Source organism: Loktanella agnita, from assembly GCF_046640325.1.
Taxonomy (GTDB): domain Bacteria; phylum Pseudomonadota; class Alphaproteobacteria; order Rhodobacterales; family Rhodobacteraceae; genus Yoonia; species Yoonia agnita.
This window is the reverse complement of record NZ_JBJMBF010000002.1, coordinates 110,841-326,756: the sequence shown is the minus strand read 5'-3', so window position 1 is coordinate 326,756 and position 215,916 is coordinate 110,841. Positions and strand designations below refer to the sequence as shown.

Below are 215,916 nucleotides of genomic sequence, written 5' to 3'. Positions count from 1 at the left end.
AAACAGTGCCGCGATGGACGGCGACACCATGCGTCTCGGCCAGTTCGGCAACCAGTTCGTCGAGCGTGATTTCGCCTGTGTCGGCGACGCGCATCTCGATCCAGGCGGATAGGCCCGCAAGTTTGCCATGGCCACCGCCATTGCCTTGGGCGCGCGGGGCCAGCGATCCGGTTTCGCGCCGCAGCTTGATCAAATCATTTACGAACTTCGGCGATACACGGAAGTGCCGCGCCGCCTCGCGGTGCCCGTGTCCCTCGTCAACAAACGCTGCGACCCGCTCACGCAACTCTATCGGATGTGGTTTGCCCATCTGCGACCCCCATATCTGCGCCAAGCATAGGGAATCACATCATACGTGATCTGGGAATCCTGAATCTGAAAGCACGCGACACGCTCTAGTTCGTTTCTTGCAAAACCTAAAACACGAGAGATCACATGGGTGCTTGATTGTGGTTTACCCTGATTGGCAGAATGGGCCATGTTCGGACTTTGAAATCAGCGCGACGCGCACGGTTTCAAAGATTGCGAGAAAAAATGTTAGAGTAATTCGATTTATACTTGGCTCAGCATGCGTGACCTCGCGTTTTCGATACAGATTCAACTGATGAAGCGAGAAGTCTCAGCTTAAATTAGAAATGCTTTACGCTTCACCACGACCGGGGCGCCGCGCACGGCGCAGTCCCGGGCTTTGACCCGGGACCTCTGACCTCAGTCCTGGCCGCGTTTGCGCATTTCGGCGCGGATGTTGAACAGGATGTTACCGATCGTCCCACCTGCGGTCATATCGTTCAGGATGATGGTTGTCTGGGTGCCCAGATCATCGGTGACGATCCATTGCCGTAACTCTACCGGGTTGGCGGTAAAGACCATCTGAATGTTGCCATATTCCGGATGTTCGGGGTCTTGCGCGGTGATCGTCGTGGCCGTGCCGTCATATGTCTGGTTGGTGACCATACGTTCACTGCTCAGGTCGACATTCTGGCGCAGCATGATGTCCAGCGGGGTCTGGTTCAGCGGAAACCGCTCTGGCCCGGTGTTGGAGCGTGGGTCGAACACGGCCACCTGACCGCCGCCCGCCATCACAAGCGACTCGTCCGGCGGGTTATATTCGAACCGAATGCGTCCGGGCCGCTTGATGTAGATCTGCCCTGTCGACAGCGTGCCGTCGGAATTGATCTGGGTGAACCCGCCCTGGGCTGTTTGCAGTTGGTTCAAATACTGCGAAATCTGGCCCAGCGAAAGCTGTTGCGCCGAGGCCATGCCCGCATACATGGCAAGCGCCACAGTCAGCAGGATATAGAAGAAACGTCTGGTCATTTGCCTTACCTCAATCTTTGGGGCCATATGTGCACCCGATTTCCAGCCCCGACAACAGCACGGGAACAGGATGTTAGGCGATATCAACCTGGATGTTTATGGATAGCGCCCGGCAGGCATTCGGCAATGGCATGTTGGTAAAATCATTGGGACCTCTATCCCCCACTCGCTGAACTTCACCTGTGGGCAAACGCGATTGGGGCAGCGGACAGAGGTCGATACGCGCGCGGCAGAAAATCCTGTGTAGGATTTTGCCCAGATTTTTCGCGAGAATCTGTCTGCACCTTTGCGGTGACGTCCCCCATAGGCGCTGACAGAAGACCGGGTTTACCGGTACCAGATTTCGACCCGTGTGTGGGTGTCGCCCCGGACCTGACCGTCATAGCAGGTTGCCGGTGCCACCGATCCAAAGCCAAAAGAGGCCAGGCTCAAACCGTTTGCGTCGATCACATCGCCGGCCATGGCGCTAAAAGCCGCTGCCGTCTCTTCCGCGGCCTCTTGCGAGGCATCTAGCGCGATCTGCGAGCCGCTTTCGCTGCTGCCAAAGCCCACAAACATGATTTCACGGCCCGCATAGCTGTCATCCGCAACGGCAGCGGCAAGTGCTTGCAGCTTGGCCCGGTTCCACGCGCCTTCCGGACCGCTGGCAGGGCCACCGGTGACGGTTGCGGAAAGGCGCTGTGCTTCGAACAAGGCTTGGAACATCCGCGCACCGGCGCTGCGTTCGACTGCGTCAAGATCGGCGCTTAGCAATTGGTTCAGGCGCGCGTTCTTTTCGGTCACCCCCTGCTCCACCACCCGGTGGCTGATCAGACCCTCATCCGCCAGAAGCGCCTGCACCGCATCCGTCGAGGCGAAATCAAATAGTGCGGTCAGCAGCGTCGTGCTTGGTGTACGATCAAAAGACGCCATGATCGGCCGAACCAGCGGGTAATCCCCTGATACGATGTTGAACCGGGCCGGGGTGACCGGGTGACCACAAGACCCGGCAACCGGGACGATTGTATTATTACCAGCGCTGTCCACCCCAACAATGCTGATGCTGCCCGGAAACTGATTGACAGAGGACGCCATGCCCGTTTCATCCGCCATCGTTAGCACATTGCTGGCGATGTTTTTGCCGAACGGGTTCATGACCAGTTTGACCAGTTCATTTCGCAATTGTGAATTCAAAGGCTGTTGCAATGGTAGGATCTTTTGATCTGGGCCGCCAACCTCGGCCCAGTTTGTGATCTCGCCCGCATAGATACTGGCCAATTGTTCCATCGTCAGAAAATCGATGTCGACCTGCGGGTTGACCACCACGGCAAAGGCTTGCAGCCCCAGCATCTGGTAATCCAACCTGCCCGTCCGGGCCCAATCGATCGGGCCGTCGAATTGCGCAGGCGCGCGGGTCTGAAGCGAGACAGCCTCGATCGACAGATCAGAGGGTGCTCCAACGGCAGCGGTGCTGATCACGGCGGTCTGCTGGCCGGATGCATCTTGCAAATTCAGGTCGCCGCTGCCGGCAAGATCGGCTGTGATGCCATCCGGGTTGGCATTCGCAAAGGCGTCAGCCAGCGTGCGATAGATGGTTTGGTAGGCTGGGGCGTCAAAGCTGACTGCGAAATTGTCGGATGTGTTACGCGGCGCTGCGGCTGGCTGAGGTGCAGGGCGGAGCGCTGCTTCCTCTGACTGTCCGACGCCGATGGCGAGGAAATTGCCTGCCGCAAGGTCAAAGTTGTCATTTGCGATGGCTTCGTTGCAACCGGCGCCGAAACATACGACCTGTCCCGCTGGAACGCTGACGATCCCGACCGAGGTTTCCACCGACAGCATGATACCATTGAAGCCGACAATTTCGCCTTCGACACTGATAAAACCATCAGGTGAGCGCAGTTCAACATTCTGGGCGCAGAGCGCACCGGCTGAAGCTGTACAAAGCAGCGTAGTGGCAATTTTCTTAAGCATTTCTTTTTCCAGACTCGTTATGCGACGGTCTTAATCCGTACATCCTTCTTTCCAGCGGATAACGTAACCATTGGATCCGAAATACTGGTAAGACGCCGATAATGACCGATGGGACTCTTTCACCTTGATTGGCATGCTACTGGAAATGTCGTTGATGTCAGTACTTGTTTGACCAAAATTCGCAGTGTTGTTGTAAATCAACAATCGCGCGCATCGCGTCAGGTCGCAACCGCCATTTGCGCGGTAAGCGGGCAGTTGCCCGAAAAAGAGTTTGGGATTGATCACAAAAGAAAAAGATCTTTCGCGCTGCAGTGTTCATGGATTGTGTGCGGATTCCGCCATACGGCTCTCGCTCTTTTGCCAGAATCGATAATGCGTCAGTTTTCGGTGTTGCCGTGCGGCGCGGCACGCATCAGCCCGGCGAAGTCAAAGAGCTTAGGGTCGAGCAGATGTGACGGTCGCGCGTTCATCAAAGCCCGAAACATGACCTGTCGCCGTCCGGGGCTGTTCTTTTCCCAACCGTCGAGAATTTGCTTGACCTGCTGGCGCTGCAATCCGTCCTGTGATCCACAAAGATCGCAGGGGATGATCGGGTAGCTCATCGCTTTGGCGAATTTCTCGCAATCCGCCTCGGCCACATGAGCCAGCGGGCGGTAGAGAAACAGGTCGCCCTCTTCATTCACCAGCTTGGGCGGCATTGTCGCCAGCCGCCCGCCGTGGAACAGGTTCATGAAGAAGGTTTCCAGAATGTCATCGCGGTGATGGCCCAGCACGACGGCGCTACACCCTTCTTCACGTGCGATCCGATAGAGATTACCACGCCGCAGCCGTGAACAAAGCGCGCAAAAAGTCCGCCCTGCGGGCACCTTGTCCATCACGATGGAATAGGTGTCCTGATATTCGATCCGGTGCGACACACCCATTTTTTCCAGAAACTCTGGCAGGACCGTCGCGGGAAAGCCCGGCTGTCCCTGATCGAGGTTGCAGGCGATCAGTTCCACAGGCAGCAGCCCGCGCCATTGCAATTCGTACAGTGCGGCAAGCAGCGTATAGCTGTCCTTGCCCCCTGACAAGCAGACCAGCCACTTTGCGCCGCGTTCAATCATGCCGTATTGTTCAATCGCTTCGCGCGTTTCGCGCACGATGCGTTTGCGCAGCTTCTTGAACTCCGTCGTGGACGGTGCCCCGTGGAAAAGCGGATGAATGTCACTATCGTCTAGCATGATGCCAGCACCTACCCCTCCCGCGCCCGTCCGCCAAGAGGTTTTCGATGATCAAACGTTTTGATCAGCGTACCGCGCGACTGGTCGCAGCCCCGGCGCGCGCTAGGTCAGCAGAAACAGAAGGATGACCCGATGCGCCTGATCCTGATTGCCGCCCTTGCCCTGCTGACCGCATGCACCGGAAAACCGTCATTCGACGATCCCAGACTGAGCGACCGCAAGCTGAACCTTGAAGAGTTCTTTAATGGGGATCTGGTCGCCTATGGTCAGTTTCAAGACATTCTTGGCACCGTGCGGCGCAGCTTTGTCGTGAATATCGCCGGGGACTGGGACGGGTCGCGGCTGCGGCTGATTGAAGATTTTGTTTATGAGGACGGATCGACCGAACAGCGCGTCTGGACCCTGACCAAGACCGGCCCTGATAGCTGGACCGGCACCGCGCCGGGTGTCATCGGTCAGGCCACCGGGCAAGAGCAGGACAACCGGTTCAACTGGCAGTATCAGATTGATCTACCCGTGCCAACAGCGGACGGTGAGACAGAGACCTTGCGGGTCAGTTTCGATGACTGGATGTGGCTGTTGACCGAAGACCGGTTGCTGAACCTTGCCTATGTAAAGCGCTATGGCGTTGATATTGGTGTGGTGACGATTGCGTTTGAGAAATTATGATGGTTAGCAACGGCGCAACGCCCGTTTAAAACAGGCCTGATATTGGTCGCGGGCATTGCTGAATGACTGCTTTGCGGACAAAGCCGACCTTAACATCCACACAAGATTGTGGTTTATCAACGCTGCGAGATGAGTTTGAGCTTTAAGGATATGCCAAATGAAAGCGGGATGGATGTTCGCCGTTACAATGGCAGTACTTACCAGCAATGCTACTGTTGCAGGCGCGGAAAGAGAAAAAACAGATCTTACACCTGATGAGTGCTTGGAGGCATTTTATTCCATCGCCGGAAGCGAACGGATAACGTATCAGCGCGAATATCCATTACTCTATGACGTGCAGGGATCCGCAGCGTCAACGCTTCTTCAACATGATTCAGCTTGGCTTTATGCCGAGTTAAGGGAAAGCGACCCCAAAAAGGAACTCATGGATGACATGGGGTTTCGAACTGAGCGTATTCGGTTTCAAATTTGTGAGACTCAAGGTCCTGGAAGAGAAGCGAGTTACTGTATTATTGGAATGGTTCGCGAGGACCGCCAGATTTCTGACGCTCAAGAAGGGTTATTAGCGTCATTTGAGTTCATCGGTGGAAGCGGCTGTGATGCACTTCTCAATCAAATGTAATGTGTGCGTTTCTTGGCACACTGTTCAGCTTGAATCGAAGTGGTGACTTTGGGCTCTTTCCTGACATTCGCCTTTTGATGATGATCCAGAAACAGGGCTTGTTAGTCCGGTACGTTGTCGATCCCTGATCCGCCCCAGGGGTGGCAGCGCCCGATGCGGCGCAGGGTCAGCCAGCTGCCCTTGATCCCGCCGTGTTTTTCCAGTGCTTCAAGCGCGTAAGCCGAGCAGGTTGGCTGGTAGCGGCAGCCATGACCCACCCACGGGCTGAACACCAGCCGGTAGGCCCGGACGGGCAGGGCGGCGATATGGGCGAGCGGTGTCATGTGTGCACTTTGCTCAGGGCGCGTTTCAGGTCTGCGACGAGTGTATCAAAGGGCAGCGTCGCCGTCACATCCTTGCGCCCGACAAGCACGTAATCCCAGCCATCACGGCCATGGGCGGGCAGCACCAGACGCGCGACCTCGCGCAGGCGCCGCTTGGCCCGATTGCGCGCCACGGCATTGCCGACTTTCTTGGAACAGGTGAACCCGACGCGGATGCCGGTCGCCTCACCCTCGGCCCGTTTGCGAGCCTGTAGGTGGATACCGGGCGCGCCATTGCGCCGCCCATGGGAGGCGCGCACAAAATCGGCGCGCTTTTTAAGGACGGTCAGGCAAACGGAAACCGCCGGAGCGCCTATGACAGGCCCAACCGGCGGCTGCAATTCGGTCAAGAAACTGGACGCGCTTACGCGCTCAGCTTCGCACGACCCCGTGCGCGGCGCGCGTTCAGGATCTTGCGCCCGGCCTTGGTGGCCATACGTGCGCGGAAACCGTGACGGTTCTTGCGAACCCGGTTGGAAGGTTGGAACGTGCGCTTCATCGCGTGCTCTCCGGTTATTGCGGCCAAACCCACGGATGGGGATTCGAAGCCTGTCATCAATTCAGAATTGCCGTTTAGAGGGGCCACTGCCCCATGTCAACGCAGACGACAGGTGCAAATTGCAACATTTCCGGCAATTCGCCCGTCTGAAATGTTACAGCTTTCGTGATCACCTGCAAAAAACCGCATATCCGCCCGGTTTTCCATCAATGCGCCGTGATCAGGGTATCGCCCAGACATGTGTTTGGTCCATCTAACATCAAGCGATGCCCGTATAATTGGACCCGAAAGATGCCCGAAATGACACAAAAGCCCGCCAACCCGCTGCTGCGCAAGCTGCCATTACTGGTCATCCTTGTGGTGGCGGTGCTGGGGGCTATCTATCTGCGCGATTACCTGTCTTTCGACGCATTGGCCGCCAACCGCGAGGCGTTGATCGCCTTTCGTGACGATAATTATGCCCTGACCATGCTGGCCTTTATCCTTTCTTATATCGTGATCGTCGCCTTTTCCCTGCCCGGCGCGACCATCGCAACGTTGACTGGCGGGTTTCTGTTCGCCACCTTCCCCGGCGCGTTGTTCAATGTCACCGGCGCCACGCTGGGTGCGATCTGTATCTTTCTGGCCGCCCGCTGGGGGCTGGGCGACAAGCTCGCCGCCCGCATGGAAAGCGGCGCGGGCACGGTGAAAAAGATCAAGGAAGGCATCGACAACAACCAGTGGGAAATGCTGTTCCTGATCCGGCTGGTGCCTGCGGTCCCGTTCTTTGTGGCGAACCTTGTCCCTGCCCTCGTCGGTGTGTCGCTGTTCCGCTTTGCTGTCTCGACCTTTCTGGGCATCATCCCCGGCGCGGTTGTTTTCACATCGGTCGGCGCGGGATTGGGCGAGGTATTCGCCCGTGGCGAAACACCCGATCTTGGCATTATCTTTGAACCGGCCATCCTGCTGCCGATCCTTGGCCTCTGTGCGCTGGCCGCGCTTCCTATCGTTATAAAGGCCCTGCGGGGCAGAAAAGGACTGTAATCCATGAACCGGATCAAGACAGATATCTGCATTCTTGGGGCAGGATCGGCGGGGCTGTCGGTGGCAGCGGGTGCCGTACAGATGGGCGCAAAGGTCGTGTTGATCGAAGGCGGCAAGATGGGCGGCGACTGCCTGAATTACGGCTGCGTCCCGTCCAAGGCGCTGATCGCATCAGGCAAGCAGGCCCACGCCATGTCTCACGCTGCGAAATACGGCATCGCCGATGTGGATCCTGCTGTCGATTACGCCGCAGCCAAGGATCATGTGCATGACGTGATCGCCACCATTGCCCCGGTCGACAGTGTCGAACGGTTCGAAGGCCTGGGCGTGCATGTCATCCAGGACTACGGAAAGTTCGTCTCAAAAACAGAGGTACAGGCAGGCGAAAACATCATCGAAGCGCGCCGTTTTGTGGTGGCCACAGGCTCTGGCCCGCTGGTGCCCCCGATTCCGGGGCTGGAGGGTGTGACCCATTACACCAACGAAAATATTTTCGACCTGCGCGAGCGCCCCAAACATCTGCTGATCATCGGCGGCGGCCCCATTGGCATGGAAATGGCGCAGGCCCATCGCAGGCTGGGCAGCAATGTGACCGTGATCGAAGGTGCGAAAGCGATGGGCAAGGACGACCCTGAGCTCGCCGTAATCGTGCTGGATAACGTTCGCGCCGAGGGCGTGAACATCGTAGAAGGAGCGCAGGCCGAGAAGATCAGCGCCGATGGGGATATGGTCACGGTACATACACCCAAAGGCGATTTCACCGGCTCGCATCTGTTGATCGCGGTGGGGCGCAAGGTGAATACCGACAAGCTGGATCTGGATGCGGGCGGGATCGCCCATGACAAAGGCGGCCTAAAAGTTGGCGCTGACCTCCGGTCGGTCACAAATAAAAAAGTCTATGCCGCAGGTGATGTAGCGGGCGGACTGCAATTCACCCATGTGGCGGGCTATCATGGCGGCATCCTTGTTCGAACGCTGCTGTTCGGCTGGCCGTTCAAGACCCGCACAGACCACATCCCATGGGCGACCTATACTGACCCAGAGCTTGCGCAAGTTGGCCTGACCGAGGCGCAAGCGAAAGAGAAACACGGCAGCGCGGTCGAAGTAGTGCGCGCCGAACTGCATCACAATGACCGGCTGATTGCGGAACGAAAAACCAAAGGGCTGATTAAGGTCATGGTAGTCAAAGGCAAGCCTGTCGGGGCCACTATCGCAGGGCATATGGCGGGCGAGCTGATCGGCATGTGGGCGATGGCGATTGCCAACAAAATGAAAATGTCGGCCATCGCAAACACAGTTTTACCCTATCCAACGGTCAGTGAGGTTAACAAAAGGGCTGCGGGGGCCTATTTTAGTCCCAGACTGTTTGACAACCCTACCGTAAAAACTGTGGTAAGGTTTGTGCAGCGCTGGCTGCCCTGACCCGATAACGCGAGAGCCCATGTTCAACTCCCTTTCAGGCCGCTTCCTGATTCTCACGGTCATTTTCGTGATGCTGGCCGAAATCCTGATCTTCGTGCCCTCCATCGCGCGATTCCGGGAAGACTATTTGCTGGCCCGGTTAGAGCGGGCGCAGATCGCGTCATTGGCGCTGGAAGCGGATGCGATGCTGACGCAAGAACTGGAAACAGAACTGCTGAAGAATGCCGAGGTGTATAACGTGGTGCTGCGCCGGAACGAAATCCGGCAGTTGGCGCTGTCGTCGCCCATCCCCTCGCCCATCGCAGCGACCTATGACATGCGTGACCCATCAAGCATGACCCTGATCGCCGACGCGCTGCACACGCTGGTCGAAGGGCAGGACCAGATCATCCGGGTGATTGGTGACCCGGTGCGCGGCGGCGGTCTGCTGATCGAGGTCACGATGGACGAGATGCCCCTGCGCGCGGCGATGCTGGACTATGGGCGCAACATCCTGATCCTGTCGGCCTTCATCTCGATCACCACGGCGGTGCTGCTGTTTCTGGCGGTGCAGGTGCTGCTGGTGCGCCCAATCAAAGGCGTGGTCGGGCACATGCAATCTTATGCCAAGGCCCCCGAGGATGCCCGTCAGATCATCACACCGAAAGCGGGGGTGCGCGAGCTACGCGATGCCGAAGAGGCGCTGAAGATGATGCAAACCCAGCTGACCGGTGCGTTAAAGCAAAAAGAACGGCTGGCCCAACTGGGCGGTGCGGTGGCCAAGGTCAGTCATGATCTGCGTAACATCCTGACATCGGCCCAGTTATTTACCGACCGGATCGAAGGGTCCCATGATCCGCTGGTGATACGGATGGCCCCGAAGCTGGTCAATTCGATCACGCGGGCGGTGAACCTCTGCGAAAGCACGCTGGCCTTTGGCCGTGTTGATGAACCGGCCCCGACGCTGGCGCGGGTCAATCTGGCCCGGATCGTGGGCGATGTGGTGGACAGCGAACGGCTGGCCGCGGCCGATTATGACCTGTCATTTTCCGAAGATGTGCCGGCGACAATGACCCTGCGCGCCGATGGCGAACAGCTTTACCGCGCGATCTTCAACCTCGTGCGTAATGCGCGTCAGGCGATCATGGCCACCGGTCAGCCCGGCGAGATCAACTTGCAGGCCAAAGAGGATGACAACAGCTGGTGTATCATCATCACCGATACCGGCCCCGGCCTGCCGAAAAAGGCGCAGGAGCACCTGTTTCAGGCGTTCCAAGGAGGGGCGCGCAAAGGCGGATCGGGTCTGGGCCTTGTGATTGCTGCCGATCTGATCCGGGGACACGGGGGCCGGCTGGACCTGCAACGGACCGATGAGACTGGCACGACATTCATGATTCAATTGCCAAAGGCCGATATGGCACTCGCCCCGGCCGCCGAATGAAAAAAGGACGCAATTCGCTCTTGCATCGGGTCGCCACTGAGTCTAAGTCGCACCCTACGCGGACCGATAGCTCAGCTGGATAGAGTACTTGACTACGAATCAAGGGGTCGGGGGTTCGAATCCTCCTCGGTCCGCCACAACATTCCTTTAAGTAATTGATTTTAAATAAAAATTCGCGATCACGCGAATTCCGCCCCCCCTTTCGCTCACTGTTCTGGAATCTGTGCTTTTTGTATGTTCCCGCATCTGGCGGGGCCTTTGCCGCTTGGACGGTCCGCGCCGTGATTCACCTCATGACAAAACCGACAATACTGACAAAACCTCGGTTTGGAGATTGTGTCGCAAACTTTCTTATGGGTTGAGAAAATACCTTGGCTGGCCGCACTTATCCTGCGAGTTCAGCGAACTGCTCGAAACCTGACAGCCCCAACTGGTCGAATTGCCTCTTTCGGATCATGTGCGCAACCTCGATACCAGCCAGTGTAGAGGCGGCCGAATTTAACGATTTGAAGGTCTGCTTGGGGCGCGGAGCAGTCAGGAAGCAAACGCGTGGTCGCCCCTTGCGCGGTGTCACTTCCGGCCCAAAGCCACCTTTGGTGCATGTCGCGGTTAAGGTCCGCAACGAAAGCCGGAAGTGCCGGATGCCGCACAATGTATCAATGGTAGGTTTTGCTGTTCACCCAACACTTGCAGACATCACATTAATAATTCAAAAAACAGAATATATGTTGCTATATCATAGATTAAAGACGTGATAGCAGCAAGATTGTAGGCGGAAAGCCTAACTTCGGAGATGCCCGCACGTCTTCGGCACTTTGGGGGTATTCTCTTTGGTATCAGACTTCCGGCACGCTCTGCGGCGACGAACCCAAGATGATCATGATCACCTTGATCAGTTAATCTCCATGCTCAACATCACGGATCCTGTCGGCTTTCGGCTTTTTTTACAATTGCATCTCAGCTGCTTCTTGGCGATGCAATCCCGGCTTTCAACTGAATGCAGATGCCATGCGGTGCTTGATCGTATGGTGGATGGGTTACAACGTGACCTGAAATCGGTTTCATCCGATCACGCATTGCCTGAAGCTACCTTGCCTTCCGACTTAGAGCCGCTTGCGATTGACTATATGGTCGCAGGATCGCAGTTAGGTACAAACATCCTTCGTAAATCTTGGGCCGCAGCAGTCAATCCGCTTGTGCTGCAGGCCGATGGGTACTTTGGTCAGCCACTCGATCCAAGCCTTTGGCAAGAAACCTGTCAGGCCTTAGCTGTCATACCCACGAACAGTTCACATGCCGACGCCATCACAGCAGACACCCGAATTCTCTTTCAGCTTTTTGCGTCAGTGTTGGAAGCGCTGACCTCCGATCAGGACGTTTTCGCATGACAAACAGTAAACCCTTTCTGAATTCGGATGACGCCGTTGACCTTACGAATTGTGACCGGGAACCAATTCACCTTCTGGGCGGTGTACAGAGTTACGGCTGTCTTATTGCGACGTCTGCAGACTTTATGGTCAACCACGTTTCGGCAAATATTCAAGACCTGCTAAATATAGTGCCAGAGACGGCAGTTGGCGTAAGGTTGCTGGACCTGCTGCCAGAACGCACCGTTCACGATCTGCGTACAAAGCTGCAACTCCTCAACGTAGAGACCAACTCTTCGCGACTGTTCGGGTACGATGTCTTGGGCAATGGCATACGCTTCGACGTATCGGTGCACGCGCTTGGCCAAACCTATGTTTTCGAATTTGAGCCAAAGATCGACACCAAGGCGCGCGATGAGATGAGCCTGGTGCAGCCATTGGTCGCGCGGGTGCGTCGGACGAACGACCTGAAGGCCGCCTGCGATCAGGCCGCAATGGCAATACAGGTCATGTCAGGGTTTGACCGCGTGATGGTCTATCAGTTTGACGAAGATGGCACGGGCGAAGTGATCGCTGAGAAACGGCAATCCCACATGGAACCGTTTTTGGGATTGCGATACCCTGCCAGCGATATTCCTAAGCAGGCACGCGCATTGTATTTGCGCAGCCCGTTGCGGCTGATTGCGGATGTCAACGGAACAGTGGTTCCAATTGTGCCGGCACACAATATACACGGCAAACCGATGGATTTGTCTTTGTCTGTGACCCGCGCCGTATCGCCCATTCATTTAGAATATCTGCGCAATATGGGTGTGGCTGCTTCGATGTCAGTGTCCATTATTAAAAACGGACAGCTTTGGGGCCTCTTTGCCTGCCATCACGAAACCCCTCGCTACGTCGATTTTGAGCGGCGGACAGCCATTGAGTTGTTCGCGCAGTTTTTCTCGTATGAGATAATCCAAAAAGTCGACATCGATGCACGTGTTCGCAGTGAGGATGTGCGCCGGATGCAGGACAATCTGATGATCAAGCTTTCAGGTGGAACAAACCTGATCGACGGGTTTGATATCATTGCAGATGAGTTAGAAGGGCTGATACCGAATGACGGCGTTGCCGTCTTTTCGGACGGGCGCTATGCGGCCCGTGGCGAAGCCCTTGACGAGGCAGAATTCAAGAAACTCGTGCGCTTCTTGAATACCGCCCCCACGGGTGAGCTGTTTGCAACGCATAGTCTCGCAGCACTCTACCCGGGTGCAACCGAATTTTCAGCTGATGTCGCAGGGATTTTGGCTATCCCGATCTCTCGCACACCGCGCGACTACATCGTCTTCTTCCGCCGCGAAGTTGCGACATCGGTCAATTGGGCCGGTAACCCGCAAAAACCTGTCGAAGTTGGCCCTAATGGAACGCGCCTGACGCCGCGCAAAAGTTTTGAAGCATGGTCTGAGATGGTGCGCAACATGTCCGCACGATGGTTGGCAAACGAAACGCAGATCGGTGAATCACTGCGCATTTCGCTGATTGAGATCGTCTTGAAACTGACGGACGACGCGAGTGAGACCCGCCGAAAGGCAGCCGATACGCAGGAGTTGCTTATCGCTGAACTGAACCACCGTGTGCGCAACATTCTCAACCTCATCCAAGGCCTTGTTTCGCAAAGCCGAAGCGGTGCCCAGGATGTCGCGACCTATACCAAAGTCCTTGACGGACGGGTGCAGGCGCTTGCGCGGGCACATGATCAGCTTACCCGGCAAGAATGGTCTCCTAGTTCGTTGAGAAAACTCATAGATGTCGAAATAAATGCCTTTTTGACCGGCGCGGCAAATCGTCTTGAGGTCACAGGTGACGCACCGATGCTGATGCCCGAAGCATTTTCAACTGTAGCGCTGGTCATCCATGAAATGGTGACAAATTCGGCCAAATATGGTGCGCTTACAGATCATAGTGGCAAAGTGTCGATCAATCTAAGTGTTCAGGATGATGGTGCACTGCTTCTTGCATGGCGAGAAATTGGCGGTCCCCCGGTTCAAGCACCGAAACGTCAGGGTTTCGGTACGACGATTATCGAAAAAACGATTCCCTATGAGCTCAAAGGGAAGGTTGAGACACGCTACCTCGTGACCGGGTTTGAGGCGGATATCATGATACCTTCTGTGTCAATCTCTGCGGATCAAGAGGTCATCGAGGTCGATGTGCCACCAAAAGAAACGAGCGATGCAAAATTTCTCAAAAAGCTAAGCGGTGATGTTCTTGTCTTAGAGGATAACATGGTCATCGCCCTTGATGCCTCTGACATTCTCAGCGCAAACGGAGCGGATCGGGTACATATGTCAAGCTCAGTAGATGATGCCTTGAAAGTGCTTGAAGATAATCCAATTTCCTTTGCTCTGTTAGATGTGAACCTCGGCAAACAAACGTCCTTGCCTGTGGCAGAACAACTTGCAGCGCGCAATACTCCGTTCATCCTCGCGACCGGGTACGGCGATGCCGAGAGTATTACCGCGAACTATCCGTCGGCAATTATCGCAAACAAACCTTTCACTGCTGAATCCCTTACAAAGGCCATCAATGCATGTCTCTCTATTTGAGTTGAGGTAAGCAGGTCGACCGGCATTGTCGGTAAAATAGTCTGTTCGGGAGCGGCAATCATCATTGCCGCCCTAGAAGGGCAAAACTTTGGCACAGTTCCTGCCAAAGCTCTCTTTACCCTGCATAGTAGACCTCGACGCAATCTGTGTGTCATGCAGCATCTAGAAAATAGGTTCCTCACGCGAGTTAGCGCTTTTGGACGTAAATGCCGACGTTGATCCGAACCCCTTACCCCCACATTAACATTCCCACCGCACGCACCATTAACCCCGCTCATCACTGCAAAATGGTCCGATGCATGTCCGACGTTTTTCCGATCACATAAAACCACTGAAAAGCGCTGCATTAACATATGATTCGCAGCCCCATCCGCACCACCGCACGGTGCGCCCAAAGCAACACCACCGACCGTTGCCTCGGCTGCGGCCCCGTCAGATCAACTGGTCCCGCGCCACCGGGATGATCGACGCTGCGATCAACTGCATGATATCGCCAAAATACCCGCCAGAGCGGGCGGGCTGTGTCGGGTCGGATGTCAGCGCCACGGTCAATTCCAGCCCCGGCACCACGCAGATCACCTGCCCGCCATAGCCGCGCGCCAGCGCATAAGGCGCACCCCGCGCGCTTCCTAAAAACCAGCCATATCCATAGCTTAGCCCGGAATAGGGTGATCGTGTCCGCATCTCTAGTGATCGCCGAACCCAGTCACCGCTCAGCACCTGACTGCCATTATACATACCGCCCTGCCGGTACATTTCGCCGAAACGGATCATCGCCTGATGGGTCAGCGCCATCTCGTTTCCGCCCAGATACCGGCCCTGCGGATCACGGGTCCAGGCCGGGATATCGATGCCCAGCGGCTGGCCCAGGCGGCGGCGGGCCAGGGTGAGCAAGCTTTGACCTGACACCTCTGCCAGCACCGCTCCCAGCACGTGGAAAGACCCTGTGGAATACAGCATCCGGCTCCCCGGTTCCGCGACGATGGGGCGGGCTAACGCATTGGAAACCCAATTAGAACTACTGACCCAACCATCATAATTCCCACCCGAAGTCCGCTCCAGCCCGGCCTGCATTGTCACAAGATTTTCCACCGTAATCCCCGCGACACGCGGATCGGCACGGGCCGGTATCAGGCGGGGTGCGACCTCTTCCAGTGTGGCGGAAAGCGCGGGGATCTCCCCCCTGTCCAGCGCCGCACCAGTCAAGGCGGCCACGATGGTTTTCGACACAGATTTCACCGGCACCGCACGGCCCATCGCGGGCCCACGAAACACCTGTGACAACACCTCTCGCCCTTGTTGATGGATCACCAGCGCGTGGCATTGCGCCAGCCCGCGCGCCTGCTCCGCAACGGATTGCCAAGCATCCTGCGCAGAAGCGGGCAGCGCCGCCAGCGCGGTGGCACCTGCAAGAAATTGACGTCGGTTTGGTCCTGACACAGCGATCCCTTTTCATAACCTCTGCCAGCATAGGGGGGCCGGTGTCAGGCGCCACTCAGAAGATCGTGAGCGTATTGGTTTGGGGCAACCTTGGGGTCACCCGCCCTGCTGACAGACGACAAAATCCTGTAATGTCTTGCCTTTTTCGTGACGAAACCGGTCCAACTCTGTCAGAGTGGCAATACGATCCAGCCGGAACATCCGGAAATCATTGCGCAACTCGCACCAGCAAACAGCGGTCCATACCTTGCCCCAGAACCAGACACCCAAGGGACGCACATCGCGTTCGCTGGGGCGGCCAGACTCGTCTTTATATGTAATCCGCAGCCGTGTCCGGGTCTTCGATGCGGCCTCGATCTGGTCCAGATAATCGCGCCAGTCTCCGCCATGCCACGGGATATCCAATACATGGACACTGACCTGCCCCAGTTCCGCGCGCAGATGTTCCGGTAGTACGGTGTCAATCTTCACCAACGCCTCTTGCGCGGCAGCCGCCATCGCCCGGCCGCCCCAGCTTTGCAGAATGCGCGCGCCGGATACCAGGGCCACAATTTCCTGCGTCGTGAACATCAACGGCGGCAGGTCATACCCATCCCGCATCAGATAACCAACACCTGCCTCACCCTCAATCGGAACGCCTGATCCGATCAAATGGGCGATATCGCGGTAGATCGTGCGCTTTGTTACCTCTAGCTTTTCAGCCAGTTGGGCCGCTGTCGTGAGCCGACCGCCCCGCAGATATTGCAATATCTGGAACAGGCGGTCGGCCCGGCGCATCAGACCGCCGTTTCGTACAGACCGATGGAGTTGCCATCCAGATCCTTGGCATAGGCGAACCGCCCGGACGGAATTGTGATCGGGTCGCCGATCACCTCGCCCCCGGCAGCAGTGCAACGTGCCATCCCGGCCTCTAGCGTGTCAGGCAGTCCCAGATGGATCGTGTTCCCACCATCACCGGCAGGCTCTCCGGGATAGATATGGCAGCCAGCGCTGTTCATCGCACTGCCCAGCATAGCCATTGGGTTCGGTCCGGAGTTGTCGATTGTCATCTGGTAGCCAAAGACTTCGTTATAAAAAGCAACGGATTTTTCCATATTAGTCACGGGAATTTCGCCCCATACGATAATGTCGCGGTCGGTCATGTCGCATCTCCTTTTTTGAATTGGACAGACCCACCTAACCATAGCCCTGCTGACAGCGTGGTGTCAGCAGGTTTTCAGCAGGGCGGAAAATCAGACGCCTACTCCTGCATCCAGCCAAGCCCGTCTGTCGTAGCAGCGGCGGGCTTGTATTCACCGCTGATCCAGCCGTCATACCCATCACTGTCCAGCCGGGCAAAGAACGCTGGATAGTCCACATTTCCTTTATCGGGCTCACTGCGTTCGGGCGGTTGGGCGACCTGCACATGTGCCACAAGATCGGCCATGTCGGCCCATGTCCCCATCACATCGCCGGTGATATTAGCCGCATGGAACGCATCGAATTGAAGCCGCAGATTGGGCGCCCCGACCGTGGTGATTATATCGCGTGCAAGGTCAAAATCGTTCAGAAAATACCCGGCCATCGCCTGCGGGCTGATTGGTTCGATTGTCAGGCTTTGGTTGGGGGCCTCGGCAGCGGCCCAGCGCAGATTGCTAATAAAACACGCCTTGGCCGCCGCGCCCTCTGCCACACCCGCCATGATATGCAGATGACCCGCGCGCAGCGTGCGCGCATAACGCAGGGCGCGGCGGAAATCGCGGCGAAACCGCTCGCGTAATTCGGGGACTGCGGCCCAGCCCGGCTTGCCGCCTGTGTAATTCGGCGGGGGGCAGTTGATCAGCGCCATGGTCAGGTCATATCGCACCAGCTCATTCACGATATCCTGCACGTTGCCCTCGTAAGGAAACAGCACCTCGACTGCGTCGAAACCGGCGTCACGTGCTGCGGCGAAACGTTCGATAAAGGGCAGTTCGGTAAATAGCCAACTCAAATTGGCACAGTAACGCGGCATTAAAATATCCTCTTACCGCAATCAGTTACATTTTTTCGCAAAGCTGCCAAGTCAGCGAAAGGTCATAAGATATTATCGCAACAATGAACGGTTGAGCCCCCCATTTATTCCAGTTCCCGCGATGGAATGATCGGGAAAAACATGCCGCCAGAGCGCAGACCGAACCAGCTATCGCCGTCATGTTGCGCATGCTCGCCCAGTTCGACCAGCCGGTAGAACGACTTGCGGTCGATCAGCGCTTCCAGGTTTGCGCGGATCAGGATGTAGGGCGAAGGCTCGCCCGTTTCGGGCTCGCGCGCGACCCGGATCGGGTGGTCTGGCCCTGCGATAACACGGTCGCCCACATGGGTTTCAAATTCCAACCCTTCCGAAACCGGGTTGAAATCGACCGCCACAAAGGGTGCGTCATCAACAGTGATCCCCACCTTTTCAACCGGGGTCACAAGGAAATAATCATCCCCGTCCTTGCGCAGAATCGTTGAAAACAGTCGGACCAATTCAGGTCGCCCTATAGGTGTGTCCATGTAGAACCACGTTCCGTCACGCGCGATCCGCATGTCCAGGTCACCGCAAAACGGTGGATTCCACAGGTGAACGGGCGGTAATCCGCCTTTTTTCGCGGCCCGCGCGCTTGCCGCGAGGCTTTCTGCCGACGGTGTCACGATCTTTTGTCCGGTCATTGTTTTTGCCATTGGGGTCATACAGGATATCTGTTGTTATAGAGGCATATAGTTCAGCAGGAGACTTGTCATGGTCAACGACGCCGATCTCGTCACAGAGATTGAGACTTTGGGCGAAAAACTGGGTCAGGCCCGCAATAGTATCTCGGCCCGGTTCATTGGCCAGCAGCGCGTCGTCGATTTGACCCTGTCCGCCCTGATCTGCGGTGGCCATGCGGTGCTAATCGGCTTGCCCGGTCTGGGAAAAACCCGTTTGGTCGATACGCTGTCCACCGTAATGGGATTAAACGGCAACCGCATTCAATTCACCCCCGATCTGATGCCTGCCGATATTCTGGGGTCCGAAGTTCTTGAAACTAACGATAGTGGTGCCAGATCGTTCCGTTTCATCCAAGGCCCGATCTTTTGCCAGTTGCTGATGGCCGATGAAATCAACCGCGCCTCGCCCCGGACCCAATCTGCGCTGTTGCAGGCGATGCAGGAAAAAGAGGTCACGATTGCCGGCCAACATCACCCGCTGGGAGTACCGTTCCACGTGCTGGCGACCCAAAACCCGATCGAACAAGAAGGCACCTATCCGCTGCCAGAGGCGCAGTTGGACCGTTTCCTTGTCCAGATTGACGTGCCTTACCCCGACCGTGAGACGGAGAAAGACATCCTGATCGCCACAACAGGTGTCGAGGATGCGCAATCACAGGCCGTCTTTACCGCGCAAGAGCTGTTGGCCGCACAAACACTGCTCCGCCGGATGCCCGTGGGTGAAAACATCGTGGAAATGATCCTTGATCTGGTCCGCGCTTGCCGCCCTGACGAAAACGCGCCGGATATCATTCGTCAGAATGTCAGCTGGGGTCCCGGCCCCCGTGCGGCGCAGGCGTTGATGCTGACGGCCCGCGCGCAGGCGCTGCTGGATGGGCGGCTTGCGCCCTCTGCCGAAGATGTGCGTGCGATGGCCGTGCCGGTGCTGGAACATCGTATGGCGCTGTCCTTTGCCGCCCGTGCACGGGGTGAAAGCATCCATAATGTGATTAACACTGTCGCTGCCCAGATCACCCATGTTGAGGCGGCCGCGTGACAGAGGCGCTCGCCCTTCGTTCTCAAGCCGAAACGCTCGCCGCCCCGCTCCCGGCGCTTCTTGCCGATGCAGAGCATCTGGCGGCGGCAGTCCTGCTGGGCGACCACGGGCGCAGGCGGGCAGGCGTGGGCGATACGTTCTGGCAATACCGCCCAGCCCAGCAACATGATGAGGCGCGCAGCATCGACTGGCGCCGGTCGGGCCGGTCTGACAGCAATTTCGTGCAGGACAAAGAATGGCAGATCGCCCAGTCGATCATCCTTTGGGTCGATCAGGCGGCGTCGATGGGGTTTCACTCTGACGACAACCTGCCCAGCAAGGCACAGCGCGCCCGCACCCTTGGTCTGGCGGCGGCTATTCTGCTGATCCGTGGCGGCGAACGGGTGGGCCTGACCGGGCTACGCCTGCCCCCCCGGCGCGGCGAAGCCCAGCTGATGCAGATGGCCCAGCTTTTGACAGAACAAGACGGCACCGACTACGGCGCGCCAGAGGTGCAGGGCATGCTGCCCCATTCACGCGCGTTGTTCGTCAGTGATTTCCTTGGCGATATCGCCCCTGTCGAAGAGGCGCTATTGCGTGCGGCGGACCGAGGCGTGCGCGGCGCGCTATTGCAGGTGCTCGACCCGCAGGAAGAGGCATTTCCCTTTGACGGGCGCACGATTTTCGAAAGCATGTCAGGTAAGCTGCGGCATGAAACGCTGAAAGCGGGCGATCTGAAATCGCGCTATCTGGAACGGCTCGCCGCGCGCAAGGACAGGCTGGCCCATCTGGCCCGCACCACCGGCTGGCAGTTCAGCACGCATCACACTGGCGAAAGCGCGGCTGGCGCGTTGCTTTGGCTTTATGGCGCGATGGAGCGGCACGCATAATGTGGACACTCGGCCCTATCGGATTTGCTGCCCCCTGGCTTTTGCTTGGTTTGCTCGCCTTGCCGATCCTGTGGATTTTGCTGCGGGCCGTGCCGCCTGCGCCGATCCGCCGCCGGTTTCCCGGTGTGGCCTTGCTGCTGGGTCTGACCGACGACGAAAACCAGACTGACCGTACCCCGTGGTGGCTGCTGCTTTTGCGGATGCTGGCTGTGGCCGCGCTGATCGTCGGCTTTGCCGGTCCGGTCCTAAACCCGCAAAACGCGCGAGATGGTGCCGGCAATCTGGTGATCGTGATGGATGGCACTTGGGCGGGCGCGCAAAGCTGGCAGGCGCGGATTGACCGGGTTGATACATTGTTGTCCGAAGCGGCGGCGAACAACCGACGCGTCGCTGTCACGACGCTGACCGATCTGCACCCGAACGAAATCCCGTTCGCCTCGGCCTTGGAGTGGCAGAACCGTCTTCCCAACCTCAAGCCCGAACCATGGCAGCCGGTTGATGCCGACCTGTGGGTAGCGCAGTCGGATGAACAGTTCGAAACCTATTGGATTTCGGACGGCATTGATTTCGCGGGGCGCGAGGACTTGCTGGCAGAGCTTGAAACACGCGGTAAGGTTACGGTTTTCCAAACGCCCCGGCAATCCGTCGGGCTGCGACCGGCCCGGTTCGAAGACGGGCAGGTCATGGTCTCGGCCACGCGCACCCCGGTGGGTAGCCAGTTCGTCACGACGGTGGCGGCCATCGGCCTTGATCCCGCAGGCGTTGAACGGCAGCTTGCAACTGTTCCGCTCGCCTTTGCCGCAGGCGAAGCCGTTGCCGAAACCGCCATGGTCTTGCCGCCGGAATTGCGCAACCGGATCACCCGGTTCGAACTCAGCGGCACCCGTTCTGCCGGGGCGGTCAGCCTGACCGATGATGCCCTGAAACGGCGCGAAGTTGCCCTGATCGCAGGCCGCGATGCCCGTGAAGAACTGGAACTGCTTTCGCCGCTTTACTACCTGCGCGAAGCGTTAGAGCCGACCGCAGATATCATCGACGGCGCATTGGAAGACATCCTGCTGGCCAACCCCGATGTGATTGTGCTCGCCGATGTGGCGATCCTGACCGATATTGAACAAGGTGGCTTGGAAGACTGGGTTGAAAACGGCGGGATGCTTTTGCGCTTTGCCGGACCACGGCTGGCCGCGTCCGATCTGGGGCGCAACAGCGAAGACCCCTTGCTGCCGGTGCGTCTACGCTCTGGCGGGCGCAGTGTCGGCGGCGCGATGAGCTGGGGAGAACCCAAAACACTCGCTCCTTTCGACGAAGACAGCCCATTTTTCGGCCTGCCGGTGCCAAACGATGTGTCCATCAGCAGCCAAGTCATGGCGCAACCCGATCCGACACTGGCCGACCGCGTGATCGCGCAGCTGGCAGACGGCACACCCTTGGTCACGCGCAAGGCGGCAGGTGAAGGTCAGGTCGTCCTCGTGCATGTGACCGCCAACGCGGAATGGTCCACCCTGCCACTGTCTGGATTGTTCGTGCAGATGCTGGAACGGCTTGCCGTTTCGACCCGCCCGATCACACCGGATGCGGCTGAGCTGGAAGGCACCACATGGCTGCCCAACCGGGTGCTGGATGCTTATGGGCGCTTGGATGATGGCAGCGCACTGCCCGGCGTCGCGGGTGAGGTTCTGGCCGAAGGCATCCCCGGCCCCGACCTGTTACCCGGCCTTTATTCCGGTGCGGACCGCCAGTTGGCCATCAACGTGATCGGAAAGGATACGATGCTGAACGTCGCCCAATGGCCCGCAAGGATCGCCGTCGAAGGTATGAACATCGCCCGTGAAACCGCGCTGAAAGGCTGGCTGCTGGCCGCCGCTATTGCGTTGCTGCTGGTTGATGTCATTGCGTCGCTCGCCGTGGGTGGCCGGTTGCGCGGCCCACGGGCCGATGTTGCTGCGGCCTTCTTTCTGCTGATGCTCGCCGCGCCCGATGCGCAAGCGCAGGATAGTGACGATTTCGCGTTGCGTGCCACATCCGATGTCGTGCTCGCCCATGTGCTGACAGGCGATCCGCAAATGGACGAGGTTGCCGAGGCCGGATTGCGCGGCCTGTCGGAAACGCTGTTCCGCCGCACCTCGATTGAGCCAACGGCACCACTGGGTGTCGATCTGGAAGCGGATGAACTGGCGTTCTTTCCGTTCCTTTATTGGCCCATCACTGCCGACCAACCGCTGCCCTCGCGCGCAGCATATGGTAAGCTGAACCGCTATCTGCGCTCTGGCGGGATGATCATGTTCGACACCCGCGATGCGGATACGGCCCGCTTTGGGTCCGGCTCACCCGAAGGGCGCAAGTTACAGGCGATTGCGCGATCGCTTGACGTTCCCGCGTTGGAGCCGATCCCATCGGACCATGTGCTGACGCGCACATTCTACCTGTTGCAGGATTTTCCGGGGCGCTACGCCAGCCGCGATGTCTGGGTCGAAGCCGCGCCACCAGACGCCACGCAAGCCGAAGGGATGCCTTTTCGTAACCTCAATGATGGCGTGACACCTGTGATTATCGGCGGCAATGATTGGGCGCGCGCTTGGGCCGTGGATGGCAGCGGGCGGCGTATGTTCCCCGTGGGCCGGGGCATGGCAGGCGAGCGGCAGCGCGAAATTGCACTGCGTTTCGGGGTGAATGTGATCATGCATGTGCTGACCGGCAACTATAAATCCGATCAGGTGCATGTGCCTGACCTTCTTGACAGGCTTGGCCAATGACCGGAACGCTGATCCTTGACCCGCTTATCCCGCTCATGGCCTTTTATCTGGTCGCCGGGCTGGCAGTGTTTGCACTGGCGCTGGCGATCTGGCGGCGGCTGCCCGGCTGGTGGCTGCGCGGCGTGGCAGGCTTTTTGCTATTAGGCGCGCTTGCCAACCCTGCCATCCAGCAAGAAGACCGCGCGCCGCTCAGCGATATTGTCATGCTGCTGGTCGATGAAAGCGCCAGCCAGCGCATCAGCACACGACCCGACCAGAACGCAGCGGCCATCGCGAATATAGAAGCCGAGATCGCCCGCCAGCCCAATACAGAACTGCGCATCGTGACGCTGTCTGACGGCGAAGGCGACACTGGCACCGCGCTGATGACCGCCCTGTCAGAGGCACTTGCCGAAGAACCCCGCGCGCGTGTCGCCGGTGTCATATTGCTGACCGACGGGCGGCTGCACGATCTTGAACGCGCCCCGCGCCTGCCTGCCCCGCTGCATACGCTGCTAACCGGCGAACCCGATGATTGGGACCGGCGATTGGTGATTTCGAACGCGCCCGCCTTTGCGATCCTTGGCGAAACGGTCAGCCTGACCGTCCGGGTGGAAGATCAAGGCGCTGCGCCAGGCACCGAAAGCGTGGATCTGTCGATCTCTATTGATGGTGCACCTGCGATGGCATTCTCTGTCCCTATCGGCCAAAATATAGACCTGCCGCTGGAATTGCCCCATGGCGGCATGAACGTGCTGCAATTCGCGATCCCAGAGGCCGAAGGCGAGCTGACCAACCGCAACAACAACGCCGTGGTGCAGATCAACGGGGTGCGCGACCGGCTGCGGGTGCTGCTTGTTTCTGGCGAACCGCATCCGGGTGAACGCACATGGCGGAACCTGCTGAAATCAGATGCCTCTGTCGATCTGGTGCATTTCACCATTCTGCGCCCACCCGAAAAGCAGGATGGGGTGCCGGTCAACGAACTGTCGCTGATCGCCTTCCCCACGCGTGAGCTGTTTCTGGAAAAGATCAATGATTTCGACCTGATCATCTTTGACCGCTACCGGCGGCGCGGCATCCTGCCTAGCGATTACATCGACAATATCCGCCAATATGTGGAACAGGGCGGGGCTGTTTTGATCTCTTCCGGGCCGGAATACGGGTCCGCCGAAAGCATCTATCGGTCGCCGCTTGGCAACATCCTGCCCGGCGCGCCAACCGCGCGGGTATTCGAAGAAGGCTTCACGCCGCAGATCACCGATCTGGGCCAGCGGCACCCGGTGACCGAAGGGCTGGCAAGCTTTGCCCCCGATGGCGACGGTAACGGTCCCGGCTGGGGGCGCTGGTTTCGCCTGATTGATGTGCTGGTCCCCGAAGAGGCGACCACCGTTATGTCAGGCCTTGATAACCGCCCGCTGCTGATCCTGAACCGGGTGGGCGAAGGCCGTGTGGCCTTGATGGCATCGGACCAAAGCTGGCTGTGGGATCGTGGCTATGAAGGCGGCGGCCCGCAACTGGAATTGCTGCGCCGTCTGGCCCACTGGATGATGAAAGAACCCGAGCTTGAAGAAGAGGCCCTTTGGGCGGAACCGACAGGTCAAACCATGCGGATCGTGCGGCGGACGCTGGACATGGAAACCGGTGATGTGACCGTGACCCATCCCGATGGCACAGAGACAACACTGTCACTGGAAGAAGTCTCGCCCGGTCGGTTTGAAACCTTGTGGGAGGCCCCCGAAATCGGGTTGTATCGGCTGGATGACGGGGAAGAAACCAGCGTGATCGCGCTCGGCCCCGCAGCACCGCGTGAATTCGAACAGACCATCGCGTCGGGCGCGGCGTTATCGCCCTTGGTGGACGGCAGCGGAGGCGGGATCAAACAGGTATCCGACGGGGATATCAACATCCGCAGCGTCCGCGCAGGCCGCCCCGCCACGGGCCGGGGGTGGATCGGGATCACACCGCGCGGGGCCTATCAGACGGCAGATATCAGCATCATGCCGCTGCTGCCCGCATGGGCCTGGCTGCTGCTGGCATCGCTGTTTGTCGTTGGCGCATGGCTGCGAGAAGGGCGGCGCTAGGCAGCCCCCTATCCCAGCTTGGCGTGCACCTCGTCCAAGTCGATTTCCCCGATGGGCATCTTGTTGGCCGGGTTTTCGAAATCATATTTGAAGATCCGGAAATCCCTTTTGTAGATTTCATAAACCAGATGCATCGACAGATCGTCGAAGTAATCGGCGACCGGGTGGGCGCGCTTGGGTCCATGCCCTTCGCTTTCGTTGAAACGCGGGATTTCGGCCAGATCAATCGGATGCGGCGTTTCAATCGCGTCTAAGACATCCTGCATCCCGTCGTTGAATTTCTCGGTCCAGAAAATATTGTCATAGCGCCCGCCGTTCACGATGAAGGTGCTGATATGGCCGGACATGGCTGACCAGTGGATGTCAGGCTCCATCGGGCGACGCCAGCGAATCGTGTCACGGGCGAACAACAGAAAGCGGCGAAAGCTTTGGATCTGGTCGAATTCGAACCCGGTTTCGGGGTCGCCGACCTCAATCCCATATTTCTGGATTAGCAAGGGAACAAGGTTGCCCCGGTAGCGTTTGCCATTACGCTGAATGCCACAAATCTTGTCAAAAAAAGACGACAGGATGCGCGTGTAAGGGTTGCGGACACAGGTGAAGGCATAGCTTTTATGCGACTTCACATTGTTGGTGATCAGCTCTTTGCTGGGGTCCATCGCCCATTTGTGGATGCCCGCCTTGGCATCGTGAATATCGCCGTCAAAAAACGTGCCGTGATCGGAATAATACATGATCTGACCGATGGTCGAGCAGGCGCATTTCGGGACCACGCGGTACACCACGCTTTCGCTTTCTGTCATCCAAGTGCCGGGAAAACTCATCTATTCACTTTCTTCTGCCTGTCTGCAGCTGAACAATCATATTAACCGCGCAACAGAGCAAAGAAACCCTGTTTATTCAACGGCTCTTCACGTTATGACGTGTAAACAACTGACGACACAGGACCCGAAGACACATTTCATGGCCAGAATCGCCTTTATTCTTCTCTGTCACAAGAACCCTGAGGCCATCGTGCAGCAGGCGCAACAGCTGACGGCCGCAGGCGATTACATCGCGATCCATTTTGATGCCTCTGCGCCTGCAGCGCATTTTGCGACCATTCGCACGGCCCTGGCCGACAATCCCAATGTTGTTTTTGCCAAACGCCGGGTCCGCTGTGGCTGGGGGGCATGGAGCCTTGTGCAGGCAACGATCAACACCGTGGAAGCAGCGGTCGATGCCTTCCCCCGCGCCAGCCATTTCTACATGGTGTCGGGCGATTGCATGCCGATCAAATCGGCGGGCTACGCACATCACTTCCTTGATCAACATGATTGCGACTTCATCGAAAGCTTCGACTTTTTCGAAAGCGACTGGATCAAGACAGGCTTCAAGGAAGAGCGGCTGATCTACCGCCATTTCTTCAACGAACGCACGCAGTCGCGGCGTTTTTACGGCAGTTTCCAGCTGCAACGCAAACTTGGGCTGACCCGCAAAGTGCCCGCCGACATGCAAATCATGATAGGCAGCCAGTGGTGGTGCCTGCGTCGTCGCACCATCGAAATGATGCTCGAATTCATCCGCACGCGCCGCGACGTGATGCGTTTTTTCCGCACGACCTGGATACCGGATGAGACATTTTTTCAGACGCTGACCCGTCATCTGGTGCCGGGGCGCGAGATTGAAAGCCGCACGCTGACTTTCCTGATGTTCTCTGATTACGGCATGCCGGTGACATTCTACAATGACCACCACAGTCTGCTTCTGGGTCAGGACGGTTTGTTCGCGCGCAAGATCAGCGCCGAAGCGCATGACCTCAAAGCACAGCTTGGTGATCTCTACGCCAGCGAACGTATGGACTTCACGATCTCGAACGAAGGGCGCAACCTGTTCAAATTCCTGACCGGCCGCGGGCGGATCGGACGCCGTTTTGCGCCGCGCTTTTGGGAAAACGACACCTCGCTGGGCCGCCATCGCGAGTTATTGATTATTGCCTGCAAGAAATGGCATGTCGCCAAACGCCTGATTGAGGCGATCCAGCACCACACTAATATCCCGGCTGTAGAATATCTTTTCAACGAAGAGGATACGCTACTGCCCGATTTAGGCGGCATCGAAACCACGCAACAAAAGCGTGGCCGCCACCGCCGGGCCATGCTGCGGTTGCTGTTTGATCACTACGAAAGCGACCGGCTGGTGATCTGCCTTGATACCTCTAGTCTTGATCTGATGTATGATTTCCACGCAGACCGGGCGACGGTCCGGCTTCTGGATATCGAATGCCGCTTTGACGATGACTACCTTATCGGCCATGCGCGACGTGTAGGTCTGGCGGGGGAACAGACCAACGACGCCACCTTGTCGCGGCTACTGCCAACAATCCGCCACGATATGATCTATGAACGTGATGCGATCCGCGACGCCGGGTTTACACATACCAGCATGATGCGTGAAACCGCCGGGACTGACGAAAACGCCGCAGCACTTGCCGCGTTTCTCAGCGTGAATGCGGATGTCGCCCGCACATTGGCCGAAACCCCCCATCTTTTTGTCGATTGAGGAACCAGATGCAGTTTGAATACGACGACCAGAACATCTTTGCCAAGATCCTGCGCGGCGAGATCCCCAATAACACCGTCTATGAAAACGACCACGCGCTGGCCTTCCATGACATCCAGCCACAGGCCCCGGTGCATGTGCTGGTGATCCCCAAGGGGGCCTATGTCAGCCTTGATCACTTTGCCCGCGACGCATCCGCCGCCGAACAGGCGGGCTTTATGCAGGCGGTGGCCGAGGTTTGCCGGATCACAGATGTCAGCGACGGCTTCCGCGCCATCTGCAACACCCGCAGCCACGGCGTGCAGGATGTGCCGCATTATCACATGCACATTATCGGTGGAAAGCAGCTGGGGCGGATGCTGCAGGCGTAGATGGGTTCCGGTGGATGTGGCTCATTGAACTTCAGCACTGATACAGGGCGCCAAGGTCCGAGGTCATCAAAAAGCCAAATGTCCGATTTGAGCCCTGAGTGACCGATACTACGAATTGCGCAAAGGTCTGCTGATAGTATTGGAGAATGATTACACAAAACCTCTGGAATAAGATGCCAACTTTCACACGCATCAACGATGACTGGAATGCGCCACACCTCTCCGTTATGCATGATGGTGAGACTCTCTTGGACGTTATGAAACCAAATCCGTATCTTCATTGTGGGATGTGAGGTGTCTAACATTCACTATATTGTTCTTTGGCAGAACTATAACATAAATTCACGTAATTGACCACGTAGCCTAACTGCTATTTCGATATACACGTGACCGACGTCGATCAATTTCGCCTCGCTGTGAGCAGCAGGCAATAAACGGAAAGAGCCTAATTGATTATTCAACCATCAAAAATCACCAATTTCGACGGGCGCTGCCGTATCGCGGCAATGGTTGAGCTTGAGACGCCTGGCCGTGTTTTTACAGCGACTGGCACCGCTCAACAAGAACTTTGGATTGACTGGCCAGCCGACTATTTCGTCCCTGACAAACCAGACGGTGGACCATTTGCGTTAATTTGCTTGTCAGTAGCAATGTCGTTGAAAGAACGTCTGGTTATAGGCGATCCAATTTGCCAGTCTTTACTAATCAATATTCTTGAGGCGATGGAAATTTATAAGACTGACTTCCCTGATATATGCGACGTGATACAGTTAGAGACAGTGACCTATCATCGGCCGAAGTCCGAGACGCAAAGAGTAGGTTCATTTTATTCAGGTGGCGTCGACTCTCTTTATAACATCGCTGAACATAAGCGCCTTCAAAAACAATACGGGATTTTGAGCGTCACGGATCTTTGGTTGATCCAAGGCATGGACATTAAATTGTCGGACGATGCTCTATGGCATCAAACAAAGTCGTTACTTTCAGATCCTGAGGCATGGTCTGAGGGCATGTGCTACGTCGATATTCGTACTAACGCTCGGGATATTCACGATAAGTTTGCTCCATGGGAGCAACTCGGTTTTGGCCCGATCCTGGGCGGCATTGCGAAATGTTTTTCGCCGATTGTTGGCACTGCGCTGATCGGGTCGTATGCCAAGTATACTGACATTATCCCCCATGCCAGTTCCCCCCTTGTAGACCCGATGTGGTCTTGTGGTCGCCAAACGGTACGACATTTTTCTTGCCGGGCTAGCCGCATTGAAAAGATTGAGACGATTGCTGGCTATGCACCTGAGTTGCTGCAGAACTTACGGGTCTGCTATTTGAATCCCGAAGGTGCATATAACTGCGGGAGATGCGAGAAGTGCCTGCGTACTCAGATGCAGCTAATGTTGTGCAATTGCTTAGATGAATGCAAAATGTTCGATCAGCCACTCACTCCGCAGAGCCTACAAAAGCTGCAACTGCCATGGCAGAAGAAGAACCATTATACGTGGGATTTCTGGCGAGACATTCAACGCGCTTGCCAACTGGCCGGACACGATGATTTCGATAGAATACTTTCTAAGCAGTTGCGGCGGAACAAATTCAGCAGGCTCAGAAAGAGGATTAAGGCAGCAGTACGCAGTCTCAGAAAGAGTACTAAGGCGGCAGTTCGCAGTGCATTGAGGCGGGCTCGATAGTGTCGGTCGCCCGAAGTTTAGCATTCTGTTGCTTTGGGCCGTTCGCTACGATTTCGGTCGGTGCAGTGAATGACTGGAAAGTCCGCATTGCCGAACAATAATCGAATTTTTCTGGCTATTCGGCCCTAAGTACCAATGCAGAGAGTGGTACGCCCCGTCCGATGAAACGACCAGCAATCGCATTACGTGCTGGTCGCGTCTGAAAGCCCCGAGACAAGCGAGAATGTCAGCTTTGGCTCGACGTCAGCGACAGGAACACATCCTCCAGATCAGCCTCGCGTGTTTTTACATCGCGGATGCTGATCCCTGCCTCGCGCACCAGTGACAGAATCGCATCGGCCGGCGTGTCGCTGCTGCGATAGGTAAAGGTCAGCGTACCGTCGGCCAGCTTTTGCCCGGTGATCGCTTCGGGCAGCGTGGGCAGCTCTGCCGCCTGTTCGGGCGTGATCACCAGCGTCTTGCTGTCGAGCCGCCCCAGAAGGTTGGCTGTGCTGTCGCGGATAATCACCTCACCATGGTTGATGATCGCGATATCGTCGCACATCTGTTCCGCCTCTTCGAGGTAGTGTGTCGTCAGGATGATCGTCATCCCTTCATCATTCAGCTTGCGCACATTCTGCCAGAGCATGTTGCGCAACTCGATATCGACGCCTGCCGTGGGCTCATCCAGCACAAGGATCTGCGGGGAATGCACCAGCGCCTTACCCAGCAGCATCCGGCGGCGCATCCCGCCGGAAAGTGACCGCGCATAGGCGTCTGCCTTGTCGGTCAGCCCGATCAGGTCAAGGATTTCCGCCGTCCGCCGCTGCGCCTTTGGCACCCCATAAAGACCTGCCTGCACGTCAAGCGATTGCGCCGGGGTAAAGAACGGATCCAGATGCGGTTCTTGCGGCATGACGCCGATTGCGGCGCGGGACTGGCGCGGGTTTTCATCCTGATCGAAGCCCCAGATCTTGACGCTGCCTGCGGATTTGACCACCAGACCGGCCAAAATATTAATCAGCGTCGATTTCCCCGCCCCGTTCGGCCCCAGCAGGCCAAAGATCGACCCGCGCGGGATCGCCAGATCGACGCCTTTCAACGCATCTTTGGCCGGGCTTTTGCCTGTGGCGGCATAGGTCTTTTTCAGGCCTGCGATTTCAATGGCGTTGTCGGACATGATGCTCTTTTCCCTTTGCCACGGCTGCGGTATGTAGGACCGATCTAAGGCGGGCGACGCCCCGCGGCAAGCAGACAGGATGGTGCATGACAACTCCCGCCCCGGAAACCCGTATCGTTGATGAGTGGCGCGTGGCCTGTGACGGTGGCGAGGCGGCCCTTGGCCATCCGCGCGTCTGGCTGCAAATTCCGCGCGACATCGGCTTTGTCGAATGTCCCTATTGTGACGCCAAACTGATCCACAAGGCGTTCGAAGGCAAAGTCTGATCTGGCAGCCCCCGCCGGATCATGGCAGAACCTTGGGTGAACACACACAAGGGAGACCCGCCATGACCAGCACATTCGGCAAAGGCTGTCATCTGCACCTGATCGACGGGTCCGCCTTTATTTTTCGGGCCTATCACGCGCTGCCACCCCTGACACGGAAATCTGACGGATTGCCGGTGGGTGCCGTCAGCGGCTTTGTGAACATGTTGCAGCGCTATGTCGAAGGGAATTCCGGCCCCGATGCGGCGACGCATGTTGCCGTGATCTTTGATAAGGGCAGCCATACGTTTCGCAACGACATGTATGACCAATACAAGGCCAACCGCGAGGCCATGCCAGAGGATCTGCGCCCGCAAATCCCGCTGACGCGCACAGCCACCAAGGCGTTCAACATCGCATGCGAAGAAGTCGAAGGGTTCGAGGCGGATGATATCATCGCCACCCTGTCCCATCAGGCGCGCGATGCGGGGGGCCGTGTGACCATCGTGTCGTCAGACAAAGATCTGATGCAGCTTGTCGGTGACGGTGTTGAAATGCTCGACCCGATGAAAAACAAGCGCATTGACCGCGACGGGGTGATGGAAAAGTTCGGCGTGCCGCCGGAGCGCGTTGTTGATGTGCAAGCCTTGGCTGGTGACAGTGTTGATAATGTTCCCGGCGCGCCGGGGATCGGGATCAAGACAGCCGCCCTGCTGATAAACGAATTTGGTGATCTGGAAAGCCTGCTGGACCGCGCCGCGGAAATCAAACAACCCAAGCGCCGCCAGACCCTGATCGATAAGCGCGATCAGATTGAGCTGTCCAAAAAGCTGGTGCAATTGGATTGCGAAATGACACTTGGCTTCACCCTTGATGATCTTGAGGTGAAAGAACCGGATACCGACACGTTGTTGGGTTTTCTAGCGGAAATGGAATTCCGCACCGTGACGAAGCGGATCGCAGACAAGCTGGGCGCAGAAGCCCCGGTGATCGAGGCAGCAAGCGCCCCCGCCGCGACCGCAGCCGCGCCTGAGGTCGCAGGTTTCGACCCGGATGCCTATGAATGCGTCCGCGATGAGGCCGCGCTTCAGGTCTGGATTGATCGCATTCTAGAGCGTGGCTATGTGGCGGTGGACACCGAAACCACCGCCCTGAACGAAATGACGGCAGAACTTGTGGGCATTTCGCTTTCGGTCGAAGCCGGTCAGGCCTGCTATATCCCGTTGGCGCACAAGGCGGCTGCGTCGGATGATCTGTTTGGGTCAGATGATGCCGCCGAAGGGCAGATGGATTTCAACCGCTGCCTTGAAATGCTGACCCCTGTGCTGCAAAGCGATGCGATCCTCAAGATCGGGCAGAATATGAAGTATGATGCCAAGATTTTTGCCCGGCTGGGGATCACCGTCGCCCCGATCGACGACACGATGCTGATGTCCTACGCGATGCATGCGGGCGTGCATAATCACGGCATGGATGTTCTGTCGGAACGCTATCTGGGGCATACCCCAATTCCGATCAAACCACTGCTGGGGACCGGCAAATCCGCGATCACCTTTGACCGTGTGCCAATTGACGACGCCGTGAAATACGCAGCCGAAGATGCGGATATCACCCTGCGGCTTTGGCAGCAGTTCAAACCGCAGCTGCATCAAAAACGGGTCACCACAGTATACGAAACGCTGGAACGCCCGCTGGTCCCCGTGCTTGCCCAGATGGAGATGTCAGGGATCAAGGTTGACCGCGACACGCTTAGCCGGATGTCCAACGCCTTTGCCCAGAAAATGGCGGGACTGGAAGACGAAATTCAGGAAATGGCTGGACGCAAGTTTAACGTGGGATCGCCCAAGCAATTGGGCGAGGTCATGTTCGACGAAATGAGCCTGACCCTGCCCGATGGCAAGATGCCGTCCAAAGGCAAAACCGGTGCCTATTCCACCGGTGCTGATGTGCTGGAAGATCTCGCTACGCTTCACGATCTGCCGCGCCGCATTCTGGATTGGCGGCAGCTGAGCAAGCTGAAATCGACCTACACGGATGCGTTGCAGGAACATATCAATGCCGAAACGGGGCGGGTGCACACGTCTTATTCCATCGCCGGGGCGAACACCGGGCGGCTTGCCTCCACCGATCCGAACTTGCAGAATATTCCCGTGCGCAGCGAAGAAGGCCGCCGCATCCGCGAGGCGTTTATCGCAGAGCCGGGCAAGGTGATTGTCAGCCTCGACTATTCACAGATTGAGCTGCGCATCCTGGCCCATATCGCAGAGATTGACGCGCTCAAGCAGGCCTTTACCGACGGTCTGGACATCCACGCCATGACCGCGTCCGAGATGTTCGACGTGCCATTGGACGAAATGACACCCGACATTCGGCGGCAGGCCAAAGCGATCAACTTTGGCGTCATTTACGGCATTTCAGGCTTTGGCCTTGCGCGAAACCTGCGTATTCCGCGCTCTGAAGCGCAGGGATTCATCGACCGCTATTTTGAGCGTTTCCCCGGGATCCGCAAATATATGGACGACACCGTCGCCTTTGCGAAAGAGACAGGTTACGTGCAAACGCTGTTCGGTCGCAGGATCAACACGCCGGAAATCAACGCAAAGGGCCCGCATGCAGGGTTCGCCAAACGCGCCGCGATCAATGCGCCGATCCAAGGGACAGCGGCTGATGTGATCCGCCGCGCAATGATCCGCATGCCCGAGGCTATCGCCGACATCCCTGCAAAGATGCTTTTGCAGGTGCATGATGAATTGATTTTCGAGGTTGAGGAAAGCGCCGCAGATGCGCTTACTGATGCTGCGCGTGCGGTGATGGAAAACGCCAGTGACCCGGCTGTGAAGCTTGACGTCAAACTTGCTGTTGACGCAGGCCGGGGGGCGAATTGGGCGCAAGCCCACTGATCCCTGCGAGCCGGCTGGCGATGAGGTCAGCACCAGAGAAAACAAAAGGGCTGCCGCGTCTGAACAACACGGCAGCCCTTTCTCCACAACGGAATTTTAGTGCCCACGACAGCGGGCTTATAGCGTTTGACGAAATACCTGACACATGACCTTTCTGCTAACGCGCCCAAATCTATGAATTCAGGCAACGTTAACAGATTCAGGCTTTTCGCATAACGCTTTAGTTGACCGATTTCGCCTCGACCAAATTCGCTTGGCGTGCACCATTTGAATTGATCGCAATCCGGCGGGGTTTCAGCGCCTCGGGCACTTCACGCACCAAGTCGATATGCAGCATGCCGTTTTCATGGCTGGCACCGGTCACCTGCACATGGTCAGCCAGATGGAAACGACGCTCGAACGCGCGGGTGGCGATGCCACGATGCAGGAACTTGCGCTCTTGATCGTCTTCCGCCTTTCGCGCCGTCACGTGCAGCGCGCGGTCCTTCACCTCGATAGCGAGATCATCATCGCCAAAACCTGCAACGGCAATCGAAATGCGCCAAGCGTCATCGTCGGTCTTTTCGATATTATAGGGGGGGTATGTATTCTGGCCAACATCGCTGGCCAAAGCGCGATCCATCAGATCAGCAACTTGGTCAAAGCCAACGGTGGCACGATACAGGGGGGTCAGGTCAAAACTACGCATTTCAGGTCATCCTTCATCAAGCGATAACAGTGTTTCCGCCCTCCCATCAGGGACGAGCGTTGTGAAATCAGGACCCAATCTGGCGTCCCGATACACTTTATCTGGGAAAGACGATTTGCAGTTTCAAGACCCTAATTCGGACTGACGAATTTGGCGCCTGTGTCATTACGCTCTGCCGTGCCCATCAGCCGCTGGGTGCCACCGGGGCGCGACGGGCCAAGCGTCGCGAACCGCGTCAGCAAGGCGTTCAACGGCCCGGCCAGTGAAGTGCCCAAGGATACTTTGCGCCCGCCAACCTGCGCCATGGCCGACACAACAGAGGCAATGCGCGTTTCGCCATCCCGGATCATGAACACCGGCGACCCGCTAGAGCCATATTCCACGTCGCATGTCATCACGATCACGCCGGTCTGCCGCCCCATCACGCTGCACACTTGCTGTAGGCTTGGCGCATCTTCACGCCCACGCCCGTAAGACACGACACCGACCTGATCACCGGTCAGCGGGCGATCAGCGATCAGATAAGGTCGAATCCGGGACATCCGGATCGGGCGGTCCAGTTCCAGCACTGCGATATCGACGGCCACGTCGCTGGGGTTACTGGCATCGCCGTTATGGGTGTAGTCGGGATGGGCAACCGCGCGGTTGATCATGCGCGTGGCCTGTGCCCGCCCGTCACGCAGCCCGGCGCGAAATTCGAAACGATCCGCGCCAATCAGACTGCCATCAGAATCAAAAAGACAATGTGCGGCGGTCAGGATCAGCCGGTCCCGGATCAGTGACGCGGTACAAAATCCTTTGCCCCGTATATCCAGTCGCCCGACTGCCTCCCACCCGCGGCTTTCTTGCCGGGTCTGGAGCGTGACGAGCCCTGTTTCTTCCTGCGCAATCGCGCCGCTGTGCCCCAGCGCCAGCAGCGCTGCTATCAGACGATACCGCATCATTTGTCCTAGTGTTTGACCCAAGATGGGGGACAGTTGGGGCAGGAATATGGCGTCAGCGCAGCATAGGAACCTGGGGGTGGCGCTTTCCTGCCTGCGTCAACGCAGGCGGCTGTGGTCCGCCTGTCGCCCAGTCCAACAGTTCGACCGTATGCACCACCGGAACATCCGTTCCACCGCCGATCTGCATCATGCAGCCGATATTGCCCGCCGCGATAATATCCGGCGTCAGAGCTTCCAGTGTTTGCAGTTTGCGCGCCTTCAATTGCCCCGAAATCTCTGGCTGCATCAGGTTATAGGTGCCCGCCGATCCACAGCACAGGTGGCTGTCAGCGGGTTCCAGCACCGTAAACCCGGCGCGCTGCAATAGCTCTTTGGGATAGGTCTTGATCTGCTGCCCATGCTGCAAAGAGCAGGCGGCATGGTAGGCAACCCGCAGCGCGCCCTCCCCTATCTTTGTCGGCTGAGTTGGCGATATCGCAGCATCCGTTCCGGCGATGGCTGTCTTTGCGACATTGCGCTGCAAGTGCGGTGCATCTGCGGGCAGCAGCTCCATCAGCACTTCGCTAACATCTTTCGCGATGGCCGACACCTGTGCTGCCTCTGCGGCGAGCGGGTCATTGCGGAACATATGCCCGTAATCCTTGACCGTTGTCCCGCAGCCAGAGGTGTTGATCACGATGGCATCCAGCCCCAGATCCATCTCGGCCACCCAAGCCCGGATATTCTGCGCAGCCGCCGCGTGGCTTTCGCGTTCCTTACCCATGTGATGGGTCAAGGCACCGCAACAACCAGCACCTTCGGCCACCACAACCTCTGCCCCCAGCCGTGTCAGCAGGCGGATCGTCGCATCATTGATATCCGTGTTCAGCGCCCGCTGGGCACAGCCGGTCATCAGGGCGACACGCATCTTTTTACCTGCGGCAGGAAAGGTCTGCGGATCATCATTGCGGCTGACCGGTGGGATATGTTTCGGGGCCATGTCCAACATTGCGCGCAAGCGGGCATCCGGCACAAACCGCGCAAAAGGGCGCGCGATCTTGGCCCCCAAGAGCGCCACACGAAACCGCATCGGATAAGGCAGGATGCGCGCCAGTAACCAACGCAGTGCGCGGTCTGACCACGGGCGGTCATAATGTTCCTCAATATAGGCGCGGGCATGATCAACCAGATGCATGTAATGCACCCCGGACGGGCAGGTTGTCATGCAGGCCAGGCAAGACAGGCAGCGGTCAATGTGCTTGACCGTTTTCTCATCCGGCACCCGCTCATTTTCCAACATGTCCTTGATCAGATAAATCCGGCCGCGCGGGCTATCCAACTCGTCGCCCAATACCTGATAAGTCGGGCAAGTCGCGGTGCAAAAGCCGCAATGCACACAGGCGCGCAGAATATCGTTAGCCCGCGCCGTGCCGGGGTCCTGCAATTGGTCAGGCGTGAAAGTGGTCTGCATCAGGTCATCATCCCAAGGTTCAATATACCGCGCGGATCAAACTTCGCGCGCAGGCCTGCGCTGATGGCCGCCAGTGGTGCAGGTTCGGGTTGAAAGCTTGGTGTATCGACTGCGCCCCGGATCAACGTGGCATGGCCGTCAAACGCACCCAAAAGTGCCCGCAGGTCAGCCCCTCCCGGCATCAATACCCAGATCAACCCGCCGCCCCAGTCATACTGCACGGCATCCGCGCCGATGCGCGCAACCAGCGCGGCCGCCTCAGAGGGCTTGGTCGAAATCCGCCAGACATCCCCTGCCTGCCTCGCGAATGCGGTCACATCGCGGATCGCGGCCCAATCAGTGTCCGCCTCCACCGCAGTACCAAAGCGTGCCAATGCCTTGCCCAGCGCCGCAGCCCGATAGGCAACCGAGCTGGCAAACCCTTCCAGACGAAATCGTGTTTTGCCCGCCTGCGGATCATGGGCCACCCCACTCACCTCGTATGGTGATCCCAACGCCGCCGACATCGCCTGAATTGCGGTGGTGTCATCTAGCCCATCTAAAACCAAACTCGTCGCCGCCTCCACATCCGGCAGCACTTTCAACGCCACTTCGGTCAGCACGCCCAGCGTGCCGTAAGACCCCGCCATCAGTTTAACCAGATCATAGCCGGTCACATTCTTCATCACGCGACCGCCGTTCTTGATAATACGCCCTGCCCCATCGACAAAGCGCACACCCAGCGCAAAATCACGCGCCGCGCCGACGGCAATCCGACGGGGGCCCGACACATTCGCGGCGATGACGCCACCAATCGTCGGTTCACCGACGGTCCCCAGCAACGGGCGGTGATCCATCGGCTCAAACGCCAGCCGCTGGTTTTCGGCAGCCAAGGCCGCCGTGATCTCGGCCACTGGCGTTCCGGCCTGCGCCACAAGCGTCAGCGCACCGGGCTCATAAAGCGTGATACCCGACATCCCGCCGGTCGACAGCGGCGCAGCCTCCACCCGGCCAATCGGGCGCGTGCCGCCGCCCATGATCCGCAACGGGCCATCACTGCCAGCAATGATCTCTGCCAGTTCCTGTTCACTTTTCGGGGTCATCGCATCTTCTTTTGGCCAAAAATATCCTGGGGTGAGGGCGCAGCCCGAGGGGCAAAGCCCCTATGCGGCACGACGATCCCCCGAACTGCCGAGGGGAAACACCTTGGCCGGGTTCAGCAGCCATTGCGGATCGAATACATCTTTCACCGCCATCTGTGCTTCCAAATCGGCGGGATCATATTGCACATGCATCAGATCCCGTTTTTCGATGCCCACGCCATGTTCGCCAGTCAGGCAACCGCCAACCTCGACACATAGCTTCAATATCTCGGCGCCAAACCTTTCGCATAGTTCCAGATCGCCGGGCTTGTTGGCATCAAACAGGATTAGCGGATGCATATTGCCGTCGCCTGCGTGGAACACATTGCCGACCTTCAGGCCAAACTGGTCCGACATCTCTCCGATGCGTTTCAGAACAAAAGGCAATGCGGTCACAGGGATCGTGCCATCCAGACACATGTAATCATTGATCTGCCCCATGGCACCAAAGGCCGACTTACGGCCCAGCCAAATACGGCCCGCCTCATCGGCATCTTTTGCCTCGCGCAGCTCAACCGGATTGTGACGGCCCGCGATCTCCATAATCCGCGCCAATTGGTCGTCGATCTCTTGCGGCGATCCTTCGACTTCGACAATCAGCAACGCTTCACACATCGGATAGCCCGCCTTGGCAAAAGCTTCCGTCGCCTCAATGCAAGGGCGGTCCATGAACTCGATGGCCACCGGCAGAATGCCAGCCTTGATGATATCGCTGACGACCTGACCGGCTGTTTCATTATTATCATAGCCCATCAGCACCGGGCGGGCGCCTTCGGGTTTATGCAGGATGCGCAGGGTCGCTTCGGTCACAACACCCAGCTGCCCTTCGGACCCACAGATCAGCCCCAGCAGATCAAGCCCGCCCGCATCCAGATGCGCGCCACCGATTTCGACCACCGTGCCATCCATCATCACCATGGTGACACCCATCAGATTATTGGTCGTCACCCCGTATTTCAGGCAATGCGCCCCGCCGGAATTCATCGCGATATTGCCTGCAATGGCGCAGGCCAACTGACTGGACGGATCGGGAGCATAAAAGAACCCATTCGGTTCCACGGCACCTGTGACGGACAGGTTGGTGCGGCCTGTCTGCACGCGAATATAGCGATCGTCGTAATTTGTCTCAATCACCCCGTTCATCCGCGCCACGCCCAGAATAACGCAATCGGCCGTCGGCAGCGCCCCCCCTGCGAGCGATGTGCCCGATCCGCGCGGGACGACCGGCACGCCCATCTCATGGCATATCTTTAGCACAGCGGACACTTCAGCCGTGCTCACCGGTAACACGGCACAAAGCGGCGGACATTTATAAGCGGTCAGCGCGTCGCATTCATAAGCGCGCGCCTCAACAATGTCAGAGATTACAGAGGTCGCAGGCAACACCGCCCGCAGCCGGGCGACGATCTGATCCTTACGCGACAGAATGCTGGCATTCGGGGCTGGCATATCCATTGATCGGCTCCTTTGGTAAAAAACTATTACCAATTTCAAGATATAGCAAGTCCGTTCCACCCGCGATAGACAAGAGCCATGGATTTATTGGATCATGTCACCCTGCTGACAGCGCTGGACTGGTGCGCTGCCGGTTTTATTGTCTTTTGGTGGTTCGGGATTGGCTGGTGGATCGAACATCCCGGCAGCAAACACCCATCAGTGACCATCCTGATGGCGCAACACCGACGCGCTTGGATGAAAGTCTTTGTCGCACGTGATCCGCGCATCTTTGACAGCCAAATTCTGGGTAGCCTGCGCCAGGGCACCTCTTTTTTCGCCTCCACCTGCCTGTTTGCCATCGGTGGCGTGCTGGCGCTTGTGGGAAATACCGCCCCCCTGCAAGGTGTCGCGGCAGAGGTGACAGAGGTACAGGTCCCGGTCCTGATCTGGCAGTTGAAACTGGGGCTGGTCGCGCTTTTCCTGACCCATGCGTTCCTCAAATTTGTCTGGTCCAACCGGGTCTTCGGCTATTGCGCGGTTCTGATGGCTGCCGTCCCCGGCGATCCGGCCGATCCGCGCGCCTATCCACTCGCTGCTAAAGCAGGCGAACTGAATATCCGCGCCGCGATCAATTTCAACCGGGGCCTGCGCGGCATGTATTTCGCGCTTGGCGGTTTGGCCTGGCTTTTGGGTCCATGGCCCTTGATCATCGCGACGCTGATGGTGGTCTGGCTGGTCTGGTCACGAGAATTTGCCTCGTTCACGCGGCAGCTTCTGATAGAAAGCGATACATGAAGTATCTTATGTTATCTGTATTTCTCGCCGCGCCCGTGTTTGCGGATGAGCCCATCGTCGAAAATGTAACCATCAGTGGCAACAGCGTCAGTGTGACCCTGTCACATCCCGATACCGGCTGGGACCACTATGCCGACGGGTGGGAGGTGCTGGACGCAGACGGCAACAGTCTCGGCTATCGCAAGCTGCACCACCCCCACCAGTTCGAGCAGCCCTTCACCCGGTCGCTTAGCGGGGTCACGATCCCGGAAGGGGCGAGCGCTGTTTTCATCCGGACCAGCTGCAATCTGCATGGCTGGTCGGATACGCTGCACGAGGTTGCGCTGGCCCGCTAAGGGAGGCCGAAAGTGTCTGTGCTATTAATCAGCCTGCGGGGTGGCAGCGGCGACACATACCGCTAGGTTGTTCGCCAACAACGTGAGATTTCAACAATGACCTCAGTGCTGATTCTGGGTAGCGGGCCGAATGTACTGACCTGCCGCGACTGGCCGCGCCGCTATTTTGATCGCATCGTGGTGATCAATAACGCTTGGGCCGTGCGCCCGGATTGGGATGATCTGATCCATCCCGACGATTTTCCCGCTGACCGGCACCCTGTCACGCTGAACGCCGGACAGCGGATTATCCGCTCCGATACCTATGTCCCGGTGCAAAACAGCTATGGCGGCTTTGTCTATGCGGGCGGGACCATGGCCTTTACCGCCGCCTATTGGGCACTGGGAACCTTGCAGCCGCGTGTTATTGCGATGCTGGGCTGTGACATGATCTATCCGGCGACAACCCAAACCCATTTCTATGGCACAGGCACCGCCGATCCGCTGCGCGAGGATATCACCCTGCGCTCGCTCGAAGCGAAATCAGCGCGGTTGATGGTGATAGCCGCCCGGCAAACCTGCGCGATGGTGAACTTGTCCACTGATCAAAGCCGCCTTGTGTTTCCGCGCAGCATGCCGGAACAGGCCTTGAACGCAATACCGCAGCCCCATGACGAAACCATAGAGCGGGACGCTTTGGCGCAAGAAGACACGCTGGGTTACCGCGTGCCTTCTGGTAAATACTGGAAAGAGCAAGACCGGTTTGACCCGGCCGCCATCGACGCGCTTGATGCACTCTGGCTCAGATCAGTCCGGCATCCGCAAACAGCGTCTTGAGGTCTGCCTTCGGGCGGGGGCCCACATGGCTGATCACCTCTGACGCCGCGATAACGCCCATGCGCCCGCTGACGTCCAACGATTTACCACTGGCATACCCATACAGAAACCCGGTCGCGAACTGATCCCCTGCCCCGGTCGCATCCACCGGCACAACCATTTGCACCGGCACCGAAACCTGCTCTGCGCCGCGGCGCAGGATCACCGGATCGCCCGAACAGGTGCAGACCACCGTTTCGCAATGAGCTGCGGCCAGATCGAGCGCAGCCGCCAGATCATCTGTTTCATAAAGCGTCGTCCATTCCGCCGCGTTACCAAGGACAAAATCCATCTCTTCCTTGATCAGGCGCTGGAAATCCGCGCGGTGCCGCTCGGCGCAGAACGGATCGGACAGGGTAATACCGGCGCGACCGCCTGCTGCTTTCATCTGGCGGGCAGCCTCGGCAAAGGCTGTTTTGCCATCCGGCTTGTCAAACAAATATCCTTCGAGGAACAGGATCTTGCTGTCTGTAAACAGATCATGTGACACATCCGCCTGCCCCAGATCGGCACCTGCGCCCAGATAAGTGTTCATCGACCGTTCGCCATCCGGAGACACAAAGATCATCGAACGCGAGGTCGGCGCCTCGGCCGCAGCAACCGGCGGGTTTGGAAAGGCTGTACCCGACTCTTCCATTCCCTTGGCATAGAACCGGCCCAGGGCATCATCTTTCACCTTGCCGATGAAGGCCGTGGATAAGCCCAGACTGCCCAGCCCGGCGATGGTATTCGCAACAGAACCACCCGGCGTTTCCGTCCGATCCTTCATCGCGGCATAAAGCACCTCTGCGCGGTCACGTTCGACCAGTTGCATAATGCCCTTTTCGATCCCCATGTGATCAAGAAACGTATCCTCGGCATGGCTGATCACATCGACAATTGCGTTGCCGATACCGATCACATCGAAATTACTCATAAATTCTTATCCTCGAATTGGCACAGGTCCCGGATCAGGCAGACTGCGCATTTAGGTTTACGGGCGACGCACACGTAGCGGCCGTGCAATATCATCCAGTGATGAGCGTGAAGTTGATAATCCGCCGGAATGTGATCTTCGATCGCACGTTCCACGGCGACCACATCCTTGCCCACAGCCACTCCGCTGCGATTGCCAAAGCGCAAGATATGGGTGTCCACCGCCTGTGCGGGCATCCGCCACCACATGTTCAGCACCACATTGGCCGTCTTGCGGCCCACACCAGGCAGCGATTGCAGGGCGGCGCGGGAATTGGGGACCTCGCCCTCATAGTCGTTGACGAGGATCCGGCTCATCTTCATGACGTTCTTGGCTTTTTGGCGAAACAGGCCGATAGTCTTGATATGTTCGGTCAGCCCATCCAGCCCCAGATCAAGCATTTTCTGTGGCGTATCAGCAATCTGAAACAGTTTGCGCGTCGCCTTGTTCACTCCCACATCCGTGGCCTGCGCGGACAGGGCGACAGCGACGACAAGTGTGTAGACATTCACATGCTCCAGCTCGCCCTTCGGTTCGGGTTCAGCAAAGTAGAACCGTTCAAAGATCTCGCGGATCGTGTGATAATCAAGCTGTTTTACCATTCCGCCCGGTATGCCCGCAGGGGCAAAGGCGGGCAAGTAAAAGATGCGCAATTTCCGGGTCGCGCCAGACGGCACATGCGCCTAATTTAGCCGTCATGGAACAAACAGAAACATATCACTATCAGATCATGCGGCGCGCGATTGCCGCAATTGATGCCGCAGGCGACCAGCCCCTATCGCTGGCCGATCTGGCCGCCGACATGAAGATGAGCCCGGCACATTTCCAGCGGCTGTTTTCCAGTTGGGTCGGCGTCTCGCCGAAGCGGTATCAGCAATATCTGACGCTCGGCCATGCCAAGGCGCTGCTGCGCGACCGATTCACCACGCTGGATACGGCCCATGCTGTCGGGCTTTCCGGCTCTGGCAGGCTGCACGATCTTTTTGTCCGCTGGGAGGCAATGAGCCCCGGCGACTATGCCCGCGACGGATCAGACCTGCGCATCTACTGGGGCTGGTTCGAAAGCCCGTTTGGCCCGGCGCTGGTCATGGGGACAGATCGTGGCATCTGCGGGCTGGCCTTCGCAGCAGAGGCCGGACCAGAACCGACCATGGCCGATATGACATCGCGCTGGCCGCAGGCCACCTATATCGAAGACCCGGCATCCTTGCGACCATGGGCGATGGCCGCCTTGGGCATGACCGGCGAAACGCAACTGCACATGCTTGGCGCGCCATTCCAGCTTAAGGTGTGGGAGGCGCTGTTAAGCATTCCGTCAGGGCATGTGACCACATATTCGGAAATCGCACAGGCCGTTGGGAACCCACGCGCCGTGCGGGCCGTTGGCACAGCAGTCGGGCGCAACCCGGTAAGCTGGCTGATCCCCTGCCACCGCGCACTGCGCAAGTCCGGGGCCCTTGGCGGATACCATTGGGGGCTTCCGGTGAAGCGGGCCATGCTGGCTTGGGAAGCGGCCCGCGTGGACGCAACGGCAACTATTGGCTAATTTTGGGCGGAACCATGGCTGCGGTTGATGCGTTATTGGATATCAGCGACAAAGTGGGCATACGCTGACCCATCCAAACCGCGCATATGCGCACCGTATCAAATGGACATAAATATGAACTTTACAAAATTTCCACTTGTGCTGGCCGCAGCTTCGATGACCTTCGTCACCGCCTGTGATCCCGCCGGACCAAACGAGAACCAAAAAGCACGCCAGGGCGCGTTGCTGGGTGCTGCTGCTGGTGCTGCTGTCGGGGCCATCGCGAACCGTGATGAATCCAACCGTGAGCGCAACCAATCTGCCCTGATTGGTGCGGCACTGGGTGCAGGCGCAGGTGCTGCAATCGGCAGCAACCTTGACCGTCAGGCCGAAGAGCTGCGCCGCGAGCTGCGTCAGGATGTGGGCGTGTCCAACAACGGCAGCAACCTGAAGGTTGTCTTGTCGCAGGATCTGCTGTTCGCAACCAACAGCACTGCCGTGTCTTCTGTATCCCAGCGTGAACTGCGCATCGTTGCCAACTCACTGAACAAATATCCAAACACCACCGTGAACGTTATCGGCCACACCGACAGTGACGGTGCTGCTGCATTCAACCAGGATCTTTCCGAGCGTCGTGCGCAGGCTGTATCTGCTGTTCTGCTGAACGGTGGCGTCTCTGCCACCCGTGTCCGCTCTATTGGTGCCGGTGAAAACCAGCCCGTTGCGTCAAACCAGACCGCAAGCGGCAAGCAGGCAAACCGCCGGGTTGAGATCATCATCACCCCGAACTGATTCACCACACATATATCTCAGGGCCGTCCTTCAAGGGCGGCCCTTTTTCATTGTGAACACCCCTTTGTGGTCATACATTCTGACCAGTCGTAAGAGGTGCCCCATGCCATTCGAACCCGTTCAACAGGAAAAACTGTCGCACGGCGTGATCCGCCAGATCGAAGGGTTGATCCTGCGTGGCATCCTGCGCCCCGCCGAACGCCTACCGTCAGAGCGCGAGTTGAGCGAACGCATGGGCGTCTCCCGTCCCTCCCTGCGCGAGGCATTGGCCGACCTGCAAGCGCGCGGATTGCTGACCTCCAAGGCCGGTGCAGGTGTCTATGTGGCCGATGTGCTCGGCTCTGCTTTTGCGCCCGCTTTGGTCAAACTTTTTTCCAGCCATGATGAAGCCGTCTCCGACTACATCAGCTTTCGCCGTGATATGGAGGGTCTGGCCGCAGAACGCGCCGCACGTCTGGCCAGTGACACCGACCTGATGGTCATCGACGCCATCTTCCAAAAAATGGAAACCGCCCACCAAAAGCGCGACCCCGCGGATGAGGCGCATCTGGACGCCGATTTCCATCTGTCCATCATCGAGGCCAGCCATAACATCATCATGCTACATATGATGCGGTCCATGTATGACCTGCTGCGCGAAGGCGTGTTCTACAACCGCACCGTCATGTTTCGGCAGCGGACCACGCGCGAAACACTGCTGGATCAGCACCGGGCAATCAACGTCGCACTTCAGGCGCGCGACCCCGCAGGCGCACGGGCCGCTGTGGCCGCGCATCTGGATTTTGTGCAAATGTCCCTATCCGCGCAGACAAAGGCGGATCGGAACGAAAGCTTTGCGCGCAAGCGGTTTGAAAGCGAAACAGGGCGCTAACTGGCCTGCGCCATCCCGTCAGGATAGGCGCGCAGCACTTTCCCCCAAAGCCAGCCACCGATCACCACCTGCACCAGAATACCACTCAACGCGAGCGGCTGTATCACGTTCATATAGGTGCTTGAAAATATGGCCATATCCCAAAGCCAATGCCAGATGATCAGAGGCCAAAGATTGCCAATGACCAGCGCCAGCGGGGCAAGGAAAACCCCGACAAGAAAGGTAAAGCCCAGCTGCTTCAGCAGGTCCCAGAACGGCAGCCCGCCTAGCAGGTTGACCGTATGCAACAACGAAAACGCCGCCGCGCTCAGCAGCATCGCAGGCAGCACGCCCATCCGTTGCAGCGCGCCACGCAGCAGAATACCGCGAAACATCACCTCTTCCGACACGCCGATCAGAAAGGTTGTCACCGCGATCAGCCCCAATATGCGCCAGTGCTCTGTGGTCAGGCTGTCGACGCGCACTTCCTCTGACAGTTGGATAAACAAGAGTAGAAGAACAAAAACAGCCGGGAAAAGCCAAATCACTCCATCCATTTTGAAGCGACCAAACCCCGCACCCGTCCAACCGAAATAACGCCAGGCATAATACAGGCTGAACAGCGCCAGCAGCGCCTGTATCCACCAGCCACGCGTGATTAGCGGCGCAGTGTCCGGCGTACCGTCAGCGGGCAGGTAAAGGTAAACAAGCCCCAGCACCAAAATCACGACATAGATGGCAAGCGCATGAAAGGCGCGGGTCAGGCCGTGCATCAGAAAAACCGACATTTAACCAAAGAAAAACCCGGCTGCCAAGGGCGACCGGGTTTCGCAATCAATATCAAGGCACAGGCCACGCGTTAGTGCATTTTCTCGGCCACTGTCGCGATAGACTCGTCGATCAGCGCACCGGCAGCTTTCGCATCCATCTGCTTGGCCATCACGTCCTTTGCGGCACCAACGGCCACAACGATCGCCTGATCGCGCACATCCTTGACAGCAGCAGCTTGCGCGCTTGCAATCTGCTCTTCTGCGGTCGCAAGGCGACGGGTGATGGACTTTGCGATATCATCCTTGGCGGCGGCAGCGGCGTTTGTGGCCTCTTCCTTTGCCGAGGCGACGATACGGTCCGCCTGCTCTTGCACTTCTTTCTGCTTGCGCTCGTAAGAGGCCAGCAGTGTCTGTGCTTCTTCGCGCAGCGCCTTGGCTTCGTTTAGCTCAGCACGGATGCTATCCGCACGCTTGTCCAGCATACCGCCAACAACGCCGGGCACTTTGTAGTAAAGCAGGATGCCGATAAAGATCAGAAACGCGATCGAAACCACGAAATCCGTATTGCCCAGCGAAAAGAACGGGCCGGTTGCCGCGAATGCGGGGCTGGCGCTCAGGGCGAGCAGTGATGTGATCATCAAACGCATGACTTACCCTTTCATCCGTGCATTCACCGCAGCGGTGATGGTTTTCGCATCAGCAGAGCCACCCATAGCCGCCACCAATTCCTTGGCAGTGTCCTTGGCGACTGCGGTGACGCTTTTGACAGCGCCGTCGCGGATTTCAGTAATGGCCGCTTCGCTTTCAGCCGTCTTGGCAGCGATTTCGGCGTCGGCTTTTTGCAGCTCGACATCCAGTTCTGCCTGAATTTCAGCTTTGGCTTCGGCGACAATGCGGTTTGCTTCCGCACGGGCATCGACCAGCGCCTTTTCATAGGCCGCTTCAGCCTCCTGCGCCTTGAGCTTCAGCTCTTCCGCCGCAGCAATATCATTGGTGATCGTGCCTGACCGTTCGGCCAAAACCGCACCAATACGTGGCAGCGCGATGCGCGACATCACGAAATAAATCGCAGCCAGGGTTACCAGCAACCAAAAGATCTGGTTGGGCATCCAATCCGCACAAAGCTGTGGCATGCCAAGGGCAGAACCCCCTGCATCGACACAAGCACCGATAGCGGCTTCAGTTGTTTCTGTTGCCATGATGGCCCCCGAATACCTTGATGTTTACCCGGTGGCCGCAGGTCATGCGACCACCAAGACGTAAGGAATGGGTCGCTGTCTTAGACTGCGAACATCAGCAGAAGCGACACGAGGAATGCAAAGATCCCCAGGGCTTCTGCGAAGGCCAGACCGATGAAGAGCGTTGCTGTCTGCGATGCAGCAGCGGATGGGTTGCGCAATGCGCCTGCCAGGTAGTTACCAGCCACGGTGCCAACACCGATAGCAGCGGCACCAGAACCGATTGCAGCCAGACCAGCGCCGATATGTGCGAGTTCGCCTTCCATGAGTATTCTCCTTACGTTTGGAAGTTAGACATAGGATGGGTGATTTCACCCACCGTCATTAGTGATGCGGGTGCAATGCGTCTTTCAGATAGACACATGTCAGAATAGTGAAAACATAGGCCTGAATACCGGCCACAAGGACCTCCAGACCATAGATCGCGACAATCCCTAGGATCGCAACAGGGCTGACCAACACCAGCGCTGCAAAGCCAGCAAAGACTTTCAGAACCGCGTGACCTGCCATGATGTTACCGGCCAGACGAATAGAATGGCTGACAGGGCGAACGAAGTAGGAAATCACCTCGATCACGGCGATGATCGGACGCAGGATCGCAGGGGCATCCGACATCCAGAACAGACCAAGAAAAGATGCGCCGTTTTTGACAAAACCCAGCACTGTGACCGCGATAAACACACCAAAGCCAAGAACCGCAGTGACCGCGATCATCGACGTCGGGCTATAAGACATCGGCAGCAGGGCAACGTAGTTGGCAAACAGGATGAACACGAACAGGGTCATGATATAGGGGAAGTATTTCACCCCATCTTTACCGGTGACATCTTCGACCATCTTGTAGATGAAACCGTAGATCAGCTCACCAATCGACTGCATCCGGCTTGGGACAATCGCGCGGCCCTTGCTGCCCATCACGAACACAGCCGCGATACAGGCCAGACCAATGAACATCCAAAGGGTCACATTCGTCAGCGTGTACCAATGCACAGGGCCGTCCCCGAACAATGGTTTGACGATAAACTGATCCAGCGGATGGAATACCAGGCCACCTTCGGAATGTGCGTCAGTCTCTGTCGCCACGTGTCTCATCCTTTTCTTCAGCAGCGCGTTGCTGCTTCAACTGCACCTCTTTGGCGGACCGCATCATGGTAAGAATACCAGCGGCAAGGCCAAAGAATATGAACAGCACCAGAAAGATGGGCAGCGTTCCCAAAAGGGTGTCCAGCCCGTATCCGATGCCAAAGCCAATCGCGAGACCGGCCACAAGCTCGATCACCATCCGCCAGGCAAGCTGCGCCTGAGAATAGTGTTCTTCCGCGTGGTCCTTGACGACCTCTGGCTCTTTGAGCCGCGCAATCTTCGCTTCTAACGCCTTGAGGCGATCAGCGTCATTGCTGTCAGACATCGGTAGCAGACCCCTTGAAAGGTTGGGCATGGTCTAGGCGCGGGGCCGCACAGAGTCAAGCAGCGCCGAAGTCGTCTCAAAAGACTGTTTTGTATACATAATTACAGAAATACGCCCACGGCTACCGGCGCAAAATATCACCCAAATGCCACCATTTCAAATTCAACTGCGCGGTTTACTATTTAGCGCGGGACAGCCACATGGCCGTCCCAGTCAGCAAATCACCCGATACTTTGAACCAGCGCTCCCGACGTGCCAATACCAACCAAATGGTTGACGTTTCAGGGTGTGTCTTCTTAATCGCTGCCATGACCACATCGCTTGATACCATCTTTGCCACGCTTGCTGACCCGACCCGCCGGGCGATCCTTGCGATGTTGCTGGAAGACGACATGGCTGTCACCGATGTGGCAGAGCCGTTTGAGATGTCGCTGGCCGCGATTTCCAAGCATTTAGGCGTACTTACCGCCGCCGGGCTAATCAGTCAGGAAAAGCGTGGGCGGGTGAAATGGTGCAAGCTTGAACCGGACGCCCTGCGCGAAGCATCGGTCTGGATGCAGGCCTTTGGCCAGATGGCTGCGGTCGATCTGGATCAGTTTGAGGCATTTCTGGCGCAAGAGCTGGAATAGGCCACGCAACGTTCGGTGACAGCGGCAACATCCACCGCGCGGTCAAATTGATTCGCCTTGTTAACAAAGGTTATTTTGGCCCGAAATCGGTATCGGATTCACGTCGGACTTGCGTCGGACCCACGGGCTGGATTTCAGCGGTTTAACCCAGCGCGCGGTCTAAACGTAAACGGCACGTTAACTTTGCCTCAGGCGTTCATTACCAGCCCGTCAGTGGGCTGTGCCTTTGCATCACGGCTTGGCGCTTGTCCGAATTTTCTGCTGTAGTCGCGGCTGAAATGGGTCGGACTTTCGTAGCCCACGGCAAAGGCCGCCGCGGATACGGAGTGGTCCTGATCGGTCAGCAATGCGCGCGCTGCGATCAGACGCAGGTCTTTTTGATACTGGAGCGGGGTCGTGCCAGTGACCGATTTGAAGTGGTCATAGAATGATGACGGGCTCATCCCCGCCACCCGTGCGAGGTCGGGCACCGCAAGCGGATCGCGAAAACCGGATCTGATTTGTGAGATTGCTCTGGCGACCCGGCTGGCATGGCTGTCGACCGAAAGCAACCGACGCAGCATCCCCCCGATGGGCGACAGCAGCAGCCGGTAGTGAATTTCACGCAAGGTTGCCGGCCCCAGCACCTGCGCATCCTGCGGATTGTCCGCAAGCGCCAGATAGCGCGCCAATGGCGCAAGCCAGTTGGGATCAGCGGGTGCGGCACAAAGCGCGCGCACCGCATCGGTTTGCGGCAACCCATCGCCCAACTCTTCGCGCAGGCTGCGCAGCAGCGCCAGATCAAGGGACAGGATCAGCGCACAATAGGGTGCAGATGTGCTCGCCTGTGTAATCCGAGAGGTCACCGGCAGGTCATGGCTGACCAGCACCGCATCGCCTTGCCGCAGTGTTACGGATTGTGCGCCGGATGAGGTTGTTTTGCTTCCCTGAAGGATCAGGCACATGACCGGTTGATAGACCGATGCCTCTATCTCGCTGATTTTGCTGCGGCGATAGGTCGACAAACCGGGCAGGTTTTCGGGCTTTTCGCGATAAGGGCCGCAATATCGCTGTGTCAGGGTTAGGAATTGGGCAAGTTCCATTAGGGCTCTCCTCTATCTTATGTCTAACAGCTTCCGGATCACGGCATAGCCAAAAACACCCCAATCTGGAGGATCGGGCAGATCTTGCAGAGGATGTGACAGGTCTGCCCGCGCGCTGCCTGCTATCTGTCTGTCAGACGCACACCCCGGTGTGCGTCGGGCATTTGGCAAAGCAAAGGAGCGTCCCATGTCGTCGATTGAAAATCAGTTCCTAGATCTTAAACCGCAACATGATGTGTATGATGCGATTGACCCGCAGGGCGCGCTGAAGGGGAGCGCCACCGATAAGGTTGTCTTTATCAGTGGCGCATCCCGTGGGATCGGTCAGGCAACAGCGGTCGCCTTTGCCGCCGCCGGGGCAAAGGCAGTTTTCCTGACCGCCCGGTCCGAAGAGGCGTTGAAAGAAACCAAAGCAAAGGTGCAAACCGCCAATCCTGACACCGCTTGCGCCTATGCTGTTTGCGATGTCACGGATGCTGCGCAGGTTGAAAAGGCCGTCGCGGCGTGTGTGGCCGCCTTTGGCAGTATTGATGTGGCCGACGCCAATGCTGGCTATCTGGGCCCTTGGGTCAAAATTGGTGAATCCGACCCGGCAGGTTGGTGGCTGAACTGGGAGGTGAACGTCAAAGGTGCCTATCATGTGATCCGTTACACCTTGCCACATTTGCAGGAGAGCGCTGCAAAATGCGCCGCCGACGGGCGCAGTGGCGGGCATTTGATTTTGCTATCCTCCATCGGCGCGCAGTTTTTGCTGCCGGGCGCATCTGATTATCAAACCGCCAAACACGCGGTAAATCGTCTGTGCGAATTCGTGCAAAGCGATCATGGTGACGATGGGATCAAATGCTTTGCCATTCATCCCGGCGGTGTCACGACCGAATTGGGCCGGTCGATGCCTGACAACATGCATCAATATCTGAACGACACACCCGCGCTTGCGGCTGGTTTCATTGTCTGGCTGTCCTCTGGTCAAGCCGATTGGGCCAAAGGCCGGTATCTGAGCGCGACATGGGATATCACAGAGCTGTCTGCGATGAAGGATGCGATCCTGACCAATGATCTGCTGGTGAACCGGTTGCGGGCCAAGCTGTAGCGCGGCCCTATTCCCGCAGTAGCATCACAAGTGCGACCACTGTCAGCACCAGCCCGGCCAATATCATGACGGGCGGTGCTGTGCGGCCCAGCGCCAGTTCCCAGACGATCACCCAGGACGGCACCAGATAGGTATAGGCCATGACCTTGGACGATGGCAGCCGCAGGGTGGAAAACTGCAACAGCGTGAAGGTGACCGCGCTGGCAAAGACCGCTGTGTAAAGGATCGTGATCCAGACAATCCACGGCAGCGCCGCCCAGTCGGTCGCCATCAGATCGCCCCAGGCCCATGCCGTCAGCATCACCGAGCCCGCCAACAACATGCCAAAGGTGAATACAATGGCGGGTTCCCCACGGTTCAGTTTGCGCACCAGCGGGGTATAGACCGCGTGCGAGACACAGCCCCAGAAATATATCGCTTCACCCGGGCCGACCTGAAAGCGCAGGATCGCTTGGAAATCGGCGCGAAAGATCACCCAAAGTGCGCCCAGCCCGCCGATTATCAGCGCCAAGGCGATCCGCCCCGTCAGCACCTGCCCCAATAACAAATAGCCGAACCCCGCTGTCAGGATTGGCGTCAGCGTAAACACCGCCGCCGCGCTGACTGGGGCCGCTGTTTTCAGACCGGTGAACATCAGCACGAAATAGGTGATGAAAAACCCCGCCAGCAGAATGTAGCGCCAAGGTGCGGCTGCCGCACTGCGCGGCAGCCCGGTTGTGGCCAGTGCCGCCGTCCCGATGATCCCGGTCGCGATCCAGAAACGCACTGCATTCAGCGCAGCGGGTGTGATTTCATTGGCGGCCATCGCCCCAAGCGGAAAGGACCCCGCCACCAGCAGCGAAAAAAGAAGCATGGCCAGATGGCCAGCGCGTGCCCCGCTCATGCCTCTAGCTGGTCCTTGAACCGATCTTTCAGAAACCGCAGGAACGCCTGCACTTTGGTCGTGCGGTGCAGGTCCACATGGGTGACCAGCCAAAGCGGTGCGGACCAGTCATCAAGGCTGGGGAGGACTTCGGTCAGGAAGGGGTTCGCTGCAAGCTCTTGCACGGTGACGAACCCGATGCCTGCGCCAGCGACGATCGCGCCCTGCATATTGCGGATATCGGTGGCCCGATACATGAACCTATCCTCTGGCACATGTGACCGCAGCCAGCGCGCAAAGGGCGCGCGGGACGTGTCGCTGTCATCCACCACAAAGCGATGGTTGGGCAGATCGGCCTCGCCCTCTGGCAGGCCGAAACGCGCGATGTAGCTGTCCGACGCCACGAGCGCGACCCGCTGTTTCATGAAGGGCTGGACGACATTATCGGGCTCTTCAGGCATCCTGCCTGCACGGATTGCCACATGGGCCTCGCCGTATTCCAGCCGGAACACCCGGTCGCCAGTTCGGTAGCGTACCCGCACCTCTGGGTATTCGGTCTGGAAGGCCACCATGATCGGGGTCAGCGTGCGCGACAGAATATCCAGCGAGGTGATAACCAGATCGCCTGACACGCCTTCGCCCTGCCCTTTGATCCGCCCGGCGAGCTGCGTGAATTGATCATCGGTGGCTTGTGCGACCTGTAACAGGTCTTGGCCCGCTTCTGTGGCCGTGTACCCCCGCGCGTGCCGCTGAAAGAGCTTTACGCCCAGCCGTTGTTCCAGCGCGTCAATGTGCCGGATGACGGTGGCGTGGTGCACCCCCAGTTCATCCGCCGCCCCGCTGACAGTGCCCCGCCGCGCGACCTGATATGCCGTGCGTATTTCATCCCAGTTGTCCATATTCGGCCCTGTGCGCTGACAAACATATCAAAGCAGGATTTGACTATTCCGTTCGTGAATACAAGGGGGCCGTGCAAGAAGCTTGCTTGACTTGCCCCATCCGCACCAGCAACCCTGCGCTTTATGCTGTCTAAACACCAAAAATTCTGGAACGCCTATGCAAGGATTGTCCAAAAACCGACCCTTGCGATGATCACGTCGCAGCCGTTGGCCCGCCGTGCTGCTGATCTGAACGCAATCCTGTCGCTGAAAACCCCGCCGGGTCTGCAATTGACTGATTGCGCGTTGACTCATGCTGGCGAAAATGTCCGCACGACTGTCTGTCAGACCGGCCCTGTCCCGGCGGGTGGTACGATGCTTTACCTGCATGGCGGCGCGTTCATGATCGGCAGCCTGCGCATGTATCGCCATCTGGTTGCGCGTCTGGGCCAAGCCGCCGACCAGCGCGCGCATTTCCTGCATTATGGGCTGGCGCCAGAGCACCCCTATCCGCACGCGCTGGATCAGGCGACTGCGGCGTATCTTGCGCTTTGTGCTGACCCGGCGGCCGGGCCGATCAGTTTGGTGGGCGATAGTGCGGGCGGTAATCTGGTGTTGGCTTTACTGCACCGGATCTGCAGCCGCGATCTGCCCCGTCCTGCCGCAGTGGTCGCCCTGTCGCCCCTGACGGATATGCGGTTCACCGCAGCGTCATTGCATGAAAACGCGCGGTCCGATCACCTTGTCCCTGTCAGCTGGGCCCGTCGCGGGCAAAACGCGTATCGCGCCGGGGCCGATCCGGAAAACCCTGAACTTTCGCCCGTCTTGGGTGATTTCACCGACGCGCCGCCCTGCCTGATCCACGCAGATGAGACTGAAATGCTGGTGGATGACAGCCGGGCGATGGCCAAGGTGCTGAAAGATCAGGGCATCCCGGTGACCCTGACGCTCTGCCGGGGCCGCACGCATGTCTGGCACCTGAATGTGGGCCGCTGCCCCGAGGCGGATGCATCCATTGCTGAAATTGGGCAGTTCATCCGGGACGTGACTTTCCCAGCGACGCCCTAAATATGGGGTATGATACAGCCCATGACCCTTTTGAAATCCGCCCTGACACTTGCATTCCTCTATTTCGGGCTGCGTAAACTGACGGGCTATCATGTGGATGTGGCGATCTATGAGGCGATCGGCTTTGGCCAGTTTCCCCGCTATGTCACCGGATCGATTGAGGTGATCGGGGCCGCGCTTTTGTGGAAACGCGGGGCCGAAGGTTTCGCCGGGCTGTTGCTGCTGGCCACGATGTTCATCGGGCTGAGCGCACTCCTGATCTGGGTTGGTCCCCCTTACTGGCACATGCTGGTATTGATTTTGGGCACCGGTACGGTGGCTTGGGCGTATCGTCAGCAATATTTGAGGTTGATCAGGTAGTTACGCCTTCATATCCCTGCGATATGAAGATTGTCCGTAATACCCCCGAACAGCTGATCCTGCGCAATGTCCCTTGGGCGATGGCGATTGCCATATCAGCGGCCATTCTGGGCCTTATAGCCTGGGGCTTTTTCAGTCTGACCGATGGCGATTACACGCAGGGCGTGGTGATGCTGCTTTGCGCTGCCTTCATGGGGTTGTTCTTTGCGCTTTTCGTGCGCCGGGATGATCTGATTTTGGATCGCAGCCGCAACCTGATCGAATTGCGCCATGCGAGTGTTTTTGGTCGCCATAAGGTCCGCCATATGCTGGAGCATCTTGAAAAGGCACTGGTCCAAACGCAAAGCGCGAATAATCGTGGTTCGCATAGCACGGGCGGTGGCCCGACACATCGCGTAGCCTTGGTGCTGAATGGCGGGATGGATGCCGGGACCCATCCGGCGACAGAAATCTATACCAGCGGGAAGGGCGCCCACCGTGCGGTCGATGCGATCAATGTGTGGCTATCTATGAATGTTGACTCAGGCATTCCAGAGGCGTAAACGCCACCCAACACCCGGATAGCGTCAGCTTTCCGGTCCCCGATGATCAGGGGATCGCCCTCCGTCAGCGCGTTGCGCCCACGGGGGCGCGCTGCTTTGGGCATTGCCCACGGGGGCGCTACTGCATTCCGCTTTGACTTCTTATATGGTCAAGGCAACTGAAACGACGTGAGGGCCTTGGCCGATGTTTGAAAATCTATCCGACCGCCTGTCCGGTGTGTTTGACAAGCTCACCAAACAAGGTGCGCTGACCGAGGATGACGTCAAAACCGCCCTGCGCGAGGTGCGTGTCGCCCTGCTGGAAGCCGATGTGTCGCTGCCCGTCGCCCGCGACTTCGTCAAGGCGGTGCAGGACAAGGCCACAGGTCAGGCCGTCACCAAGTCGATCACCCCCGGCCAGCAGGTCGTCAAGATCGTGCATGACGAACTGAAACATGTGCTGACCGGTGCCGAAGACCCCGGCGCGCTGAAGATCGACAACCCGCCTGCCCCCATCCTGATGGTTGGTCTGCAAGGCTCTGGTAAAACTACCACCACTGCAAAGCTGGCCAAACGCCTGACAGAGCGTGAAGGCAAGCGGGTGCTGATGGCCTCGCTGGATACCAACCGCCCTGCGGCGATGGAACAGCTTGCTATCCTCGGCGGCCAGATCGGTGTGGACACATTGCCCATCGTGCCCGGCGAAACCCCAGTGCAGATCGCCAAACGCGCCAAGACGCAGGCGTCCTTGGGCGGTTACGATGTCTATATGCTGGATACCGCCGGTCGATTGCATATTGATCAGGAACTGATCGCACAGGCCGCAGCCGTGCGCGATGTGGCCAACCCACGTGAAACCCTGCTGGTTGTTGACGGGCTGACCGGTCAGGATGCGGTGAATGTCGCGCAGGAATTCGACGACAAGATCGGGGTGACCGGCGTTGTCCTGACCCGGATGGATGGCGACGGGCGCGGCGGCGCGGCCCTGTCGATGCGCGCGATCACCGGTAAGCCGATCCGCTTTGTCGGTCTTGGCGAAAAGATGGACGCGATTGAAACCTTCGAGCCGGACCGGATCGCAGGCCGTATCCTTGGCATGGGCGATATTGTTGCCCTTGTTGAAAAAGCGCAGGAAACAATTGAGGCCGAACAGGCTGAACGCATGATGAAACGGTTCCAAAAGGGCCGGTTCAACATGAACGATCTGAAGATGCAGCTGGAACAGATGATGAAAATGGGCGGCATGGAAGGCATGATGGGCATGATGCCCGGTGCTGCCAAAATGTCGAAACAGATGGATGCGGCCGGTATGGATGACGGTATCCTGAAACGCCAGATCGCCCTGATCAATTCCATGACAAAGAAAGAGCGCGCCAATCCCGACCTGCTCGCCGCCTCGCGCAAGAAACGCATCGCCAAAGGCGCCGGGCTGGAAGTGTCCGAGCTGAACAAGCTGGTCAAACAGCACAAGCAGATGGCCGGGATGATGAAGAAAATGGGCAAGGGCGGGATGCTCAAGCAGGCCATGAAAAGCATGATGGGCAAAGGCGGCATGCCCGATATGAACGACCCCAAGGCGATGGAAGAGGCGGCAAAGGCGCTGCAAGGTAAAATGCCCGCAGGCATGCCCGGTATGGGGCGCGGCATGGGCCTGCCCCCAGGCCTGTCCGGCTTTGGCAAGAAAAAGTAAGCGATGACCCCGGCCCCCACTCTTACCACGGCACGCCTTGTGCTGCGCGGTCCCCAGAAACGGGATCTCGCGGCCTTTACGGCGTGGCTGACCCGGTCTGACCGGATGGTGCATGTGGGCGGCAAAGGGACGGAGCGTGATGCATGGCGCGGCTTTCTGGCGGGGATTGGCCACTGGCAGTGGCATGGTTACGGTTTTTTCACGGTGACCGAACGCAAGTCCGGCGTGGCCACAGGCCGCGTGGGTGTCATCAACCATATCGAATGGCCGCAGCCCGAACTCGCCTGGCATATGTTTGATGGGTTTGAGGGCAAATCCTATGCCTTTGAAGCCGCCTGTGCGGTGCGCGACTGGGCGGGCCGGACGCTGGGTCTGGAACCGCTGGTGTCGTTGATTTCACCGGCCAACGCCCGGTCGCTGCGTCTGGCCGCCCGTCTTGGCGCAATGGAAGACCGCCGCGATGTGGTCGACGATGAAAAGGTGATCGTGTTCCGGCACCTGTCCTATGATGATCCGCGCGCGGTCGCGCAGGGTGCGGGGGCGATTGTATGACCGCGCCTTTGACGACAGAGCGGCTGATCCTGCGCCGCCCGACCCCAGCCGATTGGCCTGCCTTTCGCGATTTCTTTGCGTCAGAGCGTTCTGCAGGTGTTGGCGGCCCCCAGACCATCGGCCAAAGTTGGCGTCAGTTCGCCGCCGAGCTGGGCCATTGGGAAATCCGGGGTTATGGCATGTGGGCGGTGACCCTGCGCGGCGATGATACGGCGCTGGGTCTGATCGGCCCTTGGGTCCCCGACGATTGGCCCGAAACAGAAATCGGCTGGATGATGCTGTCCGCCGATCACGAAGGCACCGGCATCGCGGCAGAGGCCGCACGTGCCGCTGTCCGCCACGCCTTTGATGTGCTCGGCTGGACCACCGCTGTCAGCTATATCGCAGCGGGCAACACACGCTCGCTCCGTCTGGCCGAAAAGCTGGGCGCGGTTCGTGATGATGCCGCTCCAAAGCCTGACGGCTACCCCGATACGTTGGTCTATCGCCATCCGGTGCCGGGGGCGCAGACATGATCCCGACGTTGCAAACTGAACGGCTGACCCTGCGCGCGCCTTCTGCGGATGATTTTGAAGCTTACGCTGCGTTTCGCGTCTCGGACCGGGCAAAGACCGTGGGCGGGCCTTATAGCCGCGCGCAGGCCTTTGACCAGCTTTGCAGTATCATCGGGCACTGGCATTTGCGCGGCTATGGCCGCTGGATGGTTGCCGACCGTCAGACCGATCAGCCGCTGGGCATTGTGGGCCTGTATTTTCCCGAAGACTGGCCTGAGCCGGAAATCGCATGGTCTGTCTTTGCCGCAGCCGAAGGGCGCGGGATCGCCTATGAGGCCGCCCTTGCCGCGCGCCGCTATGCCTATGGCACGCTGGGCTGGACCACCGCGATGAGCCTTGTTGATCCGGCCAATACCCGCTCTGTCGCGCTGGCACGGCGGATGGGCTGTACTGATGGCGAAACTTATCAGCACCCGACGTTTGGCTTGATGCATATCTGGCGTCATCCGGGGCCGGAGGTGGCGCAATGAACCCGTGGACAAAAGCCCCGGCAAAAGCCGCAGCGCAGCGTGACAATATCGCCACTGCCGTGCCAGAGATCACGACAGAACGGCTGGTGCTGCGCCTGCCAAGGATCGCGGATTGGGCGGTGCTGGAACCGATCTGGACCACGGACCGCGCGGTGCATTTCGGTGGTCCGTTCACGGCAGAAGCTGCCTGGCTGGATTTCAACCAGTTGGTGGCAGGCTGGGTTCTGCGTGGCCATGGGGCACTGACCATCTGTACCCATGACGGTGCCGTGCAGGGCATGGTTTTGCTGGGGCACGAATATGGCGACCCGGATGCGGAACTGGGCTGGCTGTTGACTGAATCTGCCGAAGGCCATGGCTATGCGACCGAAGCCGCGCGCGCGATGCTGCCGCTGTGTCGTGCGCTTTATGGGGATGATTTCGTCAGCTATATCGCCATGGCGAACACCGCTTCGATCCGCATCGCGGAAAAACTGGGTGCGGTCAAAGATGCCCCGCATCCGCGCCGTGCCGCCGATATTGTGACTTACCGTTATACGACCCAAGGAGACAGCGATGACTGATGCTGTAACCCGTGCTGCCGAGATCCTGAAAGGGCATCGCGAAAGCATTGACCGGCTTGATGCCATTCTCGTCTACACATTGGGCGAGCGGTTCAAGCACACGCAGGCCGTGGGCCGGCTGAAGGCCGACCACGATTTGCCCCCGTCCGACCCCGCGCGTGAAGAACAGCAGATTGCGCGGCTCACCGATCTTGCGAACCGGGCCGATCTGGACCCCGAATTCGCCAAGAAATTCCTGAATTTCATCATTCAGGAAGTTATCCAACACCACAAACAACACCAAAGCTAGGGTGGATCAAGATCCACCTTACGACACCCATCTGTAAGGAGAAAATCTGATGGCTATGAAAATTCGTTTGGCCCGTGGCGGCTCTAAAAAACGTCCTTTTTACGCGATTGTTGCGGCAGACAGCCGTATGCCCCGCGATGGCCGTTTCATCGAGAAACTTGGCACTTATAACCCGATGCTGCCAAAAGACAGCGAAGACCGCGTCAAAATGGATGTTGAGCGCGTAAAGCATTGGCTGGCGCAGGGTGCACAGCCAACTGACCGCGTGTCCCGCATGCTGGAAGCTGCAGGCGAGCTGCCCAAGAAAGACCGCAGTAACCCCAAGAAGGGCACGCCCGGCAAAGCCGCTCAGGCCCGCGCTGAGGAAAAGGCAGAGAAGGCGAAAGCTGCTGAAGAAGCGGCCAATGCGCCTGCTGAAGAAGCCGCTGCTGAGGAATAAACCCCTTTTCATTGCCCGGGTCTTTCATCCGGGCAATGTCCCCTTTCCGGGAAATCTTTGATGTTTCGCTTGCTGCGCCTGATCATCCTTGTGATGTTTGCCTTTGTGGCGGGCATGTTGTTCGAGCGGAACAAAGCCGAAGAGATTTGCCGCAACGGGGGCGGCCTGTGGCTGTCGGATATTTGTGTCGGGGTAGAGCTTGAATGACGGATCGTGTGATTGTCGGTGCGCTTGGCGGCGCGTTTGGTGTGCAGGGTGAATTGCGCCTGAAATCCTTTTGCGCGGATCCGGCGGCGATTGCTGATTACACCCCGCTTTATACCGAAGATGGCCGCAGCTTTGCCCAATTGGTGCTGACCGGCCAGTTGAAAAACGGGTTCAGCGCCCGTCTGGACGGCGTCGTCACAAAAGAAGACGCCGACGCGCTGCGGAACACCAACCTTTACGCAGACAGAACCCGCCTGCCCTCGCTTCCTGACGATGAATATTACTATAGCGATCTGATCGGCCTGACGGTCCTTGATACCGGCGGCACGACCTTAGGAACTGTCAAGAATGTGATGGATCACGGCGCCGGTGACCTGTTGGAAATAACCATCGCAGGCCAATCCGAAACCGTCTTGCTGCCCTTTACCCAAGAGATCGTGCCGACGGTTGATTTGAGTGCCGAAAAAATCATTGTAAACCCGCCGCAGGGTAGCCTGCCGGACTAATCCGGCCGATCGACTGCTGGTGGCCGCTGTGCGGACAGAGCGGACGTTTGCTGCTTTCATATCGATGTCCGCTTTTCAGCAGTAGGGCTGATTTGCGCAAGCAAACGAGGAATAGATCCAGCGCCACATAAGCTTAACCCCAATCGCTTGAAACCAACTAACGCGCATCCTCGGCTAGTGTTACGCAGTATTGGTTGAGCGAAAACGCTCGCTCTTTGCCCTGCACATGAACCTCAGCCCTATCTATGTTGCTGATAAATCCAAGGACTGCGGTTTCGGTGTACGGTCCAGAAGGGCCCATTTTTTCACGGCCAGCGAAATATACACGTACCCAATTCGGCGCAGCGAAACTGACGTCAGACACCTTTACGGTTTCGTCAAAACCTTTGATTGTCGCTACCGCTTGCGACAACGCTTGATTATCTAGCAACATCGGATCGTGTCTGGAAAACCTATCGGGGTTTTCATGTCCAGCCCTTCGACGCTCTGCGATAATCTGTTTCTTCATCTTGTCGGGCCGTTTCTTGTAGCGGGACTTATGTGTGGCCTCCAATTGCAATCCATCATTGTTCCGCATCGTCCATACCGGTCCTCCAATCGTTACGCCGTTGGAAAACTCGAGCTTTAAACTGCTGGCCCATGGGGCATAACCAAAACCGGCCATGGCAGCATTTTCGACTTTTGGCCTTAGTGTGTCATGATCCAAGCCTTTCACCGATGTCCCAATCACGGTCCGGAGCAGTTGTGACAACAGCACCTCCGTTTCAACTTCTGACGGATCGACAGCTACTGCATCTGCATCGGTTGTGTCTTCAAATTCTGAGTGGAGCCACCGCCGCAGTCTTTCTTTGCCATGGATCACCTCACCATTTAGGTCGTTTCCTTCGACAGATCCACTACCCAAGGTTGCCAATGCAAACCCAAGCAAGGTCGCGCTTTTCCATTCGTCTTCGCTGCTAAATGCTAATTCAAAACCTAGATCACATTGCGGAAATCCGCACTGCTGCAGTCTTTTGATGGAAAAATCTTCCGGGTCCTCTGCATCATCATCTTCTTCGGTCCAAAAAAAGACTTCACAACCTGCTTCCCTATCGTCCACTTCGATGGGTAGAAAACCGTTTTCGGTTAAGGGTTTCCAGTTAGGTGCTAGCTCAACGACAAATCCTTCATCTTTAAGAACGGCCTCGATATCGGACGCCTTAGGAAGAAGGTTTCTTCTGATCACGCCAAAAAGTGAGTCCGACATGCTGCGACCTCGCGATATTATTTAGCCTAGACAGTCAATCATAACAGTCGTTCATGCAAGACGCAGCATCCGCAACAATGGGTTCATTGTAGACCTCAATCAGTTGCGCTTTCATCATGGAGCAAGCCAATGTGATGAAATCAAAACTTACGGATGTCGCTGCAACAGGCCGCGACAAGACATCTGGTTGATGCGTGTGTCGCAGAACCCCGCACGACATATCCGACCGTTTTCTTATCCATCACGATCCCGTAAGAAACCCGCATGACTGACAAGATCCCAAAATCCGCAGGCCGCATTGCTGTCCGCCCGACGTTGCAACCACGTGAGTTGATGACCGAGACACCCGCGTTGGCCGGCTCTTGGACCGCGCAGATCCTCACGCTGTTCCCGCAGGCGTTCCCCGGTGTGCTGGGCGAGAGCCTGACCGGCAAGGCGTTGCAGGACGGTCTGTGGCAGTTGCAGACCTATAATCTGCGCCAATACGGGATCGGCAAGCACCGCAATGTGGATGACACCCCGGCAGGCGGTGGCGCGGGCATGGTCCTGCGCGCCGATGTGCTGGAGGCCGCGATTACAGAGGCCCGTCAAGGTGCCCGCGGCGTGATGCCTTTGGTCTATTTGTCGCCGCGTGGCCGCCGGTTTGATCAGGCGATGGCCCGCGACTGGGCCCGGACGGATGGGGTCACCCTGCTCTGCGGTCGGTTTGAGGGCGTTGATGAACGGGTGTTGCAGCATTTCGGCATTCAAGAGGTCAGCCTGGGCGATTTTGTGATGACCGGCGGCGAGATCGCAGCGCAAGCGATGATCGACGCCACAGTCCGCCTGCTGCCCGGCGTGCTTGGCAATGCCGATAGCGCGGTTGAGGAAAGCCATTCCAGCGGACTGCTGGAGCACCCGCAATACACCAAGCCCGCAGAATGGCAGGGCCATGCGATCCCAGAGGTGCTGCTATCCGGCAATCACGCAAAAATCGCCGCATGGCGGCGCGCGATGTCCGAAAAGATCACGCAAGAGCGGCGGCCGGATATGTGGGCAGGCTACGACGACGGGTCTGGTTCAAAATAGGGATGCGGGCGGAGTGACCGCCCGCACCTTGATCTTATTCCTCAACCGTCGTGATTCCGCTGAATATATGGCTGACATCAAAACCGGAGTCGCCGGGGTTAATGCCGTGGCATGTAAAGCAGCCTTCACGATCGCCCGACCCGTCAAAATCGGCCTGCTGGAAGGTCTCCATCGTGGTGTTTGCCATCGCAGGCGTCCCCGCGATCTGGCTGACATCATTGCCTGTTGGGAACATCCCGTTATGCCCCCAGCTTGACCCTGTCAGAATGTAATTGCGGCGCGGATCGCTGATATCTGCGTCACCATAGGCCGCATTGAGCGCTGCAAGAACAGCTGTATTGGTCGAAATCACCATGCTGTTGTTATCAGCCGCACTGGCCGTGCTGGGATCGCTGCCCCACGGGTTCAAGCGGTTCACATTGGTGGGTGTGTCCAATGGGGCGCCCCCGGCAGAGGGGCTTGGCACGATGATATCCGGTCCCCCCTCAACCGCACGCGTTACAGCATATTCCCGAATGGTGGGTGCGAATGTGCCATCTGACAGCAACCACATGTCATTCGGCGTGTCGGACAGATTGGTGAATTCAGCGATATCCCCACTCGCGTTGACATAAGGATAGGTCACGTCCGGGGCATTCCCCACATGTTCAAACGTTGCCCAGATCATTTCGGGGTGATCCGCCACAGAGCCGACAACATGCATCCCAATCATTGCCAGATCGACTGTTTCTTCGCCAGTTTGCGACCAAGTCCCGTCATCATTCGGCCCATAGACCGGAACCGTCCCCGATTGCTGAATGTAGTCCCCGGGCGCCGCAAGGCTGTCAGCCCGCACCCAGGATGTTTTCAGCTCCATCGTCATGGCAAGGTAATCAATTGCCGCTTCGGCTGCGCGCAGTGATACGGGCGCGCCACCCGTCGGCGATTCTGCATCCTGTTCCACCTCTGATACATCAGAGCCGAAGCCACTTGGTAAGGCAATGAATTCCGAGCAGAACAAGTTTGATAGCAAAGCCGCTTCGATCCGGGTCTGGCTACCGGACCCGCCGAAATAGTCATTCTCGATACCATAGGCGATGGCGACGCATGACTCTGCCCGGTTTTGTAGGAACTGGTTGAATAAGGGGCTATCCGCCGCGTTATTTGCGGCCACAACATAGCCATAGGGCCGACTGACATGGATATCGTAGTAGACAAGATCGCTTTGGCTTTCGGTTTCTGTATCCACCTCAAAAAACAGCACGCCATTGGTAAACCCGGCCTGCCCGATACTATCGATATTCTTTTCATCCCGGGCCAAGGGGGTTAGGTTGATCTCCGTCGCACCTTGCGGAACAAGCGTGTCAAAACCTTCAAGCCGATAGAAAAATTCACTGGCAAAGACATAATCAGTGTCGCTGCTGGGCGGGCCGGGGTTTGTCGGTATTTCTGCCACATCGTCCACCGAAGAGGTCAGCCAAAGGAACATCTGCGCGCTCCATTTGTGAAAGGCGCAATCTGTAGGCTGGTCGGTGCTGTCCGTAAATGCAGGGCCGTCCGGCGGAAAGATATAAACCAAGCCGCTATCGGTTGCATAAACCGGGCCTAAGGACATTCCAGCCAGTGGATTACCCGCCGTGTTCGGGAAAGTGATTTTTGTCCAGTCAGCATCAAACGTCGTTTGCGTTAAGGCGCAGGTCTGTGCAGCGTCCATAGGATAGGCTGCCGTGCCGTTTTCATGGCTATCAGCATAGGAGAGCGTGCCACAGGCAAGAGTCAGAATTGTACAGGTTGAAACTAATTTATATGAATACATCGGAATACCTCATGCGTTGCTGCCATCAAAATTTCAGGGTGGCGATACCGGGTGTGCAGATAGCCTAGGCGTGTCCATATCGACTGGTCAATATGCAACCCTCAGTTGTATTGATATAATTTAATCTCCCAACGATCATCACTCCGTTGCTGCGCCGAACCTCTTGTCAGGCAGAGCCTGATCGCCTATACGCGCGCAATGCTTGGTCAGTACGCTGATTCCGGGCGTTGGTTTATGGAACCACTGGAGCATGAGCGGATCTGCGTTGATCCTGTCTCACCAGAAAGGCCGGACAGCCACAAGAAAACAAAAGATGACGCATCTCTGGCGGGCGGCAGGACCGGACCCGAGAACGACCAGAGCTCTACGGCACGACATAAACATTGCGGCCCACCGCAAGCATATCAAAGGAGCCGTCAGATGGATCTGATTGCACAACTCGAAGCGGAGCAGATTGCGACGCTGGGGAAAACCATCCCCGATTTCAAAGCGGGTGACACCATCCGCGTTGGTTACAAAGTGACCGAGGGCACCCGCACCCGTGTGCAGAACTACGAAGGTGTCTGCATCGCCCGCAAGAACGGCAAAGGCATTGCCGGGTCTTTCACTGTGCGCAAGATTTCCTTTGGTGAAGGCGTTGAACGGGTTTTCCCCCTCTTCTCCACCAATATCGACAGCATCGAAGTCGTCCGTCGCGGCCGTGTCCGCCGGGCCAAGCTGTATTACCTGCGCTCGCGTCGTGGTAAATCCGCACGTATCGCAGAAGTCACCAACTACAAAGCACCCAAGAGCGCCGAAGCGTAAGGACGGGACCCATGAAAAAAGAAATTCACCCCGATTACCACATCATCGACGTCAAAATGACTGATGGCACCGTGGTCCAGATGAAATCCACATGGGGCAAAGAAGGCGACACCATGTCGCTGGACATCGACCCTTCCGTGCACCCGGCATGGAATGGCGGTTCGACCCGTCTGATGGATGCCGGTGGCCGCGTGTCGAAGTTCAAAAACAAATACGCCGGTCTGGGCTTCTAAATCCACCCGCAGATTTGATGGCAAAGGCCACATGCAAACGCATGTGGCCTTTTTCGTTTTCGGCCTGCGCGCATTAAGAGAGTCTTCGCAGTTGAGCCCTAGGGTCGCGGCGATCAACAAACACGAGTCCTCCGATGCAAAAACTCGCCGATATGTCGCTAAAGCTCCGCCTTGCCATTGCAATGATCCTGATGCTGGTCACCGTTTGCGTGGTGCTACAGTTCATCGCCTCGCGACTAGCCAAAGATTACTTACTACAGGATGCGCAGGTCCGGCAGGATATCTCGCTGCGCGTGATGGCCACCCTTTTTGAAGATACGTTTACTGGACTGGATGTCCGCTATGCGTCCGACGGCACAATCAGCCGCGCCATATGGGGTGATATTCCGGCCATCGACAGCCATGATCTTATTGATCAGGTCGGCAGCGTCTCGGGCGAAACCGCTACGCTGTTTGTCTGGGATACAAGCGAAAATGACTATCGCCGTGTCACCACGAATATCATCAAACCAGATGGTCAACGCGCCGTTGGTACCTATCTAGGACAACAAAACCCCGTTTATGCGGCGATCCAACGCGGTGAAACCTTCCGGGGTGAGGCGGTGATTCTCGGTAAACCCTATCTGACAATTTACCAGCCGGTCTTTGATGGCTCCCGCAACGTCGTCGGTATACTTTATGTCGGCGTGGAACGCACAGTCATTGACGCGGCGATCGCAGGCCAGCAATCCACCATGTTGATGGCGTCGCTGATTGTCACTGGGTTAGGCGTCGTGGCCATTCTATTCCTGACAGCACGCATGCTAAGTCCGATTTCAGCGGTCTCTGCCGCGATTGCACGGATTGCCGGGGGTGATCTGACAACGGATGTGCCCCATGATGGGCAAGCGCATGAAATCGGCGAAATCGCGACCCGCGTCAGCATGTTCAAGGTTGATCTGCTCCGCACCCGCGAGCTGGAACAAGAGCGTCAGGTCGCCCAGCAAGAACAATCAAAGGTGATGGAAATTTTGCGCGACGGGCTGGCGCGTCTAGCGCAGCGTGACCTGACACATCGGATTGAATCCACCGCGGCTAATCCGTTTCCAGCGGATTATGATGCGCTGCGGCAGGACTTTAACGCGGTGGTCGACAGCCTGTCCAGGACCGTGTCTGACATTGATGACATCGCGGCAGAGGTGACATCCGCCGCAACTGGCATCGCCTCCATGTCCGACACATTGGCGCGGCGTGTGGAAACGCAGGCCGCCACACTGGCCGAATCGTCTGCGACGCTGGGCAGCCTCAGTGATACGGGCAAGCAGATTGCCGATAAGGCGGCGAATGCCGATGACATGGCCCGCAAAAGCCTGAACCTGTCCACGCAAAGCCGCAAAGATCTGGAAGAGGCCACCCGCGCGATTAAAGAGATCGAAAACTCCTCTGGCCAGATCAACCAGATCATCGCGGTGATTGAGGATATCGCCTTTCAAACCAACCTGCTCGCGTTGAACGCTGGGGTTGAGGCTGCGCGCGCAGGTGAGGCTGGCAAAGGCTTTGCCGTGGTCGCATCAGAGGTGCGTGGGCTGTCCAAACGTGCCACCGATTCCGCCCGTGAAATCCGCACATTGATCACCGCCAGCCAGTCCAAAATCAGCGATGGCACCAGCCTGGTGCAGACAACGGCCACCTCATTGGAACAGCTGCTTGCGCAGGTCGAGCAGATGGGATCACTGATTCAAGATATTGCTGGATCTGTAAAAAGCCAAGCAGTTGGCCAGTCAGAGGTCAGCGCGGGCGTGCAGCAGCTTGACCATATGACGCAGGAAAATGCGGCGCTCGGGGAAGAGGCAAACGCGGCTGGTGTTACCCTGAAGTCCGAAGCGATGCAGCTGTCAGATACGCTGCGACAGTTCAAGACAGCAGGCAAACGTCAAAGGGCAAACCCACGCGCAGCATAAGACATGCAGTCATTCTGCCATATGAACATGAGGCGGTTGGATTTGGGAAATGCACAAAGTGTTTCGGGGAAATCTTGGCGTCGCCTGTGCGCTGGCCCTCGCCCCTTGGCTCAAACGCGACAAGGCGGTCCGGGGTGTTTCAGGCTCTAACCACATAGCTTTCCCATAACGACAGGTGCCGCAATACCATGCGACTAACGGAACCAGTGCCTGCCGTGACGAAACTGCGCGAAGGCATCAATCGCAATTGATGCCTTCATGTCTTGGTTAAATCAGGCGCTTTGTGCCCGTCCGCCGCGTTGACCACCGCGCCGGCGCTTGGCGCCGCCCGGTTTGCCTGCACCTGCCCCCGGTTTTGCGGCAGATTGGGCAGGCTTGGCACCGGACCGCTGTCCGCCACCCCCACCGCTGCCACCACGCCCGCGTCGGCCACCGCCGCCACCGCCACCATTGGGGCGTTTCTTCTGCCCCGGCTGGATTTCCCACCGGCGACCAGAGGCAACGGGGATCACCTCTTTCATTGTCTTTTCGATGTCCTGCAATTCGATCATCTCATCCGGGGCGACCAGCGCCACCGCAGCGCCATCGGCACCTGCGCGTGCGGTCCGACCGATCCGGTGGACATAGTTTTCAGCCACATTCGGCAGATCATAATTATACACATGGCGCACATCGGGAATATCGATCCCACGGGCGGCCACATCTGTAGCAACCAGCACGCGAACCTTACCGGCCTTGAAGGATGCGAGCGCACGGTCACGCTGTCCCTGGCTTTTATTCCCATGGATAGAGGCCGCCGCGAAACCCTTGTTCTCAAGCACTTTATACAGCTTTTCACAGCCGTGCTTGGTCCGGCCAAAAATGATCGCACGCTCATCACGGTGGGCATCCAGCAGCTCAACCAGCAGGTCCAATTTGGCCGCCTGTGCCACGAAATGTACCGATTGGTTGATCTTTTTCACAGCCTGTCCCGGCGGGTTCACCTGCACGCGAACGGCATCCTTTAGGTAGGTATCGGCCAGCTCGCTCATCAATTTCGGCATCGTGGCCGAGAACATCATGGTCTGGCGGTCTTTTGCCAAAAGCGGCGCAATCTGACGCAAGGCATGGATAAAGCCCATGTCCAGCATCTGATCCGCTTCGTCCAGTACAAGATAGATCGTTTCATCCAGACGCACGGCACGGCGATCCAGCAGATCGATCAGACGGCCCGGCGTGGCGACCAGAAGGTCAACCCCGCCCGCCAGCCGCTTGGTCTGGCCGACAATGCCAGCTCCGCCAACAACCAGCGCCACCTTCAGGTGGCTGCCCTTGGTATAGGCTGTCAGATTGTCGGCGATCTGTTTTGCCAGCTCGCGGGTGGGGGCAAGGATCAGCCCGCGCACAGATTTCGGGCCCGGTTTCACACCAGCCTTCAATAATGCGTGGATCATCGGCAGACCAAAGGCCGCTGTCTTGCCCGTGCCCGTCTGGGCCAGCCCCATCACATCACGGCCGTTCATAGCGTGCGGAATGGCTTGTGTCTGGATCGGGGTCGGGTCGGTGATCCCCTGTTCTTTCAGTACGTTAATCAATCGGGGCGCAAGGCCCAGCATGTCAAAATCCATTGACGGATATCCTGTCTTTTGCAGACCATCGGCCCGCACATGTTACTTGGCGCGCGACAAAAGCCGACGCCGTTGGCAAGGTTACGCCGCAATGCTGACGCCCCGCGACCGTAGTGTCCGGGCGCCGATCCGGCGCTGGACCCCTCGCGTGATGATGGGAACCTGATGATGCAAGCGATGCTGTTGTGGATGGATCGCCATCCTGCGCTGCTCACGCGGCAGCCTGCATCGGTTATGTCGCAGATGCGCTTTTGTGGCACATCTGTCAAGGGTGCACGCAAAATGACGCCACGCCCCGGCAAGCGCTTTCCCTCACCAAAAGAGGTCCATATAAGGCGGGAAATCGGGGAATGTCAGGACGGGCCGCGTGGCGCATATTATCGTTGTGGGCAATGAAAAGGGCGGCGCAGGCAAGTCGACCGTGTCAATGCATGTGGCAACTGCGTTAGCGCGGATGGGTCACCGCGTCGGCACGCTGGATCTGGATTTGCGCCAGAAAACGCTGGGGCGTTACATCGCCAACCGGATGGCCTTTATGAAAAGCGCAGGGCTGGAACTGCCTACCCCGGATTACGCCGAGCTGCCAAATCTTGATCCCGCCAGCGTCCCTACAGGTGCCAATTTGCAAGACTTGCGCCTGTCGATGGCAGTGGAAGAGCTGCACAAGGTCTGCGATTTCGTCCTGATCGACTGCCCCGGTTCGCACACCCGGCACAGCCGCATGGCCCATGCGATGTCGGACACGCTGATCACACCATTGAATGACAGTTTCGTCGATTTTGACCTGCTCGCACAGGTCGATGCCGAAGGCGAAGAGATCGTGCAGCCCTCTGTCTATTCCGAAATGGTGTGGAGCGCGCGACAGACCCGTGCGCAGGCAGGCGTCGACCCGATCGACTGGGTTGTGGTCCGCAACCGGCTGGGCACCACCGCGATGATCAACAAGGAAAAGATGCAGCGCGCGCTGGAAAAGCTGGCTGGCCGCATCGGATTTCGGACCGCACCCGGCTTTAGCGAACGGGTCGTATTCCGCGAATTGTTCCCGCGCGGCCTGACCTTGCTGGACCTGCGCGATGTGGGCGTGACCAGCCTGAGCATGTCCAACCTTGCCGCTCGGCAGGAACTGCGGGACATGATCAAAGCGCTGAACCTGCCGGGTGTGACCGCAGATTTCTGACCTTTCGCTTCCCGGCTGTGCCGCTTACCTTCGTAAAAAAGCGGGAGCAACGGTATGTATCGGTTATGGGCGTTAGAACGGTTCACCACATTTGCGCTGGTCTGCGTTCTGACGGTCCTGTGTTTCATCATCGGGTTCTGGGTGCCTTGGGTGTTCGTCCTTTGCGCCATTTTCGCCGCGCTCAGCCTGTTGGGCATCCGTGATCTGCGCCAGCCCAACCATGCGATCCTGCGCAATTATCCCGTGCTGGGCCATATGCGGTTTCTGTTCGAAGGTATCCGCCCCGAAATTCGGCAATATCTGATTGAAAGCGATCAGGACGAACAGCCGTTCAGCCGCGAGCAACGCTCGCTCGTTTATCAGCGCGCGAAAGGTGCCGAAGACAGCCGCCCTTTTGGCACACGCGAAGCGGTGTATGAGGCAGGCTATTCATGGCTGACCCATTCGGTCGCGCCGGTGCATTTCGACACCTATGATTTTCGGGTGCGGATTGGCGGACCCGATTGCACCCAGCCTTATGATGCGTCGCTCTATAACATCTCGGCCATGAGCTTTGGCGCACTGTCGGCCAATGCCATCCTGGCGCTGAATACCGGGGCGAAACTGGGCGGGTTTGCGCATGACACCGGCGAAGGCGGGATCAGCCGTTATCACCGGGAACCGGGCGGCGATTTGATTTATGAAATCGGATCGGGTTATTTCGGGTGTCGGCATGACGACGGGTCGTTCAACCCCGACAAATTTGCAGAACAGGCCGCCAGCGATCAGGTGAAGATGATCGAACTGAAGCTCAGCCAAGGGGCCAAGCCGGGCCATGGGGGCGTGCTGCCAGCCTCCAAAATCAGCCCTGAAATCGCCGAAGCGCGGCACATCCCGATGGGTGTCGATTGTGTTTCGCCCGCTGCGCATAACGCTTTTTCCACGCCAATCACTCTGATGGAATTTATTGGCCGCCTGCGCGAACTGTCACAGGGCAAACCGGTCGGGTTTAAACTGTGCATCGGACATCGGCGTGAATTCATGTGTATTGTCAAGGCGATGCTGGAAACCAGGATCATGCCGGATTTCATCATCGTGGACGGGACCGAAGGTGGCACCGGGGCCGCCCCGCTGGAATTTGCCAACCATGTGGGCATGCCGATGGTCGAAGGGCTAAGCTTTGTCCATAACACCCTGCGCGGCGCGGGGATCCGCGATCACATCAAGATCGCGGCGGCGGGCAAGCTCGTCAGCGCCTTCGATATTGCCCGCGCGATGTCGCTGGGGGCGGATTGGTGCAACTCTGCCCGCGGCTATATGTTCGCGATTGGCTGCATTCAGGCGCAGGCCTGCCATACCAACCATTGCCCTGTCGGGGTCGCCACGCAAGACCCGCTGCGCCAGCGCGCGTTGAATGTCGGGGATAAAAGCCAGCGGGTGGCGCGGTTTCACGCCAACACCATGCGGGCGCTTGGCGAAATGGCCGGGGCAGCAGGTCTGCACGACCCGCGCGAATTCCTACCCTATCATTTCATGACGCGGCGCAGCGCAGCGACGGGCAAATGACCGAAGCGGCTGATGTCTACACCTATCTGCCCGAAGGCTTCCTGCTGGATGACAGCCCCGATCAACACGGGTTCAAGGAACGCTGGGGCCGCGCCAGCGCCCATAGTTTTGCCCCACCAGAGGGGCGCGGGTAACAAATCCTGACACAGGATTTGATCGCTCAAGCCTTGCGCGGGGGCGTCTTTCCAGCGATCCGCATGAACAGGCTGACGCGCGGGGTGGTCGCCGTTTCGGACCGCGACCTTGTACGCAGAACCGGGGTGTTTTCCGATGCACCGCTGCGGCTTTCGCGCAGCACGATATAAAGACCGCTGGCAATGATGATTGCAGCGCCCAGCGCTGTTGGCCCATCAATCGTTTCGTCAAAGAACAGCAGCCCGAACCCCGTAGCCCAGATGATCTGGCTATATTGCATCGGTGCAATAATCGCCGCCTCGCCCGCCTGATAGGCGGCAATAACCAACCGGCTTGCGATCCAGGCAAAGAGCGCGATGATCGCCAGCATGCCCAAATGCTCCACCGGCATTGGCTTGTAAACGAACGGCAGCGCGCAGGCCATCAGCACGAAATTCGCAACCATCGGATACAGCAGCATGACCACTGGCCGTTCCTCTGACCCGATCTTGCGCACGATGATCGACGCAAGCGCGCCACCGATGGCCGCCGCGAGGGCCGCCAAATGCCCCAACGACAGTACCGTTTGTCCGGGGCGCAGCACCACCAAAACCCCGATCAGCCCCACGATCACCGCCAGCCAACGGCGCAGGCGTACCTTTTCGCCCAGCACCGGGATGGCCAGCACCGTGATCAGCAAGGGCGAGGCAAAGAGGATCGCATAAGTCTGCGCCAGCGGCAGCACCGAAAAGGCGTAAAAGGCCGACACCCCCGTGACGACAGCCGCCACCGTGCGCAGGGCAAGCCACCACGGGTGGACCGGCACCAGCGTGCCCGGCTTGGCATCCTGCATCAACATCACCGTCGCCAGCGGAAAGCTGAGCAGCACGCTGAAAAACACGATCTGGATTGGGGAATAAAGCCCGCCCAAAATCTTGACGATCACATCATGTGTCGCAAAGACTCCAAAAGCGATCAGCGCGAACACAGCGCCCTTTGCGTTGGATGACATGGGTCGGACCTTTCGCAACTAGGTGTCTGCACAGCAAAACGGGAACAGCCCACATGTCAAGCAAAGAGGTTACAGCGCAATAAATGTCGCGGGCGTCAGCCCGCCCGCGACCAAACTTAACGCAAGTCGCGGCCGTTACAGTGAGGCGTCAAGCGCCCCAAGGATCGCATCACCCATCTGAACCGTAGAGAGCGGTGTGCCCCCTTCCGGCCCCATCAGATCGCCAGTGCGCGCCCCATCGGCCAGCACTTTTTCAATTGCCGCTTCCAGCCTGTCAGCCTCGACCCCTTGGTCAAAGGAATAACGCAGCGCCATCGCAAAGGACAAAATACAGGCAATCGGGTTCGCCTTGCCCTGCCCTGCAATATCGGGCGCAGAGCCATGGACCGGTTCATACATCGCCTTGGGACGGCCATTTGCCATCGGCAACCCGAGCGAGGCAGAAGGCAGCATCCCCAGTGATCCGGTCAGCATAGCCGCACAATCCGACAGGATGTCGCCAAACAGGTTGTCAGTATAGATCACGTCGAACTGTTTCGGCGCGCGCACCAGCTGCATCGCGCCATTATCGGCATACATGTGGCTCAGTTCGACCTCTGGATAATCCTTGTGGACCTCTGTCACCACGTCGCGCCACAGGATGCCGGATTCCATTACATTGGCTTTTTCCATCGAACACAGCTTTTTGCCGCGCTTCATCGCCAGTTCAAACGCCGCCCGCGCGCCGCGCTCAATCTCGGCTTCGGTATAACGCTGGGTGTTGATCCCGACGCGCATGTTGTCTTCCATATGGATGCCACGCGGTTCGCCGAAATAAACGCCAGAGGTCAGCTCGCGGACGATCATGATGTCCAGCCCGGCGACGATATCCTTTTTCAGCGAGGAAAAATCAGCCAATGCGTCAAAACACTGCGCCGGGCGCAGGTTGGCGAACAGGTCCATTTCTTTGCGCAGGCGCAAGAGGCCGCGCTCTGGCTTCACGCTGAAATCAAGGTTGTCGTATTTCGGGCCACCGACAGCCCCCAGCAGCACCGCGTCCACATCCTGCGCCTTGGCCATCGTGTCATCATGCAGCGGCACACCATGCGCATCATAGGCGGCACCGCCCACCAGATCCTCGGACACGTCAAAGCCCAATTGGCGCTTTTCACCGAACCAGCCGATAATGCGCTTCACCTCATCCATGACTTCGGGGCCGATGCCGTCACCGGCGAGGATCAAGAGAGATGGGTTGGACATGTGCGAATTCCTTAGCTTTTTGATCGTGAAATGGCGTAGCCCGCAACCGGCAAATGTTCAAGCCACATGCACCGCTGCACCCCGATCACAGGCAAATGAATTGACGAAACGGCAGATATATCCTAATCGGCGCACAGCATTTCGCGTACTGCCGGGATCACCTCTGTGCTGCCCCGCTGCGGAACATGCGTTTCCAATCCGATGGACCCCTGTGATGACCCTTGATCTGCTGCAAGACGATTGTCGGCAATGCGCAGCCCTGTGCTGCGTCGCGCTCGCCTTTGACAAATCGCTGCAATTTGCCAGCGACAAAGACGCAGGCGTGCCTTGTCAGAACCTCACCCCGGATATGCGCTGTGGCATTCATGCGAAACTGGCAGAGGCCGGATACCCCGGCTGCGTCGCCTTCACCTGCCACGGTGCCGGACAGCGGGTGGTGCAAGACTGCTTTGACGGCCGCGACTGGCGCAGCGATCCGGCTCTGTTGCCGCGTATGATGGACAGCTTTCAGGCCATGCGAAAATTACACGCGCTGATCCTGCTTTTGACCGAAGCATCGCGCCTGCCACTTTCAGACTCTTACCAAGATATCATAGACCAGCATCTGGCGCGCCTGTCACCGGATGGGCCAATAACCGAAGACTGGCTGAACGACCGCGACATGCCCGCACTGGAAAAAGAGGTTCACCAGTTTCTGCGCAGCCTCGCCCCTGCCCTGCAAGAGGGCGGGCGATCATGACACAAGCGGTTTCAACCCGTCCGCCAGTAGATCCCAGACCCGCCTGATGCGCGGCGTCTGGCGCATTGCCTCATGTGCGGTCAGCCAGATAGGCAATGTTGGAAGTGGGAAATCCAGCGGAACCTCGCACAGCAGCGGATCGGCATCGCCAATCACCCTCTGGGCAAAGCCAATACCGCATCCGGCCCGTACCAGTTCCCAATAGACGGATGTGTTATCACAGCGCGTCTTGAAAAACACGCGTGTCACCGTCTGCCCGCCGGCAAGAAATCCTTCGATGATCGCAGGGTTTGCATCAAAGCCCACGAAATCGTGCTGCATCATCTCGTCCAAGCTCTGTGGCATACCCCGTTCAGCCAGATAGGTTTTGGCCGCGTAGATGGCCAAAGGGATGTCACCCAGATGTTGGGTAATCAGGTCCAACTGGGTGGGTCGGTACATACGCACCGCGATATCTGCCTCGCGATACAGCAGGTTATGGCTGGCGTCGCTGGGCACAAGCTCAATTTCAATCTGTGGTTCCAACCTGCGGATATGGGCAATGATTGCTGGCAAATGCACGACCGAGGCCGCCACGCTCGCCGTGATCCGCACCGTGCCCGCCAGTTGTGCCTGCTGCCCCGCCGCCGTCAGCGTGATCTGCTGCATCGCATCGCGCATCCGCCGCGCCGGTGCGATCAGGGCAGCCCCTGTTTCCGTAAGGGCAAGGCCCCGCTGTTGGCGATGGAACAGCTCTGCTCCCAACTGGGTCTCAATCGACTTGATTTGGCGGCCAAGCGTCGGCTGACTGCTGCCAAGCTGTCGCGCAGCAGCAGACAAGCTGCCCCCTTCTGCGACGGCCAGAAAGGCTTGCATCAACGACCAATCCAAAGAAGGAAGCGGTTTATCCATTCATTTATGAATACATGATCTGCAAATTATCGCAATTTCATTCCCTTGGCGAATAGGTCAATTTTCGACTTATCAGCAAAAGGGCGCATAAGATGCAGCAAACAGTTCTTATTCTGGGTGGGTCAGGCAAGGCCGGCAGCCATGCGGCTGATGCATTCTGGAACGCAGGCTGGACGATCCGCCAGTACAAGCGCGGCACCGATATGACACAGGCCGCAATCGGGGCCGATGTCATTGTGAACGGGCTGAACCCGCCCAACTATCACAACTGGGCAAAAACCATCCCGACCATCACAGGCCAGGTCATCGCAGCGGCAAAGGCCAGCGGCGCAACCGTCATACTGCCCGGCAACATCTATAATTTCGGCAATCAACCCGGCACCTTTGACGAAAGAACACCGCAGCACCCGCATACCCGCAAAGGCAAAATCCGCGCCGCCCAAGAGCAAAGCTATCGCCAGTCGGGTGTACAAACGATCGTGCTGCGGGCGGGCAATTTTATCGCGCCGGGCAGTCATGATGATATCATGTCATCGGGTCTGATGCGCAATATCCACAATGGCAGGCTGACCGCACTTGGCCCCGCCGACACGGTGCAGGCCTATTGCTACATGCCTGACTGGGCACGGGCAGCGGTGATGCTGGCCGAAAAGCGGGACACGCTGGCCACATTCGAAGATGTGCCATTTCCCGGCCATAGCTTTACCTACAGAAAGTTGTGCGAGACGGTGAATGCCGCCTCTGGCAAAACCCACAGGCTCACCGCCTTTCCATGGTGGGTCATGCATGCCCTATCACCCTTTTGGGAACTGGCGCGCGAAATGGCTGAAATGCGCTACCTCTTCGCGATGCCACACAAGATAAGCGCGGAAAAATTTGACCAGCTTCTGCCCGCTTTTCAGCCAACAGATTTGCATACGGTGATGCTGGCTGGCCTACCGGCGGACATCCACCCAGACAAGGTGATGCGGTCCGGCAAGCAGCCCATCACTGTCTGACCCACCATCAGACGCGGGCCAATGCACACCCGCGTCTGTGATCTGCCAGTCGACCGAGGGCAGCACATAGCTGACCCGCAGATTGCCCGGCCCATCCTGCTCTGGCCAATCTGCGGTGTCGATGCCAGGCAGCGGATCCTGTAATCGGGGATCAGCTAAAAAGACCGCCATCGCGGTGGAAAACCCATCGCCATCCACTGGGTCCAGATTGGCATTGCCCGCGATAATAAAACGCTCTGGCGGTGGCCCAAACGCCCCGTCCAGAACCAGTTGCCACAGGCGCAGCTCATCGCGGTTTCGCAATCCGTTGCGGTCCTCGGGCCCGTCAAAAACCGGCGGCGTAGATGAAAAGCTCAACAGTGCAAATCCCGGATCACCCGGCGGGGCGACCTGCACGATCCAGTGACCGCTGGTCGACAGGCGTTGCACGGCCTGCACCTGATCGGGAAAAAAGGGCGCGCCGTCCACCATTGGCAACACCGCCACCGGCAGATCACGCCAGAGCAAGTCTGAAAAATCGCGTGTCAATGTCAGCGGAGACTGCGACAGGATCGCCATACCGCCATCCCCCGCGAAACGACCATAGCCCTGCGCATCGCGCGGCTCTCCCAGACGGCCGTTGCGATCCATATCCAACCCCGTCGGCATGCCGGTATTGGGGCGCGCCGCGAAATGATACGGGTAACGCCCGTCGAACATCTCGGCAAAAGCCGCCAGCGCAAAGCCATCATGATCGTAATCAAAATCCGTCAGAAGTAGAACGTCGGGCGCAACATGACCAATCACATCAGCCACCGCCGTGATCTGTTCATCCGCGCCTTTCAGAATGTCACGCAGCAGCAAACCGGGCCCGTCGCGGCTGAGGGGGGCAGCATAGGTTGCGATGCGATAGGTTTCGGCCTGCCCGATCAGGGGCAGCAGGCATAGGATCAGGCCGCCAATAAACCTTCGGCAGCGGCACGCTCGTAGGCTCTCTTGCGTTGCAGGTGGATCATCTGCGCGACACGGGCCAAAGCCACGCCACGCATCATGATACTTGCCGGTAGAAACGCCCATGCTGAAACCGTCCAGATCAGGGTTTGCGGTTCAACCAATCGAATGGGTGCCCCGAAATTCATGGCAATTTTCAGAACCGCCGGAATAAGGAATGGCAAAAGAAACCCTAATATAATGTTAATGCGGCCATCACGCATGAGGCGTTTGACCACATCGCCGCCCGCCGTCGGATCGAATGTCGGCAGGTTGATCCAGACATTAAATGCACCACCCCGGCGGGGCCAATGTTGCAGTCGCAAAAGAAGGACGAACCAGATAATCGAGAAAAGCGAAATAACATAGCTCAGCCCGGCCGCATCGCGCAATTGCGCAAGCGCCATCGGGCTGGTGTCCTCTGGCATCATCAACAGCATCAGCCGAACCGGCGAATAGGGGAAATCAATGGTCTCGCCGACCCGGGTGCCGCTGGTCTGGAAAAACTGCGTCATAGCAGAGGGCGCCGCGTCACCCCGGAAAATCACCGACAAGCAAAGAACCGTTGCGAAAAGCGCCGAAAACCGCACCCGGTTAAAGGGCGGCGCATCGCGAAATTCCACAAGGCTGGGGCTGCTCGCGCTATATTCAACAATGGTAAAGAGCGCCGCAAAAATGGCGACAAGCGCAATGATCTGCGCACTGTCATCGGACCCACTGGTAAGCAGCACCGACGGCATCACGATCAGCATCACGACCATGGCCGCTCGCATCATTGCTCCTGGCAGTCGGAATAGCACCCCTATTCACCCTCTTTCGGATCCAGCAAGAAAATAGAATCCTATCTCCCGCGTGCCACGTTCAAAACCTTCTTCTGTCCTCCCCGGACAAGTTCAGGATCAACTCTACAACGTAACTCACTTACAAAACTTTAGAACCAAGATAAAAAAAGTCCATGGGTTTGCAGCCCTGCAATCTGGAATTTCCCAATCTTTCACCAGCCGATAGCGACGGCACACGTATGACGCAATCAGCGCCAGAAACATTCACGCATAAGCGATCGCAATGCACGCAAAAGTTGCTTTAAGAACACATTATTGCGCGAGAGTTGCGGCCACGATGTCTTATGACATAGCAAGCCACAATTTTAGCGCGGCAATCGTGTCACACCCAGGGGCGCTCGGCCCCGGATTTTGCCTCAAAGCTGTCAATGGACGGCGCTTTTTCCATGGTCAAGCCGATATCGTCTAGACCGTTCAGCAGGCAATGCTTTTTGAACGGGTCGACATCAAACGCGAAGACCTCGCCGTCCGAAGACGTAATGGTTTGCGCCTCCAGATCGACCTCAATCCGGGCGTTCGATCCCTTTTCGGCGTCTTGCATCAGCACATCCACCTGCTCTTGCGGCAGCGCGATCGGCAGGATGCCGTTCTTGAAGCAGTTGTTGTAAAAGATGTCGGCATAGCTGGGCGCGATCACGCAGGAGATCCCGAAATCCTTGATCGCCCATGGGGCATGTTCGCGGGACGAGCCACAGCCGAAATTGTCACCCGCAACCAATATCTGCGCCTCACGATATTGCGGCTTGTTCAGAACGAAATCGGGGATTTCCTTGCCGTCGTCATCATAGCGCATCTCATCGAACAGATTCACGCCCAGCCCGGACCGCTTGATGGTCTTCAGAAACTGCTTGGGGATGATCATATCGGTGTCGATATTGACCAGCGGCAGGGGGGCGGCAATGCCGCTCAGCTTTGTAAACTTGTCCATTCTCTTATCCTTTCCTCAGGCCGCCAGGGCCGTGTCATTTCGGGCGCAGCGCGGCACAGAAACCGGCGCGGGCCATAGTGTTTTCTTGGTTTGATCACCTTCACGGGCATAATCGGGGCATAAATCAACTTCGGACCCTATCCCATGCCAGTTATTCTTGCCGTTATCGGTGCCGCCACCGCCTTTTACTTCATCGTCATCCGTGCCCGACACGGGGCCGAGATAGCGACCGATATGCTCGATATGGCCAATGATGTTCGCCTTGCGGCCCGTCGGTTCGGCTTTAGGCGCAGCAAGAACATGCACCCCGCCGAAAGCATCGAAGACCCTAATCTGGCCATCACCGCCATTGCGCTCAGCTTTCTGGAACTCAACGACCTGCCCACGCAGGACCAGCGCAACGCGATGATCCTGCAAACGCAGTCCACATTGGGCGTCAGCAAATCCGATGCCGAGGAAATGATGGTCCTGGGCCGCTGGCTGATGAACGAATGCGGCGGGGCCGATGGTGCGATCAGCCGGATCAGCCGCAAGCTGCAACGGCTCGACGGGGCGAACAGCTTTGACGCGCTGATGACCCTGATCAAAGCCACCCTGCCTGCAAGCGGGCTGAGCGACAAACAGCGCGAGGCGCTGGACGACATCAAACGGGCGTTCCGGATCAGGTGACATTCTCGGGGTCATCGCGACCTCTGTCTACATCAACTCTCGCACATCCGTCAGCTTGCCGGTAATCGCAGCCGCTGCCGCCATTTGCGGGGACATCAGGTGGGTGCGCCCACCCCGGCCCTGACGGCCTTCGAAGTTCCGGTTGGATGTCGCCGCACAGCGTTCGCCGGGGGCAAGCTGGTCGGGGTTCATCGCCAGACACATGGAACAGCCCGCAAGCCGCCATTCAAAACCGGCCTCTTTGAAAATGTCCGCCAGCCCTTCTTCTTCGGCCTGCGCACGTACAAGGCCAGAGCCGGGCACGACCATCGCCCGCAGCCCGTCTTTCTTTTTCTTGCCTTTCAGGATCGCCGCCGCAGCGCGCAGATCCTCGATCCGGCCATTGGTGCAGGAGCCGATAAACACCGTGTCGATTTCGATGTCCGACAAAGGCGTGCCGGGGGTCAGCGCCATATAGTCCAGTGACCGCTGCGCCGCTCCGACTTTGCCGCCTTCAAAATCGGCAGCGTTTGGTACCGTTGCGGTGATCGGCAGCACGTCTTCGGGCGAGGTGCCCCAAGTGACGACCGGCGCAATCTCTTCGCCCTTCAGCGTGATCACCTTGTCGAAATGCGCGCCCTCATCGGTAAAGAGGGTCCGCCAATAGGTCACTGCGGCTTCCCACTCGGCACCTTTGGGGGCGTGCGGGCGGCCCTTGCAATATTCAAATGTCTTTTCGTCAGGCGCGATCAGGCCAGCGCGGGCGCCGCCTTCGATGGCCATGTTGCAGACGGTCATCCGGCCTTCGATGGACAGATCGCGGATCGCCTCGCCACAATATTCGATGACATAGCCGGTGCCGCCAGCGGTGCCTGTCGCGCCAATGACGGACAGGGTGATGTCCTTGGCGGTGACACCGGGGCGCAGCTTGCCGGTGATCTCGACCTTCATGTTCTTGGATTTCTTCTGGATCAGCGTCTGCGTGGCCAGCACATGTTCCACCTCTGACGTGCCGATCCCGTGCGCCAATGCGCCAAATGCACCATGGGTCGCCGTGTGGCTGTCGCCGCAGACAACGGTCATACCGGGCAGGGTCCAACCCTGTTCGGGGCCAACAATATGCACGATCCCCTGACGGACGTCCGAGACAGGGTAATAATGCAGGCCAAACTCCTTGGCGTTCGTATCAAGTGCGGCAACCTGAATGCGGCTGTCCTCGGTCATCGTTTCGGCATTGGCCCGGTCCAGCGTGGTGGGCACGTTGTGATCGGGTACTGCGATTGTCTGCTCTGGCTTCCGTACAGTGCGACCCGCCATGCGCAACCCTTCAAAGGCCTGCGGGCTGGTCACCTCGTGTACAAGGTGGCGATCAATGTAGAGCAGACAGGTCCCGTCGTCGGCCTCATGCGCCACATGGGCATCCCAGATTTTATCATAGAGCGTTTTGGGGGACATTGGTCCTCTCCCGTTTGTTGAGTGTATATTGAAAAAAGGTGGAGATCCGCGTGCCAGTAGGCACGCCGAGCGTCATAGACGGGCGAGGATGGCGCGGTTGGCACCATAAAAGCGCCAAGGCAAGCGCGCGCGATCATCCATGTCGAATACTTGGGTCATAAAGATCAGATATACAGGCGTGCCGCATCTCGCAAGTCAGATGTCTGTGTCACAGCACACGGACGTTATGTGCCAAAAAGTCCAAGGTGACGTCGATCTGAGCAGATTTGCCGATCTAAGAGGAGGATTATAATGTCAATTGGTCACCCTTGGCGCGTGTCCGCGTTGATTCTGGCGCTAGGCGCAGCGCCAGCCGTCGCCCAGAACTTTCAATACGAAAGCGAGGTCGGCTTCCCCGACTTCGGATTTATGCTATCCCCCAGCGCGTATCAGGGGCCAGTTTTCGTGCTGTCCGACAATTTCCCGGACACGATTCCCCCGCTGGACCCGCAAGTTGAACAGATTTTAGCCATCGATTTTGAAACCGACCCAATGGCCTATGTGATGGCGGTGCGGGATTATGTTTTCACCGGCAACATCCACGGCGGCGATGTCGCGGATGATTTCATCCTGCAAAACAATTCCGCAGGGATCGGTTGGTATCACATGCCTTGGCAGCACTGGGGACCCACCGGCCGCGAAGGCTATCACGGCTTGACCCGTGAAGGCCCCTTGTCGGCAAAGGTACTCGCACCCGAGCAGGAAAATTCATCCTACGCCTATGCAGTCGGTTTCTATAATGGTCCCGGCGGGTTCACGATTGGTCAGGTCTGGAATGACCCCAACGGCGGCCCCGACCTGACACATATGATCGACGCGATGGAAACCGGGTTCGCCTTCCCAGAAGGCACGGTCGTCGGCAAATTCCTGTTTACATCCCTTGGTCCCGATCAGGTGCCCTGGCTGGATAATCCACTTCAATGGGACGCTTATGTCTATGCCTGCGACGCCGATCCGACAATCGATTGCCCCAGCGGTGATGCGATGATGACCGCACCCCGGGTAACGCAACCGATGAACCTATTGCAGATGGATGTGATGGTCAAAGACAGCCGCGCCGACGAAGCAGGCGGCTGGGTTTTTGGCACCTTTGCTTACAATGGGGGCGCTGACGGTTCCTCGGAATATGCCGATTACGGGTCATTCTGCGCGGATATTTCCGGTGGGGGAAAGAATTGGTGCAATCTGATGCCTGTGGGTGTGATGTGGGGCAATGACCCTGACAATGCAGACACTTTCATCAATACCGCCCCGACAGAAACCGTTATCAATACCGCGCTCGAACAGACATGGATCAACCCCGATGACGCCCTGCCCGCGATGCACCTTGGCTTCAATTCGCGGCTGAACGGACCGGCCGATAACCCCACATCCAGCTGCATGTCGTGCCATGCGACCGGACAGGTGCCCAGCGTCAGTGCAATCATGCCATGGCTCGACGGCGTGGATATTCCCGAAAACGGCACGCAGGCCTCTGCTGCATGGATGCGCTGGTTCCGGAACTTTGAAGACGGTGAGGCCTTTGATGAAGGACTGGCCGTGAGCATGGATTTCTCGATGCAGATGACCAAAGGAATCGAGAATTTCATCCAATTTCGCGGGCAGATCGAAGAAGGCCGTTTTGCCTTGGAATATTGGGGGAGCAACGGCAGCGAACCGATCAGCCGCGGGGCCACGCTTCCAATGCAATAAACCAGACCCTGTTTAAGGTCTGTAGACTCCGCCTACGTCATCTGACGTTGGGCGGGGTTTTATTTTGCGCCTAGGATGTCAGGGACAACCGTAGCGAAATAAGTGGTGGTGAACTCAAACGACAGGCTTGATCATCGTCTCCGCTGGCACCGTCGCTCCGGCCTTAACCGTATCGAACGTTGCCTGCGCATCCTCCGTGGATAAGCCAGCGTTGAGCGTCACATCAACCCGGATCGACTCAACAATCGTTTCAGGGGGAACACTTGTGCCATAGATAAAGACACGCGACGCCTCGAATGTTTGGCCTGGACCCGGTTCATCTTCTTCATTGAAAAACGAGATATCGACATTGTAACCCGCTACGCCATTGATCGTGCCTTCGCTTACCTCCACCAGCAGGTCGGCAGTAAGCGCACCCGGGTCGCTGGTATCAATTGTCATAACGATCTCGTCGTCCTGACTAATGGGATTGAAGTCTCTTATGATGGCAACCGTCTGCTGTTCATCGTCATCATTTGCCAATGCATAGAAAACATCATCATCAGCGCCACCTTCAAGAATTCCGCGCCCAGTGACCATAATCAGATCATCATCTTCGAAACCGCCGACGGCCTGACCTCCAGCGCCCCACAAGAAAATGTCGTCATCACCGCCTTCGCCCCGCAGCGTATCGGTCCCGGTATTGCCATAGACGACATCATTACCCGCACCAGCGCGCACAATGTCATTCCCCTCGCCCGCGTCGATGGTATCATCGCCACCGCCGCCTTCGATCGTGTCATTGCCGCCAAGGCCATTCAATTCATCATCGTCGGCCCCACCATAGATTTCGTCGCGATTTGCGCCGCCTGTGATGATATCCTCGCCGCCGCTGCCGCGCAGTATATCCTCACCGCCGTTGCCATTGATGATGTCATTGCCCAGAAAGCCCAAAATCTCATCAGCACCCGAGGTCCCCTCAAGCTCATCATCTTCCGGCGTCCCCTTAACCTCATTGGGCTCGTCATCCCCGTCCTCATCGCCAAGCGCAGGGACAATCAGGGCAAGACCAAGAAGGCCGAGAATGATAGTGATCAGGTCCATCAGAGGAAACTCGCAATAATATCTGTTTACTCTTCTTAAACGTTTCGCCCTGAACCGAGCAAGCGCCTAAAGGTTAGATGCTACTTTCGCATCTCAACCGTGCGTTCCGTACCGTCCCAATGGTCTTGCACGGGCACGAAACCCAGTTTTTCATAGAAAGCCACGCCCGCAAGAGACGCGCGCACCACAAAGTGAGATACGCGGTTTTTTGCCGCCTCTGCCGCAATCCGGTCGTACAGACGGGCCCCGATTCCCATACGCTGCTGGCTGGAATCGACGAAAAACGTCTTGACCACACCGGTGCCAGCCTCTTCTCCTGGCGCATAGCTGGCTGTTCCAACCAGCCGATCACCCCGCGTGGCCACAAAGCTCACCCGCCCATCAGCAAGCATATGGCGCACGCCCTCTGGCGTGAAATGCCCGGCGACGCGGCGAACATTCTCTGCGCCGTAGTCGGGCAGGTTCGAGGCATAAAGGACGGCGCAGACCAGCGTCGATATCGCCGCAGCATCCGCGGCCTCGGCAGGTCTGATCACGATTTCGGGGCGCATGGGCATCTCCGCAACAAAGGCTCTGCTTGCCTGCATGGCGGGGCACATGCAACAGTAAGGACCACATTGCAGGCAAGCAGGGACCCCGATGGCGCGCCACGTTGATATGACAGGCCCCGATGACGCGATCTCTGATCTGGCGAATACGCCGCAGCTTCAGGAATTCATCGGCATCGGAAGTGAGATCGTCACACAGGCGCAGACCTTTCTGGGCAGTCTTTTCCGGACATGGAACCTCTATCAGATCGGCATCGTCATCGCGGTCTTCGTGCTGGCGCATCTGCTGCGGGCGATCCTTGGGCCACGGATCCGGGCCTGGATGGGCGCGCGGGAAAACTGGCCGAAATGGCGGATGCGCATTCTGGCCCTTATTCACCGGCGATTGCGGGCGATCTTCTTTGTCATCCTGATCTGGGCCACGATCACTGTCATGCGCGAGGTCACATGGCCCAGCCGTAGCTACCTGCTGAGCATTATCGGCACGCTGGCCTTTGCCTGGCTGGTCATCGTCTTTCTGACGCGATTGATCCACAGCCCCTTTGTCCGGCGCATCGTCCGATACGGCGCATGGACCTATGTGACCCTGCGGATCCTCGGGCTATTGGAACCGGCAGAACAACTGCTGGACAGTGCCGGTTTCACCATCGGGGAATTCCGGTTCTCACTGCTGCTATTGCTGCAATCACTGGTGATTCTGGGGGTACTGATCGCGCTCGCGCGCTTCCTGACCCATAACACCGCCAGCCGCATTCGGACGAACGAAGATATCAGCCCCTCGATGCAGGTGCTGATCATCAAGGGCGTGCAAATCGCCTTTTACGGGGCGGCGTTCTTTTTCGGGGTGCGGGCACTGGGGATCGACCTGACGGGGCTGGCGGTGCTGTCCGGGGCAATTGGCGTGGGGCTTGGGTTCGGGCTGCAAAAGGTCGTCTCAAACCTTGTGTCCGGGGTGATCATCCTGCTGGATAAATCAATCAAACCCGGCGACGTGATCAGCTTGGGGGATACCTTTGGCTGGATCAACGCACTGGGCGCGCGCTACGTGTCGGTCGTCACCCGCGACGGCAAGGAATACCTGATCCCGAATGAGGACCTGATCACCGGCCAGGTGGTCAACTGGTCGCATTCGAACGAGTTCGTCCGGCTCGACATCCATTTCGGCACCTCCTACCACGACAACCCGCATGAGGTGCGCAAGATCGCCATCGCCGCGGCGCAAAGCGTCGACCGGGTGCTGACCAGCCGCCCGACCGTCTGCCATATCGTCGGGTTCGGGGACAGTTCAGTCGATTACATCCTGCGGTTCTGGATTTCCGACCCGACAGGGGGGCTGACCAATATTCGGGGGAACGTCTTCCTCGCCCTGTGGGACGCATTTCAGGAAAACAACATCTCCATCCCCTTCCCCCAACGCGAGGTGAAGCTGCTGGAAAGCGAACAGGTGAATGTCAAAATGGGCGGATCACCCGACAGATGACGGGTTGACTCGCATCCTATATATCCATAATTCTCGATATATGGATAGGATAAAAGCCCTCGCCGCCTTCAGCGCCCTTAGCCAACCCACCCGGCTCGACGTTTTTCGCCTGCTTGTGAAAGCGGGGGAAACCGGCATGTCCGCCGGGGATATCAGCGACACGCTGGGCGTGCGGCAAAACACCATGTCCGCTAACCTGTCGGTGCTGACACAGGCCGGGCTGATCCGGAACGAACGGCACGGGCGCAGCATCCGCTACTACGCCGATATGGACGGCACGCGGGGGCTGCTGGGCTTCCTGCTCGAAGACTGCTGCGGCGGGCGACCAGAACACTGCCAACCGATCATCAATGATATCCTCTGCGCTTGTTAAGGAGCCACCCAATGACCGACAGACCTTATAATGTCCTGTTTCTGTGCACCGGTAATTCGGCACGTTCATTGATCGCCGAAGCCCTCATCAACCGCGAAGGTCAGGGCAAATTCAGGGGCTTTTCCGCCGGATCATCCCCCGGCCCGGCGCCGCACCCCTATACGCTGAACCTGCTCAAAGGGATGAACCACGATATCAGCTTTGCGCGGTCCAAGCCTTGGGATGAATTCGCGACGCCCGACGCACCCCAGATGGATTTTGTTTTTACCGTCTGCGACACTGCGGCCGCAGAACAATGCCCGGTCTGGCCCGGCCAGCCGGTGACAGCCCATTGGGGCATGGCCGATCCGGTCAAGGTCACAGGCACCGAAGCGGTCAAGCGCCTCGCCTTTGCGGAAACCTACCGGATGCTGCGCAGCCGGATTTCGATCTTTGTGAACCTGCCGATCCGCTCGCTCGACAAACTGGCATTGCAACGCAACCTTGATGAGATCGGCAAAGAAACCCAGCCAACCGCCTGATCAATCCCACACAGCTGCGCGCGCGGCAGATCATTCTGGTGCGGCGCAACACACATAGCCTCAAGACTGAGAAGTGACCCCCATGAAAGACCTCTCTGACACGCCGCAGCTTGATGCGGACAGTTTTCGCGAAACCGATGCAAGCCAATTGCTGGGCGGGCAATCCGACAGCCATCGGCCACGCATCCTGCTGCTTTACGGGTCATTGCGGGAACGGTCCTACAGCCGGCTGATGACCGAAGAGGCGGCACGCATCCTCACCCTTCTGGGCGCTGAAACGCGGACATATAGCCCCTCTGGCCTGCCCTTGCCCGACGACGCAGAGGCGACGCATCCCAAAGTGCAGGAACTGCGCGATCTGGTCAGCTGGTCCGAAGGCATGGTCTGGTGCTCGCCCGAACGGCATGGGTCGATGACCAGCATCATGAAAGCGCAGATCGACTGGATTCCGCTTTCGCTGGGCGCCGTGCGGCCAACGCAGGGCAAGACGCTCGCCGTGATGCAGGTCAGCGGCGGATCGCAAAGCTTTAACGCGGTAAATCAGCTTCGCATTCTGGGGCGGTGGATGCGGCTGTTTACGATCCCCAACCAATCCTCCACGCCCAAGGCCTTTCTTGAATTCAACGAAGACGGGCGCATGAAACCCTCCCCCTTCTACGACAGAATGGTCGATGTGATGGAAGAGCTGATGAAATTCACCTTGCTGACGCGGGACAACAAGGATTACCTCGTCGATCGCTACAGCGAACGCAAAGAAAGCGCAGCCGCCCTGATGGCGCGGGTGAACCAAAAAGCAATCTGACCCGCCCCAATCACAACGCAGTCCCGGACCACGATCCGGGACCTCGCGCTGCACACCCCGGACCGGCATCAAGGCGCAGCCGCCGGTCTGATCGCCGGACCGACCCCACGGGTCGGCGATTTGGCAAAGCTCACCAACGACGGGGAGGTCAGATGCATGTTGCCACCATAAACTGCCACGACGGCCAACACAGATCGCCACCCCTCGGTCCGGCGATCAGACCTTAACGCGCGCTTCACACTCCCACCGCACGCCCCATTAACGCAAGCTTTTGCCCAAAACAGTCCGATAAAAGTCCGACGCATTTCCGACGGCAAATCGACCCTCAAAATCAGCCTCAAACCCCAACGTTAACGGATGATTCGCAAAAAAGGCCGCACAACCCAGTTGCGCGGCCCCGTCACCCCAACGAACGTTGCTTCAGCTCTTGTTCATCCGGTTTTCGATCAGGTCATCCACCACCGACGGATCAGCAAGGGTCGAGGTATCGCCCAGCGCGCCAAAATCATCCTCGGCGATCTTGCGCAGAATACGCCGCATGATCTTGCCCGACCGCGTTTTCGGCAAACCCGGCGCCCATTGGATCAGGTCAGGCTTGGCAATCGGCCCGATTTCCGACCGGACCCATGTTTCCAGCTCTTTGCGAAGATCATCGCTTGGCTCTTCACCATTCATCAAGGTTACATAGGCATAAATGCCCTGTCCCTTGATATTATGCGGATAGCCCACCACCGCGGCCTCGGCCACTTTGCTATGCGCCACCAGCGCGCTTTCGACCTCTGCCGTGCCCATGCGGTGGCCGGACACATTGATCACATCATCGACCCGTCCGGTGATCCAGTAATAGCCATCCGCATCGCGGCGGCAGCCGTCACCGGTGAAATAATAGCCTTTGTAATCAGAGAAGTAGGTTTTTTCGAACCGTGCGTGATCACCCCAGACCGTGCGCATCTGGGCGGGCCAGCTATCCTTGATACACAGCACACCCTCGGCGGCGGTGTCGCTGATTTCCTCGCCAGAGGTGGGTTCCAGAATAACCGGCTGCACCCCGAAAAACGGCAGTGTCGCCGATCCCGGTTTCGTCGCCGTCGCGCCCGGCAGCGGGGTCAACAAGTGGCCCCCGGTTTCCGTTTGCCACCACGTATCGACGATGGGCACTTTGCCTTTGCCCACGACATCATTGTACCAATTCCAGGCTTCGGGGTTGATCGGCTCACCCACTGTGCCCAGCACTTTCAGGTCAGACAGATCGTATTTCTCAACAAATTCAGTGCCCTGCCCCATCAGCGCACGAATGGCGGTGGGGGCGGTGTAGAACTGGTTGACCTTGTGTTTTTCACACACCTGCCAGAACCGGCCCGCATCCGGGTAGGTCGGCACGCCTTCAAACATCAGCGTCGTCGCGCCATTGGCCAGCGGGCCATAGACGATATAGCTGTGCCCGGTGACCCAGCCCACATCGGCAGTACACCAGAAGATATCACCATCGTGGTAGTCAAAGGTATATTGGTGCGTCATCGACGCATAGACGATGTAACCGCCCGTCGAATGCACCACACCCTTGGGCTGCCCGGTGGAGCCTGAGGTGTAGAGGATAAACAGCGGATCCTCGGCATTCATCTCTTCCGGCGGGCAATCATCGCTGACCGTCTCTTCCATTTCGTGCAGCCAGTAGTCGCCGTCCGCGCGCCACGCGATCTGCTGACCGGTCCGTTTCACGACAAGACATTTCACCTCATCAAAGTCATTCAGCAGCGCTTGGTTCACGCTGTCTTTCAGGTTGGTCACCCGGCCACCACGCGGCGCACCGTCAGAGGTGATCACCACTTTTGCATCACAGGCATTGACCCGCGCGCCCAGCGCCTCGGCGGAAAATCCTGCAAATACAATAGAATGGATCGCGCCGATCCGGGCGCAGGCCAGCATGGCATAGGCGGCTTCCGGGATCATCGGCAGATACAGCACGACACGGTCGCCCTTGGTCACACCCATTTCTTTCAGCACATTGGCCATCTTGCAAGTCCGCGCGTGCACCTCTTTGTAGGTGATGTGCTGTGCCTCTTCGTCGGGGCTGTCAGGTTCCCAGATGATCGCCGTCTGATCGCCACGGGTTTCCAGATGCCGGTCGATACAATTGGCGGCCACATTCAGCGACCCGTCTTCAAACCAGCGGATATCGACATTTCCGGGGGCAAAGCTGGTGTTTTTCACCTTGGTAAAGGGTTTGATCCAATCAACTCGCTTGCCATGCTCGGCCCAGAAGGCCTCTGGGTCTGCAATCGACGCCGCGTACATGTCGTCATATTTGGCCTTATCGGCATGCGCATGTGCGGCCGCCGCTGCGGATGGCGGATAGGTTTTGTCGGTCATGGCGTGTCCCCCCCTTGATCATGTCTTGCGGACACCGCCAAGGCGGCATCCTCCTCCGCTGTTCATCATCATCAGATTGCGCAGGAATCCAAGCGTGCTGCGCGGGATCAGGGCGGATTTGTCAATCTTAACACGCGCGGGGTTGTACGGTTGTCAATGTATTTACACCCTTTTCAGGGTCGCGCGTCAAACCTATGTCAACGGGATGGATGCAATGCTGATCCTTGGTGCCGCCGTCTGGCCGGACGGACCTTCACCGACGCTGCGAAGGCGGACGGCCCATGCGGCGATGCTTTGGCATCAGGGTGCCGCACCGCTGATCATACCCTGTGGTGGGATCGGGCAGCATCCCCCAAGCGAGGCCGCAGCGATGGCGGATTTGCTGCTGGCCGATGGTGTCCCGGAGAATGCGATCAGGTTAGAGGATCAATCAACCACAACCCTTGAAAACATCCGCAACGCGCGCGCATTGTTCGACGGCCGCGATGTGCTGATCATCACAGATCGTTACCACGCCCGCCGCGCCGCGATGGTCGCGCGCCATTTTCACCTGCGCCCGCAGCTGTCCTGCCCCGATCTGCCGCATATCGCCCTGCGGCAGCACCTGCGCGAGACTTTGGCCCGGCCCGCCTATGCGCTGCGGCTGCGGCGCATCCCCCGTATCTAAAGCGTTATGCGACAGACCTGTCTTAGGCATTTCGCATAACGCTATAAGTGATCTTAACGGCGCGTTAACCACGCTGCATCAGTCTGACCGCAGGGGTCAGGTGCTGCCATGGGCTTTATATTTGTCATTATTGGTCTACTCTTGGCCGCCCAGCAGGGTGCCGCCGGGCCATGGCCGCGTGAACGGGGGCAGGTTTTTACCGCGCAGGGCGGGAATTTTTTGCTGTCCGATGGGGCGCAGCTGCCGGTGCATTATGATCCGACCTTCTATGCGGAATACGGGCTGACAGAGCTGATGACTGTCGGGCTGGATTACCACACGGCGGATCAGGGGCGCATCCACACAGGCTTTGCCTTTCTCAGTTTTCCGCTGGGCGACACGGACGCGCGCGATCGCTATGCAGCAAGCCTTGGCTATGGCGCGCGCATTGATGAATATAGTCCGCTTGAATGGATGGTGCGCGGCGGGTTTTCATGGGGGCGGGGGCTGGATAACGGCTGGCTGGCGATTGATACAACCGCCAGCTATGGCACGGTGGACCAAAGCTTTCGGCCCAAGGCGGATTTCACATGGGGGCATCACCTGAACGACCGCTGGACCGTCAGCCTGCAATTGCAGACCGGTGAAGGCTATAGCGACGATTATTACGCCAAGATCAGCCCGGCGATCAGCTTTGCCCTGAATGAAGAATACCGGGTCAGCATTGGCGCGGTGCAAGGGCTGACCGGGGATCAGGGCAGCGCCCTGAAGGTAGAGCTGTGGCGCACCCATACCTTTGGCCGCAAAGAGCTGCGCGCGCTTTTTGGCGAATAAAGCATTTCGATTTGTCAGGCCGCATGCCTGAAGTTAAAGTCGAAACGCTGTAGGTTGAGGCTACAGCCCGCCGATTGTCCGCAGCAACCCGATCACACCCTCTACCCCTTGCCCCTGCCGCAGGCTGGCAAAGACCACTGGCAAATCACCCCGCATCCGTGCCGCATCGCGCGCCATGACATCCAGCGAGGCCCCCACATGAGGCGCAAGATCCGTCTTGTTGATCACAAGGATGTCCGAACGGGTGATCGCGGGGCCACCCTTGCGCGGGATTTCCTCACCCGCGGCCACGTCGATGACATAGATCGTCACATCCGCCAGTTCCGGGCTAAATGTAGCCGACAGGTTATCGCCGCCGCTTTCGATCAGGACCAGTTCCAGATCGACATGCCGCTGCCGCATCTCGGCGATGGCAGCAAGGTTGATCGACGCATCCTCGCGGATCGCCGTATGCGGACAGCCGCCGGTTTCGACACCCATCACCCGGTCGGCAGGCAGGATCTGCATCCGCATCAGGGCTTCGGCGTCTTCCTGCGTGTAAATATCATTGGTGATCACACCAAGGCTGACCTGATCCTTCAACGCTTTGGCCAGCGCCGCCGTCAGGGTCGTTTTCCCCGCGCCCACCGGCCCGCCGATCCCCACACGCAATGGTCCATTTGGCGACATGTTCATCCTCCGAAAATAGTCAGTGCAAGACCTGCGGCGAGCATCAGGCAAAACGGCCCATAGATGCGGCGGTCATAGGTGGCAAAAGGTTCTTCGGGCGTCATCTTACGCCAGTGTTTGGTATAGGCGAGCAGCCCGCGACCAAGGAATACCACAATGGCCAGCCACAGAATGATCCGGCTGATCATCCACCCCTGTGTCCAGAGTGCCGCGATCACGAGGCCGAGGGCCAGTGCGACCAGAAAACACGGGATCGGCCCGGGCATCCGCGTCACACCCCGCGCGCCGACCACGGCACGGGTCAGGGCCGCCTCATCCCGGATGGGTAGCCAGATACCAAAGCCCCAAAACACATGCAGCAAAGCAACCGCACCAAGGATCAGCGACATCAAAATGGCAAGCACCATCATGATCGGAACAGTCGCGGGCTTTGGGATTCATGCTGCATTGATGCGATATCGACGGCGAAGGTGGCCGCACCCAGATCATCAAGCCCTGATTGCGCCGCTGCCTCCCCGATCTGGGTACAGATCGGGTTCAGCCCAGCAAGCACATGCTGACCTTTGGTCTGGCCAAGCGGCATCAGCCGCTGCGCCGCCTGTATCAGATTGCTGGCAAAAGCCTGCAGCCAAACTTGCGCCGTGGGCACCACCGGCAGCCCCATCAGCCCCGCCGCCCGGCCCACGGCAACCGGATAGGCCATATCCGGCAGGTCCAGCCCCCAGACCGCGCGGGTCGTGGCTGCAAAGGCCGCACCTTGCTGCACGGTTTCCATCCGGCGTTCGCGCGAAGGGGCCAGCGCCACAGCCAGTTCGGCCACCGGTGCGATATCCGCTGCCCCATGCGCCACGCAAAGCAAGATCGCATCGTTGCGCCCCGCCCCATCGGTCAGCACCGCGTGCAGCCAATCGGACAGGCTATCCGCATCACTCACATCGCCGCGCTGGATCGCACGTTCCAGCCCATGCGACCACGCAAAAGCCCCCACCGGATAGGACGGCGACAGCCATTGGGTCAGGGTCAGCAGATGGTCAGTGCGCATGGGAATGACTGTGGTCATGGCCCATCGTGCGACCATGGCCATAGGCCCCGCCTTCGGGTGTGAAAGGCCCGTCAAAATCGGTGACCGTCGCGCCCAGCTGTTCCAGCATCGCGCGCATCACCTTTTCGCGCTGCACAACCAATCCATCCGATGTGATCGCACAAGGGGCATGGCGGTTGCCGATATGCCAAGCCAGCCGTACCAGATCACCTGTCACGCGCATCAGCGGTTCATCTGCGGCCACCACCGCAATCTGGCGTCCATCCTCCAGCACAAAGACATGACCCGCATCGACAGAACTGGTCTGCGGCAGGTCCACCAGAAACGGTTCGCCACGCGCGCTGATCAGCCGTTTGCGCCGCAGCAGGCGGGCGTCATAGGTTAGGCTGACCGTATCCGCCACATCGCCATGGGCGTGGCTGTGGGTGCGATAGGCAATGGCGGTCATGGGCCGGTCACCACTGAAATACTGGTGATTTTTTGTGGCAGCGGCGCATCCGATTCCGCATCAGTGAAGTAAAGCATTGAACTGACGCCCAGATCCGGAAGGTAGATCAAACCTTCCTCTGTGCTATAGCCCTCGCTGATATAGCGCAAGCTGCCAGATATGGTGGCATAGGTGCAGCCATTGACAGAAATATTGTCCAATTGCCCCCATGTAGCGGACAAGGTTTTTTCATAGCGGCCTGCGGGCTGCGCGACACTGCTATTGGTCTGCCAACCGCCCTGCGCGACCGGTAAGGGCATGTCATCGGGGGCCATGGGATAGGTGAAGGTGGTGCGCGTTTCGGGGTCCGCCTCACCCGCGAAAAAATCAGTAAAGCCAAGACTGTAAAGCCCCTTGGCAAGCTCCACCTCAGAGCCGGTCTGGTCATCGTACCAGATCGTCAGCCCGACCACGCCGGGGCGCAGCGTGCGGTAGATTTCGAAGCTGCCGGTGTCCTTATCGACCCGGATGCCCTGCGCCAGATCCGCTGCTGTAACGCATGCAGCCGACCCCGTAGCCGGGGTCAGCAGCGCCAAAAAGGCGAATGCAGCGTGGCTGCCTAGATGAAACGGCCACCCATGATGCGCGCTGTTTCTTCGCGCCGCGTGGTTCCTTTTGCCGCCAGTTCTTCTTCGGACATCTCGGCCAGAGCGCGCAGCCGCAGCAGACGTGAATCCCGCTCGGCCATTGCGGTCAGCGCGTTGAACAGGGCAACAAACGGTTTGGCCAGGAGATCGCCCAGCATTTCGCGGTTTGTAATCAGTGTGTTGTCGGCTTGATATGCCATGGAACGCCTCTTGCATTAGATTGTCGTTCCTCCCGCCTCTTATTTTGGTCCATTTCGGCCGCATGACAAGGCTCAATTCTGCAGTGCAGCATTGCACCAGACGCAACACGCATTAACCTAATTCATGAAACAACGCTGCGCCAAGGGGCAATGGCGGTGAATTTGAATGCATTAGTATGGTCCCAACGACGGCAGTGCAGTCCCCGCCCATAAGGGCGGACGGGGGCTGCCCGACGTACCGCCGGGCGGATGAAATTGCTCAACCTACACACCTAAGATCCGAACGCTCTGTCAGGCTGTTCATTCAAAACATAAAATACCGCTGCGCCATCGGCAGGCTCTTTGCGGGTTCACAGGTCAGCAATTCACCATCTGCGCGCACCTCGTAGGTTTCGGGGTTCACTTCCATCTCTGGCAGGGCATCGTTCAGCTTCAGATCGCGCTTGCCGATCCCGCGTGTATTGGTCACGGGTAGCGTCTGCTTGGCAAGTCCAAGGCTATCGCGAATGCCCGAATCCTGTGCGGCGGCGCTAACAAATGTCACGGCGGAATGTTCCACCGACCGCCCGTAGGACCCGAACATGGGCCGGGAATAAACCGGCTGCGGTGTCGGGATCGACGCGTTGGGATCGCCCATCTGTGCTGCAACAATCGTACCACCCATCAGGATCATTTCCGGTTTCACCCCGAAAAACGCCGGGTTCCACAACACCAGATCCGCGCGCTTGCCTTCCTCGACAGAGCCTACATGGGATGAAATCCCATGCGCGATGGCTGGATTGATCGTGTATTTTGCGATGTAGCGCCGGACGCGCAGGTTGTCATTGTCACCCTTTTCGCCCGGCAGCGCCCCGCGTTGTTTTTTCATCTTATCGGCGGTCTGCCATGTGCGGATGATCACCTCGCCCACGCGGCCCATGGCCTGACTGTCCGAGGCGATGATCGAAAACGCACCCATATCGTGCAGGATATCCTCGGCCGCGATGGTTTCGCGCCGGATGCGGCTTTCGGCAAAGGCCACGTCTTCGGGGATGGATTTATCCAGATGGTGACAGACCATCAGCATGTCCAGATGTTCATCCACCGTGTTAACGGTGAAGGGCCGGGTCGGATTGGTCGAAGACGGGATCACATTCGGCTGACCGCAGATTTTGATGATGTCAGGCGCGTGGCCGCCGCCTGCGCCTTCGGTATGGAATGCGTGGATCGTGCGGTCTTCCATCGCTGCCACGGTGTTTTCGACAAAGCCGCTTTCGTTCAGCGTATCAGTGTGGATCATCACCTGCACATCCATCGCGTCTGCCACGGACAGGCAGTTATCAATGGCGGCAGGCGTTGTGCCCCAATCTTCGTGCAGCTTCAGACAGGCCGCACCTGCGCGCACCTGCTCTTCCAGCGGGGCGGGCAGCGCGGCATTACCCTTGCCTGCAAAGCACAGGTTCATCGCAAAAGCATCCGCCGCCATCATCATACGCCCCAAATGCCAAGGGCCGGGGGTGCAGGTCGTGGCCAAGGTGCCATGGGCGGGGCCGGTCCCGCCACCGATCATTGTGGTCAGGCCGGAATGCAACGCGTCTTCGATCTGTTGCGGACAGATAAAGTGGATATGGCTGTCGATCCCGCCTGCCGTCAGGATGCGGCCTTCGCCGGCAATCGCCTCGGTCCCCGGACCGACGATGATATCTACGCCGGGCTGTGTATCCGGGTTGCCCGCCTTGCCGATCTTGACGATGCGCCCGTCCTTCAGGCCCACATCGGCCTTGATGATCCCGCTCCAGTCCACAATCAGGGCATTGGTGATGACCGTATCAACCGCGCCTTCGGCCCGCGTGGCCTGTGACTGCCCCATCCCGTCGCGGATTACCTTACCGCCGCCGAATTTCACCTCTTCCCCATATAGCATCGCATTGCTGCCACTGCCCCCGGTGCTGGCAGCCCCCGCGCGTTCTGCCGTCAGGTCCCGCTCTACCTCGATCATCAGGTCAGTATCGGCAAGGCGCACCCGGTCACCGACAGTGGGGCCGAACATGGCGGCGTAATCAGCACGCGAGAGTGTGGCTGGCATGGGTAATTTCCTATATTTTCGGTATCTTCGGGCCGCGTTTCTGCAAGCGTTTTACATTGGCGCGGGTTTTCTGGCGAAAGGGTTTGATCGCTGCGGCGGCGATCTGGTCCGGGCTGCGCCCGGCCATAGCCGCGCGCGTCGCATTGGTGGTGGACTGGCTGACCGCCTGCGCTTTTTCGGAAATCATCCGCGAATCTTCCCCGCCAGTGACGGACCAGACCCCCGCCATGCCCATCACGCGCATGGCAATTACGGCTTGGGCTTCGGCCATCAGATACCCAAGCTCTACAGCATTGGACCAAAAGGCGAGCGGATTGGTGGTTTTCATCATCGTGCATCTCCTGTGACGGTAATCTCTGATCCGGTTCCCCTGCGCGCTATGCGGCCGGGTTCGCGCACAGGCGCGATGATCAAATTACAATACACATAGCGTGCCCGATCCCCAGCAGTAGGGGCGAGGATGGCGAAATCCACACAAGAGATCGGGGCAGGCATATGTGGCAACGGTCAGGTTTTCTCGCGCTTCTTTTCACCGTCCCACGGGGCATCCGATATAGACACCGATTTGCCACGGGCGGCGGTCTTTGTTTCAGTTGCTGGGGTGGATGCGGGTTTCGTTTTTGCGGCAGATGCGGCCTGTGCAGGCGCTGCGGCTGGCTTCGTATCTGCTACCGGCGCGGTCGCTTCGGCAGCCGCTGGCGTTTCGGTTGATTTCGCCGCCGTGGCAGCGGGTTTAGCGGCGGTTTTGGGCGTTGATTTTGGCGCGGCCTTTGTCTGGGCGGTTTTCGTCACCCGCTTTGTCGCCGCCTTGCGTGCAGTTTTTTTGGCAGGCTTTGCCGCAGGTGTTTCGGTCGCTTGCTTGGACTCCGGTGCAGCAGCTTTTACTTTTTCTGTCTTTGCTTCAGGCGCCTTGGCTGGTGCTTTCTCTGCTGAGGCGACCAGCTTTGGTTTCGCAGCCGGTGCCGTTTTAGCGGCCGGCGCACCGGGCGCAGCCGGCGGGGTGGTTTTCGGGGCTTTCGTTGGCCAGATCGGTGTCATCATGGCCCGCTGTGTAGCGGCGGCCTGCTCGATCACCGCCTTGGTCAGGCGCATCTGCTGCCCGATCATCGCGCTAGAGGCGCGGGCGAGTTGGGCGGAAACGGTCAGTGCGATTGATGGTGTCATATCTACTCCCTCAAGTTGCTGATTCAAATCACATCACAACCATAGACGGATTCATTTGCGGGTGCAGCAGCATTCTGCACTGCAGCGCAAATTTCGAAAAATCAACTACACCACTGAAATATTTCACAAATCACCCATCACCTGAGCGTTGAATCCAAAAACCCGGCGGGCACCTGATATGGGAATCAGCACAACCTCGCGCCGTTGTCCCGGTTCGAACCGCACTGCAGTCCCCGCAGCGATGTTCAGCCGCATGCCCCGCGCCGCGTCCCGGTCAAAATCCAACGCCGGGTTCGTTTCCGCAAAATGGTAGTGCGATCCGACCTGCACCGGCCTGTCACCGGTGTTGGCCACTTCAAGCACCAGTTCTTCCGCACCGGCGTTCAGGGCGATTTCGCCCTCTGCCACGATGACTTCACCCGGTTTCATGTCGCGCTCCCCAATGTCTTATCTTTCCAAATTCTCACAGGCATCTCAGCGGATCGGATCATGCACCGTCACCAGTTTTGTCCCGTCGGGAAAGGTCGCCTCCACCTGCACCTCGTGGATCATCTCGGCGATGCCATCCATCACCTGATCGCGGGTGATCACCTGCGCGCCCGCCTCCATCATATCCGCGACAGAGCGGCCATCGCGCGCGCCCTCGACCACCGCATCGGTTATCAGCGCAATCGCTTCGGGATGGTTCAGCTTTACGCCACGGGCCAGCCGCTTGCGGGCAACCTCGGCGGCCATCGCGATCAGCAGCTTGTCCTTTTCGCGGGGGGTTAATTGCATTCTTTATAGTCTCCAGACACGGGGAATAGGGCTTTGTGACAGGGTTTCGACCAGCGGGACCAATGTCTTGCGCAGGATAAAACTGTCGGCGGCCAGCATGCGAACCAGTAAAAGATCATCGGAAATCAGGCTGATACCTGCCTCTGGGGGCAGGTCCACACTGGCAAAAGCGGCGGCATCAGGGGCAGCCAGCAGGATAGTCGCCATCGCAATCGCACCCGATGTCAGCGCCGCAGACTGCATCCGCGCAAGCGTTGCGTCAGTGATCCGCACCGCGTCAGCAAAGACAAGCTGAGCGTCGCGGCGCACCCGCCATTGATCCGTGAAATGCAGATTTTGAAGGGTTTCACCCATTGCCGCCCGACCAAAGATCAGCGGTTCAACAATTAACGCCCGTGCATCCGGGGCCAGATCAACATGCAGCCGACGATCCAGCGCTGCCCCGTCAAATAGGATCGTTTCCTGCGGCAGCCAATGCGCCCGCGCCGCTTTGCCGACCTGTAGGCGCACATTCATTTGCGCCGCCGGGCCGGGCTGCGCGCGATAGGCGCGCTCTGCCGCTTGAGAGGAAACGCTAACCGATGTACCTTCCTCTGCTGCGACAGAAATCTCCATCACATCACCGCCGGTCAGCCCGCCAGCGGTGTTCAGAAACACAGCATCCAGCATGTCACGCCCGCGATGGGGAAACAGCGCCTTCAAAGAGCCTTGTTGCCGCAGGGAAGATATCACAGATGCGTTGCCACGCTTCTTGACCGCAAGCCGCAGCGTCCCCTCCGCGCGGGGCGCGTTGGACACCGGCGCGCCGGTCCTGATTTGCGCGGCATACGTGATGGCAGCACCCGAATTTCAAAGTCAACGCTTGGGAAACTGCCCGAAAACATGGCAAATTGACCAGTGGTGACGCGACACGCGGCACAGACACCGGCAGATCGGACATAGTGAAGATTAAATATTAGGCGATAAGATAAAAAAAGAGGCGCTCAGAAAGCGCCCCTTTCGATAAATCTCAGACCGGATCAGTCGTCCGTCTCATCCATCCGCACCTGATAGCGCACCTTGCCTTTGACCGGCTGCGACCAGTTCAAATGCACGCTTTGCCAGCTCGGGCCCTGTTCCCCCACGGCCCACGGCAGATCATGCACACGGGTCCCGCCCGCATTTGTGATCTGACCATCCGGCATTACTGATTCCACGTATTTCGCACGCCCGCCAAAAGGCAAAAAGTCGTCAGTATCCATGACCCAAGTCGTAGCCTCGGTCGCCTGTGTGTGGCTGAGGGTCACAGGGTTGGCGACCCGTTCATTCACATTGTGGAACGTATTGCCTGCAAATTCCAACCCGCGCGTTCGGCTGAAATCCAGATCGGCAAAGGTCGTATCCACATGTTCTACCCGGTCGATCCTGCCGTTCAGCGACCGGAACACATTCCCCAGAACCGCGAAACCGTTGATGTAATGGTTCGGGCCGTAAGGTTTGATGACGATAAAATTGAACCAATCCGCCACATCATTGGTGGTGAACATATTCCCGGTGATCGTCATTCCGCCAAAGGAAAACTGGCTGCCCAGCGCTGGCTCACTGGAATGCTCGTTTGTCCATTCGATGAAGTTATTATCGCAGTAATTGCCGGTGAAGATGCTTTTCGGGTTCAGAAGCGTAATCACGATGCCACCCTTGCGCACGCCATTGACTTCATCATCACCGTGAAACCAGTGGTTGCCCGAAATCAACGAACCCGCCCCGGACAGCACACAGAAATGCTTGAACTTACTGACACGGTTGTCGCGGATTTTGACGTCATTGGCGTTGGCGTTGAACCCCACGCTGACACGGGCCGCCACCGGCACCGCTTGCTCGTCAGAGATCAGCTGACACCGGTCAATCATCATGCCCTGACAGCCCCGACCGGGCGAGGTCAGCCCGCGATCCTTTGGCTTGTTGATAAAGCAATCGCGCAGCTGAAAGGTAAACCCGTCCGGGGCCATCATGATCCCGCTGGCCACACCGCGCCCCTGAAATTCGATATCATCCAGAATGAACTGGCTCAGCTTTTCATACCCCGAAAAGTCCAACATGTATTTGAACCGGGTAAAGGTGAACTCCTGACTGCCCTCAGCATCGTAAAGCGCATTGCTCAGCTCAAGCGTCTGCGCGCTGACATTGACCGCCGTCACATAGACCTCGCGCCCGACGCCGTTGCCCTGCACCAATGACCCGACCGGAATGGTCGCGATGTTGACCACATTGGTTAGCCGGGTGTTGTCAGAGGCCGAATAGGACGCCTGCGATATCGTAACGCTGCTATCCCACGCGGCCCCGTCGGCAGGCTGAAACTGGCCGTTGCGGATAACGCGGCGCGTTTCAAACCGGACGGTATCCGGATCACAGCCCTGCATGTCGAGCGGCTCCGACAGCAGGATACGGCGGCCGCTCAGATCAAGCGATTCATGATCAGCAAAATTGATCAGCGCCTGATAGGCCTTCTTGAAGGCCAGCTCTTCATCCTCGAACGCTTCCAGATAAGTGTCGTAATTATAGTCGCGTTGCAGGATGAACCGATGCTGCGCCGCCTGCACAATTCGGCCTTCGAATTTCACCCGGTTTTCCATCGTCACGCTGTTCGCCAGCAGGTAGTCCCCTGCCGGAACCATCACCGTGCGCCCCGCCGCCGCTGCATCCGCCGCATCAAAAGCCGCGCTGTCATCTGTGACGCCATCACCCTTTGCGCCGTAGTCGCGCACATCGACCAGCGCGATAAGATCACGGGTAAACAGCGAAGAGACATCGGTGATTTCAATATCATCAACACGCACCAACCCGCCGGACGGGCCGGTCAGGTCCACCCCCAAATGGCCGTAATCCGCCCCGGTCCAGACCATATCCACGCCCGTGCGATCCGCTGTGGCGATGATCGCGGTCACTTCGACGACCTCGCCATAGGCCGTCAGCTGCACCGCAGGCCCGAAGGCTGGCAGACCCGGCACCTGCGCACCGCCAGTCTGCCCGGCCCAGCCCGAAATGCGCACAGCAGGCAGTGGCCCGCCAACAGCTTTGACCCGCGCTTTCACATGCAAATAGCAGCCCGGCAGGATCGGTGTTTCGCCCATATAGCGGACATAGGACACAGGGGCGGTTTTCAGCACTTCCAGGCAGCCTGCGAAATCCTGATCTGCGGCCACAAAGACACCCGTGCCGCTAACCGCATAAGTATCTGATCCCGGCGTGCCGTTTCCGCTCGACCAGACCCCGAGCCCTGCCGCAAAGGGCAGTGGGTTAAATACAATACCGTCAGTAATCGCTTTGTTCATGGTTGGATCCTCTTGGCAGTCAGATTGAGAAGGTCAGGACAAAGCCGGACCATCGCCAAGAGAACTACGTCAGAGGTCTGAATTCAGGCTGACACCACCGTCACGGTAGGACATGCAACGGATCGGGTCTCAGACGCCGATATCAGGTGCGCGCAATAGCTGCACAGCGTTGATTTGCCAGCCATCCGGGGTTTGGATCATCTGGTAGTCCAGCATATGCAAGCCACCTTGCGCATCACGGATCATCACCTTTTGCCACAGGTTCCCGGCGATCTCGCGACGATCCAGAAACCGGACATCCGCGTTGTCCCAGACCATCGGATAGGCGCGCTGGACCATCACACCAAAGTTTCTGGCATCGCCAAACAAATCTTTGATCGTCGGGCTGGCATAATGCCACGCGCCCTGCACATCGCGATCATTGAAAGATTGCAACTGACCACCGATCACATCGTTGATCGGATCAGCGCCTTGCGCAGCAGCAGCGGTCATCGCTACCCAAGCACCTAAAATCAAACTCAATAACCGTTTCATAATCATCCTCCGCTGCCTGCTGCTATATTTTATACGGCGCAGGACAGAGATCGGTTCTCTTTTGGGTTGAAAAAAGAACCGGCAGATCATGTCACGATCAGGACTTATGCGATCACGCCTCGGCCAAACGGCCCTCGATCAACGCGACGGTCTCATCAACCCCGTAAAGGGCGATGAACCCACCAAACCGTGGGCCTTGTGAGGAACCCAACAGCACCTCGTAAAGGGCTGTGAACCATGCGCGCAGCGGATCAAACCCATGGTCCTTGCCGACCGCAAAGACCATGGTTTGCAGCTCCTCAGCATCCAGCCCGCCATCCCAGGCTTTCAGACGTGCGACCAGATCCTCCAGCGCCGCGCGCTCTTGATCTGACGGGGCGCGATAGACTTTGGTCGGCTTCACGAAATCATTGTAATAGCGCACGGCAAAGCCCGCCGCCTGATCCATCTGCGGGTTCTTTTCAGCCGAAGCATAGGGCGCATAGCGCTGAATAAAGCCCCAAAGCGTTTCTTTATCCTCGGCCCCGGAAACAGAGGCGAGATTCAACAGCATCGCAAAGGGCACAACCATATCCGACGCAGGCACGTTATGGCCGTGAATGTGAAACACCGGATTGTTCAACCGGGCCGTATCGTCCTGTCCAGCATAGGCACGCAACTGCTGATGATATTCATCCACAGCTTTGGGGATCACATCAAAATGCATCCGCTTGGCCGTCTTGGGCTTCAGATACATAAAATAGCTTAGCGATTCCGTCGATGCATAAGTCAGCCATTCATCAATCGAAATGCCGTTGCCAGAGGATTTCGAGATCTTCTGGCCCTTCTCATCCAAGAATAGCTCATAAGAAAAGTGGTTCGGTTTGCGCCCGCCGAGAATTTCACAAATCCGGTCATAGATCGCCGTGTTGGTAGCGTGTTCCTTGCCATACATCTCAAAATCAACGTCCAGCGCCGCCCAGCGGGCACCGAAATCAGGCTTCCATTGCAGCTTTACGTTGCCACCGGTCACCGGCAGGGTCCATTCGCGACCGTCCTCATCATCAAACGTGATCTCGCCCTTGGCCGCATCCACATTCTTGATCGGCACATAAAGCACACGACCCGTTTCCGGATGGATCGGCAGAAAGATCGAATAGGTCCCACGACGCTCTTCGCGCAAGGATTTCAGCATGACTTTCATCACGTCATCATAACGTTCAGCAGCGCGCAGCAGCACATCGTCAAACTGACCAGAGCGGTAAAATTCGCGCGCTGAGTAGAATTCATACTCAAATCCGAAAGTATCCAGAAACCGGCGCAGCATGGCGTTGTTGTGATCGCCAAAGCTGTCATGGGTTCCAAATGGGTCAGGGACAGATGTCAGCGGCTTTTGAATATGTTCAGCCAGCATCTCTTGCTGGGGGACATTACCGGGCACTTTGCGCATACCGTCCAAATCGTCGGAAAAGCATACCAGCTTGGTCGGAATGTCCGAAATCAATTCAAAGGCGCGGCGGATCATCGTCGTGCGCAGCACCTCACCAAAGGTGCCGATATGCGGCAGACCCGATGGGCCATAGCCGGTTTCGAACAGCACATAGCCCTTTTCGGGTGGTGCTTTTTCGTATCGTTTCAGCAATGCGCGGGCCTCTTCAAAGGGCCAGGCTTTCGACGTCATCGCAGCGTCACGCAAATTGCTCATTGTCTTGCTCACATTTTCGGCCATGTCATCATGGCGTTTACACCCGCACTCCCTATTGCGGCAAAGGCACGGGGTCAATAAATGGTAGGTAACAACCAAAGGACAATTGCATGATCGAAGACGCCCCCATGACAGCCCAAGACGCGCTCGTGGCGCTGATGATCGCTGTGTCCGCCTCGGATGAGAACATTCGCACTGCCGAATTGGTCAAGATGAGCAACGCAATTAATCATCTGCCGATCTTCGCAGGCTATGATCAGGAACGTTTGCCGCGCATGTCGCGAATGGTGTTCGATCTGCTCGAACAGGAAGACGGGCTAGAGGCGCTCTTTGGCCTGATCCGCGACGCGCTGCCAGAACGGCTTTTTGAAACGGCTTACGCGCTGTCATGCGATGTGGCCGCCGCCGACGGCAAAATCGCCGGGGCTGAGGCACGCATGCTGCAAGAAATCAGGGAAGAGCTTGAACTTGACAGGCTACACGCCGCAGCCATCGAACGCGGGGCTCGTGCAAGGCACATGACACTCTGACGAGGCGTCACTCGGATCGCCGCCACAGTTTCCCCGCATTAGGCAGCCAGTCTTTGGTCTGCGATTTCCGCCTTCATCACAAAAGACAGAATACATGCCCCTTGCGTTTATTAGTATCATTATAGTGCTCTGCGCACTCTATGCGATTTTACAAGTTGTCACATCCGCAGAAACAACGGTGAACAAAACGGTCTGGACCCTGCTCATCATCGTCTTGCCTGTGATCGGCTTTATCATTTGGGTAGTCGCCGGGCCGCGGACGCAAAAGGCAGCATAAAAACAGAAGCGGCCCCCGATTGGGGGACCGCCTTTATCGTCAACACGTTACTCGTCAAAAGTGCTGTATTAGCTTTCGTCAGACGGATCGTCTTCTGCTGGCGGCTCAACGCTCAGCGTCGGAACAGAAACAGTTTCCGTCGTGGTGCGCACGTCAACTTCTGGCACTTCGACTTCAACGTCTGTCTGACCCATATTGACGGTACCTACATCAGCATCGAATTCCGGCGCTTGACCACCTTCAACACTGACGTCCACATCAGGCAGGCGCGCTTCTTGCGTCTGGTCGATATCAACCATGTAAAACCCAAACAGTGCGATTGCGGCAATTGCCACAACACCAACGATTGTAAGACCTGTTTTCATCGGTCATCTCCTTCAAATCTCGCCGCAGCGTGTCGCTGCAGTTCCTATTGATGAGATAACTTTGCGTTCACAGAAAACGTTCCAAACAATTTTGTCATATGACATAATTGCGCGGTTGCCGGTTACACAGCCCGTGCCCAGTGCTGCAACAATTCGCGCTGTAAATTACGGGCAGCAGTATTCCAGCGACGCGCACCCGGTGGGCGTTCGCCGCCACGGCGAATACCCTCTTCACGGGCCGCCAGATCAGCCGCAAACATCGCAAAGGCAAGATCACGGCCACCCGCCGTGCGCAGATAGCCTGCCAGGCCACAGACAAAATTCAGCGTCCCGGTCTTGGCCCGTAACTGGCCGTCCTGCGGGCGCTGCGCGGCCCCATTCTGCCCAAGCCAGGGAATGTCTTTCAGGATCGGATGCAGCGCCGGGCGCACATCGGGCGCAACCAGCAGACGCACCATATCGCGGGCCGCAACCCGGGACCCATCACCCAGCCCCGAATGATCCACAAAATACGGCGCAATCCCATCAACGCGCGACGACGCCCAGCGGGCCATCCCCATGGCAGAGGTATGCAGCCCCCGATGCTGCCCCGTGCGCGCCACCGTCGCGGCAAGCCCCACCGCCTCGGCGGTGATATTGGTGGAATAGTCCAATAACCCGCGCAGCATATCAGTCAGCGGCGCGCTATCATAGGCGGCAAGCACACGCCCGTCGGGCACATCGGCAATCTCTTGCGGTTGTTTCAGGATAATCCCGTGGCTTCGGGCAAAGGTTGCAAACACTTCGCCCGCATAAAGTGCAGGGTGGCGCACCGGCAGCCAGCGGGACCCGGCGTCATTCAAAAAGCGCTGCGCCACGGTCCATTCGTCAACCTCGCCCGCATCGCGATAGGTGAAAACCGGGTGAGGGCGATCAACAACCTCCATCCGGGATGTTGTGACAACCGGCTTATACCGCGCGCTGCGCGCATCCAGCACGGTGACGATTTCTTCTTCCTGCCGCTTCCATTCAAAATGCACACGGTTGAAATTCAGGTTCAGGCCAGTAACGGACGGGTTATAGCCCAGATAGTCCAACTGCGTGGTGTCGATCTCATCGAGATTGACCAGCGCATTATCCCAAACAAGAAAATCGCCCTTCACCTCATGCAGCCCGCTGTCTTTCATCGCGCTGCATAAAACGGCCAGATCATCGGTCACCAGATTCGGATCACCACCGCCCGCCAGGATCAGGTTCCCATGCAGGATGCCGTTATAAATCGGGCCATCGGCAAGCACCCGCGTGGTAAACCTATGCCCCTGCCCCAAAGTCTCTATCGCATAAAGCGAGGTAAAGGTCTTGGCGACACTGGCAGGAGGCAAGGGCATATCCGGCGCAACCGCCTCCAACACTTCCCCGGTCTGCGCATCAGCAATGACAAACCCAACATCCCCAGACAGCCTGGCCCGGGCGATCTTGCGCGCCGACCAACCGACGGTCATGTTGCGGGCCACAGGGCGCAGGGATGTGGCCAGCGGCTCTGCCGCCGCACCCGTAGCCAAAGTCGAAGCCGCCCCCATGATCATGCCCCGCCGCGTCAGCCGCATCACCACTCTCCCCGTGCACGTATGGCCGATGACGATTGATCCGACATCGGTAGATTGACAAAGGCCCAGGCCGGCGCGTCCCGCTGGCCTAAAGAATGGGCGGCCTGCTTGGGCAGTTTCGCCGCGCGATACACCCGCGCGGCCTTGGACATGCGCGCTGAAATCCGATCACCGGGCCGGGCAAGCACGCCAATTGGCACCGCTTCCATGATCCAGCGCCAGTCCTGCCAGCGATGGAACTGCGCCAGATTATCCGCCCCCATCAGCCAGACGAAACGCACACCGGGATAACGGCGGCGCAGTTGCAGCAGGCTCTGCGACGTGTAGCGCGTGCCGAGCTTTGCTTCCAGATCAGTCACAGTGACACGCGGGTGACGCATAATGGCACGGGCCGCCTGCATCCGATCAGCCAGCCGTGCCGGACCATCGGACTTGAGCGGATTACCCGGCGACACCAGCCACCAGACACGATCCAGCCCAAAACGCCGCAGCGCCGCGCGGGTAATATGCACATGACCTGAATGCGGCGGATCGAACGACCCGCCGAGCAAACCAATCATCTGTCCCGCCTTTGCAGCCGGAAATCCGTTCACGCCATCTCCTTTTCCCCGTTATAGCAAAATCAGATTGCTACGGAAAAATCAAACCCCGGAACGGATATAGCGCATAAAGGCAAAACGGCCAGCATCGGGCGCCCAGCACGGCACGTTGATGGTCCCTTGCCCGCCGTAAAGACGCAGCAAAACTTGCGACGTTCCACCTGCCGCAGGCATCAGACACAGCGCGACATCCAGCTCTGCCGGGTGACCCTGCGTGCCAGGTGGATAGGCCAGATAAAGGATATGCGTGCCATCAGGCGACGGATGCGGAAACCAGTTCACGGTTGCATCATCAGTCATCTGCGTCAGACCCGCCCCATCGGGGCGAATGCGCCACAGATTAACCGCACCATCACGTTCGCCATTGAACCAGATCCACTTGCCATCCGGCGTGTAATCCGGCCCATCCACATGATCGAACGCCTCGGTCACCACCGTTTCAGCGCCACCGCCGACTGGACAGGTCAGCAAGCAAAACGGTCCCCCCCGGCGGCCCACATAGGCCAGCGTACGGCCATCCGGGGACCAGCCATGCCAATAGGATGGCACCTCTGCCGTGATGCGCTCCGGCGTGCCGCCACCAACAGGCAGCGTGTAAATACAGCTTTCATCGGTGCGACTGCTGTCACTGATCACCAACCGCGCCCCATCCGGCGAAATCCCATGATCATTGTTGCAGCGCACCGCAAATCCGGTGTTGATCATTTCCAGCGCCGGGGCGTCCAGCGACACACGGAACAACCGCCCACCGCCATTCACGATCAAATAACCGTCAGGATGCCAATTCGGTGCTTCGATATGACCCTCATGCGCCAACAACACAGTCACCTGCGCGGTCGCTAGATCATACAAGCACAGCTCACTGCGCATGACAGACACCACATCGTAAGGTGGTTTTCAAACCACCGCCCCCGGCAGATAATCAAACTGCGTGAACCGCGCCTCTGTGCCCGCACCGCTGGTATCAAAGGCGAGCATTCCCACAAAAGCCCCGGTGAAGGACGCATGTTCACCCCGGCCACCCTCGTCTGATATCACAGACGCATCCAACGCCGGACCAAAGGTCACCCAATCGCCGCTTTGGCGATAATAGAACTGCTGCACCGGCCCGTTGACCTCCACAGCAATCTCCAAAGGGCCATCTGCCATGGGCACATCATCCGCCGGATAAGTCAGCGCCGCCTCTGGCCAATCACCGGGGCAGGACATCAGCATCAGAACGCGCCCCACATCCGCACGATGCGTCACCAGCGCCGCGTGAAACTTGTGCCTGTTGTAATAGGTCGTCAGCCCTGCGGCCTGCTGATAGTTCTGCGGATCAAAATCATCCAAAAGCGTCTCGGCCCGATACGCATGATGCTCCTGTCGCCGCGCCACCAGCGCCTGTTCAAACCAGCTACCAACACTTTCGCGACCGATCAGGACCAGCGCATCGGGCTCTTCACGAAAAATACGGGCCGTTTCAGGCGTGCGCAGCCATTGGAATTCCGGGGCTAGCTTACCCTGCAACGCACGTTTCACAGGAACCGCAGGGCGCGGTTCCACCGCCACCGGGGCGGGAACGTCGACACGGGGCACCATCCCACCAGCTTTCAGATACATCCAATCGTCACGCCAGACGACCTCCTCCATCCCGGTCTCGCGGCCCAGCGCACAAAACGGGCCATGCGGCCCCTGCAACGGGCGGCCCATCAGAAATGTGTGATAATGCCCGCCCCAATGCGTTTCCACATATTGACCATGGCCCGTGCGCTGGATCGGTCCGTCTGATCCCTTTGCACAGATTACATGCTTGTCCGGGTGATCCTCATAAGGCCCCCAAATATCCCGCGACCGGGCGAGCGTCACCGCATGGTTATACCCCGTGCCACCTTCGGCAGTCGTCAGATAATAATAGCCATTGCGTTTGAAAATATGCGGTGCCTCCGTCAGCCCGCGATCCGTGCCCGCGTAGATGTTCCGGACCGGACCGAACAGGCCCTTCTCCGGCGACCATTCCTGCAACAAAATACCATCAAATGACGCATGCGCCGGGTTCCCGCCCGTGCCGGGGCCACGATGGTTCCACTGCATATTCATGAAATATTTGCGGCCATCGTCATCATGAAACAGCGACGGGTCAAACCCGCTGGAATTCACATACCACGGGTCGGTCCAATCGCCGTCAATCGTCGCGCAGGTCGTGATATAGTTTGGCGCATCCTTGAACGCGCCATCCAGCCGCTTCACATCCGTATAAACCAGCCAGAACCTCCCATCCGCATGGGACAGGCACGGCGCCCAGATGCCACAACTGTCACCATTGCCGCGCATATCCAGCAGGGCGGCGCGGTTTAGCGGACGGGCCACCAGATCCCAGTTCACCAGATCGCGCGAATGGTAAATCTGCACACCCGGATACCATTCAAAGGTGGACACGGCGATATAATAGTCCTCGCCCACCCGGCAAAAGGACGGGTCAGCATGAAAGCCGGGCAGGATCGGATTGCGTATCATTACTTATTCCGTTCCGCCGCGCCTTTGGTCTGCTCGGCCGATTGCGCCCACAGGTTGATCTGCTCCTCATCCGCATATTTGTCGATCTCAGCCAACTCATCCGCAGTGAAATCCAGATTGCCAATCGCGCCCGCGCAATCCACAACCTGCGAAGGCTTTGACGCCCCAATCAACGCCGTGGTGATCCCACCGTCACGCAGCACCCAGGCAATCGCCATCTGCGCGAGGGTCTGGCCACGAGATTCAGCGATCTCGTTCAGCTTTTGGATATTCGCAATCGCATTGTCGGTCAGCATCGTGGGGGCCAGTGATTTGCCTTGGCTGGCGCGGCTATCCTCTGGAATACCGCCCAGATATTTCTTGGTCAGCATGCCCTGCGCCAATGGGGTAAAGGCAATGGAACCCACACCCAACTCTTGCAAAGTATCCTTCAAGCCATCGCGTTCGACCCAGCGGTTCAGCATATTGTAAGATGGCTGATGGATGACACAAGGCGTGCCCAGATCCTTCAAAATCGCCACAGCCTCGCGCGTGCGCTCGGAATTATAAGACGAAATCCCGGCATAAAGCGCCCGGCCCGACCGCACGATATAATCCAACGCGCCCATGGTTTCTTCCAGCGGGGTATCAGGATCATAGCGATGGGAATAAAAGATATCGACGTAATCCAATCCCATCCGTGTCAGCGATTGATCACAAGAGGCGATCAGATATTTCCGGCTGCCCCACTCACCATAAGGGCCGGGCCACATCAGATAGCCGGCCTTTGAGCTGATGATCAGCTCATCACGATAGCCTTTGAAATCCTCCGCCAGAATGGACCCGAACGCATGTTCAGCCGATCCGGGCGGCGGGCCGTAGTTATTGGCCAGATCGAAATGGGTGATCCCATGATCAAAGGCCGTGCGGCAAATCTCTTGCTTGGTTTCATGCGGGGTGTCATGGCCAAAATTATGCCACAACCCCAAAGAGACCGCAGGCAGCCTCAGCCCCGATTTTCCGCACCGGCGATATACCATGCGGTCATAGCGATTTTCAGCTGGTTGATAAGTCATCGCTCCCCCTCCCTAAAACGATTTCGTCACGAAGCCACCACGCAAGCCGATCAAAGTCAATCAGCAAGACCGAAAAACTCTGACCTAAAGGCAACAGCCGCCACAGCGTAAGGTGGGTCTCGACCCACCGCCCCTCAAAAGATCAACCTAGGCATCTGGCGACACCAAAAACGGCAGCCCCTGCCCGTCTGACCTTTTCAACACGCAATCGCCATGACACTCTGTCCTTATGACTGATCTGACCACACGCAGCGGCGCAGCCGTTTCCCGCCTCACCTTTGGTACAATGCAATTTGGTGGCACCGCCGATGCGGACGAAAGCCGGGCTATGTTTGACGCGGCCCGCGCCGCCGGGATTACTCATTTCGACACCGCCGTCGGCTATACCGGCGGGGCGTCCGAAACGCTGCTGGGCCGGTTCATCAAAGCCACACGCGATGACATCTACCTCGCCACCAAAGTCGGCTACCGGGGCGGTGCCTCGCGCGAAAATATCACCCGGCATTTCGACACCTGCCGCAAGCAGTTGAACGAAGATGCAGTCGACCTGCTTTACATGCATCGGTTCGACCCGAACACACCGCTCGAAGAAACCTTCAGCACCTTGGCAGAGCTGCAATCCACCGGCGCGATCCGCCATATTGGCGTGTCCAACTATGCCGCCTGGCAGGTGATGAAAGCGCAAGCGGTCGCACAATCCCTCGGCACCCGCATTGATGTGATCCAGCCCATGCACAGCCTTGTCAAACGGCAGGCCGAGGTTGAAATTTTCCCGATGGCACAGGATCAGGATATCCAGATCATCCCCTATTCGCCTTTAGGCGGCGGGCTGCTGACCGGGAAATATGCCAGCGGCGGCACTGGTCGGCTGACCGAGGATGAACGCTACAAAGCCCGCTACGATCAGGCCTGGATGCATGACACCGCACAGGCGCTCAGCACGCTGGCAGAAACGCTTGGCGTCGCGCCTGCCACCCTTGCCGTGGCTTGGGTCATGGCCCATCCCGCCCGGCCTGCGCCGATCATCTCGGCCCGCTCTGTCGCACAGTTGCAGCCGTCTCTGGCGGCGCAAAGATTTGACATGTCGCCCGCGCTTTACGCCCAGATCACAGCGCTCAGCGTCTCACCCGCCCCGGCCACCGACCGGCTCGAAGAAGCGTGATCGACGTCCTGATTATCGGTGGTGGCATCGCCGGGGTATCTGCCGCCGCGCGATTATCGGCACTGGGCAGCGTCACCCTGCTGGAAAGCGAAAGCGCGCTTGGCTATCACGCCTCTGGCCGCTCCGCCGCGCTGTTCGAAGAAAACTATGGCAAGCCCTCAACCATCGCGCTGAACGCAGCCAGCCGACAGTTTCATATCGACGCCGATACGCTCAGCCCGCGCGGCTTCATGCTGGTCGGCACCGCTGAAACCGCAGACAGCTTCGCCGCAGATCAGGCGCAGATGAAGCTTGACGCGATCACTATGCCCGAAGCACAGGCCCAAATCCCGATCTTGGACACACAAAGCATCGACCGAGCCGCCTTTCACGCGGATGCATGGGATATCGACACGGACAAGCTGATCCAGCATTTCGCCAAACTGGCCCGGCAGCAAGGCGGGCAGATCATCACCAAGGCACCAGTCACCGCCATCAACCGCACCAGCCATGGCTGGCAGGTCACGGCGGGCGCACAGACCTATGATGCGCGCATGATCGTCAATGCCGCCGGGGCGTGGGTCGATGTGATCGCCGCGATGGCCGGGGTCAAACCTCTGGGCTTCACCCCCCTGCGCCGCTCCATGGCGCGCATCCCGGCCCCCGGCGGCCATGATGTCAGCACTTGGCCGATGCTCTTTGGTCCCGGTGAAAACTGGTACGCCAAACCCGATGCGGGCGCGCTGATCGTCTCTCCCGCAGACGCAGACGCGACCACCCCGCATGATGCCTTTGCCGATGACATGGTATTGGCCGAAGGCCTCGCCCGATACGAAGCCCATGTCACCGAACCCGTCACCCGGTTGCTTGCATCCTGGGCGGGGCTTCGCACCTTTGCCCCTGATGGCACATTGGTACTAGGGCGCGACCCGGTAGAGCCGCAATTCGTCTGGTGCGCAGGTCAAGGCGGTTATGGGATGCAATCCAGCCCCGGAGCCAGCCAGCTGCTTGCTGATCTGATTGCAGGCACGCAATCGAATATCGACGCGGCCAGCATCGCCGCCCTTTCCCCCGCAAGGTTCGCATGACCAAACACCGTAACGCCCAAGGGCAACCGATTGGCGCAGATGTCCCCGGCTGGATTAGCGCAGCACCCATTCCGAAAACCCCAATCCACGGGACGTATTGCGATGTGGTGCCGCTAAGCATGGACCACGCACCCGACCTGTTCACCGCCTATAGTGCCGACACCAGCGGCACGCTTTGGACCTATATGCCGGTCGGCCCATTTGATAACGCACCCGCCTTTGCCACATGGCTGGACACAGCCTGCAACAGCCACGACCCGCTGTTTTTCGCGGTAATCGACCGCTCAAATGGCAAAGCCATTGGCATCGCAAGCTACCTGCGCATTGATCCCGGCAATGGCGTGGCCGAGGTAGGCTTCATCGCCTTTTCCCCCGCGCTGCAACGAACCACCATGGCGACAGAGGCGATGTATCTGATGATGCGGCGCGTCTTTGATGAGCTCGGCTATCGGCGCTACGAATGGAAATGCGACGCGATGAACGCAGCATCACAGGCCGCGGCGAAACGGCTGGGGTTCAGCTATGACGGGCTGTTCCGACAGGCCGTGGTTTACAAAGGCCGAAACCGGGACACGGCGTGGTTTTCGATCCTTGATCGGGACTGGCCCCGCATCCGAAAGCCGTTCGAAGCATGGCTCGCCCCGGATAATTTCAGCGCCGCAGGACAACAAAAAACCGCGTTGAGCACCTTTATGCAAACGTCCGACGGCAAAGACTGAACGGCCACGATATTCGGGGCGGCGTGGGGAACCAATCCCCTGCGCGCAGCATTATCCAATGCAACTTAACCCCCCGGAGAATCCGTCATGAAAACCAAGGCAGAAGCATTCCACCACACGCTGAAAGACATTTACTACGCCGAAAACGCGATCACCAAGGCGCTGCCCAAAATGATCGACGCGGTGAAGGATGCAGACACCAAGAAAGCGTTCGAGGATCACCTGACCGAGACGAAAGAACAGATCAAAATCCTCAAAAAAGTGTTTAAAACCATCGACGCAAAGGCCGAAGGCGAAAAATGCGACGCGATCGAAGGTCTGATCAAAGAAACCGAAGGGCTGATCAAAGAGGCCAGCGGCGATGCCCTGACCGCTATGCTAATTGGCGCGGCCCAAGCGGTCGAACATTACGAAATCGCCCGTTACGGTACGCTGCGCCAATGGGCCAAGGAAGAAAAGAACGACGAAGCCCATGACCTTCTGTCGCAGATCCTTGATATGGAAAAAGCGGCCAATGCCAAGCTGACCGGCATCGCCGTCAGCTAAACCCAAAAGTATAGCGCGGCAGCTTGCGTGCAGGCTGCCGCAGCCTGTTCACATCTTGTGAAACCGCAGCGGCGAGCACTTCTCGCGCTTCACGATCTCTTTGGCTTCCAGATCCAACTGGACGCATTTCATCCACCATCCCGCCTTGGCACCGCCGGGAAAAACATCCTCTGACAGCAGCGGCAACAATGCGGCCTTCGCCTCCGCCGCGGTGAAACCCGGTGATGTATCGGGCAAAGCCGCAAGATAGGCCGTTTTCATCGCCGTATACTTCGCTTTGTCCACCCGCTCCGTCCGACCTGGCGTGTTGATATTCTCGACTTCGATCTTGTCTGCGGCTTGCGTCATGGGTTTCTCCTGCACATATCGCAACGATATGACCTCTGACGTGTTTTGCAAATGCGAGGATCAGCAGAACGCGCCATAATGAGAGACAGATGACAAAGCATCAGCAGCGCCAGCGATACCGATTTGAACGTGAATTTTCGCGCGTCGCCGTGGTCGCCCCGTGGCTCGTCAAATTGCGCCAGCCCGGCTGCATGCTGTTGCGACTTTTTCTGGGTGTCTTCCTGATGATCGGCGGTCTGCTCGCCGTGTTGCCCGTATTCGGTCTGTGGATGATCCCGATGGGGCTGTTCCTGCTGGCCATCGACATCCCGGTGCTGCGGGCACCGCTGGCAACGATAATCGTGCGGGCCCGCTGGTGGTGGCACAGACAGCGGGCACACTGGTTCAAGGCAAAGTAACGCGCACCCCTACCCGTCGACCCGTATCGTCGCGTTCTTCGGATCATAGGGGCTGTCTTCAACAATTTCCGCAGGCCAAAGCTTGTCGAACATTTTCACCTGTACCTTCTGGCCCACCTTCGCCGCATCCGGTTTCACGTACCCCATGCCAATGCTCTTTGCGAAGGCGACCGAATAGCCACCCGATGTCAGCCGCCCGATCCGATTGCCATTCATATCATAAAGCGCCTCGCGGCCCCACGGATCAGCATCCGTCGGCCCGTCGATCAGCAGCGTCACACATGTGCTGCGGATACCCTTGTCTTGCAGCGCTGCTTTGCCGTGAAACTCTTTGGACAGATCGACAAACCGCGGCAAATCCGCCTCCAGCGGGGTCGCGTCGCGGCCCAGCTCATTGCCGAAAGCGCGATAGCTTTTTTCCTGCCGCAGCCAGTTCTGCGCCCGCGCGCCAACCAGTTTCATCCCATGGGGCTCGCCCGCCTTTTCCAGCAGATCGAACAGATAATTCTGCATCTCAATCGGATGATGCAGCTCCCAACCCAGCTCACCCGTATAAGCGACACGCACCGCGCGGACTGGGCACATGCCCAACTCGATATCGCGCATCGAAAGCCACGGGAAACGCTTGTTCGACAGGGCCGTGTCGGGATCAACATCCTTGATCACCGCGCGCAGCACATCGCGCGCCTTTGGGCCAGCAAGGGCAAATACGCCCCATTGCGTCGTGACATCCTGTTTGTTGATCCGGCCGAATTCGGCCTCTTTCTCCATGATCAGTTTATAAAGATAATCCTCATCATACGCATGCCACGCGCCCGCGCTGACAAGATAAAAATCATCTTCGGCCACCCGCACAATCGTATATTCAGTGCGCGTAGTGCCATGGCTGGTCAGCGCATAGGTCAGGTTGATGCGGCCCACCTTGGGCAGCTTGTTGGTGGTGAACCAATCCAGAAAGGCCGCTGCGCCCGGCCCGCTGATGCGGTGCTTGGCAAAGGCCGTGGCATCAATCAGGCCGACCCCTTCGCGGATCGCCTTCGCCTCATCCACCGCATATTGCCACCAGCCACCCCGGCGAAACGAATTGGTGCCTTCATCGAAGTCCTTTGCCGCGTCCAGCGGGCCAAAGTAATTAGGGCGCTCCCAGCCATTGACCTGACCGAATTGCGCGCCGCGCTTGGCCTGGCGGTCATAGGCAGGCGAGGTGCGCAAAGGCCGCGCCGCCGGACGTTCCTCATCCGGCCAATGCAGTTTCAGCAAGAAAGGATAGGTTTCCTCATTCTTGGTGACCGCATATTCCGACGTCATCCAATCACCATAGCGCTTGGGATCAAGGCTCGCCATGTCGATCTCGGCCTCGCCTTCGACCATCATCTGGGCAAGGTAATACCCCGCGCCACCGCCCGCCGTGATGCCAAAGGAAAACCCTTCGGCCAGCCACATATTGCGCAGACCCGGTGCCGGACCAATCAGTGGATTGCCATCAGGCGTGTAACAGATCGGGCCGTTGAAATCATCCTTTAGCCCCACCTCTTCGGTGGACGGAATGCGGTGGATGAAATCCATATATTCCTGTTCAATCCGCTCCAAATTCAGCGGGAACAGATCAGCACGGAAACTATCGGGCACACCATAGCGGAACCGCGACGGCGCGCCGTCCTCATAAGGGCCCAAAATCCAGCCGCCGCGTTCTTCGCGCACATACCAGCGGGCATCGACATCGCGCAGCACCGGATGTTCGCCGTTTTCCTTGCGCCACGCCACCAGCGCCGGATCGGGTTCGGTCACGATGAACTGATGCTCCACCGGAATCGCGGGCGTCTTGATCCCCAACAGCTTTGCCGTGCGCTGCGCATGGTTGCCTGTCGCCGTAACGACGTGTTCGGCTTGGATCACGATCTGCTCGTCCGACGGCACAAGGTTGCCGCCTTTTTCGACCATCTTGGTGCAGGTCACATCCCAATGATCGCCCGTCCAGTGATAGCCATCCACCTGCCAGCGACGTTCGATCACAGCACCATGCTGGCGGGCGCCTTTGGCCATCGCCATGGTGACATCAGCCGGGTTGATATAGCCATCCGTAGGGTGAAAAATCGCGCCCACCAGATCCTCGGTCCGCACGAGCGGCCAACGTTCGCGAATTTGATCCGGCGTCATCCATTCATAAGGGATGTCCACCGTCTCTGCCGTAGTGGCATAAAGCATATATTCGTCCATGCGCGCCTGCGACTGAGCCATGCGCAGGTTGCCAACAACCGAAAAGCCGGGGTTCAGCCCGGTTTCTGCCTCAAGCGTTTTGTAGAACTTGATGGAATAGTCATGAATATGGCTAGAGGCATAAGACATGTTGAAATAAGGCAGCAGCCCCGCCGCATGCCAGGTCGAGCCAGAGGTCAGCTCATCCCGCTCCAGCAGCATGACATCGTCCCAGCCGGCCTTGGCCAAGTGATAGGCGATCGAGGTTCCGACAGCGCCGCCACCGACAACCAAGGCTTTCACATGCGTTTTCATGACGACTCCCTTCACACATTCCCCCGTAATGTGCGCAAAACGCAGCCCCAACGTCAGAACCAGCCGACACCTGATCGCCTGATTGCGACAGCAGGTCATTTGCAGTCAGGGTTTCCGGACTGGACCGACGCAAAAGGCGATGCTTTGCTGTAAGGCAGGGGGATTTTATAATGATGAATTTTGCAATCGAAGACGCGGCGAAATTGGCCGAGGCAAGCTATACCGCCAACCGGATCACCTCACCACGCGTGATACGGTCCTGCCCACATGCGGATGTGCAGGCGCATGTGCTTGAAGGGGATATTCTGCTCTTGCCCGGATCAAACTCTATCCGGGACTATCTGCGCTTTAACCTGCGGATATTGCGGCTGGGGCACCGCAGATTAAAGATGAGCGATGACAACTCCGAAAAGGGCGCATCCGGCACCACCTGGCATCAGGGTTTTCTAGCCTATTCGTCGGTCGTGTTTGATTGGCTGAAAGATATAGGCGTCACCCCAAACTACGTCATCGGGCATTCGCTTGGGGCGGCAGCGACGCAAATCTTGTCGAAAAGCTATGGGGTTCCGGGTCTTGGCTTTGCGGCACCCCGCACGAAATTCGTCAACGGGCCCGTCCGGCACCACAAGAAATGCCTGCTGATCAACCGGTTTGACGATATCGTCCCCAAGGTGCCTTCGGCCTTTCATCACTTGGGAAGCGTCCGCAACCTTGCTGTGAACCCAAAACGCAACTTCCCGGCGCATAAGATGAAACACTACCGCGAGATTGTGGATATTGGGCAGCAAAACGGCGCGCTGCCCAGTCATTGGGCAGGCGCGCCGGACTATAGCGTTTGACGAAATACCTGAACCACCTAACGCGTTGAAATCTATGATTTCAGGCAGCGTTAGGTGGTTCAGCTTTTTCGCATAACGCTTTAGTCTAATTGGTATCGACCACACAACGGCGAACACCGTTCTCAATGGTGCAACCGGCATGCGCATCGCGCAGGCCTGGGGTCTCATCGGCGACCACAGCATCAGATGATCCATCCGGCATGGCCACCATCGGCAACTGCTGGATCAGCGAAACCAGCTCGGGCGCGATTTCGCGCGTGCCATCTAGATATTCGGTTAGATCAGCCTGTGCTGCACCCGGTTTTGACATGGTTGCCAAAACATGCGCCTCGTGGTCCGTCCACTCCCTGTCGCCATTTGCCAGCACCGCCGCATGGTAGCGCGCCGCATTATCGGCAGAGCCATCATCCAGAACGTCAAGCAAGGCCGGGGGCATGTCCGCGACCTTGGGATAGGCCGCATGCATCGCCTCCCATGTCTCAATCTCGCCAGCGCGGATTTTTTCCAACACCTCTTGCCAAGGGGCCTCAAACGTTGCGTTGCTGGCCAGCAACTGGGCCGCACGATAGGCCACGGTCGGACGGGGCGGCTGCTCTGACAGCGGCATCGGGTCCCGTGTAAACACGCCCGCAGCCTCATTGATGTCTGCGCTCGGTGTGTCAATGCGACTGTTGATATCAAGCACATCAAGGCGGCTGAGCACCCCAACCACGCCCGCATCACCGGTATTGGTCAGCACGATGATCTTCACCGCCTGCGCCTCACGGAAATTCCCAACCGACGCAAGAAAATGGCGATAATTCACAGGGTTTGTGGTGTCTTGGCCTGGAACGCTCTCTTCGCGCGGCTGCTCGACAAAGGGAACACCATAGACAGTGGCAATGACCGTCCGCGGCGCGGGGGGCTCGTCCACCGGAGGCGGCGCACCGCCAAAGCGTTCAGCCATCGTTTTCTTACGCGGCGTATGGGGGACAAAGCGCATGCTGAGCGCGATCAGATCATCACCGCGCTGGAACGTCGTCGCCATCGCATGGTCCTGCCCCTTCGCAGTAGTGGCAAAATGGCGCAGCAAATCCTGCGTTGTATGTCCGGCCGGGGCCTCAGGATCAAACGGCGTACTGGTAATCGCCTCACCGTCGGCGGTCTGATAGGGGCGCTGCTGCCACCCTGAGGCAGGTGTCACGCTCACCGAAGACAGGCTCGTCACTGACATATAGTTGTCGAGCCCGGTTTTAAATGCCAACAAAGCGCTACCCATAAACAGAACCAGCACAATTCCAAGTATCGGGAACAATATTCGCGGCACGTCATAATCCTCTCAAGATCGGTGATATCCGTAAACTAAGGGCGTGCAATCAGCGCGCAACACTTCCATTTGGTTCGCGTGAATCCGGCGGGATTCCACGCATCACAACATGCTGGGGACGACCAAATCAGGCGGGCGATGGCCGTCTTCAAACGTTTTGATATTAACGATGACCTTCTCCCCCATCTCGATCCGGCCTTCGACGGTGGCTGATCCCATATGCGGCAGCAGAATTGCGTTGGGCAATTCCTTCAGGCGCGGGTTGATCAGATGGCCGCGCTCGAACACATCCAGACCCGCCCCGGCGATTTCACCCGCGCGCAGCATCCGGGTCAGAGCATTTTCATCAATTACCTCACCACGGGATGTATTCACGATCACCGCATCCGGTTTCATTAGCTTCAACCGGCGGGCATTCAGCAGATGAAAGGTGGACGGCGTATGCGGACAATTGATTGACAACACATCAACGCGCGCCACCATCTGATCCAGACTTTCCCAATAGGTCGCGCCTAATTCCTCTTCGATTTCGGGACGCAAGCGCTTGCGGTTGTGATAATGCACTTCCATGCCAAAAGCGCGGGCGCGACGGGCGACAGCCTGCCCGATCCGACCCATGCCCAAAATGCCCAAACGACGGCCTTTGATGCGCCCGCCCATCATCGCCGTGGGGGACCACCCCTGCCAGTCGCTCGACTGGGCCAGCCGCAGCCCCTCGGCCAAACGGCGGGTCACACCCAAGATCAGCGCCATCACCATATCGGCGGTATCTTCGGTCACCACGCCCGGCGTGTTCGACACAAGAATGCCCCGCTGGCGGGCCGTCGCTACATCAATATTATCGACACCGGCCCCGAAATTCGCGATCAATTTCAGTTGCTCCCCGGCGCGGGCCAGCAGTTTGGCGTCAAGATGATCGGTGATCGACGGGACCAAGACGTCGGCGCTGGCCATAGCATCGGCCAGTTCATCCGTGGTCATCCGGCTGTCATCGTCACGCAAAGTTACGTTGAACAGCTCCTTCATCCGCGCCTCTACCGGGTCGGGCAACCGTCGCGTCACGACAACACTCAATCGCTTACCTCGCATAGAAGCCCTCCCGCGGCTTTTCAAATCATTGCTCCCGTGGCAGGTTGCGCCAAAGGGACGCGCAGCACAAGAACCGCGCGCCTGATTTGAGCAGTAAGGGCACAATAAGATGCATGTTCTGGTGCAATGGTTTCGCACGACGCGGCTTCTGGCCTGCGTTATTCTTCTGGCCGCAACCGTGACGCAGGCACAGCAGGCTCCGACGCTGGGTCCCGAAACCCATTTGCCGCTGCCGCGCTATGTCTCTCTCAAAGCGTCAGAGGCGAACGTTCGTCGCGGCCCGTCACTGTCCCACCGGATTGATTGGGTATTCCAGCGGCGCAACATGCCATTGCAGGTGATTGCCGAATACGGACACTGGCGGCGGGTCATTGATCGCGACGGACAAGGTGGCTGGATTCACTATACAATGCTATCCGGCGCCCGTACCGTGCTGGTCGAAGGACAAAACACACCCCTACGGATCCGCCCCGAAGATGATGCACTGGAAAACGCCGTACTGGAACCCGGCGTCATCGCACGGCTGGGTGACTGTAATACCGAATGGTGCCAACTGACCGCAGGCGGCTACCGGGGCTGGGCACCAAAATCGGTGCTCTGGGGGGTCGCGGCGGGCGAAATCCGAGAATGATTTTCAACAAAACAGACCCGCCATAGCCGGACAATCACATCATGCGATGAACCCAAACGCAGGTCCCTGATATGCCCACTCTCACTTTTGACTACCGCCCAGCACTGACCAACGCGCTACTGCTGCTGCTCGTGTCTGCGCTCTTCACGGTTGGGCTAGTGTGGCTTGCCCTCGGCAATACCTCACGTATCGATATCTTAGGTTTCGTGCTGTCCGTGCAAGCCAGCACCGCATTTTTCTGGTTCGGCGCGGCGTTTTTTGGCTTGGGCATACCGGCCAGCCTGAAAATGGCCGGGGACAGCATCGGCAAACCCCGGCAGGTGATGCTGAGCGACACCGAAATCACAGCGCCCAAGGGCGGCTTCTTCAAAGTCACCAAGGTAATCGCCTTCCGCGATGTCACCGCCTGCCGTGTCGTGACTGTTCAGCGCAATACCTTTCTGGAAATTAAAGGGGCTCAGCAAAAGCTCACCATCCCAAAATCCTATATCCGGCCCGCCGCTCAGTTTGACGCGCTCGCCGCTGCGGTGGAAAAGCGGATCACAGCCGCACGCATCAACGGCTGATCACATCTGTTGGCGGACCAACAGGACTGCGGTACACACGAACAAGATCAACGCGACAACGGAAACCCCGCCATGGCGCAGCAAAACGACACCCGCCTGAACCTCTCTGCCGGAATACTCTCGGTCGGGGTGGCGCTGACGCTGGTGCTGCTGAAACTCTGGGCCTATGCGCAGACCGGATCGCTTGCTGTCGCGGCCAGCTTGGCAGACAGCGCATTGGACCTGATGATGTCGCTGGGCGGGCTGATTGCCATCGCCTATGCCGCCAAACCCGCAGATGACGATCACCAGTTCGGGCACAGCTCGGCCGAGGATTTGGCCGCACTTGGCCAATCCATTTTCATCCTCATTTCCGCCGGGATCATCGCCACTGCGGCCATCACCCGACTGCTAAGCGGCAGCGCCGCCCTGCCCGAGCGCGAAGGTCTGGGGATCAGTATCATCGGCATTTCCATCGCGATCACGCTGGGGCTTGTGTTCTGGCAGCGGCATGTGGCGGCCAAGACCGGCAGCAAGGTCGTGCAAGCCGACAGCCTGCATTACCTCGGCGATCTGATCCCCAATGTGGGCGCGATCCTCGCGCTTTGGGCCTCTGCGAAATTCGGGCTGCACCAGATCGACAGCATCGTGGCGCTTGGGGCCGGGGCGCTATTGGCCCTCGGCGCGCTCCGCATTGGCAAAAACGCGTGGGACGCACTGATGGACAGGCAGGCGGACCCAGAAATGATCGCGGGGATCGAAGCCATCGCAAGCCGCTTTGACGGGGTGCATGGGTTTCACGATCTCAAAACGCGGGTCGCGGGCAGCAAGGTCTTTGTGAACCTGCATATTGAACTCGACGGGAACCAAACACTGGATCAGGCACACGCCATCGGCGCGGCACTGCGCCGGAGCATCATCGCCGCATATCCGCGCGCTGACGTGTTGATCCACAAAGACCCGGTCGGCGTGGAACGACACCCCGACGATCTGCGGTAAGGTGGGCTTCAGCCCACCACCCGTTAAGAAATCATCAAAGCACCCGCGCGGTCGGGTCCGACGCTTGTCCGATCATTGTCCGACGCAAAATCACCACGCCAAATCAAGCGGCCTGATCCAGCCCACGCCCTTTCAGCAGCGCCTCTACCCCCGGCAAACGGCCCCGAAACGCGGTATAAAGTGCAGCCGCATCCACTGATCCCCCAGACGACAAAACAGTCTCTTCCAGACGTTTCGCAATCTCCGGGGCAAACGGATCATCTGCCTCATCAAAGGCGGCAAAAGCATCCGCATCCATAACCTCTGACCACATGTAGCTATAATACCCGCTGGAATAGCCATCCCCCGCAAAAACATGGGCAAAATGCGGGGTGGCGTGGCGCATGCGAATGGCATGCGGCATCCCGATTTCCTCAAGAATTTCAGCCTGTTTCTGCATTGGGTCCGCCGGGGCAGGCCCGTTGTGAAACTCCAGATCAACAAGGGCAGAGGCGATATATTCCACCGTCTGAAACCCCATATCATAGGTCGTCGCAGCCAGCATCCGATCCAGCAAATCCTGCGGCATCGGCTTGCCTGTCTCCGCATGGGTCGCGAACTCTGCCAACACTTCGGGGACCTCCAGCCAATGCTCATAAAGCTGGCTGGGCAGTTCTACGAAATCACGGGCAACGGACGTGCCGCTAATGCTTTCGTAAGTCACATCTGACAGCATCTGATGCAGCGCGTGACCGAACTCGTGAAACAAGGTGCGCGCATCATCATAAGACAGCAAAGCGGGCTTTCCCGCCTCAGGTTTGGCAAAATTGCACACATTCAAAACCAACGGGCGCGTGTCACCAGACAGCTTTTTCTGCGACCGCATCGCCGTGCACCACGCACCGGATCGCTTTGATCCACGGGCGAAATAATCACCCATGAAAACAGCCACATGCACCCCATCGCGGGTCACATCCCACAGGCGGACATCAGGATGATACACCGGCCCTTCAATTCCCTTGAATTCCAGCCCGAACAAGCGGTTAGCACAGGCAAAAGCGGCCTCAATCATCCTGTCCAACTGCAAATACGGCTTCAGCGCGGCCTCATCCAGATCGTGCAATTCCTTCCGGCGCTTTTCCGAATAGAACCGCCAATCCCAAGGTTCCAGCGGGCCATCCCAACCGTCCTGATGCAACATGCGTTCCAGCACTTTCGCATCCGCCTCTGCCGCAGCTTTTGCAGGCTGCCAGACCTGCATCAGCAAATCGCGCACCGCAGCAGGGGTCTTGGCCATTTCCGTTTCCAGCTTGAAATCAGCAAATGTATCGTAGCCCAACAGCGTCGCGCGCTGTTCGCGCAGTTGCAGCGTTTCCATAGCAATCGCACGGTTATCCGTCTGCCCGCCATTCGCTCCGCGCGCCACCCAGGCCTCATAGGCTTTCTGGCGCAAATCACGCCGCTCGGAAAATTGCAGGAACGGCACGATCAATGACCGGGACAGCGTCACAACAGGGCCACCCGCATCCTTGTCCACGCCAGCCCCACGGGCAGTGGCAACAACGAAATCCGGAAGACCAATCAGATCATCCGGGCCAAGGGGCATGAACCATTCGCGCTCATCTGCCAACAGATTCTGCGTGAATTCCGTGCCCAATACCGACAGCCGTGATTTCACTTCGCGCAGGGCTTCGGCATCAGCACCTTCCAATTGCGCGCCAGAGCGGACAAAGCTCCGGCGGGTCAGCATCAGCACGCGCTGCTGCTCATCGGTCAGGTCCAGGCTATCACGCTGGTTCCAGATCGCCTCAATCCGCGCAAAAAGTTCTTTATTTTCTGATACTTCCGAACTGTATGCGCTCAGCTTTGGTGCAAATTCGCGCTGCAACGCTTGGCGCGCATCATTACTATCGGCGCCTGCCATGCCGTAGAAAGCACCCAAAACACGGCCCAGCGTTGCATCCGCCAGTTCCAGCGCTTCAATAGTGTTTTCAAATGTCGGCGACTCTTCATTCCCGGCAATCGCGGCAATATTCGCCCGTGCTTCGGTCAGTGCCGCATCAACGGCAGGGCTGTAGTCATCATCCGATATCTCGGAAAACGGCGGCAATTCAAACGGGGTGGTCCAATCGGATAAGAGCGGGTTTGTCATCACAAATCTCCTTTTCCGATAACCTATGTGGCGTAGCCGGGACTTGCCAGTAACCTGATGGTCATTTTATCGAAATACCACGCTCAGCGGGTTCGCATGCGTTTTTCAAACCGGCGCAGGGCCAATGACAGGCTGATCGTCATCGTCAAATAAACCAGCGCCACGACATTATAGGTCTCAAAATACCGAAAATTCCCCGCCGCCGTGACCTTGCCCAATTGGGTCACATCGGTGACGCCCAACACAGAGACCAGCGACGAATCCTTCAGCATCGCGACGAAATCATTTCCCAACGGTGGCAGGATCGTCCGCAGCGCCTGCGGAAAAACGATGAACCGAAACCGCTGCCATCGGCTCAACCCCAGCGCCTCTGCCGCTTCGATCTGGCCTGTGTCAACTGATTGCAAACCGGCGCGAAATACCTCTGCCAGAAAGGATGAATAGGCTAGCGTCAACGCGATCACAGCCCGCCACAAAAGTGAAAAATCACGGGCGCGTACCGGGTCAACACCAATCACCTCTGCCACCCAATTCCAGCCTACTACCAGCGCCGGTGCCAGCACAAAGGCCACGTATAACAACAGCACGATGATCGGCACGCCGCGCATGATTTCCACATAAAACCGGGCCATCTGGCGCAGCACCATCGAGCGCGACAGCGCGGCCAATGCCAGCATCAACCCCAGCACACATGCCATCGCATAAGAAATCAGCGTCACATAAATCGTGATCCAGATCCCCCGGCGTAAGACATTGAGAACGCGCGCATAGTCATCGACCGTCAATACCTGCCAAAACAGGTAGAGCCCGATCGCGACAATCGCCACCAGCCACCACGGGAAATCTTTGTCATCAGGGGACGTCGGGATCATCTGGGCGCACCGCAGTCCCGGACCTGATCCGGGACCTCCAACAAACAAGTGTGAGGCCCCGGATCAAGTCCGGGGCAGCGTCGCGTTATTCACCAAGTTTGTATTCAAGAAACCACTTGGTGTTCAGCGCCTCAAGCGTGCCATCCGCCGCCATATCGGCAATCACCGCGTTGACGGGCGCAACCAGCTCAGACCCTTTCGGGAAGATAAAGCCAAAATCTTCAGTCCCCAGCTTTTCACCGACAATTTTCAGTGCACCGTCAGATGCATCCACATAACCAGCACCAGCAGTCCCATCCGTCAACACCAGGTCCACATCGCCCACGCGCAGTGCTTGCACGGTTGCTCCAAAGGTTTCCATCAGCTTGATCCGCGGGTTCGCCTCATCCCCGTCGAGCACATCGTATACGCCCACATAAAACGGCGTCGTGCCCGGTTGCGCCGCCATTAGCAGATCATCATTAGCCGCAAAACCGGCAGCATCAGCAAAGCGGTCTTCATCACCACGCACCAGCATCACCATTTCCGAAGTCATATATGTATCCGAAAAATCAACCACTTCGGCGCGGTCTTCGCGGATGGTGATCCCTGTCATGCCAATGTCATACTGACCTTCGGACACCGCCGGAATCATCGCGTCCCAACTGATATTTTCATAGCTGACGGTCGCATTCAGCCGATCCGCAATCTCTGCCATCGCATCATATTCCCAGCCCACAGCATTACCATTGCCATCAATGAATTGCAGCGGCGGATAGGCGTTTTCTGCGACAACCACGATCTCGCGGCCTTCCAGATCAGGCAGGTGGCCCTCGGCCACAGCAGTGGTGGCCAGCATCGTGGCGGCCAGAGCGGTCAGAATTTTCATGTCAGTCTCCCCATATCAATGCCACGATGCACTATGGGCTTCAGCCCTGTGCTGACAAGCCCCGTCCTGCGCAAACCGGACAATCCACGCGCGGTTTGACAGCAATTATCCGTGTCTGGGCATAAAGCGCATCGTAAATTAGCATCCGCCCGGCCAGCGTATCGCCCGCGCCGGTGATCTGCTTCAGCGCCTCAACCGCCATCATTGCGCCAATCACGCCGGGCAACGGGCCAATCACCCCGGCCTCTGCGCAGCTGGGGACCAGCGACGGGTCGGGCGCGTTGGGGAAGACGCAAGCATAGCAGGGCGTTCCCCGGGCCGGATCGTAGTGGCTGATCTGCCCTTCCCATTGGGTCAGCGCGGCCGCGATCAACGGCTTTTTCAACGCGACTGCCGTGCGGTTCACAAGATAGCGCGTGTCGAAATTATCTGTCCCATCAAGGATCAGATCATAATCCGCAAGAAGATCAGCCGCGATATCGTCATCCAAGCGGCGCTGATAGGGGTGCACGGTAACAAAGGGATTTTGCGCTTTCATCGCCTCGGCCGCCGATTGCACCTTGGGCATCCCGATCATGCGGTCGGTGTGAATGACCTGCCGCTGCAGATTGGCATTTTCCACCACATCATCATCAATCACCCCGATGGTGCCCACACCCGCCGCCGCCAGATATTGCAGCGCAGGCGCGCCCAGCCCCCCGGCCCCGATAACCAGCACCTTGGCGTCACGCAGCGCTTTCTGCCCCGGGCCGCCCAACTCGCGCAGCATGATGTGACGGGCATAGCGGTTCAGTTCCGTGTCGGAAAACGTGCCAGAGCTGGCCTTGGGCGCTTCCTTTTCAACCACCCGCGCTCGCAGGCGGCGCAATATCATGCGATACCCCCAGACGATCAGCCCGAAAGCGATAAGAAGCCCCCAAAGCCGCGCATCCCCGCCCATCGCGCGCCGCAGCGAATGCCCGTCTGGCAGCACCAGATGCACGAGCATGACACCCGCCAACAGCACCGCCACCATCGTCCACCGCGCACGCGCGGGCGCGCCCATCGCGATGCCGATCCCCCACAGGACGGCGGCCATCGCACCGACCATAATCATAGCCCGGTTGACCCGAAACCGCCCGCGCCGCGCGATGTGGCATCCAGCAGCACAGCCGCAGTGAACCGCGCCCGCACTACCGGCGCGACAACCATCTGAGCGATGCGCATGCCGTGGGTCACGGTGAACAGCGCCTCCCCGTGATTGATCAGAATCACCGCGACCGGACCACGATAATCCCAGTCGATCGTACCGGGTGCATTCACCATCCCAATTCCGTGATTCAGCGCAAGACCAGAGCGTGGCCTGATCTGCACTTCAAACCCTTCGGGGATCGCCATGCGCAGCCCGGTCGGGATCAGCTTGCGCGCACCGGGCGGCAGCTCTATCGCGCGCTGGTCGGGCAGGTTCGCACGCAGGTCAGCCCCCGCCGCGCCGGGCGTTTCATAGCGGGGCAAGCCAAACGCCTCATCCGCGCCTTCGACCCATTGAAACAGGATTTCGGCACTCACAAGAGCACCTCTGCAATCCGCTGGGCCAAGCGTTGCGCCACCGCATCCTTGCCCATACGCGGCCAAGCCTCTGCCCCATCGTCACTGATCAGGGTCACCGCATTTTCAGTACCGCCCATGATCCCCGTCGCGGGGGACACATCATTGGCCACGATCCAGTCACAGCCTTTGCGGGCGCGTTTCGCCGTCGCATGTGCAATCACATCATCCGTTTCAGCAGCAAAGCCCACCACCAGCTTCGGGCGGCCCTGCTTCATCTGCGATACGGTGGCAAGAATATCAGGGTTCTCTGCAAATTCCAGTTGCGGCAGCCCGCTGCCATCTTTCTTGATCTTGCTGTCGCCTGCATTTGTCACATGCCAATCGGCCACAGCCGCCGCAAAGACGGCAGCGTCAGCCGCCGGGGCGGCCTGCACGGCTTGCAACATCTCGCGCGCTGTTTGGACGGGGATGACACGTACATTCTGCGGGGCGGGCACATCTGCGGGGCCGGTGACAAAGCTCACCTCTGCGCCCAGCGCAGCCAGTGCGGTGGCAATCGCGCTTCCCTGCGCGCCAGAGGAACGATTGGCGATATAGCGCACCGGATCAATCGGTTCATGGGTCGGGCCAGAAGTCACAAGGATATGCTTGCCCTTCAACGGACCATCCGACAGGGCCGCATCAATGGCGGCAATGATTTCAGGTACTTCCGCCATGCGGCCTGGCCCATATTCGCCACAGGCCATATCGCCGTCGGTTGGGCCAACGGTCAAAATACCATCGCCATGCAAGATCGCCAGATTGCGTTGCGTTGCGGGATGTTCCCACATGCGCACATTCATCGCAGGCGCGATCAGGACAGGTTTATCGGTGGCCATCAAAAGGGTCGACGCCAGATCATCCGCGTGACCACCCGCCATTTTCGCCATCAGATCAGCGGTCGCTGGGACCACCACAACCAAATCAGCAGCGCGGGACAGTTCGATGTGGCCCATTTCGGCCTCGTCAGTCAGGTCAAACAGGTCCTGATAGACCTTGGCCGCAGACAGGGCCGACAGGCTCAGCGGGGTGACAAATTCAGTGCCTGCGCGGGTCAGCACCGGTGTCACGCGCACGCCGCGTTCGCGCAGACGGCGGACCAGATCCAGCGCCTTAAATGCGGCGATTCCGCCGCCCACGATCAAGAGAATATGTTTGTCAGCCAGCATCTGCTGTCTCCGGTAACTTGTCGTCCGACACTAGGTCAGAACGGGCCGGAAAGACAATGTCGCAGGTTCACGCGAAAAACGCATGAACCTCACTGCTTTGGGCTTCGAGATTCTTGCGCATCTTACCAAATGCGGCCGCTTCCAACTGGCGCACACGCTCTTTCGACAGGCCAAGCTCTGTCCCAAGGCTTTCCAGTGTACGCGGATCATCCCGCAGCTTGCGTTCGCGCACAATAAATTGCTCGCGGTCATTGAGCGCGGATAGGGCCGTCTGCAACCAATGGCGCAGGGTGTCATTGTCGTGGTTGATTTCAACGGTTTCAGCAGCCTGCGGTCCGTCATCCTCCAGCGCGTCGATCCACTCGCGCCCTTCATCCTCGGCCGATTGTGTCGCGTTGAGCGAAAAGTCAGATCCGGACAAGCGACCTTCCATCATCTCAACATCATGCAAGGGAACGCCGACTTCGATGGCGATCAGCTCTCGCAGTTCGTGCCGGTCAATTTCGCGCCCTTCGGCAGAGGCTTCACGCTCTAACCGCGCCTGTACGCGGCGCATGTTGAAAAACAGGGATTTCTGCGAAGACGTGGACCCGGTGCGCACCATCGACCAGTTGCGCATCACGTAGTCCTGAATAGAGGCCTTGATCCACCAGACCGCATAGGTCGAAAAACGCACGCCGCGATCAGGATCGAACTTATCGGCGGCTTTCATCAAACCAACCGATGCTTCCTGGATCAAGTCATTCATCGGGGCGCCGTAACGCTTGAATTTAGACGCCATCGAAATCGCCAGCCGCATGTAAGCGGTGATCAATCGGTGCAGCGCATTCACATCACGTTCGTCGCGCCACGCATAGGCAAGCGCCAGTTCCGTGTCTGCGTCCAACAGCTCTGCTTTCATTGCCGTCCGAGACAATGTTTGATCAGAAAAACCGGTGACACCCATGTTATTTCTCCCAACTGGCGCGCGAAGCGTTAACTTTTTTGTTCATATTAGATACGCAAGAACAAACGCCCCGGATCAAACAAGGTTGCATAGAAATGACATTACCAAGGCTGACATTGGTTTTGGGCGGCGCTGCTTCGGGCAAGTCGGCCTTTGCGGAAAGCCTTGTTTTACAAGGGAACCTAGCGCCAATTTATATCGCCACAGCCCAAGTTTATGACGATGAAATGGCCGCAAAGGTTTCGCGCCACCAAGGCCTGCGCGGCACCGAATGGACCACGATCGAGGAACCGCGCGCCGTTGCCGAACGGCTGGGACAGATCACCGCAAAGCAGGTGGTGCTGATTGATTGCGCCACGCTTTGGCTGACAAATATCATGCTGGGCAGGTTGGATATCGCTTGCGAAAGCGCGGGGCTGATTTCAGCACTATGCACCTGTCGTGGGCCGGTGGTGGTGGTCTCGAACGAGGTTGGACAAGGCATCGTGCCCGAAAACGCGCTGTCGCGCAGTTTCCGCAATGCGCAAGGCACGCTAAACCAATCCATCGCGACAGAGGCTGATCTGGTCGTCGCCGTCATGGCGGGGCTGCCACTGGTACTGAAGGGCGAATTACCGTGACGCAGCTTTGGCTGGTGCGGCACGGACCGACCCATGCCAAATCCATGGTCGGCTGGTCCGACCTGCCCGCCGATCTGTCGGACACGGTCGCCATCGCGCGGCTGCGGGATTACCTGCCCGACGCGCCAGTTGTGTCCTCTGACCTGCTGCGGGCGACCGCGACAGCCGATGTATTAAAGCGACCAACCCGCCTGCCGCATGACACCGCATTGCGCGAAATGAATTTTGGCGCGTGGGAGCTGCGCAGCTTTGCCGAGGTAGAGGCCGAAGCCCCCACCCACATCCGCGCCTTCTGGGAACAGCCCGGCCATATCGCCCCGCCGGATGGTGAAAGCTGGAACATGATTCGCGCCCGTGTGGACGATGCCATCGACCGCTATCTGCACCATGACAGCCTGATTGTCGTGGCGCATTTCGGCGTGATCCTGACACAGGTGCAGCGGGCGCTTGGGATCGGCGCATATGCGGCCTTCAGCCACCGGATCGACAATCTGTCGGTGACTGAACTCAACTATAGCGCAGGCCAATGGGAGGTCGGGCGAATAAATCACTGCCCTTGATGACGGCCATCAATTTATCGCGTTCGCTTTCTGGCGCGTCACACCCTAAGTTCAGTGACAAACGCCCCAGATCGCGGAAATCCTGATGACCTACACCCTTTATATCGGCCACCGTTCCTATTTTAGCTGGTCGCTATCGGCCAGCCTGCTGTTTGAGCGTTTCGCGATGGCGCATCTGGTGAACACGGTGATTTTGCGGCCAGAAACCGAAAATGGTGTGGGTCCATTGATGACCGACCTCGCCCCCGCCCGAACATTGCCCACGATGATCACCCCCGAGGGTGCGGTTTTGAATGACAGCCTCGCGATCTGTGAAGAGCTCGCCAGCCGCCACCCTGATGCCGGGTTCTGGCCTGATACGCCACTGGCGCGGGGGACCGCACGCGCCTTGGCGGCAGAGATGCATTCAAGCTTTGGCGCGCTCCGCGGCGCATGGCCATTCAACCTTCGCCACGCTTTTCAACCGGTTACACCTGATGCCGCGGTCACGGCGGAGCTTGACCGGCTGGAACAGCTTTGGACCCATGCCCGCGCGGTCACCACACCCGATGGACCTTGGCTATGTGGTGATTATTCCATCGTTGACGCCATCTTTGCGCCAATGGCCGTGCGACTAGCCAATTACGGCTTCGATACGCGGCCCACAACCAAAGCCTATGTGGCCGCCCATCTGGCCGACCCGGCCCTGCGCCGTATCCGGTCCAAGGGGATCGCTGCCGGACCGGCGTTGTCTGCATTCGAACACGATAGCCCGCAGCGCCCTTGGCCTGGCCCCGCACCAACCCCGGCCCATGCGATAGAAGGCGGCACAGCGGAAAATGATGCCTGCCCCTATTCCGGCGATCCAGTTACCCATCTGATGGAAACAAATGGCCGCGTCTTTGGCTTCTGCAATGCCTTTTGCAGGGACAAAACCGTGACCGACCCCGCAGCATGGCCGCAATTCATGGCCCTGCTTTAATCATTTGGTAACCGCGCACCCGCAAACGTTAACTACGTTTGGAAGGGGCAGTCATGGTCGCAAAGACCTACACGGTGGCATTTGAAGGGATCGACGCGCGCATGGTCGAGGTACAATGCGCGATCACGCCCGGCATTCCGGCCTTTTCCATTGTCGGATTGCCCGACAAGGCTGTATCGGAAGCCCGCGAACGGGTCCGCGCCGCGCTGACCGCGATGGCCATCGCCCTGCCCTCCAAACGAATCACGGTGAACATGTCCCCGGCGGACATGCCCAAGGAAGGATCGCATTTCGATCTGCCAATCGCACTGGCCTTGCTCGCCGCACTTGAAATCATCCCGCAAGAAGACGCCGAAGGCACGGTTGCACTGGGGGAGCTTTCGCTTGATGGAACGCTGGTGCCTGTCGTCGGCGCCCTGCCCGCTGCGATGGCTGCAGCGCATGAAGACCGGACATTGCTTTGCCCACAGGCCTGCGGGGCAGAGGCCGCATGGGTCGATGCGGCCAAAGTCATCGCCCCGCGCAGTCTGGCCGAAATGGTGCGCCACTACACCGGGCAATCAGTTCTGTCCCCGTCAACACCCGGCGAGGTGCATAGCGCGACCCACAGTAAAGACTTGTCCGAAGTGAAAGGGCAGGAACGGGCAAAACGCGCGCTGGAAATCGCAGCAGCCGGGCGGCATCATCTGTTTTTGGTCGGCTCTCCCGGATCGGGAAAATCCATGCTGGCGGCCCGCATTCCCGGCATCCTGCCGCCATTGACCCCGGCAGAAGCGCTTGAAACCTCTATGATCCAATCGCTGTGTGGTCTGCTGGACGAAGGGGGGATCAACCGCGAACGCCCGTTTTGCGAACCGCATCACACCGCATCAATGCCCGCTATCGTCGGCGGTGGACGCACGGCGAAACCGGGGCAGATCAGCTTAGCCCATAACGGGATGTTGTTCATGGATGAATTTCCTGAATTCGCCCGCACGGTGCTGGAAACCCTGCGCCAGCCGATCGAAACGGGCGAGGTCGTGGTCGCCCGCGCCAATGCCCATGTGCGCTATCCTTGCCGATTCATGCTGGTCGCCGCTGCTAACCCCTGCAAATGTGGGCATCTTTTCGACCCGGCCAAGGCCTGTGCACGGGTCCCGATCTGTGGTGAGGATTATCTGGGCCGCATTTCCGGCCCGCTGATGGACCGGTTCGACCTGCGGGTGGAGGTGCCACCCGTCGCCTTTACTGATCTGGACCTGCCCGAAGACAGCGAAAGTTCTGCCAGTGTCGCCGCAAGGGTTGCTGCCGCGCGGGACATTCAAACCGCGCGATTTCGGGACCGAGACGATCTGCGCGTGAATGCCGATGCTGAAGGGCATATATTAGAGGAGATCGCGACACCCGACAGCGAAGGCCGCGATCTGCTGATCAAAGTGGCCGAACGCTTTGGCCTTTCGGCACGGGGCTATCACCGGGTGCTGCGGGTGGCGCGGACGATTGCGGATCTGGAAGGATCAGACGCGGTCCGCAAACCGCATGTGGCCGAAGCGGTCAGCTATCGCTTGTCGCTGACGATTGAAGCCTGAACGAAATCTGCCATTTCCTGCAATGCCGCCCGCGCCTCTGGCACATAGCCATCGAACATCTGCCATACATGCGGTACCCCCTCCCAGATTTTCAGGGTCGCGACATCCCCCAAATGTGCGGCCATACGTTCCGCATCACTGCGCAGGGCTTCACCGCTGCCAACTTGGATCAGCACCGGCGGCGGCGCGGCGAACTGCGCAAAAAGCGGAGATGCGCGCGGGTCGTTGCGGGCGGCGTCATGCAAATAGCGGTCGACCGTTTCGGCCATGCGGGACACCGGCAGCACGGCCTCGGCATTTGCGGACAGGCTGTCGCCGCTCAGCGTCAGGTCCGTCCAAGGTGACATTGCGACGGCGGCGCAGGGCGTTTGCCCTGTCTGCGTCAGATGGGCCAGCAACGCGAGCATTAACCCACCGCCCGCACTATCCCCCGCCAGCACGATATCCTGTGGGTGATAGCCTTTGGCGATCAGCGCATCCCATGCGGCACGCGCATCATCAAACGCTGCCGGAAAGGGCGCATCCTGCATCAGCCGGTAATCCGGTGCGCAGATACGCAGCCCGGTCAGTTTCGAAATCCGTCCCAGAAACCCACCATAAGCGCGTCCGCTTCCGCAGAGATACGCGCCGCCGTGAATATAGAGCAGCACCTTGGTCGCATCGACCGGCCCGCAACTGATCCAGTTCAGGCGCAGGCCACCTGTTTTTTCAGTCAAATGAGTGACGAAAGGCGGACCCGGAAACAAAACCGGCCCGGCGATTTCAAACGCCAACGCCGCGTGTTCTGGCGAGCGCGACACCTGCAGGACAGGCCGCACAAGCGACCGCAGGCCCCGGTTCAGAAGGCTTAATCGCATGTCAGCCAGCGCGCCGCCCCTCGATTGCCTGCCAGATCTTTTCGGCGATATTCACATCGTCGAACCGCTCCAGTTCTTGGATGCCGGTGGGGGAGGTCACGTTGATCTCTGTCAGCCAATCGCCAATCACGTCGATGCCTACGAAAACCTGTCCCTTTTCGCGCAAAAGCGGCCCAATCCGGGCGCAGATTTCGCGGTCGCGCTCGGTCAGTTCCACTTTTTCAGGGCGTCCACCCACATGCATATTCGAGCGTGTTTCACCCGCCGCGGGAACACGATTGATCGCGCCAACAGGTTCCCCATCCACCAAAATCACCCGTTTGTCGCCCTTGGACACGGCAGGCAGGAATTTTTGCATGATCAGCGGTTCGCGATTGATGCCGGAGAAGAGTTCATGCAGCGAAGCAAGATTGCTGTCCGCATGCGCCAGCTTGAACACGCCCGCGCCGCCATTGCCGTAAAGCGGTTTGAGGATGACATCGCCATGCGCTTCGCGGAAGGCGCGCAGGGTCGCCAGATCGCGGGCGATCATTGTGGGCGGTGTGAGATCGGGAAATTGTAGGACCAGCAATTTTTCGGGGTAGTTGCGCACCCAAAACGGATCGTTCACCACCAATGTCTTGGGATGGATCATGTCCAAAATATGGGTGGTGGTGATGTAGCCCATGTCAAAGGGCGGATCCTGCCGGAGCCAGACAACGTCGAAATCAGCCAAATCGACATTGGCTTCTTCGCTCAGTGCGAAGTGATCCCCCTGGACCCGCTGCACGCTCAGCGGCCAGCCGCGCGCCATGACCTTGCCCTGATCATAGGAAAGCTTGTCAGGAGTGTAATAAAATAGCGTATGCCCACGCGCCTGCGCTTCTTCGGCGATGCGAAATGTGCTGTCAGCGTCGATGTCGATGGGTCCGATCGGATCCATCTGGAAAGCGATTTTCAACGACATGGACGACCTCACTTCTTGCGTATTGAAGTGATACATGGCCCAGGAACGGGCGGTATTCAATGGTCAGAGCAGAGCGTCGCGATGATAGGTCAGCCCCGCAGAGGAGATCAGACGGCGACCGACTGGGCCTGATACAGGGGTTCAAGCCTCGGCAAAGGCGTTTTCGATCACGCTGACGGCCCCCTGCGCATCGACCATCGCAAGATCGAACCGCACATCCGTTAGCTGTCCGCGCGGTTCTGTTGCCAGAAACTCTGACCCAGCGGCGATCAGACGGTCCATTTGGCGGCGCCCCAGTCGCGTGGCGGCTCGTGCAAAACTTTTGCTTTTCTTGACTTCGGTAAAAATAACCGTGTCGCCCTGACGCAGGATCAAATCAATCTCTCCGCCTTGGCCACGCCAACGGCGGGCCACTTCGCTATAGCCGCGCCCCGTGTAATCGGTTGCAACGATATCTTCGGCACGCAGGCCGGCGTGATAGCCGGTTGCGCCGCTCATGTGTCGTCATCCATATGCAGCGCTGTCTGATAGACCTGACGGCGTGGCAGGCCTAGCGCACCTGCAACAACCGTCGCAGCATCCTTGACCCGCATGGTTTTCATCGCTTCTTTCAACGCTGTCTCCACATCCAGTTCTGCCACGTCAGTCGCGCCGGCCCGACCGACCAAGATCACCAACTCGCCCTTGACCTTGCGATCTGCATATCCCGTGACGAGTTCACCCAGACTGCCGCGTGTCGTTTCTTCGAATTTTTTCGTCAGTTCGCGGCACACAACGGCCTGCCGATCCTGACCAAGGATATCGCGCAAATTGACTAATGTTTCCTGAACCCGTTTGGGGCTTTCATAAAAGACAAGCGTGAAAGGCACATCGCGCAAGGCTGCAATTTCCGTTTCGCGCTGCTGTTTGGCGGCAGACAGAAACCCGACAAAAGCAAAGCGGTCCGTCGGCAGTCCAGAAACCGTCAGTGCCGCCAGCACGGCAGACGCCCCCGGTGCCGCAGTCACAGGCAAATCCGCACTTATGACCGCCTTTCCCAGCTCGTACCCCGGATCGGCAACCAGCGGCGTGCCTGCCTCGGACACATAGGCCACGGATCGCCCTGCCCCGATGGCCGCGACCAGCCCGTTCACCGATCCTTCGCTGCTGTGATCGTGAAACGCCACGACTTTTCTGCCGTTCAGCGGGACACCGTGAATATCCATCAATTTGCGTGCGGTCCGGGTGTCCTCTGCCGCGATCAAATCCGCCGCAGCAAGGATATCCAATGCCCGCAAAGTGATATCGCGCGCCGAGCCGATGGGGGTCGCGACGAAGTATAATCCGGCAGAGAGTGGCTTGGCCTGAAAATTCATTACTGGACCCGCGTGCCCCCTGCTTTATGATAACCCTCAATCGGCGGCGGGGCATTTGGCATTGCCAGATAAACCTGACGCACCACCCAGGAGGAATATCCTTTATGTTTGCCCGTTTCAGCACCGCCCGCAAGTCGGTCGCGCGCTTTTTCGCAATTGCATCTTTTGCAGCACTGGCCGCATGTGACATCACACTGGACCCTGACGCAAATGTCGGACCGCAAATCGACCCGAATGACCCGGTCAAGGTCGCGCTTCTGGTGCCCAGTGGCTCCGCCCAGCCCGGTGATGCGTTGGTTGCGCGCAACCTTGAAAACGCGGCCCGGCTGGCGATTGCCGATCTTGAAGGCTCGCAGATCGAATTGACTGTCTACAACACAGGCGGCAATCCAACGCAGGCTGCCGATGCCGCTGTCACCGCTGTGAATGACGGCGCACAGATCATCCTTGGCCCGCTATATGCCGAGGCAGCCAATGCCGCTGGGGTGGCCGTTGCGGGCCGCAATGTAAACGTGCTCGCCTTTTCGAACAATCCGACCATTGCGGGTGGGAACGTGTTTATCCTGGGCGCCACCTTTGACAATACCGCGAACCGGATGGTTCGTTATGCGGCCCGGCAGGGCATCAACCGCCACCTGATCGTTCATGCGCAGAGCCTGGCTGGTGAAGTTGGCCGTGATGCGATCACGCGCGCTGTGCAAAGCAACGGCGGTACGGTTGCGGGCATCGAAAGCTATCCGTTGTCGCAGCAGGGCATCGTGACGGCGACCCGCCGGATCGTGTCCACCGCAAAGACGACAGGCGCGCAGTCGATCTTTACCACAGCAGAGGCAAGTGCCGATCTGCCGATCGTTGCGACCATGCTGCCCGAGGGTGGCGTCGATCCTGAAACGACCACTTTCATCGGGCTGACCCGGTGGGATACGTTGCCGCAGCTGTCAGCGCTGCCCGGCGTGCAGGGCGGTCTTTTCGCAATGCCAGACCCGGCCACTGCCGCATTGTTCACAGATCGCTACACCGCCAATTTCGGCGAACGTCCGCATCCGCTGGCGGGGCTGTCCTATGATGGCATCGCCGCAATCGGTGCTTTGATCGAAGCAGGCAATGCGCAAGCGCTGACCAAGGCGGCGCTGACCACACCACAAGGGTTCCGTGGCACATCGGGCATCTTCCGCCTGTTGCCAAACGGAATGAACGAGCGCGGCCTTGCTGTCGCGACAATTCAGGAAAACCAGGTAGTTACTCTTGAACAAGCCCCAAGAAGTTTTGGCAGCGCCGGGTTCTGAACCCCGCGATAATGCCAATATCAGTGCGCCGGACCGTTTGATCTGTCCGGCGTCCGTTATTTTTGATGGTACGAAAGTCGCCGACGCAATCACGGCGGCAGTTGCTGACGCGCGCTCTGAAAAGGAGGTGCGTGCAGAGACTGTACGCATTCTTGGGCAGGCCCGCGCCGATGGCCGAAACGCGATTGCCGACGCGTTTCGGGCGCAGCCCTTTGCCGCGCGTCAGACCACCCGCGCCTATAGCTGGCTGACCGATCAGATTGTCCGGGCCGTGTTCAGCGTCGCTTGCGAAAAGCTGCATCCCCGCCCCACCCCGACAGAGGCTGAAAAGCTGGCGCTGATCGCGGTTGGCGGGTCCGGGCGCGGTGAAATGGCGCCGCATTCAGATGTCGATCTGCTGTTTCTGACGCCTTACAAGATGACATCCTGGGCGGAGAGCGTGATTGAATCCATGCTCTATATGCTGTGGGATTTGAAGCTGAAGGTCGGCCATGCCAGCCGCACCGTAAAGGACTGCGTGCGCCTTGCGCGCGAGGATTACACGATCCGCACCTCGCTGGTCGAATACCGCTATCTGGCAGGGGATCGCCCGCTGTCCAAGGAGTTGGGCGAACGGCTGTGGAACGACCTGTTCAAATCCACTGCCGAGGAATTCATTGACGCCAAGCTGACTGAACGGTCAGAGCGGCACCGCAAACAGGGTGGCCAGCGTTATGTTGTTGAGCCAAACGTCAAGGAAGGCAAAGGCGGGTTGCGCGATCTGCAGTCGCTGTATTGGATCAGCAAATACGTCAGCGGCGTCAAGGAAACGGCTGATCTTGTCGATCTGGAGGTCTTTACCCCCGATGAATACGAGACCTTTGTCACAGCCGAGGATTTCCTTTGGGCTGTGCGCTGCCATTTACATCTGATCACCGGTCGGGCGATGGATCAACTGACCTTTGACCTGCAGGTCGAGGTGGCGCAGGCGATGGGTTATAAGGATCATGGTGGCCGTCGCGCGGTCGAACATTTCATGCAGGCTTATTTCCGGCAGGCCACCCGGGTGGGGGAACTGACCCGCATCGTGCTGACCGCGCTGGAAGCGACCCACACTAAACCCGCCCCGATGCTGGCCCGCTTGCTGACCCGCCGCAAGAAAGCCAAGCCCCCCTATGCAATCAAACAAAACCGCCTGACCGTGGCGGATGAGCAGGCTTTTTTCGCGGACAAGCTGAATATGCTGCGCATCTTTGAAGAGGCGTTGCGCACGGGGACATTGCTGCATCCCGACGCGATGCGGCTGATGGCAGCGAACCTTGATTTGATCGACGAGGATATGCAGCAAGACAAGGAAGCGCGGCGCATTTTCCTTGATTTGCTGCTGAAACACGGCAATCCCGAACGCGGCTTGCGCCGAATGAATGAACTGGGTGTGCTGGGGGCGTTTATTCCTGAATTTGCCCCGGTCGTCGCCATGATGCAGTTCAACATGTACCACCATTACACGGTGGACGAACATACGATCCAATGTATCAGCCATTTGTCCCAGATTGAGCGGAATGAGTTGATCGAGGAATTGCCCGTCGCCTCGGCCATTCTGGAACGCGGTGTGAACCGCAAGGTGCTTTATGTGGCTTTGCTTTTGCATGATATCGGCAAGGGCCGGGACGAGGATCATTCGATCTTGGGCGCACAGATCGCCCGCCAGGTTTGCCCCCGTCTGGGTCTGAAAAAGAAGGAATGCGAAACCGTTGAATGGCTGATCCGCTATCACCTTCTGATGTCCGATGTGGCACAGAAAAGGGATATTTCTGAACCGCGCACCGTGCGCGGATTTGCCAACGCGGTGAAATCAGTAGAGCGGCTGGACCTGCTGACCGTGCTGACCGTCTGCGACATTCGCGGGGTGGGCCCCGGTACGTGGAACAATTGGAAAGCCGTGTTGCTGCGCAACCTTTACAAGGCGACCAAACACGCGCTGCAAACGGGTCTGGAAGACCTGAACCGCGAACATCAGGAAGCCGACGCCAAGCGCGCCTTGCGTGAAGCGTTGACCGGGTGGAGCACGAAGCAGGTCAAGACAGAGATCGCGCGCCATTACGGCCCTTATCTGCAAAGCATGCCGCTGTCGGCGCAGGTGGTCTTTGCTGACCTGCTGAGCGATATTTCCAACGATGAAATCAAGGTCGATCTGATGCCGGACGAGGATCGCGATGCGACCCGCGCCTGTTTTGCCATGGTCGATCACCCCGGGCTTTTCAGCCGTATGACAGGTGCGCTGACGCTTGTTGGGGCGAATATCGTCGATGCGCGCACCTATACGACCAAGGATGGCTATGCGACGGCGGTTTTTTGGATACAGGACAATGACGGAAGCCCGTTTGAGCAATCCCGACTGCCCCGCCTGCAAGAGATGATCCTTAAAACGATCCGCGGCGAAATTCGCCCCCGCGACCGGTTTATGGAAAAGGAAATCAAGAAGCGCGAACGCGCGTTCAAAGTGCCGACCAATATCACCTTTGATAATGCCGGGTCCGACATCTATACGATCATCGAAGTGGATACCCGCGACCGTCCGGGGCTGTTGTTCGATTTGACCCGCACCCTTGCGAATAACCACGTTTATATCGCCTCTGCGGTCATTGCGACCTATGGCGAACAGGTCGTGGATACGTTTTATGTCAAGGACATGGTGGGCTTGAAATACCACGCAGAAGGCAAGCGCAGCGCGTTGGAACGCAAGCTGCGTGATGCCATCAGCCAGGTCGCGGAACGAGCCGGCGCATGAAACCTATCCGCCTGATGGCAGGCTTTTTTACGGTCGGAATCTGGACCTTGCTGAGCCGTGTGCTGGGCTTTGTCCGGGATATTCTGATTGCCGCCTATCTGGGCACAGGCCCGGTCGCCGAGGCTTTTCTTGTTGCATTTTCATTGCCAAACCTGTTCCGCCGGTTCTTTGCCGAAGGTGCGTTCAACATGGCCTTTGTGCCGATGTTTTCCAAAAAGGTTGAAGCGGGCACCGATGCGCAACGGTTTGCACAGGATGCATTTGTCGGGTTGGCCTTTGTACTGACGCTGTTCACGGTCGTTGGGATCATCTTTATGCCGGTGCTGGTGACGATGATGGCCAGTGGCTTTTACGGGGATCAACGGTTTGATCTTGCGGTGGAATATGGGCGGATCGCGTTTCCATATATCCTTTTCATTTCGCTGGCGGCGTTGCTGTCAGGCGTATTGAATGCGACGGGGCGATTTGTAGCCGCCGCCGCCGCGCCAGTGCTGCTGAATGTGGTGTTTATCCTTGCAATCGTGCTGAGCACACTGACCGGGCGTGCGCCCACGGATACAGTAGCAATGCAGGTCGGCGACAGCCTTGCGCTGGCTGTACCGTTGGCCGGGATCGTGCAGATGGCGCTGGTCTGGTGGGCGGCGGCCCTCGCGGGGTATCCGCTGCGCCTGCGCCGCCCAAAGCTGACGCCCGAATTGAAACGTCTGGCGATCATCGCCGCCCCTGCCGCACTGGCCGGAGGTGTGGTGCAAATCAACCTGCTGGTGGGGCGGCAGGTGGCGAGTTTCTTCGACGGGGCAGTGGCTTGGCTGAATTATGCGGACCGGCTGTATCAACTGCCGCTTGGCGTTGTGGGGATTGCTGTTGGGGTGGTTCTGCTGCCTGATCTGTCACGCCGTTTGCGGGCCGGTGATGAGGCCGGTGGCAAGGATGCGTTCAACCGCGCCTGCGAGATCAGCCTTGCCCTGACGATCCCGGCTGCGATTGCGCTGATGGTGATCCCGCTGCCGCTGGTCAGTGTGCTTTATGAGCGTGGGGCCTTTACCAGTGATGACACTGCTGCCACGGCGATTGCCGTGGCGATTTATGGGCTAGGTCTGCCTGCTTTTGTTCTGCAAAAGGCGTTGCAGCCCCTGTTTTTTGCCCGCGAAGATACCAAACGGCCGTTCTATTATGCGCTTGTCGCGCTGGTGTTGAACGCGGCGCTGGCGATTGGTCTGTCGCCCGTCATCGGCTTTACCGCCGCTGCGGTGGGGACGACTCTGACCGGTTGGGCGACAGTCATTTTGTTGTGGCGCGGGTCCCGTCAGATGGGGGGTGCGGCGCAGTTTGATGATCGGTTCCGCCGCCGGATTTGGCGGATCATTTTGGCGGCCCTTGGGATGGGTGTCATTCTGGTTATGACCTCAACCATCATGACGCCGTTCTTTGGGATTGCGCGGCTGAGATATGTGGCGCTAGCCCTGTTGGTGCTGATCGGAATTGTCGCATATTTCGGTCTGGGCCAGATATTGGGCGCGTTCAAATTGGACGAATTTCGGCGGGCTATGCGTCGGTCGGGGTGATTTTTGGCTTCACCCCACTAACCGATTGAATTTCATTCAATATTCAACGCACGGCCTATCGGACTTCTATCGGACAACCGTCGGACCGCATCGGGCGGCGCGGCAGGATTTCGTTAAGGAATACCCTAGCCTGCCCGGGTGAATGATCTGTTAGCAATCAGGCCCGCTGCCGCATCCGGCTGACGAACGTTGCCCAGCCGCCGGGGGCCAGCAGGAGCGAGATGGCGAAGCCTGCGAAAAAGCCGCTGAGCTCCGCGATCCATGTGGGCGGTGGTGCGGCGGTCATCACGATGCCGATGACGATCCCATAGAGCAGTTGGATGCCCAGCAGCACACCGATCAGGCGGAAGGCGAAAATCTGGTTCTGCCCTGCCTGCCCCAGCCGCAGCCAGAGCGCATAGGTATAGGCCCCGATCAGCCCGTAAATCGGGGGAAAGCCACCAAACAGCGGATAGGTCCCGCTGACACACAGCCCATAGATGATAGCCCCGACAATGCTGGTGAAAAGGTAGACCACAAGCACCTTCAACCCGCCGTAGAATTCACCCACGAATTTGCCCAGCGCCAGTGTCAGCGCGGCGCAAAAGGCCACCTGCGTCAACTGCATGTTGATGAAGGGATAGGTGACAAAGCGGCGCAGGATGTTGAAGGAATAATCACCCGCAACCAACACCCGGTCCAGCACCGCGCCGGAAAAGGCGTAGGAATCCACCGCCTGCAGCCGCCAGCCCAATGCGCGCGGCCCGCCGATGATCCCGGCATTGCCGAGCTGGAATGCCACCTCGATCCCGACGATCAGGAGCGTCAGGGCAATCACCAGTGGCGGGATCGTATTCAGGGGGCTTTCAGGCTTCATTTGTGCGGCACTGCATTGAAGTTGACGGGTCTGTCTGGCATGGGTATGCGACCTCTGCCCTGAAATCCAGCCCGGACATGATACGATGACTGATCGCACCTTCACCCCACGCGTTTTTTCCGGGATCAAACCCTCTGGCGGGCTGACGCTGGGCAATTACTTGGGCGCGATCAAACGCTTTGTTGGGATGCAGGGCCAGATGCAGACGATCTATTGCGTTGTCGATCTGCATGCGATCACCGTCTGGCAGGACCCCAAGGCATTGGCTGACATGACGCGCGAGGTGGCGGCAGGCTATCTAGCGGCGGGGCTCGATCCGACGCAATCCATTCTGTTCAACCAAAGCCAGGTTGCGGCCCATGCGGAATTGGCGTGGATTTTCAACTGTGTCGCCCGTGTCGGCTGGATGAACCGCATGACGCAGTTCAAAGATAAGGCTGGTGCGAATGCCGAAAAGGCATCTTTGGGGCTTTACGCTTACCCGTCGCTGATGGCCGCCGATATTCTGCTGTATCACGCGACCCATGTGCCGGTGGGCGAGGATCAAAAACAGCATGTGGAACTGACCCGCGACATTGCTGCGAAGTTCAACCATGACTTCAAGACGGACTTCTTTCCGATGACCGAGCCGGTCATCGAAGGCCCTGCCATGCGAATCATGAACCTGCGCGACGGGACCAAGAAGATGTCGAAATCCGGCGAAAGCGATATGGAACGCATCAACATGACCGATGATGCGGACAAGATTGCCAAGAAGCTGAAGAAGGCGAAAACCGACCCCGAGCCGCTGCCCGAGACCTTGGATGGGCTGAAGGACCGCCCCGAGGCCCGCAATCTGGTCGAGATTTATGCCGCCCTGAATGAAACGACAGCCGAGGCTGTGATCGCAGAATATGCAGGTGCGGGCTGGGGTCGCTTCAAACCGGCGCTGGCTGATCTGGCGGTGGCCAAGCTGGCCCCGATTGCCGATGAAATGGGCCGCCTAATGGCGGATCCTGCTGAGATTGACCGTATTCTGGGGGAAGGCGCGCAGAAGGCCCGTGAGATCGCGCAGCCCGTTCTGGCTGAAGCCTATGACATCGTTGGTTTGCTCCGCTCCTGATTTGTGTAGGCGGTGCGCGCGTTCGCTGCATCGCCGAGGGACACATGATAACCCCTATCATGCGGGTTATTTGGTTGCGCCAGTCCCATAAGGGCATGTCATATGATGTGTCACTGGTGTTTTGCGGTATGTCATGTGAGGGGCGTGCTAGTTGCGCGGGTATTGCTGGTGACATGGCGATACGACCCAATCCCCTTGTTTTACTGTGCAATACCAATGTCATAAAACTGAATCCAATATCCTCGATTCTCGTAATGCGCGAGTCTCATCGCGCGTTTCGGCCGCGGTGATAAACCTCGTCCCTTTGACACCCCGGAACCGATTGCGTCCGGTGTCCCCCGGCACCGGGCGCACCCAGCGTCTTTACCTTGTTCAGGTCGCCCCGTAGGTTCTGCCCATCAGGAGGGCTGATCATGGCGACAGGCACGAATATCCGCACTTATTTCGACGGGGCATGGCATGATGGCGATGTGCCGATCATGCGTGCGGCGGATCACGGATCATGGCTTGGGACGACGGTCTTTGACGGCGCGCGCTGCGTGAATGGGCTGACGCCGGATCTGGATCTGCATTGTGCCCGCGCGAACCATTCGGCGGCGGCGCTGATGATCACTCCCACGGTCAGCACAGAGGATATGGTGGCACTGGTCCGCGAGGGCCTGCAACATTACCCCAAGGGCGCTGCCATTTATATCCGCCCGATGTATTGGGCGATCAATGGCGATCCGACGGCCATTGTCCCCAATCCGGATGCGACGGGATTTGCGATCTGTCTGGAAGAAATCCCGATGGCTGCTGATACGGCCTCGACCACGCTGGGGCTGACCCGGTTTCGCCGCCCGACATTGGAAAGTGCTGTGGTCAATGCCAAGGCGGGCTGTCTTTATCCCAATAACGCCCGGATGCTGGCCGAGGTCCGCGCCCGTGGTTTTGGCAATGCGCTGGCCGCCGATGCGATGGGCAATGTGGCTGAAACCGCGACGGCGAATGTGTTTATGGTCCGTGACGGTGACGTGTTCACCCCAATCGCCAATGGTACATTCCTGGCCGGGATCACCCGCGCCCGCCATATCGCCAACCTGCGCGCCGACGGCATCGCGGTGCATGAGACGGTGCTGTCCTTTGATGATTTCCGCGCCGCGGATGAGGTGTTCTTGTCGGGGAATATGTCAAAAGTCACCCCGGTTACCGCGTTTGAGGATCGCCAGTTTCAGGTTGGCAAGCTGACGCAGCGCGTGCGCGAGATGTATTGGGATTGGGCGGCCTCTGCTTGATGAACGCCTGGGGCGCGTCTGCCGCCAGCTTGGTTGGCCTTGTCGTGTTGGGTGCGGTTGGTAGCTTGTCCGCCGTTGCATTGGGATTGCCGGTGCCGCTGCTGATCGGCCCCGCGATTTTGACGACGCTGGCATCGCTGATGGGGCTGCCGCTGCAATTCCCGCATCATCTGCGCAATTTCATCTTTCTGCTGGCCGGGATTGCGATTGGCGCAACGGTGTCGCCTGATTCTGTGGCCGCGCTGGTGCGCTGGCCGTTGGCCTTTGCGCTGCTGGGGGTGGCTGTCCTGCTGATGGTTATCCTTGGCCAGCGTCTGATGGTGGTGCTGATGCCGACCGACAGGCGGTCGGGTCTGCTGGCTGCGGCACCCGGGCACCTGAGCTACGTGATCGCGCTGGGCGAAGACCTTGGTCTGGCGACGCGGGGTGTGGCGGTGGTGCAGTCGATCCGGCTTTTAGCGCTGACGCTGCTGGTGCCTTTCGCGGTGGCGCTGGCCGGGATTGAGACTGGGATTGGGCTGAACAACGCACCGGTGATCCATGAGATGACGCTGTTGCAGACGACGTTGTGCATTGCTGCGGCGCTGGCGTTGGCCCCTGTGTTGATGCGCACGCCGGTTCCCGCCCCGATGCTGCTGGCTGGGATGATCATCGGTGCGGCGGTCCGGCTGTCGGGCTTGGTCCCCGGCGGGCTAAGCCACTGGATCGCATTCCCGGTGCTGGCGGCCATTGGGACGTTGATCGGCACGCGCTTTGCCGGGGTCACGCTGGCAGAGCTGCGCCGTTCGGCGCTGGCCGGGTTAGCAGGCACGACGTTGGCGGCGGCGCTGGCGGTTGTGGCGGCGTGGTTCGCCGCTGGCATTGTCGAAATGCCAATGCTGCACGTGTTGGTGGCGTTTTCGCCGGGTGGGTTGGAAACCATGGCCGTGATCGGGGCGGCCATCGGCGCGAACCCCGGCTTTGTGGCGGCGGCGCATGTGGCGCGGCTGTTGTTTTTGTCGGTCCTGATCCCGGTCCTGATCCGTCGCACCCAAGAGCCGTTGCCAGCATCGCGCTGATGCGACAATATCGGCACGAAGCAGGGGAGTGGACCGATGCGTAAATTTCTGGTCGTTCTGGATGACAGCCGCGAATGCCTGAACGCGATGCGTTTTGCCGCGATGCGGGCGGCCCATTCGGGCGGTGGGGTTGCGATTCTGGCGATCATTCCCCCGGATGAATTCAATCATTGGATCGGCGTGGGAGAGATCATGCGCGCCGAGGCGCGCGAGCGGATTGAGGTGCATTTTGAGGTCTTCGCGAAATGGATGCGCGACAAGCAGGGTGTTCATCCCGAACTGATCATCCGCGAGGGTGAGCCGTTGAATGAAATTATGGACCAGATCAACGAAGACCCCAATATTGGTGTGCTGGTGCTGGGGGCCGGGGTCGACAACAAGGGGCCTGGCCCGTTGGTCACCCATCTAAGCCGTCAGTCTGGCAGCCTGCCCATCCCGATCACCATCGTGCCCGGCAACCTGTCGAAAGAGCGGCTGGAGGCAATCACCTGATCGTGTCGCTAAACAAGCCAATTTAGAACAGTTCTAATCCTTGACTTCACCCCCTGCGACGCCCATATTTGAAGCCTGCAAAAAAGGGTTTCCCCATGTTCATCCAGACCGAATCCACACCGAACCCGGCGACGCTGAAATTCTTGCCCGGCCAGAAGGTTCTTGACGCTGGAACCGCTGATTTTCCGAGCGCGGAAGCGGCGGAAAATTCACCACTGGCGCAGCGCATTTTTGCGACAGGTGGCGTGACGGGCGTGTTCTTTGGGCTTGATTTCGTGACCGTGACCAAGGCCGATGATGTGGAATGGGATCACATCAAGCCGGGTATCCTTGGCGCGATCATGGAGCATTATCAATCCGGTCAGCCTGTCATGGCCGCCGATCATGCCCCGGCAAGCGGTCATGCCGAACATACCGGCGAGGATTCCGAAATCGTGGGCCAAATCAAAGAGCTGCTTGATACCCGCGTCCGCCCTGCGGTGGCCCAGGATGGCGGCGATATCACCTTCCACGGTTTTGATCGCGGCATCGTCTATCTGCATATGCAAGGTGCCTGTGCCGGTTGCCCGTCTTCGACCCTGACGTTGAAAATGGGGATCGAAAACCTGCTGCGCCACTACATCCCCGAGGTGGTCGAGGTACGGCCGGTTGCTGCCTGAAACCAAGCTGATTGCATTTGATACATCGGCGGCGCATTGCGCCGCCGCATTGCTGTTGGGCGACCGTATTGTCACGCGGGTTGATGAGATGGCCAAAGGGCAGGCAGAGCATTTGATGCCGATGCTGCAAGACATGCTGACCGCCGAAGGGTTGGGCTGGCGTGATCTGGATGGTCTGGGCGTGGGCACCGGGCCAGGGAATTTTACAGGGATCAGGATTGCGGTTTCAGCGGCACGTGGATTGGCGCTTGGCCTTGGCAAGCCTGCTATTGGTGTGAACGGGTTTGAGGCCCGTGCTTTTGGTGCTGGCTATCCTGTGACTGCACTCATTCCCGCCCCACGCGACCAATGTTACCTGCAGGATTTCGACGCGGCTGGTGCGGCCGGTAAACCTGTGTTGGTGCCCCGCAGCTCTGCGGTGCTGTCGCATCCGGCGGCCCCTGAAAAATCTGCTGACATGTTGATTGGCGCTGTTGCGCGCATCACGGCGGCGCAGCTGGATCGTCCGGCCCCGCGCCCTGCCCCGCTTTATGTGCGCAATGCCGATGCGGCCCCGCCCCGCGATTCGGCCCCGGTGATCCTGCCGTGACGCCAGAGGATTTCGCGGTTTTGCACGGCGCGGCCTTTACTGACAGCCGGCATTGGTCGGCGTCAGAATTTGATGCTTTGCTGGCCCACAGCGGCACCTTTGCCTGCGGCGATCCACGCGCCGCCGCGCTTGTGCGCGTTATTGTGGACGAAGCGGAGCTACTGACCTTGGCCACAGCGCCCGCCCATCGTCGGCGCGGGCTGGCGGGCGCGGTGCTGGCAGAGGCAGAATCACACGCGCGGGCTGCCGGGGCTGCCACGCTTTTTCTTGAGGTTGCCGAAGATAATACAGGCGCATGTGCTCTTTACGCCAAGTCAGGCTATCAGGAAACCGGGCGCAGGCCGGGCTATTATCACAGGGCTGACAGACAGCCCGTTGCAGCCATTCTTATGAGCAAAGACCTGCGATCCGCCTAAGGGTTCATCACGCGCCGAAAACAGGTCGATTTGGGCGTGCTGCAAGGCAAATCTGTTAAAAAGCAGTTGATCTTCTGCCACTGGCAAGGCCTTATCTGACGATGACTCGACGTAGATCGGTTCAAATGCAAACAGAGGGGGCGCGTTCCGCCCGGTAAACCTCGTGTAACGACTTGGGAGATCCAAAAATGACCCTTACGCAGAAATTCCTTGGCGCGTCCGCCGCACTGGCGCTGACCGCAGGTGGCGCTGCCGCTGATCCCGCTATCCTGTTCGATCTTGGTGGCAAGTTCGACAAATCCTTCAACGAAAGCGCCTATAACGGGGCCGAACGCTGGGCTGAAGAAACCGGTGGCTCTTATGCTGAGGTCGAAATTCAGTCCGACGCGCAGCGCGAGCAGGCGATCCGCCGCTTTGCCGAGTCTGGCGCGAACCCGATTGTCATGGCAGGTTTTGCCTGGGCGTCATCGCTGGCCGACGTGGCTGCTGACTATCCCGACACAAAATTCGCCATCATCGACATGGTGGTTGACGCGCCAAACGTGCGCTCTGTCGTGTTCAACGAACATGAAGGGTCGTATCTGGTTGGCATGATGGCGGCGATGGCGTCTGAGACCAACACGGTGTCTTTCGTCGGCGGCATGGACATTCCGCTGATCCGTAAATTTGCGTGTGGCTATGCCCAAGGTGCCAAGGCGGTGAACCCTGACGTCACTGTGATCGCCAATATGACCGGCACCACCCCTGCTGCGTGGAATGACCCGGTCAAAGGATCCGAACTGACAAAGGCGCAGATCAGCCAAGGGTCTGACGTGGTGTTCGCTGCCGCTGGCGGCACGGGTGTGGGTGTGCTGCAAACCGCAGCCGATGAAGACATCCTGTCGATTGGTGTGGATGCCAACCAGAACTATCTGCATCCGGGTCAGGTCCTGACATCCATGCTTAAGCGTGTCGACAATGCTGTTTACGAGGCCATGATCGCCGGTGAAGAACTGGAAACCGGGTTCAACGTCATGAGCGTGGGCAACCGCGGCGTCGGCTTTGCGATGGATGCCAATAACGAGCCGATCGTGAGCTATGAGATGCTGTCGGCGACCTATGCCGCCGCTGCCGAAATGGCCGCTGGGACACTGGAAGTGCATGACTATTCCAGCGACGAAGCCTGCCCGGCGCTTGACTTTTAAGCGCCGCTGACTGGCCAAACTTACGGGGCTGCGCAGAGAAATCCGCGCGGCCCTTTGCATCGAAGGCGCGCCCATTGCCCAAACTGCTTTTGTCGTTCCTATTCATGATCTTATGTCCAGCGTCCGCGATGAGCGACGTCATGCATTTTTCATGCCAATGGGGCTGGGAAAACACGGCTGACGCCAATGGGCGCGGCGGTGGGGCGGCCTATCCGGCCAGCTTCACCGTTGATCCGTCTGCACGGACCGCGACCCATGCGCCAGCCGCACAGGGTTATGCCCTGACTGCAATCACGACAGAAGCGGTGTGGCTTCTGAAAACGATCACGTCTGACAGCGCGATCAACATCGTCACAATTCGCCGTTCACCAGAAGGTGGCGCTTGGACCGATACGGTTCTAAACTCTGACGGGACGGCCACCGTCGTGAGCGGCGGTTATTGTATGGAAAGTGAAAACTGATGTCACAAGCCCCCGCAATCGAACTGAAAGGCATCTCTAAGGCGTTTGGCCCGGTGCAGGCGAATAAGGATATCTCGATCCGGGTGATGCCCGGTACGATCCACGGGATTATCGGCGAAAACGGGGCGGGGAAGTCGACGCTGATGTCGATCCTTTACGGGTTCTACAAGGCTGATAAGGGCGAAATCTGGATCAGCGGCGAGAAGACGGCGATCCCCGACAGTCAGGCGGCTATCGCTGCCGGCATCGGGATGGTGTTCCAGCACTTTAAACTGGTTGAAAATTTCACGGTGCTTGAGAACGTGGTTCTGGGTGCCGAAGACAGCGGATTGCTGCGCCCGTCGCTGGCCCGCGCCCGCCGTGAGCTGAAATCGCTGGCGGAAGAATATGAGCTGAACGTGGACCCGGATGCCGTCATTCAGGATGTGGGCGTGGGGATGCAGCAGCGTGTTGAAATCCTGAAGGCCCTGTACCGCAAGGCGGATATCCTGATTTTGGACGAGCCCACCGGGGTGCTGACCCCTGCCGAGGCGGATCACCTGTTTCGCATTCTTGAGAACCTCAGACGTGAGGGCAAGACGATCATCCTGATCACCCATAAGCTGCGCGAAATCATGGAGATCACTGATACGGTCAGCGTGATGCGTCGTGGCGAAATGACGGCGACCGTCAAGACAGCCGAGACCAGCCCGCCGGAGCTTGCCGAGCTGATGGTGGGCCGCAAGGTGCTGCTGCGCGTCGATAAGAAACCCGCCGAGATCGGGCGCACGATCCTAGAGGTGCGCGATCTGAATGTGACCGACGGTAAAGGTGTGCAGCGCCTGAAGGGCGTGAGTTTTGATGTGCATGCCGGTGAAATCCTTGGCATCGCCGGGGTTGCGGGCAATGGTCAGTCGGAACTGCTGGAGGTTCTGGGCGGCTATGAAAAGGCCACAGGCACGATCCGCGTCAATGGTGAAGAGATCGACCTGACCGGCACAAAGTCCAACGGTCAGAGCCGCCGCGCCCGTGGCATTGCCCATGTCCCCGAGGATCGCCAGCGCGAGGGGCTGATTATGGATTTCCATGCGTGGGAAAATACCGCGTTCGGCTATCACCATGATCCGCGTTACCAGCGGTCAAAGCTGCTGATGGATAATGCCGCGATCCGCGAAGACACCGCCGAAAAGATGGCGCGTTTCGACGTGCGCCCCCCCGATCCAAAGCTTGCGGCAAAGAACTTTTCCGGCGGCAACCAGCAGAAAATCGTGCTGGCCCGCGAGATTGAGCGTAACCCGGATTTGCTGTTGATCGGCCAGCCGACACGCGGTGTGGATATCGGCGCAATCGAATTCATCCACCAGCAGATTGTTGCACTAAGGGATCAGGGGAAGGCAATTCTATTAGTTTCCGTTGAATTGGAAGAGATTTTATCGCTCTCCGACCGCATTGCTGTTATGTTCGACGGAAAAATAATGGGCGAGCGGATGCCTCAGAATACAGATGAAAAAGAACTTGGCCTGCTGATGGCCGGGATGACAACCGAACCATCTGGTCCGATCCATGAGGCTGTTGAGGCCAATCTGGCCCATGCGGCTGGCAATGCGCGCAAGGAGGTCTGAGGCATGGACGTGATGCCAAAGTGGGCCGATGTCGTTCTGATTCCATTGATTTCGATCCTTCTGGCCGCGATCCTGTCCGCGCTGGTGATTGTCGCCATTGGTGAAAACCCCTGGGCTGCGCTGAAGCTGATGGTCGAGGGCGCGCTAGGTTCGACCTATGGCTGGGGCTACACGCTGTATTACGCGACCAATTTCATCTTTACCGGGCTGGCGGTTTCTGTGGCCTTTCACGCACGGATGTTTAACATCGGTGGCGAAGGGCAGGCACTGCTGGGCGGGCTGGGCGTGGCGATTGTCTGTCTTTATATCCCTTGGCCCCATTGGTCACTGGCGCTGCTGGGTGCGGCTGTTGGTGCGGCGATTTTCGGGGCGGCATGGGCCGCGATCCCGGCCTTTTTGCAGGCCAAACGTGGCAGCCATATCGTGATCACGACGATCATGTTCAACTTTATCGCCTCGGCCCTGCTGAACTATCTGCTGATTGGCGCGCTTAAGGCACCGGGCATGGAACCGGCGACGTCGAAATTCCCCGAGCCAACCCATCTACCATCGTTTCAGGATATGTTCAGCTTTGGCGAAAGCACGGTCTTTCGCGGTGCACCGGCCAATATAAGCTTTTTTGTGGCGCTTGCCGCCTGTCTTGCCGTCTGGGCGCTGATCTGGCGGACCCGGCTTGGCTATGAAATCCGGTCATTCGGCCAGTCTGAATCGGCCGCAAAATACGCGGGCATTAGCCCGACAAAAATTATCATGGTCTCTATGCTAATTTCCGGCGCTTTGGCCGGCATGATGGCCATCAACAACGTACAGGGCGAGGCCGAACGGCTGGTCCTGAACGCAGCCGAGGGCGCTGGCTTTATTGGCATCGCCGTCGCACTCATGGGGCGCAATCATCCTTTCGGGGTATTGCTTGCGGCCCTTCTTTTCGGCTTTCTATATCAAGGCGGCGCAGAACTCGCCCTATGGACGTCGATCCCACGTGAACTGATCATCGTAATACAGGCATTGGTGATCCTGTTCACGGGCGCACTGGACAATATGGTGCGTATGCCGCTTGAGCGGCTTTTCCTGGCAATGAGGAGAGCATAAAAAATGACAATGGCAGGACCTTTCAAAATCGGTGTCGAGGATGACACTGGTGCCGATCTGGGCTTTGTGCTCAGCTGTTTGGCACTTGGCATGATTACGATGGAAGAATTCCACCAGTGGATTCACCATGTGATTGACCAAACCCCCGGCGGCGATGTGCCCCCGCATCTGGTGGCCCTATTGGCCGTCAAGAACCGCACCAATGTGTTCCGTCCGAATGCGGCCGTGATGCGCCGTATCCCCCATGATCCGTTCATCACGGATGAGCGTTTCGACGCGATGCTGGGGTTGCAGTTCTTTCTGCGCCGTGACCGCACGCAGGCCAATGACATCACACAGGCCGAGGCCGAAGCCGCCCTGCGCAGCACCCCCGAGGTCGCGGACCGGTTCTTTGCCTTGTTCCCCTTTCTGATGGAGAAAGTAGCCTAAATGGATCTTGCGACCCTTCTGCAGATGCTGGACGCTACCGTGCGTCTGGCGACCCCGCTTTTGCTGGCCTGTCTTGCTGGCCTGTTTTCAGAGCGGGCCGGTATCTTTGATATCGGGCTGGAAGGGAAAATGCTGGCCGCCGCCTTTCTGTCTGCCGCGATCGCATCGGTCACAGGCAATGTCTGGCTGGGGCTGCTGGCCGGGATTGGTGCCTCTATCGTGCTGTCGGTGATCCACGGGCTGGCCTCGATTACCTTTCGCGGCAACCAGTTGATTTCTGGCGTTGCGATCAATTTTCTGGCGGCCGGGCTGACGGTTGTTGTTGCCCAAAGCTGGTTTCGACAAGGCGGGCGTACCCCGCAGCTTTCGGGCAATGGCCGGTTCGAGCCGATCACCCTGCCTTTCGCCGAAGCACTGCGCGACGTGCCGGTGATCGGGCCGATTTATTACGAGTTAATTTCGGGGCATACGCCCCTTGTTTATGTGGCCTTGCTGATGGTCCCGCTGACGTGGTGGGTCCTGTTTCGCACCCGGTTCGGCCTGCGTCTGCGCGCCGTGGGTGAAAACCCTGCCGCAGTGGACACCGCCGGTGTTTCTGTTGTGTTTTTGCGTTACGCCGCTGTTGGCATTTGCGGTGTGCTTTGCGGGATCGCGGGCGCTTATCTGGCCACTGCCTTGCAGGCTGGCTTTGTCAAAGACATGAGCGCGGGCCGTGGTTATATCGCGCTGGCTGCGTTGATTTTCGCCAAATGGCGCCCTTGGTATGCGCTTTATGCCTGCCTGCTGTTTGGCTTTTTGCAAGCGATGGCCCTACGTCCGGATGTGATCGAACGCGTGCTGAGTTTTCAGGTGAATGCTCAATTCCTTGACGTGCTGCCCTACATACTGACCGTCATCATTTTGGCCGGTTTCGTGGGCAAGGCGATCCCACCCCGTGCAGGGGGCGAGCCATATGTCAAAGAACGCTAAGCAGATTGCCGATCAGATCAAGGCCGTTGCAGGGGCCGCCCCGGTCCGCATCGGCCTGATCCTTGGTTCTGGCCTTGGTCATATTGCCGATACGGTGGATGGTGTGGCCATCCCCTATGCTGATCTGCCCGGCTTTCCCGGCACGGGCGTGTCGGGCCATAATCCGAACCTTGTGATCGGCGATCTGGAAGGCACCCGCGTAGCCGTTTTCGGCGGGCGCGCGCATTATTATGAACACGGCAAGCCCGACGCGATGCGCCTGCCACTGGAGGTGCTGTGCGCGTTGGGCGCGGATACGGTGATTGCCACCAATGCGGCCGGATCGCTACTGCCCGACATGCCGACTGGCTCGATCATGTGCCTGACGGATCATATTAATTTCTCGGGGCTGAATCCGTTGATCGGTGAACCGACCGATGCGCGCTTTGTCCCGATGATGGACGCCTATGATCCGGCGCTGCGGGCTGCATTACGTCAGGCCGCCACTGAGACCGGGACAGAGATGGCTGACGGGATTTATGCGTGGTATTCCGGCCCATCCTTTGAAACCCCTGCCGAAATCCGCGCGATCAAACTGCTGGGGGCCGATGCGGTGGGTATGTCCACTGTGCCCGAAGTGATCCTTGCCCGGTTTTTGGGGCTGAAGGCGGCTGCGATTTCCACGATCACCAATATGGCCGCTGGCATGAGCGATGAGGCGATCAGCCATGCCCATACCAAAGCCATGGCCCCGATTGGGGCGGCGAAGCTGGAAAAGGTTCTTCGCGAGTTCTTAAGTACTCTGCGTTAGGTCCAGATCACCCTGAGTGATGATTCCACGTGACGAAAATGCTGCGGGGGCAGCATAATTCCGCCGCAAAGATTTGACAGAAACCTTGCAAAGGTGCTTGTTGCGCGCAGCGGCCCAAACGCCCGGACTAGTTCATGCAGATTTATCTTCCCATCGCCGAGGTTTCGGTGAACGCCTTTCTATTATTAGGCATAGGCGGATTGGTCGGCATTTTGTCGGGTATGTTCGGCGTGGGCGGCGGTTTCCTGATCACGCCGATGCTGTTTTTCGTGGGCATCCCCCCGGCGGTTGCCGTGGCCACCAGCACCAACCAGATTGTCGCATCATCCTTTTCAGCACTGCTGGCGCATTTGAAACGACGAACGGTCGACATGGTGATGGGGACGGTGCTGCTGATTGGCGGCCTGATCGGCTCTGCCATGGGGATTGCGGTCTTTAACATTTTGCGTGCGCTGGGGCAGGTCGATCTGTTGGTGCAGCTGTGTTACGTGGTTTTCCTTGGGGTGATCGGCGCGCTGATGTTTGTCGAAAGCCTGCGCGCGATCCAACGTGCCAAAAGGCCCGGCGCGGTGCCAAAACGGCGCAAGCACAACTGGGTGCATGCCCTGCCTTTTAAGCTGAAGTTTCGGGTGTCGGGGCTTTATATCTCTGTCATTCCGCCGATCATGGTGGGGATGCTGGTGGGGATGCTGGCTGCGATCATGGGGGTTGGCGGCGGCTTTATCATGGTGCCTGCGATGATCTATCTGCTGGGCATGCCCACCAAGGTGGTGATCGGCACATCGCTGTTTCAGATTATTTTTGTCGCCGGATTCACCACGATGCTGCACGCGACCACCAACCAGACCGTTGATGTGGTGTTAGCGGTGCTGCTGTTGATCGGCGGGGTGATCGGGGCGCAGTTCGGCACACGGATCGGCGTCAAGATGAAGGCCGAGCAGTTGCGCATTCTTCTGGCATTGCTGGTGCTGCTGGTCTGCGGCAAACTCGGGTTGGACCTGCTGATCGAACCGGCCGAGCTGTATTCTCTGGGCACCGGGGGGCTGTCATGATCCGGCTGTTCGCTTTGCTGTTGATCTGCGCACTGCCCGCAAAGGCCGAGGAAATCGTGCTGGGCCTGAGCCGCGATCAGGTGGCAATCACCGCGACCTTCGAAGGGTCGGATATTCTGGTCTTTGGCGCGATCAAGCGCGAAGAGCCGATTCCGGACAAGAGCGAGCTTGGCGTCATCGTCACCGTCGCCGGGCCCAACGCACCGATCATGGTCCGCCGCAAGGCCCGCCGCTTGGGCATCTGGGTCAATACAGAGGCGGTTGAGGTGGATTCAGCGCCGTCTTTCTATGCGGTCGCAACCAATGCGCCTGTCAGGGATATTCTGCGCGATGTCGAGGATCTGCGCTATCAGATCACCATCCCCCGCGCGATCAGGTCTGTTGGATCGCAAGTCGCGAACAGTCGCGAATTCACCCAAGCCTTGATCCGTATCCGGTCGGGCGCTGAGCTGTATCAGGTGTTGGAAGGGGCGGTTGATCTGGAAGAGGATACGCTGTTCCGCGCGGCCATCACCCTACCCGCCAACCTGACCGAGGGTATCTATGAGGCGCATATCTATCTGACCCGGAACGGGCGTGTGATTGATGAATATATCACCGCGATCCCCGTCAGGCGCGTGGGGCTGGAAAGCTTTCTTTACAATCTCGCGCAGGAAAAAGCGTTTCTTTACGGGCTGATGTCGCTGTTCATTGCCATCAGCGCCGGTTGGGGCGCGTCGGCTGCATTCAGTCTGCTGCGTCGTTAAAGCGTTTCGATTTTCACAGCATCTCTTTGCTCAGCTCAAGCGGGGCTGCCGTTATTTCAAGGTCATCCACGCGCAGTACGCCTTGCGGGCGGGCGAGCCGATTTCGCACGACCCAGCGTAGCTGCGTTTCGGCGCGGGTGATCGCGACATAGGCCAAGCGTTTCCACAAAGGTTGCCCCGCCTCGACCCGCCCCATGCGGGACGCGGCGTAGATATCGGGCGCAAAGACCTGCACGGTTTTCCATTGCGAGCCTTGCGCCTTGTGGATGGTGACCGCGGCCCCATGCAGAAAGGTGGCACCCATGCGGGCGGCGAAGGGGATGAAGGGTTCCGCTTCGCCTTCTTGTTCGATCTTGACGATGCTGGCGACGCCGACCTGCGGTTCTTCGGCCCCCATGACGAAAAGCTTGGAAAAGCCGGGGCGTTTGCCCGGCCCCAGATAGATAACCTGCGCGCCTTTGATCAGGCCGCGCGCCTCAAGATCCAGACGTTTCTTGCGGTGTTTCAGTGGCAGTTCCAGCCCGTCGCAAATCAGCGGCTCGCCCGGCAGCAATTCGTCGGGCGGCGCATCAAAGGCGGCACGAAAGGCGTGGATCAACCGGATGCGGGTCGCGTTGCGCCAGACCAGACAGGGGGAGCGCGCCATCAAATCGGCCTCTACCCGTTGGGCCATGACCACACGTTCGTCGCGCTGCGCGGCCTCTTCGACCATGCGTTCGAACGCATAGAAATCAAGCTGCGGGTCGGCCAGCGCGTGGGCCAGATCAAGGATCGGATTGCCCGCGTCCTGTCGATGGATGCGGCTGAGCGTCAGCACCCGTTTTTCCGGCAGGCTTTCAAACACCATGCCGCCGCTGGATTGCACCGGGGGTAACTGGGCTGGATCGCCGAACAGCAGCAGGGTTGGGAAAATCTCTTGCAGATCATCGAATTGCTTTTGATCCAGCATCGAGCTTTCATCGACGAAACCGATATCCAGCGGTTCTTCGCGCCGTTTCCAGCCGGTGATGAAATCGCTGCCCCGTAGCCCTGCCGCCGCCAGCGCGGCCGGGACGGATTTGTTCACCTGATAAGAGGCATAGGCGCGGTCGAGCGCCATATCGGTCAGCCCTTCGATTTCGGGCTTATCGCCCTGCCCGGCCAGCCATTCCGCGACTTTTTCATATTCGGGGTCATAGACCGGGGTGTAGAGAATTCGGTGGATCGTCGTGGCGGGCACGCCGCGATTGCGCAATACGCTTGCGGCTTTGTTGGTGGGCGCAAGAATGGCGAGGGTGCGGCGATCGCGCTTTTTGCGGCCCTCCCAATCGCCGGAAATCACGTCGACGCCTGCTTCTTCCAGCGCTTTGTAGAGCCGGGCCAGCAGCATGGTCTTACCCGACCCAGCCTTGCCGATCACCGCCATGACGGATGTGGTATCCGACAAAGGCGGCTGCAGCAGGCTGTCGTCGAGATCGACGCCGGCCTGCCGCAGGGCGTTGGCCACATTATCCCAAGCCTCGGCCTGGTCTTCTGAAAATGTAAGGGCAGGTACGTTCATGCCGCGACAGTATCTGTCCCGTCGCGGGTCTTCCAGCGGATTAGGCCGCTTCGCGGGCTTGTTCTACTGCGCGGCCAAAGGATCTGCTGAACCAGGCTTCGGAAAGCTCGGAACTGATCCCTGCGCGTTGCAGGACTTTTTCACGGTCTTCGGGGCGATAGGCCCAGAGGCCGACGCTGATCTTGTCGCGACCTTCGCCCGCGCTGCCAATGACCTCTGGTGATGCGCCGATCATGGAATAAATCCGCACCATGCGCGGATCAAAGACACCGAGCAGGTGGGTCAGGGAAAAGGCCCGCATCAATTCGCCGCCTGCAAGCATCATCGCGGCTGCGATGCGCGCATTGGATTGTTGCCCCAGACAGTACCGGGTGCATTCCCAGATAAACGGGCTGCAAATTTCAGCGCCATTCAGCAGTTCCGAGAAATGGTCATGGACCATCGTGCGTTCGGTTGTGGGCAGAAACCGCATGGATCCACCATGGGTGCCGTCGGAATTCTGCCAGATGACATAGAGCGGGTTCTTCGCGTCGTATTCATCACGCTCCCACCCGTTTTCGTCCACATGGACCGCCCATTTCAGGCGTTCCGAAAACTGAACCGCACGATCCCTGAACATGGACGCTTCAAGAACCGGATACTTAGACAACTCACTCGCATACATATAACGAAGCATTCTTACTACCTTTTAAACGATTACAACGTGCAAAAGATTTATGAGTGCAATAGCGGCGATCGATTAATATGCCGGGCCTTTCGTTCATTAATATTTAGAGGTTTTAGTCCGTGCCGCAGAGCGTTTCGATTCACCCCTGAATCATCAATTACGGCCAATCATCTTTGGCGCAAATGCGATTGGTGATGTTTGATGTCGCGGGTTCGAAACGAAACGCCTTTTCACAGGTTTCCCGGTTCGCCGCGCCCTGGCCACCCGCCGGCCGCCGCGCGCGCAGCGCCGCCGACGACGATCAATCCCTCGCTGATCGCCCGCGCCACGGCGTGGGTCGTATTCAGTGCGCCGAGTTTGAAACGCGCGCTTTCGATGTAGGCCCGCAGCGTGTGTTCTGAAATATTCAGAAGATCGGCCACCTGCCCCCGGCTATAGCCCATCCCAAGATATGTCAGCGCATCCACCTCGCGCGGTGATAATGTGCGCATGGGTTCAGGCGTGCGTGACTTTTCAAGCTGGAGCGCTTTTTGGTTCAGATAATGCGCAATCAAAATCCAGTTGCGTTGATGCGTTTCCATGAATTCTTCCCATGTCACATCATCGGTATTATGCGAGGCGGTCAGCAGCGCCCGTTGACCGTTTGGTCCCCGGATCGGAATGGAAAATCCCTGATTGCCAACCCCATGTGCAATCGCATCCTTGCGAAAGGCCCGAGCGGCCTTGGACGACCAATCCAATTTCTTCCAATCGACGGGATCGAAACGCTGAAAACAACCGATGATAACGGGATCAACGCGCAAGTAATCCCTGTCGGAATAGCGTTGCGCCCAGCGCGGATCATAGGTGCCGAAGCCGTATTGTTCGCCGTCGGCACTGACCCAGTGATAGACAATATGATCAACCTGACAGTAATCACGAAGATCAACTATCAACTGTTGAATTTGATCAAGCGCGTCGGCTTGATCCAGAGCTTGCAAAAATTGGTCGAGTTCCAGCATGGTCTCCTCGCATCACTGGAGACGATTTCCCAACCATTGTAGCAATTTCCGCCGATGCGACAAGCGAAGTCTCTTCTAACTGGACAGCGAGAAGTGGTAAATCGTTCTGTTTTGCAAAGGATTTAAGATCCGCCAAAACGTCAATAATCCATTCATGTCCCATTTACCGTATCCTTCTCTAAACCTTAACCCGCCGTTAACAACTTATAGTAGCATTTGATTCGTGAAAATTTTACCCACGTGTTCATACCCCCCATAAATAGCGGGTAGACAGCGTGTTTCGGCGAAGGCCGCGTTAACGGCACAAAAAGTGGGCGCAGCCTGCATGCGCTGCGCCCACTGGAAACCGAAAATGGCGCGCACTAACGCGCCTGTGATGCCTCTACCGTGTCGTCAAAAGTTCGCAGTCCGGTGACCGGGGCCTGCACCAGAACCGCCATGTTTCCGGGCTTGTGCTGGTTCTTGCGCATCTTGGTGTGGGCGGCGGGGATTTCATCCCAACCAAAGACCTCTGACATGCAGGGATCAAGGCGCCGTTCCACCATCAACGCATTCGCCGCTGAAGCCTGTTTCAGGTTCGCGAAATGGCTGCCCTGAAGCCGCTTTTGGTGCATCCACATATAGCGGGCATCCATCGTCAGATTGTAGCCAGTCGTCCCGGCGCAGATCACCACCATGCCGCCGCGTTTCACCACGAAGGTCGAAACCGGGAATGTCGCCTCGCCCGGATGTTCGAACACCATGTCCACATTTACGCCCTTGCCGGTGATGTCCCAGATGGCCTTGCCGAATTTGCGGGTCTGCGCGAACCATTCTTGATATTCCGGCGTGTTCACCGTGGGCATCTGCCCCCAGCAACCGAAATCATTGCGGTTGATGACGCCTTTAGCCCCCAGTGACATGACGAAGTCGCGTTTGCTTTCATCGCTGATCACACCGATTGCATTTGCCCCCGCCGTATTGATCAACTGGATCGCGTAAGAGCCCAAGCCGCCCGACGCCCCCCACACCAACACGTTTTGCCCCGGCTTCAAATCATGGGGTTCGTGACCGAACAACATCCGGTAGGCCGTTGCCAGCGTCAGCGTGTAGCAAGCGCTTTCTTCCCATGTCAGGTGTTGCGGGCGCGGCATCAACTGCTGGCTTTGCACACAGGTGAACTGCGCAAAGGAGCCGTCCGGGGTTTCATACCCCCAAATCCGCTGGCTGGGCGAATACATCGGGTCGCCGCCATTGCAGTGTTCGTCATCGCCGTCGTCCTGATTGCAGTGAATGACGACCTCATCGCCGACCTTCCAGCGTTTGACCTTGTCGCCCACGGCCCAGACGATCCCCGACGCATCGGACCCGGCGATGTGGTAATCAGCCCCATGCACGTCAAAGGGGCTGATCGGAATGCCAAGCCCGGCCCAAACGCCATTGTAGTTCACCCCTGCCGCCATCACCAAAACGAGCACTTCGTTGCTGTCAGGCTTTGGGCAATCGACGGTTTCAACCGCGAAGGCCTTGTCAGGTTCGCCGTGCCGCTCTCGCCTGATGGTCCAGGCGTACATCTGCGCGGGCACATGCCCCAATGGGGGCATCTCGCCGACCGCATACAGGTCTTTCTTCGGCGCGTCATAGGTCGCCGCTTGGGCTGATTGATCCAGGGCCATCGTGCTCTCCATCCTTCGTATCCATGTCTTGCCGCACCGCAGAATCGGGGCGTTCCATCATGTGATACACAATGGTAAAGCAATTATGCAATCATAATTGATAATATTTTGTAATTTAATTACCTCGCGAACGCAGCATTGAGCCGGTGTTTTCTGCCCCCGCATCAAAGTGATGCTGAATGGAGTTGGCGTAATATGGCAGGATTGTGCGGCCCTGATCGGTAATCTGCACCTGTGACGCTAATGTTTCGATCAGCCCGCGGCCTTTCAGATGTGCGATTGCATCCTGCACAACGGTGGCTGGCTGCCTGCGCGGATGCGGCAGGTGACTGGTGGCGAGCGTGTTGATCGTCGCGTGGACCTCTGCCTCAAGCGCGCTGATCGTTGTCGGGCCGGTTCCCAGCAATGCACGCGCGACCAGCGGCACGCCCAGCACAGGGATCACGGCAGCAATTCTGCGCATGAGTTCGGCCGCCACCGCATCAGTCACGTCAGTATCTTTGCCGCCCGCGACTTCTGACAATCGCAGCGGATCGCCAAAGCTGACAGAGGCTGTGCCGAACCCATGAAACCGCCGTGTCAGCCGCAGCCAGATATGGCGGCTGACACGGCACAGGATATTCCAAAGCGGCGGGCGAAAGCGCCGTTCGCCCGACTGACCGGCGGCAATCAGGAATGTGTCTTCGAGCACCCGGTCGTAGTTCAGCGCCACTGGCACAAAGATGACATCGCGCTGTGTCGGGTCGAAATCCTCGATAATATAGCTGAGCAACCCTTTCTTGGGCGGCGCAGGTTTCCCATCAAGGCTCAGCCCGCCTTCTGGAAAGACCGCTTGACTGACCCCGCCGCGTGTCGCCATCTGCACATAGCGTGCAAGCACCTTACGGTAGAGGTTGCCGCGCGATTTGCGCCGGATGAAATAGGCGCCCATCGCCCGGATGATCGCAGAGAGCGGCCAGACCCGCGCCCATTCACCAACAGCATAGGAGAGCGCCCCAGCATTTGCGGCCAAATAGGTGACCAGCACGTAATCCATATTGCTGCGATGGTTCATCACAAAGATCACCGTGGCATCGGGGTCGATTTCAGACAGGCGCTTGCGGTCCAGCGTGCCCAGCTTGATCCGGTAGAGCGATTTCGATAGCCAGCGCGCCAGCCGAATTCCAAAGCTGAAATAAGCGGTGGCAGAAAAGGATGGCACGATTTCGCGTGCATAGCGCCGGGCCTGCTCGAACGCTACATTTTCAGGGATTTTCTGCCGACGCGCATGTTCGACAATGGCCTGTGTGACCGCCGGATCATAGATCAGCCGCTGGATCATATCATAGCGGCGCGCCAGCTTGAACGGCTCGATCGGGCGTTGCAGGCGCTGATTGACGCGCGCAATCACACGCTCTGCCCGTTTACGAAAGAACCAGCGCACAGATGGAAACAGAAAATGCGACGCGAAAGTCACCGCTGCGAACAGGACGATCAGCACAAAAACCCAGAGCGGCATGGAAACGGTTTGCGTCATCGCAAGACCGTGACAGGGAAGCGCGGATTGGTAAATCCTGTCATGCCGCAACGCAGCGAATTGACAATGGCATAAAATGTCCCCTACTAAGTTATTTGAGTAATATCGTTTCGTCACAAATCAGAGGTCACCCATGTCGCAGACGCCGAAAGATCGCCCCTGGCTGTTTCGCACCTATGCCGGCCATTCGACCGCTGCCGCATCCAATGCACTTTACCGCAGCAACCTTGCCAAGGGCCAGACCGGGTTGTCTGTGGCTTTCGATCTGCCGACACAGACAGGCTATGACAGCGATGACGTGCTGGCCAAGGGCGAGGTCGGCAAGGTTGGCGTCCCAGTCAGCCATCTGGGTGATATGCGGGCGCTGTTCGATCAGATCCCGTTGGACCAGATGAACACCTCTATGACGATCAACGCGACGGCCCCTTGGTTATTGTCGCTTTATATTGCGGTCGCCGAAGAGCAGGGCGCGGATGTCGCGGCCCTACAGGGCACTGTGCAGAACGATATCATCAAGGAATACCTGTCGCGCGGCACCTATATCTGCCCGCCTGAACCGTCACTGCGGATGATTACCGATGTGGCGGCTTATACGCGTGAGCACCTGCCAAAGTGGAACCCGATGAACGTCTGTTCCTACCACTTGCAAGAGGCGGGTGCGACGCCGGAAGAGGAATTGGCGTTTGCACTGGCCACAGCCACGGCGGTGCTTGATGACTTGAAAGGCAAGGTCCCGGAAGCCCATTTCCCGGCAATGGTCGGGCGCATTTCGTTTTTCGTGAATGCGGGCATTCGTTTTGTGACGGAGCTTGGCAAAATGCGCGCCTTTGTCGAATTATGGGATGAAATTTGTGTCACCCGCTACAATGTGGAAGACCCCAAATACCGGCGGTTTCGTTATGGGGTGCAGGTCAATTCATTGGGGCTGACAGAGCAGCAACCTGAAAACAACGTCTATCGTATTCTGCTGGAAACGCTTGCCGTGACGCTGTCGAAAAACGCCCGCGCCCGCGCAGTGCAATTACCGGCCTGGAACGAAGCACTTGGCCTGCCCCGCCCTTGGGACCAGCAATGGTCACTGCGGATGCAACAAATTCTGGCCTATGAAACGGACCTGCTGGAGTTTGATGATCTTTTTGACGGAAACCCGGCCATTGAGCGCAAAGTCAATGCGCTGAAAGAAGGCGCGCGGGCTGAATTGGCGCAAATTGACGAAATGGGCGGTGCGGTGGGCGCGATTGCCTATATGAAATCGCGATTAGTCGAAAGCAATGCGGCAAGGATTGCCGGAATTGAAACAGGTGAAACGACAGTTGTCGGCGTCAATAAATGGCAGTCAGGAGAGCCTTCGCCGCTGACAGCAGGCGATGATGCGATCATGGTCGCCGATCCACAGGCCGAGGCAGATCAGCTGGGTCGGTTGCACGCATGGAAAGCGGATCGTGACGGTGAAACTGTCAATGCCGCCCTTGCAGCGCTGACAGAGGCCGCACGCTCTGGCGCGAATATCATGGGGCCCTCCATTGCCTGCGCCAAAGCCGGTGTAACGACGGGCGAATGGGCCAATGTGATCCGCACCGTCTTTGGCCAATATCGCGCGCCGACCGGTGTCAGCCGCAACCCATCCAACCGGACAGAGGGTCTGGATGATCTACGCGAACAGGTGGATCTGGTCAGCGCCGCATTGGGGCGGCGTCTAAAATTGCTGGTGGGCAAACCGGGGCTGGACGGGCATTCCAACGGGGCTGAGCAAATCGCCGCCCGCGCCCGCGATTGCGGTATGGATATCAGCTATGAAGGTATTCGGCTGACGCCTGATGAAATTGTCGCCGCCGCACAAAATAACGAGGCCCATGTTATTGGCTTGTCCGTCTTATCAGGCTCTCACATCCAACTGGTGCAGGATGTAATGGACAAACTGAAGAAAGTTGACTGTGGCCATATCCCGGTTATTGTTGGTGGCATTATTCCGAGCGAAGACGTGAATTCACTGTATGCTATGGGTATCGCGAGGATTTACACGCCGAAAGATTTCGAATTAAATAAGATCATGCAGGATATCATCATACTTGTCGATCCAAGGGCCCACGCAGCCGAATAAACCCTTTTTCGTGCCTTGATTATACTTTTGGCTAGAATATTGCGGTTTACACATTTGTATTATAGTGCTGCGTGCTATGGGTGACCAGTTGAATTGGAGAGTATTATGAAGTCAGACCTCAAATCCATGACCCGCAAGGAGTTGGAAAAACTGAAAGCGGATGTCGATAAGGCTCTGGAACGCGTTTCAGGAAAAGAAAAGAAAGCTGCACTTGCCGCCGCTCAGAAAGCTGCTGCGGCACACGGGTTTTCGCTGGATGAAATTACCGCTGAACCAGCGGCGCCCAAACGTGGCCGCAAACCCGGTAGTGGCGCAAAGAAACCATCTGCTCCCAAATACCGTAACCCCGAAAACAGCGAACAAACATGGACCGGTAAGGGACGCCAACCTGAATGGTTCAAAACTGCGCTGGCCGCTGGGAAGCCCCCAGAAGACATGGAAATCTGATACCAGAGCGTTTTCTTTTCGGGCAGAAATAACCGAAGGGACATTTACGATAGCAGCGCATTCTTGTTGAATACCAGCAAATTGCGCTGCACCCGCCCCCACCTGACAGCCCAAACAAGTGTTATTGTCCCTGCCATTGGTTGATTGTCCCTTGGCCTGAACACGCGCATTCCGCTTCACTTTCCGTACCCGTATCATAAGCTGTCAAAAACCGACAAAAGGGGATGATCATGACAATTCATATTGACGCAGAAAAGGGTGATATTGCCCCGACGGTATTGATGCCCGGCGATCCCTATCGCGCCAAATGGGCCGCTGAAACCTATCTTGAAAATCCTCGCTGCATTAATCAGGTGCGCGGTATGCTGGGCTTTACCGGGACGTGGCACGGGCATGATGTGACAATTCAAGGGTCGGGCATGGGCATGCCGTCCCTGTCAATTTATGCCAATGAATTGATCAGTGACTATGACGTCCAGACATTGGTGCGCGTCGGGTCCTGCGGTGGCATGCAGGAAAATGTGGGGATTCGTGATGTTATTCTGGCGATGAGCGCCTCTTCCATTGCGACGCCGTCCGGTAGCATTTTCCGTGAATTCAATTTTGCCCCCTGTGCCGATTTCGCACTATTGGTCGCGGCCGAAAAGGCGGCGCGGGAAAAGGGCGTGACCACCCATGTGGGCAGCATTTATTCATCGGACACATTTTACGATGAACGACCAGACCTGAATGAACAAATGACCCGGCACGGTATTCTTGGTGTCGAAATGGAGGCGGCTGAGCTTTATAATCTCGCTGCGCGACATGGCCGCCGGGCGCTTGCCGTGCTCACAGTCAGTGATCATTTGATCACCCACGAAGCATTGCCAGCAGAGGACCGCGAGCGCAGTTTCGGCGATATGATCGAAATCGCATTGCAGGCAGCCTTTGCATAAAGCCGTGTGACCTAAGAAAATCGGGGGCCGTTTGTCGACGCTATGAAGCTGCGCGGCAAGTAGCCCCGGACACTCTGGTCCGAACCGGTGCCATGATGCGGAAAGCCCTACCGCCCGTGGCTGCGGTCATAGCCATTCGCTTGCGGGGACGACCAGCCCAGCAGCCGGGCGGGGTCCGGGGCAAGTACTTGCATTTCCAATGGATAGCATTGCGTAACATCACTGGAATGTTCCGCGCCGCAATCGCCACCTGGGCAAGCGCTGAGCACCGCAAGCAGGTCAATTTCGGCAAATAGCTCTAGATAGTCGCCGGGTCGCACCGGGCTGGCTTTCATGAAATATTGCCCGGTGTCGCGGGTGAAGCCGGTACACATAAAGACGTTGAGCACGTCATGCACATGCGCCTCTGCGTCATGCAGGTCCATGTCGGTATGATCGGCGAGCGCGCGGGTCAGGTTGGAATGACAGCAATGATGGTAATCCGCCCCCGACAGCAGCCGTCCGGTATAAGGGTCGCACCGGGTGCCGATCACGTCATGTACAGAGCCGCCATATTGGTCGATCCCATACCAGCCCAACGTGTCATGCGTGATCGTCGCCATCGGGCGCAAAGCAGGGAAAGACGACCACAGCCTGTCGCCAGTGGTCACATGCGTACCATGCAGCGCACGGGTTTTGCCGGAATAGAACCGCTCAGACAGATCATGCGCATTGAACAGGTTGAGATCCCCGACCTGTGGGCCGTGTACACTGTGGATGCGCAGAAAATGCCCAGCAGGGACGACGATATAATTCGCATCGCGCGGAGTCACGGTCACGCGCGCGGTTTCCTGCACGTCCTGACGGGCCGCATCATACAGCGCCATGTCGGGTTGCGGCAATGTTGCAGTCGGGTAGCAGATCACGGGTGCAATTGCACGACGGGCTGCGGCATCACTGGGTGGGTCGTTTTCAATCATGACGCATCATCGCCAGCCAAGCGGGGTTCGCAATGGTTTTCTGACGCTGTTCTTTCGGGGCTTTGCCCCCGACCCTGCGGGTCTCCCCCAGGATATTTCCGGGCCAATAATAACAAAGCGTTAACCATGTCGCGGGATTGTGTTTGCACGGAACAGGCGGGGACGCCGATGGCCGTGGCCGGTAATGACCGGTGGGGTTCGCCTGCAATCAGGCGAACCCTATATTTGATTGTCCTTGTCAAAACGCGGATGCTGGTCACACCATCCGTTCGACCATCATCCCCTTGATATGCGCAATCGCCTTGGCCGGGTTCAGCCCCTTAGGGCAGGTCTTGGCGCAGTTCATGATCGTGTGGCAGCGGTAGAGCTTGAATGGGTCTTCCAGATCATCCAGACGCTCTCCCGTCGCCTCGTCACGCGAATCGATGATCCAGCGATAGGCGTGCAGCAGTGCAGCTGGTCCCAAATACCGGTCGTCGTTCCACCAATAGGATGGACAGGCGGTCGAGCATGAGGCACACATCACGCACTCATAAAGCCCATCGAGCTTCTTGCGATCCTCGATTGATTGCTTCCATTCCTTGGCGGGCCGGTTGGTCTTGGTTTCCAGCCACGGCATGATACTGGCGTGCTGGGCGTAAAAATGGGTCAGGTCGGGGATCAGATCCTTGATCACCGCCATATGCGGCAACGGATAGATCTTGATGTCGCCCTTGATCTCATCCAGCCCGTAAATGCAGGCGAGCGTGTTGATGCCGTCGATATTCATCGCGCACGACCCGCAGATCCCTTCACGGCAGGAGCGGCGGAAGGTCAGCGTCGGATCGATCTCATTCTTGATCTTGATCAGCGCGTCCAGAACCATCGGGCCGCAATCATCCATATCGATAAAATAGGTGTCCAACTGCGGGTTCTTCCCGTCATCCGGATTCCAGCGATAGATCTGCACTTTGCGGAGATTGGTGGCGCCCTCCGGCTTTGGCCAGGTTTTCCCGACCGTCATGCGAGAATTCTTTGGAAGTGTCAGTTGTACCATTTTCCGAACCCGAGTGTGGTGTGTGCTCTGACTACCATAAAGCCTTTGACCAGTAAGGCAAAGCAGTAGCAGAAAAAAACACCGCGCGTTTTACGGTATCAATGCGCCCTTTGGGGACTTAAGCTAACGCAACCACATCCTTTGTGGCCAAGCGTATGTGTCATTCTCTTCAAACTATGCGCAAAATTTTGGGGTTTTGGTGTCGATCGAAAAATCAGTAAAAAGTGATTTAAAAAGCTGGCGATGGCGACGGAATTGTCCTGCGACACTGCCGCACTCAATTGCGCATTGATAGCTTCAAGACCCTGCGCTGCCCATCGTGATTGATCTACCCCTTATACCATCAGAAAAATTCATAAAAACCTGACGCGAATGCCGCGTAAGGCCGACAACACCCCCGCCTACGACTGCACTGCGTCAAAAACCAAAACCATCATCGCGCGGATACGCGCTTTGTATCTTGACGAGGCCGCCCACCAAAGCGCACAACGATGTACGTATGGTTCCCCGCATATGCCAAGCATCAGGGGATCAAATGGGAATGTGGAAAGGCCGATCCTTATCGGAGGCCCGATGCCACAGCCGCCCCCGCGACTGTATGCGGAAAGTGCGTTGCGACAATGCCACTGGGAAACCGGGAAGGCCGTAACGTGCAGTGACCCGCAAGCCAGGAGACCAGCCATACACCGGGCCGCAGGTTCGGATAACGACAACGGACGGGGTGTTCCGTGGGGGTTCGGGTCCGGGCAATCGCGGGCCGCTCCATGAAATCCCCCCTTTATTAAGATCCAAAGGGGACTGACATGAAAAAACTAATCACCGCTGCAGGGCTGACCCTCGCTGCTTCACCTGCCTTGGCCCATCACCCGCTGGGCGGGATGCCGATGGAAACCTTCACCCACGGCGTTTTGTCAGGTGTTGGCCACCCCGTGCTTGGCTTTGACCATCTGTTCTTTGTGATAGCGATGGGGATCGCCGCTGCCTTTACCAGCCAGCGTTTGCTTACACCTGCGGCCTATATCGCCGCAATGCTTGCAGGCTGCGCACTGATGTATGCGGGCATCGCCATGCCGCTGGCCGAAACCGTAATCGTTGTCTCGCTGATCGTTTTGGGCGGCGTTGTTCTGTCGGGCAAAGCCTTATCCCCCACCGCCGCAATGCTGCTCTTTGCGCTCTTTGGACTGTTCCATGGGTCGGCCTTTGGCGGGTCCATCGCCGAACAAGAAGGCGGCGTTGGCGGAGCTGTGCTGACAGGCTACCTGCTGGGGCTTGGCGTGATCCAATATCTGATCGCCATCGCCGCTGGCTGGGCCGTGCAAAAACTCGGCGCCAATGACGCACAAGCCATCAACGCCCGTCTTGGCGGCGCGATGGTTGCCGGTGTGGGCATCTTCCTTGCGCTAGAGATCATCGAAGGCCCGATTGTGGCGCTAATCACCGCCTGAAGCACACATCAAAATATGTCGTATGGCGGTCCCGCAGGGGCCGTCATTCCGTTTGGTCAAAGCTGACAAGGATCGCAGATGCCTGCCAAAATCCCCGCCACCGTTGTTACCGGCTTTCTGGGCGCCGGAAAAACCACGCTCATCCGTCACATGCTGCAAAATGCGCACGGCAAGAAAATCGCGCTGATCATCAATGAATTTGGTGATCTTGGCGTCGATGGTGACATCCTCAAAGGCTGCGGCGAAGAAACCTGTACCGAAGGTGACATTGTCGAACTGTCAAACGGCTGCATCTGCTGCACCGTGGCCGATGATTTCATCCCCACAATGGAACAGCTGCTTGCCCGTGAAGACAAGCCCGATCATATCGTCATTGAAACCTCTGGCCTTGCGCTGCCGCAACCGCTGGTGCGTGCTTTCAACTGGCCGGGTATTTCCACCAAAGTCACCGTTGATGGTGTCATCACCGTGGTCGATGGCCGCGCGGTACATGACGGGCAATTCGCCCATAATGTCGCCGCCGTAGACGCCCAGCGCGCGCAGGATGAAAACCTTGACCATGAAACACCGCTGTCGGAATTATTCGAAGATCAGGTGGCCTGCGCCGATATGATCGTCGTGAATAAAATCGACCTGCTGGCAGAGGATGAGGCGACAGCCCTGACCACCCGCCTGAAATCCGAAAGCCGCGATGGGGTGCAGGTGGTCCGCGCCAGCATGGGTGCCCTGCCCGTCGACGTACTGCTGGGGCAAGGGATCGGGGCAGAGGCTGACCTTGCCGCCCGCCACGAAATCCACCATCACCACCACCACGATGATGACGCAGACGACCATGACCACGCACACAGCCATGGTCATGATGAGTTTCAGTCCTTCATTGTCACCCGTGGTGAAATCACCGACGCCAGCGCCTTTGCCGCACAGGTGTCCGATGTGATCCGCGCCCATGGTATCTTACGGCTGAAAGGGTTTGTTGCTGTGGACGGCAAGCCCATGCGTTTGACGTTACAGGCTGTTGGCCCGCGTGTGGACACCTATTTCGATCAGCCTTTTGGCACCGCCCCCCGCGAAACCCGATTGGTGGTGATCGGCGAAACAGGGCTGGATCAGGCTGCAATCACCACAGCGCTGCAAGCATGATCATTGTCGAAAAAACCGACCCGCGCCATCCCGGCGCGGTCGCTTTGCTGAAACAAAGCCATGCGTTGATGGAAAGTCTGTTTCCACCAGAGGATAACTTTTTTCTCGATATTGATGATCTTGTTGCCGACCACATCCATTTCTTCACCGCACGTCAGGGTGAAAGCATCCTTGGCACCGGTGCGGTCGCGATCAAACAGGGCTACGCCGAAATCAAATCCATGTTCGTGGATGAGGCCGCGCGCGGCAAAGGCGTCGCCGATGCGCTGATGCGCCAGCTTGAAGATACTGCGCGCGAAGAAGGCGTCAGCCAGCTAAAGCTTGAAACCGGCAACCTTCTGCATGCCGCGCATCAGCTTTATCGCCGCCATGGCTTCACCGATTGCGGTCCGTTTGGTGATTACGCCGCTGCAAAATCCTCTGTCTTCATGGAGAAATCGCTGTGACCTTAGCCGCGCCGCTTCTCGAGATCACGCATCGGCTTGCCGCCGGCCTCGTCCACATCCATGTCATCGGCCGGATCGGAGGGACGATCCTGCGATTTGTCAACGCCTTGGGCCTTTTTCATGCGATCCAGCAGCGCGTCCTTGTCGGGGCGTTGCCCGAACGGCTTTTTGCCCGACCCGTGCGCGTTATGCTCGCGGTGTTTCGGCGCGTTCTTTCCCATTTTCGGGGCTCCTGCAGCTTTGTAATCCATCTGATATCCTATTCATTTAGTGCGCAGCTACCACAGAGCCAGCGCTGATGCATCTGCTTGCAGCAACCCCCGGCGCGATTTCTGACGGCACCGAACCGGTCGATCTGGGCCAGAGTCCGGCTGATGTGGTGATCATCTCTGCCGCCGATACCGAACTGGCGGCCCTATCCGATGCCCGTGCCGAGATGGACAACCCGCCCAGCTTGCGGCTGGCCAACCTGATGCACCTGCAACACCCGATGTCGGTTGATTTGCATCTGGACGATTGTGCCACAAAATCCCGGCTGGTGATTGCGCGGATTCTTGGCGGCGCGGGTTATTGGAAATACGGTCTGGTGCAATATGCCGCCCGATTGCACGAGGCTGGCGTGCCTTTTGTCGCCCTGCCCGGTGATGACAAACCTGATCCAGAACTGCGCGCGCTGTCCACCATCGACGCGCAAGATTACGACACGCTTTGGTCCTATCTGATCGAAGGTGGCCCGCAGAACGCGACCAATCTGCTGCATTACGCCAAGGTCATGCTGGATAGTGGCGACAAACCTGCCGCACCAGCCCCATTGCTGCGCGCAGGTGTCTATTGGCCCGGCGCCGGTATCGCCGATCTGGATGCGGCCCGCAGTGCTTGGGTGGATGACGCCCCGATTGTGCCGATCATCTTTTACCGCGCGCTGGTACAGGGCGGCGGGCTGAACCCGATCAACCGGCTGGCTCGCAGTCTCAGCCGCGCCGGGCTGAACCCGCTGCCGATTTTTGTCGCCAGCCTCAAGGACCCGGTCAGCACCGCCACGCTTGCCACACTCTTCGACGCCGCGCCGCCCGACGTGATCCTGAATTGCACCGCCTTCGCCGTCGGCTCGCCGCATGACGGGGACAACAGCCCAACCAACCCGCTGCTCGCCAATAATGCCCCAATCTTTCAAGTGATCTTCTCCGGCGCGTCCGAGGAAAGCTGGGCCGAAGGCCTGCATGGCCTTACCGCGCGCGACATCGCGATGAACGTCGCCCTCCCAGAGGTGGACGGGCGCATCCTGTCCCGTGCCGTCAGCTTCAAGGGCGAGGCATTTTTTGACGACGCCACCGAATGTCCCATCGCCACCTATCAGGCGCGCGGCGATCGAATTGATTTCGTCAGCCAGTTGACCCGCAACTGGGCGCAACTGCGACGCACCCCTGCGGCCGATAAGAAAACCGCGCTGATCCTTGCCAATTACCCGAACAAAGATGGGCGACTAGCCAATGGTGTCGGGCTCGATACGCCGGCTGCGACAATCCACACCCTGAACCTGCTGCGGACGCATGGCTATCAGGTCACCCCGCCCGCTGACAGCGCTGCGCTGATGCAGCAAATCATGGCGGGCCCCACCAATTGGCTGACCGACAGGGCGGAAAAAGAAGGCGGTGAATTCCTGCCGCTTGATGTCTACCAACAACATTTCGACGCGCTCCCGTGGGACGTGAAAGAACAGATCACCACACGCTGGGGCACGCCGGAACAAGATCCCTTCTTCTGGCCAGAAATATCCCCGCCGGAGGCATCCAGCCGTGCGAAACCCGCCGGTTTCGCCTTGTCGATCCACCGTTTCGGCAATGCTGTCGTTGGGCTGCAACCGGCGCGGGGCTATAATATCGATCCGACCGAAACCTACCATGCACCCGACCTTGTGCCGCCGCATAACTACCTCGCCTTCTATTTCTGGCTGCGGCACCATTGGGGCGCGGATGCGATCGTGCATATGGGCAAGCATGGCAATCTGGAATGGTTGCCAGGCAAGGCCGTCGCCCTGTCCGAAACCTGCTGGCCAGAGGTGGTGTTCGGCCCCACCCCCCATATCTACCCGTTCATCGTGAATGATCCGGGCGAAGGCACCCAAGCAAAACGACGCACAAGCGCTGTCATCATCGACCACCTGACACCACCGCTGACCCGCGCCGAAAGCTATGGCCCCCTGCGCGATCTCGAAGCGCTGGTTGATGAATATTACGAAGCCGCTGGTGTTGATCCGCGCCGGACCCAGCACCTGCGCCGCGAGATCCTGTCGCTGTCAGACGTGACGGGCCTGTCCAAAGACGCGGGCTTTACCGGGGATAATGACAGCGATCTGGGCAAGCTTGATGCATACTTATGCGAGCTGAAAGAGGCGCAAATCCGCGACGGGCTGCACATCTTTGGGCAATCCCCGACGGGGCAGCAGGAACGTGATCTAGCCATCGCTCTAGCCCGCGTGCCGCGTGGTGATGGCAAAGGCAAAAATGCCTCGCTGCTGCGTGCGCTGGCGGCTGACCTTGACCTGTCAATCGACCCGCTGGATTGCGATCTGGGTGCGCCTGCCCCCAAAAAACCCGATCCTTTGGAAGGCAGCACCACTTGGCGTACAAATGGCGACACGGTCGAACGGCTCGAAAACCTCTGTCAGCAAGCATTGCGGGATGGCGGGTGGGGCGATGCGGGGTTTACCCCGCGAGCGTCACAGGCCATCCTGACCGAAATCCAAAACAATATCCTGCCAATCATCCGCGCCTGTGGCAAGGATGAAGGGGCGGGCCTCCTCACCGCCCTTTCAGGGCACTTCGTCAGCCCGGGCCCGTCCGGGGCGCCCACCCGCGGGCGGCTTGATGTGATGCCGACCGGGCGCAATTTCTTCAGCGTCGATAGCCGGGCCGTCCCCACCCCAACCGCTTGGGCACTTGGCTGGAAGTCCGCCAACCTGCTGATCGAAAAACACCTGCAAGATCACGGCGACTGGCCGCGTAGCATGCTGATCACCGCTTGGGGCACCGCCAATATGCGCACCGGCGGCGATGATATCGCACAGGCGCTGGCGCTTATGGGGGTGAAGCCCACATGGGACAGCGCCAACCGCCGTGTCACTGGGTTCGACATCCTGCCACAATCGGTGCTCGGCCGCCCGCGCATAGACGTCACCCTGCGCATTTCTGGCTTTTTCCGCGACGCTTTCCCGCAGCTGATTGCGCTGGTGGATTCAGCCGCCCGCGCCGTGCAGGCGCTGGACGAACCCACAGACCTCAACCCCGCCGCCGCCCGCGCGCAGGCGGGCGAGGATCAGTCCCGCGTTTTCGGCTCAAAACCGGGGGCCTATGGTGCAGGGCTTCAGGCGCTGATCGACGAACGTATCTGGACCGACAAAACCGACTTTGCCGAAGCCTATCTGGAATGGGGCAGCTACGCCTATGGCGCCGGTGCCGCAGGGCAAAAAGCCCGTGCTGCGATGGAACAGCGCCTGTCCCAAACCGAAGCTATCGTGCAAAATCAGGATAATCGTGAACATGATATCCTCGACAGCGATGATTACTACCAGTTCGAAGGCGGGGCGGCCGCTGCAATCAGTACGCTGCAGGGGCAGGACCGGCCGATATATCACAACGACCATTCCTGCCCCGAACGGCCCGTCATCCGCACGTTGGACGATGAAATCGGCCGCGTCGTCCGGTCCCGCGTGGTCAATCCCAAATGGATCGAGGGCGTCAAACGCCACGGCTACAAGGGTGCCTTCGAAATCGCCGCCACGGTCGATTACCTCTTCGCCTTTGCCGCCACCACCGGTGCCGTGCGCAACCATCATTTCGATCTGGTGGAAGAGGCATTCATCAAAGATGACGCCACCCGCGATTTCATCGCTGACGCAAATGCCCCTGCCCTGACGGAAATCGCGCAGCGCCTGCAAGAGGCGATCGACCGAAACCTCTGGCAGCCGAAATCCAACTCCGCCCGTGCACGGATCGCGGGATTGCTGACCTAACGTCAGTCCCGACCCAACGCGGCAACATAGGCATGACACATCTGCCCCAGCTCCGCACGTAATGCCTCGGCGTCTTGCGATGACAGGCCCCGCTCAAATGCGTTGCGAACCGTCCCGTAAATGACCGCAGCCAACGTCAGATTGGTCCGCGTCACATCCGCAAATACGGCATCCGATGCGCTGGCCAGCATCGCCTCTGTCGCGCGATCCACCCGCGCGGCAAAGTCATGGACCAGCGCGGCATTGTCCAGTTCCGCGACCGAGCGATAAAGCGCCCGCGTAACATCCGCGCGTTCGGTCTTGGCCTTCCAATAAGTGTCGATCAGCGCGTCGATCATCTGCGCCAGAGGCGCGCCTGACTGCGCTTCACAGGTCGCCTCGATCCGGGCGGCGAGTTTATCCAGATAACGTTCGTTCAGCCCGTAAACCAAGGCCTGCTTGTTGGGGAAATACTGGTACATGGTGCCGACCGAGACACCCGCCCGCTCTGCCACGCGAGTGGTCGTCAGCCCCTGCATACCGCCCTTCAACAAAACCTGAATGGTGGCCTCGAAAATGGCGTCCACGGTCACGCGTGATCGGCTTTGCGCCGGTATTTTCCGGGGCTTGAGGGGGGTCGATGCAGCAGCGCCCATATGCGAATCCAAAACCTGAGTCTTTCTTCATATTTTGACGGAGAAGCCACAAAAGGAAAGACACATGTCACAGAAACGCATCGCCCTCGTCTCCGGGGGAAACAAAGGCATCGGCTTGGAAATCGCCCGCCAGCTTGCGCAGAGCGGGCTGCAAGTCATCATCGGGTGCCGCGATGAAGCACGGGCCGCTGCTGCATTGGCCGATCTTGCCGGGGACGGGCTGGAGGTCACGAGCATCTCGCTGGACCTGCTGGATCAAGCGTCCATCTCCGCCGCCGCCACGCAGATACAACAGGATCACGGGCGACTGGATGTGCTGGTCAACAATGCGGGTATCTTCGACTTTGCCGACGGCACGCCGGGGCAGGCATCGATCGACGCCGTCCGCAAGGTGATAGAGGTCAACTTCATCGGCACGCTCGCTGTCACACAGGCAATGCTGCCGCTGCTGCGCCAGAGCGATGCTGCACGGATCATCAACCTGTCAAGCTCGCTGGGGTCCCTGACGCTGAACGGCGACCCGGCATCGGCATATTATGCGAACCAGTTCATCGGTTACAACGCTTCGAAAGCAGCGCTGAACATGCTGACGGTGCAGCTTCATGAAGAATTGAAAAGCGAAGGCATCAAGGTCAATTCCGTCAGCCCAGGCTTCGTCAAGACCGACCTGACCGGATACGGCACAATGACCCCGGCAGAGGGTGCTGCATTGCCCGTGCAATATGCGCTAGACGGCGATGATAGCGGGCGTTTCGTCGAACCGGATGGCGTCACGCCCTGGTAGCCCTGCCGGTCGCCGCGTTTAACATGAAAAAGGGCGCCCTAGCCGGACGCCCTTTATTTATTTTGCGGATGACGGATAGCGGAATGACCAGCAGTTACATTCAGCAATCCATCATCAGCCTGCGGCTTAGAAGCCGGTCGCAAGTGCCGCCATACCAAGATAGCTCACAAACAAAGCACCACAAAAATACTGCATTTTTCTTTCCTTCCAATGTCTTCAGGGCATTGCACCCGGTTCAGTAAGGAAATGCAGCTTGGACAAAATGGTTCACCGAAAATTGAGTTATACCGAAAAGCTAACCGTTGAATTGGTCGCACTGAACAGCCGGGTATTCGCCAATTGCGCGCCCCTATGCTATCCGGACGAAAAAGACTGCGCCGCCTTTATTTACCCACGCGCCTGATGGGACGACAGCACAGCATGCGCGACAAATCTTCTGCAGGAGCATCCCAATGACCCAAGACAATCAATCTGACGCCCCGGCTGGCAACGACGACCGCCACGCGATGAAAATGGCTAAGAAAAAAGCCGCCCGTGACAAGATCATGGCCACGAAAACCGATCAAAAAGGTCTGGTCATCGTGCATACAGGCAAGGGCAAAGGCAAATCATCCGCCGCCTTTGGCATGATCTTTCGCTGCATCGCCCATGACATGAAATGCGCGGTCGTCCAATTCATCAAAGGGGGGATGAGCACTGGTGAGCGCGACCTGATCCTGTCGAAATTCACCGATATCTGCGCCTTCCACACAATGGGCGAAGGGTTCACCTGGGAAACGCAGGACAAAAGCCGCGACACCGAAATGGCGCAGGCGGCCTGGGCCAAGGCGAAAGAGCTGATCCTGGATGAAAGCAACCATATGGTGCTGCTTGACGAAATCAATATCGCCATTCGGTACGACTACGTGGACATCGCCGAGGTCGTGAGCTTCCTGCGCGACCACAAGCCACCGATGACCCACGTCGTGCTGACCGGCCGCAACGCCCATGACGACCTGATCGAACTGGCCGATCTGGTGACCGAAATGGAACTGGTCAAACACCCGTTCCGGTCCGGCATCAAAGCGCAGATCGGGGTGGAGTATTGATCCGAGGCAGCGCCTGATAAAAATGTCGCTATCGCGATATCAGATGGAACATCTGTAATTGAACTCTCCGGTTCAGCGCTTATGTAAATCTTTCATGACATACGCGCTGATCCTTCCTGCAAGTAATCTCGTCGCGAGCGGCGTGCAGCGTGCTGTTTATTTGCACCCCACTGATCGCAACAAACTGATCAAAGTGTTGAAATCCAACAGCGATATGCCGCGGCGCCGGAACTTTAACGGGGTCATGGATCGCTGGTTTCCCAGCACGCGGTTGCGGCAGATCCGCAAGGAATATACCGAATACCTGCGGGTCATGCTCAAACATCCGGAGCCTGAATTTCATGCGCCCATGTCGCATATGTTCGGCTTTGTTTCTACGAATATGGGCCTTGGCTGTCTGACGGAGCGGGTGATGACACCGGATGGGCAGCTTGGCGAAACGCTGGGTGCCAAGGTTAAGAAAGGCACGCTGACCGATGAACAGCTGAGCCTGCTGAACGATACGGTCGCCCGGTTGTTTACGCATAATATCCGCGCCAGCGACATGAACCCCAAGAATTTTGTTTTTGGCCAGCGCGACAATGGCAGCGGCCCCGGACCAGAGGAATGCGTGCTTGTGGATGGGTTCGGCGATATCCACGCGATCCCTGTTCGATCCATCGGGAAATGGTCGAACCGTCTGGGGCTGAATGACAGCTGCAAGCGGCTGGCACAAAATACCGGGCTGATATGGGATGCCGCGACGCGAGAGTTCTCGCGTTAACCCGTTTCTTTCGCTAAAAAGCGCGTAAGCTGGCGAAAGGAACTAGGGATGCCAAAACACCGTGTTTTGACCGAATTCGGCATGGGCACATCGCTGCGCAGGCAGGATTACACGCAGGCCGCGCGGCGCGGTTTGCAGGATGCGCTGTGGCATAACTCGATCAATATGGCCGAACTTTTTGGTTTTCCAAAAGAAGCGATGCTGATTGACGTACAAATCGGCGTGCAACAGCCTGATCAGGTGGATGTGGACAGCTTGCTTGATATCTTCCCTTATGGCCAGCCGACCATCACCGTCGCCACAGGTGGGCTGGATATCCCCCGCCCCGATGGCAAGCCGACCGTGATTGCTAATGTCGCGATCAGCGTTTCTTTTGACATGGTGCCGGCATGATTGAACAGCGCGTGATCATCGAAATGGGCATGGGCAATGACCTGCATGGGATGAACTATCAAAAGGCCGCCGCCCGCGCGATCGAGGATGCGATCCGTCATTCCACTTTGCCGATCTTTGACAGCATCGGTCTGGACCATAGCGTGATGCGGGTGCAGGTGACGGTGGCGGTGCAAGCACCTGACAAGATCGACTGCGATGCGTTGGTCGCAGGTCTGCCCCGTGGTCGCGCGACAGTGCGGGCGGTCACGGGCGGGCTAAACGTGCCGAACCCGGAAAGCGGTGATACTGCCGTCATCGCCACTGCAGCGGTTGAGGCATTTCTGCCCGCGCAATCCGGCAAATGGAAACCCGTCTGAATGAAACTGAACCAGACCCACCGGGATGCGCTACAGGACGTGTTACAATGGCGACGCGACGTGCGGCATTTCCGGCCTGATCCGGTCGCGCCAGAGGTGCTGGCCCGATTGCGGGGCGCGATGGATATGGCCCCCTCGGTCGGGAACGCCCGGCCTTGGCGGGTTTTGCAGGTCACTTCACCCGAGATTCGAAATGCCGTGATTGGTAATTTTAAAGCGGCCAATGAAACCGCCGGGGCGATTTATGATGATGAAAAGCGTGCTGATTATAACCGGTTAAAGCTGGCAGGCCTGCAAGAGGCCCCGGTGCATCTGGCTATTTTCACAGAGCAAAGCCCGGATGAGGGGCATGGGCTGGGACGACAGAGCATGCCCGAAATGCTGAGCTATTCCACCGTCTGCGCGATCCATACCCTGTGGCTGGCGGCGCGGGCCGAAAACCTTGGGGTGGGCTGGGTGTCAATTCTGGACCCGGTTGTCGTTGCCCGCAGGCTGAACGTGCCTGAAAACTGGCAGCTGACCGGCTACTTGTGCCTTGGCACGCCAGCGTTTGATGATGACACACCGCTGCTGCACCAGAACGACTGGCAAGAGAACACCGCGACCTGTTGGACCGAAGTCTGACGGTTGTTGACAAATTTTCGCAGCAAATTTGCAAACAATTTCTGCGTCAGCAATTGTCAGCGCTTCTGTGCAGCCGTGCGGATCGCGGTGAGGGTGGCACCTGTCGCCAGCGCCTCTTCATCCACTTTACATTCGATGATCGCCACGGTTCCAGCGGCTTGCGCCCGGTTGAACGCATCCGCGAATTGGGCCGTTTCGGTCACCACTTCGCCATGCCCGCCATAGGCGCGGGCGAGTGCGGCGAAATCCGGATTGGCCAGCGCGGTGCCTGACACCCTGCCCGGATAGGCCTTTTCCTGATGCATGCGAATCGTGCCGTAGCGCCCGTTGTTTATGACGATCACGATGGGTTTCGCCCCATGCTGAACCGCGGTGGACAGCTCATTACAGGTCATCTGAAAACAGCCATCCCCGGCAAGACAGACCACTGTCCGGTCCGAATGTTCGATAGCGGCTGAGATCGCAGCAGGAAACCCATAGCCCATGGAGCCTGAGGTCGGCGCAAGCTGTGTACCATGTTGCTTATAAACAAAGTATCTGTGCAGCCATGCCGCGTAATTACCGGCCCCATTGGTGATGATCGCGTCATCGGGCAGGTTGTCTGACAACCATTTGATCACCTCTTCCTGCTTCAGCGTGCCGGGGCTTTCCTGTGGCTGAGCCCAAGCCTCGTATTCTGCGCGCGCCTCAGCGGTCCAAGCCTCCCAATTGCCTACGGGTTCCGCATCGGCCAGTGCGCGCAAGACTGACGGGGCGGTGGCTGCGATGCCAATGTCAGGGGTGTAGACCCGGCCCAGCTCGTCCGGGTCGGGATGCACATGCACGATTGATTTGCCGTGATTTGCGGGATCGACGAGCGTGTAGCCTTGTGTCGCGATATCGCCGAAGCGGGTGCCAAGCAGGATCAGCGTATCTGCGTCTCTCACCCGTGTCGCGAGCTTTGGATTGATCCCCACATTCAGGTCTCCAGCAAAGTGTGAATGGTGATTGTCCATGTAATCCTGCCGTCGGAAAGCGGTGACAACGGGCAGGTTCTGTCGTTCGGCAAAGGCTTGCAGATCCGCCTGCGCCTGTCGGTTCCAATGCGGCCCACCGACCACCACAAGCGGTTTTTCAGCTTGTCCCAGAACATGCATGATCGCCTGCACTGCATCCGTAGGAACGGGCTGGCTGATGCTATCGGGCAGGTGCAAATCCGCGACTTCGGCGGCGGCGCTGAGCATGTTTTCCGGTAAGGCCAGCACCACCGGACCCGGCCGCCCGGACATCGCTACCCGGAAGGCGCGCCCGATATATTCTGGCAGCCGTTCAGTGTGATCGACCTGCGCGACCCATTTTGCAAGCCCGCCGAAAAGCGATTTGTAATCAACCTCTTGAAAGGTTTCGCGATCCGTATGCCGGTTGTCGATCTGGCCCACGAACATCACCAGCGGGGTGCTGTCCTGCCGGGCGATATGAATGCCTGCACTGGCGTTGGTGGCCCCCGGACCGCGGGTCACGAAACAGACGCCGGGCTGGCCGGTCATCTTGCCATAGGCTTCGGCCATCATCGCCGCCCCGCCTTCCTGTCGGCAGACGATATTCTGGATACCACTGTCATAAAGCCCGTCGAGTGCTGCCAGAAAGCTTTCACCCGGCACCGAAAACACCCGCCGCACGCCCAGCTTTATCAGCTGATCGCTTAGAATTTTGCCGCCATGCCGGATCATTGCCGCCTCCCTGATCGCTCCACGCGCACCATGTGCGAAGGGGCCGGAACTGGCAAGCGGCTGGCTTGCCTCTTGCGCCGGATCGGCTAGGTGTATTGCTGACATTTCAAGGGGATTTCGACATGACAACGCTACTGGGTATTTCCGGGTCGCTGCGCCAGGCATCGACCAACACAAAGCTGATGCGCCACGCGGCGACGCTTTTCGCGCCGGATCATTTCATCGAAGGTGATCTGAATTTCCCCTTGTATAACGGGGATTTGGAAGATGCAGAAGGCATTCCCCCAGCGGTACAAACCCTTGCCGATCAGATCTCCAGCGCGGATGCCATCATTATTGCCACACCCGAATATAACAAGGCGCTGTCAGGTGTGTTGAAGAACGCGCTGGACTGGGTGAGCCGGACCAAGGGCAACCCGTGGAAGGACAAGCCGCTGGCGATCATGTCCGCCGCCGCTGGCCGCGCGGGGGGCGAGCGTAGCCAGTTTTCGCTGCGTCTGGCGATGATGCCATTTCGCACCCGCATCTTGCAGGGGCCAGAGGTGCTGGTAGCCGATTCCGGGAATGCTTTTGACGCAGATGATCGGCTGACGGGGGAACTGTATGAGAAACTGTTGACGACACTAATGGCCGATTTACGCGCGATGATCTGACCCGGCGCAACGCGCGGTGGTGTTCCGGGCCGTGTTTGGATCGGACCCATGATTCGACAGGTTAACAACTGAATTTTTGGGGTTTTGACCGGTCGGATACCTATCGGACTTGCGTCGGACTTTGCTGCTGGCTGGCCCGGATGAATGGGGCGTGCGGTGCAAATCTTACCGTGCTAGTAAAGTTTGAAGCGCGCGGGACGTGCGCGCCACAAAAAAGACGGAGCGAGTGATGGCCAGAGGTGCAGGCGGTTCAGCAGGTGGCACAGGCAGTTTTCTGATCGGGATCATCATGATGATCGGCGGTGGTTATCTGTTGTTGGATGGGATCGTGGTCCGCCCGAATTTTGGCCTTGGCGCGCGCGCCTTTGGCATTGGCGGCGTGTCGATCACCAGCGGTATGATTTTAATCCCGTTTATGTTCGGCGTGGGCATGATTTTCTACAATTCGAAGAACTGGATGGGGTGGTTGCTGGCCGGTGGGTCGCTGGTCGCCCTAGTGTTCGGCGTGATTGCCAATATGACGTTGCAGCTGGACCGGATGACGGCCTTTGATCTGATCACGATATTGGTTTTGCTTGTCGGTGGGATCGGGTTGTTTTTGCGGTCGCTTCGGGCGGGGTGAATGAGGTGCGCATAAACGCACACCCTACGGGAAATGGTAGCGACGTAGGGTGCGCGTTCATGCGCACCATTTAGCCGGGACAATATCAATACCCGATTGCACACCCGTCCTTACGCGGATCGCTGCCGCCTTCCAGTACACCGTTTTCATGCAACAGGATCGCTTGCGACCCGCCGATGGCGGTTTCGGGTGTCTGCACATTGTGCCCAAGGTCGGACAGCGCCTGCCGCACCGCGTCGCTATAACCTGTTTCCACGTTCAGCACGTCGCCTTCGGCAAAGCAGCGCGGTGCGTCCATCGCCGCCTGCGGGGAGAGGTCGAAATCGGTGATGTTGCTGACGAAGCGCGCATGCCCTGTCGATTGGTACTGCCCGCCCATCACGCCGAAGGGCATGATTGCTTTGCCGTCTTTTTTCAGCATCGCGGGGATGATTGTGTGCATGGGGCGCTTGCCGGGGCCGACCTCATTCGGGTGCCCTTGTTCCAGCGTGAACCCCGCGCCCCGGTTCTGGAACAGGATGCCGTATTTGTCCGAGGCGATCCCCGACCCGAAGGAGTGGAAGACAGAATAGATCAGCGACACGCACATCCGGTCTTTGTCGACCACGGTAATGTAGATCGTGTCCTTATGCACTGCCTCGGCCCCCGGTACATTGCCCGGCATCGCTTTGGTAGGGTCGATCAGAGCCGCGAGTTTCGCCGCCGTTTCGGGCGCGGTCATATGGTCGAGCCGCGTCATATGATCGGGATCGGCCAAGAACCTGTTGCGGGCATTATAGGCGAGCTTGGTTGCCTCTGCCTCAATATGCGCGCGTTCGGCACCCCATGGGTCCATGCCCGCGATGTCGAAATGTTTCAGGATATTCAGCAGCAGGATCGCCGTGGCCCCCTGCCCGTTTGGCGGATGCTCGTACAGGTCCAACCCGCTATAGCCGCCACTGATCGGGTCGGTATAATCGCATGCGGTGTTGGCGAAGTCGTCCAGCGTGTGTGTGCCGCCTTGGGCGCGCAGCGTGTCCACCATGTCTTCGGCGATGTCGCCCTCGTAGAACGCATCCCGCCCGTTCATTGCGATCTCGCGCAGGACCTTGGCCTGACCGGGGGCGCGGAAGATTTCGCCTTGGGCAGGTGCCGCCCCGTTCATCAAGAACAGATCGCGTGCGTGCCCAGACAGGTTATCGACTGCCTGCGCCCAGTCAGAGGCCACGCGCGGCGCGACGGGAACCCCGGCCTCGGCGTAGTGGATGGCGGGGGCGAGGATGGATTTCAGCCCGATCTTGCCCCAATCTTTGGACAGACGACAGAAGGCGTCAACCGCGCCGGGGATGCTGACCGCGTCTGCAGAATAGGGGGCGATCACATCACCCTTGGCCCGCAATGCATCACCGTCGATTGCGGCAGGGGCCCGGCCCGAGCCGTTCAGCGCCTTCACCTCGTCCGAACCGGGGGGCGTGAACAGCACAAAGCAATCGCCACCGATGCCAGTCATCTGCGGCTCGCATATCCCCAGCAGCACTGCCCCGGCAATCGCGGCATCCATCGCATTGCCACCTGATTCGAGAATTTGCACCGCCGTCTTGGCCGCAAGCGGGTGCGAGGTGGCACACATACCGTTGGTGGAAAGAACGGCCGAGCGTCCGGGTTTGTGAAAATCGCGCATGATATCCCCCATTTTTCGGCGAGCCTACGTGATGCAGCCGCCGGTGCAACGGTGATCTGTGTGCTGGTGTCGGGAACCGGCGAATGGCGGCGGCAAGGACAGCACAGAAGTTGGTGCGGTGGGTCGCTCGCTGCGCGCTGGTTTTTCGTTATGCCATCTTAGCCGCCAATACGGCTACTTTTTCGAACTGGTCCGCCAGCGGATTGCTCTTGCGCCAGACCATCCCCACTGTGCGCTTTGGCTGGGGTGCTTCAAATCTGTCGACACATACGGGCGCGGAACCGGTTTCGACGGGAATCGCCATTTCGGGGATCAGCGTCACCCCCATGCCAGCCCCCACCATTTGCACCAGCGTTGACAAGGTACTGCCATCGAAACCGTCGCGCGGAACGGCGGTTTGCAGGTTGCAGAACGACAAGGCCTGATCGCGAAAGCAGTGGCCTTCTTCCAGCAGCAAAAGGCGCATTTCGCGCAGCTCATCTATCGTGGGCAACGGGTGGCCTGCCTGTGCGATTGGACGCACCAATACGAGATTTTCATCGAACAATGGCCGCTCTGTCAGCGTCTCTTCTGATACGGGCAGTGCCACGATGGCCAGATCAAGCTGCCCGTCAGAGAGTTCCTGAATCAGTCTTTCGGTCATCGCCTCGCGGATACGGATATCAAGCTCGGGATAGCTGCCGGACATTGCGCCGACAAACGTCGGCAGAAAATAGGGCGCAATCGTCGGGATCACCCCCACGCGCAGCCGCCCGGCAAAGGTCCCGTCTGCCGCGCGCGCCAGATCTTCCAGCTCGTCCACTGCGCGCAAGATGTCTTTGACACGTTCGGAAAACGTTTCTCCGAACCCTGTCAGACGCACTTGCCTGTGCCCCCGTTCAAACAGGGTGGTCCCCAGTGTTTGTTCCAATTCCTTGATCTGAACCGACAATGCAGGTTGCGAGACGGCGCAGACATCGGCGGCACGGCCGAAATGGCGCTGAACCGAAAGCGCATCAAAGTAGCGAAGCTGGCGGAGTGTCAAGTTACCCATAAGATAAAACTATCACTTTCATTACCAAATACAACTTATTCCAATGGATGAAATCGGGTATAGTGCGCAAGCTAGCGAAGGGCGGAGATTTGGTGACAGTAGCAAGCAGACAACCGGTTCGTGTGATCGGGTATGTCGCGTTGGCGTCATCATTCATAACCAAGCATCGCATAACACACACTCGCTGCATGACATGCTTGCAAGCCAATGGAGAGACCTATGGACGGAAATGATGCACCAAAGGCGGGCAAATGCCCCGTCATTCACGGCGCCACACTGCACACTGTTGATGTGCGTTCGAATCGCGACTGGTGGCCAAACCAGCTGAACCTCAAAGTGCTGCATCAGCATGCGCCGGCGCTCGACCCGATGGGCGAAGAGTTCGACTATGCCGAAGCGTTCAAACAGCTTGATCTGAAGGCGGTGAAGCAGGATTTGCACGCGCTGATGACCGACAGCCAAGACTGGTGGCCTGCTGATTACGGGCATTATGGCGGGTTGTTCATCCGCATGGCCTGGCACAGCGCCGGGACCTATCGGACCGCCGATGGCCGTGGTGGTGGCGGTGCCGGATCGCAGCGTTTCGCGCCGCTGAATTCCTGGCCTGATAACGGCAACCTTGATAAGGCCCGCCGCTTGTTGTGGCCGATCAAACAGAAATACGGCAATAATATTTCCTGGGCTGATCTGATGATCCTGACAGGCAATGTTGCGCTGGAATCCATGGGCTTTAAGACGTTCGGCTTTGCCGGTGGCCGCGCTGATATCTGGGAACCCGAAGAAGATATCTACTGGGGCAGCGAAGACGAATGGCTTGCCACGACTGACCACGAGCAAAGCCGCTATCACGGTGATCGTGAGCTGGAAGACCCGCTTGCCGCTGTGCAGATGGGCCTGATTTACGTTAACCCCGAAGGGCCTGATGGCAATCCTGATCCGCTCGCCTCTGCCAAGGATATCCGCGAAACCTTTGCCCGTATGGCGATGAACGACTATGAAACCGTGGCACTGACCGCAGGTGGTCACACATTCGGCAAGACCCACGGTGCGGGTGATGTTTCCCATGTAGGTGCGGAACCTGAGGCAGGCGCGCTGGAAGCGATGGGTTTTGGCTGGCTGTCCACCTACAAATCCGGCAAAGGCCGTGACACGATCACCAGCGGTCTGGAAGGCGCATGGACGTCGAACCCGATCAAATGGGACATGGGATATTTCGACGTTCTGTTCAAATACGACTGGGAACTGACCAAGAGCCCGGCAGGCGCACATCAGTGGCGCCCGATCAACCTGCAAGAAGAGGACATGGCCCCCGATCCGGAAGATCCGTCCAGAAAAGTGCCGATCATGATGTCCACTGCGGATATGGCGATGAAGATGGACCCGGAATATTCAAAAATCTCGCGCCGTTTTCATGAAAACCCCGAAGAGTTCGCCGATGCCTTTGCCCGCGCGTGGTTCAAGCTGACCCACCGCGACATGGGCCCCAAGACCCGCTATTTGGGCGAAGAGGTCCCGCAGGAAGACCTGATCTGGCAGGACCCGATCCCGGCACCAACCGAGCCGTTGATCAATGATGCAGATGTTGCTGATCTGAAAGCGCAGATCCTTGCATCCGGCCTGTCCACGTCCGAGTTGGTTTCGACCGCTTGGGCCTCTGCCGCGACTTTCCGTGGTTCGGACAAACGTGGTGGTGCCAATGGTGCGCGCATCCGTCTTGCGCCGCAAAAGGACTGGGAAGTAAACCAGCCTGAGCAATTGGCCAAAGTGCTGTCCAAGCTGGAAGACATCCAAGCGTCCTTCAATGCGGCACAGAATGGTGGCAAGACCGTTTCGCTTGCTGACCTGATCGTGCTGGGCGGTTCTGCTGCGGTGGAACAGGCTGCAAAGGCCGCTGGACATGACGTGACGGTGCCATTCACGCCCGGGCGCGGCGATGCCACCCAAGAGCAGACCGATGTCGAAAGCTTTGAACCGTTGGAGCCGGTCGCGGATGGTTTCCGCAACTACCTCAAGACTGAATACTCTGTCCCGTCAGAGCGGTTGCTCGTGGATCGCGCGCAGCTGCTGACGCTGTCTGCGCCGGAAATGACGGTGTTGGTTGGTGGCTTGCGTGTGCTGGGTGCGAATGTGGGTCAAACGGCGCATGGCGTCTTTACCGATCAGCCCGGCACGCTTAGCAATGACTTCTTTGTCAACTTGCTGGACATGGCGGCGGACTGGGTGCCGACATCAGAGGCCGCGCAAACATTTGAAGCGCGTGATCGGGCCACAGGTGCTGTGAAGTGGACCGCGACCCGTGTTGATCTGCTCTTTGGTTCGAACTCGCAATTGCGGGCACTGGCCGAGGTTTATGGCCAGAACGATGCGAAGGCGAAGTTTGTGAAAGACTTTGTTGCCGCATGGCACAAGGTCATGGAACTGGATCGGTTCGACCTGAAATAACGACAATGGGCGCAGACGGTTATCCCGGCTGCGCCCGATCCATTCATTCAGCGGGCAGTGCCGCGAGGCTCGTTTCAAACCGTTTCGCGCGGCGTTCTCCCAGCATCAGCATCGCCGGCGTGACCAGCAGGGTCAGCACGGTTGCAAATATCAGCCCGCCCGCGATGGCGCTGGACAGTTCTGTCCACCATTGTGTCGACGGGGCTCCATAGATGATTTCGCGGGTGAAGAAGTTGATATTCAACCCGATCACCATCGGCATCAGACCCAGCGCGGTTGTCACGGATGTCAGCAGAACTGGCCGCAGACGTTGCGCCCCGGTCCGCAGTGCGGCCTCTAGCGATGACATGCCGGTTTGCTTTAGCTGATTAAAGCAGTCGATCAGCACGATGTTGTTGTTCACGACGATCCCCGCCAAGGCGATCACGCCGATCCCCCCCATGACGACGCCAAAGGGACGCCCGGTGATCATCAGCCCAAGTAGCACGCCCGCAATCGAAAAGATTATCGCCGACATCACGACGAAAGCCTGCCAGAAGCTGTTGAATTGGGTCAGCAGGATCAGGAACATCAGACCGATGGCCGAGATGAACGCCCCGGCAAGGAAGGTCATGGCATCGGCCTGCTCTTCTGCTTCGCCGCCAAACTCCACACTCACACCGCGTGGCAGATCTACTTTCTCAAGTGCGGCTTGCAGCGCTATGATCTGATCGTTGGGCAGCACGTCAGGATCTACATCGGCCGAAACTGTAATCACCCGCTTTTGGTCAATCCGGGTGATTACGCCGCTGCTGGGCGCGGGATTGAACGAGACGAAGTTCGAGATCGGCACAAGCCCGGAGTTTGTTGGCACCCGCAGGCTTTCCAACTCTGCCAAGGTCCGATCCACGGCGGGAAAGCGCACGACGATATCAACCTCGCCATCCACATCATCGGGCCGGTAATCGGCCACGGTGATGCCGCGGGTCAGCAGTTGCACCGCCTGCCCCAGCAGCGCCACATCCGCACCGCTGCGCGCGGCCTCGGACCGGTCCACGGATATCTGCCATTCTACACCAGCCGTTGCGCGGTTGTCGCTTACATCGGCGAAGCCGCCCAACTGGTCCATCAGATCGCGGATCATGCTGACCGCCTGTTTCTGATCGGCGATGTTATTAGATGCGACCTCGAGGTTGATGGGTTTGCCACCACCCGGCCCGCCGGATTCCGCCTGAACCTGCACTTCGATACCAGCGATTTGCGCCATATCCGTCCGGATATCTTCGGCGATTTCGGTCACCGGGCGGCGCGTGTCCCATTCTGTCAGTTCAAGCTGAAGCGTGCCAATGGTATCCCCGCCGCTGTTCGAACTGCCGGACCGCGCGTAGACGCTGGCGATTTCGTCATAGCTTTCCAATTTTTCTTCGACACGGCGGACCAGCGCATCCTGCTCGTAGATTGAAAAGCTATCCTTGGTCTGGATTTCGACCTGCGCATATTCCGGTTCCACTTCGGGGAAAAAGGTCAGCCCGTTTCCGAAATGGCCGTAAGCCACGAAAGACCCGACCAGCGCCATCAGCGCAAAGCTGAGCGTGATCCAAGGGCGCAGGATCGACCATTCGAGCAGACGGATATAGACGCCCATAAACCCGGTCATCTGGCGCGGGTCGCCTTTTTCAGCGGCATATAGCTGCGCCTTTGATTTGGCGGTCTGCCGTTGACGTTTGCCGATCAACCCACCCGCAATGGGGATGAAGATCAGCGCCATGAACAGCGATGCCGCGAGGGTGAATATCACCGTGATCGGCAGGAATTTCATGAACTGCCCCACGACGCCTGACCAGAACAGCAGCGGGAAAAACACGCAGAGCGTTGTCGCGGTCGATGCGATGATTGGCCAAGCCATCCGTTTGGCTGCCTCGGCAAAGGCGGTTTTGGGTGAATACCCTTCGTTAAGGTAACGGTCGGCCAGTTCGACGGTCACAATGGCCCCGTCAACCAGCATCCCCACTACCAGAATAAGCGAGAAGAGCACCACGATATTCATCGTGAACCCCATGAAATAAAGCCCGGCAACACCCGTCAGGAAAGCACCCGGAATGGCAAGACCGACCAGTAAAGACGACCGCAGGCCAAGGGCATAGACGATCACGATCATCACAAGGATGATGGCGGCGATCACATTCGCCTCGAGGTCCGCGAGCATGGTTTCGACCTGCTCGCTTTCGTCAAGCGTATAGCGGACCTGTACGCTATCGGGCCAATCCGCACGCGCGGCATCAATCACACCGCGGACTTCCGCAACCGTTTCGATGATATTTGCCCCGGCCCGTTTCTTGATTTCAAGCGCCAGCGCTGGTTGGCCGTCAATGCGGGCAAAGCCGGTGGGATCTTCAAAGGTCCGCCGGATCGTCGCCACATCGGCAAAGGTCACAACAGTCTGGCCGCGCGTGATGATCGGCAGTTCCATTACGTCTTCCAGATCCTCGATCAGCCCCGGCACTTTCAGCACCATGCGGCCTGCTTCGCTTTCGATGGCACCTGCCGCAATCAACTGGTTGTTCCGAGTGATCGACCCGATCAATTCGTCGAAGGAAATATTGTAGGTTTCGAACACTGTGGGGTCGATCAGGACCTCCATCAGTTCTGTTCGCTTGCCACCGACGTCGACCTCGAGCACGCCGCTGAGCGATTCAATCGCGTCTGTCAGATCGTCCGCAAGGGTGTTGAGCGTCCGTTCCGGCACCGGCCCGGACAGGATCACTGTCAGGATGGGAAACAGCGCGGTATTGATTTCGGTCACGGTTAGCTGCGCATCGTCGGGCAGATCGTTTTCGGCCTTATCCGCAGCCTCGCGTACTTTATCCAGCGCCGAATCCGAATCGAATCCCGGCTCAAATTCAAGCTGAACACTGGCATGTCCTTCGCTTGCGGTGGCGGTCATGGATTTCAGCCCGGTGATCGAGGCGAACTCTGTCTCCATCGGGCCGATCAGCACGTCTTCGGCGTCTTCCGGGGAAATCCCATCCAGCCCGGTTGAGACATAGACAATCGGGATCGGGATTTCGGGGTTACTTTCCTTGGGGATCGCCATGTAGGAAAAGCTGCCGACCGCCAACAGAAAGAGCAGCAACAAAAGCGTGACTTTGCTGCGGTTAAAGGCCGCGTTGATCAGCGCGTTCATTGCGAAGCCTCAGCGCTAAGCGCTGGCGCGGCAGGTTGCGGGTCAACAACGTCCCCGGCCTGCACGAAGCCCTGCCCGATGGTGATCAGACGCGCCGTTTCCCCCAGCCCGGTGATCCAAATGCCATCTGTCTGTGCCCGCACAATAGACACCGGCACGAATGCGACCTGATCGCCCTCTGCCACGGTTTTCACGCCAAGTTCACCCGCCGTACCAAGCGACAGGATCGCGGGCGATATGAAATGGCCGCGTGCCTCGCCTGTTGGGATCGCGACCCGCGCGCTGAGCCCCGCAGGCATAACGCTATCGGGGTTATCGACCGAGATCTCGACCCGGAAGGTCCGCGTTTGTTGGTCGGCATTGCTGCCGATAAAGCTAACCGTACCCTGCACGACTTCACCGGTAATAAAGGACACCTCTGCCGTTTGACCCTTTTCAAGACGCGACAGCGCCTGTTGCGGCACCTGCACCACGACGCTTAGCGGGTCATTGTCCAGCACCTCGGCCACAGCATCGCCATTGTCGACGAATTCGCCAACATCCAGCGTCAGGTCATTCAGGCGGCCCGGAAACGGCGCGCGGATAATAGTGTTGTCCAGTTGTTCCTGCGCCGCAGTCACTGCCGCCTCTGCTGCTGCCTTGGCGGCACGAGCCTGGGACACGCGATCCTGCGTGGCAACACCACGATCCTGAAGCGCAATCGCATTGTCATAGTCCCGCGTTGCCTGATCAAGCTGGGTTTGCGCTTGCAGGAGCTGCGCTTGCAGCGTCTCGCCGTCGATGCGCCCGATCTCTTGTCCTGCGTCAACGAGATCACCACGGGACACCGCGACAGAGGTCACCTGACCATTCGCCTTTGCAAGGATTGTGGTGGATCGGTCGGGAACTGACTGCCCTTCGGCGCGCAGCACAAGCTGGATATTCTCGGCCTGCGAATCTTTCACGGCGACGGTCACGATTTTCGGGGCGACATCCGCCGCCACTTCTTCAGGCTCTTCAGTCGGCAGGACAAATCCGCTGCCCATCCAGCCGACCAGCAAAATAGCAAGCAGGATCGCTGTCCACTTGGACCGACTAGCCCCTTTGTCAGAGGTGAATGTGATCTGGCCTGTCAAATCAGGAGCACTATCCTTAGCCATGGGGCAATCCTTATCATTTTTGCGCCGTACTATCGGCGAAACGCGTTCACGAATGCACACTACCTAGGAAACGATTGTTACAGTTACCATACGTCGCAGGTGGAATGAGCAAAGAATGTCTCAATGATTCACATTCAGGCCACATCTGATGGTTTTCTGACGCATGTACGCTATTAATTGGTCGTTTTTTGCTTCGTGCGTGCTGCTGGTCACCGTATCATACTATCGCTGAACCCGCCCGCTTTGGGCACGCAGCCATATGGACCACCGGGAATGTCGTGCGGCAGACACGCTTGCATGCGGAAATAATATTTATAGTATTCAAATACTTAAGTCACATTTTATTTCTACTAAAAATTTAGTTTGACAAAACCTGTCCTTCGGATCGACAGTGAGCCTGCTGGTGAAAACCGGCATGCATAATCTCAAGGGAGGAGACGAGATGCGTAAGTATCTGCTCTCCGCAGCAGCGCTTACGGCCCTGCTTGCGGGGTCGAATATCGCTGTCGCTGATGAAGCCGCAGCGCAGCGGTGGATTGATCAGGAATTTCAACCATCCGCATTGTCAAAAGACGAACAAATGGAAGAGATGAGCTGGTTCATCCAAGCCGCAGAACCGTTTGCAGGCATGGAAATCAACGTCTTGTCCGAAGGCATCCCGACCCATTCGTACGAATCAGAAGTATTGACCAAAGCCTTTGAGGAAATCACGGGCATCAAGGTCAACCACCAGATCCTGGGCGAAGGGGAGGTTGTCCAGGCTGTGCAGACCCAGATGCAGACGGGCCGGAACCTTTATGATGCTTACGTCAACGACAGCGACCTGATCGGCACCCATTCGCGGCTGCAACTGGCCGTGAACCTGACAGACTTTATGACAGGCGATGGTGCAGCCGTGACCAACCCCGGGCTTGATCTGGAAGACTTCATGGGCGTTCAGTTTACCACTGGCCCCGATGGCGACCTGTATCAGTTGCCCGACCAGCAGTTCGCGAACCTTTATTGGTTCCGCAAGGATTGGTTCGATGATCCGGACCTGAAAGCGCAGTTTCAGGAAAAATACGGGTATGAACTGGGCGTCCCAGTCAACTGGTCCGCTTACGAAGATATCGCAGAATTCTTTTCCAACGATGTGCAGGAAATCGACGGCGTCCGTATTTATGGCCACATGGATTACGGCAAACGCGCGCCGGACCTTGGCTGGCGGATGACCGATGCGTGGCTGTCCATGGCTGGCGCTGGTTCCCCCGGTGAACCTAATGGCATTCCGATTGACGAATGGGGCATTCGGATGGAAGCCGGGACGTGTAATCCGGTCGGCGCGTCCGTCAGCCGTGGTGGCGCCGCCAATGGCCCCGCAGCGGTTTATGCGATCCGAAAATGGGATGAGTGGCTGCGGAACTATGCGCCCCCCGGTGCGGCGAGCTATGATTTCTACCAGTCATTGCCTGCCTTGGCGCAAGGCAATGTGGCCCAGCAAATCTTTTGGTACACGGCCTTTACTGCTGACATGGTTGCCCCGCAATCAAGAGGCAACAACACGGTTGATGCCGAAGGCACACCGCTTTGGCGGATGGCACCCAGCCCGCATGGCCCCTATTGGCAGGAAGGCCAGAAGGTTGGCTATCAGGATGTGGGGTCATGGACGATCTTGAAATCCACACCGGTGGATCGGGCGCAGGCTGCATGGCTTTATGCACAATTCGTCGTCTCTAAGACGGTGGATGTCAAAAAATCACATATTGGCCTGACTTTCATTCGCGACAGTAGCGTGCGGCATGAAAGCTTTACCGAGCGTGCGCCGCAATTGGGTGGTTTGGTGGAATTCTACCGTTCGCCTGACCGCGTGCGCTGGTCCCCCACCGGCATCAACGTGCCCGATTATCCCAAGCTGGCGCAAATCTGGTGGCAGCAGATCGGTGACGTGAACTCTGGCGCGTTCACCCCGCAAGAGGCGATGGATCGTCTGGCGTCGGAGATGGATATCACCATGGCCCGGATGCAGCAGGCGGATGAGGCGGCCAATGTCTATGGCGGCTGCGGCCCGCGCCTGAACGAGGAACAATCAGCGGAATACTGGTACGAAAACGGTGGCGCCAAGCCCCCGCTTGAGAACGAAAAACCGCAAGGCGAAACCGTCAACTATGACTATCTCGTCGCCCGCTGGGCCTCTGAGTAACCTCCCTGTCGTGTGCCGCCATTGCGTGGTGCCGACACCGGTCGGGGCATCCGTGCCCCGACCACCTAGCGAGAGCAGAACATGACAATCACACTTCAAAACGTCAGCAAAGTGGTCTCCGGTCAGACCCATATCAAGCCGGTTTCGCTGACCTTTCAGACCGGGCATTTCAACGTATTGTTGGGTGAAACTGGGGCCGGGAAAACATCGCTGATCAAGCTGATGGCTGGGCTTGACCCGATTGCGTCCGGTACCATTGAAATTGACGGCCAAGATGTCACGAAGCTGAACACCCAAAGGCGCAACATCAGCCTGGTGCACCAGTTTTTTGTGAACTATCCCCATATGAGCGTTTTCGACAATATCGCCTCCCCGCTACGGGTTGCAGGCATGGCCAAGTCCGAAATCGCGGGCCGCGTCGAAGAAGCCGCTGATATTTTGCAACTGCGCCCAATGCTGCACCGCCGCCCACATGAACTGTCGGGTGGGCAACAGCAGCGCACCGCACTGGCCCGCGCCATCGCCAAGGAAAGCAAGGCCGTGTTTCTGGACGAACCGCTTGCCAATCTGGATTATAAACTGCGCGAGGAGTTGCGCGAGCAGTTACCCGCGCTTTTCGCCGGGCGTGGTGCGGTCGTTGTTTATGCCACATCAGAACCTGAAGAAGCACTGTTGCTGGGTGGCACGACCGCGCTGATGCATGACGGTAACGTTGTCCAATTCGGCCCGACTGCTGAAATCTATCGCCAGCCCAAGAACCTGACAGCGGCCAAGGTGTTTTCGGACCCGCCGATCAATGTGGCCAATGTCACCAAGGCGGGCAAAACCTTGATTATGGGCGACAGTGCCCGCTGGGATTATGCCGCGCTGAAAGAGGCGCCCGATGGGGACTATCAGCTTGCCGTTCGCCCCCATCACGTGACGCCGAAACCGACGCGTAAGAATACGGTCGCGCTGAAAGGCCGGGTGCTGGTGACTGAGCTCAGCGGATCGGAAAGCAGTGCGCATTTCGCCATGTCTGATGCAAATTGGGTGTCGCTGTCGCATGGTGTGCACCCCTACCAAATCGGGGCGGATCATCCGTTCTACCTTGATCCCTCTGCCTGTATGCTTTTTGACAAAGACGGTCAGATGATCGCGGGGGGCGGTGTCTGATGGCCAAAATCACCCTGTCCGACCTGAAACACAGCTATAACCCGCAACCCAAAGGGCCAGCGGATTATGCATTGAAAGAAATTGATCTGGAATGGTCCGATGGCGGGGCTTATGCGCTGCTTGGTCCATCGGGCTGCGGCAAGTCTACGCTGCTCAACATCATCTCGGGCCTTTTGACGCCATCAAATGGGCGGATCCTGTTCGATGACAAGGATGTCACCCATCTGCCACCGAACGCACGCAACATCGCGCAGGTGTTCCAGTTTCCGGTGATCTACGACACGATGACGGTCTACGACAATCTTGCCTTTCCACTGCGTAATCGCGGCGTGGACGAGGCGACGGTCCGGACCCGCGTCATGGCCATCGCCGAGATGCTGGAAGTGACCGACATGTTGCACCGCAAGGCTGCGGGGCTGTCGCCGGATAACAAGCAGAAAATTTCTATGGGCCGCGGATTGGTCCGCGACGATGTGAATGTCGTGATGTTCGATGAACCGCTGACGGTCATTGATCCCCATCTGAAATGGAAGCTGCGGTCAAAGCTGAAAGAGCTGCATCAGAAGGTCCGCGCGACGATGATTTACGTCACCCATGACCAGACAGAGGCGCTGACCTTTGCGGATCAGGTTGTGGTGATGCAGGACGGCGAGATCGTTCAGATCGGCACACCGGTGGAGCTGTTTGAACGCCCAGCCCATACTTTTGTCGGACACTTTATCGGCTCCCCCGGGATGAATGTGCTGCCTTGCGAGGTCCGCAACGGCGGTGCATTTTTCGAAAACACACTGATCACGCTTGAAGGCGAGATCACCCAAGGCAGCGGCGCGACCCAGATCGGGGTGCGTCCGGAATTTGTCTCACTTGGCGATCACGGACTGCCTGCGGTGGTCAGCAAAGTGTCGGATATCGGTCGGCACGCGGTGGTCGAGGCGAAGGTAGGCAACGCCACCGTCAAGGCAATCGTCGAAGGCGAAGCCCCAGTGCAGGGGGCGGCCACACATCTGGCCTTTGACCCGGAAAAGACGCGCCTTTACCGCGATGGCTGGATCGCGACGCGGGCCGCAACATGACGAAAGCAGTACAAGTAAGACGGGGGATACTCCCCGTCCTGCGGGAGAGATCGAAATGAAAACACAAAATCAGAAAGCGTGGCTCTTTGTGCTGCCTGTCCTGCTGCTGGTCGCCTTCAATGCGCTGATCCCGATGATGACGGTGGTCAATTATTCGGTGCAGGAAACCTTTGGGAACAATGTTTTTTTCTGGCACGGTCTGGGCTGGTTTGAGGATCTTTTGAACTCTGAACGGTTCCATGCCGCGCTGGGGCGGCAATTTCTTTTCACTGCAATCATCCTTGCGATTGAAATTCCGCTTGGGATTGTCATCGCGCTTGCGATGCCGCGCCAAGGCATCTGGGTCCCCGTTTGCCTTGTCCTGATGGCCCTGCCGATGCTGATCCCGTGGAACGTTGTGGGCGCGATGTGGAACATCTTTACCCTGCCCGATATCGGCTTGCTGGGCTATCTGATGAACCACACGCTGGGCATTGATTACGATATGACACAGGACCCGCTTGCCGCTTGGGTCACGATCATCACCATGGATGTCTGGCACTGGACCTCGCTTGTGGTGCTGCTGTGTTATGCGGGGCTCGTATCCATCCCCGACGCCTATTATCAGGCGGCCAAGATTGATGGCGCGTCGGGCTGGTCGGTGTTTCGCTATATCCAGCTGCCCAAGATGAAGCAGGTGCTGACCATCGCGATCCTGTTGCGCTTCATGGACAGTTTCAACATCTATACTGAACCCTTTGTGCTGACGGGCGGCGGGCCGGGCAATTCCACGACGTTCCTGTCAATTGATCTGGTGAAAATCGCGCTTGGGCAATTTGATCTGGGGCCTGCGGCGGCGATGTCACTGATTTATTTCGCGATCACGCTGCTGGTGTCCTGGCTGTTCTATACGCTGATGACGAAGGATGACGGGCAATGAAAAAACGCAGCCTGATCCCGCTGATCTATATCCTGTTCCTGATGCTGCCGATCTATTGGCTCATCTCGATGAGCTTTAAGACCACCAATGAAATCCTCGGCGGGTTTTCATTGTTCCCGCAGACTTTCACGATGGAAAACTACAGGACAATCTTTACTGAACCGTCGTGGTACTGGGCCTATGTGAATTCGATCATCTATGTGTCGCTCAACACTGTGATTTCTATCTGCGTGGCGCTGCCTGCTGCATACGCCTTTTCGCGCTACCGGTTTCTGGGCGACAAGACATTGTTCTTCTGGCTGCTGACCAACCGGATGGCCCCGTCTGCAGTCTTTGTGCTGCCCTTCTTTCAGCTCTATTCTGCGGTCGGACTATTTGACACGCATATCGCGGTGGCGCTGGCCCATTGCCTGTTCAACATCCCGCTTGCTGTCTGGATTCTTGAAGGGTTCATGTCCGGCGTGCCCAAGGAGCTGGACGAGACCGCCTATGTGGACGGCTATTCCTTCCCCCGCTTTTTCGTGATGATCTTCTTGCCTGCGATCAAAGCTGGCGTTGGGGTGACCGCGTTCTTCTGCTTTATGTTTTCTTGGGTGGAATTGCTGCTGGCCAAGAACCTGACCGCTGTCGCCGCCAAACCCATCGCGGCGGAAATGACCAAAACCGCGTCAAGTGCGGGGTATGAGCTGGGGCTGCTCGCTGCGGCCGGGACGCTGACTATCGTTCCGGGTGCCATCGTGATCTATTTCGTCCGCAACTATATCGCTAAGGGCTTTGCCCTGGGGAGGGTCTGATGCTGTCTTGGATGGCCTGGACATGGCCGACCGCGCTGTTTTTCATCGCGCTTTTTGTCGCAATGGGCGTCATCACATTCATCGAAATCCGCTGGCCCGGAACCAGTGAGCGCAAGGGCGTGCTTCGCCTGACGACGACGCGCGGCGACCGCTTGTTTCTGGGGCTATTGGGGGCGAGCTACATCTTTCTGGCGTGGCTTGGGTTCTTTGGCATGCCCCTGTGGGTGCCGCTGGTGCTGGCCGTGCTCTGGATCTGTTTCTGCTTCTGGAAAGTCTGAAATGCTTGGCGATACGCATATATTCGTATCTACTCTGCCCATAGGGATGCGAGCCAATAAAAAACGTAGCAGGACAATAGATGCGGCAGAAGAAGCGTAGCGAGTTTTTGACGGAAGTCGAACTGGAGTTCATGACCGAGCTATGGGCGATCGGGACCGGCAGCGTTCGCGATGTCTTGGCCCGGCTCCCGGCGGAGCGCAACCTGGCCTATACATCCGCAGCCACCATCATGCGGATCATGGAGCAAAAAGGCTTTGTGACCAGTGTCCGCGACGGCAAGACCTTTATCTATTCGCCGCTGCTGGAAAAGGATGCCTATCAGGCGAAGACCCTGCGCGACCTGTCCAACAAGCTGTTTGATGGCACACCTGCATCCATGGTGGCCCGGCTTGTGGATGACGCGGGCATGTCCGAGGACGCCCTAAAGGAAATACAGGCGTTACTTCAAAGGAGGCTTGATGATGATTTCGACTGACACCCTTCTGAACGCCTATATCGACGCGAATGTCGTGCTGGCACTGGGCGCCGTAGTCTGGATGTTCGCCCGGTTTGTGATCCAGCGCACAGCACTGAAGGCAGCCCATGGCATGCAACTACAGCTGCTTTACGGCTTCCTGATCGTGGTGGCGGTCGTGCCCTTTGCGGCACTGACGCTTTGGCCCCAGATGCAAAGCTTTAACCTGTCTGATCTGATCGTCGCGGAATATCTGGACGGGCGGATCGCCATCGCCCCAACCACATTCGAGGCATGGTTGCAAACGCGCGCCACGCTGGTGCAGGAAATCACGACGCTGGGGTCCGCTCGCGGCATGGTGATTGCCGTCGTTCTGCTGACCGGTATCGCACTGGCAAGCCTGCGCATGATCATCAACCTGACGCGGGTCTATCGGGTGATTGGCCAAAGCTATCTTTGGCGGCGCGCGGGCAGGCTTGAAATCCGGCTGACGGATGCGGCGTCGATCCCGTTTTCAACCCGCAGCCTGCACAAACATTATGTGGTGATCCCGTCCGAGATGCTGGCCACCCCTGCTGATCTGCGCATCGCATTGGCGCATGAATTCCAGCATCTGCGACAACGGGATGTGAGTTGGGAAATCGTTCTGGAATGTCTGCGCCCGCTAGTCGTCTTCAACCCGGCGATGCGTTTTTTCAAACGACAGGTCGAACGACAGCGCGAGTTGGCCTGCGATCAGGGTGTCATGCGACGCAAAGCGCTAAACGCGCAGGACTATGCAAATTGCCTGCTGCGCGTCTGCGCCAATGCGCTGAAACGCCAAGGCCATACGGCCCTGCCCGCCGTGGCGCTGCTGCAACCACGCGGGCGGCGCAATGCGTCATTCCTGCGGCAGCGTGTGCTGATGATGATGGCCGCAGAGGCAGCGCCCACACCCCGGTGGATCGTGCCGATGATCCTTTGCCCGCTGAGCTGTGCCATTCTGTTGTCGGCCATTGCCATACAGCGATCCGGCGACTGGTCTCATGACCGGCTGATGCTGTCGACGATTGTGAACCTCGAACGGTTCAGCATTCGCAACACATCGCCTTAGCGTAGTTTTTCCAAGCTGAATTCCACCCGACGGTTCAGCGCACGGCCATCAGGGTTATCCGATCCGTCTTCGTTGAAATTTGCCGCAATCGGGTCCACCTCGCCCACGCCAATCGCGCGCACGCCATCGGCGGTCAGATCGGTATTGGCGACCAGCCAGTCACGCACCGCATCGGCCCGGCGCTGCCCCAGATCAAGGTTGAAATCCTCACCGCCTTTCGCATCCGTGTGGCCTTTGATCGCGATCATCTCTACCCCGCGCAGGCTTTCGGCGACGCTGCGCAACGCATCTGTTGCGCCATCTTGCAGTGTTGCGTCGTTAAATTCAAAGAGCACATCCGACAGCATCACCATCGCATCCACTTCGCCCATGGCATTCATCCGCACATCCAACATCGGATCGGCAGCGGCGATGGCCGCAAGATCGGGGGTGACGGTTGCCTCTGCGTCTGCGACCACGTCCTGCGCGAATGCGGGGGCGGCCATCAGGGCGAGGGCAAGAAGGGAAATGTTGCGGATCATGAAAGCCTCTGGCACTGGTTTACGGTACTGATACAGTGACCTAACACGGGTGTGCCGAGATCCGTCATCATATCTGTGTCAGGAATTGTTGCAGCCAAAGCTGCTTTTTGGTTTTCTGGAAAACACTCAGAGCCTCTTGCATTCAGCCCCACCGCCCCGCCTATTGGCACAAAAGCCGGGGACCCGATGACCAACACACAAGCAGAACAGACGCTTGATCCTGACGACTGGGACAGTTTCCGCAGCCGCGCCCATGCGATGTTGGATGCCGCAATCGACCAGATGATCAACGCCCCACAAGGCCGGGTCTGGCACCCGGTCACGGATGAGATCAAGGCGGCGCTGCAAAGTGATCTGCCCGCCTTGGGCGATGCACAGACCACTGACGCCCAGATGAAAAACCTGCTGCCTTACGGCGTGGGCAACACACATCCACGCTTTTTTGGCTGGGTGCATGGCGCTGGCACGCCTTCCAACATTCTGGCTGAGATGGCTGCGGCGGCGATGAATGCCAATCTGGGTGGGCGGGATCATGTCGCAATCTATGTCGAAAAACAGGTGATCGCGTGGGTTAAAGCGATTTTTGATTTTCCGGCAAGCGCCAGCGGATTGATCGTCTCGGGCACCTCCATTGCCACGCTTATCGCGCTCAAAGCCGCGCGGGATCGCGTGTCGGATTTCGCCGCACGCAAGACAGGCATCAGCGCGGGGCAATTGGTTGGCTATACCTCGACCCAGACGCATTCCTGCGTGGCGCGGGCTTTCGATATGCTCGGATTGGGGACAGACGCGCTACGTAAGATCCCTGTCAATGCGAATTTTGAAATCGACACCGATGCGTTACGTGCGGCGATCAAGGCCGACCGGGCGGCAGGGCTGACGCCCTTTGCCGTCATTGGTACAGCAGGCGCGGTTAATGTCGGGGCCATTGATGATCTGGATACATTGGCCGATATCGCCGCTGGGGAAAATATCTGGCTACATATCGATGGGGCATTTGGGGCGACCGGTATTCTGAGCGATGAAATAAAACCCAAGCTGCGTGGCATCGAACGGACCGACAGTATCGCCTTTGATTTCCACAAATGGCTGCATGTGAATTATGACGCCGGCTTTGTCCTGATGCGCAGCGAAGCCGATCACCGCCGGGCATTTTCCGAACGACCTGATTATCTAAAAGGGGCTGACCGGGGGCTCGCCGCTGGTAATCCGTGGCCCACGGAATATGGGCCGGAACTGTCGCGCGGTTTTCGCGCGTTGAAAATCTGGGCGCAACTGTCCGAGCACGGAACCGAGAAGCTGGGCCAATTGATCAGCCAGAACTGCGCGCAAGCCCGCTATCTGGGGCAATTGGTCGATGCTGATCCGCAGCTGGAACGCCGCGCGCCGGTGGCGATGAATATCTGTTGTTTCCGCTATACCGCCCCTGAAACGAACCTAAATACGCTGAACGAAGAAATCGTGATCCAGCTGCAATTGCGGGGCATCGCTGCGCCCTCAACCACGATGATCCACGGCGAAACCGCGATCCGGGTGAACATCACCAATCACCGAACCCGGCGCGCTGATCTGGACATTCTGACCGCCGCTATACGTGAGATCGGGGCAGAACTGGTTGGCAGCGGCAGTCACGCTGCACATTGACAAGGCGCGCCTCGCTTCACACTAAAGACAGGTACTGACAGGGGCCGCCCAGCGCATGACCGAGACACTTCCAGAACCTGAATTCTGCCCGCTGGGCGTTGATGGTATTCTGATCCGTTTTGCCCGCACGCTATCCGAAGCGGCCAACAGACGGGCCATCGGCTTTCGTGATCTGGTCAGCACGCGCGCCCTGCCCGGCGTGACGGGGGCGGCGTCCTCTCTTACTTCTGTGCGTGTGGCTTTTGATCCGGCGATCACGGATCGCGCAACGCTGCGGACGCGTTTGCAGGACCTGCTGACCGACGCCACGGCCGAGGATATTAGCCCGAAGCGCCGCTGGGATATTCCCGTCGCTTTTGGCACTGAAAACGCGCCGCAACTGGCCGAGGCTGCCGCGCTTGCTGGGTTGACCCCCGATCAAGCCATTGCCGAAATCACCGCCTATACGGTCCGCGTGATTGCCATCGGCTTTGCGCCCGGCCAGCCCTATCTGGGTATGCTACCCCCGCATTGGGATATCGCCCGGCAGTCGGAGCTGACGCCACGGATGCCCAATGGCGCGCTGGTCGCTGCCGTCCGGCAGTTGATCATTTTTGCCGCCGATGCGCCTACCGGCTGGCGACATATCGGGCAAACCGCTTTCAAGGTTTATGATCCGGACCGGGAAGAAGCCTTTGCCTTTACCCCCGGCGATGCGGTGCGTTTCAACGCTGTATCGGATAGTGCGTTGGCCGACCTACGAGCCAATACCGACACGAATGGCGGGGCCACCTGCACGGTGCTGCGCTGATGGGTACCCTAACGATCCACAAGGCCGGACCGGGGCTGACGATCCAAGATCTGGGCCGCCTAGGCTGGACGGCAGAGGGCCTATCCACCGGCGGGGCCGCTGACCGGCTGGCACTTTTTGAGGCCGCCGCCCTGCTGGACAGCGATCCGGCGCAGGCCGTGATTGAGATGATGGGTTTTGGCGGGACCTTCAGCTGTGATCAGGATACGCGCATCGCCCTGACAGGGGCCACGATGCAGGCAGATATCGATGGCCAGCCCCTCCCCCACAACGGTACACAGCAGTTACGCGCAGGCCAGAAACTGACTATCGGCGGCGCGCAACGTGGGGTTTTTGGCTATCTCGCCTTTGCGGGCGGGATCACCACGCCCCCTGTGATGGACAGCCGTGCGACCCATCTGACCGCCGGTATTGGCGGGCTGCTGCAATCGGGCGATACGCTGCCGCTTGGCGACGACCCGGCACCGAACACGGCCCCCCGAAAACTGCCGCCGGACAATCGCTGGGCAGATGCCGCGATCAGGGTCATGCCCGGGCCGCAAACGCATTTCTTTCGCAAAGAGACGCTAGCGAAATTTGCACAAACCTGTTTTACACGCAGCGCGCGTGGTAACCGACAGGGCATCAGGCTTGACCATGATGGTTCAGATTTCACCATCGCTGATGGGCGCAATATCGTGTCTGATCTGATCCTGCCCGGCGATATCCAGATGACAGGCTATGGAGTACCTTATGTGCTGCTGGCGGAATGTCAGACCATCGGGGGTTATCCGCGCATCGGCACGGTGATCCCCGCCGATTTGCCCCGGATCGCGCAGGCTGCCCCCGGTGCCATGCTGCAATTCCGGCTGATCAGCGTGGAAGAGGCGGATGCCACAGCGCTGTCTGACGACAGCTTGCTGCGTGACCTGACCCGAAAATGCCAGCCCCTGATCCGCGATCCGCATGACATCCCTGATCTCCTCGGCTACCAATTGATCAGCGGGGCGACCCGTGGGGATGATCTTGAAAGGCCGTAACATGACACGCAAAGTCGATCTGAATGCCGATATGGGGGAAGGTTTCGGGCCTTGGCATATGGGCGATGATACGGCGCTGCTAGATATCGTGACCTCGGCCAATATTGCTTGCGGTTTTCACGCGGGCGACCCGGATGTGATGGATAAGACGATGCGCAGGGCTGTTGCAAACGGCGTGGGCATCGGTGCGCATCCCGGCTTTGCCGATTTGAAAGGCTTTGGCCGGCGACGGCTGCCGATCCCTGCGGCGGAGCTTGCCAATGCGGTCGCCTACCAGCTCGGCGCGGCGCAGGCGATGGCCCGACGCGCCGGGGGCAAAGTGCGCCATCTGAAATTGCATGGCGCGCTGGCCAATATGGCGTCCGAGGATCAGGCCCTTGCACAGACCTGCTATCAGGCCGCGCTGGAGGTAGATCCTGATATCGTGATCATGGTCCTTGCCGCGACTGAACAGGAAGCCGCCGCCCGCGTGCTGGGATGCAATTGGGCAGGCGAAATTTTTGCAGATCGCGCATATAATGACGATGCAACACTGGTGGATCGCAGCCAGCCCGGCGCGGTCCTGCATGATGCCGCCGTCGCAGCCCCGCGCATTCTGAAAATGCTTGAAGCAGGCGCGATCATCGCGGAAAGCGGGAAACACATTCCCTGCCAGATCGACACGATCTGCCTGCATGGGGACACGCCTGATGCCGTCACCATGGCGCATGGCATCCGCCAGCATTTGGAACAAGCGGGTATCACGCTCGCGCCGCTCTGAGAGGGACCAATGGAACTGAACGCAGATTTCACCCAGCGCGCGGTGATCCACGGCGATGAAATTCCATGGAAAGCCTCGCCCATGCAAGGTGTTGACCGACGCATGCTGGATCGGATTGGTGACGAGGTCGCCCGCGCCACATCAATCGTGCGCTACGCCCCCGGCAGCCAGTTTTCGGCCCATACCCATGGCGGCGGCGAAGAGTTCATCGTGCTTGAAGGCGTGTTTCAGGACGAACACGGCGACTACCCGGCGGGCACCTATGTGCGCAATCCGCCGACCACATCACATACACCCGGTGCGGCAGCGGGCTGTACGATTTTCGTAAAGCTGTGGCAGTTCGATCCGGCAGATCGGCTCCAGTTTCGCAAGGAATTGGGTGCGGAATTGGCAACGGCCAGCCCCGGTGTAGCAATCCAGACATTGCATCAGGATGACCGCGAAACGGTGCGCTATATCACGCTGGGCGCAGGCACGCAGATGCAGGAAGACCCGACCGGCGGCGCAGAAATATTGGTGCTACAAGGCGACATGACCGAAGGTGGCGATACGCTGCGTTCCGGGTCATGGCTCCGCCTGCCAGAGGGGCAGGCGCTGAACCTGACCGCAGGCGAAACCGGCGCGCGCTTTTGGATCAAGACAGGCCACCTGCCCTTTGCCACTGCACCTGTAGCTTAACAGCCAAAGGTTTTGACCGCCTGCAAGCCCGTTGCCTTTCCGCATGGCTGCGGTCTAATACGATCCAGATCACAGGAGCCCCGATGACAAAGCCCCCTTATTATGCCCCCTCTGGCGGGCTGCCCCCGCAAACACAGCTTTTGACCGGGCGCGCTGTTTTTACCGACAGCTATGCGGTGATCCCGCGGGGCGTGATGACTGATATCGTCATCAGCAAACTGCCGTTCTGGGACAAGAGCCGCGCTTGGGTGCTGGCCCGCCCCCTGTCGGGTTTCGCGGAAACTTTTAGTCAATATATTGTTGAGGTCAGCCCCGGCGGCGGTAGCGCGCAGCCGGAAACAGAGCCGGACGCGCAGGCGGTGCTGTTCGTGGTTGAAGGCAGTGTCAGCCTGACCGTTGAAGGCAAGCAACATACATTGGGCACCGGCGGCTATGCCTATCTGCCGCCCGACTGCACATGGAGCCTGCATAACACCTCAGAGACAGCCGCCAAATTCCACTGGATCAGGAAGGCCTATCAACAGGTCGATGGCATCGACATTCCACCGCCCCTGATCACACAGGCGGCGGAGGCCACCACGATTGCAATGCCCGACACTGATGGTGCTTGGACCACAACCCGCTTTGTCGATCCCGAAGACATGCGCCACGATATGCATGTGAATATTGTCACCTTTCAGCCCGGTGGCGTCATCCCCTTTGCCGAAACCCATGTGATGGAACACGGGCTTTATGTGCTGGAGGGCAAGGCGGTTTATCGGCTCAACCAAGACTGGGTGGAGGTCGAAGCGGGTGATTTCATGTGGCTGCGCGCCTTTTGCCCGCAGGCCTGTTACGCAGGCGGACCAGGGCCGTTTCGCTATCTGCTTTATAAAGACGTGAACCGGCACATGCCGCTATAGCGCTATTCAGCCAGCAGCGCCGCGATGATGGCGTAGGCGCTGTCGCTGGACCAATCCGCATCCCCTTGCAGGCGGGCAACCTCTTGTCCTTCGGGGTTCAGGATCAGCGTCACCGGCAGGCCCAGCACACCAAGGCTGCGCGCCAGCGCCTGCCGGGGGTCGGTATGCAAGGGCAGGTTGTCGACTGCAATTTCTTCAAAAAAACGCTCCATCGCCGGGCGGGGATTGCGCCCGGTCGCGATGGTGACGACTTCGAAATCCGCACCGCCCAGCTGTGTCTGCATATCGCCCAGCATCGGCATTTCCTTGCGGCAGGGCGCGCACCATGTGGCCCAGAAATTCACCAGCACATATTTACCCTGATAATCCGCGAGCGTGGCTTCGGTCCCGTCTGCGGCTGTAAAGCTTACATCTGACCCCGGCTCTGGCGTGTCATGCAGGATCAGTTTGCGCATATCGCCTTCGCGCAGGGCGGCAATATCCGTTACTTCTGCCACGCCTGGATTTGCAACAAGCGCGAGCGCCGTATAAAGCAGGGCAAACATCAATTTCCGCATAGGCTGTATCCTTCATGACCAAATCCGCAAACACGATGTGGGGCGGGCGTTTCGCCGCCGGACCAGACGCGATCATGGAGGCGATCAATGCCTCGATCAGGTATGACCGCCGTCTTGCGCCACAGGACATCGCAGGTTCACGGGCCCATGCAGCCATGCTGGCGGCCACAGGCATTATTACCGATAATGATGCAGAGACGATCCGGGAAGGCCTGCTCACCGTTTTGTCAGAAATTGAAGCCGGTGATTTCCCATTTTCCGCCGCATTGGAAGACATCCACATGAATGTGGAGGCCCGGCTGAAAGACATGATCGGCGAACCGGCAGGTCGCTTGCACACAGCCCGGTCGCGCAATGATCAGGTGGCTGTCGATTTCCGGTTGTGGGTCCGCGATCAATGCGATCAGGCCGATGCCGCGCTGGCGGGGCTGCAAAAAGCACTGCTGGAACAGGCAGAGGCCGGGGCGGATTGGGTCATGCCAGGCTTTACCCATTTGCAGACCGCACAACCGGTCACATGGGGCCACCATATGCTTGCCTATGTGGAAATGTTCGCGCGCGACCGGTCCCGCTTTGCCGATGCGCGCAAGCGGATGAACCTGTCGCCCTTGGGCGCTGCGGCCTTGGCTGGCACGTCTTTTCCGATTGACCGGCATATGACCGCAGAAGCGCTGGGCTTCGACGGGCCGGCGCATAACTCGCTCGACGCCGTGAGCGACCGGGATTTTGCGTTGGAATATTTAGCAGCGGCCAGCATCTGCGCCATGCATCTTTCGCGCATCGCCGAAGAGCTGGTGATCTGGTCCTCTGCCCAGTTCCGCTTTGTCAAAATGTCAGACAAATGGTCCACCGGATCGTCCATCATGCCGCAGAAACGCAACCCGGACGCGGCAGAGCTGATCCGCGCCAAGATTGGGCGCATCTTCGGGGCCAATGTGGCACTGATGACGGTGATGAAAGGGTTGCCGCTGACCTATTCAAAGGACATGCAAGAAGACAAAGAACAGACATTCGACGCTGCAGACAATCTGATGCTTGCGCTGGCCGCGATGACCGGGATGGTCAGTGACATGACCGCGAACCGCGACGCGCTGAAAACCGCCGCTGCAAGCGGATTTTCGACCGCAACCGATCTGGCCGATTGGCTGGTGCGCGAACTTGGGTTACCGTTCCGAGAGGCACATCACGTGACCGGCACTCTCGTGGCGCTGGCCGAGGGCAAGGGCTGCGATCTGCCCGACCTGACGCTTGACGACATGCAATCCGTGCATGACGCGATCCGGGCCGATGTGTTCGATGTGCTTGGGGTTGAAAACTCGGTCGCGTCACGGACCAGCTATGGCGGCACGGCACCCGCACAGGTCCGCGACCAGATCGCACGATGGAAAGAGGTTATAGAATGAAACCTGCTGTCTTGATCTTATTCGCGAGCGTCCTTGCCGGCTGCGGCGCAGATGGCGCGCCGATGCGGCCCAGCGCAAATGTGGGGATGAGCGTTGGATCGAACGGCGTCAGCACAAGCACAGTGGTTGGCGCCAGCAATGGCACCGTTTCCGTCGGCGTGGGTTTCTGATGCGACCGGTCTTTCTTTTGCTTGCGATCTGGGGCACAGCGCACCCGATGTATTATTTCGTCGGCTGGTTTCAGGCGAATAGCTGGGACCTGATGGCGATGGTCGATGCCTGGCACGCCAATGCGGCCACCAGCGGGCTTGTCTGGGATCTGACCATCGCGGCTATCGCACTGACCCTCTGGATCCTGACGGAGGCGTTCAAAAACAAGAATTACCGCAGTCTTATTGCCATTCCAGCGACCTTTTGTATTGGGGTCAGCTGCGGGCTGCCGCTTTATCTCTACATGCGCAACCGGGTCATCTATCTTCCCGACGGGCGCAGTGTGCGCAACTCATGATGTCGTGAAATGAGGGTTGGTCCCGCGACGGCATCTGCTATGTCCGGGGTGATTTCGGACAAGGATCGCAAAGTTGGACCATTTTCTTTATCGTAACGGCGCGCTGCATGCCGAAGATGTTCCCGTGGCAGAGATTGCTGCCGCTGTCGGCACGCCGTTCTATCTGTATTCCACCGCTACGCTGACCCGGCATTTCAAGCTATTCGACGAAGCGCTCGACTGGACTGATCATCTGGTCTGTTTCGCGATGAAATCGGCCTCTAACCAAGCAATCCTTAGGGTTCTCGCAAATGCAGGCGCGGGGATGGATGTCGTGTCCGTCGGGGAATATCTGCGCGCCAAAGCGGCAGGTGTGCCGGGAGAAAAGATCGTCTTTTCCGGCGTCGGCAAGACAGCCGAGGAAATGCGCATGGCGTTGGAAGGTGGCATTCGTCAGTTCAATGTCGAAAGCGAACCTGAAATGGCGATGCTGGATCAGGTGGCGCAATCACTGGGTACTGTGGCCCCGATCACCATTCGGGTGAATCCGGATGTGGACGCCAAGACCCATGCCAAGATTGCGACCGGCAAATCTGAAAATAAATTCGGCATTCCGATCAGCCGCGCGTGCGAGGTTTACGCGATGGCTGCCCGCATGCCGGGCCTGCGCGTTGTGGGGATCGACGTACATATCGGCTCGCAACTGACAGAGCTGGCCCCGTTCGAAGCCGCCTATCAAAAGGTTGCTGAACTGACAGAACTGCTGCGCGCCGAAGGGCATGACATCACCCGGCTTGATTTGGGTGGCGGGCTGGGTATCCCCTATACCCGCTCGAACGAGGCCCCGCCCCTGCCGACCGAATATGGCGCGCTGATCCAGCGCACGCTGGGCCATCTGGGCTGCGAGATTGAGATTGAACCGGGGCGTCTGATATCGGGCAATGCCGGGATCATGGTGTCCAAGGTGATCTATGTGAAATCCGGCGAAGACCGCGATTTCCTGATCCTTGACGGGGCGATGAACGATCTGATCCGGCCAGCCATGTACGATGCATGGCACGATATCGTGCCCATAATAGAACCGCAGCCGGGTCAGGAGCCTGCAAAATACGATATCGTCGGTCCGATCTGCGAAAGCGGTGATACTTTCGCCAAGGGGCGCGAAATGCCGCAGTTGCGGGCTGACGATCTTGTCGCCTTTCGCTCTGCCGGGGCGTATGGTGCGGTGATGTCGTCTGAATACAACTCTCGGCCTATGATCCCGGAAGTGCTGGTAGACAAAGATCAATTTGCAGTTATTCGCCCACGCCCTACCTATGAAGAGATGATTTCACGCGATACACTACCCTCGTGGCTGGAATAGTCGCGACACAGGATGGAGAGCCCCGCTGAAACACCAGCCTGACCAGATGCGCCATCTGCGCCTGCCCGTCGCCCTGACCCGCGCGGGCATGTTTGCTGAGAATGCCGTGCGATCCTTCTGGCCGCTTTGGACGGTGATCTTTGTCGTCCTCGCCCCCATGATGATGGGCTGGCAGGACGATCTGCCGCTCGAGCTTTTCTGGGGTGCCATTGTCCTGTCGTTCATTGCTGTGCTCGCCAGCCTGATCTGGGGTGTGCGGCGCTTTCGGATGCCATCCCGCGCAGCAGCACTGGAGCGGGTCGATGCGAGCCTTCCCGGACGACCGATTGCCGCCATTACCGATACGCAGGCAATTGGCAGCGGCGATATGGCGTCGCAAGCCGTCTGGCAGGCACATATGGCCCGCATGGCCGAACGCACAAAACAGGCTCGCCCTGTTGAACCCGACCTGCGCATTTCTGATCGCGACCCTTACGGCCTGCGCTTTATCGCGCTGATGTTCTTCGTGACCGCCTTCCTTTTTGGCTCGCTCTGGCGGGTCGGCTCTGTGGGCGAGATTATGACAGGCAATGAACCGACATTGGCCACAGGCCCGGTTTGGGAAGGCTGGGCGCAGCCACCGACCTATACTGGCAAGCCGACGATCTATCTTAATGATGTCCCGCCCGGTCCATTGCAAATTGCCGAAGGCAGCACGATCACCCTGCGGCTTTATGGCGAGGTCGGCGCGCTGACCGTGGCCGAGACTGTTTCAGGCCGCACCGGTGAAGTCGGCGCCGCGTCTGAACCGCAGCAAGAATTCACTGTCACCCAGTCGGGGAGCCTGTCGGTCGAAGGCCCGAATGGCGTCAGTTGGGAGGTCACGGCGATTGCGGATGAAGCGCCCAGCGTGGAACTGACAGGACCGATTGAGGCGGACGCTTATGGCGAACTGTCCCAGCCCTTTATCGCCCGCGATGATTACGGCGTCGAATATGGCACCGCGACGATTACCCTTGATCTGGTGAATGTGGACCGGCAGCACGGGCTGACGATTGATCCTGACCCGATGGAATCGCTGGTGCTTGACCTGCCGATGCCGTTCACCGGCGACCGGGCCGAGTTTGATGAGCTGCTGATTGATAACCTGAGCGAGCACCCGCTGGCCAATCTCCCTGTCACCTTGCAACTGCAAGTGACCGATGCCGCGGGCCAGACATCCAGCAGCCCGGCAGAACCGGTTATCCTGCCCGGACGGCGATTCTTTCAGCCGGTCGCGAAGGCGATCATCGAACAGCGGCGCGACCTGATGTGGTCCAAGGCGAATGGCCCCCGGATCAGCCAGATCCTCCGCGCGATTTCGTACCGGCCAGAGGATTTGTTTCCCAACCAAACCACCTATCTGCGGCTGCGCACGATCATCCGGCGACTAGAGCCGATGAATGAATTTGGCATGAACGATGAAGGTCAGGCCGAAATCGTCGAGGCGCTTTGGGATCTTGCGATCCAACTTGAAGATGGACGCCTGTCCGATGCCCGTGAACGGCTGCGCCGTGCGCAGGAACGGTTGGCCGAGGCGATGCGCAACGGCGCCTCGGACGAGGAAATCGCAGAGTTGATGCAGGAACTGCGCGAAGCCACAAACGACTACATGCGCATGCTGGCCGAACAGGCAGAGCCGGGCGACGGGACCGATCAGGCCGACAACAGCGAAAATACCATGACGATGACTCAGGACGAGTTGCAGGCGCTGATGGACCGCATCGAAGAGCTGATGCAAGAAGGCCGCATGGCCGAGGCGCAAGAGCTGATGGAACAGCTGAACCAGATGATGGAAAACATGCGCGTCACGCAGGGCGAAGGTGGTGATGGCCCCCAGACACCCGGGCAGCAATCCATGCAGGATCTGGCCGAAACACTACGCGATCAAGAAGAGCTGTCAGATGATGCGTTCCGCGATTTGCAGGAACAATTCAACCCCGGCCAGCAACAGCAACCCGGACAACAGGGTCAGGACCAGCCGGGTCAACAGGGACAACAAGGCCGGCAAGGGCAAAGCGGGCAAGAAGGTCAGCAGGGCCAAAACGGAGAGCAACCCGGCCAGGATGGTCAGCAAGGGCAAGGTCAGGGCTTCGGGCGCGATGGCCAGAACGGCCAGCAATCCGACAATGGATCAGGTGGGCAAGGTAATGAACGCGGCCTTGCTGACCGGCAACGCGCCCTGCGGCAGGAACTTGAACGCCAGCGTCAGGGGCTACCCAACCTTGATGGCGAAGCAGGCGATATTGCGCGCCGTTCGCTTGAACGGGCCGAAGGTGCGATGGACGGTGCCGAAGAGGCGCTGCGCGATGGCGATCTGGCGGAAGCCATTGACCAGCAGGCCGAAGCGATGGATGCCCTGCGCAACGGGATGCGCGAGCTGGGGCAAGCACTGGCCCAAAACCAGAACAATGATCCGGGTCAGGGGTCCGAACAGGGCGAAGCAGCCGGGCGGCCCGTCCCCGGTCAACGCGATCCGCTGGGGCGCGAGGCAGGCAATACCGGCCAGCTTGGCACCGATCAACAGATGCTGGGCGGCGAAGACGTCCGGCGTCGGGCCGAAGAATTGCTGGGTGAAATCCGGCGACGCTCGGCTGAACAAGAAAGGCCCGAAGTCGAACGGGACTATCTACGCCGCCTGCTGGATCAGTTCTGACGCAGGT

General features: G+C 58.4%; 216 protein-coding genes, 1 tRNA gene, 2 pseudogenes and 1 riboswitch. Of the genes and pseudogenes, 123 read left to right on the top strand and 96 right to left on the bottom strand.

Annotated elements, in window-relative coordinates; all coding sequences use genetic code 11:
* The 4 genes from ACJ5NV_RS03705 to ttcA all read right to left on the bottom strand — a co-directional run.
* A partial coding sequence (locus ACJ5NV_RS03705) for a COG3415 family protein (protein WP_411642270.1) occupies nt 1-310 on the bottom strand: 310 nt, incomplete at its 3' end.
* 398 nt (nt 311-708) lie between these two features.
* The gene (locus ACJ5NV_RS03700) at nt 709-1,317 is read right to left on the bottom strand and encodes a LolA family protein (RefSeq protein ID WP_411642269.1); all 609 of its coding nucleotides are present in this window, start codon (nt 1,315-1,317) and stop codon (nt 709-711) included.
* Between the two features lie 327 nt (nt 1,318-1,644).
* Nucleotides 1,645-3,267, bottom strand: coding sequence for a PstS family phosphate ABC transporter substrate-binding protein (locus ACJ5NV_RS03695; RefSeq protein WP_411642268.1), 1,623 nt, complete (start codon nt 3,265-3,267; stop codon nt 1,645-1,647).
* Between the two features lie 377 nt (nt 3,268-3,644).
* Complete coding sequence (ttcA, locus tag ACJ5NV_RS03690; RefSeq protein ID WP_411642267.1) at nt 3,645-4,490, bottom strand: tRNA 2-thiocytidine(32) synthetase TtcA; 846 nt, start codon at nt 4,488-4,490, stop codon at nt 3,645-3,647.
* A 132-nt stretch (nt 4,491-4,622) separates the two neighbouring features.
* Between ttcA and ACJ5NV_RS03685 the strand changes: the two genes are divergently transcribed.
* Complete coding sequence (locus ACJ5NV_RS03685; protein ID WP_411642266.1) at nt 4,623-5,159, top strand: DUF3833 family protein; 537 nt, start codon at nt 4,623-4,625, stop codon at nt 5,157-5,159.
* A 157-nt stretch (nt 5,160-5,316) separates the two neighbouring features.
* Complete coding sequence (locus tag ACJ5NV_RS03680; RefSeq protein WP_411642265.1) at nt 5,317-5,781, top strand: hypothetical protein; 465 nt, start codon at nt 5,317-5,319, stop codon at nt 5,779-5,781.
* Between the two features lie 101 nt (nt 5,782-5,882).
* Here ACJ5NV_RS03680 and yidD read toward each other — a convergent pair whose 3' ends face one another.
* From yidD to rpmH, 3 genes are read right to left on the bottom strand one after another with little or no spacing between them, the layout of a single operon-like run.
* Nucleotides 5,883-6,104, bottom strand: coding sequence for a membrane protein insertion efficiency factor YidD (gene yidD / locus ACJ5NV_RS03675; protein ID WP_411642264.1), 222 nt, complete (start codon nt 6,102-6,104; stop codon nt 5,883-5,885).
* Nucleotides 6,101-6,484 carry a ribonuclease P protein component gene (rnpA, locus tag ACJ5NV_RS03670; RefSeq protein WP_411642280.1) on the bottom strand — a complete coding sequence of 128 codons (384 nt, stop codon included), beginning with the start codon at nt 6,482-6,484 and terminating at the stop codon, nt 6,101-6,103. Before rnpA ends, yidD begins: the two co-directional genes overlap by 4 nt.
* 23 nt (nt 6,485-6,507) lie before the next feature.
* The gene (gene rpmH / locus ACJ5NV_RS03665; RefSeq protein ID WP_411642263.1) at nt 6,508-6,642 is read right to left on the bottom strand and encodes a 50S ribosomal protein L34; all 135 of its coding nucleotides are present in this window, start codon (nt 6,640-6,642) and stop codon (nt 6,508-6,510) included.
* Nucleotides 6,643-6,942: 300 nt separating this feature from the next.
* Here rpmH and ACJ5NV_RS03660 point away from each other — a divergent pair, with 300 nt between their 5' ends.
* From ACJ5NV_RS03660 to ACJ5NV_RS03645, 4 genes are all read left to right on the top strand, one after another.
* The gene (locus ACJ5NV_RS03660; protein ID WP_411642262.1) at nt 6,943-7,665 is read left to right on the top strand and encodes a TVP38/TMEM64 family protein; all 723 of its coding nucleotides are present in this window, start codon (nt 6,943-6,945) and stop codon (nt 7,663-7,665) included.
* Between the two features lie 3 nt (nt 7,666-7,668).
* A complete protein-coding gene (locus ACJ5NV_RS03655; RefSeq protein ID WP_411642261.1) occupies nt 7,669-9,087 on the top strand; it encodes a dihydrolipoyl dehydrogenase family protein in 1,419 nt (472 codons plus the stop codon).
* A gap of 19 nt (nt 9,088-9,106) precedes the next feature.
* Nucleotides 9,107-10,507 carry a sensor histidine kinase gene (locus tag ACJ5NV_RS03650; protein ID WP_411642260.1) on the top strand — a complete coding sequence of 467 codons (1,401 nt, stop codon included), beginning with the start codon at nt 9,107-9,109 and terminating at the stop codon, nt 10,505-10,507.
* Between the two features lie 60 nt (nt 10,508-10,567).
* A tRNA-Arg gene (locus tag ACJ5NV_RS03645) sits at nt 10,568-10,644 on the top strand.
* A 248-nt stretch (nt 10,645-10,892) separates the two neighbouring features.
* Here the strand turns inward: ACJ5NV_RS03645 and ACJ5NV_RS03640 are convergent.
* A pseudogene (locus tag ACJ5NV_RS03640) lies at nt 10,893-11,030 on the bottom strand (IS6 family transposase); the annotation flags it as partial.
* Between the two features lie 382 nt (nt 11,031-11,412).
* Between ACJ5NV_RS03640 and ACJ5NV_RS03635 the strand changes: the two are divergent.
* Nucleotides 11,413-11,895 carry a heme oxygenase-like domain-containing protein gene (locus ACJ5NV_RS03635; RefSeq protein ID WP_411642259.1) on the top strand — a complete coding sequence of 161 codons (483 nt, stop codon included), beginning with the start codon at nt 11,413-11,415 and terminating at the stop codon, nt 11,893-11,895.
* Nucleotides 11,892-14,462, top strand: coding sequence for an HWE histidine kinase domain-containing protein (locus ACJ5NV_RS03630; protein WP_411642258.1), 2,571 nt, complete (start codon nt 11,892-11,894; stop codon nt 14,460-14,462). The genes ACJ5NV_RS03635 and ACJ5NV_RS03630 overlap by 4 nt, the downstream gene beginning before the upstream one ends.
* Before the next feature lie 432 nt (nt 14,463-14,894).
* Here the strand turns inward: ACJ5NV_RS03630 and ACJ5NV_RS03625 are convergent, their stop codons facing one another.
* The 5 genes from ACJ5NV_RS03625 to ACJ5NV_RS03605 form a co-directional block, all read right to left on the bottom strand.
* The gene (locus ACJ5NV_RS03625) at nt 14,895-15,902 is read right to left on the bottom strand and encodes a serine hydrolase domain-containing protein (RefSeq protein ID WP_411642257.1); all 1,008 of its coding nucleotides are present in this window, start codon (nt 15,900-15,902) and stop codon (nt 14,895-14,897) included.
* A gap of 96 nt (nt 15,903-15,998) precedes the next feature.
* A complete protein-coding gene (locus tag ACJ5NV_RS03620; RefSeq protein WP_411642256.1) occupies nt 15,999-16,679 on the bottom strand; it encodes a helix-turn-helix transcriptional regulator in 681 nt (226 codons plus the stop codon).
* On the bottom strand, nt 16,679-17,044 hold the full coding sequence (locus tag ACJ5NV_RS03615) for a VOC family protein (RefSeq protein WP_411642255.1): 366 nt from the start codon (nt 17,042-17,044) through the stop codon (nt 16,679-16,681). The genes ACJ5NV_RS03620 and ACJ5NV_RS03615 overlap by 1 nt, the downstream gene beginning before the upstream one ends.
* 98 nt (nt 17,045-17,142) lie before the next feature.
* Nucleotides 17,143-17,874, bottom strand: a complete 732-nt coding sequence (locus ACJ5NV_RS03610) for a hydroxypyruvate isomerase family protein (protein ID WP_411642254.1) — start codon at nt 17,872-17,874, stop codon at nt 17,143-17,145.
* A 125-nt stretch (nt 17,875-17,999) separates the two neighbouring features.
* Nucleotides 18,000-18,575 carry a DUF1285 domain-containing protein gene (locus tag ACJ5NV_RS03605; protein ID WP_411642253.1) on the bottom strand — a complete coding sequence of 192 codons (576 nt, stop codon included), beginning with the start codon at nt 18,573-18,575 and terminating at the stop codon, nt 18,000-18,002.
* A gap of 70 nt (nt 18,576-18,645) precedes the next feature.
* Here ACJ5NV_RS03605 and ACJ5NV_RS03600 point away from each other — a divergent pair, with 70 nt between their 5' ends.
* Genes ACJ5NV_RS03600 through ACJ5NV_RS03585 form a run of 4 tightly spaced genes read left to right on the top strand, consistent with a single transcriptional unit; the run spans nt 18,646 to nt 25,335 of the window.
* Complete coding sequence (locus ACJ5NV_RS03600) at nt 18,646-19,650, top strand: AAA family ATPase (RefSeq protein ID WP_411642252.1); 1,005 nt, start codon at nt 18,646-18,648, stop codon at nt 19,648-19,650.
* Nucleotides 19,647-20,519: a DUF58 domain-containing protein gene (locus ACJ5NV_RS03595; RefSeq protein WP_411642251.1), complete on the top strand. Its 873-nt coding sequence runs from the start codon at nt 19,647-19,649 to the stop codon at nt 20,517-20,519. The genes ACJ5NV_RS03600 and ACJ5NV_RS03595 overlap by 4 nt, the downstream gene beginning before the upstream one ends.
* The gene (locus ACJ5NV_RS03590) at nt 20,519-23,272 is read left to right on the top strand and encodes a DUF4159 domain-containing protein (RefSeq protein ID WP_411642250.1); all 2,754 of its coding nucleotides are present in this window, start codon (nt 20,519-20,521) and stop codon (nt 23,270-23,272) included. The genes ACJ5NV_RS03595 and ACJ5NV_RS03590 overlap by 1 nt, the downstream gene beginning before the upstream one ends.
* Nucleotides 23,269-25,335: a hypothetical protein gene (locus ACJ5NV_RS03585; RefSeq protein ID WP_411642249.1), complete on the top strand. Its 2,067-nt coding sequence runs from the start codon at nt 23,269-23,271 to the stop codon at nt 25,333-25,335. The genes ACJ5NV_RS03590 and ACJ5NV_RS03585 overlap by 4 nt, the downstream gene beginning before the upstream one ends.
* 8 nt (nt 25,336-25,343) lie before the next feature.
* Here the strand turns inward: ACJ5NV_RS03585 and ACJ5NV_RS03580 are convergent, their stop codons facing one another.
* The gene (locus ACJ5NV_RS03580) at nt 25,344-26,159 is read right to left on the bottom strand and encodes a sulfotransferase family protein (protein WP_411642248.1); all 816 of its coding nucleotides are present in this window, start codon (nt 26,157-26,159) and stop codon (nt 25,344-25,346) included.
* Between the two features lie 139 nt (nt 26,160-26,298).
* On the opposite strand from ACJ5NV_RS03580, the gene ACJ5NV_RS03575 reads away from it, so the two are divergent.
* The 3 genes from ACJ5NV_RS03575 (at nt 26,299) to ACJ5NV_RS03565 (ending at nt 29,932) form a co-directional block, all read left to right on the top strand.
* Entirely contained in the window at nt 26,299-27,876 is a 1,578-nt protein-coding gene (locus ACJ5NV_RS03575; RefSeq protein ID WP_411642247.1) for a DUF5928 domain-containing protein, read from the top strand.
* A gap of 8 nt (nt 27,877-27,884) precedes the next feature.
* Nucleotides 27,885-28,247 carry an HIT domain-containing protein gene (locus ACJ5NV_RS03570; protein WP_411642246.1) on the top strand — a complete coding sequence of 121 codons (363 nt, stop codon included), beginning with the start codon at nt 27,885-27,887 and terminating at the stop codon, nt 28,245-28,247.
* 449 nt (nt 28,248-28,696) lie between these two features.
* Nucleotides 28,697-29,932, top strand: a complete 1,236-nt coding sequence (locus ACJ5NV_RS03565) for a hypothetical protein (protein WP_411642245.1) — start codon at nt 28,697-28,699, stop codon at nt 29,930-29,932.
* A 226-nt stretch (nt 29,933-30,158) separates the two neighbouring features.
* Here the strand turns inward: ACJ5NV_RS03565 and ACJ5NV_RS03560 are convergent, their stop codons facing one another.
* Nucleotides 30,159-31,091, bottom strand: coding sequence for an ABC transporter ATP-binding protein (locus ACJ5NV_RS03560; RefSeq protein ID WP_411642244.1), 933 nt, complete (start codon nt 31,089-31,091; stop codon nt 30,159-30,161).
* 86 nt (nt 31,092-31,177) lie between these two features.
* On the opposite strand from ACJ5NV_RS03560, the gene ACJ5NV_RS03555 reads away from it, so the two are divergent.
* Both ACJ5NV_RS03555 and polA read left to right on the top strand, forming a co-directional pair.
* The gene (locus ACJ5NV_RS03555; protein ID WP_411642243.1) at nt 31,178-31,357 is read left to right on the top strand and encodes a zinc-finger domain-containing protein; all 180 of its coding nucleotides are present in this window, start codon (nt 31,178-31,180) and stop codon (nt 31,355-31,357) included.
* A gap of 62 nt (nt 31,358-31,419) precedes the next feature.
* A complete protein-coding gene (gene polA, locus ACJ5NV_RS03550) occupies nt 31,420-34,236 on the top strand; it encodes a DNA polymerase I (RefSeq protein WP_411642242.1) in 2,817 nt (938 codons plus the stop codon).
* A 220-nt stretch (nt 34,237-34,456) separates the two neighbouring features.
* Here polA and ACJ5NV_RS03545 read toward each other — a convergent pair whose 3' ends face one another.
* The 5 genes from ACJ5NV_RS03545 to ACJ5NV_RS03525 form a co-directional block, all read right to left on the bottom strand.
* Entirely contained in the window at nt 34,457-34,924 is a 468-nt protein-coding gene (locus tag ACJ5NV_RS03545; protein WP_411642241.1) for an Hsp20 family protein, read from the bottom strand.
* A 131-nt stretch (nt 34,925-35,055) separates the two neighbouring features.
* A complete protein-coding gene (locus tag ACJ5NV_RS03540) occupies nt 35,056-35,865 on the bottom strand; it encodes a trypsin-like serine peptidase (RefSeq protein ID WP_411642240.1) in 810 nt (269 codons plus the stop codon).
* Between the two features lie 55 nt (nt 35,866-35,920).
* The gene (glcF, locus tag ACJ5NV_RS03535) at nt 35,921-37,318 is read right to left on the bottom strand and encodes a glycolate oxidase subunit GlcF (RefSeq protein WP_411642239.1); all 1,398 of its coding nucleotides are present in this window, start codon (nt 37,316-37,318) and stop codon (nt 35,921-35,923) included.
* Nucleotides 37,318-38,400 (bottom strand): FAD-binding protein, encoded by a 1,083-nt coding sequence (locus tag ACJ5NV_RS03530; protein WP_411642238.1) that lies wholly within the window; start codon nt 38,398-38,400, stop codon nt 37,318-37,320. Before ACJ5NV_RS03530 ends, glcF begins: the two co-directional genes overlap by 1 nt.
* 60 nt (nt 38,401-38,460) lie before the next feature.
* Nucleotides 38,461-39,894: an FAD-linked oxidase C-terminal domain-containing protein gene (locus ACJ5NV_RS03525; RefSeq protein ID WP_411642237.1), complete on the bottom strand. Its 1,434-nt coding sequence runs from the start codon at nt 39,892-39,894 to the stop codon at nt 38,461-38,463.
* A gap of 78 nt (nt 39,895-39,972) precedes the next feature.
* On the opposite strand from ACJ5NV_RS03525, the gene ACJ5NV_RS03520 reads away from it, so the two are divergent.
* From ACJ5NV_RS03520 to ACJ5NV_RS03510, 3 genes are all read left to right on the top strand, one after another.
* A complete protein-coding gene (locus ACJ5NV_RS03520) occupies nt 39,973-40,671 on the top strand; it encodes a DUF599 domain-containing protein (protein ID WP_411642236.1) in 699 nt (232 codons plus the stop codon).
* Nucleotides 40,672-40,679: 8 nt separating this feature from the next.
* Entirely contained in the window at nt 40,680-41,006 is a 327-nt protein-coding gene (locus ACJ5NV_RS03515) for a hypothetical protein (RefSeq protein ID WP_411642235.1), read from the top strand.
* A gap of 96 nt (nt 41,007-41,102) precedes the next feature.
* On the top strand, nt 41,103-41,822 hold the full coding sequence (locus ACJ5NV_RS03510; protein ID WP_411642234.1) for a hypothetical protein: 720 nt from the start codon (nt 41,103-41,105) through the stop codon (nt 41,820-41,822).
* Here the strand turns inward: ACJ5NV_RS03510 and ACJ5NV_RS03505 are convergent.
* Both ACJ5NV_RS03505 and nth read right to left on the bottom strand, forming a co-directional pair.
* Entirely contained in the window at nt 41,788-42,777 is a 990-nt protein-coding gene (locus ACJ5NV_RS03505; protein WP_411642233.1) for an adenosine kinase, read from the bottom strand. The genes ACJ5NV_RS03510 and ACJ5NV_RS03505 overlap by 35 nt on opposite strands.
* Nucleotides 42,774-43,418: an endonuclease III gene (gene nth, locus ACJ5NV_RS03500; RefSeq protein ID WP_411642232.1), complete on the bottom strand. Its 645-nt coding sequence runs from the start codon at nt 43,416-43,418 to the stop codon at nt 42,774-42,776. The genes ACJ5NV_RS03505 and nth overlap by 4 nt, the downstream gene beginning before the upstream one ends.
* A gap of 95 nt (nt 43,419-43,513) precedes the next feature.
* Here nth and ACJ5NV_RS03495 point away from each other — a divergent pair, with 95 nt between their 5' ends.
* From ACJ5NV_RS03495 to ACJ5NV_RS03485, 3 genes are all read left to right on the top strand, one after another.
* Nucleotides 43,514-44,362 carry a methylated-DNA--[protein]-cysteine S-methyltransferase gene (locus ACJ5NV_RS03495; RefSeq protein ID WP_411642231.1) on the top strand — a complete coding sequence of 283 codons (849 nt, stop codon included), beginning with the start codon at nt 43,514-43,516 and terminating at the stop codon, nt 44,360-44,362.
* Between the two features lie 114 nt (nt 44,363-44,476).
* On the top strand, nt 44,477-45,133 hold the full coding sequence (locus ACJ5NV_RS03490; RefSeq protein ID WP_411642230.1) for an OmpA family protein: 657 nt from the start codon (nt 44,477-44,479) through the stop codon (nt 45,131-45,133).
* A 103-nt stretch (nt 45,134-45,236) separates the two neighbouring features.
* Nucleotides 45,237-46,004, top strand: coding sequence for a FadR/GntR family transcriptional regulator (locus tag ACJ5NV_RS03485; protein ID WP_411642229.1), 768 nt, complete (start codon nt 45,237-45,239; stop codon nt 46,002-46,004).
* Here ACJ5NV_RS03485 and ACJ5NV_RS03480 read toward each other — a convergent pair.
* The 6 genes from ACJ5NV_RS03480 to ACJ5NV_RS03455 form a co-directional block, all read right to left on the bottom strand.
* Entirely contained in the window at nt 46,001-46,771 is a 771-nt protein-coding gene (locus ACJ5NV_RS03480) for a CPBP family intramembrane glutamic endopeptidase (RefSeq protein WP_411642228.1), read from the bottom strand. The genes ACJ5NV_RS03485 and ACJ5NV_RS03480 overlap by 4 nt on opposite strands.
* A gap of 71 nt (nt 46,772-46,842) precedes the next feature.
* Nucleotides 46,843-47,400: a F0F1 ATP synthase subunit B gene (locus ACJ5NV_RS03475; protein ID WP_411642227.1), complete on the bottom strand. Its 558-nt coding sequence runs from the start codon at nt 47,398-47,400 to the stop codon at nt 46,843-46,845.
* A 3-nt stretch (nt 47,401-47,403) separates the two neighbouring features.
* Complete coding sequence (locus tag ACJ5NV_RS03470) at nt 47,404-47,952, bottom strand: F0F1 ATP synthase subunit B' (RefSeq protein ID WP_411642226.1); 549 nt, start codon at nt 47,950-47,952, stop codon at nt 47,404-47,406.
* A gap of 80 nt (nt 47,953-48,032) precedes the next feature.
* Entirely contained in the window at nt 48,033-48,257 is a 225-nt protein-coding gene (locus ACJ5NV_RS03465) for a F0F1 ATP synthase subunit C (RefSeq protein ID WP_089993977.1), read from the bottom strand.
* A 58-nt stretch (nt 48,258-48,315) separates the two neighbouring features.
* Nucleotides 48,316-49,083, bottom strand: a complete 768-nt coding sequence (locus ACJ5NV_RS03460; protein ID WP_411642225.1) for a F0F1 ATP synthase subunit A — start codon at nt 49,081-49,083, stop codon at nt 48,316-48,318.
* A complete protein-coding gene (locus ACJ5NV_RS03455; protein ID WP_411642224.1) occupies nt 49,058-49,399 on the bottom strand; it encodes an AtpZ/AtpI family protein in 342 nt (113 codons plus the stop codon). Before ACJ5NV_RS03455 ends, ACJ5NV_RS03460 begins: the two co-directional genes overlap by 26 nt.
* A gap of 308 nt (nt 49,400-49,707) precedes the next feature.
* Between ACJ5NV_RS03455 and ACJ5NV_RS03450 the strand changes: the two genes are divergently transcribed.
* On the top strand, nt 49,708-50,028 hold the full coding sequence (locus ACJ5NV_RS03450; protein ID WP_411642279.1) for an ArsR/SmtB family transcription factor: 321 nt from the start codon (nt 49,708-49,710) through the stop codon (nt 50,026-50,028).
* Between the two features lie 188 nt (nt 50,029-50,216).
* On the opposite strand, the gene ACJ5NV_RS03445 is transcribed toward ACJ5NV_RS03450, so the two are convergent.
* Entirely contained in the window at nt 50,217-51,110 is an 894-nt protein-coding gene (locus ACJ5NV_RS03445) for an AraC family transcriptional regulator (RefSeq protein WP_411642223.1), read from the bottom strand.
* A 187-nt stretch (nt 51,111-51,297) separates the two neighbouring features.
* On the opposite strand from ACJ5NV_RS03445, the gene ACJ5NV_RS03440 reads away from it, so the two are divergent.
* Nucleotides 51,298-52,203 (top strand): SDR family oxidoreductase, encoded by a 906-nt coding sequence (locus ACJ5NV_RS03440; RefSeq protein WP_411642222.1) that lies wholly within the window; start codon nt 51,298-51,300, stop codon nt 52,201-52,203.
* Nucleotides 52,204-52,210: 7 nt separating this feature from the next.
* Here ACJ5NV_RS03440 and ACJ5NV_RS03435 read toward each other — a convergent pair whose 3' ends face one another.
* On the bottom strand, nt 52,211-53,086 hold the full coding sequence (locus ACJ5NV_RS03435; RefSeq protein ID WP_411642221.1) for a DMT family transporter: 876 nt from the start codon (nt 53,084-53,086) through the stop codon (nt 52,211-52,213).
* Nucleotides 53,083-53,964 carry a LysR family transcriptional regulator gene (locus tag ACJ5NV_RS03430; RefSeq protein ID WP_411642220.1) on the bottom strand — a complete coding sequence of 294 codons (882 nt, stop codon included), beginning with the start codon at nt 53,962-53,964 and terminating at the stop codon, nt 53,083-53,085. Before ACJ5NV_RS03430 ends, ACJ5NV_RS03435 begins: the two co-directional genes overlap by 4 nt.
* Nucleotides 53,965-54,087: 123 nt before the next feature.
* On the opposite strand from ACJ5NV_RS03430, the gene ACJ5NV_RS03425 reads away from it, so the two are divergent.
* From ACJ5NV_RS03425 to rimM, 12 genes are all read left to right on the top strand, one after another.
* A complete protein-coding gene (locus ACJ5NV_RS03425) occupies nt 54,088-55,011 on the top strand; it encodes an alpha/beta hydrolase (protein ID WP_411642219.1) in 924 nt (307 codons plus the stop codon).
* 21 nt (nt 55,012-55,032) lie between these two features.
* Nucleotides 55,033-55,371: a hypothetical protein gene (locus ACJ5NV_RS03420; RefSeq protein WP_411642218.1), complete on the top strand. Its 339-nt coding sequence runs from the start codon at nt 55,033-55,035 to the stop codon at nt 55,369-55,371.
* 23 nt (nt 55,372-55,394) lie between these two features.
* Nucleotides 55,395-55,913 carry a hypothetical protein gene (locus ACJ5NV_RS03415; protein ID WP_411642217.1) on the top strand — a complete coding sequence of 173 codons (519 nt, stop codon included), beginning with the start codon at nt 55,395-55,397 and terminating at the stop codon, nt 55,911-55,913.
* Nucleotides 55,914-56,097: 184 nt separating this feature from the next.
* Nucleotides 56,098-57,582, top strand: a complete 1,485-nt coding sequence (gene ffh / locus ACJ5NV_RS03410) for a signal recognition particle protein (RefSeq protein ID WP_411642216.1) — start codon at nt 56,098-56,100, stop codon at nt 57,580-57,582.
* Nucleotides 57,583-57,585: 3 nt separating this feature from the next.
* A complete protein-coding gene (locus tag ACJ5NV_RS03405) occupies nt 57,586-58,134 on the top strand; it encodes a GNAT family N-acetyltransferase (protein WP_411642215.1) in 549 nt (182 codons plus the stop codon).
* The gene (locus tag ACJ5NV_RS03400; RefSeq protein WP_411642214.1) at nt 58,131-58,649 is read left to right on the top strand and encodes a GNAT family N-acetyltransferase; all 519 of its coding nucleotides are present in this window, start codon (nt 58,131-58,133) and stop codon (nt 58,647-58,649) included. The genes ACJ5NV_RS03405 and ACJ5NV_RS03400 overlap by 4 nt, the downstream gene beginning before the upstream one ends.
* On the top strand, nt 58,646-59,158 hold the full coding sequence (locus ACJ5NV_RS03395) for a GNAT family N-acetyltransferase (protein ID WP_411642213.1): 513 nt from the start codon (nt 58,646-58,648) through the stop codon (nt 59,156-59,158). Before ACJ5NV_RS03400 ends, ACJ5NV_RS03395 begins: the two co-directional genes overlap by 4 nt.
* Entirely contained in the window at nt 59,155-59,721 is a 567-nt protein-coding gene (locus ACJ5NV_RS03390) for a GNAT family N-acetyltransferase (protein WP_411642212.1), read from the top strand. Before ACJ5NV_RS03395 ends, ACJ5NV_RS03390 begins: the two co-directional genes overlap by 4 nt.
* Complete coding sequence (locus ACJ5NV_RS03385) at nt 59,714-60,010, top strand: chorismate mutase (RefSeq protein ID WP_411642211.1); 297 nt, start codon at nt 59,714-59,716, stop codon at nt 60,008-60,010. The genes ACJ5NV_RS03390 and ACJ5NV_RS03385 overlap by 8 nt, the downstream gene beginning before the upstream one ends.
* 49 nt (nt 60,011-60,059) lie before the next feature.
* Entirely contained in the window at nt 60,060-60,449 is a 390-nt protein-coding gene (gene rpsP, locus ACJ5NV_RS03380; protein ID WP_411642210.1) for a 30S ribosomal protein S16, read from the top strand.
* A gap of 60 nt (nt 60,450-60,509) precedes the next feature.
* Entirely contained in the window at nt 60,510-60,656 is a 147-nt protein-coding gene (locus ACJ5NV_RS03375) for a hypothetical protein (protein ID WP_411642209.1), read from the top strand.
* Complete coding sequence (gene rimM / locus ACJ5NV_RS03370) at nt 60,653-61,162, top strand: ribosome maturation factor RimM (RefSeq protein WP_411642208.1); 510 nt, start codon at nt 60,653-60,655, stop codon at nt 61,160-61,162. Before ACJ5NV_RS03375 ends, rimM begins: the two co-directional genes overlap by 4 nt.
* A gap of 157 nt (nt 61,163-61,319) precedes the next feature.
* Here the strand turns inward: rimM and ACJ5NV_RS03365 are convergent, their stop codons facing one another.
* A complete protein-coding gene (locus ACJ5NV_RS03365) occupies nt 61,320-62,408 on the bottom strand; it encodes a hypothetical protein (protein ID WP_411642207.1) in 1,089 nt (362 codons plus the stop codon).
* A 264-nt stretch (nt 62,409-62,672) separates the two neighbouring features.
* Here ACJ5NV_RS03365 and trmD point away from each other — a divergent pair, with 264 nt between their 5' ends.
* Complete coding sequence (gene trmD / locus ACJ5NV_RS03360; protein ID WP_411642206.1) at nt 62,673-63,476, top strand: tRNA (guanosine(37)-N1)-methyltransferase TrmD; 804 nt, start codon at nt 62,673-62,675, stop codon at nt 63,474-63,476.
* A 34-nt stretch (nt 63,477-63,510) separates the two neighbouring features.
* On the opposite strand, the gene ACJ5NV_RS03355 is transcribed toward trmD, so the two are convergent.
* The gene (locus ACJ5NV_RS03355; RefSeq protein WP_411642205.1) at nt 63,511-65,271 is read right to left on the bottom strand and encodes a hypothetical protein; all 1,761 of its coding nucleotides are present in this window, start codon (nt 65,269-65,271) and stop codon (nt 63,511-63,513) included.
* A 420-nt stretch (nt 65,272-65,691) separates the two neighbouring features.
* Between ACJ5NV_RS03355 and rplS the strand changes: the two genes are divergently transcribed.
* From rplS to ACJ5NV_RS03340, 3 genes are all read left to right on the top strand, one after another.
* The gene (gene rplS / locus ACJ5NV_RS03350; protein WP_411642204.1) at nt 65,692-66,075 is read left to right on the top strand and encodes a 50S ribosomal protein L19; all 384 of its coding nucleotides are present in this window, start codon (nt 65,692-65,694) and stop codon (nt 66,073-66,075) included.
* An 11-nt stretch (nt 66,076-66,086) separates the two neighbouring features.
* Nucleotides 66,087-66,308, top strand: coding sequence for a 50S ribosomal protein L31 (gene rpmE / locus ACJ5NV_RS03345; RefSeq protein ID WP_411642203.1), 222 nt, complete (start codon nt 66,087-66,089; stop codon nt 66,306-66,308).
* Nucleotides 66,309-66,442: 134 nt separating this feature from the next.
* Nucleotides 66,443-68,248 carry a methyl-accepting chemotaxis protein gene (locus ACJ5NV_RS03340; protein ID WP_411642202.1) on the top strand — a complete coding sequence of 602 codons (1,806 nt, stop codon included), beginning with the start codon at nt 66,443-66,445 and terminating at the stop codon, nt 68,246-68,248.
* Nucleotides 68,249-68,520: 272 nt separating this feature from the next.
* Here ACJ5NV_RS03340 and ACJ5NV_RS03335 read toward each other — a convergent pair whose 3' ends face one another.
* A complete protein-coding gene (locus tag ACJ5NV_RS03335; protein ID WP_411642201.1) occupies nt 68,521-69,855 on the bottom strand; it encodes a DEAD/DEAH box helicase in 1,335 nt (444 codons plus the stop codon).
* A 367-nt stretch (nt 69,856-70,222) separates the two neighbouring features.
* Here ACJ5NV_RS03335 and ACJ5NV_RS03330 point away from each other — a divergent pair, with 367 nt between their 5' ends.
* Together ACJ5NV_RS03330 and ACJ5NV_RS03325 are read left to right on the top strand one after the other, a co-directional pair.
* Entirely contained in the window at nt 70,223-71,032 is an 810-nt protein-coding gene (locus ACJ5NV_RS03330; RefSeq protein ID WP_411642200.1) for a division plane positioning ATPase MipZ, read from the top strand.
* A gap of 54 nt (nt 71,033-71,086) precedes the next feature.
* Nucleotides 71,087-72,711 (top strand): annotated as a pseudogene (locus ACJ5NV_RS03325) (FMN-binding glutamate synthase family protein).
* Nucleotides 72,712-72,737: 26 nt separating this feature from the next.
* On the opposite strand, the gene ACJ5NV_RS03320 reads toward ACJ5NV_RS03325, so the two are convergent.
* Together ACJ5NV_RS03320 and leuB are read right to left on the bottom strand one after the other, a co-directional pair.
* Entirely contained in the window at nt 72,738-73,703 is a 966-nt protein-coding gene (locus ACJ5NV_RS03320) for a DMT family transporter (RefSeq protein WP_411642199.1), read from the bottom strand.
* 135 nt (nt 73,704-73,838) lie between these two features.
* On the bottom strand, nt 73,839-74,942 hold the full coding sequence (gene leuB, locus ACJ5NV_RS03315) for a 3-isopropylmalate dehydrogenase (protein WP_411642198.1): 1,104 nt from the start codon (nt 74,940-74,942) through the stop codon (nt 73,839-73,841).
* Nucleotides 74,943-75,156: 214 nt separating this feature from the next.
* Here leuB and ACJ5NV_RS03310 point away from each other — a divergent pair, with 214 nt between their 5' ends.
* A complete protein-coding gene (locus tag ACJ5NV_RS03310) occupies nt 75,157-75,681 on the top strand; it encodes a hypothetical protein (RefSeq protein WP_411642197.1) in 525 nt (174 codons plus the stop codon).
* On the opposite strand, the gene ACJ5NV_RS03305 is transcribed toward ACJ5NV_RS03310, so the two are convergent.
* Nucleotides 75,676-76,572 carry a LysR family transcriptional regulator gene (locus ACJ5NV_RS03305; RefSeq protein WP_411642196.1) on the bottom strand — a complete coding sequence of 299 codons (897 nt, stop codon included), beginning with the start codon at nt 76,570-76,572 and terminating at the stop codon, nt 75,676-75,678. The genes ACJ5NV_RS03310 and ACJ5NV_RS03305 overlap by 6 nt on opposite strands.
* Before the next feature lie 92 nt (nt 76,573-76,664).
* Here ACJ5NV_RS03305 and ACJ5NV_RS03300 point away from each other — a divergent pair, with 92 nt between their 5' ends.
* A complete protein-coding gene (locus ACJ5NV_RS03300; RefSeq protein ID WP_411642195.1) occupies nt 76,665-77,570 on the top strand; it encodes an NAD-dependent epimerase/dehydratase family protein in 906 nt (301 codons plus the stop codon).
* On the opposite strand, the gene ACJ5NV_RS03295 is transcribed toward ACJ5NV_RS03300, so the two are convergent.
* The 3 genes from ACJ5NV_RS03295 to leuD form a co-directional block, all read right to left on the bottom strand.
* On the bottom strand, nt 77,508-78,413 hold the full coding sequence (locus tag ACJ5NV_RS03295) for an endonuclease/exonuclease/phosphatase family protein (protein ID WP_411642278.1): 906 nt from the start codon (nt 78,411-78,413) through the stop codon (nt 77,508-77,510). The genes ACJ5NV_RS03300 and ACJ5NV_RS03295 overlap by 63 nt on opposite strands.
* Before the next feature lie 86 nt (nt 78,414-78,499).
* Nucleotides 78,500-79,312: a hypothetical protein gene (locus ACJ5NV_RS03290; RefSeq protein ID WP_411642277.1), complete on the bottom strand. Its 813-nt coding sequence runs from the start codon at nt 79,310-79,312 to the stop codon at nt 78,500-78,502.
* 391 nt (nt 79,313-79,703) lie between these two features.
* A complete protein-coding gene (gene leuD / locus ACJ5NV_RS03285; RefSeq protein ID WP_411642194.1) occupies nt 79,704-80,309 on the bottom strand; it encodes a 3-isopropylmalate dehydratase small subunit in 606 nt (201 codons plus the stop codon).
* 144 nt (nt 80,310-80,453) lie between these two features.
* Here leuD and ACJ5NV_RS03280 point away from each other — a divergent pair, with 144 nt between their 5' ends.
* Complete coding sequence (locus ACJ5NV_RS03280; protein ID WP_411642193.1) at nt 80,454-80,978, top strand: hypothetical protein; 525 nt, start codon at nt 80,454-80,456, stop codon at nt 80,976-80,978.
* A gap of 27 nt (nt 80,979-81,005) precedes the next feature.
* On the opposite strand, the gene leuC is transcribed toward ACJ5NV_RS03280, so the two are convergent.
* Entirely contained in the window at nt 81,006-82,412 is a 1,407-nt protein-coding gene (gene leuC, locus ACJ5NV_RS03275; protein ID WP_411642192.1) for a 3-isopropylmalate dehydratase large subunit, read from the bottom strand.
* A 291-nt stretch (nt 82,413-82,703) separates the two neighbouring features.
* On the opposite strand from leuC, the gene ACJ5NV_RS03270 reads away from it, so the two are divergent.
* The gene (locus tag ACJ5NV_RS03270) at nt 82,704-84,143 is read left to right on the top strand and encodes a hypothetical protein (RefSeq protein WP_411642191.1); all 1,440 of its coding nucleotides are present in this window, start codon (nt 82,704-82,706) and stop codon (nt 84,141-84,143) included.
* A gap of 114 nt (nt 84,144-84,257) precedes the next feature.
* Here the strand turns inward: ACJ5NV_RS03270 and ACJ5NV_RS03265 are convergent, their stop codons facing one another.
* The gene (locus tag ACJ5NV_RS03265; protein WP_411642190.1) at nt 84,258-85,226 is read right to left on the bottom strand and encodes a calcium-binding protein; all 969 of its coding nucleotides are present in this window, start codon (nt 85,224-85,226) and stop codon (nt 84,258-84,260) included.
* A gap of 80 nt (nt 85,227-85,306) precedes the next feature.
* Nucleotides 85,307-85,777 carry a GNAT family N-acetyltransferase gene (locus ACJ5NV_RS03260; protein ID WP_411642189.1) on the bottom strand — a complete coding sequence of 157 codons (471 nt, stop codon included), beginning with the start codon at nt 85,775-85,777 and terminating at the stop codon, nt 85,307-85,309.
* Nucleotides 85,778-85,865: 88 nt separating this feature from the next.
* Here ACJ5NV_RS03260 and ACJ5NV_RS03255 point away from each other — a divergent pair, with 88 nt between their 5' ends.
* The 4 genes from ACJ5NV_RS03255 (at nt 85,866) to arsH (ending at nt 88,950) form a co-directional block, all read left to right on the top strand.
* The gene (locus ACJ5NV_RS03255) at nt 85,866-87,254 is read left to right on the top strand and encodes a mechanosensitive ion channel family protein (protein ID WP_411642188.1); all 1,389 of its coding nucleotides are present in this window, start codon (nt 85,866-85,868) and stop codon (nt 87,252-87,254) included.
* Between the two features lie 40 nt (nt 87,255-87,294).
* The gene (locus ACJ5NV_RS03250) at nt 87,295-87,627 is read left to right on the top strand and encodes an ArsR/SmtB family transcription factor (RefSeq protein WP_411642187.1); all 333 of its coding nucleotides are present in this window, start codon (nt 87,295-87,297) and stop codon (nt 87,625-87,627) included.
* Nucleotides 87,628-87,638: 11 nt separating this feature from the next.
* Nucleotides 87,639-88,148: an arsenate reductase ArsC gene (locus ACJ5NV_RS03245; RefSeq protein WP_411642186.1), complete on the top strand. Its 510-nt coding sequence runs from the start codon at nt 87,639-87,641 to the stop codon at nt 88,146-88,148.
* Nucleotides 88,149-88,230: 82 nt separating this feature from the next.
* Nucleotides 88,231-88,950, top strand: coding sequence for an arsenical resistance protein ArsH (gene arsH, locus ACJ5NV_RS03240; protein WP_411642185.1), 720 nt, complete (start codon nt 88,231-88,233; stop codon nt 88,948-88,950).
* Between the two features lie 420 nt (nt 88,951-89,370).
* Here arsH and acs read toward each other — a convergent pair whose 3' ends face one another.
* Nucleotides 89,371-91,320, bottom strand: a complete 1,950-nt coding sequence (gene acs / locus ACJ5NV_RS03235) for an acetate--CoA ligase (RefSeq protein ID WP_411642184.1) — start codon at nt 91,318-91,320, stop codon at nt 89,371-89,373.
* Between the two features lie 214 nt (nt 91,321-91,534).
* Between acs and ACJ5NV_RS03230 the strand changes: the two genes are divergently transcribed.
* Entirely contained in the window at nt 91,535-91,987 is a 453-nt protein-coding gene (locus ACJ5NV_RS03230; protein WP_411642183.1) for a YdcF family protein, read from the top strand.
* A 108-nt stretch (nt 91,988-92,095) separates the two neighbouring features.
* On the top strand, nt 92,096-92,800 hold the full coding sequence (locus ACJ5NV_RS03225) for a hypothetical protein (protein ID WP_411642182.1): 705 nt from the start codon (nt 92,096-92,098) through the stop codon (nt 92,798-92,800).
* Nucleotides 92,801-92,860: 60 nt separating this feature from the next.
* Here the strand turns inward: ACJ5NV_RS03225 and ureG are convergent, their stop codons facing one another.
* From ureG to ACJ5NV_RS03185, 8 genes are all read right to left on the bottom strand, one after another.
* Entirely contained in the window at nt 92,861-93,475 is a 615-nt protein-coding gene (gene ureG / locus ACJ5NV_RS03220) for an urease accessory protein UreG (protein WP_411642181.1), read from the bottom strand.
* Nucleotides 93,472-93,879, bottom strand: a complete 408-nt coding sequence (locus tag ACJ5NV_RS03215) for a DUF3995 domain-containing protein (protein ID WP_411642180.1) — start codon at nt 93,877-93,879, stop codon at nt 93,472-93,474. The genes ureG and ACJ5NV_RS03215 overlap by 4 nt, the downstream gene beginning before the upstream one ends.
* Nucleotides 93,876-94,529 (bottom strand): urease accessory protein UreF, encoded by a 654-nt coding sequence (locus tag ACJ5NV_RS03210; protein ID WP_411642179.1) that lies wholly within the window; start codon nt 94,527-94,529, stop codon nt 93,876-93,878. Before ACJ5NV_RS03210 ends, ACJ5NV_RS03215 begins: the two co-directional genes overlap by 4 nt.
* On the bottom strand, nt 94,501-94,959 hold the full coding sequence (locus ACJ5NV_RS03205) for an urease accessory protein UreE (protein WP_411642178.1): 459 nt from the start codon (nt 94,957-94,959) through the stop codon (nt 94,501-94,503). The genes ACJ5NV_RS03210 and ACJ5NV_RS03205 overlap by 29 nt, the downstream gene beginning before the upstream one ends.
* Nucleotides 94,956-95,534, bottom strand: coding sequence for a hypothetical protein (locus tag ACJ5NV_RS03200; RefSeq protein ID WP_411642177.1), 579 nt, complete (start codon nt 95,532-95,534; stop codon nt 94,956-94,958). The genes ACJ5NV_RS03205 and ACJ5NV_RS03200 overlap by 4 nt, the downstream gene beginning before the upstream one ends.
* A gap of 23 nt (nt 95,535-95,557) precedes the next feature.
* The gene (locus ACJ5NV_RS03195; RefSeq protein WP_411642176.1) at nt 95,558-95,785 is read right to left on the bottom strand and encodes a DUF1127 domain-containing protein; all 228 of its coding nucleotides are present in this window, start codon (nt 95,783-95,785) and stop codon (nt 95,558-95,560) included.
* A 304-nt stretch (nt 95,786-96,089) separates the two neighbouring features.
* Nucleotides 96,090-97,850, bottom strand: coding sequence for an urease subunit alpha (gene ureC, locus ACJ5NV_RS03190; RefSeq protein ID WP_411642175.1), 1,761 nt, complete (start codon nt 97,848-97,850; stop codon nt 96,090-96,092).
* 10 nt (nt 97,851-97,860) lie between these two features.
* Nucleotides 97,861-98,181, bottom strand: coding sequence for an antifreeze protein (locus ACJ5NV_RS03185; RefSeq protein WP_411642174.1), 321 nt, complete (start codon nt 98,179-98,181; stop codon nt 97,861-97,863).
* A gap of 129 nt (nt 98,182-98,310) precedes the next feature.
* Here ACJ5NV_RS03185 and ACJ5NV_RS03180 point away from each other — a divergent pair, with 129 nt between their 5' ends.
* Entirely contained in the window at nt 98,311-99,036 is a 726-nt protein-coding gene (locus tag ACJ5NV_RS03180; RefSeq protein ID WP_411642173.1) for a hypothetical protein, read from the top strand.
* Between the two features lie 101 nt (nt 99,037-99,137).
* On the opposite strand, the gene ACJ5NV_RS03175 is transcribed toward ACJ5NV_RS03180, so the two are convergent.
* The 6 genes from ACJ5NV_RS03175 to ACJ5NV_RS03150 all read right to left on the bottom strand — a co-directional run bounded on the left by ACJ5NV_RS03175 (nt 99,138) and on the right by ACJ5NV_RS03150 (nt 105,320).
* Nucleotides 99,138-99,443: an urease subunit beta gene (locus ACJ5NV_RS03175; RefSeq protein ID WP_411642172.1), complete on the bottom strand. Its 306-nt coding sequence runs from the start codon at nt 99,441-99,443 to the stop codon at nt 99,138-99,140.
* A 45-nt stretch (nt 99,444-99,488) separates the two neighbouring features.
* Complete coding sequence (locus tag ACJ5NV_RS03170) at nt 99,489-99,791, bottom strand: urease subunit gamma (protein ID WP_411642171.1); 303 nt, start codon at nt 99,789-99,791, stop codon at nt 99,489-99,491.
* A 3-nt stretch (nt 99,792-99,794) separates the two neighbouring features.
* Entirely contained in the window at nt 99,795-100,589 is a 795-nt protein-coding gene (locus ACJ5NV_RS03165; RefSeq protein ID WP_411642170.1) for an urease accessory protein UreD, read from the bottom strand.
* A 221-nt stretch (nt 100,590-100,810) separates the two neighbouring features.
* Nucleotides 100,811-103,102, bottom strand: a complete 2,292-nt coding sequence (locus tag ACJ5NV_RS03160; protein WP_411642169.1) for a glycosyl hydrolase family 28-related protein — start codon at nt 103,100-103,102, stop codon at nt 100,811-100,813.
* 129 nt (nt 103,103-103,231) lie between these two features.
* Nucleotides 103,232-103,636 (bottom strand): DUF4864 domain-containing protein, encoded by a 405-nt coding sequence (locus ACJ5NV_RS03155; RefSeq protein WP_411642168.1) that lies wholly within the window; start codon nt 103,634-103,636, stop codon nt 103,232-103,234.
* A 112-nt stretch (nt 103,637-103,748) separates the two neighbouring features.
* Nucleotides 103,749-105,320, bottom strand: coding sequence for a lysine--tRNA ligase (locus tag ACJ5NV_RS03150; protein ID WP_411642167.1), 1,572 nt, complete (start codon nt 105,318-105,320; stop codon nt 103,749-103,751).
* Between the two features lie 110 nt (nt 105,321-105,430).
* Here ACJ5NV_RS03150 and ACJ5NV_RS03145 point away from each other — a divergent pair, with 110 nt between their 5' ends.
* Entirely contained in the window at nt 105,431-105,850 is a 420-nt protein-coding gene (locus ACJ5NV_RS03145) for a tellurite resistance TerB family protein (RefSeq protein WP_411642166.1), read from the top strand.
* Nucleotides 105,851-105,944: 94 nt separating this feature from the next.
* Nucleotides 105,945-106,127: a PLDc N-terminal domain-containing protein gene (locus ACJ5NV_RS03140; RefSeq protein WP_411642165.1), complete on the top strand. Its 183-nt coding sequence runs from the start codon at nt 105,945-105,947 to the stop codon at nt 106,125-106,127.
* Nucleotides 106,128-106,195: 68 nt separating this feature from the next.
* Here the strand turns inward: ACJ5NV_RS03140 and ACJ5NV_RS03135 are convergent, their stop codons facing one another.
* From ACJ5NV_RS03135 to mgrA, 6 genes are all read right to left on the bottom strand, one after another.
* Complete coding sequence (locus tag ACJ5NV_RS03135) at nt 106,196-106,492, bottom strand: hypothetical protein (protein ID WP_411642164.1); 297 nt, start codon at nt 106,490-106,492, stop codon at nt 106,196-106,198.
* Between the two features lie 122 nt (nt 106,493-106,614).
* Entirely contained in the window at nt 106,615-108,078 is a 1,464-nt protein-coding gene (dacB, locus tag ACJ5NV_RS03130) for a D-alanyl-D-alanine carboxypeptidase/D-alanyl-D-alanine endopeptidase (RefSeq protein ID WP_411642163.1), read from the bottom strand.
* Nucleotides 108,078-108,671, bottom strand: coding sequence for a nicotinate-nucleotide adenylyltransferase (locus ACJ5NV_RS03125; protein WP_411642162.1), 594 nt, complete (start codon nt 108,669-108,671; stop codon nt 108,078-108,080). Before ACJ5NV_RS03125 ends, dacB begins: the two co-directional genes overlap by 1 nt.
* Nucleotides 108,672-108,719: 48 nt before the next feature.
* Nucleotides 108,720-109,529 carry a TolB family protein gene (locus ACJ5NV_RS03120; RefSeq protein WP_411642161.1) on the bottom strand — a complete coding sequence of 270 codons (810 nt, stop codon included), beginning with the start codon at nt 109,527-109,529 and terminating at the stop codon, nt 108,720-108,722.
* A gap of 45 nt (nt 109,530-109,574) precedes the next feature.
* Complete coding sequence (locus ACJ5NV_RS03115) at nt 109,575-111,173, bottom strand: glycoside hydrolase family 43 protein (RefSeq protein WP_411642160.1); 1,599 nt, start codon at nt 111,171-111,173, stop codon at nt 109,575-109,577.
* Entirely contained in the window at nt 111,173-112,228 is a 1,056-nt protein-coding gene (mgrA, locus tag ACJ5NV_RS03110) for an L-glyceraldehyde 3-phosphate reductase (RefSeq protein ID WP_411642159.1), read from the bottom strand. Before mgrA ends, ACJ5NV_RS03115 begins: the two co-directional genes overlap by 1 nt.
* Before the next feature lie 229 nt (nt 112,229-112,457).
* Between mgrA and ACJ5NV_RS03105 the strand changes: the two genes are divergently transcribed.
* The 4 genes from ACJ5NV_RS03105 (at nt 112,458) to ACJ5NV_RS03090 (ending at nt 115,722) form a co-directional block, all read left to right on the top strand.
* Complete coding sequence (locus ACJ5NV_RS03105) at nt 112,458-113,390, top strand: aldo/keto reductase (protein ID WP_411642158.1); 933 nt, start codon at nt 112,458-112,460, stop codon at nt 113,388-113,390.
* On the top strand, nt 113,387-114,457 hold the full coding sequence (locus ACJ5NV_RS03100) for an NAD(P)/FAD-dependent oxidoreductase (protein WP_411642157.1): 1,071 nt from the start codon (nt 113,387-113,389) through the stop codon (nt 114,455-114,457). The genes ACJ5NV_RS03105 and ACJ5NV_RS03100 overlap by 4 nt, the downstream gene beginning before the upstream one ends.
* Entirely contained in the window at nt 114,454-115,176 is a 723-nt protein-coding gene (locus ACJ5NV_RS03095) for a GNAT family N-acetyltransferase (RefSeq protein ID WP_411642156.1), read from the top strand. Before ACJ5NV_RS03100 ends, ACJ5NV_RS03095 begins: the two co-directional genes overlap by 4 nt.
* Before the next feature lie 87 nt (nt 115,177-115,263).
* Nucleotides 115,264-115,722 (top strand): ferritin-like domain-containing protein, encoded by a 459-nt coding sequence (locus ACJ5NV_RS03090; RefSeq protein WP_411642155.1) that lies wholly within the window; start codon nt 115,264-115,266, stop codon nt 115,720-115,722.
* A 48-nt stretch (nt 115,723-115,770) separates the two neighbouring features.
* On the opposite strand, the gene ACJ5NV_RS03085 is transcribed toward ACJ5NV_RS03090, so the two are convergent.
* The gene (locus ACJ5NV_RS03085) at nt 115,771-116,070 is read right to left on the bottom strand and encodes a DUF6958 family protein (protein WP_411642154.1); all 300 of its coding nucleotides are present in this window, start codon (nt 116,068-116,070) and stop codon (nt 115,771-115,773) included.
* An 89-nt stretch (nt 116,071-116,159) separates the two neighbouring features.
* Here ACJ5NV_RS03085 and ACJ5NV_RS03080 point away from each other — a divergent pair, with 89 nt between their 5' ends.
* Complete coding sequence (locus tag ACJ5NV_RS03080) at nt 116,160-116,468, top strand: hypothetical protein (protein ID WP_411642153.1); 309 nt, start codon at nt 116,160-116,162, stop codon at nt 116,466-116,468.
* A 9-nt stretch (nt 116,469-116,477) separates the two neighbouring features.
* On the opposite strand, the gene ACJ5NV_RS03075 is transcribed toward ACJ5NV_RS03080, so the two are convergent.
* A complete protein-coding gene (locus tag ACJ5NV_RS03075; RefSeq protein ID WP_411642152.1) occupies nt 116,478-118,979 on the bottom strand; it encodes a GcvT family protein in 2,502 nt (833 codons plus the stop codon).
* 170 nt (nt 118,980-119,149) lie between these two features.
* Between ACJ5NV_RS03075 and ACJ5NV_RS03070 the strand changes: the two genes are divergently transcribed.
* Entirely contained in the window at nt 119,150-119,818 is a 669-nt protein-coding gene (locus ACJ5NV_RS03070) for an alpha/beta hydrolase family protein (protein WP_411642151.1), read from the top strand.
* Between the two features lie 85 nt (nt 119,819-119,903).
* On the opposite strand, the gene ACJ5NV_RS03065 is transcribed toward ACJ5NV_RS03070, so the two are convergent.
* Both ACJ5NV_RS03065 and ACJ5NV_RS03060 read right to left on the bottom strand, forming a co-directional pair.
* Entirely contained in the window at nt 119,904-121,064 is a 1,161-nt protein-coding gene (locus ACJ5NV_RS03065; protein WP_411642150.1) for a hypothetical protein, read from the bottom strand.
* A 162-nt stretch (nt 121,065-121,226) separates the two neighbouring features.
* The gene (locus tag ACJ5NV_RS03060) at nt 121,227-122,213 is read right to left on the bottom strand and encodes a 2-hydroxyacid dehydrogenase (RefSeq protein ID WP_411642149.1); all 987 of its coding nucleotides are present in this window, start codon (nt 122,211-122,213) and stop codon (nt 121,227-121,229) included.
* A 109-nt stretch (nt 122,214-122,322) separates the two neighbouring features.
* Here ACJ5NV_RS03060 and ACJ5NV_RS03055 point away from each other — a divergent pair, with 109 nt between their 5' ends.
* From ACJ5NV_RS03055 to ACJ5NV_RS03045, 3 genes are all read left to right on the top strand, one after another.
* Nucleotides 122,323-122,844 carry an SH3 domain-containing protein gene (locus tag ACJ5NV_RS03055; RefSeq protein ID WP_411642148.1) on the top strand — a complete coding sequence of 174 codons (522 nt, stop codon included), beginning with the start codon at nt 122,323-122,325 and terminating at the stop codon, nt 122,842-122,844.
* A gap of 71 nt (nt 122,845-122,915) precedes the next feature.
* A complete protein-coding gene (locus tag ACJ5NV_RS03050) occupies nt 122,916-123,410 on the top strand; it encodes a hypothetical protein (protein ID WP_411642147.1) in 495 nt (164 codons plus the stop codon).
* A 72-nt stretch (nt 123,411-123,482) separates the two neighbouring features.
* Nucleotides 123,483-124,388 carry a cation diffusion facilitator family transporter gene (locus ACJ5NV_RS03045; protein WP_411642146.1) on the top strand — a complete coding sequence of 302 codons (906 nt, stop codon included), beginning with the start codon at nt 123,483-123,485 and terminating at the stop codon, nt 124,386-124,388.
* A gap of 103 nt (nt 124,389-124,491) precedes the next feature.
* On the opposite strand, the gene ACJ5NV_RS03040 is transcribed toward ACJ5NV_RS03045, so the two are convergent.
* The 7 genes from ACJ5NV_RS03040 to ACJ5NV_RS03010 form a co-directional block, all read right to left on the bottom strand.
* Nucleotides 124,492-126,519 (bottom strand): M3 family metallopeptidase, encoded by a 2,028-nt coding sequence (locus ACJ5NV_RS03040; RefSeq protein WP_411642145.1) that lies wholly within the window; start codon nt 126,517-126,519, stop codon nt 124,492-124,494.
* A gap of 83 nt (nt 126,520-126,602) precedes the next feature.
* Complete coding sequence (locus ACJ5NV_RS03035; RefSeq protein WP_411642144.1) at nt 126,603-127,391, bottom strand: amino acid ABC transporter permease; 789 nt, start codon at nt 127,389-127,391, stop codon at nt 126,603-126,605.
* A gap of 85 nt (nt 127,392-127,476) precedes the next feature.
* A complete protein-coding gene (locus ACJ5NV_RS03030) occupies nt 127,477-128,259 on the bottom strand; it encodes a transporter substrate-binding domain-containing protein (RefSeq protein ID WP_411642143.1) in 783 nt (260 codons plus the stop codon).
* Nucleotides 128,260-128,299: 40 nt separating this feature from the next.
* Entirely contained in the window at nt 128,300-129,355 is a 1,056-nt protein-coding gene (locus tag ACJ5NV_RS03025) for a HesA/MoeB/ThiF family protein (RefSeq protein ID WP_411642142.1), read from the bottom strand.
* The gene (dut, locus tag ACJ5NV_RS03020) at nt 129,352-129,807 is read right to left on the bottom strand and encodes a dUTP diphosphatase (RefSeq protein ID WP_411642141.1); all 456 of its coding nucleotides are present in this window, start codon (nt 129,805-129,807) and stop codon (nt 129,352-129,354) included. Before dut ends, ACJ5NV_RS03025 begins: the two co-directional genes overlap by 4 nt.
* Entirely contained in the window at nt 129,804-130,997 is a 1,194-nt protein-coding gene (gene coaBC, locus ACJ5NV_RS03015; RefSeq protein WP_411642140.1) for a bifunctional phosphopantothenoylcysteine decarboxylase/phosphopantothenate--cysteine ligase CoaBC, read from the bottom strand. The genes dut and coaBC overlap by 4 nt, the downstream gene beginning before the upstream one ends.
* Before the next feature lie 67 nt (nt 130,998-131,064).
* Nucleotides 131,065-131,943 (bottom strand): RNA polymerase factor sigma-32, encoded by an 879-nt coding sequence (locus ACJ5NV_RS03010; protein ID WP_411642139.1) that lies wholly within the window; start codon nt 131,941-131,943, stop codon nt 131,065-131,067.
* 95 nt (nt 131,944-132,038) lie between these two features.
* Here ACJ5NV_RS03010 and cobU point away from each other — a divergent pair, with 95 nt between their 5' ends.
* From cobU to ACJ5NV_RS02990, 4 genes are all read left to right on the top strand, one after another.
* On the top strand, nt 132,039-132,563 hold the full coding sequence (cobU, locus tag ACJ5NV_RS03005; protein WP_411642138.1) for a bifunctional adenosylcobinamide kinase/adenosylcobinamide-phosphate guanylyltransferase: 525 nt from the start codon (nt 132,039-132,041) through the stop codon (nt 132,561-132,563).
* Entirely contained in the window at nt 132,560-133,123 is a 564-nt protein-coding gene (locus ACJ5NV_RS03000) for a histidine phosphatase family protein (protein WP_411642137.1), read from the top strand. Before cobU ends, ACJ5NV_RS03000 begins: the two co-directional genes overlap by 4 nt.
* An 85-nt stretch (nt 133,124-133,208) precedes the next feature.
* A complete protein-coding gene (locus ACJ5NV_RS02995; protein WP_411642136.1) occupies nt 133,209-134,084 on the top strand; it encodes a glutathione S-transferase in 876 nt (291 codons plus the stop codon).
* A gap of 53 nt (nt 134,085-134,137) precedes the next feature.
* Complete coding sequence (locus tag ACJ5NV_RS02990; protein WP_411642135.1) at nt 134,138-135,652, top strand: YifB family Mg chelatase-like AAA ATPase; 1,515 nt, start codon at nt 134,138-134,140, stop codon at nt 135,650-135,652.
* Here the strand turns inward: ACJ5NV_RS02990 and ACJ5NV_RS02985 are convergent.
* The 4 genes from ACJ5NV_RS02985 to rsmI all read right to left on the bottom strand — a co-directional run bounded on the left by ACJ5NV_RS02985 (nt 135,622) and on the right by rsmI (nt 138,810).
* Entirely contained in the window at nt 135,622-136,509 is an 888-nt protein-coding gene (locus tag ACJ5NV_RS02985; RefSeq protein WP_411642134.1) for an alpha/beta hydrolase, read from the bottom strand. The two genes, ACJ5NV_RS02990 and ACJ5NV_RS02985, sit on opposite strands and share 31 nt — an antisense overlap.
* A gap of 1 nt (nt 136,510) precedes the next feature.
* Nucleotides 136,511-137,455, bottom strand: coding sequence for a glutathione synthase (gshB, locus tag ACJ5NV_RS02980; protein ID WP_411642133.1), 945 nt, complete (start codon nt 137,453-137,455; stop codon nt 136,511-136,513).
* 141 nt (nt 137,456-137,596) lie between these two features.
* Nucleotides 137,597-137,953, bottom strand: coding sequence for a YraN family protein (locus ACJ5NV_RS02975; RefSeq protein ID WP_411642132.1), 357 nt, complete (start codon nt 137,951-137,953; stop codon nt 137,597-137,599).
* Nucleotides 137,950-138,810: a 16S rRNA (cytidine(1402)-2'-O)-methyltransferase gene (gene rsmI, locus ACJ5NV_RS02970; RefSeq protein WP_411642131.1), complete on the bottom strand. Its 861-nt coding sequence runs from the start codon at nt 138,808-138,810 to the stop codon at nt 137,950-137,952. Before rsmI ends, ACJ5NV_RS02975 begins: the two co-directional genes overlap by 4 nt.
* A gap of 104 nt (nt 138,811-138,914) precedes the next feature.
* Between rsmI and ACJ5NV_RS02965 the strand changes: the two genes are divergently transcribed.
* The 3 genes from ACJ5NV_RS02965 to murJ are packed head-to-tail and all read left to right on the top strand — an operon-like array spanning nt 138,915 to nt 144,431.
* Nucleotides 138,915-140,096: a penicillin-binding protein activator gene (locus ACJ5NV_RS02965; RefSeq protein ID WP_411642130.1), complete on the top strand. Its 1,182-nt coding sequence runs from the start codon at nt 138,915-138,917 to the stop codon at nt 140,094-140,096.
* Complete coding sequence (locus ACJ5NV_RS02960; protein ID WP_411642129.1) at nt 140,056-142,866, top strand: [protein-PII] uridylyltransferase; 2,811 nt, start codon at nt 140,056-140,058, stop codon at nt 142,864-142,866. Before ACJ5NV_RS02965 ends, ACJ5NV_RS02960 begins: the two co-directional genes overlap by 41 nt.
* Nucleotides 142,863-144,431, top strand: coding sequence for a murein biosynthesis integral membrane protein MurJ (gene murJ, locus ACJ5NV_RS02955; protein WP_411642128.1), 1,569 nt, complete (start codon nt 142,863-142,865; stop codon nt 144,429-144,431). The genes ACJ5NV_RS02960 and murJ overlap by 4 nt, the downstream gene beginning before the upstream one ends.
* A gap of 157 nt (nt 144,432-144,588) precedes the next feature.
* On the opposite strand, the gene ACJ5NV_RS02950 is transcribed toward murJ, so the two are convergent.
* A complete protein-coding gene (locus ACJ5NV_RS02950) occupies nt 144,589-145,287 on the bottom strand; it encodes a rhomboid family intramembrane serine protease (protein WP_411642127.1) in 699 nt (232 codons plus the stop codon).
* Between the two features lie 85 nt (nt 145,288-145,372).
* On the opposite strand from ACJ5NV_RS02950, the gene trpS reads away from it, so the two are divergent.
* The 16 genes from trpS to ACJ5NV_RS02870 all read left to right on the top strand — a co-directional run bounded on the left by trpS (nt 145,373) and on the right by ACJ5NV_RS02870 (nt 159,198).
* Nucleotides 145,373-146,389: a tryptophan--tRNA ligase gene (trpS, locus tag ACJ5NV_RS02945; RefSeq protein ID WP_411642126.1), complete on the top strand. Its 1,017-nt coding sequence runs from the start codon at nt 145,373-145,375 to the stop codon at nt 146,387-146,389.
* Nucleotides 146,390-146,802: 413 nt separating this feature from the next.
* On the top strand, nt 146,803-147,663 hold the full coding sequence (locus tag ACJ5NV_RS02940) for a branched-chain amino acid aminotransferase (RefSeq protein WP_411642125.1): 861 nt from the start codon (nt 146,803-146,805) through the stop codon (nt 147,661-147,663).
* Complete coding sequence (locus ACJ5NV_RS02935; protein ID WP_411642124.1) at nt 147,663-148,721, top strand: AbrB family transcriptional regulator; 1,059 nt, start codon at nt 147,663-147,665, stop codon at nt 148,719-148,721. Before ACJ5NV_RS02940 ends, ACJ5NV_RS02935 begins: the two co-directional genes overlap by 1 nt.
* 36 nt (nt 148,722-148,757) lie before the next feature.
* On the top strand, nt 148,758-149,213 hold the full coding sequence (locus ACJ5NV_RS02930) for a universal stress protein (protein WP_411642123.1): 456 nt from the start codon (nt 148,758-148,760) through the stop codon (nt 149,211-149,213).
* Nucleotides 149,214-149,308: 95 nt separating this feature from the next.
* Nucleotides 149,309-149,872: a NifU family protein gene (locus tag ACJ5NV_RS02925; RefSeq protein ID WP_411642122.1), complete on the top strand. Its 564-nt coding sequence runs from the start codon at nt 149,309-149,311 to the stop codon at nt 149,870-149,872.
* Nucleotides 149,862-150,461: a tRNA (adenosine(37)-N6)-threonylcarbamoyltransferase complex dimerization subunit type 1 TsaB gene (gene tsaB, locus ACJ5NV_RS02920; RefSeq protein ID WP_411642121.1), complete on the top strand. Its 600-nt coding sequence runs from the start codon at nt 149,862-149,864 to the stop codon at nt 150,459-150,461. The genes ACJ5NV_RS02925 and tsaB overlap by 11 nt, the downstream gene beginning before the upstream one ends.
* Complete coding sequence (locus tag ACJ5NV_RS02915) at nt 150,458-150,877, top strand: GNAT family N-acetyltransferase (RefSeq protein WP_411642120.1); 420 nt, start codon at nt 150,458-150,460, stop codon at nt 150,875-150,877. The genes tsaB and ACJ5NV_RS02915 overlap by 4 nt, the downstream gene beginning before the upstream one ends.
* A gap of 188 nt (nt 150,878-151,065) precedes the next feature.
* Nucleotides 151,066-152,061 carry a BMP family lipoprotein gene (locus ACJ5NV_RS02910; protein ID WP_411642119.1) on the top strand — a complete coding sequence of 332 codons (996 nt, stop codon included), beginning with the start codon at nt 151,066-151,068 and terminating at the stop codon, nt 152,059-152,061.
* Between the two features lie 140 nt (nt 152,062-152,201).
* Nucleotides 152,202-152,522 carry a hypothetical protein gene (locus ACJ5NV_RS02905; protein WP_411642118.1) on the top strand — a complete coding sequence of 107 codons (321 nt, stop codon included), beginning with the start codon at nt 152,202-152,204 and terminating at the stop codon, nt 152,520-152,522.
* On the top strand, nt 152,522-154,123 hold the full coding sequence (locus ACJ5NV_RS02900; protein ID WP_411642117.1) for an ABC transporter ATP-binding protein: 1,602 nt from the start codon (nt 152,522-152,524) through the stop codon (nt 154,121-154,123). The genes ACJ5NV_RS02905 and ACJ5NV_RS02900 overlap by 1 nt, the downstream gene beginning before the upstream one ends.
* 3 nt (nt 154,124-154,126) lie before the next feature.
* The gene (locus ACJ5NV_RS02895) at nt 154,127-155,212 is read left to right on the top strand and encodes an ABC transporter permease (RefSeq protein ID WP_411642116.1); all 1,086 of its coding nucleotides are present in this window, start codon (nt 154,127-154,129) and stop codon (nt 155,210-155,212) included.
* A 3-nt stretch (nt 155,213-155,215) separates the two neighbouring features.
* Nucleotides 155,216-155,641: a hypothetical protein gene (locus ACJ5NV_RS02890; protein ID WP_411642115.1), complete on the top strand. Its 426-nt coding sequence runs from the start codon at nt 155,216-155,218 to the stop codon at nt 155,639-155,641.
* The gene (locus tag ACJ5NV_RS02885) at nt 155,642-156,610 is read left to right on the top strand and encodes an ABC transporter permease (RefSeq protein WP_411642114.1); all 969 of its coding nucleotides are present in this window, start codon (nt 155,642-155,644) and stop codon (nt 156,608-156,610) included. It abuts the gene before it with no gap.
* Nucleotides 156,594-157,400, top strand: coding sequence for a purine-nucleoside phosphorylase (locus tag ACJ5NV_RS02880; protein WP_411642113.1), 807 nt, complete (start codon nt 156,594-156,596; stop codon nt 157,398-157,400). Before ACJ5NV_RS02885 ends, ACJ5NV_RS02880 begins: the two co-directional genes overlap by 17 nt.
* A 134-nt stretch (nt 157,401-157,534) precedes the next feature.
* Nucleotides 157,535-158,452, top strand: coding sequence for a sulfite exporter TauE/SafE family protein (locus tag ACJ5NV_RS02875; RefSeq protein ID WP_411642112.1), 918 nt, complete (start codon nt 157,535-157,537; stop codon nt 158,450-158,452).
* A complete protein-coding gene (locus tag ACJ5NV_RS02870; protein WP_411642111.1) occupies nt 158,449-159,198 on the top strand; it encodes a TIGR02186 family protein in 750 nt (249 codons plus the stop codon). The genes ACJ5NV_RS02875 and ACJ5NV_RS02870 overlap by 4 nt, the downstream gene beginning before the upstream one ends.
* Before the next feature lie 13 nt (nt 159,199-159,211).
* Here ACJ5NV_RS02870 and ACJ5NV_RS02865 read toward each other — a convergent pair whose 3' ends face one another.
* The 5 genes from ACJ5NV_RS02865 to ACJ5NV_RS02845 all read right to left on the bottom strand — a co-directional run bounded on the left by ACJ5NV_RS02865 (nt 159,212) and on the right by ACJ5NV_RS02845 (nt 165,577).
* Nucleotides 159,212-160,738, bottom strand: a complete 1,527-nt coding sequence (locus tag ACJ5NV_RS02865; protein ID WP_411642110.1) for an ATP-dependent DNA helicase — start codon at nt 160,736-160,738, stop codon at nt 159,212-159,214.
* A 40-nt stretch (nt 160,739-160,778) separates the two neighbouring features.
* Nucleotides 160,779-161,414 carry an acyl-homoserine-lactone synthase gene (locus ACJ5NV_RS02860; protein ID WP_411642109.1) on the bottom strand — a complete coding sequence of 212 codons (636 nt, stop codon included), beginning with the start codon at nt 161,412-161,414 and terminating at the stop codon, nt 160,779-160,781.
* A gap of 221 nt (nt 161,415-161,635) precedes the next feature.
* Nucleotides 161,636-162,406: a helix-turn-helix transcriptional regulator gene (locus tag ACJ5NV_RS02855; protein WP_411642108.1), complete on the bottom strand. Its 771-nt coding sequence runs from the start codon at nt 162,404-162,406 to the stop codon at nt 161,636-161,638.
* 362 nt (nt 162,407-162,768) lie between these two features.
* A complete protein-coding gene (gene ccrA / locus ACJ5NV_RS02850) occupies nt 162,769-164,061 on the bottom strand; it encodes a crotonyl-CoA carboxylase/reductase (protein ID WP_411642107.1) in 1,293 nt (430 codons plus the stop codon).
* Nucleotides 164,062-164,176: 115 nt separating this feature from the next.
* Entirely contained in the window at nt 164,177-165,577 is a 1,401-nt protein-coding gene (locus tag ACJ5NV_RS02845) for a 1-acyl-sn-glycerol-3-phosphate acyltransferase (protein ID WP_411642106.1), read from the bottom strand.
* A 133-nt stretch (nt 165,578-165,710) separates the two neighbouring features.
* Here ACJ5NV_RS02845 and ACJ5NV_RS02840 point away from each other — a divergent pair, with 133 nt between their 5' ends.
* From ACJ5NV_RS02840 to deoD, 3 genes are all read left to right on the top strand, one after another.
* Nucleotides 165,711-167,678, top strand: a complete 1,968-nt coding sequence (locus ACJ5NV_RS02840; protein ID WP_411642105.1) for a methylmalonyl-CoA mutase family protein — start codon at nt 165,711-165,713, stop codon at nt 167,676-167,678.
* Between the two features lie 105 nt (nt 167,679-167,783).
* Entirely contained in the window at nt 167,784-168,125 is a 342-nt protein-coding gene (locus ACJ5NV_RS02835) for an H-NS histone family protein (RefSeq protein ID WP_411642104.1), read from the top strand.
* Between the two features lie 230 nt (nt 168,126-168,355).
* Nucleotides 168,356-169,060, top strand: a complete 705-nt coding sequence (deoD, locus tag ACJ5NV_RS02830) for a purine-nucleoside phosphorylase (protein ID WP_411642103.1) — start codon at nt 168,356-168,358, stop codon at nt 169,058-169,060.
* A 107-nt stretch (nt 169,061-169,167) separates the two neighbouring features.
* On the opposite strand, the gene ACJ5NV_RS02825 is transcribed toward deoD, so the two are convergent.
* Entirely contained in the window at nt 169,168-170,019 is an 852-nt protein-coding gene (locus ACJ5NV_RS02825) for an urea carboxylase-associated family protein (protein WP_411642102.1), read from the bottom strand.
* 256 nt (nt 170,020-170,275) lie between these two features.
* The gene (locus ACJ5NV_RS02820) at nt 170,276-171,055 is read right to left on the bottom strand and encodes a succinate dehydrogenase iron-sulfur subunit (protein WP_411642101.1); all 780 of its coding nucleotides are present in this window, start codon (nt 171,053-171,055) and stop codon (nt 170,276-170,278) included.
* A gap of 483 nt (nt 171,056-171,538) precedes the next feature.
* Nucleotides 171,539-171,753, top strand: a riboswitch (cobalamin riboswitch).
* 105 nt (nt 171,754-171,858) lie between these two features.
* Here ACJ5NV_RS02820 and ACJ5NV_RS02815 point away from each other — a divergent pair.
* The 3 genes from ACJ5NV_RS02815 to ACJ5NV_RS02805 all read left to right on the top strand — a co-directional run bounded on the left by ACJ5NV_RS02815 (nt 171,859) and on the right by ACJ5NV_RS02805 (nt 174,086).
* On the top strand, nt 171,859-172,500 hold the full coding sequence (locus ACJ5NV_RS02815) for a HupE/UreJ family protein (RefSeq protein ID WP_411642100.1): 642 nt from the start codon (nt 171,859-171,861) through the stop codon (nt 172,498-172,500).
* Between the two features lie 78 nt (nt 172,501-172,578).
* Nucleotides 172,579-173,640, top strand: coding sequence for a cobalamin biosynthesis protein CobW (gene cobW, locus ACJ5NV_RS02810; RefSeq protein ID WP_411642099.1), 1,062 nt, complete (start codon nt 172,579-172,581; stop codon nt 173,638-173,640).
* On the top strand, nt 173,637-174,086 hold the full coding sequence (locus ACJ5NV_RS02805; RefSeq protein WP_411642098.1) for a GNAT family N-acetyltransferase: 450 nt from the start codon (nt 173,637-173,639) through the stop codon (nt 174,084-174,086). The genes cobW and ACJ5NV_RS02805 overlap by 4 nt, the downstream gene beginning before the upstream one ends.
* A 2-nt stretch (nt 174,087-174,088) precedes the next feature.
* On the opposite strand, the gene ACJ5NV_RS02800 is transcribed toward ACJ5NV_RS02805, so the two are convergent.
* The gene (locus tag ACJ5NV_RS02800; RefSeq protein WP_411642097.1) at nt 174,089-174,307 is read right to left on the bottom strand and encodes a hypothetical protein; all 219 of its coding nucleotides are present in this window, start codon (nt 174,305-174,307) and stop codon (nt 174,089-174,091) included.
* 77 nt (nt 174,308-174,384) lie between these two features.
* Between ACJ5NV_RS02800 and cobN the strand changes: the two genes are divergently transcribed.
* The gene (gene cobN / locus ACJ5NV_RS02795) at nt 174,385-178,098 is read left to right on the top strand and encodes a cobaltochelatase subunit CobN (protein ID WP_411642096.1); all 3,714 of its coding nucleotides are present in this window, start codon (nt 174,385-174,387) and stop codon (nt 178,096-178,098) included.
* 2 nt (nt 178,099-178,100) lie between these two features.
* Here cobN and ACJ5NV_RS02790 read toward each other — a convergent pair whose 3' ends face one another.
* The gene (locus tag ACJ5NV_RS02790) at nt 178,101-178,670 is read right to left on the bottom strand and encodes a TetR/AcrR family transcriptional regulator (protein ID WP_411642095.1); all 570 of its coding nucleotides are present in this window, start codon (nt 178,668-178,670) and stop codon (nt 178,101-178,103) included.
* Between the two features lie 127 nt (nt 178,671-178,797).
* On the opposite strand from ACJ5NV_RS02790, the gene ACJ5NV_RS02785 reads away from it, so the two are divergent.
* The 6 genes from ACJ5NV_RS02785 (at nt 178,798) to bluB (ending at nt 182,744) form a co-directional block, all read left to right on the top strand.
* Nucleotides 178,798-179,517 (top strand): SDR family NAD(P)-dependent oxidoreductase, encoded by a 720-nt coding sequence (locus ACJ5NV_RS02785; RefSeq protein ID WP_411642094.1) that lies wholly within the window; start codon nt 178,798-178,800, stop codon nt 179,515-179,517.
* A 452-nt stretch (nt 179,518-179,969) separates the two neighbouring features.
* The gene (gene cobO / locus ACJ5NV_RS02780; protein WP_411642093.1) at nt 179,970-180,605 is read left to right on the top strand and encodes a cob(I)yrinic acid a,c-diamide adenosyltransferase; all 636 of its coding nucleotides are present in this window, start codon (nt 179,970-179,972) and stop codon (nt 180,603-180,605) included.
* Nucleotides 180,606-180,699: 94 nt separating this feature from the next.
* On the top strand, nt 180,700-181,368 hold the full coding sequence (locus ACJ5NV_RS02775) for a YrbL family protein (protein ID WP_411642092.1): 669 nt from the start codon (nt 180,700-180,702) through the stop codon (nt 181,366-181,368).
* Between the two features lie 48 nt (nt 181,369-181,416).
* Nucleotides 181,417-181,761 carry a Lin0512 family protein gene (locus tag ACJ5NV_RS02770; protein ID WP_411642091.1) on the top strand — a complete coding sequence of 115 codons (345 nt, stop codon included), beginning with the start codon at nt 181,417-181,419 and terminating at the stop codon, nt 181,759-181,761.
* On the top strand, nt 181,758-182,120 hold the full coding sequence (locus ACJ5NV_RS02765; protein WP_411642090.1) for a Lin0512 family protein: 363 nt from the start codon (nt 181,758-181,760) through the stop codon (nt 182,118-182,120). Before ACJ5NV_RS02770 ends, ACJ5NV_RS02765 begins: the two co-directional genes overlap by 4 nt.
* On the top strand, nt 182,121-182,744 hold the full coding sequence (bluB, locus tag ACJ5NV_RS02760; protein WP_411642089.1) for a 5,6-dimethylbenzimidazole synthase: 624 nt from the start codon (nt 182,121-182,123) through the stop codon (nt 182,742-182,744).
* A 56-nt stretch (nt 182,745-182,800) separates the two neighbouring features.
* On the opposite strand, the gene ACJ5NV_RS02755 is transcribed toward bluB, so the two are convergent.
* Nucleotides 182,801-184,453, bottom strand: coding sequence for a thiamine pyrophosphate-binding protein (locus ACJ5NV_RS02755; protein ID WP_411642276.1), 1,653 nt, complete (start codon nt 184,451-184,453; stop codon nt 182,801-182,803).
* A 122-nt stretch (nt 184,454-184,575) separates the two neighbouring features.
* On the opposite strand from ACJ5NV_RS02755, the gene ACJ5NV_RS02750 reads away from it, so the two are divergent.
* Both ACJ5NV_RS02750 and ACJ5NV_RS02745 read left to right on the top strand, forming a co-directional pair.
* Nucleotides 184,576-185,106: an NADPH-dependent FMN reductase gene (locus tag ACJ5NV_RS02750; protein WP_411642088.1), complete on the top strand. Its 531-nt coding sequence runs from the start codon at nt 184,576-184,578 to the stop codon at nt 185,104-185,106.
* 229 nt (nt 185,107-185,335) lie between these two features.
* Nucleotides 185,336-185,728 (top strand): hypothetical protein, encoded by a 393-nt coding sequence (locus tag ACJ5NV_RS02745; RefSeq protein WP_411642087.1) that lies wholly within the window; start codon nt 185,336-185,338, stop codon nt 185,726-185,728.
* An 85-nt stretch (nt 185,729-185,813) separates the two neighbouring features.
* On the opposite strand, the gene ggt is transcribed toward ACJ5NV_RS02745, so the two are convergent.
* Entirely contained in the window at nt 185,814-187,388 is a 1,575-nt protein-coding gene (ggt, locus tag ACJ5NV_RS02740) for a gamma-glutamyltransferase (RefSeq protein ID WP_411642086.1), read from the bottom strand.
* A gap of 148 nt (nt 187,389-187,536) precedes the next feature.
* Nucleotides 187,537-188,421 carry a LysR substrate-binding domain-containing protein gene (locus ACJ5NV_RS02735; protein WP_411642085.1) on the bottom strand — a complete coding sequence of 295 codons (885 nt, stop codon included), beginning with the start codon at nt 188,419-188,421 and terminating at the stop codon, nt 187,537-187,539.
* Nucleotides 188,422-188,640: 219 nt separating this feature from the next.
* On the opposite strand from ACJ5NV_RS02735, the gene katG reads away from it, so the two are divergent.
* Nucleotides 188,641-190,863, top strand: a complete 2,223-nt coding sequence (gene katG, locus ACJ5NV_RS02730; RefSeq protein ID WP_411642084.1) for a catalase/peroxidase HPI — start codon at nt 188,641-188,643, stop codon at nt 190,861-190,863.
* Nucleotides 190,864-190,906: 43 nt separating this feature from the next.
* On the opposite strand, the gene ACJ5NV_RS02725 is transcribed toward katG, so the two are convergent.
* Together ACJ5NV_RS02725 and ACJ5NV_RS02720 are read right to left on the bottom strand one after the other, a co-directional pair.
* Nucleotides 190,907-194,026 carry an efflux RND transporter permease subunit gene (locus tag ACJ5NV_RS02725; protein ID WP_411642083.1) on the bottom strand — a complete coding sequence of 1,040 codons (3,120 nt, stop codon included), beginning with the start codon at nt 194,024-194,026 and terminating at the stop codon, nt 190,907-190,909.
* Nucleotides 194,023-195,165 (bottom strand): efflux RND transporter periplasmic adaptor subunit, encoded by a 1,143-nt coding sequence (locus ACJ5NV_RS02720; RefSeq protein WP_411642082.1) that lies wholly within the window; start codon nt 195,163-195,165, stop codon nt 194,023-194,025. Before ACJ5NV_RS02720 ends, ACJ5NV_RS02725 begins: the two co-directional genes overlap by 4 nt.
* Before the next feature lie 442 nt (nt 195,166-195,607).
* On the opposite strand from ACJ5NV_RS02720, the gene ACJ5NV_RS02715 reads away from it, so the two are divergent.
* From ACJ5NV_RS02715 to ACJ5NV_RS02680, 8 genes are all read left to right on the top strand, one after another.
* The gene (locus ACJ5NV_RS02715; RefSeq protein WP_411642081.1) at nt 195,608-197,344 is read left to right on the top strand and encodes an ABC transporter substrate-binding protein; all 1,737 of its coding nucleotides are present in this window, start codon (nt 195,608-195,610) and stop codon (nt 197,342-197,344) included.
* 81 nt (nt 197,345-197,425) lie between these two features.
* Complete coding sequence (locus ACJ5NV_RS02710) at nt 197,426-198,499, top strand: ABC transporter ATP-binding protein (protein ID WP_411642080.1); 1,074 nt, start codon at nt 197,426-197,428, stop codon at nt 198,497-198,499.
* Nucleotides 198,499-199,572, top strand: a complete 1,074-nt coding sequence (locus tag ACJ5NV_RS02705; protein ID WP_411642079.1) for an ABC transporter ATP-binding protein — start codon at nt 198,499-198,501, stop codon at nt 199,570-199,572. Before ACJ5NV_RS02710 ends, ACJ5NV_RS02705 begins: the two co-directional genes overlap by 1 nt.
* Nucleotides 199,573-199,627: 55 nt before the next feature.
* Entirely contained in the window at nt 199,628-200,491 is an 864-nt protein-coding gene (locus ACJ5NV_RS02700; RefSeq protein WP_411642078.1) for a carbohydrate ABC transporter permease, read from the top strand.
* Nucleotides 200,488-201,285 (top strand): carbohydrate ABC transporter permease, encoded by a 798-nt coding sequence (locus tag ACJ5NV_RS02695; protein ID WP_411642077.1) that lies wholly within the window; start codon nt 200,488-200,490, stop codon nt 201,283-201,285. Before ACJ5NV_RS02700 ends, ACJ5NV_RS02695 begins: the two co-directional genes overlap by 4 nt.
* Nucleotides 201,285-201,563 carry a DUF2160 domain-containing protein gene (locus ACJ5NV_RS02690; RefSeq protein WP_411642076.1) on the top strand — a complete coding sequence of 93 codons (279 nt, stop codon included), beginning with the start codon at nt 201,285-201,287 and terminating at the stop codon, nt 201,561-201,563. The genes ACJ5NV_RS02695 and ACJ5NV_RS02690 overlap by 1 nt, the downstream gene beginning before the upstream one ends.
* Nucleotides 201,564-201,643: 80 nt before the next feature.
* Nucleotides 201,644-202,039 (top strand): BlaI/MecI/CopY family transcriptional regulator, encoded by a 396-nt coding sequence (locus ACJ5NV_RS02685; protein WP_411642075.1) that lies wholly within the window; start codon nt 201,644-201,646, stop codon nt 202,037-202,039.
* The gene (locus tag ACJ5NV_RS02680; protein WP_411642074.1) at nt 202,023-203,111 is read left to right on the top strand and encodes a M56 family metallopeptidase; all 1,089 of its coding nucleotides are present in this window, start codon (nt 202,023-202,025) and stop codon (nt 203,109-203,111) included. Before ACJ5NV_RS02685 ends, ACJ5NV_RS02680 begins: the two co-directional genes overlap by 17 nt.
* On the opposite strand, the gene ACJ5NV_RS02675 is transcribed toward ACJ5NV_RS02680, so the two are convergent.
* Nucleotides 203,108-203,632: an OmpA family protein gene (locus ACJ5NV_RS02675; protein WP_411642073.1), complete on the bottom strand. Its 525-nt coding sequence runs from the start codon at nt 203,630-203,632 to the stop codon at nt 203,108-203,110. The two genes, ACJ5NV_RS02680 and ACJ5NV_RS02675, sit on opposite strands and share 4 nt — an antisense overlap.
* Before the next feature lie 186 nt (nt 203,633-203,818).
* On the opposite strand from ACJ5NV_RS02675, the gene ACJ5NV_RS02670 reads away from it, so the two are divergent.
* The 6 genes from ACJ5NV_RS02670 to ACJ5NV_RS02645 all read left to right on the top strand — a co-directional run bounded on the left by ACJ5NV_RS02670 (nt 203,819) and on the right by ACJ5NV_RS02645 (nt 209,425).
* A complete protein-coding gene (locus tag ACJ5NV_RS02670; RefSeq protein ID WP_411642072.1) occupies nt 203,819-205,276 on the top strand; it encodes a pyridoxal phosphate-dependent decarboxylase family protein in 1,458 nt (485 codons plus the stop codon).
* A 55-nt stretch (nt 205,277-205,331) separates the two neighbouring features.
* The gene (locus tag ACJ5NV_RS02665) at nt 205,332-206,066 is read left to right on the top strand and encodes a 5-oxoprolinase subunit B family protein (protein WP_411642071.1); all 735 of its coding nucleotides are present in this window, start codon (nt 205,332-205,334) and stop codon (nt 206,064-206,066) included.
* Nucleotides 206,066-207,085, top strand: coding sequence for a 5-oxoprolinase subunit C family protein (locus tag ACJ5NV_RS02660; RefSeq protein WP_411642070.1), 1,020 nt, complete (start codon nt 206,066-206,068; stop codon nt 207,083-207,085). Before ACJ5NV_RS02665 ends, ACJ5NV_RS02660 begins: the two co-directional genes overlap by 1 nt.
* 1 nt (nt 207,086) lies before the next feature.
* Complete coding sequence (locus ACJ5NV_RS02655; protein ID WP_411642069.1) at nt 207,087-207,845, top strand: LamB/YcsF family protein; 759 nt, start codon at nt 207,087-207,089, stop codon at nt 207,843-207,845.
* Between the two features lie 9 nt (nt 207,846-207,854).
* Nucleotides 207,855-208,523: a cupin domain-containing protein gene (locus tag ACJ5NV_RS02650; RefSeq protein WP_411642068.1), complete on the top strand. Its 669-nt coding sequence runs from the start codon at nt 207,855-207,857 to the stop codon at nt 208,521-208,523.
* An 83-nt stretch (nt 208,524-208,606) separates the two neighbouring features.
* Nucleotides 208,607-209,425, top strand: a complete 819-nt coding sequence (locus ACJ5NV_RS02645) for a bifunctional allantoicase/(S)-ureidoglycine aminohydrolase (protein WP_411642067.1) — start codon at nt 208,607-208,609, stop codon at nt 209,423-209,425.
* A 2-nt stretch (nt 209,426-209,427) separates the two neighbouring features.
* On the opposite strand, the gene ACJ5NV_RS02640 is transcribed toward ACJ5NV_RS02645, so the two are convergent.
* Nucleotides 209,428-209,982: a TlpA disulfide reductase family protein gene (locus ACJ5NV_RS02640; protein WP_411642066.1), complete on the bottom strand. Its 555-nt coding sequence runs from the start codon at nt 209,980-209,982 to the stop codon at nt 209,428-209,430.
* A gap of 14 nt (nt 209,983-209,996) precedes the next feature.
* On the opposite strand from ACJ5NV_RS02640, the gene argH reads away from it, so the two are divergent.
* The 5 genes from argH to ACJ5NV_RS02615 all read left to right on the top strand — a co-directional run bounded on the left by argH (nt 209,997) and on the right by ACJ5NV_RS02615 (nt 215,909).
* Entirely contained in the window at nt 209,997-211,385 is a 1,389-nt protein-coding gene (gene argH / locus ACJ5NV_RS02635) for an argininosuccinate lyase (protein WP_411642065.1), read from the top strand.
* The gene (locus ACJ5NV_RS02630) at nt 211,382-211,555 is read left to right on the top strand and encodes a hypothetical protein (protein WP_411642064.1); all 174 of its coding nucleotides are present in this window, start codon (nt 211,382-211,384) and stop codon (nt 211,553-211,555) included. The genes argH and ACJ5NV_RS02630 overlap by 4 nt, the downstream gene beginning before the upstream one ends.
* Nucleotides 211,555-211,893, top strand: a complete 339-nt coding sequence (locus ACJ5NV_RS02625; protein ID WP_411642063.1) for a DUF2834 domain-containing protein — start codon at nt 211,555-211,557, stop codon at nt 211,891-211,893. The genes ACJ5NV_RS02630 and ACJ5NV_RS02625 overlap by 1 nt, the downstream gene beginning before the upstream one ends.
* A gap of 73 nt (nt 211,894-211,966) precedes the next feature.
* Complete coding sequence (gene lysA / locus ACJ5NV_RS02620; protein WP_411642062.1) at nt 211,967-213,235, top strand: diaminopimelate decarboxylase; 1,269 nt, start codon at nt 211,967-211,969, stop codon at nt 213,233-213,235.
* Nucleotides 213,236-213,281: 46 nt separating this feature from the next.
* Nucleotides 213,282-215,909, top strand: a complete 2,628-nt coding sequence (locus tag ACJ5NV_RS02615; protein ID WP_411642061.1) for a TIGR02302 family protein — start codon at nt 213,282-213,284, stop codon at nt 215,907-215,909.
* Nucleotides 215,910-215,916: the final 7 nt, after the last annotated feature.

Coding starts and splice junctions, on each gene's coding strand:
- ACJ5NV_RS03700 (WP_411642269.1), bottom strand. CDS start 1,317: ATGACCAGACGTTTCTTCTATATCCTGCTGACTGTGGCGCTTGCCATG.
- ACJ5NV_RS03695 (WP_411642268.1), bottom strand. CDS start 3,267: ATGCTTAAGAAAATTGCCACTACGCTGCTTTGTACAGCTTCAGCCGGT.
- ttcA (WP_411642267.1), bottom strand. CDS start 4,490: ATGCTAGACGATAGTGACATTCATCCGCTTTTCCACGGGGCACCGTCC.
- ACJ5NV_RS03685 (WP_411642266.1), top strand. CDS start 4,623: ATGCGCCTGATCCTGATTGCCGCCCTTGCCCTGCTGACCGCATGCACC.
- ACJ5NV_RS03680 (WP_411642265.1), top strand. CDS start 5,317: ATGAAAGCGGGATGGATGTTCGCCGTTACAATGGCAGTACTTACCAGC.
- yidD (WP_411642264.1), bottom strand. CDS start 6,104: ATGACACCGCTCGCCCATATCGCCGCCCTGCCCGTCCGGGCCTACCGG.
- rpmH (WP_411642263.1), bottom strand. CDS start 6,642: ATGAAGCGCACGTTCCAACCTTCCAACCGGGTTCGCAAGAACCGTCAC.
- ACJ5NV_RS03660 (WP_411642262.1), top strand. CDS start 6,943: ATGACACAAAAGCCCGCCAACCCGCTGCTGCGCAAGCTGCCATTACTG.
- ACJ5NV_RS03655 (WP_411642261.1), top strand. CDS start 7,669: ATGAACCGGATCAAGACAGATATCTGCATTCTTGGGGCAGGATCGGCG.
- ACJ5NV_RS03650 (WP_411642260.1), top strand. CDS start 9,107: ATGTTCAACTCCCTTTCAGGCCGCTTCCTGATTCTCACGGTCATTTTC.
- ACJ5NV_RS03635 (WP_411642259.1), top strand. CDS start 11,413: ATGCTCAACATCACGGATCCTGTCGGCTTTCGGCTTTTTTTACAATTG.
- ACJ5NV_RS03630 (WP_411642258.1), top strand. CDS start 11,892: ATGACAAACAGTAAACCCTTTCTGAATTCGGATGACGCCGTTGACCTT.
- ACJ5NV_RS03620 (WP_411642256.1), bottom strand. CDS start 16,679: ATGCGCCGGGCCGACCGCCTGTTCCAGATATTGCAATATCTGCGGGGC.
- ACJ5NV_RS03615 (WP_411642255.1), bottom strand. CDS start 17,044: ATGACCGACCGCGACATTATCGTATGGGGCGAAATTCCCGTGACTAAT.
- ACJ5NV_RS03605 (WP_411642253.1), bottom strand. CDS start 18,575: ATGACCGGACAAAAGATCGTGACACCGTCGGCAGAAAGCCTCGCGGCA.
- ACJ5NV_RS03600 (WP_411642252.1), top strand. CDS start 18,646: ATGGTCAACGACGCCGATCTCGTCACAGAGATTGAGACTTTGGGCGAA.
- ACJ5NV_RS03590 (WP_411642250.1), top strand. CDS start 20,519: ATGTGGACACTCGGCCCTATCGGATTTGCTGCCCCCTGGCTTTTGCTT.
- ACJ5NV_RS03585 (WP_411642249.1), top strand. CDS start 23,269: ATGACCGGAACGCTGATCCTTGACCCGCTTATCCCGCTCATGGCCTTT.
- ACJ5NV_RS03580 (WP_411642248.1), bottom strand. CDS start 26,159: ATGAGTTTTCCCGGCACTTGGATGACAGAAAGCGAAAGCGTGGTGTAC.
- ACJ5NV_RS03575 (WP_411642247.1), top strand. CDS start 26,299: ATGGCCAGAATCGCCTTTATTCTTCTCTGTCACAAGAACCCTGAGGCC.
- ACJ5NV_RS03570 (WP_411642246.1), top strand. CDS start 27,885: ATGCAGTTTGAATACGACGACCAGAACATCTTTGCCAAGATCCTGCGC.
- ACJ5NV_RS03560 (WP_411642244.1), bottom strand. CDS start 31,091: ATGTCCGACAACGCCATTGAAATCGCAGGCCTGAAAAAGACCTATGCC.
- ACJ5NV_RS03555 (WP_411642243.1), top strand. CDS start 31,178: ATGACAACTCCCGCCCCGGAAACCCGTATCGTTGATGAGTGGCGCGTG.
- polA (WP_411642242.1), top strand. CDS start 31,420: ATGACCAGCACATTCGGCAAAGGCTGTCATCTGCACCTGATCGACGGG.
- ACJ5NV_RS03545 (WP_411642241.1), bottom strand. CDS start 34,924: ATGCGTAGTTTTGACCTGACCCCCCTGTATCGTGCCACCGTTGGCTTT.
- ACJ5NV_RS03540 (WP_411642240.1), bottom strand. CDS start 35,865: ATGCGGTATCGTCTGATAGCAGCGCTGCTGGCGCTGGGGCACAGCGGC.
- glcF (WP_411642239.1), bottom strand. CDS start 37,318: ATGCAGACCACTTTCACGCCTGACCAATTGCAGGACCCCGGCACGGCG.
- ACJ5NV_RS03530 (WP_411642238.1), bottom strand. CDS start 38,400: ATGACCCCGAAAAGTGAACAGGAACTGGCAGAGATCATTGCTGGCAGT.
- ACJ5NV_RS03525 (WP_411642237.1), bottom strand. CDS start 39,894: ATGGATATGCCAGCCCCGAATGCCAGCATTCTGTCGCGTAAGGATCAG.
- ACJ5NV_RS03520 (WP_411642236.1), top strand. CDS start 39,973: ATGGATTTATTGGATCATGTCACCCTGCTGACAGCGCTGGACTGGTGC.
- ACJ5NV_RS03515 (WP_411642235.1), top strand. CDS start 40,680: ATGTTATCTGTATTTCTCGCCGCGCCCGTGTTTGCGGATGAGCCCATC.
- ACJ5NV_RS03510 (WP_411642234.1), top strand. CDS start 41,103: ATGACCTCAGTGCTGATTCTGGGTAGCGGGCCGAATGTACTGACCTGC.
- ACJ5NV_RS03505 (WP_411642233.1), bottom strand. CDS start 42,777: ATGAGTAATTTCGATGTGATCGGTATCGGCAACGCAATTGTCGATGTG.
- nth (WP_411642232.1), bottom strand. CDS start 43,418: ATGGTAAAACAGCTTGATTATCACACGATCCGCGAGATCTTTGAACGG.
- ACJ5NV_RS03495 (WP_411642231.1), top strand. CDS start 43,514: ATGGAACAAACAGAAACATATCACTATCAGATCATGCGGCGCGCGATT.
- ACJ5NV_RS03490 (WP_411642230.1), top strand. CDS start 44,477: ATGAACTTTACAAAATTTCCACTTGTGCTGGCCGCAGCTTCGATGACC.
- ACJ5NV_RS03485 (WP_411642229.1), top strand. CDS start 45,237: ATGCCATTCGAACCCGTTCAACAGGAAAAACTGTCGCACGGCGTGATC.
- ACJ5NV_RS03480 (WP_411642228.1), bottom strand. CDS start 46,771: ATGTCGGTTTTTCTGATGCACGGCCTGACCCGCGCCTTTCATGCGCTT.
- ACJ5NV_RS03475 (WP_411642227.1), bottom strand. CDS start 47,400: ATGCGTTTGATGATCACATCACTGCTCGCCCTGAGCGCCAGCCCCGCA.
- ACJ5NV_RS03470 (WP_411642226.1), bottom strand. CDS start 47,952: ATGGCAACAGAAACAACTGAAGCCGCTATCGGTGCTTGTGTCGATGCA.
- ACJ5NV_RS03465 (WP_089993977.1), bottom strand. CDS start 48,257: ATGGAAGGCGAACTCGCACATATCGGCGCTGGTCTGGCTGCAATCGGT.
- ACJ5NV_RS03460 (WP_411642225.1), bottom strand. CDS start 49,083: ATGAGACACGTGGCGACAGAGACTGACGCACATTCCGAAGGTGGCCTG.
- ACJ5NV_RS03455 (WP_411642224.1), bottom strand. CDS start 49,399: ATGTCTGACAGCAATGACGCTGATCGCCTCAAGGCGTTAGAAGCGAAG.
- ACJ5NV_RS03450 (WP_411642279.1), top strand. CDS start 49,708: ATGACCACATCGCTTGATACCATCTTTGCCACGCTTGCTGACCCGACC.
- ACJ5NV_RS03445 (WP_411642223.1), bottom strand. CDS start 51,110: ATGGAACTTGCCCAATTCCTAACCCTGACACAGCGATATTGCGGCCCT.
- ACJ5NV_RS03440 (WP_411642222.1), top strand. CDS start 51,298: ATGTCGTCGATTGAAAATCAGTTCCTAGATCTTAAACCGCAACATGAT.
- ACJ5NV_RS03435 (WP_411642221.1), bottom strand. CDS start 53,086: ATGAGCGGGGCACGCGCTGGCCATCTGGCCATGCTTCTTTTTTCGCTG.
- ACJ5NV_RS03430 (WP_411642220.1), bottom strand. CDS start 53,964: ATGGACAACTGGGATGAAATACGCACGGCATATCAGGTCGCGCGGCGG.
- ACJ5NV_RS03425 (WP_411642219.1), top strand. CDS start 54,088: ATGCTGTCTAAACACCAAAAATTCTGGAACGCCTATGCAAGGATTGTC.
- ACJ5NV_RS03420 (WP_411642218.1), top strand. CDS start 55,033: ATGACCCTTTTGAAATCCGCCCTGACACTTGCATTCCTCTATTTCGGG.
- ACJ5NV_RS03415 (WP_411642217.1), top strand. CDS start 55,395: ATGAAGATTGTCCGTAATACCCCCGAACAGCTGATCCTGCGCAATGTC.
- ffh (WP_411642216.1), top strand. CDS start 56,098: ATGTTTGAAAATCTATCCGACCGCCTGTCCGGTGTGTTTGACAAGCTC.
- ACJ5NV_RS03405 (WP_411642215.1), top strand. CDS start 57,586: ATGACCCCGGCCCCCACTCTTACCACGGCACGCCTTGTGCTGCGCGGT.
- ACJ5NV_RS03400 (WP_411642214.1), top strand. CDS start 58,131: ATGACCGCGCCTTTGACGACAGAGCGGCTGATCCTGCGCCGCCCGACC.
- ACJ5NV_RS03395 (WP_411642213.1), top strand. CDS start 58,646: ATGATCCCGACGTTGCAAACTGAACGGCTGACCCTGCGCGCGCCTTCT.
- ACJ5NV_RS03390 (WP_411642212.1), top strand. CDS start 59,155: ATGAACCCGTGGACAAAAGCCCCGGCAAAAGCCGCAGCGCAGCGTGAC.
- ACJ5NV_RS03385 (WP_411642211.1), top strand. CDS start 59,714: ATGACTGATGCTGTAACCCGTGCTGCCGAGATCCTGAAAGGGCATCGC.
- rpsP (WP_411642210.1), top strand. CDS start 60,060: ATGGCTATGAAAATTCGTTTGGCCCGTGGCGGCTCTAAAAAACGTCCT.
- ACJ5NV_RS03375 (WP_411642209.1), top strand. CDS start 60,510: ATGTTTCGCTTGCTGCGCCTGATCATCCTTGTGATGTTTGCCTTTGTG.
- rimM (WP_411642208.1), top strand. CDS start 60,653: ATGACGGATCGTGTGATTGTCGGTGCGCTTGGCGGCGCGTTTGGTGTG.
- ACJ5NV_RS03365 (WP_411642207.1), bottom strand. CDS start 62,408: ATGTCGGACTCACTTTTTGGCGTGATCAGAAGAAACCTTCTTCCTAAG.
- trmD (WP_411642206.1), top strand. CDS start 62,673: ATGACTGACAAGATCCCAAAATCCGCAGGCCGCATTGCTGTCCGCCCG.
- ACJ5NV_RS03355 (WP_411642205.1), bottom strand. CDS start 65,271: ATGTATTCATATAAATTAGTTTCAACCTGTACAATTCTGACTCTTGCC.
- rplS (WP_411642204.1), top strand. CDS start 65,692: ATGGATCTGATTGCACAACTCGAAGCGGAGCAGATTGCGACGCTGGGG.
- rpmE (WP_411642203.1), top strand. CDS start 66,087: ATGAAAAAAGAAATTCACCCCGATTACCACATCATCGACGTCAAAATG.
- ACJ5NV_RS03340 (WP_411642202.1), top strand. CDS start 66,443: ATGCAAAAACTCGCCGATATGTCGCTAAAGCTCCGCCTTGCCATTGCA.
- ACJ5NV_RS03335 (WP_411642201.1), bottom strand. CDS start 69,855: ATGGATTTTGACATGCTGGGCCTTGCGCCCCGATTGATTAACGTACTG.
- ACJ5NV_RS03320 (WP_411642199.1), bottom strand. CDS start 73,703: ATGTCATCCAACGCAAAGGGCGCTGTGTTCGCGCTGATCGCTTTTGGA.
- leuB (WP_411642198.1), bottom strand. CDS start 74,942: ATGTCCAACCCATCTCTCTTGATCCTCGCCGGTGACGGCATCGGCCCC.
- ACJ5NV_RS03310 (WP_411642197.1), top strand. CDS start 75,157: ATGACCCTTGATCTGCTGCAAGACGATTGTCGGCAATGCGCAGCCCTG.
- ACJ5NV_RS03305 (WP_411642196.1), bottom strand. CDS start 76,572: ATGGATAAACCGCTTCCTTCTTTGGATTGGTCGTTGATGCAAGCCTTT.
- ACJ5NV_RS03300 (WP_411642195.1), top strand. CDS start 76,665: ATGCAGCAAACAGTTCTTATTCTGGGTGGGTCAGGCAAGGCCGGCAGC.
- ACJ5NV_RS03290 (WP_411642277.1), bottom strand. CDS start 79,312: ATGCGAGCGGCCATGGTCGTGATGCTGATCGTGATGCCGTCGGTGCTG.
- leuD (WP_411642194.1), bottom strand. CDS start 80,309: ATGGACAAGTTTACAAAGCTGAGCGGCATTGCCGCCCCCCTGCCGCTG.
- ACJ5NV_RS03280 (WP_411642193.1), top strand. CDS start 80,454: ATGCCAGTTATTCTTGCCGTTATCGGTGCCGCCACCGCCTTTTACTTC.
- leuC (WP_411642192.1), bottom strand. CDS start 82,412: ATGTCCCCCAAAACGCTCTATGATAAAATCTGGGATGCCCATGTGGCG.
- ACJ5NV_RS03270 (WP_411642191.1), top strand. CDS start 82,704: ATGTCAATTGGTCACCCTTGGCGCGTGTCCGCGTTGATTCTGGCGCTA.
- ACJ5NV_RS03265 (WP_411642190.1), bottom strand. CDS start 85,226: ATGGACCTGATCACTATCATTCTCGGCCTTCTTGGTCTTGCCCTGATT.
- ACJ5NV_RS03260 (WP_411642189.1), bottom strand. CDS start 85,777: ATGCGCCCCGAAATCGTGATCAGACCTGCCGAGGCCGCGGATGCTGCG.
- ACJ5NV_RS03255 (WP_411642188.1), top strand. CDS start 85,866: ATGGCGCGCCACGTTGATATGACAGGCCCCGATGACGCGATCTCTGAT.
- ACJ5NV_RS03250 (WP_411642187.1), top strand. CDS start 87,295: ATGGATAGGATAAAAGCCCTCGCCGCCTTCAGCGCCCTTAGCCAACCC.
- ACJ5NV_RS03245 (WP_411642186.1), top strand. CDS start 87,639: ATGACCGACAGACCTTATAATGTCCTGTTTCTGTGCACCGGTAATTCG.
- arsH (WP_411642185.1), top strand. CDS start 88,231: ATGAAAGACCTCTCTGACACGCCGCAGCTTGATGCGGACAGTTTTCGC.
- acs (WP_411642184.1), bottom strand. CDS start 91,320: ATGACCGACAAAACCTATCCGCCATCCGCAGCGGCGGCCGCACATGCG.
- ACJ5NV_RS03230 (WP_411642183.1), top strand. CDS start 91,535: ATGCTGATCCTTGGTGCCGCCGTCTGGCCGGACGGACCTTCACCGACG.
- ACJ5NV_RS03225 (WP_411642182.1), top strand. CDS start 92,096: ATGGGCTTTATATTTGTCATTATTGGTCTACTCTTGGCCGCCCAGCAG.
- ureG (WP_411642181.1), bottom strand. CDS start 93,475: ATGAACATGTCGCCAAATGGACCATTGCGTGTGGGGATCGGCGGGCCG.
- ACJ5NV_RS03215 (WP_411642180.1), bottom strand. CDS start 93,879: ATGATGGTGCTTGCCATTTTGATGTCGCTGATCCTTGGTGCGGTTGCT.
- ACJ5NV_RS03210 (WP_411642179.1), bottom strand. CDS start 94,529: ATGACCACAGTCATTCCCATGCGCACTGACCATCTGCTGACCCTGACC.
- ACJ5NV_RS03205 (WP_411642178.1), bottom strand. CDS start 94,959: ATGACCGCCATTGCCTATCGCACCCACAGCCACGCCCATGGCGATGTG.
- ACJ5NV_RS03195 (WP_411642176.1), bottom strand. CDS start 95,785: ATGGCATATCAAGCCGACAACACACTGATTACAAACCGCGAAATGCTG.
- ureC (WP_411642175.1), bottom strand. CDS start 97,850: ATGCCAGCCACACTCTCGCGTGCTGATTACGCCGCCATGTTCGGCCCC.
- ACJ5NV_RS03185 (WP_411642174.1), bottom strand. CDS start 98,181: ATGATGAAAACCACCAATCCGCTCGCCTTTTGGTCCAATGCTGTAGAG.
- ACJ5NV_RS03180 (WP_411642173.1), top strand. CDS start 98,311: ATGGCGAAATCCACACAAGAGATCGGGGCAGGCATATGTGGCAACGGT.
- ACJ5NV_RS03175 (WP_411642172.1), bottom strand. CDS start 99,443: ATGAAACCGGGTGAAGTCATCGTGGCAGAGGGCGAAATCGCCCTGAAC.
- ACJ5NV_RS03170 (WP_411642171.1), bottom strand. CDS start 99,791: ATGCAATTAACCCCCCGCGAAAAGGACAAGCTGCTGATCGCGATGGCC.
- ACJ5NV_RS03160 (WP_411642169.1), bottom strand. CDS start 103,102: ATGAACAAAGCGATTACTGACGGTATTGTATTTAACCCACTGCCCTTT.
- ACJ5NV_RS03155 (WP_411642168.1), bottom strand. CDS start 103,636: ATGAAACGGTTATTGAGTTTGATTTTAGGTGCTTGGGTAGCGATGACC.
- ACJ5NV_RS03150 (WP_411642167.1), bottom strand. CDS start 105,320: ATGAGCAATTTGCGTGACGCTGCGATGACGTCGAAAGCCTGGCCCTTT.
- ACJ5NV_RS03145 (WP_411642166.1), top strand. CDS start 105,431: ATGATCGAAGACGCCCCCATGACAGCCCAAGACGCGCTCGTGGCGCTG.
- ACJ5NV_RS03140 (WP_411642165.1), top strand. CDS start 105,945: ATGCCCCTTGCGTTTATTAGTATCATTATAGTGCTCTGCGCACTCTAT.
- ACJ5NV_RS03135 (WP_411642164.1), bottom strand. CDS start 106,492: ATGAAAACAGGTCTTACAATCGTTGGTGTTGTGGCAATTGCCGCAATC.
- dacB (WP_411642163.1), bottom strand. CDS start 108,078: ATGCGGCTGACGCGGCGGGGCATGATCATGGGGGCGGCTTCGACTTTG.
- ACJ5NV_RS03115 (WP_411642160.1), bottom strand. CDS start 111,173: ATGATACGCAATCCGATCCTGCCCGGCTTTCATGCTGACCCGTCCTTT.
- mgrA (WP_411642159.1), bottom strand. CDS start 112,228: ATGACTTATCAACCAGCTGAAAATCGCTATGACCGCATGGTATATCGC.
- ACJ5NV_RS03105 (WP_411642158.1), top strand. CDS start 112,458: ATGACTGATCTGACCACACGCAGCGGCGCAGCCGTTTCCCGCCTCACC.
- ACJ5NV_RS03095 (WP_411642156.1), top strand. CDS start 114,454: ATGACCAAACACCGTAACGCCCAAGGGCAACCGATTGGCGCAGATGTC.
- ACJ5NV_RS03090 (WP_411642155.1), top strand. CDS start 115,264: ATGAAAACCAAGGCAGAAGCATTCCACCACACGCTGAAAGACATTTAC.
- ACJ5NV_RS03085 (WP_411642154.1), bottom strand. CDS start 116,070: ATGACGCAAGCCGCAGACAAGATCGAAGTCGAGAATATCAACACGCCA.
- ACJ5NV_RS03080 (WP_411642153.1), top strand. CDS start 116,160: ATGACAAAGCATCAGCAGCGCCAGCGATACCGATTTGAACGTGAATTT.
- ACJ5NV_RS03075 (WP_411642152.1), bottom strand. CDS start 118,979: ATGAAAACGCATGTGAAAGCCTTGGTTGTCGGTGGCGGCGCTGTCGGA.
- ACJ5NV_RS03070 (WP_411642151.1), top strand. CDS start 119,150: ATGATGAATTTTGCAATCGAAGACGCGGCGAAATTGGCCGAGGCAAGC.
- ACJ5NV_RS03060 (WP_411642149.1), bottom strand. CDS start 122,213: ATGCGAGGTAAGCGATTGAGTGTTGTCGTGACGCGACGGTTGCCCGAC.
- ACJ5NV_RS03055 (WP_411642148.1), top strand. CDS start 122,323: ATGCATGTTCTGGTGCAATGGTTTCGCACGACGCGGCTTCTGGCCTGC.
- ACJ5NV_RS03050 (WP_411642147.1), top strand. CDS start 122,916: ATGCCCACTCTCACTTTTGACTACCGCCCAGCACTGACCAACGCGCTA.
- ACJ5NV_RS03045 (WP_411642146.1), top strand. CDS start 123,483: ATGGCGCAGCAAAACGACACCCGCCTGAACCTCTCTGCCGGAATACTC.
- ACJ5NV_RS03040 (WP_411642145.1), bottom strand. CDS start 126,519: ATGACAAACCCGCTCTTATCCGATTGGACCACCCCGTTTGAATTGCCG.
- ACJ5NV_RS03035 (WP_411642144.1), bottom strand. CDS start 127,391: ATGATCCCGACGTCCCCTGATGACAAAGATTTCCCGTGGTGGCTGGTG.
- ACJ5NV_RS03030 (WP_411642143.1), bottom strand. CDS start 128,259: ATGAAAATTCTGACCGCTCTGGCCGCCACGATGCTGGCCACCACTGCT.
- ACJ5NV_RS03025 (WP_411642142.1), bottom strand. CDS start 129,355: ATGATTATGGTCGGTGCGATGGCCGCCGTCCTGTGGGGGATCGGCATC.
- coaBC (WP_411642140.1), bottom strand. CDS start 130,997: ATGCTGGCTGACAAACATATTCTCTTGATCGTGGGCGGCGGAATCGCC.
- ACJ5NV_RS03010 (WP_411642139.1), bottom strand. CDS start 131,943: ATGGGTGTCACCGGTTTTTCTGATCAAACATTGTCTCGGACGGCAATG.
- cobU (WP_411642138.1), top strand. CDS start 132,039: ATGACATTACCAAGGCTGACATTGGTTTTGGGCGGCGCTGCTTCGGGC.
- ACJ5NV_RS02995 (WP_411642136.1), top strand. CDS start 133,209: ATGACCTACACCCTTTATATCGGCCACCGTTCCTATTTTAGCTGGTCG.
- ACJ5NV_RS02990 (WP_411642135.1), top strand. CDS start 134,138: ATGGTCGCAAAGACCTACACGGTGGCATTTGAAGGGATCGACGCGCGC.
- ACJ5NV_RS02985 (WP_411642134.1), bottom strand. CDS start 136,509: ATGCGATTAAGCCTTCTGAACCGGGGCCTGCGGTCGCTTGTGCGGCCT.
- gshB (WP_411642133.1), bottom strand. CDS start 137,455: ATGTCGTTGAAAATCGCTTTCCAGATGGATCCGATCGGACCCATCGAC.
- ACJ5NV_RS02975 (WP_411642132.1), bottom strand. CDS start 137,953: ATGAGCGGCGCAACCGGCTATCACGCCGGCCTGCGTGCCGAAGATATC.
- rsmI (WP_411642131.1), bottom strand. CDS start 138,810: ATGAATTTTCAGGCCAAGCCACTCTCTGCCGGATTATACTTCGTCGCG.
- ACJ5NV_RS02965 (WP_411642130.1), top strand. CDS start 138,915: ATGTTTGCCCGTTTCAGCACCGCCCGCAAGTCGGTCGCGCGCTTTTTC.
- murJ (WP_411642128.1), top strand. CDS start 142,863: ATGAAACCTATCCGCCTGATGGCAGGCTTTTTTACGGTCGGAATCTGG.
- ACJ5NV_RS02950 (WP_411642127.1), bottom strand. CDS start 145,287: ATGAAGCCTGAAAGCCCCCTGAATACGATCCCGCCACTGGTGATTGCC.
- trpS (WP_411642126.1), top strand. CDS start 145,373: ATGACTGATCGCACCTTCACCCCACGCGTTTTTTCCGGGATCAAACCC.
- ACJ5NV_RS02940 (WP_411642125.1), top strand. CDS start 146,803: ATGGCGACAGGCACGAATATCCGCACTTATTTCGACGGGGCATGGCAT.
- ACJ5NV_RS02935 (WP_411642124.1), top strand. CDS start 147,663: ATGAACGCCTGGGGCGCGTCTGCCGCCAGCTTGGTTGGCCTTGTCGTG.
- ACJ5NV_RS02930 (WP_411642123.1), top strand. CDS start 148,758: ATGCGTAAATTTCTGGTCGTTCTGGATGACAGCCGCGAATGCCTGAAC.
- ACJ5NV_RS02925 (WP_411642122.1), top strand. CDS start 149,309: ATGTTCATCCAGACCGAATCCACACCGAACCCGGCGACGCTGAAATTC.
- ACJ5NV_RS02910 (WP_411642119.1), top strand. CDS start 151,066: ATGACCCTTACGCAGAAATTCCTTGGCGCGTCCGCCGCACTGGCGCTG.
- ACJ5NV_RS02905 (WP_411642118.1), top strand. CDS start 152,202: ATGCATTTTTCATGCCAATGGGGCTGGGAAAACACGGCTGACGCCAAT.
- ACJ5NV_RS02900 (WP_411642117.1), top strand. CDS start 152,522: ATGTCACAAGCCCCCGCAATCGAACTGAAAGGCATCTCTAAGGCGTTT.
- ACJ5NV_RS02895 (WP_411642116.1), top strand. CDS start 154,127: ATGGACGTGATGCCAAAGTGGGCCGATGTCGTTCTGATTCCATTGATT.
- ACJ5NV_RS02890 (WP_411642115.1), top strand. CDS start 155,216: ATGACAATGGCAGGACCTTTCAAAATCGGTGTCGAGGATGACACTGGT.
- ACJ5NV_RS02885 (WP_411642114.1), top strand. CDS start 155,642: ATGGATCTTGCGACCCTTCTGCAGATGCTGGACGCTACCGTGCGTCTG.
- ACJ5NV_RS02880 (WP_411642113.1), top strand. CDS start 156,594: ATGTCAAAGAACGCTAAGCAGATTGCCGATCAGATCAAGGCCGTTGCA.
- ACJ5NV_RS02875 (WP_411642112.1), top strand. CDS start 157,535: ATGCAGATTTATCTTCCCATCGCCGAGGTTTCGGTGAACGCCTTTCTA.
- ACJ5NV_RS02870 (WP_411642111.1), top strand. CDS start 158,449: ATGATCCGGCTGTTCGCTTTGCTGTTGATCTGCGCACTGCCCGCAAAG.
- ACJ5NV_RS02865 (WP_411642110.1), bottom strand. CDS start 160,738: ATGAACGTACCTGCCCTTACATTTTCAGAAGACCAGGCCGAGGCTTGG.
- ACJ5NV_RS02860 (WP_411642109.1), bottom strand. CDS start 161,414: ATGCTTCGTTATATGTATGCGAGTGAGTTGTCTAAGTATCCGGTTCTT.
- ACJ5NV_RS02855 (WP_411642108.1), bottom strand. CDS start 162,406: ATGCTGGAACTCGACCAATTTTTGCAAGCTCTGGATCAAGCCGACGCG.
- ccrA (WP_411642107.1), bottom strand. CDS start 164,061: ATGGCCCTGGATCAATCAGCCCAAGCGGCGACCTATGACGCGCCGAAG.
- ACJ5NV_RS02845 (WP_411642106.1), bottom strand. CDS start 165,577: ATGACGCAAACCGTTTCCATGCCGCTCTGGGTTTTTGTGCTGATCGTC.
- ACJ5NV_RS02840 (WP_411642105.1), top strand. CDS start 165,711: ATGTCGCAGACGCCGAAAGATCGCCCCTGGCTGTTTCGCACCTATGCC.
- ACJ5NV_RS02835 (WP_411642104.1), top strand. CDS start 167,784: ATGAAGTCAGACCTCAAATCCATGACCCGCAAGGAGTTGGAAAAACTG.
- deoD (WP_411642103.1), top strand. CDS start 168,356: ATGACAATTCATATTGACGCAGAAAAGGGTGATATTGCCCCGACGGTA.
- ACJ5NV_RS02825 (WP_411642102.1), bottom strand. CDS start 170,019: ATGATTGAAAACGACCCACCCAGTGATGCCGCAGCCCGTCGTGCAATT.
- ACJ5NV_RS02820 (WP_411642101.1), bottom strand. CDS start 171,055: ATGGTACAACTGACACTTCCAAAGAATTCTCGCATGACGGTCGGGAAA.
- ACJ5NV_RS02815 (WP_411642100.1), top strand. CDS start 171,859: ATGAAAAAACTAATCACCGCTGCAGGGCTGACCCTCGCTGCTTCACCT.
- cobW (WP_411642099.1), top strand. CDS start 172,579: ATGCCTGCCAAAATCCCCGCCACCGTTGTTACCGGCTTTCTGGGCGCC.
- ACJ5NV_RS02805 (WP_411642098.1), top strand. CDS start 173,637: ATGATCATTGTCGAAAAAACCGACCCGCGCCATCCCGGCGCGGTCGCT.
- ACJ5NV_RS02800 (WP_411642097.1), bottom strand. CDS start 174,307: ATGGGAAAGAACGCGCCGAAACACCGCGAGCATAACGCGCACGGGTCG.
- cobN (WP_411642096.1), top strand. CDS start 174,385: ATGCATCTGCTTGCAGCAACCCCCGGCGCGATTTCTGACGGCACCGAA.
- ACJ5NV_RS02785 (WP_411642094.1), top strand. CDS start 178,798: ATGTCACAGAAACGCATCGCCCTCGTCTCCGGGGGAAACAAAGGCATC.
- cobO (WP_411642093.1), top strand. CDS start 179,970: ATGACCCAAGACAATCAATCTGACGCCCCGGCTGGCAACGACGACCGC.
- ACJ5NV_RS02775 (WP_411642092.1), top strand. CDS start 180,700: ATGACATACGCGCTGATCCTTCCTGCAAGTAATCTCGTCGCGAGCGGC.
- ACJ5NV_RS02770 (WP_411642091.1), top strand. CDS start 181,417: ATGCCAAAACACCGTGTTTTGACCGAATTCGGCATGGGCACATCGCTG.
- ACJ5NV_RS02765 (WP_411642090.1), top strand. CDS start 181,758: ATGATTGAACAGCGCGTGATCATCGAAATGGGCATGGGCAATGACCTG.
- bluB (WP_411642089.1), top strand. CDS start 182,121: ATGAAACTGAACCAGACCCACCGGGATGCGCTACAGGACGTGTTACAA.
- ACJ5NV_RS02755 (WP_411642276.1), bottom strand. CDS start 184,453: ATGATCCGGCATGGCGGCAAAATTCTAAGCGATCAGCTGATAAAGCTG.
- ACJ5NV_RS02750 (WP_411642088.1), top strand. CDS start 184,576: ATGACAACGCTACTGGGTATTTCCGGGTCGCTGCGCCAGGCATCGACC.
- ACJ5NV_RS02745 (WP_411642087.1), top strand. CDS start 185,336: ATGGCCAGAGGTGCAGGCGGTTCAGCAGGTGGCACAGGCAGTTTTCTG.
- ggt (WP_411642086.1), bottom strand. CDS start 187,388: ATGCGCGATTTTCACAAACCCGGACGCTCGGCCGTTCTTTCCACCAAC.
- ACJ5NV_RS02735 (WP_411642085.1), bottom strand. CDS start 188,421: ATGGGTAACTTGACACTCCGCCAGCTTCGCTACTTTGATGCGCTTTCG.
- katG (WP_411642084.1), top strand. CDS start 188,641: ATGGACGGAAATGATGCACCAAAGGCGGGCAAATGCCCCGTCATTCAC.
- ACJ5NV_RS02725 (WP_411642083.1), bottom strand. CDS start 194,026: ATGAACGCGCTGATCAACGCGGCCTTTAACCGCAGCAAAGTCACGCTT.
- ACJ5NV_RS02720 (WP_411642082.1), bottom strand. CDS start 195,165: ATGGCTAAGGATAGTGCTCCTGATTTGACAGGCCAGATCACATTCACC.
- ACJ5NV_RS02715 (WP_411642081.1), top strand. CDS start 195,608: ATGCGTAAGTATCTGCTCTCCGCAGCAGCGCTTACGGCCCTGCTTGCG.
- ACJ5NV_RS02710 (WP_411642080.1), top strand. CDS start 197,426: ATGACAATCACACTTCAAAACGTCAGCAAAGTGGTCTCCGGTCAGACC.
- ACJ5NV_RS02705 (WP_411642079.1), top strand. CDS start 198,499: ATGGCCAAAATCACCCTGTCCGACCTGAAACACAGCTATAACCCGCAA.
- ACJ5NV_RS02700 (WP_411642078.1), top strand. CDS start 199,628: ATGAAAACACAAAATCAGAAAGCGTGGCTCTTTGTGCTGCCTGTCCTG.
- ACJ5NV_RS02695 (WP_411642077.1), top strand. CDS start 200,488: ATGAAAAAACGCAGCCTGATCCCGCTGATCTATATCCTGTTCCTGATG.
- ACJ5NV_RS02690 (WP_411642076.1), top strand. CDS start 201,285: ATGCTGTCTTGGATGGCCTGGACATGGCCGACCGCGCTGTTTTTCATC.
- ACJ5NV_RS02685 (WP_411642075.1), top strand. CDS start 201,644: ATGCGGCAGAAGAAGCGTAGCGAGTTTTTGACGGAAGTCGAACTGGAG.
- ACJ5NV_RS02680 (WP_411642074.1), top strand. CDS start 202,023: ATGATGATTTCGACTGACACCCTTCTGAACGCCTATATCGACGCGAAT.
- ACJ5NV_RS02675 (WP_411642073.1), bottom strand. CDS start 203,632: ATGATCCGCAACATTTCCCTTCTTGCCCTCGCCCTGATGGCCGCCCCC.
- ACJ5NV_RS02670 (WP_411642072.1), top strand. CDS start 203,819: ATGACCAACACACAAGCAGAACAGACGCTTGATCCTGACGACTGGGAC.
- ACJ5NV_RS02665 (WP_411642071.1), top strand. CDS start 205,332: ATGACCGAGACACTTCCAGAACCTGAATTCTGCCCGCTGGGCGTTGAT.
- ACJ5NV_RS02660 (WP_411642070.1), top strand. CDS start 206,066: ATGGGTACCCTAACGATCCACAAGGCCGGACCGGGGCTGACGATCCAA.
- ACJ5NV_RS02655 (WP_411642069.1), top strand. CDS start 207,087: ATGACACGCAAAGTCGATCTGAATGCCGATATGGGGGAAGGTTTCGGG.
- ACJ5NV_RS02650 (WP_411642068.1), top strand. CDS start 207,855: ATGGAACTGAACGCAGATTTCACCCAGCGCGCGGTGATCCACGGCGAT.
- ACJ5NV_RS02645 (WP_411642067.1), top strand. CDS start 208,607: ATGACAAAGCCCCCTTATTATGCCCCCTCTGGCGGGCTGCCCCCGCAA.
- ACJ5NV_RS02640 (WP_411642066.1), bottom strand. CDS start 209,982: ATGCGGAAATTGATGTTTGCCCTGCTTTATACGGCGCTCGCGCTTGTT.
- argH (WP_411642065.1), top strand. CDS start 209,997: ATGACCAAATCCGCAAACACGATGTGGGGCGGGCGTTTCGCCGCCGGA.
- ACJ5NV_RS02630 (WP_411642064.1), top strand. CDS start 211,382: ATGAAACCTGCTGTCTTGATCTTATTCGCGAGCGTCCTTGCCGGCTGC.
- ACJ5NV_RS02625 (WP_411642063.1), top strand. CDS start 211,555: ATGCGACCGGTCTTTCTTTTGCTTGCGATCTGGGGCACAGCGCACCCG.
- ACJ5NV_RS02615 (WP_411642061.1), top strand. CDS start 213,282: ATGCGCCATCTGCGCCTGCCCGTCGCCCTGACCCGCGCGGGCATGTTT.